Raw genomic sequence first — 230686 nt, forward strand, 5'->3', positions numbered from 1 at the left:
AGACGGCGAGGAGCATGTTAAAGTGTGAAGTCACAGGCGACTCTTCAGCTATGTTAAAGAACGCTATGATAAAAAATGTGATGATGATGCGCCAGCATGCCTGACGGTCAGCGCGGCTGTTCATGTTTTAGATCAATTTATCTAAAACAGGGAAAAGCGGAAATGTTGAGTGCATTAAAGGGGAACAAGTTAGTCCTCGCTGAATTTGGGGCAGGGCGCGGACGCCTGACAAGGTGATTCGCGCCGTTATCCTCGTTTAAGCCATCGCTCGGGAGTAGAGTATGCAGATAATGACTTCACGTTTGACGCTAACGACATTACGTCCTGAAGACTGGCAACTGTTCAGGGCTGTGCATGAAGATCGCGATACGATGAAGTGGGTGAGTGACATTCCCGACGAAGATGATATCCGTGAACGTTTCACCCAACGTCTGGCACCCTGGCAGGTGGGCAGCTTTCACATGTTGTGTCTGGTCGTCAGGCGGCGCGATAGCGGAGAGGCCATTGGCTTACTGGGCTGCACGCCGGAGTGGCAGCCTGCCCGCCAGGCCGAGATCGGCTACATGCTGCTGCATCGCCACTGCGGCCAGGGCTTTGGCAGTGAAGCCCTGGAGGCACTGTGTGAGTGTTTGTTTGATGCTGATTTCCTCAAACTCAAGGCGATGGTGGTAGAGGGGAACTGGGCATCACGTCGGATTCTGGAAAAAAATGGCTTCACGCTACAGCGCACACTACAACATAATTATCTGTTAAATGACCGCTGGGTGAATGACTGGCTGCTTGAGCGACTCCATCCGCAAATATAAAAAATTTTCTGCTCCTATCGACAAAGTTGTTATTGGCACGTTATGTTCTTGTTGTGGTCACCGCAGTGACCAGCGTCGCTCGGACGGTCCGGGCGCTAACGTTTTCCAGAGGATATCATGGCTGATAACAGCACAACCCGTCGTTTCTCACGCATAGAACGCCTGCCGCCTTACGTATTTAACATCACCGCTGAACTGAAGATGGCTGCGCGTCGGCGCGGTGAAGACATCATTGATCTTTCAATGGGTAATCCTGATGGGGCGACGCCGCCTCATATCGTAGAAAAACTGTGCCAGGTGGCACAACGCGAAGATACGCACGGTTACTCGACGTCGCGGGGAATTCCTCGTCTGCGCCGCGCGATTTCACGCTGGTATGAAGAGCGTTATCAGGTTGATATCGATCCGGAATCTGAAGCTATCGTCACGATTGGCTCCAAAGAAGGCCTGGCCCACCTGATGCTGGCAACGCTCGATCACGGCGACACGGTGCTGGTGCCTAACCCCAGTTATCCTATTCATATCTACGGCGCAGTGATCGCCGGTGCCCAGGTGCGTTCTGTACCGCTGGTGGAAGGCATTGATTTTTTCAATGAGCTGGAGCGTGCCATCCGGGAAAGCTATCCCAAACCCAAGATGATGGTACTGGGCTTTCCCTCGAATCCGACGTCTCAATGCGTTGAACTGGACTTTTTCGAACGCGTGATTGCGCTGGCGAAGCAGTATAACGTCCTGGTGATCCACGATCTGGCTTATGCCGATATCGTTTATGACGGCTGGAAAGCGCCTTCTATCATGCAGGTGCCGGGTGCACGCGATGTGGCAGTCGAATTCTTTACCCTGTCTAAAAGCTACAACATGGCAGGCTGGCGCATTGGCTTTATGGTCGGCAACAAAGAACTGGTCGCTGCGCTGGCACGTATCAAGAGCTATCACGATTACGGGACTTTTACGCCCTTGCAGGTGGCAGCGATTGCCGCGCTGGAAGGCGATCAGCAATGCGTGCGTGATATTGCCGAGCAATATAAACGCCGTCGCGATGTGCTGGTAAAAGGGCTCCACGAAGCGGGCTGGATGGTTGATATTCCTAAAGCCTCTATGTACGTGTGGGCAAAAATACCTGACCACTACGCTCATCTCGGTTCACTGGAATTTGCCAAGCATATGCTGCAGGAGGCGAAAGTCTGCGTCTCGCCAGGCGTGGGATTTGGTGATTACGGTGACACGCATGTCCGCTTTGCGCTGATTGAAAACAGCGATCGTATTCGTCAGGCAGTAAGAGGGATTAAAGCGATGTTTCGTGCTGACGGCATTCTGCCAGGCAGCGTGAAAAGCATGGAAGAACAAATATAGTACGCCACTGGGGCGACCGTCTGTCGCCCCCTACGGACTGCTTGCAGAAACTACAGCATCAGCACAAAGGTGCCGACCCAAAGCAGTACGAAGAAAGAAATTCCCATCAATGCATATTTCACACACGAACTCCTCTGAGCGGTTACGATATTGGCGATCCCGATCCAGCGCAACGCGGACAGAAGGGATAAGGCCGCCGTTCAGGTCAACGGTCAACGGTTTCCCGGACGAACTGAATAACTCAGTACAGGATCGGGGCTAATCTACGCGTATTCAGACCGAAAAGAAATAGTTTGGTTCTGAGAGTTTGTTCACATTTTTTACTGAGTGTTAATTTCCGGAACGGCGGACATCCCGACACGTAACTGGGCCAGATTCGGCTGCCCTTTATCCAGTACAATTTTCACTGGCAAGCGCTGAACGATCTTAGTGTAGTTGCCGGTCGCATTGTCGGGAGAAATCGCCGAGAATGTCGCGCCCGTCGCGGGTGCAATGCTGTCAACATGGCCGGTAAAGACCTGATCGGGTAACGCATCCACTTTGATGCGCACGGGTTGCCCGGGGCGAACATCTTTCAGCTGCGTTTCCAGATAGTTGGCTGTGATATAGGTTTGCTGCAGCGGTACAACCGCCAGCAGACGCGTGCCAGCGGAAACCCAGGCCCCCAGCCGTACCGTACGCTGTCCCACCATGCCTGCCACCGGCGCCACAATACGGGTGTAGGAAAGATTCAGACGTGCCTGATCGACGTTGGCTTTCGCCGCGGCGACATCGGCCTGTGACGACCTGACGGCCGCCTGCAATACGCCAACCTGCTTAATGGCGGCAGCCAGCGCCGCTTCGCTCTGGCGCACCGTGGCCGTGGCCGAACGCTGTGCAGAACTGGCTTTTTGCTGCTCGTCTGCGGCCACCGTGCCGCTTTTATAAAGGCGGTTATAACGTTCAGCACTCTGACCGGCATACTGAGCCGTGGCCTGGCTGGCCGCGACGCTGGCCTTTTGCTGCGCAATAACTGACTGCTGTTGCTCCAGCTGTGCCTGGCTGCTCAACAGTTTGGCTTCACTGACCTGCAAATCAGCTTCGGCGCTTTCAAGCGCCACGCGATAATCGCGATCGTCCAGCGTGGCTAAGCGTTCGCCCGCCGCCACCTGCTGGTTATCCTTCACGTCGATATGGGCGACATAGCCGGACACTTTTGGCGCGACGATGGTGTAATCAGCATTCACCCAGGCATCATTGGTTTGATAATCGTTACGGGTCATGACCGCCCAGACAGCCAGCGCCATCGCCAGTAAAACCAGCAGCAGCAGCAGCAGTGAAAGCAGCAGGGTTTTTCTCATTACTAAAGCACGCATATTCAGTTATCCCGACGTGGAGGTTGCAGAGTGGATCAAGGTTTGTGGCGGCCAGACCCGCTTGGGTAGCAGAGCAGTGATCAGCAGCAGCAGTAGCGCAAAACCGATCAGCAGCAGCCAGGTATCACTCAGGCCGAGCACCAGCGCCTGGTGCTTGACCTGGGTAGCGAAAGCGCGCAGGTTTTCAACAGAGCTTGCGCTGCCGTCTGGCAGAAGCGGATAGCGGCCACTGGCCTGGCCGCTGTCGGGGGCCGTCATCAGCCAGGGTCTGCTGGCCGCCTGATTAATCAGGATGCTGGAGTGAAACTGCTCACGATGGCTGACGAACCATGACACCAGGGTTGAGGCGGCGATGCTGGAGAATCCCCGCACGGTATTAAACATCGCCGAGGCGAACGGGCCTTCCGGCGGGGCAACGACGCTGGTGGCGCTCATCAGGACCGGCAAAATGACCATCGGTTGGCCCGCGGCCTGTAAGGCCTGAATCAGCCAAAAGTTGTCTCTCGCCCAGCCGGTGGTGATCTGCATGCCGAGCAGACAAGCGGCGATAAGCAACCCCAGGCCGAGCGACAGCACCCAGCGACAGTCGATCCAGCGAATATTCAGCAGGGCGGCGATAAAGGGCGCGATAATCAGCTGCGGTAAGCCGATGGTTAAGGCCAGCGGCGCAAACTGGGCAATACGGAACCCCTCAACCTGAGCAAAATAGGTTGAGGGCAGCGCCGAGCCGGACAGTGACACAATGAGTACGCCCGCCAGTACCAGCAAGCCGTGCATCAAATTACGCCGCCTCAGCATCTGCAACTTAAACAGCGGCAGCGGATGAAACCACTCGTTAATCAAAAACACAATCAGTAGCGGCAACGCCGCAAGAAGCATGGCCGCAATGAGCTGCGAATCCAGCCAGTCGAGCCGTTCGCCTTGCGTGAGCACCAGAACGACCAGCGCCATGCCGCTACAGCCGGTAAGCATGCCAAACAGGTCGATCTGCTGAAACCGTTCGGTGCGCAGGGGATCCTGAGGTAATCCCCAGGCCATCAATACGAGGGCAATCAGCATGCCGGGCACGACCTGCCAGAACACAAACATCCAGCTGACTTCATCTGTCCAAAAGGCCGCCAGCGAGGCGGCCATGTTCGGGCCAAACGTGGCGGTAAGCGCATAGGCGCCCAGGCCATAAAGCTTAATCGGAGGGGGCAAAAATCGCAGCGCGACGGTCATCAGCATCGGGGGAAGCGCGCCGCCAAACAGGCCCTGCACGACGCGCAAGGCAATAAACAGAGCAGGGTTCGTCATCAGCGGCAGCAGCACGCCGGATAATAAAAAACCGGCGGACATGATCAGCGAAAAACGGCGCAGGGAAAACGTCACGGCAAACCACGGCGCAATCATCATGGCGGCGACTTCGGCGGCCTGATAAACAGAAATAATCCAGCTACCCTGGTCGTAGCCGATGCCCAGCGCGGCACGAATATCGGCCAGGGCGATATCACTGACCCGATCGTTAAGGCCTGACGTCAGTGCGGCGATCCAGACGCCAAGCAGGCCTAATGCCAGTCGCAAGGTAAAGGGATGCAGCGTCGGCGCATTGCCGGGCCGGGTTGTCATAGCAGGTGCTCTCATTATTATGGTTCGATGTATTGCAATGCGATACAGCGCGGCGATATTACATGGCAATATGCTGTATTGCAATGCGGTACATGCTGTAAAACGTGCGCTTTTCGGGTTACAGTAAGTCAGCTCAAAAAGGACGACGCTATGACTCATCAATCATCCAGCCGCGAGGATGAAAAAACGGGCGGCATTCAGGTGATTGCCCGGGCGGCAAAAATTCTTAATGCCTTAGGCGAACATCCCAGTGGCATGAGTCTGGGCGAGATTGCGCAGGTGGTCGAGCTGCCGCGTTCCACCGTACAACGTATCGTGGCAGCGCTGGATAGCGCAGAGCTGGTGCGAAGCAGCGGGGCGGGCGGGCTGCGCCTGGGGCCGGCTTTGCTGAAACTGCTGTCCAGCGTCAACACGGATGTGGTGGATTTAGTGAAACCCCTGCTGGAAAAACTCTCTGCCGATACCAATGAAACCGTATCGCTGGCCCGCGCAAGCGGCTCACAGCTGGCGGTTGTACATTATGTTGTGGCGTCACGCGAGCTGCGCGTGGTGCCGCGCATCGGACTGGATCTGCCGCTTTACAGCACCTCAGGCGGCAGAGCGTTGCTGGCGCTGGAAAGCGATGCCGACGTGCAGGCGAGAGTAGGCGATGACTGGCGCGAACTGACCGATAAGACGGTTAAAACGCTGGCGGCGCTTTTGCAGATGATTCACGAGGTGCGTAAAACCAGTATTTCCTACGATCGCGGTGAAACGCTTGAAGGCGTTTCAACCATGGCTTTCGCGCTGGATACGATCTTCGGCCGCTTTGCGGTGTCCTTACTGGTGCCTACGGCACGTTTTAAGAAACACGAGGCACGTTATCGTGAGGAAATGCTGCAATGTAAACAGGCGCTGATTCGCGAAATTGGCAAAATCGCCGCTGTTGAAGGATAACGTCCCGATGAAAACAGTCTTAATGGCTATTGATAACACCCCCGTTGCGAAGAAAGTGATTTCCCTGACGATTGAAGAAGCGCTGGCACATCGTGCAGAAGTGATGGTGTTATGCTGCATCGATCCCGCTTATTCATCCTGCAGCCAGCCTATCGATATTGATGCAGGTGAAGATCCGGCGGATTTTGTTGCGGCTCAGGATGAACAGAATACCGCTGAAATGGTGGTGCGCCATGCGCTGGCCCCCTTATTGCAGGCTGGAATCAAGGCGCGGGGCATGATACTGGCCGGCGAAGCGGCGGACACGATTGTGGCGCAGTCGCAACAGTTAAACGCCAGCATGATTATTATGGGGCGACGCCATTTGTCTCCCTTTAACCGTTTATTGAAAGGATCTGTGAGTGCGGCCGTTGTTGAACGCGCGCATTGCCCGGTACTGATTGATGTGCGTAAGGATTAACAACGTAGTATGACTTCCCTGCTTTTAATTACGCTGGTGGCCTTTGTGCTGCTGGCGATTATCATTTTTATGTTGGTCAGAACGACCCGGTTGCGCGTCTGGCAGGGCATCGTCCTGTTTATCCTGCCGCTCATCCTGTCGAATATTTTATTGTTCAAGTGGATTTTGCCTCAGCAACAGCAGGAAAAACGCTACGAACGGGCTGCGGACTATATGGCGCAGGCAACGGTCTATCGGGTATTGCGTACTCAGGAACCGGCCCTGTGGCAATTACTGACACGCGAACTCGCCCACAAACTGCGTGAAGGGGAACCCATGATTCAGGCCGTTGGCGAGCTGAGAGGCTGGCTGACGGATGTGATTAATCAGCGTCTGATGCGCGCGTCAAACCATGCCATCGTTAATTACATTGGCGTTTCTGTCGAAGAAATGCAGGCGCTAAATAAACGCGATCCCGGCCTCTGTTTTCAGTTTCTCTATCCGCAGGTAAAGGGCGGCGTAAATCTGGCAAAAACGCTGCCGGCCGCGCTGAACCAAAAAGAGGCGGAAGCCACGGAATATTTGCTGCTTAACAGCCTGGTGGAAGAACAGCCGATGGATCGCGATCAGGCTCAGGATGATTTGAAGAATATTGTTGATCGCCTATACCAGAAATGGGGCGATAAGCTGCAGCAGCTCAATATACCAGCAGACACGGCAGTGGACCGCTCTTCAATGTGTGCCATGTCCATCGATCTCTACAGTGCAATTCTCGCACTCCCGGACAAGCAGGCCGCGAATCTGCTTCGTAGAATGATTGCGCTTTCCGGTGAGGGATAAGCAAAAAAAGCCCGCTTAACGCGGGCTAAATTGAGAGGCTTTTTTTTAGTGAGGCTTTTTATTAGTAGAGTCATACCTGGTGTTGTGCTTTGACTGTTTCTCGTTAGATGCAGTTTCGCAGTTTAATGGCACATTATGCCAACTGTTTACCCGTATTGAATCAATTGGTAAAACTTCGTAAATACGCGACAGTCGCGTACTATTCCTATAGATACGCATTTTGCAGCACCTTACACTGCGTCAAAATGTGAGGGAAAAATGAAAAAAACACTTATTGGTGCACTGGCACTTATTTTGCTGAGCGGCTGTACCGCCAGCAAACCCGGGGCGTTTGAGCGGGTCGATGAAGACACCTCCTCAAATACGGTACAGTACCGTTTCGATCCGTCAAAAGTTAATCGCGATGCCATGGAAATTGATGTGGCGAAATACTGCATGGATAAGGGTTTTGATAAGGTAGAAAATCTGCCTGCTCAGGACAGCACAATACCAGGCCTGAAGAAAACCTGGTATCAGTGTAATTACGCGGTGAAGAGTTAACGAATAAAACGAGGTGGGATTGAATCCCACCTTCTTTTTTATATTATGCTGTGTGAAATCTTTGCCCTTCAGTTTTTCTCATATCTGGCGGACATCCTTTCCTGTCTCCGCCTGTCGCTATCCTGCCCTGATATCATTTTTGACCCGCTGATAAAATAACCCGCTGATACTGTGGACAGGACCGTGGTACTCAATGCTTTCATACGACATCTCCACTTTTTCGATGCTTAAAATATTACGCTGAAATAGTGGAGTAAACATGTAGCCAGTGTAGAGTTACTTCGATAATTATTTCTTTATATTTCAAAATGGGCGGTGGCGGATAAAGAATCTGACTATTCCAATCAGAACAGGATGAATAAGCGCTAATATGCGTAAGACCTGTCTTAAAAACAAGTAAGAAAAGCGTTGTCCCGGTTGGGGAAATCGGAGCTACATTATTAGCAGGTCTATAAAGGGAGGCAAACATGGCTTACAAGGTAAAAAATATTCTGCCACTTCAGGCGGAGTTAGGGGAATGCCCGCTTTGGTCGGTAAAGGAGCAGGTATTGTGGTGCGTTGATATCCTGGCACCGGCGATTCATCGTTTTGATCCCCTTAGTGGCGAACTGACGACCTTTCCTCAGCAGGAGGAGGTAGGGTGCATAGGCTTGCGTGAACAGGGCGGTATCATCGCCGCGCTGCGCGGTGGCGTGTGGCTGCTGGATGAGCAGGGCAAACCACAGAAAAAAGTGGCTGATAATCCCGGTATCGCGGAGAAAAGCCGGTTCAATGACGGACGTGTCGATCCCTGGGGCAATTTCTGGTGCGGCAGCTTGTGGGAGCCACAGGATAAAAACGGCGGTTTGCTGTGCCGTGTGACGCCAGACCTGAAACTAGAGGTGAAAGCGCGTGATATCAAGATCTCAAACGGCGTGGCATTCTCCCCCGACCGCCAATGGATGTATCACACGGATACGCCCAATGCAGTGCTTTACCGCTATCCGTTGGATGCGCAGGGCGAACCGGGCGAGCGGGAGGTTTTTCGACGTTTTGACGCCAGCGGCGGTTTACCCGATGGTGCAGCGGTAGACAGCGAAGGTTTTTACTGGTCGGCACTCTTCGATGGCGGCCGGGTTGTGCGCATCCATCCTCAGAGTGGTGAAATCGTCGATGAGATCAGGCTGCCGGTTAAATGGCCAACGATGGTGGCCTTTGGCGGCAGCGAGTTAAAGACGTTGTATATCACCAGTTCACGAGAAAATCTCAGTAAAGAAGATCGGGAACGTTATCCGGAATCGGGAGATATTTTCGCGGTTGAGCTGGACGTGGCCGGCATGGCGGAACCGCTGTTTCGCGGCTAAAAAGGGAGGCCAGGCTGTCCTGGCCTCTGAAATTACTGGCGTTGCAGCTGCGGCGCGCTCCCGGACTGACTCTGCGGCATCCGGATAGTGAGCGACAGCAGTAAGGACATGACCAATAGCGTCATGATAAGGCTGAACGTCACGGTAAAACCGCCAAACAGTGAGGCAACCAGCGATCCCAACACGCTGCCAATGCCAAACCCCAAATAAATCAGACCATAGTTTTTCGTCAGGTTATTCAGGCCGAAAAAGTCACTGACCAGGGAAGGGAACACGGTAATCGTGCCGCCGAAGCTGAAGGCGACACAGGCCAGCGACAGGAAAAAGGTGGTCTGGTTCATGTGCGTAAACAGTAATACGCTCATGCCTGTCAGAGCGATCAACTGGGCCAGGGAAATAACCCGGATACGAACCATTTTGTCCGACAGGACGCCCAGCACCAACCGACCACTCAGGTTAGCGACGGCAATGACGGTGACCGCGTTAGCCGCTGTCTGAGTGCTGAGGTGCACCAGGCCTTCCCCGATATCTTTGGCGACGCCAATGACGTAAAGCCCGCTCATGCACGCCGTCAGGAACATCAGCGCCAGCATCCAGTACTGCGGAAGGCGCACTGACTCAGCGAGCGTATAATTGCGGGTTGCCTGATGTTGCGCCGTTGACGAACGTTGCAATGGCGCATCGCGCATCATCAGCGCACCGATAACTATCATCGTCATGGCTAATAACCCCCAGAGAATAAAGGTTTTTTCAAGCCCAAACTCAGCCAGTAGCGCCCCACAGATAAATTTGAAACCCAGGCTGCCCAGGCCGTAGGCACCAATCGCGCAGGCGGATATCATCCCTTTACGTTCAGGAAACCATTTCACGCAGTTAGACAATGTCATCAGGTAACCTGCGCCGTCAGCCAGCCCCAGCAGAATGCCTGCGCTCAGGTACAGCATGACCAGGTTATCGGCATGTGAAGTCAGCCATAAGCCCAGCGCCATCATTACTCCCGCGCCAATCGTCACCTTACGGACACCAAAACGTTCCTGCAGCTTACCGGCAAGCGAAGAGGCTACCGCCAGGCCCAGACTCAGTAATCCAAATGAAAAGGCCACCTGGCTCACCGATGCCGCCAGCTTTTGCGATAGCTGACCATTAAACAAACTCCAGGTATAAACCGATCCCAACGCAAACTGGGTAATCACTGTGCCGAAAAGGGTTAACCAGCGTGTACGCTGACCAACAGCCTGTTGTCGCTCATTCATTATTTTTACTCCCACAGGAAAACTGGAAACTGCGGCCAGATTAAACAAATGCCTGACGCGCGGGAGGGAAAAGAGCATGAACGGAATGCAGAATGGAATGAAATGCCGTGAGAGCGGCATGAATGGCAGGCGCGATAAACGTAACCAGACTAACCATGTGATGAGTTCAGGTAAACAGACGTAAGGGAATGTTACAGGTAGCGGTTTTTACCGGCAGGTTGCGTGTTTTTTTGCCAGGCTTAAAGTCCATTCAACAGGAGGAAATATGAAAGACCGGACATATGAATCCATCACCAGTGAGGATGAAGTTTGCTGCATTATCGGTCAGGCAGTGATCGAATTGAGCACAGAGCAGCAGCCTGTCACGAAATCTACGCTGGCGCTAAAATTATTGTCAATGGCGGATCGTGACAGCGACGATGAGCGAGTTCTGCTCTACTGGATTGCGCGCAAGGCGATCAATCAACCACAATATCTTGTCAATCAGCAGCAACAATGGGCATGAGGCCCTGACAGGAAAGGGTTCCACGCCCGGTACGGTTCAGCGTAACGCACAGCGCGTAATCGTAACGCGTACAGCACACCTGAAAACTGACCGTAAAATCGTGGTAAAGCCAGGGATGGCATCGACCTCCTCTTCTCCCCCCAGTGATCTCTCTTCCCCGACCCGGCTGCCGTTTCAATTTACATTCTGATCTGTCTCGCGCTGGGGCGCTTCCCGATGCTGCGGCCCGCGTTCTGGTGAGTCTGACGCTGGACGGAGCGGTTCAAAGAATCGGATGAAAGACGCCCGCGGACCTGTGATCACACTCAGACATATTCCCCCTGCTGACAGGCACCACCCGTTGTGGGAATAATGAATGCCTGTTTTCCCTGCCGGAGAGGTTTATGAATTCAGTCCCCCTCAAGTGCCTTGGCGTAATGATATTCGCTATCCTCGCTTCGGCATGCAGCCCTTCATCCAATGGTCACATTCCTCTGGGTAAATGTGACGTTAAAGGGACTTACAGTATAAATTTCCCACGCTTTGACGAAACGGCACAGCAGTTAGCCCATGCATCAGGCTGTTTTATTGAGACGGACTTGTCAAGAACCGGCGCTGTCCACGTCAATCCTGTGCAGGGAACCATGACGATTCGGGAAGCGGTCAGTCAGGCGATTAAAGGCACCTCACTTACCATCGTGGCGCAAAAACCGGACACCATCACCGTTGAATAATCAGGGCGAAGAATATGCGTAACTTAGCGGCGCTAACAGGAATGGTGTGGCTCTTATCCGTGTCAGCCTGCTACGCCGGTTATGGCGGAGCGGACAGCAATGGCGGAAGTGGCCTTCCAGGAAAGAACGGGCAACGCGGGATGGCGGGCTGTCCCGGTGGCACGCCACGCTCAACAGACGGTCACTTTTATTTGCCGGGTACACAGGAGCGGTGCAATCCGCCCTCTGCCAAAAAACACCACTGGGGCCCGCAGCGGAGCGTTGAGAGCATTTAGGCTAACCCGCCTGAATGCCTCACGGGCACGTTAAAAGGTGAGAACGATGAACCCTGACGCTTTTTTGCCCCTTGCGGGCCAGTTTTATCGCGCGGTGTTATCTGAGAATGCCCGGGCTGTCCTCGCTGCGCCCGGGCTGCAAAGTGCTGGTCGTTATCATCGGCAGGGGCAATCAGCGTTATATATGAGCCCCAGGCCTGAATGGTCTGTAATCGCGGTTTCAGGTTACATGCGGGAAGATGGCTTACCGCGCGTGCTCATTCCGCTACGCGTGATGGGGGCCAGGGTTGTCGATCAGCGGGATAAAGCGCGTTGTCTGCAAATGGGAATTATCCCTGAGCTATCGAATCGCCCCTGGCGTCCCGCGCTGCAGCAGGGACAAACGCCGGACGCCTGGGAAAATGCGGACAGAGCAAGAGCATTAGGCGCCGATGGGATAATTGACTGTTCCCGTATGATTCCCGGCGGTTGGCACCTCTGTCTGTTCCGCTGGAATACAGATAATGCGCCATGCGTTGCGGTATGCGGCAAACCTATTACGATCACGCTTTCACAGAATGGCCCCAAATGGGGATTATAACGGGTGCAGTGCAGCCGAAAACCTCCCCTCTGAAACCCTTCAGACAGGTGAATAACATGAGAACCGCTTCTCTGCTGCTGTGCTCGCTCCTCCCATTAATGGCCCTGGCGACAGCGCCAGATTATCCGGGATGCGACCTCAATGTGCAGCATCCGCTGATGGCGGCGCCAGTTGGCAGCATGACGGACGTGCGTGAGGCGCACATTGTTATGCGTGCCGATGTCCTACAGGCCGATATCGGCAATGCCCGGAAAGCGCGCCAGCTCACGCAGCCAGAAGCCCGCGCGCTGTGGCAGGACATTGCACAGGTGCGCAAAGACAGTGCCCGGTGGGTGAAAGTCCAGGGGTTTTTAAGTGCGGCGGAGCGGGCCAGTTATGACCGCGCGCTGGATCGCGTGGCGGTGCAACTCTGTAAACGCGGATGAACCCTGACAAATTAATGTTTTGATCAAAATGGATAATCTGATTTCACTGTCAGTAGCCTTAAAAACAACTAAAAAAGCAATGCTTTTCTATTTTCATAATTCATATTTATAACGCCGTTCACAATTATAAGCTTTTCCACTCTTTAACCGAAAATACCCTACTTTAGCTTTACTAAAGCCTGTGTCCGGAAATCACAGAAAGGATGGACGTTATGCTCGCTATCCCTGCCGATATTTGCGCCCGGCACGTCACGCGCTTTAACCGGCATTTCCCTGCCAGACTGTAAACATGCCCCTCAGAAACTATTTTTTTATTTATGAATGTTTTTAACGAATCAATGTGGTTTGGGGGCTTTACTATGTCGTCATAAAACCGGCCTTTCGCCAACCGCGGCATCATGCAATGTGCCCGGCGCAGGGTACGCCTTAAAATCACATCCGCAGGTAAAATGCCGCTGGCGGAGCTGGAAACGATCGGATTTTTCACAAGCGGAGGTCAGGTGCAATGAAATAATTTCGAAAAAGGATAATATTATCCGGAATAATTATTAACCGTGTGGTTTGTATCAAGTCATAATTTTTTGACATGGGCGTCATCATAACGAACGCGTGCTGTGCGCGCACGAATCTATATTGGGAATGTTATCACTTTGAGAAGAAAGCAGATGCCCTTAAGAATATTCGTCTCACTTAATATGTAACTCTGATGTATTTTACTTTTCGATCTTTAATTCTACATTTTTACACTTTAATGAGATAATAAACTATAGTTTAAATTTATCTGGTTTTATCTACTTTGCGGCAAGATTAAATTAGTATTAAAGATCGTATATACATTTAATTTCTTTATTTTGTTTGTAAATCAAAAACTCCAATGCATAATTGGCTTTGCCAGTTTTAAGGTGTGTTTTTAATTAATTTCTATGCTTTTGTTAAATGTATAAGTATTTGTTAAATAGATATTGATCTGTTTGATGGTATTTATTTGTTATTGCATTAATCAATTAACGGGATTAAATAGGTATGAAAATTAATAAAGTTGCAGTGGTTTTGATGCTTGCTCTGGGAATGGGCGCAACAGGTGCGCATGCGGCCAATCAGGGACAGGGAAAAATCACTTTCCATGGTCATATCATTGATGCTGCATGTTCCATCGGGAGTGACAGCGAAAAACAAACTGTTGAACTGGGCCAGATTTCAGCTCGACAGCTAGAAGATCAAGGAACATCCAGCCCAAAAGTTTTCACTATTGATCTGGAAAACTGCCGCATGAACAGCACCGACGATGGCAATGGTAACACTGTTATCACCTCGCCAACGGTGAAAGTGACCTTCGGTGGAACGGCTGCAGTAAAATCCGATGGCTCCACAGATAATAATAAGTTCGGCATTATGGGCACCGCATCCGGTGCGGGCGTGGTGATCACCGACGCGTCCAGCGCAATTATTCCCGTTGGCGGTTCCAGTGAAGCCCGTACCTTAATTGAAGGCAATAATACGTTGGCATTCTCTGCCTATCTGCAGGGACTGGACGACAATAATGCGATTAAATCCGGTGAGTTTACCTCGATTGCTGACTTTACGTTGGCGTATGACTAAGAGCTGATCACAAACGTTTCCCCTACCCGGTCAGCTCATGACCGGGTAGGGGAGTTATCTACAGGCATAAACAGGATGCATATTGTTTATTTGCGTTTGACGCTATTCATCTTTTTTATTTGCCATTTCACTGTCCAGGCGTCCCCGATTAAAGATGAGGGGCAGGGCCGTGTTTACGTTAATGGTCAGATTCTGACATCGGCGTGCAATATTCATACTGAAGATGTCTGGCAAGAATTTGTGTTCGATTCACTTACGCCGCATATCGTAGAGAATAATAATGGGCTCAATGAAAAACGATTTTCCATTCGCTTAGTGAATTGTGATCTTAGAGACGAAGATAAATGGCGAAGCATAGCGTTCACCTTTTCAGGTGAGGCGGTTTCTCACGCGCCCTCTTTATTTTCGCTGAGGGGCGAGGCCAAAGGGATTGCACTCAAAGTGACTGACAGTGACGGCGAGCAGGCATTGCCGGGCATACCTATGCACAGCGTTGTCCTGAGTCAGAATGAACATCAGTTTGATTATGTTATGCAGGTGGTTCCGGATGGAAAAGTCTATATAGAAGGCGACTGGGCGGGTGCAATACGTTTTATGCTGAGTTATCAGTAAATCCCTTTCTTGCACGATTCGCTATAACAAAAGATAACGTAAATGGGTAAATCACAACTATTACATCGATATTGTCTTTTTTTTAGCGTTTTAATAACGATGTCGGGTTATTGCGTCGATACACGCGCTGTTGAATTTAATACTGACATTCTTGATGCCGAAGATCGAAATAATATTGATTTATCCCGTTTCGCCCGTGCGGGTTACATCATGCCGGGTACCTATAGTCTCACACTTCGATTGAATGAGCGGAATATCATTGAACAGGAGGTGGTGTTTAAAGAGAAGAAAGGTGCCGAAGAAGTGCAGGCCTGTCTGACGCCTCAGCAGGTTGAGTTACTCGGTCTTAAGCACGCTGCGCTGGCAAAGATAAGCTTTGACCATAATGACGACTGCGCTGATTTTTCCGCGCTGGACGGTGTCAGGCTGCGCGGCGATCTTTCAACCTCGTCGCTCTATATTTCGGTACCCCAGGCCTGGCTCGAATATCAGGATGCCACCTGGCTGCCGCCTTCACGCTGGGAGAATGGCGTACCGGGGGTGATGCTGGATTATAACATCAATACCAGCTTCACCCGTCCGGTACACGGCAGTCAGTCACAGCGAGCCAGTGCCACCGGTACGCTCGGTGCAAACAGCGGGCCCTGGCGTTTGCGGGGCGACTGGCAGGCTAACTACAACAAGACCGGCGGCTCCAGCGGTGGCACGACCCAACGTATCGACTGGAGTCGCTTTTACCTTTATCGCGCGCTGCCGTCGCTTATGGCGAAACTCACTCTGGGTGAGGATTATCTTCGATCGGATATTTTTGATACATGGCGCTTCACCGGCGCGTCATTGGTCAGCGATGAAAGCCAGCTGCCCCCCAGGCTGCGCGGCTATGCGCCGGAGGTGAGCGGCATTGCACGCACCAATGCCAAAGTCATCATCAGCCAGCAGGGACGGATCATTTACGAAACCATGGTGGCGGCAGGACCGTTCCGCGTGCAGGAACTCAGCAGTGCGGTGAGTGGGCAACTGGACGTAAAGGTGGAAGAGCAGGACGGTAGCGTACAACACTTTCAGGTCACCACCGCCACCGTGCCCTATCTGACCCGGCCGGGCCAGGTGCGCTACAAGCTGGCCACCGGGCGCCCCTCCGATTTCCACCACCATGTGCAAGGACCGACATTTGGCACCGCCGAAATATCATGGGGCGTGGCTAACAGTTGGTCACTGTATGGCGGGAGTATTTTCTCTGCGGACTATCACAGTCTGGCCATTGGCGTGGCTCGTGATCTTTACCGGTTTGGTGCGCTCTCAGCGGATATCACCCAGTCTGCAACATCGTTACCGGACAGGGGACATTTACAGGGCCGTTCCTACCGTTTGAGTTATTCAAAGCGCTTTGACGACTTCAACAGCGATTTGACCTTTGCGGGCTACCGTTTTTCCGAACGCAATTACATGACCATGACGGAGTACCTTGACGCGCGCTATCGCAATGGCGTAACGGGCAGCAGTAAAGAACTTTATACCGTTACGGCGAGCAAAAGTTTTACGGATCTCAACCTTTCTGCCTACCTGAGCTGGTCTCACCAGACGTACTGGGATCGCCCGCGTGCCGACCGTTACAGCCTTTCTGCCAGTCGTTATTTCGATCTGAACCGTTGGCGCAATCTGTCCGCCACCGTTTCCGCCGTGCGAACGCGCGATTACGGCCGTAAGGATGATGCGCTCTGGCTAACGATAAGTGTTCCTTTTGGTCAGGGGACGGCCAGCTACAACGGCAACTGGAGTCAACAGACTTACAGCCAAACCGCAGGATGGTATGAACGCCTGGAAAACGGTGACAGTTATCGCCTGTCGGCCGGAACGCGAAGCGGAAAAAGCGAGAGCATCACGACCCAGGCGAGCGGGCTGTACAGCCACACAGGAACGGCTGCAGACATCACCGCCAATCTGGACTGGCAGCAGAACGGCTATACCTCAGCGGGCTTGTCGATTAGCGGCGGCCTGACAGCGACCAGCGAAGGGGGCGCGCTCCATGGCAGCAGCGTCAGAGGAGGCACCCGAGTGTTGGTCAGCACCGATGGCGTGGCGAATGTGCCGGTGGGCCGTAATGGCATGACCAACCGATTTGGCCTGGCCGTGGAACCCTCCGTACCCGGCTACTATCGCGCCACGGTCAAGGTAGATGTGAATCGGTTGCCGGATGACATCGAAATCAGTAGCGCGCCCGTTGCGGAAGTTTCACTGACCGAAGGGGCGATTGGTTTCCGCCGTTTTGACGTGCTCAAGGGTGCGAAAGTCGTGGCGACTGTCGCGATGGCTGACGGCACTTTTCCTCCTTTCGGGGCCAGCGTGCGCAATGCAAAAGATCAGGAGTTAGGCATGGTGAGTGAAGCGGGCTTAGCCTGGATTTCAGGGGTTAAACCCGACGAGGTGCTGACGCTGTTCTGGGGCGACAAGGCACAGTGCCGGGCAACGCTTCCGTCACTCATCCCCGACAGTCAACTGCTGCTGCCCTGCGAGTAACCTTCCCATGCAGCCTGTCTGGGATCTGAAAGCAAACGTATACAAGGTGCAAACGAGATGATGAAAAGACGCAAGGATAGGTGGGCATTACTGTTGATAACGAGTGTGCTGGCGACGTTGGCAGGGCAAACAGCGCAGGCCGCCATTGCCCTTGACCGCACGCGCGCCATTTTTAACGGAGGCGAAAAAAATCTCATCCTGAATATCAGCAACGACAATCAGAAAGAGCCCTATCTGGCTCAGGCCTGGCTGGAAGATGCACAGGGCAATAAGCTCACCAACTATCTCAGGGTCACGCCGCCCGTGCAGCGCGTGGAGCCGGGCGCAAAGAGCGTCATTCGCATTACCGCGTTGCCCTCTTCCGCCTCGCTGCCGCAGGACAGGGAAAGTGTGTTTTATTTCAGCGTCCGGGAAATTCCGCCGCGCAGTGACCGCGCCAACGTGTTGCAACTGGCCCTGCAGACCCGAATCAAACTGTTCTATCGACCAGCCAGCATCACCCCTGAGCGCTTCAGCCGCCATGATGATCAGTTAGTCCTGCACAAAGTGAAAGGCGGTTTCCGCGTGGAGAACCCAACACCTTATTACATGACGTTGCTGGGGATCATCAGTAAAGGCAACCGTGCTGTTGAGAAAAGCTTTGTGCCCGTCATGATCGCCCCGATGTCGAGCGAGACGGTGAAGTCCTCGGTTTCCCGCGATCCGCAAATTATCACCATTAATGATTTTGGTGGAAAACCTGTTCTGCCCTTTCTCTGCCAGGGCTCGGTATGTCGGGCCGATCCCGTGGCCGTCACTCAGCACTGAAGAAGGAGACAGAATAGTGATAGTGCGAGCGTCTGAACTCTATGTCGGATGGAAACACATGATGGCAATAACCCTGATCGCAGTGCCGCTGATATCCACGTTCCCGCGAGCTCACGGACGGGAAGCCCGGTGGGAAAATACGCTAAGAGGAATGTTGCAGGCCTCAGGCTCATTGATCACCTCGCCCTGTGTATTAATGCCGGAATCTCAGGTTCAGCATATTACGCTCAGCCCTGTTGCGTTGGCGGCGTTAAACAAGACAGGCGATGTCACTGTGCCCGTGGATATTCATCTCGTACTGGATCACTGTCCCAGCGGCGCCCGGCATTCTGGCACCCCACAGGACCTGCGCCACAGGTTATGGCTCGCCGATCAGCTCTCGGTCAGACTGCGTCTCCTCGGCGACAGGGCCAATGATGATGCGCGATTTTTCAGCATAAAAGGCGCATCCGGTCTTTCTCTGCGCATGGAGGATCCTTTGGGTAACCTCCTGATTCCCGGCCTGTTAAGCCAACCCGTTCCGCTTGCCGAGGGGCGCAATGACCTGGTACTCAAAGCACAGCTCTGGCGTAACCGCGATCCGCTGGAAGCGGGCGAGTGGCAGGCCGTTATCAACATTGGCATGGAGTACGAGTGATGGAGAACCTAATCCGTTTTCGTCGCGCGGGCGGTGGTTTGCTGATAGCGATTGGCCTCACGATGTTCACCGCGCTGCTGCTGGTCAGGGCGAAAGCGGATGCGGGATCAACGGACGTTGTATTCCGCGGAACGCTGCTTGCCGTGCCCTGTCTGGTCGACATGGATTCGGTGGATCAGACGGTAGCCTTCTCGCCCATCGTCGCCCGGCACTTTACCAACAATCATCAGTCCTATCCGGTCGACTTTTCCATTGCGCTAAAAGAGTGTGACCTGTCTGTCGGCTCGCAGGTAAGCGTCACGTTTTTTGGCGATAAAAACGCCGTAAATCCTGCACTTTTTGCGCTGAATGGCACGGTGGAAGGGTTGGGGCTGGCGGTCAACGATGCTCAGGGTAACGCGGTACTTCCCGGTGTGCTTCAGCCGCCTGTTGAACTCACCGACACGGAAAATCGGCTGGAGTGGCTGGCCCGATTGCAGCGTACGGCCGCAAATGGCGAGGTCACGTTAGGGGAATACAGTGCAATGATCACCTTTCAGTTGCAATACGAATAAAACAGCACCGTTACTGCCGCCTTGTAGTCAAGGCCGCAAAGCGCACAGCATCAGGAGGTACAGCCGTTGAATATCTTCAGCTTGTTAGATCAAGGCCATCAAGCCGGTACTCAAACTCATCCGGCCAGCGTGCGCGGCCGGGTACTGATCAGGGAAGTGATATGCGTAACGAACGCCTGAAACAACAGTGCCTTGCCGTGCTGGGCACCGCCAGGGACGTGGACAAAGGACTGTCCACCCGAGACATCGCTGACGCGCTGGATATTAGCGTGTACAAAACCCGATTGCTGTTGCTGGATCTTGAGAAAGAAGGGCGGGTCAAGGCGCTGCCGCGTGAAAAGCCCTGGCGGGGGGCGGCCCGGCGCTGGGCGGGTCGTTGATGACTGGCACAAGTGTGTGTTCAAACGCCTTCTTCCAGCTTGGGCTTGAGGCGATACAGCAGGCGCTGTCAGACCATTTGGGCAAGCAGATTCGCCTTCAGGGATTCTACTTTCCGACGATGCAAGCGCTGCTCGCCTGGAGCATGAATCCACGGCTCGCAAAGGGATGCATGATTGTGATTGCCGGCAGTAACCCGGTGCTGTCGGTGTTAAGCGGCCTGGTGGATCCGAAGCGCATCCTGCTGTCAGACGCGGGCGAATCCCGGCAGGCACTGATGGAGAAACTTTACATCAAGGCGCGATGCGCGCACCTGAAGTTGCCGGTAAAAAAAGAGGCCATTTACCTGACCCGGCGTGAAGTGATCTATATGCGCGCCTTTATACAGGGCAAACCACACCAGTCACACAGTAAACGTGACAGCGGTATTCGACTGGCTGTGATGAAGAAAATTGGGGCAACAGGGCCGGTTTCTCTGCTGATTCGTTTTCGCCTGTTGCGCGGCCTTAAAAGCGATTACCTGCTGAAACCTGCCCGGTTAGCGCACGGGCAGGCGGTGGAACAGCGCGGCGGCATCCCGCAGAACATCACGCCGACTGCGCAAAGAGACAGGCGTTGCCTCGGGCAGCCGGAAACACAACAGGACATTTTGCTATGTGGACAAAAGCGATATTGATAAAGCTCTGGGCCATTCTGGCGCTGGCAGGCAGTGTGAATGCCCATGGCGCGCTGACGGTTGATCGATCGCGCCTGATCCTTAATCAGGGGGAAAAGTCGATCAGCCTGAACGTAACCAACCGCAATGAAAAAGATCCCTACCTGGCGCAGGGCTGGATGGAAGATGTAGACGGAAAAAAAATCAGCGGTCCGCTGATGGTATTGCCGCCGGTGCAGCGTGTTGAAGCGGGCGGCAAGACGCTGGTGCGTATTCAGGTTCTCCCGGCCATCTCGTCGCTGCCGACAGACAGGGAAAGCGTTTTCTACCTTAATCTGCGGGAAATACCGCCAAAATCGGCTAAAGCCAACGTCCTGAAGCTGGCGATGCAGATCCGGCTCAAAGTCTTCTATCGCCCTAAAGGACTGAACGTGGATCCGATGTCAGATACGGTTCCCGGCACGGAAACCCTGACGCTGATTAAGCAGGGAAACCAGTATGAAGTGCACAACCCAACGCCCTACCATTTTTCCTTCGTCGAAGTCAGACGAAGCCTGACCGGAAGCGGACTGGCACGTTTTGAACCCGTCATGGTGGCACCGAAAAGCCGCCAACTGCTCAGTCCGACCGTCAGTGAGTTAGGCAGCACGCCGGTTCTGATGTTCGTCAGCGATTACGGCAGCCAACGGTTGTTGCCGTTTATTTGCAACGGCAACACCTGCCAGGCAGAGAAATCGCGCATACCGAATGAGATTTCCTTTAGGCAACAGCAGGCGGAGCGCAATGAAAGCTAAATTCAGGCTGTGCAGCCTTCTGCTGCTGACTGCATTCATGGCGAGCAGCGTACAGGCAGAGGTTAACAATGGGGATATGACCACGCTGACCATCCGCGGCATTCTGGTGGAGACGCCGGAATGCGTGGTCAACAACCAGGAACCCATCGAGGTGGACTTTGGTGAGGATGTGGTGATTAGCCGAATAAACGGCGTTGATTATAAAAAGACACGAATCATGTACAGCCTGCTGTGTACATCCCTGGCTAAACAGGGGCTAAAAGTCACGATTATCGGCGAACCGGCTGCGTTTAATACTTCGCTGCTTGCAACCAGCAAATCGGCACTGGGTATTCAGTTAATGCATGAGAATGCCGCGCTGTCGCCGGGCAGCAGCGTTGCATTCAATTATAACGACGGCGCGTTGCCCGAATTATGGGCCGTGCTGGCAGTACAGAACAACGCTCTGCCCACGGCCGGTACCTTTACAGGTAATGGAACGATGGTGTTTGAGTATCAGTAAGGAGCCAGCATGCACCCTGTTTATATTCCGCTCGTGTTTAGCGCCGTATTCTGCTTGCCGGTTAACGCAGCCAGTGAGAACCCGAAGGCGGATGTGACGTTTCGCGGCACGCTAATCGAACGTATTCCCTGCACCGTTAATAACGGTGACACCATCACGGTGAATTTTGGTGATGATGTGATGACAACCCGGCTGGACGATGACAACAGCAATGTTTACAGCCGGGAGGTTGTGGTTCCGCTGGACTGCAGCTCACGCGATGTGCGGTTGCGCATTGACGGCATCACCTCGGCGTTCAACCCTGAACTGCTTGCCGGTCATCAGGCGGGATTCGGTTTTCGCCTGATCTATGGTGACAGAACGATGCCGCTCAACGACTGGATCCAAACGAACGTCAGCGCGCAGGGCATGCCCGATCTCACCTTTACCGTTCGGCCCGTCAGGCAGGAGGGCGTAACGCTCAACGGCGGAGAGTTCAGCGTCGTCGCGTCTTTGATAGCGAATTACCTGTAAACATGGAACATCATGACAAATCAAGGAGTCAGGATGCCTGGTTATGAAGGATATGCGAAAGGTCGACATCGGTGGCCCGGAATACGGATGGGCAGTCTGCTGTTGGGGGGATTAGCCCTGATTGCACCCGATGTCTACGCGAACAATCTTGCGCTCAAAGGAACGCTTATCACCCCGCCGTCCTGCATCCTTAACGGAGACAGCACGCTGGAAATCAGCTTTGGGGAAAGCATCAGAATTAAAAGCGTTCCCGATGGTCTGTATCGCCAGGCCGTTAACCCGGGGCTGGAGTGCGATAGCAGTAATCTGGCATGGAACCTGGTGTTAACCGTCGCCGGTACAGCGGCAGGATTTGATAACGAGAGCGCAACGGTCGTGACCGCAGAGCAGGCGGATCTGGGCGTGAAACTGTATATCGACGATGCGGCGTTTGAACTCAACAAAGCGTACAAGGTGAATGGCCAGACGCTACCGAAGATAGAAGCCGTGCTGGTTCAGCGTGAAGGTGCGGAGCTGGATGAAGGCGATTTCACGGCCAGGGTAACGTTACGCGCTGAGTTTCAGTGAAAACGGCGGGTGCCTTACCTTGAAAGGTGACGCCCACACGGCGCGGTTTTCACTCAAGGCGCCTCTCTGTCGCGAATCCTGTGGCGAAAGGCGGAGCTTAAGGCCTTTTGTAATGAATAGTCTGTGAGGAAACCTCATGCGTTTTTTTTATTTCCTAACCAGCGTGTTTTTTCTGCTGTTTTCGTCATGCCCGGTGAAAGCCTTATTGCATGAGAATGCACCTTTCCCGATTTTTGTGGGTAACACGCAAAAAGTGCCCGGCACACAGGTCGAATTTCATGTCGGACGCGCCACGAGTTACATCGATCCCCATCAACCTCACTACGTTACGGCAAACTCAGGGATTGCGATTTATTTTTACTGGTGCACACAAAGTGGTGGCAGTTGTGCAGGCCCCGGGAATACCAGTGTGCCACCCGAAAATATCATTGCTCGCGGGGAAGGCTGCCCCACCGATGACATACATCAATTTATCGATTGTCTGCATGAGAAAATAGATCCAGGCGGGCAATATATGGCGACCGTCCCTGACAATGTGGGGTCAGATTCGCGGCTGACGCGCGGCCGGGTTTGTTTACGCTATCTCAATGATGTTAATTCGGTGCTCGGCACAACGTTTACCTCCAGTTATAACTCTTGCAAGTTATCGCCGCCGACCCAAACCTGGTGCGCGATGGAAACTCCTAATGTGGATATCGATTTTGGCATAGTCCATGTGGGAGAGGCTGAAGGACAGACGCGGGAAAAGGATATCAGCGTGTATTGCTCGGGACCGGCCAACTATATTATCGATCTGACAAGTGAAGATTCCTCTGTCCCTTTAAGTAACGGCATGAAAGCCGAATTAACTATCGATGGGCAGTTGATACAATCCCAAAGGCTGGTTTCAACGGAGCAAGGCTCAACGACTTATAAGCTGCAAGCGGAATTGAAGGGGCAACCTGTGGCAGGGGCTTTTAACAGTACAGCAATACTGTTTATTTCCTACCCGTAATCGTGCTGGCAGGATTGATATTTACCGGGCCTGACAGGGCACAATGTTGAACGGGCCATTCTGGTCGGATCTAAAAGCCTGTGGGAAGCCAGGCCTGTTAATCATCGCCCTCTGAGTCAGGATTACAGGGGGGAACTGTTTTCACGTTGAATGCGCCCCACTCATGGGCGCTGCATTTTAATCACGCAGTGAGACTGAGATGTCAGCTAAATCCCTGGCGATCCCCGCCATCCTGTTGGGCAACGTTATGCAGAACCATGGCGGCGGCCCCAAATGCGACGGTATCCGTGGCGGAGATATCCGGCAGGCAGATCTCGGGTTGCACGACACGGCTGCCCTTTAAGCTATCCAGCCTGGAGAAGTCGAGCCAGACCGCGAGTCGTTCACGAACGCTTTGAGGCAGTGTTCCCCCCACATAGATCGCCGCAGGGGCAAGAACAGCGTTCAGCATAAAGCCCAGACGGGCGATTTCCGGGCCTGTTCGTTCGATCCATTCGTCGAGAACGATGACGTTTTCAGTAAGGAATCGCTGCCAGATGTCTTGTGAGCGCCCATCCGGTATCTGGCCGAGGCGATGCTGACACCATGCCGCAAGGTCAGTAAAGGAGGGGCGGGGCCTGTCGAGTGGCAGCAACAGACCAATTTCGCCCGCGTTGCCAAGATGACCGCGATAACGCTGTCTACCCAGAATAATGCCGCTGCCGACGCCTTCTGACAGATAGAGATAGAGAAAGTCTTCATGATTAGCCGCATTACCCAGTGCCATTTCACCCATCGCTGCAGCATTGGCATCATTCTCAATTAACACCGGACAGCCCAGCGCCTGCTGAATGGACTCGAACAGTCCGGGTTCATCCCAGGAAAGCACCTCGGGAGCCAGATGAAGGGGAGCAACGCCCCGTTGGAATCGCGTGGGCATGGCAATGCCTGCACCAATCACTAAAGTATCCGGAATGTGGTTTCTCTCAAGCAGGGCTCTGTGACCCTTCTGAATCGCTGACCGGGCCGTGGCGAAGGTATCGTAAAGGCCGCGCAGCTCAATTTCGTCAACCCGCTTCCCCGTGAAATCAAGCAGCATCAGCGTAATGGAGAAGCGGCTGGCATGAACTCCAACGGCATAACCAATGGCGGAATTCAGCGTGAGATCAATGTGCGGAGCGCCCCGGCCAGACGGGCGACGCGCCCCTTCGACGATGATCCCTCGCCTGATGAGATCGCGGGTCATCATGCTGACGGCCGCCGCTGTTACGCCACAGCCCTCGGCGAGCTCGGCACGCGATGCGGCGTGGTTGCGACGCAGATAACGCAGCACCGCAGACTGCGTTGTACCGATTCCTTCCCAATGCTTCGATGAAGTCAATGCCGCTTCTCCCTGTCGTTGTCGCGTGGTCATGAACCTGTCATTTAAATAAATTAACTTACTTAAATAATAGGTACAACGGGAATAAAAACCATGTCGAAAAAACGCACTCTCCTGGCAAGCGTAATGATTTCCGCGCTCTGTGTCGGCATTGCCCATGCCGAAGAGATCACCATCAAACTCTCCACGCTTGCTGAGCGCAGCGCACCCAACCGCATCACCAATATTGAAGATGCCGCCGACATCATGAACAAGCAATTCAAGGCTGCGGGTGTCGATAAACATATCGTGATTCAGGCCAACAGCAGTGCGGTCAAAGGCTGGGACGACTTCGCGATGGACATGCTGAAGGCGATGTCCGTCGGGCAGGGGCCGGATATCTATGTGCTGCCTCATGAGTGGATTGGCCAGTTTGCTAAGGACGGTTATGCCTTGCAAATGAACGATAAGATCGCTGCTGCGCCGTGGGTCTACAGCGATATCCTGCCTGTGCTGTGGGATTCAGCAAAAGCAAACGATGGCAAGATTTATGGCATACCGCAGGATGCCGAAATACGCATGTTTTTCTACAACAAAGATATGTTGAGAAAAATCGGCAAGGATGAAGCTTTTATTAACGCTATCCCTGCCAGGGTGGAATCCGGTGACTTCACCCTTGACGATCTGACTGCGCTGGCCAAAGAGGTTGTGGACGGTAAAGCGGCCCAGTATGGCATGCTGCACCGCCCGAACGTGGGTATTGATTATCTTATGGTTTTTCAGTCGTACGGCGTGAAATTTATGGATGAGAAGACCGGCAAACTCATTTTCCCCAAAGCGGAAATGGCCGACGCCCTTGGCTGGCATGCGCGTAATGCTAAGCAGGGCGTCACGCCTGTCGATAATACGGCGATGAGCTGGGATGCGATTCAGGGCGCGTTCAAGCAGGAGAAGGCGTTTATTTTCCACCAGGGCGTTTGGGCGGTGGCCTGGCAACTGGGTGACAAAAATGGGGCTGTCTGGCCGTCGGACAAAGACGGTTATTTTCATAAGATAGGCTGGATTCCTGCTCCCGCGGCCAAAAAGGGCGGCCAGCCCTCAAACCTGTCGCATCCGCTTCTCTATACGGTGAATGCCAAAAGTAAAAATGCCGACATCGCTGCCGAACTCGTGGCACTGGCAACGTTGCCCTATTTTAACAACGAACATGCCGTAACCTCCTATCACACCGCCATCAGCAACGCGCAAACGGCGATGCCGAAATACCGGGATAACTGGGTGTTGTCTGCTGCCTCGCCCATGATGGCGCATGCGAAGTTCGTGCCCAATCAGACGCAGTTTGGCAGCTACAACAAGGTGCTGTTCAGCGGCCTACAGGCCGTGGAAACAGGGAAAATGACCGCAAAACAGGCCGTTGATTTTATCGCTGAAGAGTTAGAACTGCAGTTCGGCGACGATATAGAAATCCGTTCGTCCGTTGCCAACAAATAGGGTTTAGCCCGCCCAATGCGATCGTTAATATTGAGGGAGGTGAGATGATGTCGCAGTTCCAGCCTCGGGCGCACCGGCCCGCCCGGCCCGTCTTCTATCTCGCGCCCGCTATCGCGCTGTTGGTCGTCTTTTTCCTGGCGCCCATCATCGTCAATACCGTTATCGCCTTTACCGATATGGGTGCGGATCTTCGGGTCGGTCAATTGACACTGCATAACTTTGAGCGGATTGTGTCGCGTGATGCGCGTATTCCGGGCGTGCTACTAACAACGCTGATTTACGTAACGGCGACGCTGTTTCTTTTCAATGTCGGTCTGGGTGCGCTGCTGGCTATCACATCAACGGCAATCCCTGACCGACTCGGGAATCTGTTTCGCGGTCTCTGGCTTTTGCCGCGCATGTCACCGGCCGTGCTCTACAGCATTCTGTGGATATGGGTGGCCGATCCCACGCCGTCCGGTTTGCTTAATCAGATAACGGGTTCCTTCGGGTTGCAGCCGATGAATCTGCGCAATGATTTCCCCTTGTTTCTGATCGTGGTGGCCAATGGCCTGGTCGGCGCATCCTTTGCCATGGTCATTCTGACGTCAGCGATTCGTTCCATCCCTTCACATCTTGCCAATGCGGCACGGATAGATGGGGCGAGCGAGTGGGGCGTGCTGCGTTATGTTGTGGCCCCCGCGCTGTCTCAGCCCATTCGATTTATTACGATCTATCAGGGGCTCTCCCTGATGACGACCTACGAATACATTCTGCTCATCACCGGGGGCGGTCCCGTTTACGACTCCACACCTTATGCGCTCTATATCTACCGTCGTGCCTTTGAAAATGGTGCTTATGCCTATGGTGCGGCCCTGGCGCTGGGTTTGATGGTGATCGGCGTCGCCGCGACCTTAATACAGTGGCGTGTCAGCAATATGCGCGCGACATTCGCCGCGCCGAAAATCGAGGTATTGTGATGTCACGCGTGCAAACCACATCGGTTGCCACATCGAAATGGGCCCGTCTTGAACGCAGAGGTACCGTCAATCGTGTCGGTTTCCTTTCTGTGGTCATTCTCTTCCTGACGCTGATTTCGGTTCCGATCCTGCTGCCTTACCTCTGGCTTCTTGCGAAATCCCTGACCACCTCTGATGCATCTATCAGTCGGCTTGTTCTTTGGCGCACCAGCGCCATTGCGGGCGTGGCTTATCTCGGCGCGATCGTGCTTGCTTTTATGGCAGAGCGCTTGCGCAGGCCGATATTGTCCTGGAGTGCGCTCGGCATCATCGTGCTGCTCCTCGTGATGATCTTTCTGATGCCCTATCTGACGTTGCACAACTACCGGTTTCTCTGGCTGCGGGATATCGCGAATACCGGCACAACGCGTGTGGATCTGATGCCGTCGGTCTGGACGGCACTGGGCAGCTCCCTGATCTTTGCCGTCTCTCAGACGCTGATTGTGACGATCGTCGCCACGCCAGCAGCCTACGCGCTATCCCGCTTTGCCTTTGCCGGCCGGGAAAATTTTCTTCGCGGTTTGCTGCTGTTACATGCTTTCCCCGCGCTGGCACTTACCATCGCCATCTTTATCCAGCTCCACTATATGGGCCTGCTCAACCATCTCTCCGGCGTGGTGATGGTCATGAGTGCGCTGGAACTGCCCTATGCGATCTTTGTTCTTAAAGGCTTTTTTGACGGCGTGCCCTGGGATATTGAGATGAGTGCGGTGACTGATGGTGCCACCCGTTTTCAGGCCTTCCGCATGGTGGTGTTGCCCCAGGTGCGCAGCGGACTGATTGCGATCGCCACCTTTACCTTTCTGCGCGGTTGGGAGGAGTACGTCTTTGTTCAGACGTTACTCATCGACAAAAGCCAGATGACGATGAGCCTCTACCTCTTCTTTGTTGCACAGGACAATACCGGCGCGGATTACGGCATGATCGCCGCCGTCGGCATTATTTACCTGCTCCCCGTGCTCGTTCTCTACACCTTCACGCAGAAATACATCACCCAAATGAGTTTTGGCGGTATTAAGGGATAATTGTCATGGCCTCGATCACTCTCAACAATGTCACCAAAAACTGGGGCGAGACCCAGGTCCTGAAACCGATCAATCTTACCATTGAGAACGGCGAATTCGTCGCTATCCTCGGGCCATCTGGATGTGGTAAATCAACGACGCTGTTTCTGCTGGCGGGGCTTTATGCGCCGAGCAGTGGTGAGATCGCGTTTGACGGGCACAATGTCAATCGCATTGATGCCCGCGATCGTAATGTCGGTATCGTCTTCCAGTCTTATGCGCTTTACCCGAATTTGACGGTGCGTGAGAACATCGCGTTTCCGTTGCGCTTTAAAAAATTAGATAGAGATCAAATCGCCAGGCGAGTGGAAGAAGCGGCCAGTCTTGTACAAATCAGCGCACTACTCGATCGACGTCCGTCGCAGCTTTCAGGTGGGCAGCAGCAGCGCGTGGCGCTGGCTCGCGCCCTGGTCAAGGAACCGAATATCCTGTTACTTGACGAACCCCTTTCTAACCTTGATGCAACACTCCGTATCACCATGCGGACAGAGCTTAAGAATCTTCAGAAACGTCTTGGCTTCACCACCTTGATCGTCACTCATGACCAGATGGAAGCCATCACCATGGCCGATCGGATTATCTGTATGAATCAGGGCGAAATCGTCCAGATCGGTACGCCAGAGGATCTTTACCGACGTCCTGACGATCTTTTTGTGGCAGGATTTATCGGCTCGCCGCCCATGAATCTGGTGAAGGGGCAAGCCCTGGGGCGCTTCCTGCAACTGGGACAAATGTCACTCGAACTGAATCACGGATACGATGGCCCCGTCTGTTTTGGTCTGCGTCCAGAGGATATCAGCCTGGTTGCCCCTGATGATGCGCCGCTGTGTGGAGAGGTGATGACCGTTGAGCCGATGGGACGCGAAGTGTTTTACACGATCGACACGTCAGCCGGCAGGCTCCATGCACTGGAATACGGTGAAGCAGTGCGTCATGCGCCCGGTTCCCGAATCGGTATCGCATGCCAATCCGCGCTGACCCTGATTTTTAATTCGTCCGGTAAACGCATCGTCGATCTTCATGCCAACCTCTCCGTATTCTGCCATCCCGGCAAACATGTCCATGCTGCCAGCTAACAGGAAATTACCCTAATGACCCGAATCGTCTCACATCGTGGCGCCAACCATTTTGCGCCAGAGAACACCTTCTTTTCCGCAGACCTGGCGCTGGAACAGGGGGCTGATTACATTGAGCTGGATGTGCGAGAAAGTGCCGATGGCGTGCTCTACGTTATCCATGATGAAACGCTGGATCGTACCACTAACGGCACCGGCCCTGTGGGTCATGCTTTATCGCGCGATATCGATGCGCTGGATGCAGGAAGCGGGTTCGACGAGCGCTTTAAAGGTGCCATGGTGCCGCGGCTTGATGCTTATCTTGAACATCTGCGCGGTCGCGCGGGCGTTTATATCGAGCTGAAATACTGCGATCCGGTTAAAGTAGCTGCATTGGTACGGGATCTCGGTATGGTCCGCGACACGTTCTTCTTTTCGTTTTCCGAGGAAATGCGCCGCGGTCTTCAGGTCGCCGCGCCGGATTTTCGTAAAATGATCACCCTTGATATCGCGATGTCGCCCTCTCTTGTGAGAACCGTCCATCATGCATCGCTCATTGAGTTGAGCGTTGAACAGATGCGTAATCGAGCCATCCTTGAAGCGAGCCGTCAGGCCGAGCTTGAAATCATGGTTTATTACGGTGGTGACGACATAGCAATTCATCAGGAAATCGCGGCGGCGGGCGTCGATTATATTAACCTTAATCGGCCGGATATTTTTAGTACAATACGCAATCAAATAGCCATGTAATATGAGCGAATAGCGCACCTGAAGGTGTTTTTCATTGGGAAGCACCTTTAGAACATCGAAGCAAAATACTGCTTTGAAATCAAAATAATCTCGATATTTGAATTGCACGAAGGTAGTGTAAGGTTTTTACAGTGAAGAGAATATTTGGATAGTGAATTCTGATTTGATAAAAGTGTATTTCCAAAGGATGTGATTTGTACGCATAAGCGAAAAGATGTTTAACGTAAATGATTTTTTAAGTGGTGCTATATTTTATTATTACATTTAAGTTTTATAGATGTATGCCGAAAAATATTTTCTTTTTTATATGTTAATTTCAAGGTGAAACTCATTAAGGGTGGAAAAGGAAAAGCGAAAAATACTCTGACATTCTCTATCTTTAGATATTTTTGAGAAGGTTTTAGCTTGGTGGTTATATTTTAATTGTGTGATGAGTGTCATGGCTTTTTTTGTTCAGGCAAGGTTTTCATTCTGTCTGAAACGATCTGGAAAGTTGCCCTTGATGTGCTTAATTTTTATAAATCAGCCAGGTTATATCTATTTTTTAATTCTCAATCTTTATTAAAAGCAATGATTTGACGTAAAGAAAAGAGCTTGGAAGTGATATGTTTCTTTAAATACATTGATATATGATTGCTGTGCTGGATTACTCCTGTAAAAGAATTCGATGATAATTCTCCGTCAACAGAACATGTGGCATCTTAACTTTAAGCTATGATATGATAAATTTAATACCATATCGACTCAGGGCGCACTGAATGAACGATTTTGAGCAAAAACTTCTCGATAACGGTTTTTCTGCCAAGAATATCGGTAAACTCAAAAGCATCATTAACAAAGATGAATCTAAAAAAGACACACTTCAGAGTCTCGTGATTGATCTTAGCAAACGCTTTTGGGGAGGGGTCATTGCTCTGGTTATTTTGGCTCTAATTGGATTGAACGGCATTTTTAATGCAGACTCTTCAAATGCCATCCCATACATCATCGTCCTGACTTTCGCTTTCTTCGTGGTGTATTTCGTCACGCCTCTTAACTTAGCCTGGAAATCATACAAATTTATCAGGAAGAATAAACATTAGTTCTGTGCAGGATTGTTTTTCATTTGGTAAAGGTTCATACCTATTCCAGTTCCCTTGTGTATAGCACCCAAACCTTTGAGAGCGAGTGCTGGTTTACTCAGAAGCTGGACTTTGCGATAGTGATCGGTTGGTAGATATTTGTATAACCTCCATGCTTCAGGTTTTAGGGTAAGCTTGAAAAGGCCATAGTATGATGTTGTCAGGTCCACGACCTGGTAGGTTAACAATCCTAAGCGCTTATCAAAACCGAGAAAATCGGCTGCGTCTTCATATTTATCTCTTACTGGGTTAGATGGGTGAGGCACACCACTTAGCTTACCTATACTCTCTATCCCAGAACCCACACCATTCATCACCAGGGCTGAGCCTGCCACTACTCCGATAACATTGCCTGTTGTTACAGAGCCTACGATTAGACCAACCCCTGCAACAATTTGCATGCCACTCAGCACGACGCCGATACCGTCAATGACATACCCAATGACTTTTTCATGGTCATGGTAAAACTGCACAGAAGACGATACGACAGCTTCTCCTGTTCTGAGCATCCTGTCTTGAGTTTTCAAGTTTTGGGTTTCCTGCTTGAGATTTTGGATGCACTCCTGACATTTGTCATCCGAGGTAGCAGTGCGGATGGTTTGAAGCTGCGAGCGGCTAAACTCTCGCACTTCATCCTGAAACCTCAGGCGAACAAGGGCATCCTTGAGATGGAACTGTGAGAGGGATGTTGCCACATTGACTAAGTGGTTGGCCTCCAGGCTTGCCATAGTCAGAAAGTAGCTTGATTGCCTGTTTCTGTCCCAGTAGTTGTCCATAACGATACCTTTGTTTAGCAGGATTTATCGAATATTAAAGTAGCGTGGGTTAAGAAACAAAACAAATACATCCAAAGCAAGGTTTGAAGAAGAGGGGGCAATGAACCCGGTATTTGACGTAGCGAAGGACAGGAGAGATTGATTCGTCTTTAACGCTTCGTCATGTAAGTGGCCTGATGTTGTTTATGAAGACACATCTAAGTTTTAGTAGCTTAACTGAAGGAAGAAGGGTTCAGATGAATGTCTAAAATGAGGTTAAGTAGACTTGAAGAAAGGCATACATGGTGTCCCCTGCAGGAATCGAACCTTCGGTTAAGTGACTTAATTTAAGAGAAAAATGAAATTTGAAATCATTTGTACCAACAAAGATACCAACAAAAACTTTATTTCTTCAAAATAGCTTTATGACGTTGATTGAACAGTGTTGATTATACTCTTTTCATTGAGAAATCGTGAAGGAATAAGCTTTGAAAAACTGGTCAACAGAAGATACCAAAGCAGTCAAATCCTGGCTGAACATTTCAAGCTATAGAAAGTTCGAAGATACCACGCTTAACTGTCTCTATCATGAGCTGTGGGCAAGGGCATTGCTCTTTAAACCTTGGTCCACAGAAGAAGAAAAGATCGGCCTCGGTGGGTATATGAGACAGATCTTCAATGGGAAGCCTTTCCTCTTCGAGCCCGAACAGCTTAACTACATGCAAGATGATCGTGACCTGCTCCCCGTTGATTAACACACCGCGATGTTAGTAATGTCTTCATAAGCCACATGAGGACATCCCCATGAAGAAGCGTTTCCGACGAACAGATCATCAGTACCCTCCTTGAGGCTGAAGCCGGGATTTCTGCACGTGAGCTCTACCGCAAGCACGCTATTTCCGGCGTCACCTTTTACACCTGGCGTAAGAAGTATGGCGGTATGGAAGTGCCCAAGGTTAAGCGTCTGAAGTCGCTAGAGGAAGAGACCGGCAGACTCAGGAAGTTGCTTGCTGAAGCTATGCTGGATAAGGAGGCGATTCAAGTGGCTCCTGGGAGAAAGTACTGACGACGGAGCAGAAGCGGGAAGCTGTGATGTTAATGTGTGGTGCGACCGGTCTGTCGCAACGTCGTGCATGCAGGCTTACAGGTTTATCGCTGTCGACGACCTGCCGCTAGCCGTCCACATTCATCGCTACCAGACGCCAGCTGAATTTGCAGCGGGCTGGCGAAACGAGAAATATGGAGAAAAATCAACCGACATTACTAACTGAAGGTTGTATCTAATCCTGGGGGGAGGTCAAAATGGCAAATTATAGACAAAAAGAGTTAATCTATAGTCTCTTTAACATTAGTCGAGGATGAAGCATGGACGTCATTCCTAACGATATACAGTCAAGGCTACAGCTAGTCATCTCGAAAGCGGCTGTGCTCTTACCATCTGACGTAGGCCAACAACTTATTGCTATGGTCACACCTTCTGCATTAGCAACTATGGCAGGGGTAATCGTGGTTTGGGCTGGTGCGCACTTTTTTGGGATTGGTGAAATCGCTGATTTAGTGCTTCTCATTGTAGGTTGGGTAGCAGTAGGGGGCGTAGCGCTTGAAGCGGCTAAGAAGTTGTTTGATTTTGCAACGAAGACCAACTCTGCTCGTAACGAAGGAGATCTTGACGCCGCTGCTAAGGATTTAGCTGACGCAATCACTCTGCTTGGGGTCAATACTGTTCTTGCGCTTCTATTAAAGAAGAAACCTGGTGACACATTTAAAACTCCTTTCAGAGGAGTAAAAATGCCGAGATACAGCAGTGATATTGGGAAAAAAATGAACCTGCCTCGCAATGGAGGATGGCGTTATACACCCAAGATAAAAATCACAAAGAATCGAGATGTCGTTCAGGGTGGGACAAAAGCCTGGGGGGACGTCGAAGTTGGACGTAACTACTATCCCGGTGCTATGTCGAAAGATGATGCTTATTTGCAAATGCTTTCAACTCTTTACCATGAACAGGTTCATATGGCGATTGCCCCTAAGTTCTATTTATTGAGAGAGTTAAGAGTGTTTATGAGGCAAAGTGCGTATACAAAATCATATATACTCCGATATTTAGAGGAGGCTTTCGCTGAAACTATTGGTTTATTAAGAGCCAGAGGAATGAGCAGAGAGTACATCATTCAAGGGTTTAAATTCCCTCTCGGCAATACTTATGAAATCACTTATACGTTATTGAGGCATGAAGCTGCAGGTATTCTTTTAGGCCCGGTGGTGGTTGGTGGCTTAATGTATAACGTATGGTATGGAGTTCAGAAATGATAACAGAAAAAGAAGCTATTAAAATTGCAAAAGAATATGCAATTGAGAATGAATCTGGTTGGGACGAACGTTTTCATGAGACCGAGAGAACGTCGCTAAATGGTAAATCTGTTTGGATTATTTCAACCTCTGACTTGAAGTTTTCTGATGAACTTCCGTGGATGATCGAAAGTATGCCTAATCCAATAAAATATTATATAGATGTATCCAGTGGTGAATGTATTGCAGTTGGAGGTCGAGGTGGTGCGATTTTTCTATTGGGGAAATAAACCATTTTTTAAAGTAAAGGATTGTATTTTTATTATGCTTTATAAGCATGTTTTTTAATTTTAAAAATTGAGTTGCGATTAAGGGAGTAACTGCTCTTGAATTTAGAGTGGGAAAAAATTAAAGGTTTTTATTTTGAAAAATAAAATGATGAGTGTTAGCATGCTTAGACAGTGAATGGAAGTTGCTCCACATGTCACTAAGTAGAGCTTTGGGGGTATTAAAAAGATACAAGAGTGAATGTATGAATATAAAGCAGTTCAGATTGTCAATGTTACTTCTTTCTTAATGACTTGAACATTTTCTTAAAACTAAAAACGCTTAATTTTTTAGCGAAAGTCATAGCGCTATATATAAGAGTTAATTCATTTATTAAAGCTATGGTAACAGAAAAAAACCAAATTTCACTAAAAGAAATAAGGATTAGTTTTAAAATTAATATTAAATCTAATGATAATATTAAAAAATCGCCTATCACTTTAAAGCCGACAATAAGGCCAAAAAATGAAAAAATCAAAAAAAGAATAACGACAACAACGGTTTTACATAATTCCTTGCAACAAATGATGGGAAGTGTGTTTTCACAGACGTAAAATATTTTATAATGCTTTAAAAATCCATTTATAACCATTAGCTCGTTAAGTTTATTTATTGAAATTAAGTACTCTAAAGTAATTTGCAATGTATGGACAGGGTAGTTTAATCCATAGGACGCAAGTTTAGTTTTCTGTAAAATTATTTTATGTTTGTCTTGGTTGTTATCTATTTGATAAATTGTTTCAATGGCGTCGTTTCTTTCTTTAATTGATAGGTTCAAAAATTTATTCCTTGAAATCAAATTTATCAAAGAAAAAGGCTTTTTTAAAACTTTTGATACAGCGTTTATGATGGTTATTAATACTGGTATAATAGTTATTGCTTGATATGAGGATACTCCGTAATCTAGTAGTATTTGTTTTAATGACATGGTGTTTTTCTCCCGATTTTCTCAAAGTTAGCATATTTATGTACTCCATGATAGTCTTATGGTGTTTGAATTCTATAAAAATTCCCCAGTGCTGATATTTATTCAAGGCTAATTATTTAATTCTTTTCTGGAAAATAATTTTTTAATTTTTCTAATTACGGCAATACTTTCCAGCCATTATCAGCCTTAGTAAATGTGAATTCAGCTACGGTCTGCTTCTCACCCATGAGCGGCAGTGTTATGTCAGTATCCACTTTGCATAGGTATGTACCTTTTGCCTCTGCCTTTTTACAGGAAACCTTCTCAGCTTTGTTCAGAGTCGTGAGCATGTCTTTGCTGTTTTCACCGAACCGCTGTCTGGCTTGCTGGTTTGTGTGCTCAATGTTTTCCTGCATAGCCTTTTGGATCTCAGAAGACGAAGGTTCGCTATCGCAGCCTGTAAGTAAAGCCGCCACGGACAGGACTGCTAATGTTGGAAGTTTATTCATTTCTTAATCCCTTATTTGAACTTGTTGGTCAGTGTGTTTCTGTGGATTTGTTGAATGTCTGGTCGAAAATTTCGCACCATTGCTTCAACTGCATTTCTGTATCCCGGATCCCTCGTTCATGGTGGAACCGGCCTTTACGGGGGTGAAATTTGATCTGCCACTCCGGGCATTCAATATCTTTCACTTGGATAAAGAACCCTGAGTTCTCGAAGTTTTTAAGGCGAGTAAGGTTGTTGTGACCTTTAGCCCCCGCCATACCGATTAAATCAAGAGCTACGATTTCCCCTCCATTAGCCAGATGGTATCTCCAGCCTTTGACGTCACTGAACTTGTAAGCTTTCTTACGCTTACCAGCTTCCAGGGTCAGCAGCTCTCGGTTGGTATCAATGGTCATTTTGGTGTTCTGGAACTCATGGATCCACAGACCGTTGTCATTGACGTTCAGCAGGTCGATAGTCGACGCATTTGCTCTTTTATGTGTGTATGACACATATGCCGTAAGGAGTAAGAAGAAGGCAGGTAATGTCCACATGAACAGGAACCCTGCAGTGTCTTTTGGATTTGAATCAGTCAGTATCCACACAATCACCAGTACAACAATCCATAACCTGATAGAACTAAAGAACGAAGGTTTACGTACTTTCTGACCATTCAAAGCCGCTGTGTCCATTTTATATACCTTTAACGTTATGTGATTCATAACTAGCTGATTGGTAACTGCTTTTACGACGTATTTTTGAACGAGTTCAAACCTTAAGCAAATCACTTGTACCGATCGATGATCCTATTTTGATAGCTACTGACTATCATATGTCATTTATCGATCTGTAAAAACGATCAATTGTTTATTCAAATAAGGACTTAGGCTTGAAAATTGTGTTGAGGCATGAGGTTATCAAAAGGGCACTGCTGTGCGTTCAGTCAGTATTTTGCTGCTGCCTTGTGGCTCAGATAACTCAGGCTCAGCTGAGAGAACTGTATGAATTGTCGAAAATGAGGATTTTCTGTGGAGAAATGTTTTACCTGTCTCTTTGAGCAATTTTGCAAAGGCTTGAAGGTAAGGAATGCTCAGTAGCCACTTTATGACTGCTGTCATGAGGTAGCCATTGTTGTTAGCTTGTCTCGGTGCTGTAAGCATAGTGCTGGCAGGCGTATGTGCTTCGCAGGTTTCCGCTGTCTCTACTCTATGTTCTTGCTGGGGAGGAGGTGCAATAATTTCCGCCTCTAATGAAGCCGGTAGTGACGGCGTAGTCTCCTTAGTCGTAGCTTCTGTTACTGAATCACCCGTCTCATTACTTCTCATAGCCGGGGCTTTTAATGAAAAGAGCAGGGGGTTGTCGCGTTCAGGTGTGTAGCGGAGCTTCTCATGCAGAGTCGCCCATGAGTAAGCTTTACCTAACTGGGAGGCTTTAAAAGCGATTCCAGCGTACTCAAATGAGAAACCATTCATGCGGCCAGAACTGGCAATATTGGGAACGGGCGTTATGCCGTGCTCGCGAAGTGCTTCAATAAAGCGAGGAATATCATTGGCAGTTATAAGAAGCTCATCGATAGTGTTCTGAAGGAACGTCTTAGCCGTTGGCTGACCTTCACGCTTCTCCTTCTGTTGCTCACCACGTGATAGCTTCTTGCGCTCTCTGACAGGGGAAGTGCTATGTGAAGGAGAGGGGCCTTTAGTTCTTGTCAGGCAATGGTTTTTTTCAAGTTCATGGATTAGACGTGTACTGATCAAGTTTTCATTCCTTCCCAGATAAAGCTTTCTTCCGATGAGGTCTACTCTGCTGGCAATGATATGAATGTGCTGGCCGGCCTCATCGTCATGTATGACATAGCAGCGTAGGTGCGTCTCACTGAACCCCATGCGATTCATGTAGTCGTCAGCAAACATAACCCATTGCTTTGTCGTGAGTGATTCACCGATAGGTAGGCGGAGCGAGTTGTGCCACACCGGTTTTGCCACGTCTGTGCGTAATGAAGCTGAAGCAGTGAACTCAGCTATCAACTCAGCTGCTGAGTCTCCCAGCATGTTCCCACCTATAACCACCGGGGCAGTTCTATGGTGCGTTCCATGCTTTAAAGCGTATAGAACAACTCCGGCGAAGCTCTTACCGCGTTTGATCTTCTGCATGCCCTTCATCAGAGGGGATACTCCATAGATCAGCGGTAAGGAGGCGAGAGCGAAGTTCAGTGATCTGTCGCTTAACGGCGAACAGTTCAGTCTTGGTAAGAGGGTTACATGACTGCTTTGTGTTCAGGTGGTTAACAATGTCATTGAGCCTGTGATTTATCTCGCCAAACATTTTCCATGCCGCTCTGTTGATCTCAGGAACGACAACAGGTTGGTTTTTCATGAAGCACATGCGAAGCCATTTGCCCTTAGCGTACTGTTGTCTTTGATGATCCAAAGTATTTAACTCAGCGTTATTCAGTCTGACGCTGACGCAATGAATACGTAGATTCTCTGCAAGGGGAGGTTGATAGGTGGTATCCATAGAAGCTCCTTTTCTAATGTATAGAGATAAGCATTTCCTTATGCTTGAAATATTTATATATGATATAGAATTTGTGTCAATGTGGTACGTGGTAATTTATATATATATGCTAAAATTAAATTTATTTTATGCTGATCCTTAAGAAAATGCTTTTTTTGTATTGACAAGTTTTTATTATGATGTAAAACATAATTGTAATTTCAACGATATCGGCGTAATGATATTTTTGAATTTATATAGTTAACTATTAATTTGCCCCATATATGGGGAACTGGAGAGGCTGCCGCAAGGTGGCCTCTCGACCTTTCTTGCTTAGTTCTGCATAGGTATAATTATAAAAATTTCAATGCCTAATATAAATTGTAAATGAATTTCACTCATTGAAGTCAGAAGCTTTTAGGTCTACCCTTTTTAAACTGCAAGGCATAAAAAGCAAGGCTACTCAGCTTCGCTGAGTTAGCCCTTGCTAATGAATATAAATATTTATTAAATAGTTGATGTATTGTTTTTTTGATGGTATTTAATATTTAAATAGGAGGTGGTATGAAAATAACTTTAATTGTTGGGTTTATTGTTTTTTTTATTTGATGCTTTATGTATCTATTATATTCAGGGGTTAGGTGGTTCGAAAGAAGCTACTAACTCTGGATTATTAGGAGAGATTGCTGTGTTTATTGTTTTTTTCTCTGTAGGAACCTATATTCCTACATTGATTTGGGTGCTGGCGCATGGTAAGAAATAGGTCTAACTTTAAATGAAGTTAACCATTGATATTAAGGGGTCTATTTTTTAATTGAAACTTGAATCTTTTTGTGTTTTTCGATGGATGCATTGATATTATTACTGCCGCGCATAATTATTGATATGGATGTCTTTTGCTCAATTATATCGTCTGCATCTGAATTGTCTGATTCTGTTTTATTCGCTGAATCGATTGATGCTTGCTTCGCTTTTCTATATTCAATTACCATATCTTTAATCCCAATTAAAAACTTAATTACACCACACAGAGATGTTATGCTAAGTAATAAATACCCCCAAGCGCTCGAAAAAACCTGAGCAAAAGTAAGAGTGGAATTGATATTGGATATCGAATAAATGTAATAGCTGTAACTTATGAGAGAAAACCCAGCGAGTAGTGAATCTACTGTTTTTTTCACTAAGTCATGCAGACTAACATGTGAAAAAACCGCAATGAAAGCACCGCAGATGAAAGGTATTAAAATAAGAATAGTAGTTAGTGCCCAGTTATGATTTTTACCATAAAAAAATAGAAAAATTAAACCCACACTAATGGATAAGAAATTAATGATATACGATAATTTATTTTTATTGCTCATTATCTTTCCTTTGACACAGGCAGTAGATGGTTATTGTCAATGTATCAATTACTTACTAGAAGTAAAAAGCACCAAGAAGATAGTCACATAGCCAAAAACACACATAAAACTTATATATTATTAGCGCCAGAGTCAACAGAACAGTAAGGAAGATCTGCATAGCTCCTAAGAAATAACTTAAATTAATATTTTAAGCTTTTGAATTTATTAGATATTATTATTTTGTGAAAGTGTTTAAGTTAAAAATAATTTAATTGTTGACATTTCTAAAATTTTAATAAATATTTATATCGCTTAACATATGGCGTCTTTAGGCGTTTTGACAGATTAAGGGGAATGTCGGATCGCGCCACGTGAAAAATTTACATATTGTGAAAAGTATGTATACAGAAAGGAAGGAGAGTATGAATATTAGTATTGCAATTTATTGTTGAAAATTTAGTTAAGATACTAGATATATGTCAATAAATAAAGATTGCAATTTCATTCAAATAAAGAATTCAACCTTGATTGCAGAGATACTTTTGAGCATTCTCGTTAAAATTTCGGGGCAATTGCGCAAAGATAGATATTCTTTGTGGGTATTTGATTTTAAGAAATAATCGAAGATTAAATATCAACAGTGGCGTTATCTTTATTCTACATACCAGTAATTCAAAGGAGCTATCAATGGACCCAATTCCTAGTATAAAAAAATTGAAAATAAAAAGTTTTGGCTGTATTGGTAGTAAAGCAGTAGAAATAGACATTGATAATATTGTTGTTTTAGTCGGACCTAATAACGCTGGTAAAAGCACAATTTTACGTGCTTATGAAGCGGTTACAGATTGTCTTAAGCTAGGAGAAGATGATTTTCATAACAAACAAGTGAGTGTTGATAACTATCCAGAAATTGAGGTTTATTCAATAGCTACAGAGGAAAATAAACCTGGTAGTGAATGGTGCTCAGTGCAGCCTGATGGTTCCTATTTAGTAAGAGAAAAATGGTTGTGGACTGGTACGAATAAAGAGCCTGAGAGGGTTGGGTTTAATGTCAATCTCGATAGATGGGCGCAAGTAGGCGATTTAGAGAAAATGCCTTGGGGAATAAACAATGTTGCAAAAGCTAGAAGACCTAAACCACATCGAGTTAATACGTTCGATGATCCAGAGGTTTAATCTAAAGCTATAACTTCACTTTTAAAAAACTTGCTTGAAGAAAGCATAAAAAATATTAAAGAAAGTGAGCTGCATGAGAAGAGTAAGTATGATTTATTGGTTGATAGTTTGAAAGAACTACGAAACACATCTAAGGTTACTCAACGAGGTAATATAAATCTTCTCGAGGATAGTGCCAATGAAATTATCAGTAAGATTTTTCCAAGTCATGAATTGAAAATATCTACCCCTGTAAGTTCAGCTCCTATCAAAATTGACCTATTAGGTAACGAATTCTCAGTAGAGATGGGACCAATAGGAGGATTGACATTTCCATTAGAAAAACAGGGGAGTGGAAGTCGACGAACTGCTTTGTGGACAATACTTAAGCTTTTAGCTGACAACGGAGTACGGGCTAAAATCGGAGGAACAACTGCAAAATTGCATCATGAGCCAGTCGGGCCTAATACAGCCCATGTTTTATTGCTTGATGAACCTGAAGTAAGTTTACACCCTTCTGCTACAAAAATTGCAAGAGATGTTCTCTATTCTCTTCCAGAAAACGTAAACTGGCAGATAATGGTTGCTACACATTCTCCAAGCTTTATTGATCTTACAAAAGACCACACAACGATTATCAGAGTTGATAAGAATAAAGATAGTAATATTGAAACAACAACTTTATTCAAACCTGAGTATGCAAAGCTTGATAATGATGATAAAGAAAATTTAAAGTTGATCAATTTATTTGATTCTCATATATCTGAGGCTTTTTTTGGCGGAAACGTTCTAGTCGTGGAAGGAGATACCGAATATTCAGCATTCAATTATATAAAAAATATAGAAATGAATGCTGGAAACAATTTTTATCATGACCTAAACATTATTAGAGCTCGGGGTAAAGTTACCGTAGCCTCAATGATGAAAGTTCTCAATCATTTTGGGAAAAAATTCTATGTACTTCATGACACAGATGTGCCTACGATTGAGTCGAAAAGAAAAAACAAACAGCTTAGTATTAATGGTGCTCTTGTATATGATCAGTTTAGAATGGCAAACCCTGCATGGACTAACAATATAAAAATACTTGATCAGATGACAGAAAATTCAAGAGTCGTAGCTTCAATAATAAATTTTGAAGATGCCTATTTTGATGAAACAATTGGCTGTGATAAACCTGAAAACTGTATAAGTCACATAAAAAACGATCCAGAAATGTACACAAAAATAAAAAGTTTGTTAGACGGAATTCTTGAAGTTGATGATATTAAATTACCTAATGGTGCTTTAGAATGGTCTGATATTTCAGAGTTAAATGATGCAGTCGAAGCACGACTATCGTTATTAATAATTAACCCCATTGAGTAAAGTTTGTGTTTGCATTATGAAATGTAAATACTAACAAGATCATGGAAAAATAATTACAAACTAAATGTAATCAATTTATATGCCTGTATTTTACTAATATTTATAGCATGAATGAGGATTTGCACATGACACATATTGTTAGTTTTATTAATTTGAAAGGCGGTGTCGGGAAAACCACTACGGCTGTGAATATTTCGGCTGTATTAGCAAAAAGAGGAGAAAAAGTCTTAGTTATTGATCTAGATCCTCAAACTAACGCGACTGTTTCTCTAGTCGATCAAAACAAATGGCAGGAGGTGCATGATGCTGGGCAAACACTCTATCATTTGTTCAATGACAGACTAAACGGTACAGATGATTTTGATATAGATTTAGCAATCTTAAAAAACGTAGGTGGCATTAGAGGGTTGGATTTACTCCCCTCGAGTATACATTTTGTTGAAATACAGGATAATATCCCTGACATGGATACAAAGGCTTATGTAAGTCATGTGGATGTTCTTAGTAATACTATTGAACCTATAAAGGCTGATTATGACTACATAATCATTGACTGCCCACCTAATCTTGGAGCAATCACATTGAATGGTATATCAATAAGCGATTATTACATAGTCCCTACAGTGCCTGATATTTTGTCTAAAATAGGAATAAGTTTAATTCTTAACCGAATCGATAATTTCGTCTCTAAGAAAACCTCATGTAAGATTGCCTTGGGTGGTATTATTTTTACCAAGGTGGACTATCGTACTAATCTACATAAATCAACAATGCAGGAATTAAGATCTGGTAGTTTGGGAGAATTTGTTTTTGAAAAGGAGTTTCCTCAACGTATCTCTGTTGCTGAAGCTCCTACTGATTCGCGACCATTCATAACATCTAAGACAGCGAAAACTAAACAAGATTTTGATGGAACAAAAGCTATAATAGAAGCTCTAACTGATGAATTTGTAGAGATTATTGAGGGTGAATTATGAAAAACATTACCAAAAAAGACATTCAGTCTTTCGGTAAAGTTCTCGCAGAAATAGGTGAGGTTCTTACTGAAAGACCTGACTTGCTTATAAATTTTTTAGCCAATCAGACAAAGAAAAATATTAATAATACTTCAAAAAGTAGCATTGATAATATCAATGTTAGTGAAAAAGCCTCTTCCTTCAATCTGTTTGAAGATTTAAAAGGAAAAAGCAAAGATGAAATTTTTGAAATTTTGTCCACTTTTTCTAAAGAAGATTTGAATTACTTCATCAAAAAGTTCAATTTAGGTTATACGCGTTATAAATCTTCCGAAACTATTGCTGATTATATTGCTGATAAAGTTAGTAAAAGAAATACTGACGTTTTTATAAATCAAAAGTAAAGATCCTCCCCCCAATAAAATGGGGGGTAGAACTGATGATATTTTTTAATTAAATCCATTAGTGATGGTCAGTTTTCTTTTATAGACAAAATTAATATAACAATTAAGCACTTTTCTATAGTGCTTTAAGTATGTTTTTCAAGTCGCCTACTTGAAATCCTCAATCATTTTCTGGTTATAGTCCTCAAGATATTTCTGTAATTCATTCCTGTCAATCAAACGTACTTTTGCTGATTCAGCAAGTTCTTTAGCCGAATTAGTGAAATATGAATTTGTAATAACCATCGCTTCGTCACATGAGTAAAATGCTTTAGCGGAGATAGCTTGTTGTACTGCTGAATTTCCAACTGAGCCAGAATAGTTTTTTGCCTGGATAACAATGTTTTTATCGAAACGAGTGACAAATAGATCTGCACCTTGATCTTGGGTTCTTTTGGTTTCTTTAACATCATACCCAAGAGTTTGGAATATCTTGACCAAGAAGTCTTCAAATTCAAAACCATTCATTGAATCTACTGAGTACATATTAACATATTTATCGGGATTGAAATGTTCAAGGCGTATAGCCAATCTTTCAACCAGTATGTCAAAATATATAGTTTCACAGATTGATATATACTTTTTTATATTATCTATTGAGATCAATGGTGTGCCAGGAGTTTTTTGTGCGTTCTCATTGTATTCTAATGCAGAGAAAGCTATTTTATTGCTCCAGACAAAGTATAGAAACAATGATAGATCAGCTCTAAAGGTTGTTCCTGCCTCTTCAATCCATGATTTCAAAGATTCTGTTAATGTAGGTTTGATATGTCTTTTGATCTCTTTCGCAAACCCGTTATATACAGCGTTGAAAGATGTAGTAAGCAAAAGCTTGTCCAAAAGCATTGGCAGCTCTTCTAATTCATTAAAGCCCTTTCGAACAAGAACCTCACGGAATAATACAAAATCAGAATAAGTGCTTTTGTCTTCCGATAAATCACTTTTTGACCGCTTATCATGTGAAAATTTTGTCGTGTAGATGAAATTGGTGAAGTAAGGATCCTTAAATGTTGCATATTTATCTAGGACATTTTGCAGGAGACTATTGAGTTGGGATTGCTCTTTCTTTTTTCCGAATAAGTCTTTTATGATTCCTTTTGACTGATATTGAAACTCTGGATAAAAAGAGGGGTTAAGAGGAATCATTTGTTCTGAGGTTACAGCGGGAGGCGTTTTTGTGCCCCATGAATTCGTTGCAGTTGGTACTCCGCCAGAACACCAGGGACAAATAATTTCGAAAGATGTCTTGCTGCATGAGTAACACTGATAAATCATTAGGCTATTTCCTTTTGGAATTATTAGGCTTAGTCAGGATCTTTGGATCATAAAGTAGAGTTGCTATTTTTCTTGTTGAGTATGCATCGTAGATGCATATAGTTTTCATACTGTTAAATCATTGTAATCATTTACTGAATCATTTTCCAATTCTGATGAAAAGCTGTAGCTGCTACTTGCTGACAGTTCAACATGCTTACCCTACCAAGACATTAATCTCTTCGTTGTTCCAGATACTGAGAGCGATTGTATGCTCTCCTGACTTCATTGGTATCAATATGGGCCATTGCAGTTTCTATGACGTCAGGCTCAAACCCCTTTTAATTGAGAACAGTTTAAGCAATCTATCTCATACCTTGCGCTACAAGGATATCTTTGAAGTCCATACGTTTTAGCGCCATGTTTGCAGTCTGACTGTTCATTGGTTCCAGGGGATTGCGGTAACCGGGAAAAATGTGTGGTCTATGCTGGCTGATTGGCTTCATAACTTCCAGCACAGCAAGTGCCTGCCTAGACAGCGGTACAATATGCATACGTTTCATTTTCATGCGCCCAGCAGGAATGTGCCATTCCTTTGTCTCGAAGTTGATTTCATCCCAGCGCGTCATCGCCGCTTATGCCGGTCGTGTCATTGTAATGAGCTGCCATTCGATAATACAGCGCGTCTGTTTGGCATGACCTATCCCTGTATTTGATATAATAATCAGTTAGTAATGTATGTTTGTTAACCTTTATTTTTCCATTTCTCTAGCTTGCTGCAAATTCAGACGGCGTCTGGTAATTCAGCGATGAATGAGGTCTGGTCTCGTTATAGCGCTGCCGACAGTGATTGTAAAACGCTGTGAAAGACCCATTGCCTTATACATGACTTCCACTGCTCCCGTATATGGACTTTCGTCACAACTTTCTGCTCAATACCGTCTTAAGCGCCTCCATATTGACTATGGCTTCAGCGAGCAGCTTCCTGAGGGGGACGATCTCCTTTTCAATGGACTAGAGCCGCTTCACTTCGGTGGCTTCCATGCCTCCAAACTTCTTGCGCCAGATATAGAAGGCAGTGTCTGAAATAGAATTCTTGCGGTAGAGTCCCTAGGCCGAAACCTGTGTTCGGCCTCGCGTAGATACTGATGAGCTGTTTGTCGGAAAATCGCTTTTTTATGGTGATTTCCTTATGTGACTCATGAAGATGTTACTCACATACTGGCAGATTAATCCACGGGGAGCAGGTCAATACTTATATTAAAAAATATAATTCATGTTAATGAGTTAGGTTCGACTTTGACTTTCATGCACAACCTAAGGATGAAAACAAAAGGAATCAAAGAAGCTGAGCTAAGTTATCCCTTGATTAATCTAATTTATTGGTATTGAAAAGAGCTTGTGTTAAAGTTTATTTAAAATAATGAGTGGCAATCTAAGGTGGTTTGCAATGAATTTTAGTAGAAGTAGTGAACAATACGATTTGATTACGACTCTGCAATATGTTGGATCTTCGGTAAATCGTTCGGAAGCATTAGAACGATATACAGAGAATAGGGATTTATTAAAAGAATGGCGATTTATTTATGCTGATTATGCAGAAGAGGGACCTTTCAAACTAAGAAGAAAGTTATTTGGAGATGGATGTTTTGTTTCTACTGTTTTTCGAGGTAACTCGCTTTGGGTGATTGATGATGAAGTAGTTTCCAATCATGGAACTTTGGCATTTAAAATTGGCACGGGAACATATTTAGATTCAAACGCTGCAAGTTACATCCGCTCTTTTGCATATGAAGATACTCCTTCGGACGAAGTTATGAAAGGGTGCCATAGTATGGAGGAACATTTTGGTCATGAAGAGATTAAGCGTTTTAATCCTTACTTGTATTTATTTGAAGCCAGTAACAACAAGTCAGAAAAAAGTCTCGAAAAGATTAGAGAAACAATTAGTGCTATCTTCTCCCTTAAAATGATGGGCAATCCTTTGAGTCTTTCATGGGCTAAAGAGTTTAAAGCTCAATATGAATTGAGTTCTAAGAAAGAAGCAGATGCTTTTTTAGCTCAATTCTTTAAAGAAGCTGAGCTTGGACATTTTTCTCAGATGGAATCGCTAACTGACTTAATGGAGTTGATCATTATTAAAGCAAAACTTATTGAGTATAGTTCTAATCGTTCGCCTGAGAATAAGTTTGAGGAGCTATTAAACGTTGCAAACAGTGAAATTTCAATCTTAATGTCTCGAGAGTTGATTATTTGTGCGGATATTTTATTCAGAAGTAATAAAACTCAGATTTCAAAAAAATTACATAGTTTGCAAAATAAAAAAAGACCATTAGATGTGATCAGGAATAGTGCCAGAGATCTTGGTATGGTAAGAATCATGGACTTATTGACTAATTCTATTGTAGATGGAAATGAAAGTGCCTTTTATGTGGCCAATATTGTTACATTTGATAAGGATGTTATGGATATTATTAAGGTTACTGAAGTTAATGCTATTGCATTACACAGAGAGTCTCAAGAAGTTCATATCATTTTCAATGCTGAAGTTCAGGCTTGGCTATCTGAAAAGTTAGGAGATAAAAGATTGCAGAGGTTATCATCATTGATGACATTTAATTCTTTTGATACAAGATATAAGAATAGAGGTCATTATCATATTAAGCAGCAGCTCATTTCTGATCGAGAACGACTGGTTAAGTTATTGAATCAAAAATAACGCTGCTGTTTCTATATGTAGCTTCTTGCCAGACATCAGATTCTTTTCAATATGCACAAGAGTGCCCTCTTTGGTTTTAGGGATCAGGAGAAAAGTTATCACGATAAAGACCAGCTTGAAGCAAATATACAGCCAGAATGTCCCTGCCGGGCCTATGCTACCCAGAAGTGAAAGGAAGGTCGCACCGATAATCATGTTGGCAACCCAGTTAGTCGTCGTTGAGCAGGTAATTCCAAAGTCCCGGTATTTCAGAGGCTGTATCTCAGAACACAGTATCCAGACCACCGGAGCGGCACTCATTGCATAGCCGCCTATGTACACATTGTCATACCCACTTAAACCCCTGACAGGCCGGTACTGATATCTCCCTGACCCGCTTTCATGAGGCAGTAGCTAGAATCATAGTGGCGAATGCCATTACACTGAATCCAATTTAAGGATTGGCTTCCTTCCCGTTTTATTAACGGTGAAGACCGCAATGAAGGTAGCAAACATGAAGGTCAGGCCAACTACTACGGTTGCAACCATCTGCTCCTGTGTGCTCTGGAAACTGGCCATTTTAAAAATCTGAGGAGCGTAATACATGATGATATTCATACCCGTGAACTGCTGCATGCCCTGTAGCAACATACCAAGGTAGACGGCGCGTCTAACATTCCCGTTTTGCCTGAAAAGAGCAAATCCTCCCTGCTTCATACGAAGGCTTTCCTTTATCTCATTTAGTTCCTGTCTGGCTTTCTCTGAGGTATCACGAAGCATTCGCAGAACTTCTTCCGCCTAAACGAGCAGACTTTTCAAAGCCAGTCAGCGGGGACGGTTAGGCAGGAAAAGGACTATGACGAAAATTATCACCGCTGGTATATCAAGAACACCCAGCATTGCCCGCCAGTCGCCACTGTAACTGAATGCTGTATCAGACAGGAAAGCTATGACAATAGCAAAGGTGATTATGAGCTGATAAAGACTAATCATTTTTCCACTAACAGTCTCTGTTGCCATCTCTGACAGGTAGAGTGGGGCTGTGTAAGAAGCAGTATCAACGGCCAGCCCGAGTAAGACCCTGAAAGTAAGCAGAACTTCAACTCTGGTGGCGAAGACTGATACAGGTGAACCCATCATCATGAAGAGTATGGCTCCAACCATAATGCTGTACTTTATTCCCAGTCGATGTAAAACCCAGCGGTTGCAGCTCGCTCCTATCGCAGATCCCAGAGTGGCAAGGCACTTTAGATAATACCTATATCAAGTCCAAGGAGAAGCGAAGCGAGATCTGCGGTTAGGGATAGAAAGACATTGATATTTGGACTGGACAACACATCTCGTATGAGACGGAATGATGTGAATTTTCACTCACATGTGAGCAATAATCTGAAAACTTCATTCAGAGATACAAACGAAATTTTTGATTGTTAACATGCATATAGTTAGCTTGATAAATATGTTTTTTTTAATTATTAGCAAAATGCAGAGGAGTATTAAGATTTTAATAAATGTAACTCATTAATATGGTAAAGCTATTTAGCTAATAAAACAAAATGATAATTGTAGTTGAAAATTCTGTTTTATTGGGTAGGAGGCACCAATAAATAATGATTTTTTCATAAAATCTAGAGCTAATGCAAAGTTTCGCACATAACACAAACTTAACAAATTTACATACAAACCGCCTATTCTGAAACATTTATGGTGAATATAACTTCGCAAAAGTAGTGTTAGGTTGATTTTAACCTTTCACATTACTGATGAGTTAGCTTCTTGGAATTCCATGGAGGTGCGTAGTGAGTGAACACATTATTAATAATGATCCAGCATATTGTAAGCAAGGTAAGTATAGGTGTTCTGTAGGGATTTTCTGCACGGTCAGTAGTGAAGAGCTACTGCTGGCTTTTAAAACACTATCTTTTGCAGCACGCTCGGAATTTGTTTCTAACATTCTTATCCTGATCACTGATAACGAAAACATAAATCTAAATTATGCCTCTTTGGAATCATCAGAGCGTTTTTCGCATAAATTCGAAGTTAAATGTGGGAGCTATGGTTCTGGTTATGAAACTTCGATCAGAGATGGTGGTTATGATCAGATATCAGCTCGCAATGCTGCTTTAGACATTTTGTATAAAAAAGATGTTGATTGGGTTATGCAACATGATGCGGATGATGTTTATGATCTTTCTTTCTATGAGAGAATCTGCACAGATTATGCTGAACACCAAGCCATAATGACTGAATGCTATACACTGAATTCTACTTCGTCTTATATTGTAAATTCAAAAATGTACAAAGACATGTACGGCAAGAAGCTAATTAATCCACACATAAGAGTCTGGAAGAAAGAGTTAAACCTTAAATTCAACAAATCCAAATTAGTTTCAGATTCGTATACGAATGAAACAAGACACTGTGGTGTTGAATTTCCCGATGGAATGAAATTAATTTTAATCAAGAAACCATCTCACTACCACTTGCATCGACTTCTTAATAAAAGGCACTCAAATTTTCTTGATAAAGGAAATACGCACGAAATAAAGTTAGAAGAAGAAATTAAAGACAAATTGAAAACTATATTACTTTAGATAGAGTGAGGTGAGTTATGAGTTCATCAGAGCATAAAGTATTAAATACACCCATGTATCATTTTGAAGGAGATGATGGGCTTATATACTCTCATCTACCTTTAAGAGGTATAGCTTTTAAAAGTAGTAAGGCTTCTTTACCATTAATTGAAAAGCTAGCAAATCATGTTAATCTGGATGCTGAAGAAATAAATCATCCGATAATAAAAAAACTGTCCAATTGGAATGTCATTGGAGAACACATTAAGCAATTACCTGTAATAGAAGATCTTGATGAATTTAAACCGTTTGAGGCCACTTTGCTGCTTACTGAAACATGTAATCTGGCTTGTAGCTATTGTTATGCCAGGGCTACAGGTGAGAAGAGTGAAGCAATGAGCAAAGAAATAGCTAAAAAGGCTGTAGACATTGCTATTGAGAATGCAAAATCAATCCATAGTCACACCGCAGAGTTCAGGTACCTTGGAGGTGGAGAACCTACTACGGAATGGGAATTGATTGTATGGATAAATAATTACATAAAATATAAAGCTGACGAGGCTGGTGTTAATACTTATATCAGGTTAATAACTAATGGAGTCTTAATCAATGATGAAAAGGCAAAGTGGCTGAAAAAAAATATCGACTTTGTAACTTTATCATTTGATGTATTACCAGATCTTCAGTTGAACCGTCCTTTCCCTAATGGAAAAAGTTCACAAAAAGCGTTACTTAGAACAAGCGAATTATTGACTAAGCATGGTGTTCCTTATCATTTCAGGACAACTCTATCTAGCGAATCAACAGGACGGTTAGTCGAAATGGTTGAATATATAAGGGACTATACATCAGCCAAGGAAGTTCGCATGGAACCAATGGCTGAGATTGGCCGAGCGACTGATAGTGAACTTTCAAAGCCCAAACAACAAGAGTTCATAGATCAATTTAAAAAAGCATATTTTTTAGCTAAAGAAAATGGCATTAATGTCACAAACAAGCTAATGGGTAACGTTGATCGCAGGGGGGGGCGCTTTTGTAATGTAGAGTTTGCTGTTACTCCCAAAGGTGAAGTTGCAGGTTGTCATAGATATAGTCGAAGCGAAAATGAAGGTTATGATCTGTTCCATGTTGGGACATTCAAAGACAATGACTTCAAGTTTGATGTAAAAAAAGTGAATTCTTTAAGGCAAATTAATAATACTTCATTTAGTGATTGCTCTAAATGTTTTGCCAGATGGAGTTGTGCATCAGGATGCTTGTCTGCACGTTACGATAAGAATGGCATAGCCGAGCATGGTCCGATATGTCATATCACCAGGGAATTGCTAAAATTTGGAGTACAGCAGTCTCTGGCGGAATGATGTGTGAGTAGTGTTTTTTCCAATCAAAGGAGAGTAAAATGAGTCTTGATTCGAAATTGCATCAAAGTGAGAAAAATATTAATCTTGAGGATGAAGATGTTGAAATTACTTTTATTTCAAAACATCCTGAAGATGAGGAAGGTAATTTTGAGTTCCTTTGCTGTGCCGTAGGCGCTGGTGGTGGCGGACCGGGTGTCGGTGGACACTTTTAAATGAAATCTTAATTATCAATAGGGATAAGCAACAGCGCTTTTGTGCTGTTGCTTAAATAAGGATAGAAAATGCTAACTTCTATTTTAAAAAAATTTGAGAGCTTTATAAAGCCATTTGAAGAGGATAATGGTTTTCTAAAAGAAAAAAATTCTTTAAGAGTGTTAGTTAAACTTGCATTAGATCATAAGCTTTTAGCTTCTTCACTTTTCATACTTGGTTTATTATGTTCTGGTTGTGAGGTTTTTATAATTCATTCTTCAGGAAAGCTTGTTGATCTGATTAGTGAGGTTAGTCGGGATCGCGATACTATCATTAAAGCATTAAGCGATAACCAAATTTTTATTATTCTTTTTTTGGCAATACTTTTGTTTATTAGGCCTCTATTAAGGTGCTTAAATTTACTAACAATAAATCAAGCAGTATACTCGAAATTAAGTGCATTAGTTCGAGTTCAGCTCTACAAAGAAACCTTGAAAAATAAGATGGTTTTTTTTGACAGTAATAATCCTGGTAAAATAACAACTTCTATTTGGCAGGCTGGTCAGGCTGTCAATGAAATGTCCTCTCTGTTCTTCCAGAACATTTGGGTTACAACAGCTTTTTTTATATTCTCCTTCTCTGTTATGGCGTCGATTAACCTGTATTTGCTTGCTCCAATTTTCACGTGGATGCTCGCTATTTTTTTTATTGCTAAAGTTTATGTTCCTAAAACAAAACAACTAGCTCGTGAGTCGGCAAATCAATCCGTGAACGTCAATGGAGTAATTAGTGATAGTTTCAATAGCGTTTTAACACTGAAATTATTTTCTAAATATAATGATGTAAATGAATCTAATAGGATAGTGGTTTCACTAAAGGATTTTATAAACAAATCTGCTTTGTATTTAAGGTCAATTACGAGATCAGAGACGATTATGATTATTACGAGTTCACTCATAATGTCTATCATAACACTGATGATCTTGTTCATGTGGATTTCAAAAGGTATTTCTTCAGGTGAAGTGGCTGTTGTGTACGCATTGGTATTTAAGTTGGAGGGACTTTTTTCAACATTAATGGACCAATTCACTGCTTTGTTTCGTGCATATGCTTTATTCAATACAAGCTTAAACACACTGATAAAGAATGAAAAAGAAAAAGAAGGTTATCACTGTCTAAATAATATCGAATTGATTGAGTTTAAAAACGTCTCAATGAAACACGGCGAAAAGTTGGTCCTAAACAAAATTAACTTCAAAATTAAAAAAGGCGAAAAGGTAGGTTTAGTAGGTGTTACAGGGTGTGGGAAATCAACTATTTTAAAGTTATTGTTAGGGTTATATGATTATGAAAGTGATGGTTCTATATTGATTAATACATCTGAATTGAATAATTTTAATACCTCAAGTCTAAGAGAGAACATTTCATATGTATCTCAGGACGCAAATTTCTTTGATGATACGGTGATGTATAATATTTGCACTTCTAAGGAAAACTTATCTATTAATGAAATTGAGCATGTTCTAAGTTCGGTTTGTTTGCAAGATCTTATGACTGAAAAAGAAAGTTTCACCTCTTTTTTAAATACAAAAATTGGGAACAAAGGTTCTACTTTGTCGGGCGGGCAATTGCAGAGGTTAAATATAGCTCGTGGTTTAATAAAAAAACATAATGTTCTCTTACTTGATGAAGTAACTTCAGCATTAGATCCAAATACCAAAGCGAAAGTTTTAGAAAACCTCAAAAACTTTTTTTCGAATAAAACAGTAATATGTATATCTCATAGTGTTGATATCATTAATGATATGGACAAAGTAATTTTCATAAAAAATGGTAGTGTATTCGCGGAAGGAAAGCACCATGAACTTTTGATAAGTTGTAAAGAATATAAACAGCATTGGGAAAATGAAATTGTATCTCTTGAGGATGCTCAATGAAATCATTTGATGCCCTTAATTCTCTTTTAAAAGATAATTTTCTTTATGATCACCAATGGCACTTGCATGGTAATCACCCCTCTTTTACTTTAGGTTCTTTATGTTCAGTTAATGCTGAAAATTATTGGAATTCAAATCAGTCTTTTGGTGATAGTGAAATAGTTGTTGCAGTAGCTGATGATGGGTGTTTGATTGACAATTTTAGTAATGATTACTCCGATAATATTGAAGCATTTTCTTACATTGAAAACGGTAAGCTTAATATTACTAAAGACAAATCGAAAGCTGATAGAGTTTTCTCTGATAAATTTAAACACGGAACGGCAATTTGTGGTCTGATCGCTGGGCCATTGAGCAATAGCCTTCCTATAGGTATTGCCCCTACGGTAAAGATTTTACCGATTCGATGGCCTTACGATAACAGATTTATCATAAACCAATCTGGATTTCAGCAGTTTGTTAAGGCTCTCTCGGATAAAGTTGATATATTCGTAAATACATGGTCAAAGCTTCCTGATTTTATTCTTAATAATGAAAGTATTGATTTGATCTCTTCTTTATCCTCTCAAGGAGGGAAAAGAGGTAAAGGTGTGCTTTTTTTGTGGTCAGCTGGTAATAGTAATTGCCCTATTAATTATGACGGGGATAAGAAGATAGTATACTCACAAAATATTAATGGTGAACTGAAGTTTTCATCTCATTTTAGCAATAATCTAAGTACTCTCAGCAATGTATTAGTTGTGTCAGCTATTAGCCCTTTTTATGGGAAAGCATCTTATTCTTGTTTTGGACCTGGTATTGATCTTTGTGCTCCATCACATGATGCCTATTCTTCAAATGGAGAAATTAAAAACTTAGGTCTTACTACGCTCTCCGCAGACCTGAAGAAATATACGCATAATTTTAAAGGCACAAGCGGAGCTTGCGCGGTAGCGGCTGGTGTTGCAGCATTAAATTTATCGCTCTCAATGAACCAAACAGCAATTGAACTAGCTAACAATTTAAAAAGTAAGGCTTCGAGAGATTTGAATAAAAACTATTCAAGCTTTGAATCTAAGGTTATAAATCTGCACCAGAAGGTAAGACATGAGTTGATATTTGAAAAAGAAGAAAAATATCCTGACCTCTTTGATGTATTTTATGGTGCAGGAAGAATAACTGTCTGAATCAGAAGTTAGCAACTCTAAGTGTTTTATGCTTATTAATTAAAAACTATCCACAAAAAATTACGTCCCTGTAGAATGGGATTTTTTTGAGAAGTAAAAAGGTGTTTGTGCTTCTTCTTTACAAGCTTCCAGATAGTCAGCCCACCACTGCAACATCAGTTTTCGCTCTTCCAAATGCTGTGCTTTATGAATGTAAGCTGCCCTAACGCTGTTACGCTCTTGGTGGCTCATTTGCCTCTCTACAGCGTCTCTTGACCAAAGCCCGGATTCAATCAATGCACTGCAAGCCATCGTCCTAAAACCATGCCCACAAACTTCAGTTTGGGTATTGTATCCCATGGTTCTAAGGGCTTTGTTGACGGTGTTTTCACTGATCGGCCTGTCGTCATTACTAAATCCGATGAACATGAGGTCTTTGCCACCACTGATTGCATGTAGCTGTAACAACAATTTTTTAGCTTGTTTACTTAAAGGCACCAGATGAGGGCTTTTCATTTTTGCCCCTCTTGCTGAATATCGAACGCCAGTGAGTGCTTGTCGCTCTGCGGGTATAGTCCATAGTGAGTTTTTGAAATCTACTTCTGACCAACGTGCAAATCTTAATTCACTCGAACGGACAAATGTCAGGAGTGTAAGTTGGGTCGCAATCTGTGTGACGCCTTTGCCTTTGTAAGCTTCAACTCGTTGCATGAGTTCTGGTAGCCGTTCTAAAGGAAGGGCAGGGCGGTGAATACTTTTTTTAGAAATTACAGCACCAGCGAGGTCATAGGCAGGATTTTGCTCAATCAATGCATTGTGGACAGCATATCTCATGACCGCAGTTATGCGTTGTTGAAGACGTGAAGCGAGTTCTAAGTGACCTGTTGCTTCAGCCCTTTTTAGTGGAATCAGTAAGTCACGGGTTTTGAGTTCTGTGATATTACGATTGCCAATAATGGGGAATAAATGACTCTCAAGACTGCTTAACACAGTCGCTCTGTGGCTTTCCGACCAGGTCCTGTTACTGGAATGCCAGTCTCGTGCAACCTTTTCAAATGTCAGTAGCCCTTTGATCTCAACCTTATCAGCTTTGCGTTTTTCACTTGGATCAACGCCATTTGCCACGAGTTGCCTGGCTTCGTCTCTTCTGCGTCGGGCTTCCGATAACGTGACCTCAGGATAAACACCGAGAGCAAGAATCTTTTGTTTGCTACCAAAGCGATACTGAAAACGCCAGTATTTGGAACCGTGTGGGGTAATCAAAAGATGCATACCATTACCGTCTGTCATTTTGACCGGCTTCACAGCAGCCTTAGCATTTCTTACCTTTAACTCAGTGAGCGGCATAGTAAAAATCCCCGGCTGATGGTATCTGCATTATCGAACCAAACATACCAACAATTGTACCAACATAACACTGTGGATTTTGTGAGCCCACGGGAGACGCAGGTGGACTATAAATATGAGTTAAATGACTGAATGGAAAGGGTAAAGTAGACTTTAAGATACGTTGAGAGACTAGCATATGGTGTCCCCTGCAGGAATCGAACCTGCAACTAGCCCTTAGGAGGGGCTCGTTATATCCATTTAACTAAGGAGACGCCAGCGCAGTATACCGCAGTTAGGCGGCAGGATTCACTACACCGCCGCGCGTTTGCTCATTCTGTCAGCAATTTAGCGTTCTTCTTGTTGCTGCTGACGTTTTTTCTCCGCTTTACGTCGTTCCGCTTTCGCCTTTGCCTGGGCAGCTTCGCCCATATCATTGCGAATCTGCGCATGGCTGATCAGGGCGAAAATCAACGTACCGCCCGTCAGATTGCCCAACAGCGTCGGGATAGCAAAGGGCCAGAGAAACTCGGTCCAGGGAATGCTGCCGTTAAATACCAGGTAAAGCACTTCGACGGAACCCACCACGATATGCGCCAGATCGCCCAGCGCGACCAGCCAGGTCATCATCACAATGACAAACAGCTTGGCGGCACCGGCATAGGGGAACATCCAGACCATGGTGGCAATGATCCAACCTGAAATCACCGCATTCGCAAACATCTCGCCCGGCGTATGTTCCATTACCTTCATGCTGATGTCGGTAAAGGCCTGTCGGGTGGCTTCATCAAAAATCGGCATTTCAGTAAACGCCAGAGCTGCGAACGCTGTCCCGATAAGATTACCCAGCAGCACAATGCCCCACAGGCGAAGCAATAAGCCAAGATTGCTCACAGTAGGTTTGTGCATAAAGGGCAGGACGGCGGTCACGGTGTTTTCAGTGAAAAGTTGCTGCCGTGCCATAATCACAATCACAAAGCCAAAGGTGTAGCCAAGATTTTCCAGTAAAAACGCGCCGGGCACGCCATCCAGATGCACCTGAAAAATGCCCTTAGCCATCAGCGAGGCGCCCATCGACAGCCCGGCAGCAATAGCTGACCACAGCAGCGCCATACCGTCACGTTCCAGCTCTTTTTCCCCGTCCTGACGAATCTCCTCATGGATAGCGGCGGCGCGAGAGGGCAGGGCGTCTTCATCCACTTCAATATCCTCTTTGCCCTGTTCTTTCTCTTCGCTGTCTACGCCGTTAGGTCCCTGACTGGTGCTTGATGAAGGCTTCATGTTTTCTCCTGGTAACAGTGCAAATGCGTTATAAGCGTAGTCGTTTTTTGGCCCGCGAAATTGTTTCTACAACAGCTAACAAAAGTTACAACATTTTGCTGTGGTGCGCTTTTTGTCCGCTTAATGTCGTGAAAAGCACGAATATCCAACCTCAGTGGGAAAGGGGGCCGCGCACGGTCTTCGGCACACTGCAACATTGTGCTATCATTTGCGCCTTATTTGGCTGGCGCGATTTACCCCTCTATGTTGGAAATCATGAATCTGCTTTGTGTGCGTGATGGACGTGCTCTCTTTGAGGCGCTCACGTTTCGCGTGTCGGCAGGTGATATCGTACAAATTGAAGGGCCAAACGGGGCCGGTAAAACGTCGCTGCTACGGATTCTGGCCGGGTTGAGCACGCCTGAACACGGCGAGGTGCGTTGGCAGTCGCAGCAAATTCATCAGCAACGCGATGTCTGGCATCAGGCCATGCTTTATCTTGGGCATCTGCCGGGGATCACCTCGGCGTTGTCGGCGCTGGAAAATCTACGCTTTTATCATCCGAACTGCCGCGATGAGCATATTTTTACTGCACTGGCCAGCGTCGGACTGGCGGGCTATGAAGACGTGCCAGCCGCGCAGCTCTCTGCAGGGCAACAGCGGCGAATCGCGCTGGCCCGGCTGTGGCTGACCCAGGCAACCCTGTGGATTCTGGATGAACCCTTAACCGCTCTTGATCCTGTCGGCGTCGAGACCTTAATGGGGCGCTTTGCGGAACACGCGCAACAGGGCGGTTCTGTTATTGTGACGAGTCATCAGGCGCTGCCGGGGCTGAACGGTCAGATAAAAACCGTTCGCCTGCATGCCATGGAGTGGCAGTAATGTTGTGTCGTCTTATTCAACGTGAATTACGCATCGCCTGTCGCCGCGGTGCGGAGGTGGTTAATCCACTGTGGTTTTTCCTGATCGTGATTACGCTTTTCCCGTTGGGTATCGGTCCCGATCCTCAGCAACTGGCCCGGATCGCGCCTGGTATTGTCTGGGTTGCTGCGTTGCTCTCCTCGCTGCTGGCGCTGGAAAGGCTGTTTCGCGATGACTTCAATGACGGCACGCTGGAGCAACTTTTATTGTCTCCCACGTCGCTGCCGGTCATGGTGCTGGGCAAAGTGATTGCCCACTGGCTGGTCACCGGCTTGCCGTTAATCCTGCTTTCGCCGCTGGCGGCTCTGTTGCTGTCCCTGGATATCCCGAGCTGGCGAGCGGTGGCACTGACGCTGCTGCTGGGAACACCGACGCTGAGTTTTCTTGGCGCAATTGGGGTGGGGCTGACTGTGGGATTACGTCGTGGTGGCGTGCTGCTCAGCCTGTTGGTCCTGCCGTTGGCGATTCCTGTCTTGATTTTTGCCAGCGCGGCCATTGATGCCGCAGGACAGGGCGTCGCCATTGGCGGTTATCTGGCGTTGCTGGGGGCAATGCTCGTCGCGAGTGCAACGCTGGCGCCTTTTGCCACCGCCGCGGCGTTGCGGATTACGTTGCACTAAATCAGCACGCATCAGACGTGTTATTAGCGTTTATTTTAATGTGAGCAATTGAACATGTGGAAAGGATTACATCAGCTGGCTAAGCCCGAACGGCTCTATCAGTTGTGCGGTCGCCTGCTGCCGTGGTTTGCTCTGGCCAGTGCGGCGGTACTGCTGCTGGCCTGGGTATGGGGATTTGGCTATGCACCGGCAGACTACCAGCAGGGTGACAGCTTTCGCATTATGTATATCCACGTTCCGGCGGCCATGTGGTCGATGGGGATATACAGCGCGATGGCCGTTGCGGCGTTCACGGGGCTGGTCTGGCAGATGAAAATGGCCGATTTAGTGTCAGCGGCGATGGCGCCAATCGGTGCCGTGTTTACCTTTATCGCGCTGGTCACCGGTTCTGCCTGGGGCAAGCCGATGTGGGGAACCTGGTGGATATGGGATGCCAGACTGACGTCAGAACTGGTGCTGCTGTTTTTATATCTGGGCGTGATTGCGCTGTATCAGGCCTTCGACGATCGTCGCATGGCCGGGCGGGCCGCAGGCGTGCTCATTTTGGTCGGGGTGATCAATCTGCCCATCATTCATTTCTCTGTGCAGTGGTGGAATACCTTACATCAGGGATCGTCCGGGTTGCTGCAACAGGCGATCGCGCCGCCGATGCGCACGCCGCTGCGCTGGGCCATCCTGGGTGACCTGCTGTTGTTTATCACCTTAACGCTGATGCGCTTACGTAACCTGATCCTGCTTACGGAACGTAAACGTCCCTGGGCAATTGCCCTGGCGAAGACAAGGAGCAAAGTATGACGCCCGCTTTTGCCTCATGGCATGACTTCGTTGCCATGGGCGGCTACGCCTTTTATGTGTGGCTGGCGGTGGCAGGCACGCTGGTGCCGCTTTTCGCCCTGATCTTGCATAGTAGGTGGTCACACCGACGTTTGCTGGCGGACATTCGCCAGCGTGATGCACGGGAGCGCCGCCTGCGAGCGGCCAACGTTCAACGTACCGCCAACCCTACGTCAGGAGAAGAGAAGTGAATACCCGCCGTCGTAATCGCCTGTATGTCGTGGTGGCGATACTTACCGGACTTGGGCTGGCGACCGCACTGGTGATGTATGCGCTGCGGTCCAATATCGATCTGTTTTATACGCCGGGTGAAATCCTGGAGGGAAAAGGCGATGCGCACATCAAGCCTGAGCCCGGACAGCGCCTGCGCGTGGGCGGCGTCGTGATGCCTGGCAGCGTGACGCGGGATCCCCACACGCTGGCGGTTTCCTTCCAGCTTTATGATGGTCGCGGTGTGGTCAACGTGAGCTTTGTCGGTATTTTACCGGATCTGTTCCGCGAAGGTCAGGGCGTTGTCGCGCAGGGCGTACTTGAACCCGGCAACCTGATCAAAGCCAAAGAAGTGCTGGCAAAACATGATGAAAACTACACGCCTCCCGAAATCAGCACCGCGATGAAACCCGCACCCTCTGCGCAACAGGCCGCGAATAACCCGGCAGGACGTACACCATGATGCCAGAACTGGGCAGTTTCTTACTCTGTCTTGGATTAGCGTTGGCGCTGCTGCTCAGCGTCTATCCGCTGTGGGGCGCCTGGCGCCTGGATGCCCGCCTGATGGGCATGGCACGTCCGCTTGCCGTTGGCCTGTTTGCCTGCGTCGCGGGGGCTTTTATGCTGCTGGTCTGGGCGTTTATCGTTAACGATTTTACCGTGAGCTATGTCGTCAACAACTCAAACTCACTGCTGCCGGTTTACTACCGCATTGCGGCCACCTGGGGCGCGCATGAAGGCTCGTTGCTGCTGTGGGTGCTGCTGCTGAGTGGCTGGACGCTGGCCGTTGCAATCTTCAGCCGCGGTATGCCGCAGGACGCGCTGGCTCGGGTGTTGTCGGTAATGGGAATGATCAATCTGGGCTTTTTGCTGTTTATCATCCTCACCTCCAATCCCTTCAGCCGAACGCTGCCCGATTTTCCCGTAGACGGTCGCGATCTTAATCCAATGTTGCAGGATATCGGCCTGATCTTTCATCCGCCACTGCTGTATATGGGCTATGTCGGATTCTCCGTGGCCTTTGCTTTTGCCATCGCCTCATTAATGGCGGGACGGCTGGATACCGCCTGGGCGCGCTGGTCGCGTCCCTGGACTACCGCCGCCTGGTTATTCCTGACCATTGGCATTGTGCTGGGTTCCGCTTGGGCTTATTACGAACTGGGCTGGGGCGGCTGGTGGTTCTGGGACCCGGTGGAAAACGCCTCCTTTATGCCGTGGCTGGCGGGCACCGCCTTAATGCACTCGCTGGCGGTCACGGAAAAACGCGGCACCTTCAAGGCCTGGACGGTGCTGCTGGCTATTACCGCGTTCTCACTGAGCCTGCTCGGTACCTTCCTGGTCCGTTCCGGCGTGCTGGTCTCGGTACATGCTTTCGCCTCCGATCCGGCGCGCGGCATGTTTATTCTCGCATTTTTGGTCATCGTGATTGGCAGCTCGCTGCTGCTGTATGCCATTAAAGGCGGCCAGGTGCGCAGTCGGGTGCAAAATGAGCTCTGGTCGCGAGAATCTTTTCTGCTGGGGAATAACGTCCTGTTAATCGCGGCCATGCTGGTGGTCCTGCTCGGCACGCTGTTACCGCTGGTGCATAAACAGTTAGGACTGGGCAGCATTTCGGTAGGCGAACCCTTCTTTAATACCATGTTCAGTTGGCTGATGGCTCCGCTGGCGTTAATGCTCGGTATTGGGCCGTTAGTGCGCTGGCGACGAGATGAGCCACAAAAGCTGGTTCGTCGTCTGCTGATAGCGCTGCTCGTGACGCTGCTGGCCTCCGTGCTGCTGCCCTGGTGGTTGCAGGATCGTGTTGAAGCCATGACGGTGGTGGGATTACTGATGGCGGTATGGATCATCCTGTTGACCCTGATGGAGCTGCATGAGCGTGCCACTCATCGTCATCGTTTTTTTACCGGATTACGTCACCTTTCGCGCAGTCACTGGGGCATGGTGCTTGGACATCTCGGCGTGGGCGTCACCGTTATTGGCATTGCGTTCAGTACCCAATACAGCGTTGAGCGCGACGTGCGCATGAAAGCGGGCGACAGCGTCGATATCCATCACTACCATTTTGTTTTTCGTGATGTTCAGGACTTACAAGGCCCTAATTACAGCGGCGGCGTGGCGGTCATTGACGTTTCCCGCAAGGGCAAGCCGGAAGCCGTGTTGTATGCGGAAAAACGCTTTTACTCTGCCGCGCGCACCATGATGACCGAGGCGGCGATCGACGGCGGCTTTACCCGCGATCTTTACGCCGCGCTGGGTGAAGAGCTCAGTGACGGTAGCTGGGCGGTGCGTATCTACTACAAACCCTTCGTCCGCTGGATCTGGTTTGGCGGCTTGTTTATGGCCGTCGGAGGGCTGTTCTGTTTGCTCGACCCGCGCTATCGCTCGCGCAAGAAAGCCGATCGCGAGGTGCGGACATGAAAAAAATTCTATTTGTTCCGCTGGGCTTATTTTTACTGCTGGCTGCCGCGCTGCTGTGGCAGCTGTCACGTAATGCGGAAGGCGACGATCCTTCACGGCTGGAATCGGCCTTAATTGGTAAGCCCTTGCCCGTGTTCAGGCTGGAGGCGCTGGATAAGCCAGGCAAAACCTATGATCAGCAAACGTTGATCACCGGTAAACCACTGTTGCTGAACGTCTGGGCAACCTGGTGTCCGACCTGCCGCGCCGAGCATCGCTATCTTAATGAGCTGGCAGAGCAGGGCGTTCGGGTTGTAGGGTTGAACTACAAAGACGATCGCCAGAAGGCAGTAACCTGGCTGAACACGCTGGGTAATCCTTATGCGCTCAGCCTGTATGACGGTAACGGGATGTTGGGCCTCGATCTCGGCGTTTATGGCGCACCTGAAACCTTTTTGATTGATGGCAAAGGCATTATTCGCTATCGCCATGCTGGCGATCTGAACCCGCGCGTCTGGCAACAGGAAGTCAAACCCTTGTGGGATAAATACACGAAGGAGAGCGGCGCATGAGATCCCTGATGATGATGCTTTGTGGGCTGCTGTTTAGTGCCAGCCTGTGGGCCGCGATTGATACCTATGCGTTTGACTCCGTGGCGCAGGAGGAGCAGTACCGTGAAATCACGGCCTCGCTGCGCTGTCCCAAATGCCAGAACAACAGCATCGCCGACTCTAATGCGATGATTGCGTCAGATATGCGGTTGAAAGTTTATCAACTGATGAAGCAGGGGCAGAGCCGTCAGCAAATCATCGACTATATGGTGGCGCGTTATGGCAATTTCGTCAGTTACCAGCCGCCTGTCACGCCCTCAACCCTGATCCTGTGGGCCGGGCCGGCGCTGTTTGTGATTGTGGGCGGTACCGTGATCGTGTGGCGTAGTCGTCAGCGTAAAACCCGAAGCGAGCTTGATGACCAGGAACAACAGCGTCTGGCGGCGATTCTGAAGTCGGACAGGAAACGATAATGGCTGTCTTTTTACTCACGATTTTTCTGCTGCTGCTGGCGGCCAGCGTACTGTTTTTAGCCGCAGGCTGGCGTCAACGTGAAACCCACACGGCAGCGCGCGACAACCTTAATACGCATTTTTATCGGCAGCGGCTGGCTGAGATGACCCTGGACGAAGAGCAGGGCGTAATTGCCGATCGCGCCGTGATGGAGCAGGAGTTACAGCAAACCCTGCTTAGCGATATTCCGCCCGCTTCGGATGCCCACTCGCACCGCAGCCGTCGCTGGGTGCTGTTACCCGGCCTGATCGTTTTAGTAATCGTGTCTCTGGCAAGCTATCTTAAAACCGGTGGCTTAACGCAGTTAAGTGGCTGGCTCCAGGTGCAGGAAGCGTATCCGGCGCTGCGCGCCCAGCTCATGGATCCCCATGCCCGGCCACTTACCCAAGAGCAGCTCTCTGGCTTGCAGCTCGGTTTGCGCAGCCAGCTGCAAACCGAACCTGATAACCTCAGTGGCTGGGCGATGCTGGGCCGCCTCGGTATGGTACTCAACAATGCCACGGGCGCGCGTCAGGCTTTCGAGCATGCGTTGCAGCTGGCACCGAATAATTTTGCCCTGCAGAAGGATTATGCTGAGGTGCTGACGCGATCGGTCGATCCTCAGGATAACCGCCAGGCCGGGCTGCTGCTCAAGGATCTGCTTAAACAGCATCCGCAGGATATCCGCACCCTAAGCCTGCTGGCCTATAATGCGTTTGAACAACAGCAGTATTCGCAGGCGATAGACAGCTGGCAAACCCTGTTGCAGGTGTTACCGGCCGACGATCCTCGTCGTGAGGGCATTGCGCGCAGCATTGAGCAAGCCAAAACCGATGCAGGGCAGCAAAGCAGTCAACTAACGGTCGAGGTGACGCTTTCTCCCCAGGCAGAAAAAATGTTACCGCCGGGCGGAGTCATGTATATTTCGGTGACTGACGCCGTCTCGCCGGTGCCGGTGGCGGTGAAACGCGTCTCGCCCGGACACTTTCCCGTCTCGCTGACGCTGGATGACAGCAATGCCATGTTACAGGACCGACGTCTTTCAACACAGAAACAGATTCAGGTTCGCGTCAGGATTGCACGAAATGGCCGCGCAAATCCTGAGCCGGGCGACTGGTTTGGCGCCAGCGCGATAGTCCCCTGGGATGGCCATCAGCACATTGACGTCGCGATTGATAAACAGCAGCCTTAACCGGCTGGAGTCTGGCAATGTCTGAATCTGCCAACCGCACGGGAGATATCAGCTATGCTTGCTGGACTGCGCTGATCTACCCGCTGAAACTCAGCAGGGTATAAATAACTTATATGCACAGGGAGAAAAAAATGGATCACCGCCTGACCAGCCTGGCTTTGACCAGTGTGCTTCTGGTTGGTTGTGCCAGTTCAAAGCCTGCTGACGATGCGCCTGCAGGGCGTAGCGATCCGCTTGAAGGTTTTAACCGCACAATGTTTAACTTCAACTATAACGTGCTGGACCCTTACGTGCTGCGCCCTGTGGCAGTGGCCTGGCGCGACTATGTTCCCGTGCCTGCGCGCGCGGGCCTCAGCAACTTCCTGGGCAACCTCAGCGAACCTGCCAGTATGGTAAATGCGATTCTGGTCGGCGAGCCGCGCAATGCAGGTATCCACTTTACACGTTTCTTCCTGAATACGGTGCTGGGGCTGGGCGGTTTCATTGATGTCGCCGGTAAAGCCAATCCGGAACTGGCGCGCCAGGGACCGCAGCGTTTTGGTACCACGCTGGGTCACTATGGCGTGGGCTATGGGCCTTATGTGCAGTTACCGGCCTATGGCAGCTTCACGATACGTCAAGACGGCGGTGATTACGTCGATACGCTTTATCCTGTGCTTGGCTGGTTGACCTGGCCCATGTCCATCGGTAAATGGACGCTGGAAGGCATCGAATCGCGCGCACAGTTGCTGGACTCGGATGCTATCCTGAAACAGCAACGCGATCCTTACGCCTTTATCCGTAGCGCCTACTTCCAGCGCTACGACTTCCTGGCGCGCGGCGGCAAGCTGAAGCCAGAAGAAAATCCGAATGCGGCGGCGATCCAGGACGATCTGAAAGACATTGATTCGCAGTAAATCATGGCCCGCCTGAAGCCGCCTGTCGCAAGGGCGGCCTGATAAGCGGCCCGGGGTGATGACGTGAAGCTGTTACAGGGTTGTCACCAGGCTGCATGACGTGTGACGTTCCCATGAGCAATAAAAAAGCGACACTCAGTGTCGCTTTTTTTATGCATTTCGTGCATCAGAACTTGTAGTTGAAGCTTGCGCCATACAGCCAGGCTTTACCACTAGAGTTAAAGGTATAGGAGCCTTCCTGCACGGTCACTTTCTGACCGTGCATGTAAGACACGCCGACGTCTACCGATGCATCGTCGTTAAACGCATAAGAGGCACCGGCGCTCAGCCACAAACGGTCCTGATCCGGGATAGAGATAGAACGCTTGTCAGCCGGAACCGGGCTGTCATCAAAGGCGATACCGCTGCGGAAGGTCCAGTTTTTGTCGTACTGGTAGGTGGTACCCAGTGCGATGCGGTAGGCATCGTGGAAACCTTCATCTTTATAGAACAGCGTCTGGCCGTTTGAGCCCGTTGCTTTCAGCTCCTGAAACTGACTCCAGCTGGTGTAGGCCAGGCTATAGTGCACGGCCCACTGTGGTGCCACTTTATGCCAGCCTGAAACTTCCCACATTTCCGGCAGGTTTAAGGTTAACGCGCCGGGAACTGTAGAGCCGTTTGTACCTGTCGGGAGATTAGTAACTTCTGGGTTATTACGAGGATTGAATGGCAGGCTACTTTTATAGTCTCCATCAAAGTCAATTTTCACTTCGGAGCGGTAGGTAAAACCAAAACGGTTATTGTCATCGACTTCGTAGAGTACGCCAGCGTTCCAGCCGTAGCCCCATTTGTCCCCCTTAAGATAGGCAACTTGCGTATCTGCGGGTATACCGAGCCGTGCGCCCGCTTCACCAGCATAGCGCTCAATTTTAGCTTTGGCATATACAGCATCAAAACCTACCCCGAAGCTGAAATGCTCATTCAAACGATAAGTCGTGCTGAGGTTCAGGTTACCCGTCATCAGGTCAGTTTTGCCGCCCAGCCCGCCCGCGGTATAACCGTTGTTAAACTCTGTCGCCAGGCCGTAGTTAGACGTCGCTGACGCGCCTACCCACCACTTGTCATTGATCGGCTGGACGTAATGCAGGTTAGGGATCCATTGGTTCGGTGCGATGTTTTTCGCGTCCAGGCTGCGGCCCGTCGGGCTTTGGCCACTGATATCCACTTCAGGATCGATGTAAACCGCACCGATTGAAAATTCAGGGCGATCTATGAGTGCCATGGTTGCCGGGTTACGACTGGCTGAGGCCGCCGTATCACCCATTGCGCCTTCGCCAGAATAAGCGCGACCTAAACCAATGGAAGAAAATTCATTTAACTGAAATCCGGCTGCATATACGTTAGAGGAAATAAGCGCTACTGCAGCTGCCACGGCTGACTTTGCGAACAGGTTTTTATGGTTCATGACCACAACCTCATGTGAATTATTATTTAACGTTGTGACGTCGCGTAACAAGGAACGGCGGATTGTATGGACTGATGTCAAATGCACATATCAGACCAGTGCGGAGAGTATAGGTCCGACCTGTACACATGTTGCAATATTGTTTTTAAAATATTTCCAATTTGATAGGTGAAAATTCGATCTGCTTAACACTTCTCGGGAATAAATGGGCAGAGCGGCAGGAGCAAAACTGATCCACATCAAATTTTATTGTGATATTCGTCACTTAGCGCGGTGTGTGTAGCGGGTTGATAAGCCAGAGCGTAAAATTTTCAGCAGAAAACTCACCCACCTTATGATGTGATGTCAGGAGAAAATCATGACAAATGCTTTAAAAAAATGTAGCGCGACGGAAACGGCTGCCTGCTGTTGCGTTGATGTTGGTACGGTGATGGATAATTCAGACTGTACGGCCAGCTGGTCAGCATGGTGTAAAGATCGCGCAGATGCCGAAACGAAACTGGCGCAGCTGACGGAAAGGGCGCGCCAGGTCGAGTCAGAACCCTGCGTTATCGATTCCAGCATGGTAGAAGAGGCCGGTGGCGTGCAGCTTAATATCGACTTTACCTTTAGCTGTCAGGCCGAAACCCTGATTTTCCAACTGGGTTTACGTTAAACATTTCGGCGCCGCTGCTCCGCGGCGTTTTTCATTTTCGTGTTTCTTATCTCACTTTTCTCCTCCTGATGTTGGCGGCGCACCCGCTTGTGGTTAACACTGTGGATCAGGTCAGACCTCTTTCGGCAATGATGCCTCGGTCACGATGTACAGGTGGATACAATGAGCAAAGCGCAGTCACTGCTGACGCGTAATGGCGAGCGCATCGCCATCACCCACGGATTACGTACGCCTTTTCTTCGCCAGGCCACGGGTTTTCACGGCATCCCTGCGGTTGAACTGGGTCGCATGGTGATCAGCGAAATCATGGCTCGAAGTGAACTCCCGGTTGAGGTGATTGAGCAACTGGTCTTCGGTCAGGTGGTGCAAATGCCGGAAGCGCCAAACATTGCACGCGAGATCGTCTTAAGCAGTGGCCTGAGCGTCAATACCGATGCTTATAGCGTCAGCCGCGCCTGCGCCACCAGCTTTCAGGCGGTGGCAAACGTCACCGAAAGCTTACTGGCAGGTACGATTTCTGCCGGCATCGCAGGCGGGGCGGACTCCTCCTCTGTGCTGCCCATTGGGGTCAGTAAAACGCTGGCGCGCGCGCTGGTGGATATGAATAAAGCGCGTGGCTTTTCACAGAAGCTACACATTCTCCGGCGGTTGCGCCCTAAAGATCTGTTACCGGTTCCGCCTGCCGTTGCGGAGTACTCCACGGGATTACGTATGGGGGATACCGCAGAGCAGATGGCCAAAACGCATGGCATCAGCCGGGAAGAGCAGGATGCATTGGCCCTGCGCTCGCATCAGCGCGCGGCCCAGGCCTGGCAGTCAGGCGTACTGAGTCAGGAGGTGATGGCCGCCTTTGTGCCGCCGTGGAAAGCGCCCATCGAGCAAGATAATAATGTGCGTATGGATGCAAAAGCCGCCGATTATGCCCGGCTGCGTCCGGCATTTGACCGTCAGCACGGTACCGTTACTGCGGCAAACAGTACGCCGCTTACCGATGGGGCTGCTGCGGTCATTTTAATGCGTGAAGGCCGGGCAAAAGAGCTTGGAATACAGCCGCTGGGCTATTTACGCAGCTATGCGTTTACCGCTATCGACGTCTGGCAGGACATGCTGTTAGGGCCGGCCTACGCCTCGCCGCTGGCGCTGGATCGTGCCGGGATAGCCTTAAAGGATTTGACGCTGATTGATATGCACGAAGCCTTTGCCGCTCAGACGTTAAGCAACCTGAAAATGTTTCGTGATGAACGTTTTGCCCGGGACGTGTTAAACCGCGCCCATGCGCTGGGCGAAGTTGACGAGGCACGTTTTAATGTCTCGGGCGGATCGATCGCCTTTGGGCATCCGTTTGCCGCAACCGGCGCACGCATGATTACCCAGACGTTAAATGAATTACGCCGCCGGGGCGGCGGGCTGGGTTTAGTCACAGCCTGCGCCGCCGGGGGTTTAGGGGCAGCAATGGTTCTGGAGGCCGAATAATGGAACAGAGCGCGTTCACATTACAGATGCGGGACGATCATGTAGGCGTGATCACCATTGATGTACCCAATGAAAAGATGAATACGCTTAAAGCGGCATTCGCGGCACAGATTGCGGCAATCATTGCGGAAGCACGCAAGCATCCGCAACTGCTGGGGCTGGTGCTGATTTCAGGCAAACCTGACAACTTTGTTGCAGGGGCCGATATCAGCATGATCGATCGCTGCCAGAGCGCCCACGAGGCAGAAGCGCTGGCCAGACAAGGGCAGGACGTGATGGCGGCGATTGCGGCATTGCCATTTCCTGTGGTGGCGGCAATCCATGGTGCTTGTCTGGGCGGCGGGCTTGAGCTGGCGCTGGCCTGCAACGCGCGCATCTGTTCGCTGGACGATAAAACCCGTATTGGCCTGCCTGAAGTGCAGTTGGGGCTACTACCGGGGTCGGGCGGCACGCAGCGCCTGCCTCGCTTAATCGGCGTACAGAAAGCCTTACCGCTTATCCTTACCGGTAAGAACCTGCGGGCCAGGCAGGCGAAAAAGCTGGGCATTGTTGATGATGCCGTGCCGCAGGCCATCCTGCTTGACGCCGCCGTTGAACTGGTGAAGAAAGGGAAATACCGCAGAGCGCCGCTGCCCCTGCGCGATCGTCTGCTGCAGGGCCCGATGGCTCGTCAGGCGCTGTTCGCACTGGCCAGACGCGAAACCGATCGTAAAACCCAGGGTAACTACCCAGCGGCACGACGCATTATCGAGGTGGTTCGCATCGGCCTGGAGCAGAGCAGCCAGGCCGGTTACGCCGCGGAAGCGCGGGCGTTTGGCGAACTGGCGATGACGCCAGAGTCGGCCGCGCTGCGCAGCCTGTTTTTTGCTTCCACCGCCATCAAGAAAGAGAACGGCACCCAGGCTGAACCACGACCACTCCAACGGGTCGGTGTGTTGGGCGGCGGGCTGATGGGCGGCGGGATCGCCAGCGTCAGCGCCGTTAATGCGGGGCTACCGGTGCGCATCAAGGATATCAGCCTTAAAGGCATCAACCATGCCCTGCAAACCAGTTGGGATCTGCTGAGTAAAAAAGTGAAACGCCGGCAAATCAGTCCGGCACAGCGTCAGCAGCAGATGGCGCGCATCAGCGGCAGTACCGACTATCAGGGATTCACCCAGCGCGATATCGTGATTGAGGCGGTCTTTGAGGACCTGGATCTGAAAAGACAGATGGTGGCGGACGTCGAGTCGAACTGTCAGCCTCAGACGATTTTTGCTTCCAATACCTCATCGATTCCCATTGCCGAGATTGCGGCGACGGCACGGCGCCCGGAGAACATCATCGGCCTGCACTATTTTAGCCCGGTGGAAAAAATGCCGCTGGTCGAGGTGATCCCGCATGTCACGACATCGCCTGAAACGCTTGCCAGTACGGTAATGCTGGCACGGAAACAGGGTAAAACGCCGATAGTGGTGGCCGATAAACCTGGTTTTTACGTCAACCGTATCCTCACACCATACATCAACGAGGCCATGCGCTGCGTGGTGGAGGGGGAACCGATCGATCACATTGATCGGGCGCTGGTGAAGGCGGGATTCCCGGTGGGGCCGGTTCAGCTACTGGATGAAGTTGGCATTGATGTCGGCAGTAAGATTTCACCGGGCCTGCAGCAGGCTTATGGCGAGCGGTTTGCCGCGCCTTCCGCGCTGGATGCCGTGATTAAAGACGGTCGCAAAGGACGCAAAAACGGTAGGGGATTCTACCTGTACGGATCGTCGCGTCTGGCGCGTAAGAAGGTCGATCCGGCGGTGTACGGCTTAGTGAAGACCCGGCCGGTGGCAAAGCAAAGCGGCGCCCAGATTGCCGAACGGTGCATGATGATGATGTTAAACGAAGCGGTGCGTTGCCTGGATGAGCAGGTTATCCGCTCGCCGCGGGACGGCGATATCGGTGCGGTGTTTGGCATTGGTTTCCCCCCCTTTTTGGGCGGGCCGTTCCATTACATCGACAGGCTGGGCGCGGCAGAAATCGTCAACAGATTAACGCGGCTTCAGCAACAGTACGGGGACCGTTTTGCGCCCTGTGACGCGTTGCTGCGCGCAGCGGAGCAGCAGACAAAGTTTTACACTTCTTCATAAATTCGAATACCCACTCCGATTCAGGGGGTTAGAAACGCGCCGCACAAGCGTGAGGCGCTGCACGAATCTGACAGGTGCTTATTTAATAAACAACCGGTTGACTATACTGAAGTCATTAGGGTACAACACGACGTTCATTCGCAGAATGAAGCGCCTGATGCGGATGCATCAGGCGATGTCGACAAACAACAGCGGTGCTTTATGCAAGTTTTTATCATGCGTCACGGCGATGCGGCTCTTGAGGCTGCCAGTGATTCAGTCAGGCCTTTAACGCTTTGTGGATGTGACGAATCACGTCAAATGGCGAACTGGTTAAAAGGTCAGTCTGTTGACATTGAACGTGTACTGGTCAGCCCCTATCTCCGTGCGCAGCAGACGCTTGCCACATTTCGTGAGGCGTTCCCTTTGCCAGAAGGGGAGGATATTTTGCCGGAACTGACCCCCGGCGGCGATCCCGGTCTGGTCGGATGCTATTTGCAGGCACTGGCGAATGAAGGGGTTAAATCGGCGCTGGTTATCTCCCACTTGCCACTGGTGGGCTATCTGGTGTCGGAGCTTTGCCCCCAGGAAACCCCACCGATGTTTGCCACCTCGGCCATTGCCTGCATTGACTTCGATCCGGCTGAAAGTCAGGGTAAACTGTTATGGCAGGTCAGCCCCAAAAAACTCGCGAAAGCGATGTAATAATGTCGGGCCATTTACTGGCCCGAACATGAAAACGACCCCCGAACGTCATTCCCGTCTGCTTCTTTCCCTGCAGGTCAGGCAATCACAAAACGTGATACTGAGCCCGCCAGCGTTTGCGCCTGGTCATGGAGCGCGCTTGCCGCCGCAGAGGACTGTTCCACCAGGGCCGCGTTTTGCTGCGTCACGTTATCCATTTCAACGATAGCCACGCCGACCTGCGCAATGCCGCGGTTCTGCTCTTCAGACGCGTGAGAGATCTCGTTCAGTATCTCTGTCACATTGCTGACCGAGGTGACGATTTCTCCCATAGTGTTACCTGTCTGACTGACCAGCTGTGAACCGGCGCGGATGCGGGCAACCGAGTCCTGAATAAGCGCTTCGATTTCTTTTGCCGCCAGCGCGCTGCGCTGCGCCAGATTTCTCACCTCACTTGCGACGACGGCAAAACCACGGCCCTGTTCGCCAGCCCTTGCCGCTTCTACCGCGGCGTTCAGTGCCAGAATGTTGGTCTGAAACGCAATACTGTTAATGACGGAGGTGATCTCGGAGATTTTCCCCGAGCTGGCAGAAATTTCATCCATGGTGCTGACGACATTGGTCACCAGCTCTCCGCCACGGCTCGCCGTGTCAAAGGTTTGCTGCGCCAGCCTGCTGGAATGATGAATATTATCGGCGTTCTGTTTTACTGTCGCAGTCAACTGCTCCATGCTGGCTGCCGTTTGCGCAAGGGCCGCTGCCTGGCTTTCTGTCCGTGCCGATAAATCATTATTCCCGGAGGCGATTTCTGCGGAAGCCTGGCTGACGCTTGTGACGCCGCTGCGAATCCCGCTGATAATCCGTCGCAGTTCATCGCTCATCTCGCCTACCGCGCGCATGAGCTCGCCCAGCTCATCCCGACGGGTCGAGTTGAGCATGATGCTGAGGTTGCCACGCGCCATCTGGTTCGCCACGTTCAGCAGTTCAGAAAGTGGACGCGTCAGCTGTCGGGTAATAAACAGGGCGATAACAATACCTGCCACGATGGCAGCGATAACAATGGCAGCCATTAACCACACGGCCTGTCCGGCATCGTGATTGGTGGCATCCAGCTGTTGCGTAAACAAGTTATTGCTCATGTCCGTCAGGGTCTTACCCGCAACCGCCAGCTCGGCTGTGGCCTCTTCGCCTGCTTTCACGGAGGCCATCAGCGCATTAATGTCAGCTTGTTTCCCGTCAAGCTGTTCGCTGATTTTTGCGAGCGTTGCATTGTCTGCCGGGTTAAGGCGAGGTGCAACCTGTGCGATAAGCCCGACGGTTTCAGTGAGGAAGTTGCTGAGTGCGCTGCGATCGGCATCTTTGTGCTCAAGGCCAAAGAGTTTCACCCGCACCGCGACGCCAGCCAGATGCTTATTGATTTCCTGTAAGGCTGCGGCAACCTGCGCGTCATTGCTGCTGCTCGTGGCAAGCTGGCTGATCCCCCGCATTTCTTCTTCGACAGACAGGCTTTGTAAAGCCTGAGCCCCATTACGAACGGCCTGCACGGTATCGGCCCGTTTCTGCCGGTAGGTGGCAATGGCTGACGGCATCGCCGTAATCATCGCCTGCTGACTGGCATCCCAGCGAAAAACGCCCAAATTTCTCAGGTTCTGATCCACCTCTTTCAGCATGGCTTCGTTCAGATCGATGAATTTTTCATCATGTGTTCTGACGAATTGCAGCCGGGCATCTTTGGCCTGTGAAAACCGATCGTTGACACTTTTCAGCTCCCTGAGCTTTTCGGCCCGGACGCTAATATCGTTGAGGTTTTTAATACCGCATATCGCTACGGCCAGACTCAAAAGCAAAATCAGTCCAAAACCGAGCATTAACTTTTTACCTACGTTTAAATTCTCAAAAAAATGACTTAATGCGCTCATTCAAAATGTTCCCTTGGTCAATACGCCAAAATGTTGAAGCCTAATGTGCCTAAATGCCTAGACGTTATCGGCAAGGGAAAACTTGTATTGAATATAAATAGTTTCTTAAGCAAATAGTCTGCGTCAGCCTGAACAGAAAGCAGCAGAACGCCTGGCCAAACAGGGTCGGGATCGGGCGTTTAAGGGGAGCGACGTGTGAGTCCCGTTTAACGGGCTCCCCCGTCAAAGGGGGAGGCAGCGGGGCAAGGTGCTTAAGCCGTTTTGCTGCCTGAATGTCAGGGCAGCTCTGGCGGTTGCCACTCTTCTACTTCAATCAGCACCAGCAAGGCAGCGTCGCCACCAAACATTTTAGGTGCCTGGTGAAAGGCCATTACCCAGGGATGTTGAGCCAGCCAAAGCGGCGTTTGCTGCTTTAGAATATGTTTACCATGTCCGGTCATCACGCTGGCGCAAAAAAGGTGTTCGCGACGACAGGCGGCAATTAGCGCGCCTAACTCCTGCTTGGCCTGCATCTGTGTTAACCCATGCAGATCGAGAAAAATCTCTGGCGTGTAATCGCCCCGACGCAGCTTTTTCAGCTCAAAATGGCTCACGTCCGCGCGCACATAGCGCGTCGCCCCTTCAGTGGAAAGCAGCGGCTGGAACTCATCGGAAAAGTAGTGGCTGTTATCCGCCTGTTCAGACAGCAGCCTTTTTATCGGCACTTCCCGGGTTTTAACCGCCGGTTTGTGTACGATAGTGTCTTGTTTTAACTGACGCGTTCCTGTCATCAACTGGCGAAACAGCGCTTGATCATCCTGGCTCAGGGGGTTTTTTTTACTCATGGGTGGTGAATCATGTCTGAGGTGGCTGATTAACAGCAGAAGCCGATACCTTACCGTTAACCGTCATTAATTGTCAGCTTTTTCACCTTGCTGCGCTGAATTCTCCTCGGCTTCGTGGCAAACTATCGGCCGAATTAGTAAAAGGCCTGCGGAGGGCTACGTGGACAAAATTTTCGTCGATGAGGCAGTGAACGAACTGCACACCATTCAGGATATGCTGCGCTGGTCAGTGAGCCGCTTTACGGCTGCCGGAATCTGGTACGGACACGGCACAGATAACCCCTGGGACGAAGCTGTCCAGCTGGTCCTGCCCACGCTGTGGTTGCCCCTGGATATCCCTGAAGACATGCGTAACGCGCGCCTTACGGCCAGCGAACGCCATCGCATTGTTGAGCGCGTCATTCGCCGCGTGAACGAGCGCATCCCGGTCGCCTATCTCACGAATAAAGCCTGGTTCTGCGGCCATGAGTTTTACGTTGATGAACGGGTTCTGGTTCCCCGTTCGCCCATTGGGGAACTGATTGAAAACCGCTTTGCTGGTCTGATCACGGACAAACCGCGACATATTCTGGACATGTGCACCGGCAGCGGCTGTATTGCGATTGCCTGCGCCTATGCCTTTCCGGACGCAGAAGTGGATGCAGTGGATATTTCCCACGATGCGCTGGCGGTCGCCGAGCAAAATATTGAAGAGCACGGCCTGATTCATCACGTCACGCCGATCCGCGCCGATCTGTTCCGCGAACTCCCGCCGGTGCAGTACGACCTGATCGTGACGAATCCGCCCTATGTCGATGCGGAAGATATGGACGATCTGCCGAGCGAGTATCAGCATGAACCCGAACTGGGGCTGGCGGCGGGCAGCGATGGCCTTAAACTGGTGCGCCGCATTCTTGCCTGCGCGCCGGGCTACCTGAGCGAGCAGGGCGTGCTGATTTGCGAAGTGGGCAACAGCATGGTGCACATGATGGAACAGTATCCCGATGTGCCCTTTACCTGGCTGGAGTTCGACAACGGCGGCGACGGCGTCTTTATGCTCACCCGCCAGCAGATCGTGGATGCACAGCACCATTTCTCATTTTATAAAGACTAAAAGGATGGGCGAACTTTCGCCCGTCAAACCGTAACAAGGAATCTCAATGGCCGGAAACAGCATCGGACAGTTCTTTCGCGTCACCACCTTTGGTGAATCTCACGGTATTGCCCTGGGCTGTATTGTTGATGGCGTGCCGCCGGGCATCCCGTTAACCGAAGCCGATATCCAGCACGATCTCGACCGTCGTCGTCCAGGCACGTCGCGCTATACCACCCAGCGCCGTGAGCCGGATCAGGTGAAAATTTTGTCTGGCGTGTTTGAAGGTGTGACCACCGGTACCTCGATCGGCCTGCTGATTGAGAACACCGATCAGCGCTCGCAAGATTACGGTGCCATTAAAGATCTGTTCCGTCCTGGCCATGCGGATTACACCTATGAGCAGAAGTACGGTACGCGTGACTACCGTGGTGGCGGCCGTTCATCAGCACGCGAAACCGCGATGCGCGTGGCTGCTGGGGCGATTGCCAAAAAATATCTGCAGATGAAGCACGATATTGTGGTTCGCGGCTATCTGGCGCAGATCGGCGACGTGGCCTGTGAACTGAAAGACTGGAGCATTGTGGAAGAGAACCCTTTCTTTTGCCCGGATGCGGACAAGCTGGACGCGCTGGACGAGCTGATGCGCGGCCTGAAGAAGGAAGGCGATTCGATTGGGGCCAAGGTCACGGTCATGGCGGAAAACGTACCACCAGGCCTGGGCGAGCCGGTTTTTGATCGCCTGGATGCCGACCTGGCGCATGCGCTCATGAGCATTAATGCGGTGAAAGGGGTAGAAATCGGCGACGGTTTTGCCGTGGTTAATCAGCGTGGCAGTCAGCATCGCGATGAAATTCGCGCCAGTGGTTTCCAGAGCAACCATGCGGGCGGTATTCTGGGCGGCATCAGCAGCGGTCAGACAATCAGCGCCAATCTGGCCATGAAGCCCACCTCCAGTATTACCGTGCCGGGGAAAACCATCACCCGCGACGGCGAGGAAGTGGAGATGATCACGAAAGGTCGCCACGATCCCTGCGTGGGCATCCGTGCCGTGCCGATTGCCGAAGCCATGATGGCCATCGTGCTGATGGATCATCTGCTGCGCCAGCGCGCGCAGTGTGGCGATGTGAACTCCACCGTGCCACGTTGGTAAGCCAATGAAAATTTTGCTGATGGTGAGCGCGCTGTTGTTGAGCGCGGCCAGCCTGGCGGCGACGCCGTGGCAGCGCATCCAGCACCCGATTGCGGGTCAACCGACGGCTATTGGTGGCTTTGCCAATGGCTGTATTGTGGGTGCGCAGGCTTTACCGCTTAATTCGCCTGATTATCAGGTGATGCGTCAGGATCAGCGCCGCTATTTCGGGCATCCCGATCTGATCCTGTTTATCCAGCGCCTGGCCACCCAGGCCCATAGCCTCCAGCTAGGAAACGTGTTGATTGGCGATATGGGCATGGCGGCGGGCGGGCGCTTCAGCAGTGGACATGCCAGCCATCAAACCGGGCTGGACGTGGACATCTGGCTGCAACTGCCTAAAACCCGCTGGAGCGCGCAGCAGCTGCTTAAGCCCCAGCCGCTGGACCTCGTCACCGCCGACGACAAGAACGTGGTAGCGCGCCACTGGCAGCCTGAGATTGACAGCCTGATTAAGCTGGCGGCGAAAGATGAAGATGTCACGCGTATTTTCGTCAATCCGGCGATTAAAAAGCAGCTGTGTGCCGATGCAGGCACAGACCGGGCCTGGCTGCGTAAGGTGCGTCCTTGGTTTGCGCATCGCGCCCACATGCACGTCCGTTTACGCTGTCCGCAGGGCAGCCCCGACTGTGAAGAGCAGGCACCGCCGCCTGCCGGTGACGGCTGCGGCGCAGAACTGCAAAGCTGGTTTTTGCCCAGGCAGCCTGGCTCTGCACCGGTGAAACGTGAACCGCCGCCGCTGCCTGCGGCCTGTCAGGCACTGCTGGATAAACATCTACTGTAAGGGTTCCCATGGAATGGTTCGTTGTCAGCCCGTTGTTGGTCGCGCTGCTGTTTTTCATTGCGCTGCTGGCAGGTTTTATTGACTCCATTGCGGGCGGCGGCGGACTGTTAACCGTTCCCGCGTTGCTGGCGGCCGGGCTGTCACCGGCTCAGGCGCTGGCAACCAACAAGCTGCAGTCGGTCGGCGGATCGTTCTCGGCCAGCCTCTATTTTGTCCGGCGCGGGGCGATTAAGCTGAGCGAGCAGCGGCTGAATATCGCCATGACCTTTTTGGGGGCGGTTGGCGGTGCCATTCTGATCCAGCACCTTCAGGCTGATTTTTTGCGTCAGGTGCTGCCGCTGTTGTTGATTGCTATTGGCATGTGGTTTCTGCTGATGCCGCGCATCGGTGAAGACGATCGCGTTCACCGCCTGCAGGGGCTGCCTTTTGCCCTGGTCGGCGGTGGCTGTATCGGCTTTTATGATGGCTTCTTTGGACCCGGTGCGGGCTCTTTCTACGCGCTGGGCTTCGTGACGCTATGCGGCTACAACCTGGCGAAAGCCACCGCCCACGCCAAACTGCTCAATTTCACCTCAAACTTGGGCAGCCTGCTGTTTTTTATGTTTGGTGGCAAAGTGGTCTGGGGCACGGGACTTATCATGATGCTGGGGGCTTTTTGCGGGGCTCGTTTGGGCGCCAGGCTGGTGCTGGCACGCGGACAAAGGCTGATTCGCCCGATGGTGGTCATCGTTTCGGCGGTGATGAGCATCAAGCTGCTCTGGGACAGCCACGGCAGCGAATTGATGGCCTGGCTGAGCACGCTGAATCTGTAATACTTTTACGTGATGACTTAATGACAACAACACATAATTACGCGCAGCTTATTACGCTGTTTGATGACTGCTTTAGCCACGATTTTCAGACCCGTCTAATTAAAGGCGATGACGAACCGATCTATCTTCCAGCGGATGATGAATCACCATGGAACCGGGTGGTTTTTGCTCATGGGTTTTATGCCAGCGCGCTGCATGAAATTTCACACTGGTGCATTGCTGGCGAAGCCCGGCGTAAGTTAGTGGATTTTGGCTACTGGTATTGTCCGGACGGACGCGACGCGCAAACGCAGAGCCAGTTTGAAGCGGTTGAGGTGAAGCCGCAGGCGCTGGAGTGGATGTTTTGTGTAGCCGCAGGCTTTCCCTTCAACGTCAGTTGTGACAATCTCGAAGGCGATTGTGAGCCAGATCGCATTGGCTTTCAGCGTAAAGTTCATGCCCAGGTCATGAGCTATCTGGCGTCGGGTATTCCTGAGCGCCCCGCACGCTTTATTTCAGCCCTGGCTGACTATTATGGCAGGCCTTCTCTGACCGCATCGCAGTTTCCCTGGCCGGACGATCTGTGATGCATAAGGGACTTAATAACAGAGGAATGATGAGATGATCGCAGAATTTGAGGCACGTATTCTGGCCCTGATTGACGATATGGTTGAGCACGCCAGTGACGATGAGCTATTTGCCAGCGGTTATCTGCGCGGCCACCTCACTCTGGCAGTCGCTGAAGTGGAACTGCTGGACGACCACACGCCGCAGGCGCTACAGATTCAGGTGACACGTAGCCTGCAAAATGCCATTGCTGCCGGGGAGTTATCGCCACGGGACCAGGCGCTGGTGATTGGCATGTGGGATAACCTGTTTTTACAGGCCCGTCAGACGGCCTGAGTAGTCAGGGCGGCAGACCGCCCTGTGCTATTTCCCCGCTTTTTTACCCTTCAGTAGTTTTCTTACCCAGTAACGATTGGGATGAAGCGCCGCGAGCGTGTTGAGGTCCAGCGGCTGGGGTTCACCGCTAAGCTGAGCCGCCAGCACTTCCGCCGCCAGGGGGGCGCTGCACAGCCCGCGTGAGCCAAGCGCACCAAACAGATAAAGGCCAGGGAAACAGGGCGCCATTTCGCTCTCGGCCTCGCGGGCGCGCTGCTGAGCAAGATCGGCATAAACGTCAAGCGTTGCCACGTAATCCGGCACGCTGCCGACCATGGGCAAATGATCGCGTGTGGCGCAGCGCACGCCATTGCGCGCCTCGCCCTCACTGACGTCCACGTCATTCACCCAGTCGCTGTGTGGCAGGCAGTGCTGCAGACGGCTGCGGTTTTGCTGCTGATCGTCTTCGCGATAGGCGGTAGAGGTGTCGCCACGATGATAGCTGGCCCCGATACAGTGCGTACCAAACTGCGGGCTGGCTGGCGTGAGGTAGCCGTCATAGCAAAGTACCGTTTTCAGTGCCGACAGGGCCGGTGAAGCCGGGATATGGCTGACCTGACCGGCGACCGGGTAAACCGGCAGGGCATCGGTCTGAGGCAGATCGGTCATGGCATGACCATTAGCCAGCACCACAGCCTGATGCTGGGTTGCGGGCTTTTCGTCAAAGGTTAACTGCCAGCCTTGCTGAACCTGCGTCAGTGCGGTGACGCGGTGCAGCCAGTGAATGCGTAATCCACGCTGCTCGCAGTGGGACAACAAGGCTGTGGTTAATTCGGCCGGGGCCAGCCAGCCGCCCAGTGGATAAAAGATACCGCCGCAATCCAGCGCCACATTTGCCAACACGGCTGCCTCGTCCTGGTTGACGCCAAAGGCGACCTCAGCCGGTAGGGCCATATCCAGCATCTGCGCAATCTTACTGGCACTTTTCTCGTCCCAGCCCAACTGCAATACGCCGCTCCAGTCATGTTCATAAGGCAGATCGAGTTGATCATACAGGCGACGGGCAAAACTGAATGCGGCAGGAAAGAAAGCCGCCAGGGCAGGATCGTGCTGGTTAAGGAGCGGATAGAGCGCGCCCTGACGATTACTGGACGCCCCCAGCGCGGGTGCCTCGTCAGCGCAGTAGAGCGTCACGCGAAAGCCCCGGCGAAGTAAGGCAAGGGCCAGCGTCGCGCTGGCAATGCCGCCGCCGACCAGGGCGATCTCCTTACCGGACAGGGCAGGGCGCGCATACCAGGGCTGACGATGAGTCAGCGCAGGCGCGGCCTCAAGCGAACCGCACAGCATTTCCCGTTTCGGCCCAAAGCCTTTACGCCGGGTCACCGCAAAGCCCGCCTGTTGCAACCCGCGCCGCACAAAACCCGCTGCTGTAAAGGTCGCAAATGTGCCCCCTGGCCGGGCCAGTTTCGCCATCGACGCAAACAGTTCCGGCGTCCACATATCGGGATTTTTCGACGGCGCAAAGCCATCCAGAAACCAGGCATCCACCTGGCGATGCAGACTGTCATCAAAATTATCAATTAGCGCATTAATATCGCCTAACCACAGGTCCAGTGTGACGCGGCCCGAATCAAATAACACCCGCTGGCAGCCTGGCAGTGCCAGCGGCCACTGGTGCTGGAGCTGTTCGGCCCAGGGGGCCAGTTCGGGCCAGTGCTGGTGGGCCGCCGTTAAATCGGCCTGCGTCAGGGGGAATTTTTCAAAACTGATGAAGTGCAGACGTTTTAGGGGCGCGTCAGGATAATGGTGCTGGAAGGAATCAAAGGCCTGCCAGAGCGTGAGAAAGTTCAGGCCTGTGCCAAACCCGCTTTCGGCAACAATGAGCAGATCGCGCGGGTGCTGATGAAAGCGTTGTGGGAAATCATTGCCACCCAGAAAGACATAACGTGTCTCTTCCAGACCGTTGTCATTGGAAAAATAGACGTCGTCAAACGCTCGGGAAACAGGTGTACCCTGTTCGTTCCAGCTCAGTCTGGCGTGTTCAACCTGGGGTGTTTTCACAGTAAAGGCTCATTTTTCAGGGAGTGTCAGGATCTTATCGGTCGGCGTGACATGACGCAAATTTACAAAAGGAAATGGCTGATCGGACTTGTTCGGCGTACAAGTGTAAGCTAGAGTGCTCGTCAAATAACAGAAGTGGTGAGGAAGATTGAATGAAACGTGCTGTGATTACTGGCTTAGGGATCGTTTCCAGTATTGGTAATAACCAGCAAGAGGTGCTGGCATCTCTGCGTGAGGGCCGCTCAGGCATCACTTTTTCCCAGGAGATGAAAGATTCCGGCATGCGTAGTCACGTCTGGGGTAACGTTAAACTCGATACTACCGGCCTCATCGATCGCAAAGTTGTGCGTTTTATGAGTGATGCGTCCATCTATGCTTACCTGTCTATGGAAGAAGCCATCAAAGATTCTGGCCTGAGCAACGAAGCTTACCAGAATAACCCTCGCGTAGGTCTGATTGCAGGATCTGGCGGTGGTTCCCCACGTTTTCAGGTTTTTGGTGCGGATGCCATGCGCAGCCCACGCGGTCTGAAAGCCGTAGGGCCTTATGTGGTGACTAAGGCAATGGCGTCAGGCGTTTCAGCCTGTCTGGCTACGCCGTTTAAAATCCACGGCGTGAACTATTCAATCAGCTCTGCCTGTGCGACCTCCGCGCACTGTATCGGTAACGCGGTTGAACAGATTCAACTGGGCAAACAGGATATCGTTTTTGCGGGCGGCGGCGAAGAGCTGTGCTGGGAAATGGCCTGTGAGTTTGATGCAATGGGCGCACTTTCTACGCGTTATAACGACACGCCAGAAAAAGCCTCACGGACCTATGACAACGAACGTGATGGCTTCGTCATTGCGGGCGGCGGCGGTATGGTCGTGGTTGAAGAACTGGAACATGCGCTGGCGCGTGGCGCGCACATCTACGCTGAAATCGTGGGCTATGGCGCAACGTCGGACGGAGCAGACATGGTTGCGCCATCCGGTGAAGGCGCAGTGCGCTGCATGAAGATGGCGATGCACGGTGTGGATACGCCAATCGACTACCTGAACAGCCACGGAACCTCTACGCCAGTCGGTGATGTGAAAGAGCTGGGTGCCATTCGCGAAGTGTTCGGCGACAACACGCCGTATATTTCTGCAACCAAAGCGATGACCGGCCACTCCTTAGGGGCGGCGGGCGTGCAGGAAGCCATCTACTCGCTGCTGATGCTGGAACACGGTTTTATTGCCCCAAGCATCAATATCAGCTCGCTGGACGCGGCGGCAGAAGGGATGAATATTGTGACTCAGCCAACTGAAAAAGCGCTGACCACGGTAATGTCAAACAGCTTTGGCTTTGGTGGCACCAACGCCACGCTGACAATGCGTAAATACCAGGCTTAATGCCCGGTTAAAAACGTGACGTCGCGCTGCCCGGCACGACGTGAACCCTGTGAAAAGGTCGGCTTGCCGGCCTTTTTTGTTTTGATTATCCCTCAGCGACGGTTGGGTGATGAGCCCGATGAAAGCAGCCTCACCAGCTTATCGCACCCGGCCACTATCTCATCCGGCGTCAGCGCCGCAAAACCCAGAATCCACCCTTGCTGACGCGCGCCATCGCCGTAGAGCGGACTCAGGCGAGGCAGCAATAACCCCATCTTCTCGGCCTGTAAGCTCAGCCTCGCTTCGTCGCCCTGCCGCAGAGCAACGGTTGTCTGCAGTCCACCCGGGCAGGGAAAGGGGCTGAGCCAGGGCGTCAGGCGTTGTGCTATCTGCTCGAGTAAGCGATCGCGGCGGCTATGGTAAAGCTGGCGCATCAAACGCAGGTGGCTGGCAAAATGCCCCTGCTGCATAAATTCCGCCGTTACCGCCTGGGGCAGCAGGGCGCTGTGCCCGTCAAGCAGGCTGCGCGCGCGACCTAAGGGCGCGACCAGCGGGCCGGGCACCACCATCCATGCCAGACGTAGCGACGGAAACAGCGATTTTGAAAATGTGCCGAGGGTAATGACCCGGTTATCGTTGTCGAGCCCGTGCAGCGCAGACGCAGGGCGATCGTCATAGTGAAACTCGCTGTCGTAATCGTCTTCAATCAGCCAACTGCCGTTGCGCCGTGCCCAGTCCAGCCAGGCCAGACGGCGCGGCAGGCTTAATGACACGCCGGTGGGATACTGATGCGAAGGCGTCAGATACATCAGCTTTGCTGTTCCGGCTTGAGGAATCGCCCCCTCGGCATCCACCTGAATGCCGCGCACCCGTGCGCCTGCAGCAAGAAAGGCATTGCGCGCCCCCGCATAGCCCGGCTCTTCCATCCAGATCTCATCACCGGGATCAATCAGCATTAACGACAGCAGCTGCAGCGCCTGCTGTGAACTGGTCAAAATAATCACCTGCTCAGCCTCACAGTGAACCCCACGAGACAGGGCAAGGTAGTCTGCAAGCGCGTGGCGAAGTGGCAGGTACCCCAACGGATCGCCATAGCCCATGACGCCAGGGCCTGCGGTGCGCTGCACGCGGGCGGTTAAGCGCCGCCAGAGGGGATGAGGGAAGGCGCGCAAATCTGGCGAACCTGCCGAAAAGGCATACGGAAAGGGCGCATCCTGACAACCGCCTGTCGCCAGTATCTGATGGCCGCGCTGCGAGAAATGCGCCATGCGGTCAGCGCGGGGGCGCGGCGCGCTGACCGGCAGCGTGATGGCAACGAAGCTACCGCGACCGGACTCCCGCCGCAGGTAGCCTTCACTTTCAAGCTGAGCGTAAGCCGCTTCAACCGTAACGCGTGACAGATTCAAATCGGCAGCCAGCTGACGGCTGGAGGGCAGTTTCTGACCCGCCTGAAGGTGCGCGGTCTCTATCCACTGGCGAAGCGTGGCGCACAGGCGGTCGCGCAGACCGCCGGTTGCCTGATGATGAAACAGTTGCAGCAGCGGGGAAGTCATCGTGGTCTTATTGGCTCATTGAAAGCGGTATTATCCAGCAGTCCACTTTGCCGTAAACTGCCAGTCTGCCACAACAGGAGAAAAAACGATGTCATCTGTTTTAGGTTTTCCCCCCGCGTCACCGCAGCAGAGCCTTGCATATCTGCAGGCCAAACTGGCTTATTACACCGATGCCTGGGATCTGGCTGACGATCTGGCCCATCAGCGACCGGGCGTTGTCGTCATTGATGCCCGTCAGATCGAGGCTTACCGCGCCGGTCATCTCTGCGGAGCAATAAATTTTCCGCATCGGGAAATGAATGAAGCCAGCACGGCCGGACTGGATCGCAACCTGCTGTATGTGACGTACTGTGATGGCATTGGCTGCAATGGTTCGACCAAAGCGGCTTATCAGCTGGCGTTGCTGGGATTTAAGGTCAAAGAACTGATTGGCGGGCTGGATTTCTGGAAGCGCGATGGCCATCCCATGGCATGGGGCGACGAGCCGGGAGAATGGCCGCAGACGGCTTCTGCGGCATCCTGTGGGTGTTAACTTACAGCACCAGCCAGAGTAAAAAGGCCAGAACGATTAACCCGACGACCGCGCTCAGCACCGGGCGCGCTGCCAGCGGCTGCAGGACAGGCGGCAGCGAGCCGGAGATGGGCGCCCAGATGGGATGCGGATTCAGTTCGTTATCGGCCAGGGCTTGCTCGTGTGCTCTTTCTGCGCGACGTGCAAACAGGAAGTTAAGCAGATCCTGGGTTTGCGTCGGGGTCAGCACCATCTGAGGCGTGGCCTGAAAGCGTTGCAGGCTGTAGTCTTCCAGCATCTGCTGTTCACGCTGATCCAGAGGGTGTTTCAGCGAGGTTTCAATCAGCTGCAACGTTGGCGCACTGTGCTGGCTTAACGTCTGACGGACCTGTAAATACTGAGTGAGCAGCGGATAGTGGCGTGACGGGATCGGATCGCCGCTGGTCAGGTTTACCAGCTTTAGTGCGGCGGTCCATATTTTGCCACTGGATTCGCCCGTCGCGGCAGCCAGGCGCACAATTTGCTGATTCAGCGCCTGATGCTCGGCAGGCAGCAGCGTGCGATCGCTGCTGCGGCTCTGCTGAGGTTGCGGAATGGCCATCTGACCATTTTGCAGCATGGTCAGCACCTGACGAAGCTGATCCTGGGTTAATGCGCTCAGCACCGTCTGACCAAACTGCTGGCGGATAAAATCACTTACCGCCTGGCGGTTATTGCCTTTGGGCAACAGGTCGGTGAGTTGCGTCATTAACTGACGCGTACCGTGACCGGTCTGCACCTGCGCCAGGCGGTTGTTAAGAAACTGCTCCGCAGCCGGAAAATGGCGTGACTGGAGTTCTGCTTCGCTTTTAACACCGACTTCATGACGCAGGCCGGCCCAGAGCTCAGGCGCTTTAAGCGTGCTGAGCGACATGATGCGCACAATCAGGCGCTCAAGCGTCGTGCGCTGGGCAGGAGAAAGGGGTTGTTCACCGGCAACACTTCCCGTACGCGGGGCGTCAGTTTGCGGATTAACAGATGAACGATCGCCGACCGGCACACCGGGGCCGCTGACAGGTTGCATGGCGGATTCCTTGGGAAACAGAACAGCGTGGGGTGCGCCGGAAACAGAATACACTATGATAACAAAAGCCCCTGGGAAATCCACGGGGCTTGTGTGTTTCGAACAAAGATTTACTTACTGATGCGCGGGAGCGGGCTTACGGCGCAGCCGTTTCCATAGCAGCGGCACGATTAATACGGCAACGGCGAGGATCAACAGGACTTTCGCAATCGGACTTTCCCACAGAATGCCCATCTCACCGTTGCTGATCGACAAGGCACGCCGCAGGTTTTGCTCCAGCATTTCACCCAGCACGAAACCCAAAATCAGCGGTGACATGGGGAAATCCATTTTCCGCAGGATATAGCCGAAAATCCCCAGTCCGACCATCAGCAGCAGGTCAAAGGTGGTGCTGTGCACCGCATAAACGCCCACGGCCGAGATGGCGGCGATAGCCGGAACTAAAAACCACAGCGGAATCGTCAGCATCCGCGCAAACACGTTGATCATCGGGATGTTCATGATCAGCAGCATCAGGTTACCAATCAGCAGCGCGGCAATCAGTCCCCAGACGATATCCGGCTGTTCGGTAAACATCGCAGGTCCAGGCGTGATGTTGTATAGCGTCAGCGCACCGACCATGACCGCGGTGGTGCCGGAACCGGGAATGCCCAGAGTCAGCATCGGAATAAACGAGCCGCAGGCGGAGGCATTGTTCGCCGCTTCCGGCGCAGCCACACCGCGAATATCGCCCTTACCAAACTGATCGCTGCCAGTGATTTTTTTCTCGGCCATGTAGGCGATAGCACTGGCGATAGTAGCGCCCGCGCCGGGCAGCACGCCCACAAAGAAGCCGATAAATGAGGCACGCAGTGTGGCACCCGTAGACATAGCGGCCTCTTTCATATTGAACATCATGCGGCCACTGGCACGCACCACTTTCTGCCCGCTATGGGTGGATTCCAGCATCAGCAAAATTTCGCTCACTGAGAACAGGCCAATGACGACCACGACAAACTGGATGCCGTCAGAAAGGTGAACGCTGTCAAAGGTGAAGCGATAGACGCCGGTATTCGCGTCCACGCCCACGGTCGCCATGCTCAGCCCGATCAACGCCGACAGAAATGATTTAAGCGGGTTCTGACTCATCATGCTGCCCAGACAGGCAATGGCGAAGACCATAAGCGCAAAATATTCGGCCGGGCCAAACGCCAGCGACCAGCGGGCCAGCAGCGGTGCGAATAAGATGATGCCGATGATAGCGATGGTGGAACCGACAAAGGAGCTGACGGCAGAGATAGAGAGTGCCACGCCCGCTTTTCCTTGCTGCGCCATCGGATAGCCATCCAGTGCGGTCATAATGGCGCCGGCATCGCCCGGAACGTTGAGCAGTATCGACGAAATACGTCCGCCGTATTCACAGCCCAGATAAACGGTGGCCAGCAGAATCAATGCGGATTCTGCTGGCAGGTGCAGGGCGAACGCCAGCGGCATCAAAATCGCTACGCCGTTGATCGGCCCGAGTCCCGGCAGTAAGCCTACGATGGTGCCGATAAAGCAGCCGATAAGGGCAATCAGCAGATTTTCCGGCGTCATGGCAACGGCAAAGCCGTGCATCAGGAAAGACCAGGTTTCCATCATTTCTCTCCTTAATTAAACAGGCTGCCAGCAGGCAAGGTAACGTCCAGTAGATGGTCGAAGGCGTAAAACAGTGACCATCCCATTACACCGCCGGACAGCACAGCGGCCCACCAGCGCGCGCCAAACAGCAGGCCGATACCAAACGTCAGCAGCGAGGTCGCTAACGGGAAGCCCAGGGTTTCAAACATCCCGCCGTACACCAGCATCATCGCCGCCAGCGCCACCAGGCGTTTCAGTGTGGCGGGCGTGGGCCACTGGATGGCATCCGGTTTTCTCAGCAGCAGCATCACGGCACAGAAAGCCATCAGGCTGAGAAGCACCAGCGGAAAAGGACGTGGGCCGACAGGCTCATAGCTGTATTCACTCTGAATCTGCCAGGCGATAACCAGTCCCGCCAGGCACAGCACTAGCCACAAGGTGGCAAAAATACGATCGCTCATGATCTCTCCCGCTTACTTAGCCAGACCAAAGGATTTCGCCTGCTCGCGATAGGCGGCAACCTGGTCTTTCACGTATTTATCCAGTTCAGCGCCAAACATATTGAATTCGAACAGGCCACGCAGTTCACGCTGCTTCTTGAATTCCGGGGTTTGCACCATTTTCTCAAAGGCGCTCTGCCACCACTGATAATCGGCATCGCTGACTTTAGGGCCAAGATAGAAGCCGCGAATAATCGGCCATTCCACGTTAAAGCCCTGCTCTTTGGCGGTAGGAATCGAGGCCAGCTGATCGGGCAGGCGTTTGTCTGCCATTACCGCCAGCACGCGCAGTTTGCCCCCTTGTAAATGCGGCACCATCTCGCTGAGATCGCCCGACATCACCTGAATATGATTACCCAGCAGGGCGGTGACGACTTCACCACCGCCTTCAAACGCGACATAGCGCATTTTGCGCGGATCAATACCGGCTTCTTTTGCGACCAGCGCCGTTTTCATCCAGTCCTGGCTGCCGATAGAGGCACCCGCACCCACCACCACTTTGGTGGGATTTTTTTTCATATCCGCCATGAGTTCGCCCAGGTTTTTCCACGGCGCGTCTTCACGCACGGCAATCATGCCGTAATCGGTACCGATCGCCGCCAGCCACTTCACGTCATCAACCGAGTAGCGACCAAATTTTCCCTGAGACAGGTTCAGCAGCGATCCCCCCGAAAAGGCCACGACCGTACCGGCTTCGGCAGGACGCTGCGCAACGATCGCGTTATAGGCCACCGCGCCTACGCCACCTGGCATGTAGGTAATGCGCATCGGCTTCTCGATCTGCTTCGTTTCCATCAGCGAAACCTGAATCAGCTTACAGGTCAGGTCAAAACCGCCGCCGGGTTTAGCCGGTGCGATGCATTCTGTTCTGTCGGGTGCAGCAGCATAACCTGATGAGGGCAACATAAGAGCCAGTAGGGCAGAGGCGAGTGCGGTGTGGATTATTTTTTTCATCGTGCGCTCCATCTTTGTTTCAGAGTGTGATTACTACCGACTATTCGGTGTTATTGAATTGTTAAAACAGCAACCTTTCATTTACCTTTCATTCATGAGGTTTAGTGAAAGGATGTGATATGCGTCTCTTACTGGTGGAAGACACGGCCGAGCTGGCTCGATGGTTACAGAAGGCGTTAACACAAAAAGGCTTTGCTGTGGACTGGGTGGCGGACGGCCTGGCGGCCGATCACAGCCTGCAAAGCGAAGATTATGCGCTGGTCGTACTGGATGTCTCTCTGCCGCGCCTGGACGGCATTGAAGTATTAACCCGGCTGCGCCGCCGGGGACAAACTGTGCCGGTACTGATGCTGACCGCGCGCACTACGCTGGATGACCGCGTGCGCGGTCTGAACACGGGGGCGGATGACTATCTGACCAAACCCTTTGAGCTGGATGAGCTGGACGCGCGCCTGCGAGCGCTACTGCGGCGTTCTCAGGGGCAATCGCCACAAAACCAAACGCTGGGCCAGTTGGTGCTGAACGGCGAGGGTTACTTTTTGCTGGCCGAAAAACCGCTGGCGCTGACGCCGCGAGAATCCAGCGTGCTGACCACGCTGATGCAGCGTCAGGGTCGCCCGGTCTCGCGGCAACATTTGTATGAACAAACCTTTACGCTGGCGGATGAAGCCAGCCCGGAAAGTATTGAACTCTATGTGCATCGGGTGCGCAAAAAACTGGCCGGAAGTGATGTCGGTATTGTGACGCTACGCGGTCTGGGTTACAGCCTGGAAACCCTGGCATGCGATTAATCACCTCGCTACGGGGAGAGCTGCTCGCCTGGCTGGGACTGCCATTGCTCCTGCTGTGGATTCTGTCGGTTTATACGCATTACCAGAGCGGCCTGACGGCGGCGAATCAGGCCTACGATCGTTCGCTGCTGGCCTCTGCGCGCACCGTTGCCGAGCGGCTGGTGGTACGTCATCAGCATCTGGAGGTCGATGTGCCCTGGGTCGTGCTCGACAGCTTTGAGCGCAATATGAACGATCGCCTGTTTTACCAGGTGATTTCGCCCCAGGGTAAAACGCTGTCGGGTTATGACGGGCTGCCGCCGATTCCGACCACCAGCGAGATGTCTGAAGCCTATCCTGCGTTAGTCCATTTTTATGACGGGTTTTACCAGAAACAGCGCATTCGGGTCGCGGCCTTATGGCAGCCGGTCAGCGAGGCGGGCGTGGAAGGTATGGCGCTGGTGCTGGTGGCGGAAACTATCCATTCCCGTGAGGCGTTTGCCCAGGGGCTGATGCGGACAGCCTTACTTAGCCAGAGCGCGCTGGTGCTCATCGCCTTGTTGCTGGCGAGCATGATGCTGCGCCGGGTATTACGGCCTTTACGTCGGCTGTCAAAGATTGTCCTGCGCCGCGACGGTGCTGAACTGACCCCGCTGCCTTCGCTGCCCTGGTCGGAACTTCAGCCGCTCATTGTGGCCTTTAACCGCTATCTGGAACGGCTGAGAAAATTGCTGGCACGGCAGGATCGGTTCAGCGCTGATGCCGCGCATCAGCTACGCACACCGCTCACCATTCTGAAAACGCAGATTAGCACGGCGCTGGATAGCGATCGGCCCGAACAGTGGCGGGAAAGTCTACAGAGCATGCATTACACGCTGGATGACACCATTCTGCTCACCGACCGTCTGTTACAACTGGCACGCATCAAAGCCCGTCACGGGGAAGATAAACCCATGACGCGGGTGGATTTGGCGGCGGTGGTGCGTGAAGCGTGCCTGAGTCGTTATGCAGCGGCGCGCGCGAAACACATTGACCTGGGTTACGAAGGGGATGAGCACGGTGAGGTGAAAGGCGATGCGCTGTTGCTGGGCGAGCTGTGCGCCAACCTGCTGGATAACGCGATTAAGTACACGCCAGCGCAGGGCATGATTACGGCCCGCGTAGAGAACGGCAGGCTGCAAATTGAAGACTCAGGACCGGGGATTAGCCGGGAAGAGCAACAAAAAGCACTGCGGCCTTTTATCCGGCTGGATAATGCCGCGATGCAGGCCGGAGCGGGCATTGGGCTGGCGCTGGTGCAGGATATTTGTGCCTGGCACGGGGCGGCCGTCACGCTGGAGAGCAGTCCGTTACTGGGCGGACTGCGTGTTTCCGTCAATTTTAGCGCGGATCGGCCTTGATCGATTTGCGCGCGCTAAGCGGCCTGCGCAGCCGCTGTGCCAGCAAAACGCCCGTCAGCGTCAGACCGCCGCCGATCCAGTGATAGCTGTGCAGATGCTCATGCAGAAACAGCACCGCAATCAGGGCGGTAAAAACTGGCGTCAAATTCATAAAGATGCTGGTGATGCTGGCACCTAATTTTTGCACGCCATGGATCCACAGCCAGGGGGCAAGAATCGAGGCAAACAGCCCGGCAAAGGCCACCAGCGGAAGGTTACGCGGCGTAAGCGCCACGTCCGGCGTCATCAGAAAGCCGGGTAACAGCAACAGAACCCCAAAGGCAATTTGCACATACAGGCTCTGCCAGACCGGCAGCGGAATTGACCAGCGTTTGGTCATCACGCCATAAAGCGCATAGCTGGCTGAGGCCGCCAGCATCATGGCTTCACCTGCTCCGATGCCGTGATGCAGCAACTGATCAAGATTGCCTGCGCTGACCAACCAGATTAAGCCACAAAAGGAGATCAGGCTGCCCGCCAGAATCCCCACGGTCGGGGCAATGCGCAGTATGACCACACTGAGCAATACCGTTAACAGTGGGATTAGCGCGGCGATAATACCCATAAACAGGGCGCTCACGCTGTGCGCGGCATAGTAGGCCAGACTTTGGTACAGCGCCATGCCCAGCAGACCCAGAACCATCAAGCGCAAGAGGTGCGGCCGGATCGTCTGCCATTGCCGTATCACACCCGGTAACACAAACGGGGTCAGGACCAGCAACGCCAGTAGCCAGCGATAAAAAGAAATCGCCGCAGGCTCGATGGCACTCGCCGATAATTTATTAACGATAGCATTAACCGACCAAATCAAGACCGCAAACAGCGGGAACAAAAAGAACATAATATGACTCCAGCCTCAGACCCGCCGCAGTGTACGCCTGTGTTGCCCTTTTCTGCCAGCCTTAGCACTCACTGTACAGCGTGGTTAGGCTAACGCGGAGCTTTTGTGCCAAAATAGCGCCCTTAAATGCAACACACAGGAAAGCCGTGGTGAAAATTCTCGTCGATGAAAACATGCCCTATGCCCGTGAACTCTTTAGCCGCACGGGCGAGGTGGTCGCTGTCCCTGGCAGGCCGCTTCCTGAAGCCCAACTGGCCGATGCCGATGGCCTGATGGTGCGTTCCGTGACCCAGGTTAACGCTGCGCTACTGCAGGACAAGCCCGTAAAGTTTGTCGGCACGGCAACCGCGGGCACAGATCATATTGACGAAGACTGGCTTGAGCAGGCGGGCATTGCCTTCTCTGCCGCGCCGGGCTGTAACGCGATCGCCGTCGTAGAGTATGTTTTTTCTGCCTTGCTGCTGCTGGCGGAGCGCGACGGTTTTCAGTTGCGCGATCGCACGGTGGGCATCGTTGGCGTCGGTAACGTGGGCGGGCGATTGCAGAAACGCCTTGAAGCCTGGGGCGTGAAAACCCTGCTGTGCGATCCGCCGCGCGCTGACCGGGGTGACAAAGAGGATTTTCACTCGCTCGATGCGCTGGTGGAACAGGCCGATATTTTAACGTTTCATACGCCGCTGTTTAAATCTGGACCCTACAAGAGCTGGCATCTGGCCGATGCCGCGCGGCTGATGGCGCTGAAGCCGAATACCATTTTGATTAACGCCTGCCGCGGCCCGGTGGTGGATAACGCCGCGCTGCTGGAAGTCCTGAACATGCGTCACGATCTCAGCGTGGTGCTGGACGTCTGGGAACCTGAACCGGATCTCTCCCTGGCGCTGCTGGATAAGGTGGATATCGCGACGGCCCACATTGCTGGTTACACCCTGGAGGGCAAGGCGCGCGGCACCACCCAGGTTTTTGAGGCCTGGTGTGACTTTATTGGTCAACCGCAGCAGGTGCCGCTGAGTAGCCTGCTACCGACGCCGGAATTCAGCCAGATCAGCCTGAACGGGCCGCTCGATCAGCCAACGCTGAAACGGTTAGTGCATCTGGTGTATGATGTGCGCCGCGATGATGCGCCTCTGCGAAAAGTGGCGGCAAAACCGGGCGAGTTTGACCGCCTGCGCAAACAGTATGAAGAGCGTCGCGAATGGTCATCATTACAGGTGAACTGTGATAATGAAGCCACCGCTGAGCAGCTTATTCAGCTGGGCTTTAACGCCATATTATCCTCAACCTGATGGGTTCAGCCGGGTTACGCGCGGCTGAAGGTAGGGATAATTCTGAATCCCCGGGCGGTGACATCACCGCCTTCTGTTTTTATGTCATTGTCTGAGGTAAACCAACATGTCTGACGGCTGGAATATTGCGCTACTGGGCGCAACAGGCGCAGTAGGGAACGCTGTACTGGAACTACTGGCTCAACGCCAGTTCCCGGTTGGTGAATTGTATTTGCTGGCGAGCGACAACGGTGCCGGTGAAATCAAACGTTTTGAAGGACGTTCTGTGCGCGTTGAAGACGCGGCCGGGTTTGACTGGTCACAGGCGCAGCTGGCCTTTTTTGTTGCCGGTCGCGATGCATCAGAACGCTATGCCGAAGAGGCGGCGGGCGCGGGCTGTCTGGTGATCGACAGCAGCGAGCTGTTTGCCCTGTCACCGGACGTGCCGCTGGTGGTGCCGGATGTGAATCCACAGGTGCTGGCCGATTACCGTAATCGCAACATCATCAGCGTGGCGGATAATCTGGTGAGTCAACTGCTGACGGCAATCAAACCGCTGGTGGATGCGGCAGGTTTGGGCCGTTTACAGGTCACCAATCTGATCTCTGTCTCCACCCACGGCAAAGTGGCCGTGGATGCGCTGGCCGGTGAGAGTGCGCGTCTGCTGAACGGCGTGCCCGCTGACGAACACCATTTTGGCCGCCAGCTGGCCTTTAACCTTCTGCCGCAGCTGGCAGATAGCGAAGGCAGCGTAGAAAGCGAGCGCCGCCTGGTCGATCAGGTACGCAAAGTCCTGCAGGACGAGGGTTTGCCCGTGGCGGTCAGCAGCATTCAGGCGCCGGTATTTTATGGCAATGCGCAGATCGTACATATTGAAAACCTGCGCCCGCTGTCGGCGGAAGAGGCAAGGGCAGAGCTGGCGCTGGCTGCGGATATTCATCTGAGCGAAGAGGATGCGGTGCCGACGCCGGTTACCGATGCCTCGGGCAGCGATGAACTGAGCATTGGCTGTGTGCGTAACGACTACGGCATTCCTGAGCTGTTGCAGTTCTGGTCGGTGGCCGACAACGTCCGTTTCGGCGGTGCGCTGATGGCAGTGAAGACCGCTGAGAAGCTGGTTCAGGAGTACATGTACTGATGTCAGAAGGTCAGACACAAAAACTGGCACTGGGCATCGAGTACGACGGCAGCCGCTACTATGGCTGGCAACGACAGCAGGAAGTGCGCAGCGTGCAGGAAAAGCTGGAACGGGCGCTGTCGAAAGTGGCCGACCATCCGGTCAGCGTGTTCTGTGCCGGCCGCACCGATGCCGGCGTACACGGCACCGGCCAGGTGGTGCATTTTGAAACCGTTGCGCAGCGCGCCGATGCCGCCTGGACGCTGGGCGTGAACGCCAATCTGCCAGACGATATCGCCGTACGTTGGGTCAAGGCGGTGCCGGACGACTTTCACGCGCGTTTTAGCGCAACCGCCAGGCGTTATCGCTATTTGATCTACAATCAGCGGCTCCGTCCGGCGATTCTGGGTAATGGCGTGACGCATTTTTACTATCCTCTGGATGTAGAAAAGATGCAGCGCGCCGGACAGTGCCTGCTGGGCGAGAATGATTTTACCTCTTTCCGCGCCGTGCAGTGTCAGTCGCGAACGCCGTGGCGCAACGTGATGCACCTGAACGTCACGCGCCACGGGCCTTATGTGATTGTCGATATTAAAGCCAATGCGTTTGTGCACCATATGGTGCGCAATATTGTCGGTAGTCTGATGGAAATTGGCTGCGGCAATCAGTCAGAATCCTGGATGGCGGAACTGCTGGCGGCTAAAGATCGCACGCTGGCGGCGGCAACGGCGAAAGCCGAAGGGCTTTATCTGGTGGCGGTGGATTATCCCGTGCATTTTGCTTTACCTCAGCCGGCGATGGGGCCATTGTTCCTCGCGGATTAATTAACCTTACGTACAAGGGATCGTTATGGAGTTTATCCATTTTGTGGTCGATTTTATTCTGCACATTGATGTGCATCTGGCCGAATTAGTCGCGCAGTATGGCATCTGGATCTACGCCATCCTGTTTCTGATTTTGTTCTGCGAAACGGGCTTAGTCGTCACGCCGTTTTTGCCGGGTGATTCACTGCTGTTCGTGGCAGGGGCGCTGGCCGCGTTGCCGGGTAACGATCTCAACGTGCATCTCATGGTGGCGCTATTGGTCATTGCCGCTATTCTGGGGGACGCCGTGAACTACACCATCGGCAAACTCTTTGGCGAACGGCTGTTCAGCAACCCGAACTCGAAAATTTTCCGCCGCAGCTATCTGGATAAAACCCATGCCTTTTATGCCCGGCACGGTGGGAAAACCATTATCCTGGCGCGCTTCGTGCCCATCGTGCGGACCTTTGCGCCTTTCGTCGCCGGAATGGGACACATGTCCTACCGCCACTTCGCCCTGTTTAACGTCGCGGGCGCGCTGGCCTGGGTGCTGCTGTTTTCCTATGCGGGTTATCTGTTTGGCGATTTGCCCGTGGTACAGGAAAACCTTAAGCTGCTTATCCTCGGGATCATCGTGGTGTCGATTCTGCCAGGTGTGATTGAAATCTGGCGCCATCGCCGCCAGGCTAAGCAGTAAAATTATCCCTGAGTAGCCGCGTTGCTCAGGGGTAAGACCAGATTTTTATCCACAGTCTTAATTGGTTGTGGTTTAATGAGCGACATTTACCGTCTGCTGAAGCGGTTTTCAGCAGTATCAAGACGACTGGACCAGGTCAGTTTTAAACAGAAAGGTCATCAATGAGCTGGATTGAACGCATTCTTAATAAAAGCAACATTACGCCCACAAGTCGCGCCAGTATTCCGGAAGGAGTGTGGACAAAATGCGACAGCTGTGGCCAGGTACTTTATCGTGCCGAGCTGGAGCGTAATCTTGAGGTCTGCCCTAAGTGCGACCACCACATGCGCATGCATGCCCGTGAGCGCCTGGCGAGCCTGCTCGATCAGGGCACGCTGGTTGAGCTGGGCAGCGAGCTGGAACCCAAGGATCTGTTGAAGTTCCGGGATTCCAAAAAGTATAAAGATCGTCTGGTTGCTGCACAGAAAGCCACGAATGAGAAAGATGCGCTGATCGTGATGAAAGGTCAGCTGCACGGTATGCCGGTTGTGGCGGCCGCCTTTGAATTCGCCTTTATGGGCGGCTCAATGGGATCGGTGGTTGGCGCACGTTTCGTCCGGGCTGTTGAGCAGGCGCTGGAAGATAACTGCCCGCTGATCTGCTTCTCCGCCAGTGGCGGTGCGCGTATGCAGGAAGCGTTAATGTCGCTGATGCAGATGGCCAAAACCAGTGCCGCGCTGGCGAAAATGCAGGAACGCGGTCTGCCGTATATTTCGGTGCTGACCGACCCGACCATGGGCGGCGTCTCTGCCAGCTTTGCGATGCTGGGCGATCTGAATATTGCCGAACCTAAAGCCCTGATCGGCTTTGCGGGTCCACGTGTGATTGAGCAGACCGTTCGTGAAAAACTGCCGCCGGGCTTCCAGCGGAGTGAGTTTTTGATCGAGAAAGGGGCGATTGATATGATCATTCGTCGTCCGGAAATGCGCTATAAACTGGCGAGTCTGCTGGCAAAAATGATGAATCTGCCCGCACCGCTGCACGACGGTGAAGCGTTCGCACCTGCGACGAGCCATCCGGAGAGCAACGAGGCCTGACAGGAGACAGAAGGTGCGCAGGTCGCGCCTTCCACCAATGCACCGTATACCTTGCGGCTTTCATCGGGTATAAATTTGCAAAACGGGACATATGGACAATCTTCACCTTCCTCAAGCCACGTCGCCTTTGGCCACGTGGCTTTATTATCTTGAGCACCTCCACTCTCAGGCGATAGAACTGGGCCTGGATCGTATTCGCCAGGTGGCGCAAGGTCTGGACCTGCTCAAGCCTGCACCCTTCGTTTTTACCGTTGCGGGCACCAATGGCAAAGGGACCACCTGTCGCACCCTGGAAACCTTACTGATGGCAGCCGGCTATCGGGTTGGGGTTTACAGCTCGCCGCACCTTGTGCGCTACACCGAGCGCGTCCGGATTCAGGGGCAGGAACTCAGTGAAGCCCAACACAGCGCCAGTTTTGCCGATATTGAGGCCGGACGGGGTAAGGTTTCTCTGACCTACTTTGAATTTGGCACGCTCTCGGCGCTTAACCTGTTTAAGCAGGCGGGGCTGGATGTCGTCATTCTGGAAGTCGGGTTGGGCGGTCGGCTGGACGCGACCAATATTGTCGATGCGGATGTCGCGGTGATTACCAGTATCGCGCTGGATCATACCGACTGGCTTGGCCCGGATCGTGACAGTATTGGCCGGGAAAAAGCCGGTGTCTTCCGCCAGGCGAAACCCGCCGTGGTCGGTGAACCTGATATGCCTGCCACAATTGCTCAGGTTGCCCGTGAAAAAGGTGCGCGGTTAATGCAGCACGGGCGCGACTGGCACTATCATCAGCAGGCAGAGAGCTGGTCGCTGCGCGATGCGCAAGGCGAGCTGCATGATTTACCGCTGCCTCAGGTGCCGTTGCCAAATGCGGCTACCGCACTGGTGGCGCTGCGCGCCTCCGGGCTGAACGTGAGCGATGCAATCATTCGTGCGCATCTGCCGCTGGCGATTTTACCGGGACGCTTTCAGACCATCAGCGAATCCCCACGGGTGATTCTGGACGTTGCCCACAATCCGCATGCGGCGACCTATCTGGCCTCGCGACTGGCTGCATTGCCGCAAAGCGGACGCGTCCATGCGGTTGTGGGGATGCTGCACGATAAAGACATTGCGGGCACTCTGGCGGCCCTGGCACCTCAGGTGGACTGCTGGTATTGCGCACCCTTGGCCGGTCCGCGCGGTGCCAGCGCGGAGCAGCTCATGGCGCACGTAACGTCCGCTCAGGCATTTGCGGATGTTGAACAGGCCTGGCACCAGGCGCGCCAGCAGGCGGAAGCGCAGGATATTATTCTGGTCTGCGGCTCTTTCCTGACGGTGGCGCAGGTTATGGAATCGATTGAAACGGAGAAAGGACGTGGCGAGTAAGTTTCAAAACCGTTTAGTCGGTACCGTTATTCTGGTGGCCGTCGGCGTGATCGTATTGCCGGGGCTGCTGGATGGTAAGAAAAAACATTATAAAGAAGAATTTGCCGCGATCCCGCTGGTGCCCAAACCCGATGACCAGCAGGACAGCGAAATGGTGCCGCCGGTGACGCAGTCGCTGCCTGCGCATCCGCCAGCAGGCGCAGGCAGTGCGGTCAGCCATTCTGATACGGATGATGATGCCGCCGCCGAGGGCAGCAGTCAGCCCGAGCAAAGTAGCGAACCGAGCGTGGTCTCACCGCCACCGGTCCATTCGTCTCCGGCCACGGCAGCGCCGAAAGCCAGGCCGGTTGAGCCAACCCGACCCAAACAGGTTGAGCAGGCTAAACCGAAGTCGGTCGAGCAGACGCAGAGCAAACCGGTAGAAAAAACCAAACCGGTTGAGCAGGCTAAGCCTGTTGAAAAAACTAAACCGGCCGAGCAGTCGCAGCCTGCGGAAAAAACCGCGCCTGCGGAGCAGCCCAAAGAAACGCAGCCTGCCGGTCAGGCTTACGTTGTTCAGTTAGGCGCACTCAAGAACGCCAGCAAGGTTAACGAGATTGTGGCGAAACTGCGCCTGTCGGGTTACCGGGCCTATACCGTGCCGTCTACGCCCGTGCAGGGACAAATCACCCGCATTTACGTGGGGCCGGATGCGTCAAAAGCCAAGATGCAGGCGGCCGTCGGCGAGCTGAAGAACGTTTCAGGCTTGAGCGGCGTGGTTAAGTCTTACAGCGCCCGCTAAAGCGCCGATTGGCGCTGCCGATAGAAATAACAGGCAGCGCCAATCGGGATGAGAACGGCAGTGCCTGACCCGGCTTAACGCTAAATTTCTGACAACTTTTCAGCCTGTTAGCGGGGTGAAAATGACACAGGCGAAGACGGATTTTTTCATCGCCTTTTTTATGGATGCAGAACCTGAAAACCCCTACGCAAACGTTTTCTTTTTCTGTTAGAATGCGCCCCGAACTGGAAGCAGGGGTGCAATGGCACTGGCGCTGGAAGAGTTCATGATCTGGATTGATTACGTCATTATTGCGGTAGTTGGTTTTTCGGCTTTGGTCAGCCTGGTTCGAGGGTTTGTCCGCGAAGCCTTATCTCTTGTTACCTGGGGATGCGCGTTTTTTGTCGCCAGTCATTACTATGCCTACCTTGCAGTCTGGTTCACAGGTTTTGACGACGAACTGGTTCGTAACGGAATCGCGATTGCGGTGCTGTTCATCGCGACCCTGATTGTGGGCGCAATCGTGAACTACGTTATCGGCTCGCTGGTTGAGAAAACTGGCCTGTCGGGAACCGATCGGGTATTAGGCGTTTGTTTCGGGGCATTGCGTGGTGTGCTCATCGTGGCCGCTCTGCTGTTCTTCCTGGATACATTCACGGGCTTTTCAAAGAGCCCGGACTGGCAGCAGTCTCAACTTATTCCCGAGTTCAGTTCTATAATCAGGTGGTTTTTTGACTACCTGAAAAGCACGTCGAGTTTTTTGCCCCGGTGAGACCACCGGGCGTACGGCTTAATGAGGAAATGACAACATGTGCGGTATTGTCGGTATCACCGGTTTCATGCCGGTCAACCAGTCGATCTATGACGCGTTAACGGTGCTCCAGCACCGTGGGCAGGATGCCGCAGGCATTTGTACCATCGATGCGCTGAACTGCTTCCGCCTGCGTAAGGCTAATGGTCTGGTCAGCGATGTTTTCGAAGCGCGTCATATGCAACGTTTACAAGGCAACATGGGGATTGGTCACGCACGCTATCCTACCGCGGGCAGCTCCAGCGCTTCTGAAGCCCAGCCATTCTACGTTAACTCGCCGTACGGTATTTCCCTTGCCCATAACGGTAACCTGACCAATGCCCACGAGCTGCGTAAGCAGCTGTTCGAAAAAGGCCGCCGTCACGTTAATACCACCTCCGATTCTGAAATCCTGTTGAATATCTTTGCGCAGGAACTGGATCGTTTTCAGCACTATCCGCTGGAAGCCGATAACGTGTTTGCCGCCATCGCTGCCGTCCACCAGCAGGTGCGTGGCGCCTATGCCGTGGTGGCGATGATCATCGGTCACGGCATGGTCGCCTTCCGCGATCCTAACGGCATTCGGCCACTGGTGCTGGGCAAACGCGTCATTGCCGATGGCCGTACCGAGTACATGGTCGCCTCCGAAAGCGTGGCGCTGGATACCCTGGGTTTTGAATTTATCCGTGACGTGGCACCGGGTGAAGCGGTTTACATCACTGAGCAGGGGCAGCTTTCAACCCGTCAGTGTGCCGAAAATCCAAAAAACAATCCTTGCCTGTTCGAATACGTCTATTTTGCGCGTCCGGACTCCTTCCTGGATAAGATTTCGGTCTACAGCGCCCGCGTGCGCATGGGCACCAAGCTGGGTCAGAAGATCGCCCGCGAGTGGGAAGATCTGGATATCGACGTGGTGATTCCCATTCCGGAAACCTCGATGGATACCGCGCTGGAAATCGCCCGCATCCTTGATAAGCCTTACCGTCAGGGGTTTGTGAAAAACCGCTACGTGGGCCGCACCTTTATCATGCCGGGCCAGCAACTGCGCCGCAGCGCCGTTCGCCGCAAGCTCAACGCTAACCGCGCTGAGTTCCGCGACAAGAACGTGCTGCTGATTGATGACTCAATTGTTCGTGGCACTACCTCCGAGCAGATTATCGAGATGGCGCGAGAGGCGGGCGCGAAAAAAGTCTATCTTGCGTCTGCCGCGCCGGAAGTGCGCTTTCCTAACGTCTACGGCATTGATATGCCCAGCGCGACCGAGCTGATTGCCCACGGCCGTGAAGTGGAAGAGATTCGCCAGATTATCAAAGCAGATGCGCTGATTTTCCAGGATCTCGATGACCTTATCGAAGCCGTACGGGAAGAGAACCCGGATATCGTGCAGTTTGAGTGCTCCGTCTTTAACGGCATCTACGTGACGAAAGACGTCGATCAGGGCTATCTTGAATATCTGGAATCCCTGCGTAACGACGATGCGAAAGCCATCGCCCGTCAAAACGAAGTCGAAAACCTCGAACTGCATAACGAAGGGTAAGCGAACCTGAATGTAAAAAGGAGGGCGGGATTTATCCCGCCCTCTGTGTTTTCTGCCGGTCTGCGCTATTATGGTGCACTTTGCCACTGCAAGGTTGAACGATGAAACGACTCATTATTGGTATTTCGGGCGCAAGCGGCGTGATCTATGGCGTCCGGCTATTGCAGGTCTTGCAGCAGATCAGCGACGTGGAAACCCATCTGATCATCAGCCATGCGGCACGTCAGACGCTGAGCCTGGAAAGCGACTACAGCCTGCGGGACGTCCAGGCGCTGGCCGACGTGGTTCATGACGTGCGGGACATTGCCGCCAGTATCTCCTCCGGGTCGTTCAAAACGTTGGGCATGGTGATCCTGCCGTGCTCAATGAAAACCCTGTCCGGTATTGTTCACAGCTACAGCGACTCGCTGCTGACGCGCGCAGCAGACGTGGTGCTGAAAGAGCAGCGTAAACTGGTCCTGTGCGTACGTGAAACCCCGCTGCATATTGGTCATCTGCGCATGATGACGACCGCGGCCGAACTGGGGGCCATCATCATGCCGCCGGTGCCGGCGTTTTACCACCGTCCAACCACTATCGAGCAGCTTGTCGATCAGACCGTTAATCGGGTCATTGATCAGTTTGATATTGAACTACCGCAGGACTTGTTTGTGCGCTGGCAAGGTGCATAAGCGTGTTCTTTCGCCCTTCTTTGGTGCAGAAACGCGGGGGCGATCACTGTTCCTGCATTTCTTGAACTAAAAGTTCACAACATCGCTTTTTCTCTGCGACATCACTGATATATTCCTTTCACAAACCCAGTCTTTTCGTCACCAAACGGGCGGCTGGGCAGACGGCAAAACTGCAGAACTGGCATGAAACATGCACAGGAAAAGGCAGTGTTCGTCGCAAACACACATCATGCATCACATAACAATAAGCAATTTACTTGAGGGTAATCTATGAAGAAGCGTGTTCTGGCTCTTTCTTTAATGTTGGGCCTGTCCAGTGCGGCCAGCGTATTTGCAGCAGTACCGACCTCGATTCGTGTCGGCACTGACCCAACATATCCGCCGTTTGAGTCGAAAAACGCGCAAGGACAGCTGGTTGGTTTTGATATCGACCTGGCTAACGAAATCTGTAAACGTATCCAGACCAAGTGTACCTATGTAGAAAGCGATTTTGATGCGCTGATTCCGTCGCTGAAAGCGAAGAAAATCGATGCCATCATCTCCTCGCTGTCCATCACCGCTAAACGTCAGGAAGAGATTGCGTTCTCAGACAAACTGTATGCCGCTAACGCACGCTTAGTCGCGCCGAAAGGATCAAAAATCGAGCCGACGCCTGAGGCGCTGAAAGGCAAAAACATCGGCGTGCTGCAGGGCACTACTCAGGAAACCTACGCGAATGAGTACTGGCGTCCAAAAGGCGTAACCGTAACGCCTTATGCCAACCAGGATCTGGTCTATCAGGATCTGACCGCTGGCCGCATTGACGCCGCCTTCCAGGACGAAGTTCAGGCCGCCGAAGGCTTCCTGAAACAGCCTGTCGGTAAAAGCTATGCGTTTGCAGGTCCGGCCGTGAAAGACGATAAAATCTTCGGTGTCGGAACCGGTATGGGATTACGTAAAGACGATACCGAGTTGAAAGCGGCCATCGATAAAGCATTTGAATCAATGCGTAAAGACGGTACCTACGACAAAATTGCGAAGAAATACTTTAATTTCAACGTGTACGGTGACTGATCTGTCGTCTTCGCCTCTGTTGTTCGCATAACAGAATAAGCCCTGGGTTGTCCCGATCCCTCTGGTCGGAGCAACCCTGTGTCATCGGCTATGCGAGAACAGAAGCTGCGCTGCCCGTCTGCACGACGGCGCAGCGTCGTTTCCACCCCACGACAGGACCTTTTCCATGTTGTATGGCTACTCTGATGTCATTTTAAAAGGCACGCTGGTCACGCTTGAGCTCGCCCTGAGCTCGGTGCTGCTGGCGGTGATCCTGGGTCTGATTGGCGCAGGCGCGAAGCTGTCGCGCAATCGCCTGCTGTCACTGATTTTTGAGGGCTACACGACGCTGATTCGTGGCGTGCCCGACCTCGTTCTGATGCTGCTGATTTTCTACGGCCTGCAGATCGCTCTCAACCATCTCACCGATGCGCTTGGCCTGGCCCAGTTCGATATCGATCCCATGGTGGCTGGCATCATCACCCTGGGCTTTATCTATGGCGCCTATTTTACCGAAACCTTCCGTGGCGCCTTTATGGCGGTGCCAAAAGGGCAGATTGAAGCCGCCACGGCGTTTGGTTTTACCGGTTCGCAGGTTTTCCGCCGTATCCTGTTCCCGGCGATGATGCGCTACGCGCTGCCCGGCATCGGTAATAACTGGCAGGTGATCCTGAAAGCCACGGCGCTGGTTTCCCTGTTGGGGCTGGAGGATGTGGTAAAAGCCACGCAGCTGGCAGGTAAAAGCACCTGGCAGCCGTTTTATTTTGCTATCGTGGCGGGCGTGATTTATCTGGTCTTTACCACCTTGTCTAACGGCATTCTCTGGTGGCTCAATCGCCGCTACACGGTCGGCGTGAAGAGGGCGGAGCTATGATCGAGATTATTCACGAATACTGGAAGTCGCTGCTCTGGACAGACGGTTATCGCTTCACAGGCGTGGCGATTACGCTATGGCTGCTGATTGTCTCGGTCGTACTGGGCGGCTGCATGGCCGTGTTGCTGGCGATTGCGCGTGTATCACCCAATCGTTTTATCAGCCTGCCGGTGTGGCTCTTTACCTATGTGTTTCGCGGTACGCCACTCTATGTGCAACTGCTGGTGTTCTATTCCGGCATGTATACGCTGGAAATCGTGAAAGGCACAGAGCTACTGAATGCGTTTTTCCGCAGCGGCCTGAACTGTACGCTACTGGCATTTACCCTTAATACCTGCGCTTACACCACGGAAATTTTTGCCGGGGCGATTCGTGCCGTGCCACACGGTGAAATCGAAGCGGCGCGAGCCTATGGCTTCTCGACCTTTAAACTGTATCGCTGCATTATTTTGCCTTCTGCACTGCGCACGGCCTTACCGGTTTACAGCAACGAAGTCATACTCATGCTGCACTCTACCGCACTGGCCTTTACCGCAACCGTGCCTGATTTGCTGAAAATCGCCAGGGACATTAACGCGGCAACCTATCAGCCCTTTACCGCGTTCGGCATTGCGGCCGTGTTATACCTGATTATTTCTTACGTGCTGATTAGCCTGTTTCGTCTTGCGGAACGTCGTTGGCTGGCGCACGTGAAACCTTCTTCATCGCATTGAGTAAGACTATGGCTGATAACAAATTAAGCGTCACCGACCTGCATAAACGTTACGGTGAACATGAAGTATTAAAAGGTGTGTCATTGAACGCCAATGCGGGCGATGTCATCAGTATTATTGGCTCGTCGGGTTCCGGGAAAAGTACCTTTCTGCGCTGTATTAACTTCCTCGAAAAGCCGAGTGAAGGCACCATTGTGGTCAACAAGACCGCTATTACCCTGGTACGCGATACGGACGGCCAGCTGAAGGTGGCAGACAAGGAGCAGCTGCGCCTGCTTCGTACCCGTCTGACCATGGTCTTTCAGCATTTCAACCTGTGGAGCCACATGACGGTGCTGGAAAACGTTATGGAAGCGCCGATTCAGGTGCTGGGCCTGAGTAAAGCGCAGGCACGTGAGCGCGCGATTACCTATTTGAACAAGGTCGGCATCGACGAGCGCGCGCAGGGAAAATATCCCGTCCATCTCTCGGGAGGGCAGCAGCAGCGCGTCTCCATTGCCCGCGCGCTGGCGATGGAGCCGGAGGTGCTGTTATTTGATGAGCCCACCTCAGCCCTGGATCCTGAGCTGGTCGGTGAGGTGCTGCGTATTATGCAGAAGCTGGCCGAAGAGGGGAAAACCATGGTGGTGGTCACGCACGAAATGGAATTTGCCCGTCACGTCTCCAGCCACGTCATTTTCCTGCATCAGGGGAAAATTGAGGAGCAGGGGCCACCGGCTGAATTATTTGGTCAGCCCAAGAGCCCGCGCTTACAGCAGTTCCTGAAGGGATCGCTTAAGTAGGCAAGCTATCGGTTATTCAGCAGGCGCACGGCGGTGGCTTCATCGGTCACCAGGCCCGATATCCAGCCGCCGTTCAACGCCGCCTGAATAGCGGCATATTTTCGCTCCCCGCCGGCAAAGCCGATGATATTGCGCGTCGTCTGGCTTTCCAGCGCCACGCTGGTTAACAGCGCATCGGTTTCCCCTAACACGCGTTCGCCCTGCTGATTGAAGAAATGACCGAGCATTTCCCCGACCACGCCGCGCGCATTCAGCGCCTGCACCTGGCTGTCTGTGATAAAGCCTTCGGCATGGAGCGGGCAGCCGGGATTGACCTCCCCAATTCCCAAAAAGGTGACGTGGGCCTGTCGTGCACGGTTGACCACGCGCTGATAGACCTGATGCTGGCACCACATCTGCTTATCGTCTGGGCTGTCGGCGAACAGCGGGGCGGGAATGAAGAAATACTTGCCCTGCATTTTTTCAGACAGCTTAAGCGGCACGTCGTAGCGGGTGCCTGAATCGTCGCGGGCGATGGCCCCAATCATGGAAACACAGTGATGCTGCGGTCGTTCAACCCAGGGAAGCGCATCAATAATGGCACGCAGGGTTTTTCCCGAACCGATGCCAAACACCTGCGGTTCGTCGTTATTGATAAACTGCGACATCACCTCTGCGCCTTCTACCGCCAGCATTTGCTGTATGGCATTGTCGTCCAGATCGCCGGAAGGCACCACGCGGCAGTGCTGCAGGCCAAATTTCTCCTGCACGTCGTGCGCCAGACGCAGGCAGTGCGTCACGGGGTGGGCGATCTTTACGCTGACCATGCCCATTTCACGCGCCCCGGAAATCAAACGCTGGGCCACCTGGCGCGACAATCCCAGTGCCCGGGCGATCTCCTGCTGTGTTAACCCAGCGACGTAATACATCCAGGCGGCACGCGCCGCCAACTCCTGTTTCTTCTCTTCTTTGTTCATTGCGCCATTCCCTTCTCTGCGGATCGCCATTTTATCGCGCAATCTGTTTAAAAGCCTATCAGGGCAAAAGCCCAATTAACGGGCCAATGTCTTAAATGTGAAATTAATCACAGAACCTTGACGTTACCTCTGATTAACATATGTGCATCGGGCAAATGCCCTTAATTTAAACAAATGCCTAAAGAGGTCATGATGACACCATCAGTTTGGATGCATATCGGCGCAGGCTCTTTCCATCGTGCCCATCAGGCATGGTATCTGCACCGCCTGATGCAGCAGGGCGACAGCCGCTGGCATATCGCGCTGGGCAATATCCGCGATGACGCAACGCCGTTACTGACGCAGCTAACCGCCCAGCAAGGGGAATATGTGCTGGAGACGGTCACGCCTGAGGGCGAGCGTCACTACGAGACCATTACCTCCATTCGGCAGGTTCTGCCGTGGGACAAAGAGATCAGCGCGCTGGTGCAGCAGGGCGCCGATCCATGCACCCGGGTAATCGCCTTCACCGTGACCGAAGCGGGTTACTATTTAACACCGGAACATGAGCTTGACCTGCAGCAGCCCGATATTCAGGCGGATCTGAATGGCGAGGCGCGAACCTTGTATGGCGCGCTGGCGCGTATCCTGACGGCACGCGTCGTCAACGGTGGGGCGCCCGTGACCCTGTTGAACTGCGACAATCTGCGCCACAACGGTGAGCGTTTCCGTCAGGGTTTTTTGGCCTTCCTTGCGGCAAAAGGGGCAGGTGAGCTGGCCGCCTGGGTGCGTGACAACACCACCTCGCCGAATACCATGGTGGATCGAATCACCCCGCGTCCCACGCCTGACGTCGCGGAGCGCGTTCAGGCGGCAACCGGTAAAGATGATGCGGTGCCGGTGATGGCTGAGTCCTTTATCCAGTGGGTGATCGAAGACGATTTTATTGCCGGGCGTCCGGCGCTGGAGCAGGTGGGCGTCGAGCTGGTCGAGTCGGTGTTGCCCTGGGAAGAAGCCAAGATTCGTATTCTTAACGCCACCCACAGCGCCATTGCCTGGGCGGGCACGCTTATCGGTTTGCTTTACATTGATGAAAGCACCCGTCAGAAAGCCATCCACCAGATGGCATGGGAATATGTCTCACAGGATGTCATACCTTCACTTTCACCCAGCCCGCTCAACCTGGCGGAGTATCGGGATGTTGTCCTGTCCCGCTTTAGCAATCCGTGGATAAAAGATACCAACCAACGGGTGGCGGCTGACGGTCTGTCAAAAATTCCCGCCATGGTGACGCCGACGCTACGGGAATGCTATCAGCGCGGCACGCCGCCTGCGGCCAGCCTGGTGCTCCCGGCGCTGTTCTATCTGTTTTTGCAACGCTGGGCCAGTGGCGAGCTGCCTTATGACTATCAGGATGGCGTGCTGCAACCTGAAGTGGTACAGCAGTGGTTTGCCCATGCCGATCCGTTACAGGCTTACATGACCCAGACGTCCCTGTTTGCTGAGCTGGCCACATCACAGGATTTTCATGCGCGGCTTAGCACCACCGTCGCCGGGCTGGAAACGTGGCAAGTCCAGCCAGAACAACCGCTGGCCGTGGTTTAGGGGGCGAATATGTATCTGGGTATCGATATCGGCACCTCTGAGCTTAAAGCGCTGATCGTGAATGCGCAGGGCGAGATCGTGGCATCGGAACATGCCGCCCTGGCCGTGCAGCGCCCCCATCCGCACTGGGCAGAGCAGGACCCGCATGACTGGTGGCGCGCCTGCCATCAGGTCATCACGCGTCTGCGTCAGCAGGCACCTCTGGCCTGGTCTGCGATAGAGGCGATTGGGCTGTCAGGACAAATGCACGGAGCGGTGCTGCTGGATGAGCAGGGTGAAGTTTTACGGCCCTGCATTCTGTGGAATGACACACGCAGCGCGGCAGAATGCCACTGGCTGGGTCAGCATCATCCCGAAATCATGCACATTAGCAGCAATATGATCATGCCGGGCTTCACGGCCCCAAAGCTGTGCTGGGTGGCCCGGCATGAGCCTGACTGCTTTCGTCGCATTAGCAAAGTGTTATTGCCAAAAGATTACCTGCGCTGGCGCCTGACCGGGCGCTTTGTCACCGATCCCTCGGATGCCGCGGGCACCTTATGGCTGGACGTCGCCAAACGCGACTGGTCAGCGGCACTGCTGGCCGCAACGGGAATGCGTCGTGACCAGATGCCTGCACTCGTCGAAGGGAATGCCGTCAGCGGCACGTTACGGCCGGCGATTGCCGACGAATGGGGGCTCTCCTCGTCGGTCATCATTGCAGGCGGCGGCGGGGATAATGCCACCTCGGCGGTTGGCGTGGGCGCCGTGAATCCTGGCGATGCGTTTATTTCACTTGGCACCTCTGGCGTCATCTTTGTGGTTAATGACCGGCTGCAGGCCGATCCGCAGTCAGGCGTGCACGCTTTTTGCCATGCGCTGCCTGATCGCTGGCACCAGATGAGCGTCATGCTCAGCGCCGCAAGCTGCCTGCGCTGGCTGTGCCAGTTGCTCTCGGTCAGTGAAAACCAACTGCTGGAAGAGATTGCTGCGCTGGGTCCGGCACAAAAACAGCAGGCCCCGCTTTTCTTGCCTTATCTCTCTGGAGAACGTACCCCGCACAACGATCCTGATGCGACGGGCGCGTTTTTTTATCTGCGGCACGAAACCCAGCGTGCCTTACTAGGCTATGCGGTGCTCGAAGGCGTAACCTTTGGCCTGGCCGACGGCCTGACCGTCTTAGGGGAAGGACGGCGTGCCATTACCCAGTTCAGCCTGACCGGCGGCGGCGCGCGCAGCAGCCTGTGGGCGCAGCTGATCGCCGATGTGCTGGCGCTGCCTGTCGTGACGCATCCCGCCAGCGCATCCGGTGCACTGGGCGCGGCGCGCCTGGCCTGGCTGGCTGCGGGCGGTGATGAAGCGCAGGTGTGTCTTAAACCCCCGATACAGGCGCGCTTCCTGCCCAATCCTGAGGTTCGTCAGGGGCTGCAGCAACGGCTGGCTCAGTTCCGTGAGCTTTACCGTCAACACTCTCAGTCCCGTTCGCTGGCCTGATTAACCTGTAACCAAACAGAGAAGGACGATCGTCATGCACTCTACTGCGTACTGGTTTGGCTTGCCCAAACATCTGATCTGGGGATTTGTCGCCATCGCTGTTTTTATGGCAGGTGACGGTTTCGAGATGGCGTTCCTGTCACGTCATATTACCGATATGGGATTCACGCCGGGGCAGTCGGCGCTGGTGTTTACCTTTTACGGTTTAGCGGTGGCGCTGGCCGCCTGGGCATCCGGTGTGGTGGCGGAGCTGATTACGCCGCAGCGCGCTATGCTGATCGGTTTTATCTTGTGGGTTGTCATGCACGCCCTGTTTATGAGCCTGGGGCTGGGGATGCGCAATTATCCTCTTATGTTGCTGTTTTACGGTATCCGTGGCCTGGCCTATCCGCTGTTTATCTACTCATTTATGTTGCTGCTGGTGCAGGTGCTGCCACGGGAACGGCTGGCGGCTGCCACGGGCTGGTTCTGGGCGATGTATTCGGTAGGCATCGGCGTGGTCGGGAGCTATCTGCCCAGCCTGATCATTCCTTACATTGGTGAAACCGGCACGCTCTGGCTGGCGATTGGCTGGGTAACCTGCGGCGGCTTGCTGGCCTATTTTAGCCTGCGCAACGTGCCGGTCGATCGTTCTCGCGTCAACTTACCCCTGCGGGAAAAAATGACGGAAATGTCGCGTGCGGTGACTATCCTGTTCACCAACCAGCATGTGTTTTACGCCTGTCTGATCCGCATTATTAATACGCTGTCGCTGTTTGGTTTTGCCATCATTATGCCGCTGCTGTTTGTGGATCGGCTTGGGTTTACGCTCTCAGAGTGGCTGCAGATTTGGGCGGTGTTCTTTTTTGTCACCATTTTTACCAATATCTTCTGGGGCATCATGGGTGAACGTATTGGCTGGATTCGCCAGGTGCGCTGGTTTGGCTGCCTCGGCATGGCGATCTCCAGCCTGGCGTTCTATTACCTGCCTGTCTATGCCGGTCACAATTTCCTGGTCGCCCTGATTCCTGCCGTGATGCTGGGCATTTTCGTGGCGGCCTTTGTGCCCATGACGGCGGTTTTCCCTACGCTGGAGCCCCATCATCAGGGCGCGGCCGTCTCGGTGTATAACCTGTCTGCAGGCATGAGCAATTTTGTTGCGCCCGCCATCGCCTCCATGATGCTGCCGTTCTTTGATATCGTCGGCGTGGTCTGGGCTTACACCTGCCTGTATGTGTTTGCCGGTGTGCTGACGTTTATCATCCGCGTACCGCAACCGAATCACGGCGCGCTGCGTTCCACGGTGAAGTCGAAAACCGCGGTCACCTCTCAGTAAAAAAGCGAAGGGGAGCAAGTGCTCCCCTGATCCTCAGCTTTTCACCACATCCTGTAATGCATTCTGCAGCTCATACCAGCGGAAGCGAAAACCCGACGCCTCCAGCCGTTTTGGCAGCACATGTTGCCCACCCAGCACCAGTACAGACGATTCTCCCATCATCAGCTTGATGGCACTGGCGGGCGTGCGCATGAAAGCCGGGCGGTGCATCACCTCACCCAGGGTAGCGGCAAACTGCTCATTGCGCACGGCGTAGGGCGCAACCATGTTAAAAGGGCCGTTACAGGCATCATCGTCGAGCAGCCACAGAATGCCGCTGACCATGTCATCAATGTGGATCCACGGCATATACTGTTTGCCGCTGCCAATCGGGCCACCAATTCCCAGCTTAAACGGCAGTTTCATTTTACTCAACGCGCCGCCTTCTCGCGTCAGCACGACGCCGGTACGCAGCAGGCAGACGCGGGTGCGCTCACTCTGCGCGGTCAGCGCCAGCTGTTCCCAACGGGCGCAAAGTTCGTGGGTGAACTCGTTCTGTCCGGGATCGTCCTCGGTTAATACCACGTCGCCCGTGTTGCCATAAAAGCCCGTTGCCGATCCCGAAATCAAGACGCGCGGTGGCGTGGTACTGGCGTTAATCAGGGAGGCAATGCGCTCCGTTATCTGCCAGCGGCTCTCGCACAGCTGCCGTTTGTGGGCCTCTGTCCAGCGTTTATCCGCGATGGGTTCACCGGCCAGGTTGATAACGGCATCCACGCCATCCAGCGAGTGCTGTTGCGCCAGGCCTGACCAGAGCGCGATATCTTCCCCCAGCATGTCTCGTGCAGCGGCAACGTCGCGCGTGACCACGCTGACCGTGTCGCCACGCTGTTGCAGACGTGGAATAAGATGGCGGCCAATAAGCCCGGTTCCACCGGTAATTAAGATATGCATAGTGCGGCTCCGTCTGAATTTTTATTTTTTGCTTACTTCATCATAGAAGAGTCGTACCCGTGTGGCGTGAGCCGCTTCGTAATTTAGTCAGTTGAGCGCAAACATCGGACCAGCGCCTGGTTGTTTTCAGAAATAAAAATCGGTAAAGATGATGCACCCCTGTCAGCTATTTGAGGTAGCAGATGAATTACCCCTCCATCACCCTGTGGTCAGATTCATCTTTCTTTAGTCCTTATGTCATGTCGGCTTATGTTGCGCTCAGCGAAAAAGGGGTGCCTTTTAGCGTAAAGCGTATCGATTTATCGCAAAACCAGCAGCGTGCTGAAACCTATCGCGATCTGTCGTTAACCTGCCGCGTCCCGACCTTACAGGTCGATGACTTTATGCTGAGTGAATCATCGGCCATCTGCGAATACCTCGAAGAGCGTTTTGCTGCCCCTGAATTTGAACGCCTCTATCCCAAAGATCGCGAGAAACGCGCCCGCGCCCGGCAAATTCAGGCCTGGCTGCGCAGCGATCTGCTGCCCATTCGCCAGGAGCGCCCTACCGAGGTGTTATTTGCCGGTGAGCGCTTTGCGCCCTTGTCGCCTGCAGCCGTTGAGGCCGCCGAAAAACTGATTGCCGCTGTTCAGCGCCTGTTGCCAGAACGTCAGCAAAATTTATTTGGTGAGTGGTGCATTGCAGATACCGATTTGGCTGTCATGCTTAATCGACTGGCGCTGCATGGCGATACCTTGCCTGCGCGTTTGCAGCACTATGCTGAGTTTCAATGGCAGCGGGCATCAGTACAGTTATGGCTAACGGAAAGCGGCAAAAATCGCTAGCGATCGGCGCTTGCTCAAGTTGTCATAAGTGATTACCTTACGACACACTATGATATAGGTGTGGCAAACAGCGCGTGCATAAAGACACGCTAAACAGGAAAGGGTTACGGATGGTGGATCAAACTGCTGGTGGCGAAATCGAATGGGTCGATATCGTAAGCGAAGAGAATGAAGTCGTTGCACAGGCCACGCGTGCGCAGATGCGCGCGCAATGCTTACGTCACCGCGCGACCTATATCGTGGTTCATGACGGTATGGGGAAAATACTGGTTCAGCGCCGTACTGAAATCAAAGATTTTATGCCAGGCAAACTGGATGCGACGGCTGGCGGCGTAGTGCAGAGTGGCGAAGACATGCTTGAATCGGCGCGGCGTGAAGCCGAAGAGGAGCTGGGCATTGCGGATGTGCCTTTTGCAGAACATGGCAAATTCTATTTTGAAGATGAGCATTGCCGCGTCTGGGGGGGATTATTCAGCTGTGTGTCGCACGGCCCTTTTGCTATGCAGGAAGAAGAAGTGGATGAAATTTTCTGGATGACCCCGGATGAAATCACCGCCCGCTGTGATGAGTTTACCGATGATTCACTCAAAGCCTTATCTCTGTGGCTGAGCCGCAACAACGAAAACAGTCACTGATACCTTCTGTTAGCTTTGCGGGCGGTCGTGGCCGTTCGCAAAGCGGGCACGCGGCGTTGATCGCCGCCTCATTCGCCTGATGATCAACTTCCCGCCTTTAGTGGAACGCCATTTGCGCTCAACGTCATGGCGCGTGCCGTAGAACATGCGGCACAGCATGCTGGCCCGTTTCAACAAACTGTGGTGGTACCGCCCGTTCAGCCCCTGACGTGATTTTGCCCATGACCAGGCTGACAGGGGCTGGGTGCGCACTGTCCAGATCAGACAACCGCCCACACGTTAACCCTGTGGGCGGTTTAACAACCTGAACCGGTTTGCTGACTGTTATCTAAACCGGCTGTGGCTGGCGCATCTTTTCCCCGCGCCGCCGCAGGACTTCCATGACGATCAGTAACAGGAGCGAAGCCGCAATCATGATTGTGGCGGCGGCCGCGATAGTGGGATCGAGGTTTTCACGAATACCGGCAAACATTTGAATCGGCAGCGTCCGCTGCGTTGGGCTGGCAAGAAACAGCGTCACGACAACTTCATCAAATGAGGTGGCAAACGCGAACAGTGCCCCGGAAAAAACGCCCGGTGCAATCAGCGGCAGGGTGACTTTTCGAAACGCCAGCAGCGGAGAGGCACCGAGGCTGGCAGCGGCCCGCGTCAGGTTGGTGTCGTAGCTTTTTCAGTACGGCGACCACCGTGATCACCACAAAAGGAACGCCCAACAGGGCATGGGCTAACACCAGGCCGAGGTAGCTGTTCAGCAGTGACAGTTTGGCAAAGAAGAAAAACATGCCAACGGCGATGATCACGACGGGCGCCACCATGGGAGAGATAATGATTGCCATCACCAGACCTTTGCCGCGAAACTCGCCGCGCACCAGGCCCATGGCGGCCAGCACGCCCAGTACGCTAGCCAGTAGCGTGGCTAGCGGCGCAACCAGCAGGCTGTTCATTAACGCACCTATCCACTCCTTCGAGTGAAAAAAGGCCTCGTACCAGCGCAGCGAAAAGCCACTTAGCGGATAGCTCAGAAACGAACTTTCGTTAAACGACAGCGGCACAATGACCAGAACAGGCACAATCAAAAACAGCAGTGCCGCTGCGCCGTAAAAATTAAACAGGTAACGCCAGACCCGCAGCAACGTCGAACCTTGTTGTTTCATCATTTGCTCCTTAACGTACTGCCGCCTCGGATGACGTCCGGGTGACACGTGAATACACCACATACAGCAACGTCACGATAATCAGCAACTGGCTCCCCAGGGCGGCGGCCATGCCCCAGTTCATGGTGCTGTTGGTAAAAAAGGCGACAAAGTAGCTGACCATTTGATCGTCCGGCCCGCCCAACAGCGCTGGCGTAACGTAATAGCCAATCGCCATCATGAACACCAGCAGCGCGCCTGCGGTAATCCCGGCATAGGTCTGCGGGACATAGACGCGCCAGAAGGCCACAAAGGGATGGGCACCCAGCGACACGGCCGCTCGGACATAGCTGGGAGAAATCCCTTTCATGACGGCATACAAGGGCAGCACGATGAAGGGCAGCAGGATATGCGTCATAGAGATGTACACGCCGACCCGGTTGAACACCAGCGTGAGCGGACTGTCGATGAGCCCTGTCGCCATCAGCGTCCGGTTAATTAATCCTCCTGACTGCAGCAGGACAATCCAGCTGGCGGTACGCACGATCAATGAGGTCCAGAAGGGCAACAGCACCATAATCATTAGCAGGTTGGCGCGGTTGGACGGCTGCTTCGCCAGCCAGTAGGCCAGCGGATAGCCCAGGCCCACGCACAGCAAGGTGACCACGGTCGCCATCCACAGCGTACGTAGCAGAACGTTCACATAAAGCGCCTGATCGGGGGACTGCGCGACGATGTCGCCGGTCTTTGCATCAACCTTGTGGTCAAACACTGACAGCAGGTAATAGCTGGTATAGGGTTTGGCTACGCGCTTGAGGGTTTGCCAGGTAGACAGCTCGCCCCACAGGGGCTGCTTATCAATGAGGGTGGCTTTGACGTTAACCCCATCCTCGGGGGCCTGGCGGGGCACGGCCAGGATCAGGCGACGAAACGCATTGTCTTCATAACTCAATCGCTTCGCAATGCCAGAGATCTGGCCCTGCTCGCGCGCCGCGCTGACTTCCTTCGCCAGCGTGGCAAACAGGCTTTCATCCGGCAGCGCCTTGCCGTTCCATTTAGCCAGGGCCTGGCTGGTTTGCGGAAGTGCGTCGTGAAGCTCAGGGTTATTGACGCTCATACTGAGGATAGAGCCGATGGGGAACAAAAAGCACACCACGACGAAAATCAGTAACGGGGCAACTAAAAACAGGGAGCGTTGTGTTTTTAACCAACCTGCCCGGTTAAATTGCTGGCGCAGACTGAAAGCGCCTTCCGTACGTCTGACGGGCGCTGAATTCATCACGGGGTTTTGACTCATGCCGATCTCCTGAAAGGGGGCTGCCGGAGCGGGTCCGGCAGCGGGTTATTTCGAGGCCCAGGCGTTAAAGCGCTGTTCCAGCTCTTCGCCATGTTCCAGCCAGAATGTGGCGTTAACCTGAACGGCTTTGGCCATGTTTTCCGGCGCCGTTGGCAACTGAGCCAGACGATCGGCCGTCAGCAGTTTGCCTGCCTTGATATTGGCGGGGCCATAAGGAATATTTTCGGCATACACTTTTTGGTTCTCGGGCTGCAGCGAGAAAGCGATAAATTTCTCTGCCAGCGCTTTGTGCTTTGAGCCTTTCACAATCGCCCAGTTATCGAAGTCGTACAGGTTACCGTCCCAGACGATTTTGAAATTATGACCTTCTGCCTGAGCGGTGCCGATGCGGCCGTTATAGGCCGATGCCAGCGTCACGTCGCCTGAAACCAGCCACTGCAGGGGCTGCGCGCCCGATTCCCACCACTGAATATTCGGCTTTAGCTCATCCAGTTTCCTGAAGGCACGATCGACGCCCGCTGGGGTTGCCAGCACCTTGTAAACGTCTTCGCGCTTCACGCCGTCCGCCATCAGCGCGATTTCCAGCGTGTATTTCGCGCTCTTACGCAGGGCGCGTTTGCCGGGGAATTTTTTCACATCCCAAAAATCTGCCCAACTGGTGGGGGCGGTTTTGAGCTTGTTGCCATCGTAGGTCAGTACGGTAGACCAGACGAAGAAGCCCGCACCACATTCGCTCACGCTCCCCTTGGCAAAGTCGGCTTTGTTGCCTAACTTGCTCCAGTCCAGGGTTTCAAACAGCCCTTCTTCACAGCCCCGCTCCAGTTCCGGGGTTTCCAGTTCTACAACATCCCAGCCGACCTGTTGGGTTTCAACCATTGCGCGGATGCGTGCCATTTCGCCGTTATATTCACCGGCTTCAATGCTGTCCTTCCCCGAGGCCATGAAAGGCTTATAAAACGCTTTATCCTGTGCGTCCTTGTTGGTGCCCCCAAAGGACACCACCGTAAGATTTTCGGCCTGTGCCTGGATGGCCACCGCTGCCAGAACCAGTGCCGCTATGTTTTTCATCATCCCCGAACTCCTGAATTATTATGTTCAGGCAGATTCCTCTGCCCGGTGTTTGCATTGCAATCATGATGCCAGGGGCTGACCCGCAGCGGAACGTGCGGCGCGTCAGCCCGCGAAACCTAATACTTGCCCAGGATACGGTTCAGCAGATTCAGTGCCGTGCGGAACTGCGCGTCCGGAATGGTGAGAGGGTAGAGGAAACGAATAACGTTGCCGTGTACGCCGCAGGTGAGCAGCAGCAACCCTTCGTCCAGCGCCTCTTGCTGAATAGCTTTGGCGATGTCTGCGCTGGGTTGGCCTTCGCTGTTAGTGAATTCAGCCGCGATCATAGAACCGCGACCGCGCACCTCTGCCAGCGCACTACAGCCTGCGCCCTGCAGCGTTTCCGTCAGTTGCCCGCCTAACAGCAGGGCGCGCTCGCACAGGTTTTCATCGCGAATGACCTCCAGCACGGCCAGCGCAGCGGCAATGGCCGGTGGGCTTCCTGCATAGGTGCCACCCAGGCCGCCGGGCAGGGGCGCATCCATTACGTCAGCCCGCCCTGAAACCGCCGATAGCGGCATACCGCCCGCCAGGCTTTTTGCCATGGTGATCAGGTCTGGCTGCACGTCAGGATAGTATTCACTGGCAAACAGCTTGCCGGTGCGGGCAAAACCACTTTGGATTTCATCGGCGATCAGCAGAATGCCATGTTGATCGCACAGCGTGCGCAGGGCGGTCACAAACGCTGGCGGCGCGATATTGAAGCCGCCTTCACCCTGAATGGGTTCATAGATAATGGCCGCAACCTGTTGCGGGCTGATATCGCAGCGGAAAATGGTTTGTAAACTCTCCAGCGCATCATCGACGCTACAGCCATGCAGTGCATTCGGGTAGCGGGCGTGAAATACTGAGCTGGCAAAGGGGCCGAAACCGGTTTTGTAGGGGACCACTTTGCCCGTCAGCGACATCGTCATGTTGGTGCGGCCGTGAAAGGCCCCCGTAAAGGCGATGACGCCGGGACGGCCGGTTGCCGCGCGGGCAATTTTGACCGCGTTCTCAACGGCTTCTGCGCCGGTGGAGAAAAAAGTGGTCTTGGCGGGGCTGCTTACCGGCACCAGCGCATTCAGTTTTTCCGCCAGGGCAATATAATTTTCGTAAGGCACAACCTGAAACGCGGTGTGGGTAAAATGATCGAGCTGTTCTTTGATGGCGGCGATCACTTTGGGATGACGATGTCCGGTATTCAGCACGGCAATGCCTGCGCTGAAATCGATAATTTCACGGCCCTGGTGATCCCATAACGTAGCGTTTTCTGCTTTCATCGCATAGAAATCGCACATCACGCCCACGCCGCGCGGCGTAGCATTGAGACGACGGACCTGCACTTCACTGTTACTCATAACGCGACCTCATGGTGTTTGTTGCCATATTGTTACAGTGGAATCTGCCTCCTTGCTTTTTAGCGTTTTCAGGGTTTTATAATCCAGAGCCAGTTTTTTTTATTTTGAGGTACCAATTTTGCGAAGCTTACTCGGTGACCTGCTTGCACAACGTCTGGCCTCGCTTTCCGGCGGTACGCTGAATAAGCGATTGTATGATGTCTTGCAGGCAGCGATTCAGGACGGATCCATTGCCACCGCGACGCGACTGCCCGCCAGCCGCGACCTTGCTCGCGAACTTTCTGTCTCACGTAATACCGTGCTGGCAGTCTATGAACAGCTTCAGTCTGAGGGCTATGTACAAACCCGCACCGGAAGCGGCACCTTCGTCAGTACCGTGCTGCCGGAACAGGTGCCGGGTGAGCCGCTGATCAGGCCCGTCACGCCGCCGATGAAACCCGTCAGACTGTCGCGACGGGGTTCACGCCTGCTGGCGAGCAGCGGTGCCGGGAGCCATCAGTGGGGGGCATTTATGCCCGGTGTGCCGGACGTCAGCCATATGCCGCACGACATCTGGCGCAAAATTCAGCTCCGCCTGAGCCGACGGCTGCCGGTTGAAAACCTGAGCTATGCCAGCCACGGCGGCTGTGTTGAGTTACAACAGGCGCTGGCGGATTACCTGCGGGTGATCCGTTCGGTGAACTGCACCCCCGAACAGGTACTGATCACCGCCGGAACCCATCAGTCGCTGGATCTGCTGGCGAAAATGCTTTGCGATCCGGGAGACAGGGCCATCGTCGAAGAGCCGGGATACTGGGGGATCCGCAATGTGCTGGCGGTGAACGGCGTCACGCTGATCCCCACGCAGGTTGACGATCAGGGGCTGGTTTTGCCGCCCGAGCAGCCAGACAGCCCGGTGCCTCGCCTGATCTGTGTGACGCCTTCTCACCAGTATCCTCTCGGGGCGGTCATGAGCCTGCAGCGGCGCCATGAATTACTGGAGCGCGCAAAAAGCAGCGGCAGTTGGGTGGTGGAAGATGACTACGATGGCGAGTTCCGCTTTACCGGAAGTCCCATTCCTGCGCTACAGGGCCTGGCGGCGGATGCCCCAGTGATTTATCTGGGCACCTTCAGTAAAACCTTGTATCCCGGCATCCGGCTCAGCTACATGGTGGTGCCTAAATCCCTGGCGGCACGGATGAAAATGGCGCACTCCGAGCTGTATCGCGGCGGCTACGGGTTAGTACAACTCACGCTGGCGGAGTTTATTCGGGAAGGGCACTATGCGGCCCACGTACGACGCATGCGGCAGATTTACAGCCGCCGCCGTGCTGCGCTGGTGGAGGTGATTAGCACATCGCTGGGCGCCGACTGGATAGTGCATCACAGCAATGCGGGGTTGCATCTGGTTCTCAGGCTGCCGGACAGCATTGACGATGTGGCCTTTAGCGCAGAGCTGGAACAGTGCGGTGTATTAACACGTCCCCTGTCGTCCTATTATCTTCGGGGCACGCCGCAGCGCGGATTGCTGCTGGGTTATGCCTGTGTTGACGAAGCCGCCATTCCCGCCGCGTTCGCGCCTATCCTGACCCGGTTGCAACATCACCTGCAGGTGGCGTCTGTCTCGCCCTGATGCACCATCAGTGCGCATCCCTGGTATTGCCTGATTCTGTGATAACTGTCACGTTAATTTAATGTTAAATTTAAAAAGACAATAAAATACAATGGCCTGCAAAGTAAATTTGTAAGCCATTTCTTTTTAGATTGTCAAATTCTGCTTGTGCAAATCAAATGCGTTGTGGTAGTGCTAAAAAAAGGCCCGACAGGATTCGCACGTCAAAAGGATGATGCATGAATCGTGCCGAAACCCTTTTTCATCCTGTTTACGAGATTACGCCATGAGAAATTTTGTCAGTTTTCGGAATATCAAAAAGAGCTACGACGGCGACAAGCTGGTGGTGCGCAACCTCAATCTGGATGTGGCAGAAGGCGAGTTTTTGACCCTGTTAGGGCCGTCAGGCTCCGGGAAAACGACCAGCCTCATGATGCTGGCAGGATTTGAAACGCCCACCGATGGCGAGATACTGCTTCGTGATAAACCTTTGCACACGTTGCCGCCGCATCAGCGTGATATCGGTATGGTATTCCAGAACTACGCGCTTTTTCCCCACATGACGGTGGCCGAAAATCTGGCGTTTCCTTTGTCGATTCGTCGTTTGAGCAAGGCCGATATTGCCCAGCGAGTTAAGCGGGTGCTGGATATGATTAAACTCACTTCGCTGGCAGACCGTTATCCCGCACAGATGTCTGGCGGCCAGCAGCAGCGGGTGGCCCTGGCGCGGGCGCTGGTATTTGAACCTAAACTGATCCTGATGGACGAGCCGCTGGGGGCGCTGGATAAACAGCTGCGTGAACACATGCAGATGGAAATTAAGCAGCTGCATAACATTCTCGGGCTGACCATTGTTTACGTGACTCACGATCAGAGCGAAGCTATGACCATGTCTGACCGGGTGGCGGTCTTTAACGACGGCATGATTCAGCAAATGGACAGCCCGAATAAGCTTTATGAACAGCCCGACAACGCCTTCGTGGCGCAGTTTATTGGCGAGAATAACAGCCTGCTGGCAACCCAGTCAGGGCAGCAGGGTGATTACTATCAGGTGACGCTGGATAACGGTATCCAGCTGGATGCGCTGAAGGTGCGGCCCAGTTCTCCGGGCAAGAAAATACAGCTCAGTATCCGCCCTGAACGCATCAACGTAAATGCAGCTAAACCGGGCGATCAGTCGGTCCAGGCCCAAATCCAGCAGTTTATCTATCTGGGTGACCACGTGAGAATGCTGACGGAAGTTGCTGGTCAGGGAAACTTTATGGTGAAAATGGCCTCATCGGAGGTTTCACCCGGCTGGACGGCGGGCAGTGAAGTGACCTTGTCCTGGCAACCTCAGCACCTGCGCGCGCTCGACGTTACGCTGCAATAGGCATAAAAAAAGAGCATGCAGTCTGCATGCTCTTGTTCAACGGGAAGGGATTAACCTTCAGCCTGCTGCGACTGAATCGCCGTCAGGGCAATGGTGTAGACGATATCGTCTACCAGTGCGCCGCGTGACAGGTCGTTGACCGGCTTACGCATGCCCTGCAGCATTGGCCCGATTGAAATCAGGTCAGCGGAACGCTGCACCGCTTTGTAGGTGGTGTTACCGGTATTGAGATCCGGGAAAATAAAGACCGTTGCGCGTCCGGCAACCTGCGAGTTGGGCGCCTTGGATTTTGCCACGTCTTCCATAATCGCCGCGTCGTACTGCAACGGCCCATCAATCACCAGATCCGGGCGTTTTTCCTGCGCAAGACGCGTGGCTTCACGCACTTTCTCCACGTCGCTACCGGCACCTGAATTACCGGTTGAGTAGGAAATCATGGCGACGCGTGGATCGATGCCGAAGGCTTTCGCTGAATCGGCAGACTGAATGGCAATTTCTGCCAGCTGTTCAGCCGTTGGATCGGGGTTGATCGCGCAGTCGCCGTAGACCAGCACCTGCTCTGGCAGCAGCATAAAGAACACGGATGACACCAGTGAGCTGTTGGGCGCGGTTTTGATCAGCTGTAACGGCGGACGAATGGTGTTGGCCGTTGTATGTACCGCGCCCGAGACCAACCCGTCAACTTCCCCGCTTTCCAGCATCATGGTGCCCAGCACCACGTTATCTTCCAGCTGTTCCTGCGCAACCACCTCGGTCATTCCTTTGCTTTTGCGCAGCTCGACCAGACGCGGAACATAGTTCTGACGCACCACTTCAGGATCGACTATCTCAATGCCTTTACCCAGCTCAACGCCCTGGGCTGCCGCAACGCGCTGGATTTCATCCGGATTGCCCAGCAGGACACAGGTCGCAATGCCGCGGTCGGCACAGATTGCTGCGGCTTTAACGGTACGGGGTTCATCCCCTTCCGGCAGAACAATGCGCTTGCCAGCCTTGCGAGCCAGTTCGGTTAACTGATAGCGGAAAGCCGGCGGCGACAGGCGGCGACTGCGCTCAGACGTGGCGGTCAGCGACTCGATCCAGTCCGCGTTAATGTAACTTGCGACGTATTCCTGGACTTTTTCAATGCGCTGCGTGTCATCAACCGGTACTTCGAGGTTAAAGCTTTGCAGGCTGAGCGAGGTCTGCCAGGTATTGGTTTTGACCATGAAGACCGGCAGGCCAGTCTGGAAGGCGCGATCGCACAGTTTGGCGATGCGCTCGTCAATTTCATAGTTACCGGTTAAAAGAATGGCACCGATCTCAATACCGTTCATCGCGGCCAGACAGGCGGCAACCAGCACGTCAGGGCGGTCAGCCGAGGTGACCAGCAGCGAGCCCGGGCGGAAATGCTCAAGCATATGCGGGATGCTGCGTGCGCAGAAGGTCACTGATTTGACACGGCGGGTCTGAATTTCACCTTCGTTAATAATCCGGGCGTTCAGGTGGCGGCACATATCAATGGCGCGGGTCGCAATCAGGTCGAAGCTCCACGGCACACAACCCAAAATGGGCAAGGGACTGTTGGCAAACAGCTGGTCAGGATTGATATTCGCGATGCTGGCCTTCGATGAGTCATCGAAAATTTCAGACAGGTCAGGGCGCGTACGGCCCTGCTCATCAACGGGCGCGTTCAGCTTGTTGATGATCACACCGGTGATGCTTTTATTCTTCGAACCGCCAAAGCTGCTTTGTGTCAGTTCAATACGCTCTTTGAGCTGTGCGGGAGAATCGTTACCCAGCGCGGTCACGAAGACGATTTCAGCGTTTAACGTTTTGGCGATTTCATAGTTCAGCGCGCTGGCAAACTGGTGCTTACGCGTAGGCACCAGGCCTTCAACCAGAACCACTTCAGCATCCTGCGCATTGGCGTGGTAGCGGGCAATAATTTCTTCCATCAGCACGTCTTGCTGATTAGAACCCAGCAGCGATTCCACACGGGACATCGGCAGCGGCTCTGCGGCCGGGATGCCTGAACTCTTGCGCACAATGCTGGTGGTCTGGTCAGGTGCATTGCCGCCCGCACGCGGTTGTGCAATGGGTTTGAAAACGCTCAGTCGAACGCCTTTACGTTCCATGGCGCGAATAACGCCAAGGCTAACGCTGGTCAGACCGACGCTGGTGCCGGTCGGAATGAGCATAATTGTACGTGACACGATTGAACCTCTCAGATTTCACTGGGTGTCAAAACAACGCCGTCAGCCGGAGCTGACGACGAAATGAGATCAGGCGGTAAGGCGAGCGGCATCTCGGGCAATCACTAACTCTTCGTTAGTGGGGATCACCACTGCCGGGCGAGTGCCTTCTTTGTTGATAAAACCTGACTTGCCAAAGCGAGCCGCCAGGTTGCGCTCGTGGTCAATGTCAAAGCCCAGCAGCGCCAGCTTGTCCAGGGTCAGCTCACGCACCATCGCCGCATTTTCACCGATACCGCCGGTGAAGACCACGCCATCGAGACGACCGTCCATCAGCGCGGTATAGCTGCCAATGTATTTGGCCAGACGGTGGCAGAAGACATCCATTGCGCGTTTAGCATCTTCTTTGGTGGCGTAGTTGTCTTCAACATAACGGCAGTCGCTGGTGACTTCGGTCAGCCCTAACAGCCCCGACTCTTTGGTCAGCATCTTGTTAATGGCATCGACGCTCATGCCCAGCGTGTCGTGCAGGAAGAAGATAATGGCCGGATCGATATCGCCGCTGCGGGTCCCCATGACCAGGCCTTCCAGCGGGGTCAGGCCCATAGACGTATCCACACACTCACCGTTACGGATAGCAGAAACAGACCCGCCGTTACCGAGATGACAGGTAATGATGTTCAGCGTTTCTAGCGGCTTATTCAGCATTTTTGCCGCTTCGTGGGTGACATAGTAGTGGCTGGTACCGTGCGCACCGTAGCGGCGCACGCCGTGCTCTTTATACAGGGCATACGGCAGCGCATAAAGGTAGGACTCTTCCGGCATTGTCTGATGGAAAGCCGTGTCAAAAACCGCCACATTCTTGTCAGATAAGTGCGGGAAGTTTTTCATGGCTTCATCAATGCCAATCAGGCCCGCTGGGTTATGCAGTGGTGCAAAAGATGATGCATCTTTGATACCCTGCACAACAGACTGAGAAATGACCACTGACTGCGTAAGTTTTTCGCCGCCGTGAACAATACGGTGACCTATTGCAGCGATTTGTGCTGAAAGCTCTGGTTTTTGTGCCAGAATTGTTTTAACAATGAAATTCAGCGCTTCGCTGTGGGCTGCGCCAGCACCTAAAGGTGCTTCCTGCTTCTGACCATCAAGTTTCCATTTGATCCGTGCTTCGGGCAGGTGGAAGCATTCAGCCAGACCCGAGAGGAATTCTTCACCGCTGGTGGGATTAAGAATGGCAAACTTGAGAGAAGAGCTGCCGCAATTCAGAACCAGTACTAACTTACTCGACATGGAAGTACCTATTTGTTAAAAGTGGCTAAAAATAACGCAATCAGACTTACAGCGTAGCCCATCGACGCAGCCAGATTAATGACAGAAGTCATACCCAGGTCAAAATAGTGCGTTTTATGCAAAAAAAAATTGAGTCTTTACGCATAAATTTGAAATTTCGCTTAAAACGGGCCTTGTCGTCTCTGTTACAAGGGAAGTTGCGGCAGTGACGCTGTTAAAACGGCGTCAGAATAGCCGGAGTCACCTTTAAAGACAAAAATATTTGAAGGATGTTACGTAAAGTTGTGTGGTTATAATTATTTTTCAAAAAATACAGTATTAGTTGAGGCGAGCCATGGCGAATGAATCTCACACCGGCTGGTTCCGGATGTTTCAACGCGGACAGCATTATATGAAGACCTGGCCCAACGATAAACGCCTGGCACCGGTCTTTCCTGAGAACCGGGTATCGACGGCTACGCGCTTTGCGATTCGCTTTATGCCGCCGCTGGCGGTCTTTACGCTCACATGGCAGATCGCGATGGGTGGGCAATTGGGCCCGGCAGTAGCAACGGCTCTCTTTGCCTGTAGTTTGCCTATGCAGGGATTATGGTGGCTGGGTAAGCGATCCGTCACCCCATTGCCGCCCACGCTGCTGCGCTGGTTCCATGAAGTGCGCACGAAGCTGGAAGCCGCAGGTCAGGCGATCGCACCGGTTGAAGGCAAACCAACTTACCAGGCACTGGCCGATCTGCTTAAGCGCGCCTTTAAACAGTTGGACCGCACCTTTCTGGACGATCTTTAATCCGCACCGTGCAGAAATTATTGCACGCAAACCTGCGGTTAAATCAATGAAAAGCGATGTGGCTACGCCCGCATCGCTTCCCCTGTGTAATTATCTTTCCATCGTATAAAACCTGAACAGCCCGCGGGCTGGAGGACAAGATGATGGAAATGACCCACGCGCAACGTTTGATCCTGACTAACCAGTACAAAATCATGGCAATGCTGGAACCGGAGAGCGCCGAACGTTTTCGTCGCTACCAGACTATCATTGAGCGTGGCTATGGCCTGCAAATGCGGGAGCTGGACAAAGAGTTTGGCAAGCTTCCCGAAGAGACCTGCCGGACGCTTATCGACATTATGGAAATGCACCACGCGCTGCAGGTCTCCTGGGCTAATCTCAAGACCCAAGGCGATATCGACCCACGACGTCTGGCATTTCTGGGGTTTGATGCCGCCACGGAATCCCGCTATCTCGGTTATGTGCGGTTTATGGTGAACATCGAAGGGCGCTATACCCATTTTGATGCGGGAACGCATGGCTTTAATGCGCAAACGCCGATGTGGGAAAAGTATCAACGTATGCTGGCTTTGTGGCAGACTTGTCCTCGCCAATACCATTTAAGCGTAAACGAGATTGCGCAAATCATTAACGCCTGATGAGGAGTGACGCGTGGAGTACAGTGGTTTTTTATTTGATTTAGATGGCACCTTAGTGGATTCGCTACCCGCGGTTGAACGCGCCTGGAGCAACTGGGGTGCACGTCATGGCATTGCGGCTGATGAGATTCTGGACTTCATTCACGGAAAGCAGGCGATTACTTCACTGCGCCACTTTATGGCGGGCCAGTCAGAAGCCGCAATCCAGGCCGAGTTTCTGGCGCTGGAAAAAACGGAAGCAGAAGACACGGACGGCGTGCGGGCGCTGCCAGGCGCAAAAGCGTTGCTCACGCAGCTGAATGCGTTGCAAATCCCCTGGGCGATTGTCACCTCCGGCTCCGTTCCGGTGGCGCATGCGCGTCACAAAGCAGCAGGTTTACCTCAGCCTGCCGTGTTTATTACGGCCGAACAGGTGGCGAAGGGCAAGCCAGAACCCGATCCTTACTTACTGGGTGCAGAAAGGTTAAAGCTGTCGCCAGCCGACTGCGTAGTGGTAGAAGATGCGCCGGCCGGCGTGATCGCCGGGTTAGCTGCGGGCTGTGCCGTGATCGCCGCGAATGCGCCTGATGATACGCCACGCATTGACGAAGTGGCGCTGCGCCTGACTTCACTGGAATCGCTGGTGGTCACCAAACGATCGACGGGCAAGTTTGCGTTTCACCATCAAGGCTAGGTAAAAGGGCGGCGTGAAGCCGCCATTGTCAGAGCGGCGTGTCCTGCGAGATTTCGTCCAGAGACAGGCTAAAGCTGGGAATGAAGACCTCCACGAAATAGCTCATTTCGGGCGAACGACGCTGATTCAGGGTTTTTTCCAGCCGCGCTTTTGCTAACAAAAACTCATTATTGCCGGCCGACAGCTCTTCCAGGCATTTTACGTAGGCACAGATCGCATCGGCTTGTTTCACGACGGCTTTTTCTTCCTCACTGTGCAGATGCTCATCAATCAGCGGACGGTAAACATCCTGCAACTCGTCCGGCAGCATCTCAATCAACTTCTGCTGCGCGATTTTCTCAATCTTTTTGTATTCGTGGGCGATCTGCGCGTTGTAGTACTTCACCGGCGTGGGTAAGTCTCCGGTCAGCACTTCACTGGCGTCGTGATACAGCGCCATCATGGCGATGCGCTCGGCATTAAGGTTGCCGTTAAACTTCTTATTTTTAATGATGGCCAGCGCGTGGGCAACCATCGCGACCTGCAAACTGTGTTCAGAGACGTTCTCGGTGCGCACGTTGCGCATCAGCGGCCAGCGGTTGATGAGTTTGAGACGGGAAAGATGGGCGAAGAAATGGCTCTGAGTCATGGTAATTCCTGTTTGCGACAGGGGAGAGGCGTGCTCTCCCCGAAATCACATCAGTATAGGCGCATCCGGACTACTGGCGGTAGCCTTGCAGAAAACGGCCAAACTTATTGATCGCCATTTCCAGATCGTCGACGCGCGGCAGCGTCACGATGCGCAGATGATCGGGCCACGGCCAGTTAAACGCCGTTCCCTGAACCAGTAGCACTTTCTCCTGTAGCAGGAAATCCAGCACCATTTTCTGATCGTCGTGGATATTGAATTTTTTGGCATCAATACGCGGGAACATATAAAGTGCGCCCTGCGGCTTCACACAGCTCACGCCGGGAATATCGTTGATCAGTTCCCATGCGCGCTGACGCTGTTCATAGAGCCGCCCGCCAGGCACAATAAACTCACTAATGCTCTGATAGCCGCCCAACGCAGTCTGAATGGCATGCTGCGCGGGGACGTTGGCACACAGACGCATGGATGCCAGCATCTCCAGCCCTTCGATATAACCTTTAGCATGCTTTTTGGGGCCGTTTAGCACCATCCAGCCCTGGCGGAAACCCGCTACGCGATAGGTTTTAGACAGGCCGTTAAAGGTTACGGTCAGCAAGTCCGGCGCCAGTGCAGCAATAGAGTGATGCTGTGCGTCGTCGTACAGAATTTTATCGTAGATCTCGTCAGCGAAAATAATCAGGTTATGCTGGCGGGCAATCTCAACGACTTCCATCAACAGTGCTTTGCTGTAAACCGCACCGGTTGGATTATTGGGATTGATAATCACGATGCCGCGCGTGCGTGGCGTAATTTTACTGCGGATATCATCCAGATCCGGGAACCAGCCTGCGGACTCATCACACAGGTAGTGCACGGCTTTGCCGCTTGAGAGCGACACGGCCGCGGTCCACAGCGGGTAGTCAGGTGCCGGCACCAGCATTTCATCACCGCTGTTCAGCAGCGCCTGCATGGCCTGGACGATGAGTTCAGAAACACCGTTGCCGATATAGATGTCTTCCACCGTGACGTCGCGCATGTCACGCGCCTGGTAGTGCTGCATGATGGCTTTACGAGCAGAATACAATCCTTTGGAGTCACAGTATCCCTGTGCGCTGGGAAGGTTACGGATGACATCAACCAGAATCTCGTCCGGCGCTTCGAAGCCAAAGGGGGCCGGATTGCCGATGTTCAACTTAAGAACTTTATTACCTTCTTCTTCGAGGCGTTTAGCCTCTTTTAAAACCGGTCCACGAATGTCGTAACAGACATTGTCCAGTTTGCCGGATTTATCAATTTGAAAAGTCATTGTGGCCGCCTTAATGTGCAGAATCCTTGTGCCTGCCGCTGAAAACAAACCTGCACAATGTACTCTCCTCAGGCCGACAAAAGAAGGGCAGGGCGCGGTTTTGGCGTGTTCAGCATCTTTGTCTCCAGCCAGACGATGGAATGCGTATTGGTTATCAAGCAGGCCGGTTGTAACGTTTGTTTTTTTGAGTTTTATTAGTTTATTATGCTGCGATTAAAAATTGAGCGCTGGGTAATGTCTGCTTTTATTTTGCCGATAATGAACCTGAAGGCCGTAAAACAATCTGAGAATCTGTGATGCGTCATGAGTGAAATAGTTTAATTATGCTTTATTGATGCATAAAATTTGCACGCAAAAAGCGGCCTCAACTCAGAGTAACCTGAAAAAAAACGATGGTGCATAATGTTAACTATCTTATATCAAAGGTTTTTTATAAGATTTTCAGGGCCGGGAGAGACAACCGGGAGCATCATCAATGCATGTTTCATCGCTGAAAAGTCGTATTTCCTGTTTTCAGGCAGGTTACGTCCGCTCAGGACATTCTCGAAGGGATGTAAGATGCTATTTGATCAAAATATGCAATGCTTTTCACAAAAACATTTCCATTTTGCGGTCAAAAATGATTAAGTATAATTTACTATTTGATGAGATTAAACGCTGCGTACCGTTAGCGTATTACAGACCCGTTTACCCCTGCCTGAGGGCACTTTGGGGGTAGGAAAAGACAACTACACAGCTTCCCGCATTTTTGCATCCAGTGCCTTCGGTACAGAAGTTGTCTCTGTCTTCAGGACCCGGTTTCCCTGTTTTGCAGGGAAGTACCGTCTTCCTCCGTAAGTAAATTTTATGTCGGCCCTTTGCCGGGACGCCATGAAGCATCATTACCGCTTATCGCTTTGATAAGCTTGTAATAACACCAGGATAGTAGTTCTTAAAAATCTAATAAGTGAAGAAAAAACATGACTAATGCAAATCGTCCGATACTCAATCTCGATCTCGATCTGCTCCGGACTTTTGTTGCTGTAGCTGACCTGAACACCTTTGCAGCCGCTGCTGCTGCGGTGTGCAGAACGCAATCGGCAGTGAGTCAGCAGATGCAACGTCTGGAACAACTGGTCGGTAAAGAGTTGTTTGCCAGACATGGCCGCAACAAGTTGTTAACTGAACACGGCATTCAGCTTCTGGGCTATGCCAGGAAAATCCTGCGTTTTAACGATGAAGCCTGTACTTCACTGATGTACAGCAACATCCAGGGTGTACTGACGATTGGCGCTTCTGACGATACCTCAGATACCATTCTGCCGTTCCTGTTAAACCGCGTGACCTCTGTCTATCCAAAACTGGCGATTGATGTTCGCGTGAAACGCAATCCGTTCATGATGGAAATGCTGAATCAGGGCGAAGTTGACTTAGTCGTCACGACGTCAAGCCCGGGTAACTTTACCCATCAGGTTCTGCGTACCTCTCCGACCCTGTGGTATTGCGCGGCGGATTATGTGTTCCAGCGTGGAGAAGCTATTCCACTGGTACTGCTTGATGAACCCAGTCCGTATCGTGATATGGCGATTGATCATCTCAACGAAGCCGGTATCCCGTGGCGTATCTCTTACGTTGCATCAACCCTGGCGGCCGTTCGTGCGGCAGTCAAAGCAGGATTGGGTGTAACGGCGCGTCCGGTAGAAATGATGAGCCCGGAACTGCGCGTGATGGGCGCAGCAGAAGGCTTGCCGGTTTTACCGGATACACAGTATCTGCTGTGCCGTAATGCCGACAGCGACAACGAGCTGGCGCTGGCCATCTTTAATGCTATGCAGTCCACGCACGATCCGTACAACATGGTGGCCAACGCTGACGGCACGCTGTTGCTGGATGACGAAGAGTAACATTTTCACGCTGTCGCAAAAAAAACGTCATTCACCGGTAAGATAATGGCTGTAAACAGGCCTCTTGTTCTGTAAAAAGAACAGGAGGCTTTTTTTTGACCTTTTTCCTGCGAAATAAAAACCCGCACGGAGACGCTGAGTTTATCGCCTGCCCGCAAGCATTTCAGGGCGATGTAAATGGCGGGCGAGAGGCAAAATGTAAAATATTTGATTCGAATCAGTCTGATAACTGCTGAAATTTAACACAAAAAAGATAATTCTGTGTTCTGGATCAACAAAATAGCCATTCCCAAGGGAAGGAAAACCCCCGAAATCCTGTCAAAATATGAGGGTTAATTGCACGATCCATGCGCGCAAATACCCGCTACACTAAAATTACCCTTACAGACTGAAGCGATTTAGCTGGAAACACGCGCATCATATGTTAATAATATGATGCAGGTGTAAAATAAAGTTTGGATACTTTTGTCAAAGTTGACAAAAGGTTATAGAAAGGAGTAAAAAACCCCATAAAATTGCTGCTTATTGCAGAGTAACAGCAAAATTTGTAAGGTTTTTATCCTTCCCTTTGAATCGATGTGGTGAGTTTGCTGCCAGAACCCGAGCAGGATGCCCGCGCCACTTTTGATGAGTAAGCAATGAGTATGTCAACTACCACCGAAATCATCGCTCAGCATTGGGCATTCGTCGTATTTATCGTCATCGCTTTTGGCCTCTGTGCGTTCATGTTAACCGGAGGCTGGCTGCTTGGCGGCAGAGCGCGTGCCCGTTACAAAGACACACCTTTTGAGTCCGGCATTGAATCCGTCGGTGACACTCACCTCCGCTTATCAGCAAAATTCTACCTGGTAGCGATGTTCTTCGTTATCTTCGACGTAGAAGCTCTCTTTTTATACGCATGGGCGACCTCTATTCGTGAAAGCGGCTGGGTCGGCTTTGTGGAAGCCGCAATTTTCATTTTGGTGCTCCTGGCGGGCCTGGTTTATCTGGTGCGCATTGGCGCGTTGGACTGGACGCCTGCACGCCGGCGAATCGTGGTTAAAACGCCCACGGTAAGTCACACCAATCCTCATAAGCAGTAAAAGAGAGGCAATAAGATGGACTATACGCTCACCCGCATAGACCCAAACGGTGGTGAGAACGACCGTTACCCTCTGCAAAAGCAGGAAATCGTCAGCGATCCGCTGGAGCAGCACGTTCATCGCAGCGTCTACATGGGCAAGCTCGAACACGCCCTGCACGACATGGTGAACTGGGGACGTAAAAACTCCCTGTGGCCTTACAACTTTGGTCTTTCATGCTGCTACGTTGAGATGACCACCTCCTTCACCGCCGTGCACGACGTCGCGCGTTTCGGTGCAGAGGTTATGCGTGCATCGCCACGTCAGGCCGACTTCATGGTCATTGCCGGTACGCCGTTTACCAAAATGGCCCCGGTGATTCAGCGTTTGTACGATCAGATGCTGGAGCCGAAATGGGTGATTTCCATGGGTGCCTGTGCCAACTCAGGCGGCATGTACGATATCTATTCTGTCGTGCAGGGCGTTGATAAGTTTCTGCCGGTTGACGTGTATATCCCGGGTTGCCCGCCGCGCCCTGAAGCTTACATGCAGGCACTGCTGCTGCTGCAGGAATCCATTGGCAAAGAGCGCCGTCCCCTTTCGTGGGTGGTCGGAGACCAGGGCGTTTACCGTGCCAATATGCAGTCTGAGCGTGAACGTAAGCGTGGCGAACGTATTGCAGTAACCAACCTGCGTACACCAGACGAAGTTTAAGTTAACCGTATGGATGGAATCAGTGCCTGCAGCAGACAACACCACAAATTAATGCATGGCACCATCCTGACGCCTTCATTTGAGCGCCTGTTATCAGGCCGGAATGGTGAGTAACGTATGACAGATTTGACCACGCAAGATCTCGCTCAGCCGCTATGGCAAACCCGGGATCACCTGGATGACCCGGTGATCGGCGAGCTGCGTAATCGTTTTGGGCCGGATGCCTTTACCGTTCAGGCGACCCGCACCGGTATTCCGGTTGTTTGGGTAAAGCGTGAACAGCTGCTGGAAATCATTACATTCCTGCGAAAACTTCCTAAGCCGTACGTCATGCTGTATGACCTGCATGGCATGGACGAACGCTTACGTACCCACCGCGCCGGTTTACCTGCCGCGGATTTTTCCGTTTTCTACCACCTACTCTCGATTGAACGCAATCGCGACATCATGCTCAAGGTGGCTTTATCTGAAAACGATATGCATGTGCCGACCATCACCAATATTTTCGCCAATGCCAACTGGTATGAGCGCGAAACCTGGGAGATGTTTGGTATCACCTTTGATGGTCACCCGCATCTGACGCGCATTATGATGCCGCAGACCTGGGAAGGGCATCCGCTGCGCAAGGACTATCCTGCGCGTGCGACCGAATTCGATCCTTTCACGCTGACGAAGCAGAAAGAAGATCTGGAAATGGAAGCGCTGACGTTCAAGCCGGAAGACTGGGGCATGAAACGCAGCACCGCCAACGAAGATTTCATGTTCCTCAACCTCGGTCCAAACCACCCGTCAGCGCACGGTGCTTTCCGCATCATTTTGCAGCTGGATGGGGAAGAGATCGTCGATTGCGTCCCGGATATTGGTTATCACCACCGTGGCGCAGAGAAAATGGGCGAACGTCAGTCCTGGCACAGCTACATTCCTTACACCGACCGTATTGAGTACCTTGGTGGCTGCGTTAACGAAATGCCTTACGTACTGGCCGTTGAGAAACTGGCTGGTATCGTGGTGCCTGACCGCGTGAATGTTATTCGCGTCATGCTCTCTGAGCTGTTCCGCATCAACAGTCACCTGCTGTACATCTCGACCTTTATTCAGGACGTTGGCGCAATGACGCCGGTGTTCTTTGCCTTTACCGACCGTCAGAAAATTTATGATGTGGTTGAGGCGATTACCGGTTTCCGTATGCACCCGGCCTGGTTCCGTATTGGCGGTGTGGCACACGACCTGCCGAAAGGCTGGGAGCGCCTGCTGCGTGACTTCCTGGACTGGATGCCGAAGCGCCTGAAAGAGTATGACAAAGCGGCGCTGCGCAACACCGTTCTGATGGGCCGTTCGCAAGGTGTGGCAGCCTACAATATGGAAGAAGCGCTCGCCTGGGGCACCACAGGTGCAGCCCTGCGCGCCACCGGTCTCGATTTTGACGTGCGTAAATGGCGTCCCTATTCAGGCTATGAAAACTTCGACTTCGAAGTGCCCGTGGGTGCAGGTATCAGCGATGCCTACACGCGCGTACAGCTGAAAATGGAAGAGATGTGGCAGTCGCTGCGTATTCTGGAACAGTGCCTGAACAACATGCCGGAAGGGCCGTTTAAAGCCGATCATCCGCTGACAACCCCGCCGCCAAAAGAGCGCACGCTGCAGCACATTGAAACCCTGATCACTCACTTCCTGCAGGTGTCATGGGGCCCGGTTATGCCGGCCAATGAATCCTTCCAGATGATTGAGGCGACCAAAGGGATTAACAGTTACTACCTGACCAGTGATGGCAGCACGATGAGTTATCGCACACGTGTGCGTACGCCGAGCTTCCCGCACCTGCAGCAGATTCCTTCGGTAATCCGTGGCAGCCTGGTATCCGATTTAATCGTGTACCTCGGTAGTATCGACTTTGTTATGTCAGACGTGGACCGCTAATTATGCACGATCAACACATTGCTATTAAAACGATCGACCCTAACGAGGTCTTCGTGCTGAGTGCGGAAGAGCACCATGCGATTGAGCACGAAAAACACCATTACGAAGATGCACGCGCGGCGTCAATTGAAGCGCTGAAAATCGTACAGAAACAACGTGGCTGGGTTCCAGACGGCGCGATTCATGCGATTGCCGACGTTCTGGGCATTCCCGCCAGTGACGTAGAAGGTGTGGCAACGTTCTACAGCCAGATTTTCCGCCAGCCGGTTGGCCGCCACGTGATCCGCTACTGCGACAGCGTGGTCTGTCACATTACCGGTTTTCAGGGCATTCAGGCTGCGCTGGAAGAAAACCTCAATATCAAGCCCGGCCAGACCACGACCGACGGCCGCTTTACGTTGCTGCCGACTTGCTGTTTGGGTAACTGCGATAAAGGCCCAACCATGATGGTGGATGAAGATACGCACGTTCATCTGACGCCGGAAGGCATCGCCTCTTTGCTGGAGCAGTATCAATGACAATTAAACAGATCATTCGTACTGCCGAAACCCATCCACTGACGTGGCGCATGCGCGACGATCAGCAGCCGGTATGGCTGGATGAGTACCGCAGCAAAAACGGCTACGCCGGTGCGGAAAAAGCACTGAAGGGCATGGCACCCGACGAGATCGTGGCGCTGGTGAAAGATTCCGGCCTGAAGGGACGCGGTGGTGCAGGCTTCTCTACCGGTTTGAAGTGGAGCCTGATGCCGAAAGACGAATCCATGAACATCCGTTACCTGCTGTGTAACGCCGATGAAATGGAGCCGGGCACCTATAAAGACCGCCTGTTGATGGAGCAGATGCCGCATCAGTTGGTTGAAGGCATGCTGATCAGTGCGTTTGCCCTGAAAGCCTACCGTGGCTACATCTTCCTGCGTGGCGAATACATTGAAGCGGCGGTGCATCTGCGCCGTGCCATCGCTGAAGCGACCGAAGCCGGGTTACTGGGTAAAAATATCCTGGGCTCAGGGTTCGATTTCGAACTCATCGTCCACACCGGCGCAGGCCGCTATATTTGCGGTGAAGAAACCGCACTGATTAACTCACTGGAAGGACGCCGTGCTAACCCACGTTCTAAGCCGCCTTTCCCGGCGAGCGCGGGCGTTTGGGGTAAGCCGACCTGCGTGAACAACGTTGAAACGCTGTCAAACGTGCCGGCTATTTTGGCAAACGGCGTTGAGTGGTATCAGGGCCTGTCTAAGAGCGACGATGCGGGTACCAAGCTGATGGGCTTCTCGGGTCGGGTGAAAAACCCTGGCGTCTGGGAACTGCCGTTCGGTATCACGGCCCGTGAAATCCTGGAAGACTATGCCGGCGGCATGCGCGATGGTCTGCGCTTTAAAGCGTGGCAGCCGGGCGGGGCGGGAACGGACTTCCTGACGGAACAGCATCTGGATCTGCCGATGGAGTTCGCCAGCATCGGTAAAGCGGGCAGCCGTCTGGGTACGGCGCTGGCCATGGCCGTGGACCATGAAATCAATATGGTTTCACTGGTGCGCAATCTTGAAGAGTTCTTTGCCCGTGAATCCTGCGGCTGGTGTACGCCATGCCGCGATGGTTTGCCGTGGAGCGTGAAGATCCTGCGCGCGCTGGAGCAGAAAAAAGGCCAGCCGGGGGATATCGAAACCCTGGAGCAGCTTTGCCGCCAGCTCGGCCCGGGCAAGACGTTCTGCGCCCACGCACCCGGTGCAGTCGAACCGCTGCAAAGCGCCATTAAATATTTCCGTGAAGAGTTTGAAGCCGGTATCGCGCCGCAGGTGTTTGGTAATACCCGATCGATCGGTGGTATTCAGCCAAACCTGCTGAAAGCGCGCTGGTAATTCGCCGTTATCCACGGGAGCTGGCCCTGTGCCGCCGTTCCTGCTGCAGTGTGCAGGAACAAGAATTTGATTAACGCTCGTCTATGACGAGCCTTACGGAAGCATGTCACTATGGCTACAATCCATGTAGACGGTAAAGAATATGATGTGAACGGAGCGGACAACCTGCTACAGGCATGTCTGTCTCTGGGCCTTGATATTCCTTATTTTTGCTGGCATCCGGCGCTGGGAAGCGTGGGTGCCTGCCGCCAGTGTGCGGTAAAGCAATTCCAGAACGCTGAAGATACCCGCGGCCGCCTTGTCATGTCCTGTATGACGCCGGCGTCTGACGGCACCTTCATCTCTATTGATGATGGCGAAGCGAAAGAGTTCCGTGAAAGCGTGGTTGAGTGGTTAATGACCAACCACCCGCACGACTGTCCGGTATGCGAAGAGGGCGGTAACTGTCATCTGCAAGATATGACGGTAATGACCGGCCACAGCTTCCGCCGCTATCGCTTCACCAAACGCACCCACCGTAATCAGGACCTTGGCCCGTTCATTTCGCATGAGATGAACCGCTGTATCGCCTGCTACCGCTGTGTGCGGTATTACAAAGATTATGCTGACGGTACCGATCTGGGCGTTTATGGCGCGCATGACAACGTTTACTTCGGCCGCCCGGAAGACGGCACGCTGGAAAGCGAGTTTTCCGGCAACCTGGTTGAAATCTGCCCAACCGGCGTATTTACCGATAAAACCCACTCTGAACGCTATAACCGTAAATGGGATATGCAGTTCGCGCCCAGCATCTGTCAGCAGTGCAGCGTGGGCTGTAACACCAGTCCGGGTGAGCGCTATGGCGAGCTGCGCCGCATCGAAAACCGTTACAATGGCAGCGTTAACCACTACTTCCTGTGTGACCGTGGTCGCTTTGGTTACGGTTACGTCAACCTGAAGGACCGCCCTCACCATCCGGTACAGCTGCGCGGCAGCGATCGCGTGACGCTGAATGCGGAGCAGGCGGTGAACGTCGGGGCAGACGTGCTGCGCCAGGCGAAACGCGTGATTGGTATCGGCTCGCCACGTGCCAGCGTCGAGAGCAACTTTGCGCTGCGTGAACTGGTCGGGGCCGAAAACTTCTCTACCGGCATGCCTGCCGGTGAGCAGGAACGCCTTGAACTGTTGTTAAAAGTGCTGCGTGACGGCGGAATTTATACGCCATCGCTGCGTGAAATTGAAAGCTACGATGCAGTGCTGGTGCTGGGGGAAGATTTGACCCAGGTTGGCGCGCGCGTGGCCCTGTCTGTGCGCCAGGCGGTGAAAGGTAAGGCCCGTGAAATGGCCGCTGCGCAGAAAGTCGCAGACTGGCAAATCGCGGCCATCATGAATATCGGTCAGCACGCTAAGCATCCGCTCTTTGTCACCAACGTCGATGAAACGCGTCTCGATGATATTGCCGCGTGGAGCTATCGTGCCCCAGTGGAAGATCAGGCGCGTCTTGGATTTGCCATCGCCAATGCGCTGGACGAAACCGCCCCGGCCGTAAGCGATTTCGACGCTGCGCTGAACGGCAAGCTGGATGTCGTCGTGCAGGCGCTGGCCGGCGCTAAAAAACCGCTGATCGTTTCCGGTGTTCACTCAGGCAGCACTGCCATGATTGAAGCGGCCGCGAACGTGGCGAAAGCGCTGAAAGCGCGCGGCGCAGACGTCGGTATCACCTTACTGGCAGGCCATGCGAACAGCATGGGGCTGGGCCTGATGGGCGGAAACACCCTGGACCAGGCGCTAGAACAACTGCAAAGCGGCGAAGCCGATGCGGTCGTGGTACTGGAAAACGATCTCTATCGCCATGCGCCAAAAGCGCAGGTGGATGCGGCGCTGAATCAGGCCGCTAACGTGATCGTCGTTGATCATCAACGCACCGCCACGCTGGAGAAAGCCGGACTGGTTTTGTCCGCGGCCAGCTTCGCGGAAAGCGATGGCACCTCAATCAACCACGAAGGGCGCGCACAGCGTTTCTTCCAGGTGTACGATCCTGCCTATTATGACAACAGCATCGTGATGCTGGAAAGCTGGCGCTGGTTGCATTCGCTGCACAGCGCGCTGGAAAGCCGCCACGTTGACTGGACGCAGCTGGATCACGTCATTGATGCCGTGGTTGCCAGTCTGCCACAGCTGAAGGGCATTAAAGAGGCGGCACCGGATGCCAGCTTCCGTATCCGTGGTCAGAAACTGGCGCGTTCACCGCATCGTGCCAGTGGCCGTACCGCCGCGCGCGCCAACATCAGCGTGCACGAGCCGCGTCAGCCGCAGGATCAGGACACGATGTTTGCCTTCTCAATGGAAGGGAACAACCAGCCGAACGCACCGCGTTCGCAGATCCCCTTTGCCTGGGCGCCAGGCTGGAACTCACCTCAGGCATGGAACAAATTCCAGGATGAAGTGGGCGGTAAACTGCGTCACGGCGATCCCGGCGTGCGTCTGTTCGAAGCCAGCGACGCACAGTTAGCCTGGTTCAGCAGCGTACCTGGCGCGTATACCACTAACGGTCAGTTCCGCGTCGCGCCTTACTATCAGCTATTCGGTAGTGAAGAGATGACGCAGCGCGCGCCGGTTATCCAACAGCGTATGTCGGCACCCACTCTGGTCCTGAACCCGGAGGATGCGGCTAAGCTGGGCGTGAACAGTGGCGCGTCTGTGGAATTAACCTGTGCCGGTGAAACCCTGCGCTTGCCTGTGCGTTTCTCCGCGTCGCTGCAGGCAGGGCAGGTGGGGCTTCCACTCGGTCTGCCGGGCGTACCGCCATTCCTGGCGAATGCAAAAATTGATTCTCTGCAGGAGGCGGCGCAATGAGCTGGTTAACTCCGGGTGTTATCGACATTCTGATCGCCGTGGGTAAAGCGCTGGTGATTCTGCTGGTCGTGGTGGGCTGCGGTGCGTTCATGAGCTTTGCCGAGCGTCGTCTGCTCGGCCTGTTCCAGAACCGCTATGGACCGAACCGCGTGGGCTGGGGCGGATCCTTGCAGCTGGTTGCTGACATGATCAAGATGTTCTTTAAAGAGGACTGGGTTCCCCCGTTCACCGACCGCTTTATCTTTACCCTGGCGCCGGTCATCGCCTTTGTGTCACTGCTGCTGGCATTTGCCATCGTGCCGGTTTCGCCGACCTGGGTCGTCACCGACCTGAACATCGGGCTGCTGTTCTTCCTGATGATGGCGGGCCTGGCGGTCTATGCCGTACTGTTTGCCGGCTGGGCGAGTAATAATAAATACTCGCTGTTAGGTGCCATGCGCGCCTCTGCGCAGACGCTGAGTTACGAAGTGTTTTTGGGACTGTCGCTGATGGGCGTAGTGGCCCAGGCGGGATCGTTCAACATGACCGATATCGTCAACAGCCAGACGCACCTGTGGAACATCATCCCGCAGTTCTTTGGTTTTCTGACCTTCTGTATTGCGGGCGTCGCGGTCTGTCACCGTCATCCTTTTGACCAGCCAGAAGCTGAGCAAGAGCTGGCCGACGGTTACCACATTGAATATGCCGGGATGAAATTCGGCCTGTTCTTTGTGGGCGAATACGTCGCGATTACCACCGTCTCAGCACTGATTGTGACGCTGTTCTTCGGGGGCTGGCACGGGCCTTTCCTGCCGCCTTTCATCTGGTTCGCCTTGAAAACGGCGTTCTTTATGATGATGTTCATCCTGATTCGTGCTGCGCTTCCGCGTCCACGCTATGACCAGGTGCTGTCGTTCGGCTGGAAAGTGTGTCTGCCGTTGACGCTGTTGAACCTGCTGGCGACCGCCGCAGTGATTCTGTACACAGCGCAGTAAGGGGTAAACAAATGACATTAAAAGATATTGTCGTAGGCTTCGGCACGACAGTTCGCAGTATCTGGATGATAGGCATGCACGCCTTCGCGAAACGCGAAACCCAGATGTATCCGGAAGAGCCAGTCTACCTGCCACCGCGCTATCGTGGTCGTATCGTTTTGACGCGCGATCCCGATGGGGCAGAGCGTTGCGTTGCCTGTAATCTGTGTGCAGTAGCCTGTCCGGTAGGCTGTATTTCACTGCAAAAGGCCGAAACCAAAGACGGTCGCTGGTATCCAGAGTTCTTCCGTATTAACTTCTCACGCTGCATTTTCTGCGGCCTGTGCGAAGAGGCCTGCCCAACCACCGCTATCCAGCTGACGCCGGATTTCGAGCTGGGCGAGTTCAAGCGTCAGGATCTGGTGTATGAAAAAGACGATCTGTTGATCTCGGGGCCGGGTAAATATCCGGAGTACAACTTCTACCGCATGGCAGGTATGGCGATTGACGGTAAAGATAAAGGTGACGCTGAAAATGAAGCGAAACCCATCGACGTCAAAGGCTTATTACCTTAAGGAGCAAGGCATGGAATTTGCGTTTTATCTTTGCGGACTGGTGGCGGTGGTGACGACGTTACGCGTCATTACCCACACTAATCCGGTACATGCGTTGCTGTACCTGATCGTTTCGCTGTTATCGGTAGCGGGTGTCTTTTTCTCCCTGGGTGCCTACTTTGCCGGTGCGCTGGAAATCATCGTGTATGCCGGTGCCATCATGGTGCTGTTCGTGTTCGTCGTGATGATGCTCAACCTGGGCAAGGCCACGGAGAAACAGGAACGCGAATGGCTCAGCCCGTCCCTGTGGATCGGTCCCGGTCTGGTGTCCTTTCTGCTACTGGCGGTCATGATTTACGCCATCATGACGGCACAGGATCAGGGCATTGACGGTAAAATCATCGACGCGAAAGCGGTCGGTATTAGCCTGTTTGGCCCGTATGTCCTGGCGGTTGAACTGGCATCAATGCTGCTGTTGGCCGGTCTGGTTGTTGCCTTCCATCTGGGACGTGAAGAGCGCCAGGGTGAAGTCCTGAGCAACCGTTCAAACGATGCCGCGCAGGCGAATAAGGAGCAAGCATGATCCCGTTACAACATGGATTGATTTTGGCCGCGGTGCTGTTCGTTCTTGGCCTGACCTCGCTGGTACTGCGCCGCAACCTGCTGTTTATGCTGATCAGCCTTGAAATTATGATCAACGCCGCGGCGCTGGCGCTGGTCGTCGCGGGCAGCTACTGGGGACAGGCCGATGGTCAGGTGATGTATATTCTGGCAATCAGCCTCGCCGCAGCGGAAGCCAGTATCGGTCTGGCCCTGCTGCTTCAGCTCTATCGTCGTCGTCAGACGCTGAACATTGATATTGTGAGCGAGATGCGCGGATGAACCTTCTCTATTTAACTGTCTTGTTTCCGCTGATCGGCTTTTTGCTGTTAGCGTTTTCCCGTGGTCGCTGGTCAGAGAATCTGTCGGCGACGGTCGGAATGGGATCGGTGGGGTTAGCCGCACTGACCACCCTGTATGTTGGCGTTGACTTCTTTGCTAACGGGCAGCAGGTATTCACCCAGGCGCTGTGGACCTGGATTCACGTGGGCAATTTTAACATTCAGGTCAATCTGACTCTGGATGGCCTCTCGCTTACCATGCTGTCGGTGGTTACCGGCGTCGGTTTCCTGATCCATATGTTCGCCTCCTGGTATATGCGCGGAGAAGAGGGCTATTCACGCTTCTTCGCCTATACCAACCTGTTTATCGCCAGCATGGTGGTTCTGGTGCTGGCGGATAACCTGATGCTGATGTATCTGGGCTGGGAAGGGGTTGGGCTGTGTTCTTACCTCCTGATCGGCTTCTACTACAGCAATCCGGAAAACGGCAAAGCGGCGATGAAAGCCTTTATCATCACCCGCGTCGGCGATGTGTTTCTGGCCTTTGCGCTGTTCATCCTTTACAACGAACTGGGTACGCTCAACTTCCGCGAGATGGTTGAGCTGGCACCGGCACACTTTGCGGCGGACAATCACATGCTGCAGTGGGCTACCCTGATGCTGTTAGGCGGTGCGGTCGGTAAATCGGCCCAGTTGCCCTTACAGACCTGGCTGGCCGATGCAATGGCAGGCCCGACACCGGTATCGGCACTGATTCACGCCGCGACCATGGTAACGGCAGGGGTTTACCTGATTGCCCGCACGCATGGCCTGTTCCTGCTGACGCCTGAGGTGCTGCATCTGGTCGGCATTATCGGTGCCATTACCCTGGTGCTGGCAGGCTTTGCTGCCCTGGTTCAGACGGACATCAAACGCGTCCTCGCTTACTCCACCATGAGCCAGATTGGCTACATGTTCCTGGCGCTGGGCGTACAGGCGTGGGATGCCGCGATTTTCCACCTGATGACCCACGCCTTCTTTAAAGCCCTGCTGTTCCTGTCTTCAGGTTCGGTTATTCTGGCCTGCCACCACGAGCAGAACATCTTTAAGATGGGCGGACTGCGTAAGAGCATCCCGCTGGTTTACACCTGCTTCCTAGTGGGCGGCGCCGCGCTGGCGGCACTGCCACTGATTACCGCCGGTTTCTACAGTAAAGATGAAATCCTGTTTGGTGCGCTGGCGAACGGTCATCTTAACCTGATGGTAGCGGGCCTGGTGGGTGCATTCCTGACCTCAATTTATACCTTCCGCATGATCTTCATCGTGTTCCACGGTGAAGAGAAGATTCATGCTCATGCGGGTAAAGGCATTACCCATCATCTGCCGCTGCTGGTGCTGCTGGTGCTCTCCACCTTCGTTGGCGCACTGATTACCCCACCACTGGCGGGCGTTTTGCCGGCGAATGAGTTTGGTGAAAACGGTAAAGTGACGCTGGAGATTGCATCGGGTCTGGTCGCGGTTTCCGGCATCGTGATTGCAGCCGCACTTTGGCTGGGCAAACGTCAGCTGGTGACCCGTATTGCCAACAGCGCACCGGGCCGCTTCTTCGGCACCTGGTGGTTCGCCGCCTGGGGCTTCGACTGGCTCTACGACAAGGTGTTTGTCAAACCGTACCTGGGCATTGCGTGGCTGTTAAAACGCGATCCGCTCAACGGCCTGATGAACCTCCCTGCGTTGCTTTCACGTATCGCCAATAAAGGTCTGGTGGTCAGTGAAAACGGTTATCTGCGCTGGTACGTGGCGTCGATGAGCGTGGGTGCCGTCGTGGTTCTGGCCCTGTTGCTGGTAATTTAAAGATTGATGAGCGGGGTGAGTTCGCTTACCCCAGTTAAGAATGTCCAAATAACCGAGTAATGAGCGCAATCGTCGCAGCCAGTTTCATTACCGCCAGCGCACAGCAACCGGAGCGTACTGAAGTACGTGAGGATTGCGAGCACTGCCGGGAATGAAAATGGTAAGTAAGATAGCTCATAAAAGGCCATAAAAGGGAAGTATGCCGTGTTATTACCTTGGCTAATTTTCATACCCTTCTTCGGTGGTTTTATCTGCTGGCTCGCCGAGCGCTTCGGCGCGAAAGTGCCACGCTGGATTGCACTGATCACCATGGGGCTGACGTTGGCGCTTTCACTGCAGCTGTGGTTGCAGGGAGGCTATTCACTGACGCAGGCAGCGGGTATTCCGCAGTGGCAATCGAGCTTCTCAGTACCCTGGATCCCCCGTTTCGGCATTAATTTCCATTTAGCGCTTGATGGCCTTTCGCTATTAATGGTGGTGCTGACCGGGCTGCTCGGTTTGATGGCCGTGCTGTGTTCGTGGAACGAGATCGAGAAGTATCAGGGATTCTTCCATCTTAACCTGATGTGGATTCTGGGCGGCGTTATCGGTGTGTTCCTTGCCATCGACATGTTCCTGTTCTTCTTCTTCTGGGAAATGATGCTGGTGCCGATGTACTTCCTCATCGCACTGTGGGGACATAAAGCCTCGGACGGGAAAACCCGTATCACCGCGGCCACCAAATTCTTTATCTATACCCAGGCATCAGGTCTGGTGATGTTAATTGCGATTCTGGCGCTGGTGTTTGTCCACTACAACGCGACCGGCGTCTGGACGTTCAACTACGAGCAGTTGTTGAAAACGCCCATGTCGCACACCGTCGAATATCTGCTGATGCTGGGCTTCTTTATCGCGTTTGCGGTGAAAATGCCGGTGGTGCCGCTTCACGGCTGGTTACCCGATGCGCACAGTCAGGCGCCGACGGCCGGTTCAGTGGACCTGGCGGGTATTTTGCTGAAAACTGCGGCCTATGGTTTGCTGCGTTTCAGCCTGCCGCTGTTCCCCAATGCATCCGCTGAGTTTGCCCCTATCGCGATGTGGCTAGGTATCATCGGTATCTTCTACGGCGCCTGGATGGCGTTCTCGCAGACGGATATTAAACGCCTGATTGCCTACACCTCGATTTCCCACATGGGCTTTGTGCTGATTGCGATTTACACCGGCAGCCAGCTGGCCATTCAGGGCGCGGTGATACAGATGATTGCGCACGGCCTGTCTGCGGCGGCCCTGTTTATCCTGTGTGGTCAGCTGTATGAGCGCCTGCACACGCGTGATATGCGTCAGATGGGCGGTCTGTGGTCGCGCATCAAATGGATTCCGGGTTTATCACTGTTCTTTGCTGTCGCCAACCTGGGGATGCCGGGCACCGGTAACTTCGTGGGTGAGTTTATGATCCTCACCGGCAGCTTCCAGGTCGTTCCTATCATTATTGTGATTGCGACCTTTGGTCTGGTTTTCGCTTCGGTTTATTCGCTGGTCATGATGCAGCGTGCCTACTACGGCGAAGCGAAATCTAAAGATCCACTGCCGGGAATGTCGGCACGTGAATTCCTGACCATTGGCGTGCTCGTGGTTCTGCTGGTGCTGTTGGGTATTTATCCCCAGCCGATTCTGGATACCTCACATGCTGCAATGAGCAATATTCAGCAGTGGTTTACCGCTTCAATTTCAACTACAAGGCCGTAATTCGCCATGACAATAACTCCTCAACAATTGATCGCGTTGCTGCCGCTGTTAATCGTCGGATTGACGGTGGTGGTTGTGATGCTGTCCATTGCCTGGCGACGCAACCACTTTGTTAACGCCACGCTAACAGTGGTTGGCCTGAACCTGGCTCTGCTGTCGCTATATTTTGTGGGCCAGGTCGGGGCGATGGACGTCACGCCGCTGCTGCGCGTTGATGCTTACTCGATGTTCTATACCGCACTGGTGATGCTGGCCAGCCTGGCAACCTGTACGTTTGCCTATCCATGGCTGGCGACTTTCCCGGATAACAAGGACGAGTTTTATCTGTTGGTCCTGATTGCCGCACTGGGCGGTATCGTGCTGTCAGCGTCTAACCACCTGGCATCGCTGTTTATCGGAATTGAACTGCTGTCACTGCCGCTGTTTGGTTTGATTGGTTACGCATTCCGCCAGAAACGTTCGCTGGAAGCGGCCCTGAAATACACTATCCTGTCGGCGGCGGCATCGTCCTTCCTGCTGTTTGGTATTGCGCTGATTTACGCTGACTCTGGCAACCTGGGCTTCGTCAGCCTGGGCAAAAGCCTGACTGACAGCATGATTCAGGCGCCACTGTTGCTGGTGGGCCTGGGAATGCTGATTATTGGTCTGGGCTTTAAGCTGTCGCTGGTGCCGTTCCACCTGTGGACGCCAGACGTGTATCAGGGGGCACCGGCTCCGGTATCAACGTTCCTGGCCACGGCCAGTAAAATCGCCATCTTCGGTGTCGTCATGCGCTTGTTCATGTATGCGCCGGTGACCGACAGCGAAGCGGTGCGAACGGTATTGGGTATCATCGCCTTCGTTTCCATCCTGTTCGGTAACCTGATGGCGATCTCGCAGAGCAACATTAAGCGCCTGTTGGGTTACTCCTCCATCGCGCATCTGGGTTATTTGCTGGTGGCGCTGATTGCGGTGAAAGATCATCAGCTGTCGCTGGAAACCTCTGGGGTTTACCTGGCCGGTTACCTGTTCAGCAGCCTGGGTGCCTTTGGTGTCGTGAGCCTGATGTCGAGCCCTTATCGCGGTCCGGATGCGGATTCACTTTACTCGTATCGCGGTCTGTTCTGGCGTCGTCCGGTTCTGTCTGCGGTGATGACGGTGATGATGCTGTCGCTGGCCGGTATTCCAATGACGCTGGGCTTTATCGGTAAGTTCTACGTGATTGCCTCTGGCGTGAGTGCGCACCTGTGGTGGTTGACCGGTGCGGTGGTGGTGGGAAGTGCTATTGGCCTGTACTACTATCTGCGCGTGACCGTGAGCCTGTACCTGAGCCCACCAGAACTGCTCAACCGCGATACGCCTGATAACTGGGCCTTCACCGCGGGCGGCGTGGTGGTACTGATTTCAGCGATTCTGGTACTGCTGTTAGGTGTTTATCCGCAGCCGTTAATCAGACTGGTACAGATGGCTCAGCCCCTGATGTAATCGTCGATTGTCATACTGAATCAGGCCCTCGGGCCTGATTTTTTTTGTCTGAAATCTGCCTACTGCACCATGCAGCGACTTAACCGCACGACCGGTGACGACGCAAGGGTTGCTGCTGCCCTAAAAAAATACGTTATCTTCATTCTGTCTCCCTATTTTTCTGCTGCAATGTCCTCTGGCTTGTTACAGGAGCATGGCCTATGGAGCGCCGTCATTTTTTATTAGGCTTCACCGCTGCGCTGATAGTCGCAAAGAGCACGCTGTCGCGGGCATCCCAGCCGGAAATCTCACACACGGTGATTCCGCTCTGGCCTGGCACGCCACCCGGCGGCGGCGGCCCTGTCGGTGCCGTTAAGACCTCATCTTCGGGCGCACAGCGCAATATCGCGGTGCCGACGCTGACAGTGATCAAACCGAACATGCCCAACGGCCATGTTGTTCTGATAGCCGGCGGCGGGGGGTACAAACGGATAGAAATGGCGAAAGAAGCCTGGCCTGCGGCACGCTGGTTAACGGCACGCGGCTATACGGCGGCGATTCTGCGCTATCGGCTTCCCGGCGAGGGCTGGGCAGCGGGCAACATAGTCGCGCTGCAGGATGCCCAGCGCGCGCTGCGGCTGTTACGGCCGCAGGCAAAGCGGCTCTCGGTGCTGGGTTTTTCCGCGGGTGGGCACTTACTCGGAATGGCTGTGACGCGCCAAGACTTTCAAAGCTATGCAGCCCTTGATGCGTTGGACAGTGCGCCAGCTTATGCTGACGGGGCGGCGCTGATCTATCCGGTGATCACCCTGGAAGCGCCCTATACGCACACCGCAACGCACCGTATGTTGGTGGGAACGCATGCGACGGCGGCAGAGGACGCAGCCTGGTCGGTTCAGAATTACGTGTCATCGACATCGCCTCCCTTTTTTCTGGTTCAGGCCGAAGACGATCCGGTTTCCGATCCCCATAACACCCTGATGATGGCCAGCGCCTGCCAACAGCATCAGGTTGACGTCGAGCTGGTGCGCTATCTCACGGGCGGACATGGCTTTGGTATGGGAAAACCCGGCACGCCGACCATGGCCTGGCCTCAACATTATCTTCACTGGCTGCAGAAAGGCCGGCGCGGTAAAGTGATGTGATGCCTCCCGGGCAGGCGGCCCATTTTAGTAAGGATAAGACATGCATATCAGTTGGCTGGATCTTCAGCATCAAGCCTTAAGCGTTCCGCAGCTCTACGCGGCGCTGGCTTTACGCTGTGAGGTATTCGTCGTGGAGCAGCAGTGCGCCTATCTGGACGTCGATGGCCTGGATTTGCAGGGCGAGAATCGTCACATTCTCGGCATGGCGCAGGGGGATCTGCTGGCCTACGCGCGCATATTGTCACCCGATCGCGCGGGGGCAGAGGTGAAAATCGGACGCGTGATCATATCCAGTAAGGCACGTGGCCTGAACTTAGGCAACCAGCTGATGACACAGGCAATCGCCAGTTGTGAGCAGCACTGGCCGGGGCATTCACAGTTTCTCTCTGCTCAGGCGCATCTTGAGGCGTTCTACCAGCGACATGGCTTTATCACGGTCAGCGACAGCTATCTTGAGGACGGTATTCCCCATATCGATATGCGCAGAGTAGGGCAGTAAAGCGCCGCTCACGGCTCAGGTGCCCTGTCGGGCAAAAAAAATGCATCCCGGCGGTTGGCCTGAGATGCATTTCACGTGAGAGGGAAGCGTTAGCTTACGGTCATCTGGCGATCGTCAACGTATTTACGCTGGTCCGGCGGCGGTGGCACATATTGATAGAGCCAGGTCTCACTCAGGGTTTCGTCTTTGGTGCGCAGGAACAGGCGCATCTCAACGGGCTGTACGCTGTCGCTGTTGGGATACCAGTCGAACAGGATGCGGTAACCTTTTATCGGTTCGACATACAGGATCTCTACCTGTTTAAAGGTGCCTGAGGAAACCGTAATCACAGGTTCAATGCCTTTCGGTGCGGCTGCCTGCAAGTCGCCGCCGATAAAGTCCACAGCGAAACGGCGGCACCAGACATCCGGGAAGTGCTCGCCCGGCGCCCAGCCTTCGGGGAAACCACCAATGCCGGTGCGGGTCGCATCTACGCGGGCCAGATCGCTCTGAACGGGCGGCAGGGCGCTCCAGTAAAGCTTGTAGGCAAAATTGTATTCGCTACCGGCTTTGATCGGCTCTGCGGGCTGCCAGAAGCAGACGATGTTATCAAGCGTTTCGCCGGTGGTTGGAATTTCCATCAGGTTAATGGCGCCTTTGCCCCATTTGCCTACCGGTTCCACCCACAGGCTTGGGCGTTTGTTATACCAGCCAATCACGTCCTGATAGTTCTCAAAGTCATGGTCAAGCTGGAGCAGGCCAAAGCCGCGCGGGTTTTCGTCTTCGTAGGCGTTGAACTGCAGGCGCTGAGGATTATTTAACGGCCGGGCAATCCATTCACCTTTGCCGCTCCACATCGCCAGGCGATCGGAGTCATGAATCTGCGGATGATAGGTGTTACACATCCGGCGTTCGTTGGTGCCGCAGCTGAACATGCTGGTCATCGGCGAGATGCCTAACTGACGAATATCCTTGCGGGCAAAGAGATGATTCTCAATCTCCATGACCACGCGTTCTGCTTCGCAGTGAATGACAAACTTATAGGCCCCGGTGATGCTGGCGCCGTCCAGTAAGGCATAGCAGGTAAAAGTGGTGTCTTCCGCTTTCGGCGTTTCAAACCAGAAGGCCGTAAAGTCTGGAAACTCTTCCTGACCGTTGCTGAAGGTGTTGATGGCCACGCCACGCGCGGACAGGCCGTACTGATAAGTGTCATCGACCGCGCGGAAATAGCTGGCACCCAGAAACGAGACAATGTCGCGGCGGGCCAGCTCAGGTTTTTTGAAGGCGCGGAAACCGGCAAAGCCAAGATCCGTTTTACCCTGCAGTTGTTTGGTATCGACTTTGGCATCGTTGTAGTTAAACAACTCAGGACGAAAATGAATTTCGCGTGCTTCACGACTGGCGCTGTCCACAGAGAACATGCGGATGCGGCGTTTAAATCCCATGCCTACGTGGAAGAACTGCACATCCAGTTCGCGATTGGGAATATTGTTCCACAGAGAGTGGTTGGCATCATACTGAATATCGTTGTATGCCTGTGGTGTCAGGGTTGCCAACGTGGGGGGAAGGGGGCCGGGTGCGCCGCCCCAGGGTTTTTTAGCCAGCGCGGCCGCATTATTCTTCAACTCATCGAAATCGAAGCGTACTGCGGTTCCGTCAGCAATGCCATCATCTGCCCAGGCGGATTGCGCGAACAGCGTTGATAAGCCTGTCATACCGCTTACGGCGGAAAAGGCCATTGACGCTTTCATAAACATTCTGCGATTCATGCCAGAGATCATTCCTTAGCTGTTCGAGTTTGCTGTGACTGTCGTGTCAGCGCATTGATATGCACATGGCCTGATTATTACAGGCAACAGCTGGGTACGACAGTCGGCGTAGATAAAAATTCATTTCGTTGAAAATTTATCAGATAAATCAAATAAGCGAAGCGAAATCGCTGCCAGCAGGCCATCTCTTACACTTCTTTGCGTAGCGCCCAGCGTGACACAGATTCACTGCCGTTTTGTTTACTCACGCTGATTTTCAGGCAATTCCTGGCGGAGTTCCACGCAAAGCCCTGTTTTGGGACTATAGTTAACCAGGTGCTTTGCAATTCACATGGAGGAAATGATGGTAAAACAGACTGAATCTTTTGAAACAGGCTATGACGACGATATCGCACTGCTGACCGAAACGCTGGAAGAAGTGCTGAAGTCATCAGGGGATCCGGCTGACCAGAAATACATCGAACTGAAAACCAAAGCTGAACGAGCGCTGGAAGATGTAAAGTCACGTGTTAGTCAGGCGTCCGATAGCTACTACTATCGTGCTAAACAGGTTGCTTACCGTGCCGACGATTACGTTCATGAGAAACCGTGGAAGGGCATCGGTATTGGTGCAACGGCAGGGCTGGTTTTAGGCCTGCTGCTGGCTCGCCGTTAAGCTAAACGCGTAGTGCAATACGTACAACGGGCAGGCTCACTCCTGTCCGTTTGCGCTTTCTCAATATCCCTTGCCTGCTTTTTATCTTCTTATCTCCTCCTTATCCTCTCGCCAGACGCGGCCTTATTCGACGCTAAATCTCCCTTACAGATTGTGTTTTACGCAGGGGCTTTCTAAAGTGAACCTAATGGCACAAGGAGAAAGAACGTGATTAGAGTCGAAATGCTGTCCACGGGCGATGAAGTGTTACACGGTCAAATCGTCGATACCAACGCGGCCTGGCTGGCTGATGTGTTATTTCAGCACGGAATGCCGATGACCAGCCGTACAACAGTAGGTGATTCCCTGTCGTCCCTGGTTGAGACCTTACAGGCACGTAGTCTTGAAGCGGATGTGCTCATCGTTAACGGCGGCCTGGGGCCCACATCTGATGACCTTAGCGCCCAGGCGGCTGCGATGGCGAGTGGCGTTGAACTGGTGATGCAGGAAGCCTGGCTTGAAACTATGGAAGTCTGGTTCGCCAGTCGTGGACGTGTGATGGCCGACAGCAATCGCAAACAGGCCGAAATTCCTGCCAATGCCGAAATGCTCGATAATCCGGTCGGCACCGCCTGTGGATTTGCCCTGCAGCTCAACCGTTGCTGGCTGTTTTTTACCCCCGGCGTACCCTCTGAATTTAAAGTGATGGTTGAACAACAAATCATCCCCCGCCTGAAAAATAAATTTGACCTGCCAGAGCCGCCGCTGTGCCTGCGGCTGACGACCTTTGGTCGGGGTGAAAGCGATATTGCTAATGAACTTGAGCCGCTGGCGCTGCCGGAAAACGTGTTGATGGGCTACCGTTCATCAATGCCCATTATCGAAATTAAGCTCACCGGGCCTGCCTCACAGCGCGTGGCGATGGAGCAGGTCTGGCAGCAGGTGCGTTTACTACTAGCGGAATGCACGATTTTTGAAGGGTTGGAGGGGCTGCCTGCGCTGTTGGCGCGAGAACTGAATCAACGTAACCTGCGTCTCGCAATCAGCGAGCAGTACACGGCGGGGTTACTCAACTGGCAGTTGGCTTCGGCTGAGGTTCCCCTGAGCGCCACCGAAATTCTGCCGCAGCAGGACGAAAGCCTTGAGGTACAGGTGATGCGCACGCAGGCGCTGGCGGCGAGGCTGCAGACGCCGTTGGCCCTGTCGGTCGGCAACCTGAGCGAAGGCGAGATTTCCGTTGCGCTACACACGCCGGAGGCGACCTGGGGACAACGCGTGAAGTTTAACCACGGTCGTCATAATCTGGAAACCCGGCAAAAAGTGGTGGCGATGATGGCGATGAACATGTTGCGCCGTTGGCTACACGGCAGTGAGGTAAGCACAGGGCACGGCTGGATCGATGTGATCGAAACGGTGAAGCACTAAGCCTGAGCGTACGTAAGGGGCTGGCGTCGCCCAGCCTGTCTTATGAAAGCGTCGACAAATCGTTAAGCGGCGCGCGCTGACGGTTTTATGCTGCGGACGTGGCGTTGTTGATCTCACCTGGCTGGCTGGCTTCGATTTTGAAATCAAGGTGATTGCCCGTATTCCCTGAGCCAGCGCCAGAAAAAAAACCGCCATTCGGTTGGAATGACGGTTTTTTAACTGCCTGAGATGCGAGCCTAGAGTTCAAGCTCGATCTCGCCCTTCGCCTTACAGCAGCAGGGCAGGATCTCGCCCTGCTCAATAAACGCCAGCGGCTTTTCCGCGTAGTCGACTTCGCCGCTCAGTAGCCGCATCCGGCAGGAGCCGCAATAGCCCTCACGGCACTGGAACTCAACACACAGGTTGTTGGCTTCCAGCATCGTCAGCAGGTTAGGGTGATCGTCTGCGCCCTCCAGTCGGGTACCGGAACTGCGCAGAATAACAACGGAACGGCTCATCATTACAACTGGAAATCGTCGAAGTCGTTTTCGCCCACTTCGGAGTCAATCTGACCGACCAGATAGGAGCTGACTTCCACTTCCTGCGGTGCCACCTGAACGTTGTCCGACACCAGCCAGGCGTTGATCCAGGGAATCGGGTTAGAACGCGTTTCGAAAGGCAGATCGAGGCCAACCGCCTGCATGCGAATATTGGTAATGTATTCAATATACTGACACAGGATATCTTTGTTCAGGCCGATCATCGAACCGCCGCTGAACAGGTATTCCGCCCACTCTTTTTCCTGCAGTGCCGCTTTTTTGAACAGTTCAAAACACTCTTCACGACATTCGGCGGCGATCTCTTTCATCTCAGGATCGTCTTCGCCAGTGCGCAGCAGGTTTAGCATGTGCTGAGTACCGGTCAGATGTAAGGCTTCGTCGCGGGCAATCAGCTTGATGATTTTCGCATTGCCTTCCATCAGCTCACGCTCGGCAAACGCAAACGAGCAGGCAAAGCTGACATAGAAACGGATGGCTTCCAGCGCGTTGACGCTCATCAGACAGATATACAACTGCTTTTTCAGGGCACGCAGGCTGACGGTGACGGACTTACCGTTAACCTGATGGGTGCCTTCACCTAACAGATGCCAGTAGCTGGTCATCTCAATCAGATCATCGTAGTACTGCGAGATATCCTGAGCACGTGCCAGAATCTGCTGGTTGGTCACGATATCGTCAAACACCACCGCCGGGTCGTTTACGATGTTACGAATGATGTGGGTATAGGAGCGTGAGTGGATTGTCTCTGAGAATGCCCAGGTTTCGATCCAGGTTTCCAGCTCAGGAATGGAGATCAGCGGCAGCAGCGCCACGTTTGGGCTGCGTCCCTGAATGGAGTCCAGCAGCGTCTGATATTTCAGGTTGCTGATAAAAATGTGTTTTTCGTGATCGGGCAGGGCCTGGTAATCGATGCGATCGCGTGAAACATCGACCTCTTCAGGACGCCAGAAGAACGAAAGCTGCTTTTCGATCAGCTTTTCAAAGATATCGTATTTCTGCTGGTCAAAACGGGCCACGTTAACGGACTGACCGAAAAACATCGGCTCTTTCAACTGGTCATTTTTATTCTGAGAAAAAGTGGAGTAAGCCATAAAAAACTGTCCAATGTAGACGAGGCTCAGCACCGGCCTCGCGGGAAAATGTGGGCGGGAATGGCTCCCGCCCGACCGTCAGATCTTACAGGCGCCGCTTTCGCAGCCATCATCCTGAATAGAAGGTGCCAGATCATCCTGCGCATCTTCCGCACCATCACGGGTGTTTTGATAATAGAGCGTCTTCGCGCCGAACTTATAGGCGGTCAGCAGATCTTTCAGCAACTGCTTCATCGGCACTTTGCCATTCGGGAAGCGTGACGGATCGTAGTTGGTGTTAGACGAAATCGCCTGATCGATAAATTTCTGCATCACGCCAACCAGCTGCAGGTAACCGTCGTTGGAGGGCATATCCCACAGCAGTTCGTACTGATCTTTAAGACGCTCATACTCCGGCACCACCTGACGCAGAATACCGTCTTTGGATGCCTTGATGCTGATATGACCACGCGGCGGCTCAATACCATTGGTGGCGTTTGAAATCTGCGATGAGGTTTCAGACGGCATCAGCGCAGAAAGCGTTGAGTTACGCAGACCGTGGGTTTTAATCTGCTCACGCAGGGTTTCCCAGTCCAGGTGCAGCGGCTCATTGCAAATCGCATCCAGATCTTTCTTGTAGGTGTCGATCGGCAGTACGCCCTGCGCATAGGTGGTTTCATTAAACCACGGGCAGGCACCTTGCTCTTTCGCCAGCTCGTTTGAGGCTTTTAGCAGGTAATACTGAATGGCTTCAAAGGTTTTGTGCGTCAGGCCGTTGGCGCTGCCGTCGGAGTAACGCACGCCGTGCTTCGCCAGGTAGTAAGCAAAGTTAATCACGCCAATACCCAGCGTGCGACGGCCCATCGCACCGCGTTGTGCGGCAGGAATCGGGTAATCCTGATAATCGAGCAGGGCATCCAGCGCACGTACCGCCAGGGTCGCCAGCTCTTCCAGATCGTCCAGGCTGTCAATGGCGCCCAGGTTGAACGCTGACAGCGTACACAGCGCGATTTCACCGTTCTCGTCGTTGACGTCGCTCAGCGGCTTGGTCGGCAGCGCAATTTCCAGACACAGGTTAGACTGGCGAACCGGCGCGATGCTGGCGTCAAACGGGCTGTGTGTGTTGCAGTGATCGACGTTCTGGATGTAGATACGGCCCGTTGAGGCGCGTTCCTGCATCATCAGCGAGAACAGATCCACGGCTTTCACTCGCTGCTTGCGAATGCTGCTGTCTTTTTCATATTTGGTGTAGAGGCGCTCAAACTCATCCTGATCGGCAAAGAAGGCATCGTACAGGCCAGGCACGTCTGACGGGCTGAACAGCGTGATGTCTTCGCCTTTAAGCAGACGCTGATACATCATCTTGTTGAGCTGCACGCCATAGTCCATATGACGCACGCGGTTGCCTTCAACGCCACGGTTGTTTTTCAGCACTAACAGGCTTTCGACTTCCAGGTGCCACATTGGGTAGAACAGCGTGGCTGCGCCGCCACGAACGCCGCCCTGCGAACAGGATTTCACCGCAGTCTGGAAGTGCTTATAGAACGGGATACAGCCCGTGTGGAATGCTTCGCCACCACGGATAGGGCTGCCCAGCGCGCGGATACGTCCGGCGTTGATACCAATGCCCGCGCGCTGAGAAACGTATTTCACAATGGCGCTGGAGGTGGCATTGATCGAATCCAGGCTGTCGCCGCACTCAATCAGCACGCAGGAGCTGAACTGACGCGTAGGCGTACGCACTCCCGACATGATGGGCGTTGGCAGCGAGATTTTGAAGGTCGAGATCGCATCGTAGAAACGCTTGATGTAATCCATACGCGTATCGCGGGGATAACCTGAGAACAGGCAGGCGGCGACCAGGATATACAGGAACTGGGCACTTTCGTAGATCTCACCGGAGACGCGGTTCTGAACCAGGTATTTGCCTTCTAACTGCTTCACGGCCGCGTAGGAGAAATTCATATCGCGCCAGTGGTCGAGAAAGCCATCCATCTGCTCGAACTCTTCACGGCTGTAGTCTTCCAGCAGATGGCGATCGTACTTGCCCAGATCGACCATCTTAACAACCTGATCGTACAGCGCGGGCGGTTCAAACTGACCGTAAGCTTTTTTACGCAGGTGGAAGATTGCCAGTCGGGCAGCAAGGTATTGATAGTCAGGGGCATCGCGAGAAATAAGGTCTGCAGCGGCCTTGATGATCGTTTCATGGATGTCAGACGTTTTGATGCCATCATAAAACTGAATGTGGGAACGCAGCTCTACCTGTGAAACCGACACATTGTTCAGCCCTTCGGCCGCCCAGTCGAGGACACGGTGAATTTTGTCGAGATCAATGCGCTCCTGGCGGCCATCGCGTTTAGTAACGAGCAGACTTTGGTTCATGTCGCGTTTTTACCTTTGCGTGAGTATCCAATAATTAAAAGAAATCCCGATTTATACACAGCATATTCATTGTGAATAATGTTGTGGATAAACACTACATCTTGGGGTTGTTGACGATATGCATAACAATATGGAGGCTTATTCTAGTATTTTGCTGGCGCTTAACAAGAGGAAAAAATGATGTCTGCGGGGGTTGTATTTTCTGAGGGTTTTCTTAAGCCGCGTCTCGTAAGGCCGCAGGTCGTGTCAACCATTCAGAGAAAATATTGCAATTTATGATCGACCGCTGATTTTTCAAACATTGCGCTAACTTTTCCAACACCTCAGCGCGGGAGAGCAAAACGTGCAGATACCGTCTCAGCCAATGCCCTGGATCCGCCCCTCGGAAACGCTAACCTGCGCAGATGACAACAGGATGACAGCAGCGTGGGCAGGGCAGAGCCGCACGCTGCAGGATTATCAGGCGTCGCCGTGATGCGTGTGTATCATGTAGTTCACATCCACACCGTTACCCAGACGAAACTTATCGGTGATGGGGTTGTAGTGCAGGCCAATCATATTGCGCTCACGTAGTGGCGTTTCATCGACCCAGCCCAGCAACTCAGAAGGGCGGATAAATTTTTTCACATCATGCGTGCCGCGCGGCACCATGCGCAGCACATATTCAGCACCAAAAATGGCCATCAGCCAGGCTTTAGGATTGCGGTTGATAGTCGAGAAGAACACCTCACCGCCGGGTTTCACCAACTGCGCGCAGGCGTGCACCACCGAACGCGGATCGGGCACATGTTCTAGCATCTCCATGCAGGTCACCACATCGTATTCGCCCGCGTGTTGGCTGGCGTGCTCTTCCACCGTCTGTTGCACATAGCTGAGTGTGACGCCGCTCTCCAGGGCATGCAGACGCGCCACTTCCAGCGGTTCGGCACCCATATCCAGCCCGGTGACCACCGCGCCTTCCCGCGCCATGCTTTCGGCCAGGATGCCGCCGCCACAGCCAACATCCAGGACTTTCTTGCCAAACAGCCCGTTGCTGTGTTGTGCAATATAGCCCAGCCGCAGGGGGTTAATACGGTGCAACGGTTTAAATTCGCCCTCCAGATCCCACCAGCGCGAGGCAACGGCCTCAAACTTGGCAATTTCCTGTGCATCGACATTGTGCTGATGATTCTGTGGTTGTGCATTCATTGAATCGTGACTCCTGACAAAACGTGACATCAGTATAAACGCTTAACTGACTCTGACGCACCTTATCAACTTGAGGAAAAGCACCTTAATAAGGTGGTTAACGTTCACCAGCGAATTGCTCTGTGATATACTTTCGCACCTTTAAAATCCGGGATTAGTAGAGGGATAGCGGCTCCATGAGCGACCTTGCGAGAGAAATTACACCGGTTAATATCGAAGAAGAGTTAAAAAATTCTTACCTCGATTACGCCATGTCGGTCATCGTTGGCCGAGCTTTACCCGATGTGCGTGATGGCCTGAAGCCAGTACATCGCCGCGTACTATACGCGATGAGCGAACTGGGTAATGACTGGAACAAACCCTATAAAAAATCTGCCCGCGTCGTCGGTGACGTTATCGGTAAATATCACCCCCATGGTGATTCTGCCGTTTACGACACCATTGTACGTATGGCCCAGCCTTTCTCCCTGCGTTACATGCTGGTGGACGGTCAAGGCAACTTCGGATCCATCGACGGCGACTCCGCTGCGGCGATGCGTTATACCGAAGTGCGCATGTCCAAAATCGCCCACGACCTGTTAGCTGACCTGGAAAAAGAGACCGTTGATTTCGTTCCGAACTACGACGGCACCGAGCAGATCCCTGAAGTTCTGCCCACCAAAATTCCTAACCTGCTGGTAAACGGTTCGTCCGGTATCGCAGTCGGCATGGCAACCAATATCCCACCGCACAACCTGCGTGAAGTGATCAACGGCTGCCTCGCCTATATCGAAGATGAAAACATCAGCATCGAAGGGCTGATGGAGCACATTCCGGGGCCTGACTTCCCGACAGCGGCCATCATTAACGGTCGTCGCGGCATTGAAGAAGCCTATCGCACCGGTCGCGGTAAAGTGTATATCCGTGCCCGTGGTGAAGTGGAAGTGGACGCCAAAACCGGGCGTGAAACCATCATCATTCACGAACTGCCGTATCAGGTGAACAAAGCGCGCCTGATTGAGAAAATCGCCGAGCTGGTGAAAGAAAAACGCGTTGAAGGCATCAGTGCGCTGCGTGATGAGTCTGATAAAGACGGCATGCGTATTGTCATTGAAATCAAGCGTGATGCGGTTGGTGAAGTCGTCCTCAACAACCTCTATTCACTGACTCAGTTGCAAACCTCTTTCGGTATCAACATGGTGGCGCTGCATCAGGGCCAGCCGAAGATTATGGCACTGAAGGAGATTCTGGAAGCCTTCGTTCGCCATCGTCGTGAAGTGGTTACGCGTCGTACTATTTTTGAATTGCGCAAAGCTCGCGATCGTGCGCATATCCTTGAAGGCCTGGCGATTGCGCTGGCTAACATCGATCCGATCATTGAGCTGATCCGCCGTGCGCCCACGCCTGCCGAAGCGAAAGCGGGCCTGATCGCACAATCCTGGGATCTGGGCAACGTGTCTGCCATGCTGGAGCGTGCCGGTGATGATGCTGCCCGCCCAGAGTGGCTGGAAGCGCAGTTTGGTATTCGTGAGGGTAAATATTACCTGACTGAACAGCAGGCTCAGGCCATTCTGGACTTACGTTTACAGAAACTGACCGGGCTTGAGCATGAAAAGCTGCTGGATGAATACAAACAGCTGCTGGATCAAATTGCGGAGTTGCTCCACATCCTGGGAAGTTCTGAGCGCCTGATGGAAGTCATTCGCGAAGAGCTGGAACTGATGCGCGATCAGTTCGGCGATGAGCGCCGCACGGAAATCACTGCGAACAGCGCAGACATCAACATCGAGGACCTGATCAATCAGGAAGATGTGGTCGTCACGCTGTCGCATCAGGGCTATGTAAAATATCAGCCGCTGAGTGATTACGAAGCGCAGCGTCGCGGTGGCAAAGGCAAGTCTGCCGCCCGCATTAAAGAAGAAGATTTTATCGATCGTCTGTTGGTGGCAAACACCCACGATACGATTCTGTGCTTCTCCAGCCGTGGCCGACTCTACTGGATGAAGGTTTACCAGCTGCCGGAAGCCAGCCGTGGGGCACGTGGACGTCCAATCGTCAACCTGTTGCCGCTTGAAGCGAATGAACGTATCACGGCGATTCTGCCTGTGCGCGAATACACCGAAGGCTTCAATATCTTTATGGCAACCGCGAGCGGCACGGTGAAGAAAACCGGTCTGCAGGAGTTTAGCCGTCCACGCAGCGCCGGTATCATCGCCATTAACCTGCGCGATGATGACGAGCTGATTGGCGTAGCGCTGACCAACGGTAACGACGAGGCGATGCTGTTCTCGGCCGCCGGTAAAGTGGTTCGCTTCGCCGAATCTGCCGTGCGTGCCATGGGCCGTACGGCATCGGGCGTACGCGGTATCAAGCTGGCGCAAAACGATCGTGTGGTTTCCCTGATTGTGCCGCGTGAAGAGGGCGCAATTCTCACCGTGACGCAGAACGGCTACGGTAAGCGTACCGCGAACAGTGAGTATCCAACCAAATCCCGTGCGACGCAGGGCGTGATCTCCATCAAAGTGACCGAGCGTAATGGACCGGTGATTGGTGCAGTGCAGGTGGTCGACAGCGATCAGATCATGATGATCACCGATGCCGGCACCCTGGTGAGAACCCGTGTGTCTGAAGTCAGCATCGTGGGCCGTAATACCCAGGGTGTGATTCTGATTCGTACGGCAGAGGACGAGAACGTGGTCGGACTGCAACGCGTGGCTGAGCCGGTGGAAGAAGAAGAGCTGGACTCTATCGACGGCAGCGTGGCGGAAGGGGATGACGATATCGTACCTGAAGTCGACAATGACGACGATGACGTACCCGCAGCGGACGACGATGAGTAATTAGCGCGTCGTACGTTAAGAGCAACGGCAGGTCAGGGATCACCCGACCTGCCGTTTTTTTTGCGGCAGGTTTGGCAAAGGATGATTTCCTCAGGGGCAAATAGTCCCAAACTGCGCCCGGTGCCCGTCACCGACTGGCTTTTTTGCTGCGATAAAGCTAGTGTATGAGCATTAAAAATCCCACGATGCGACTAACCTTGCCACCTGCGAGTTACCTTTGAAATATCTAGTCTCTTTCCGCACGACGCTTCGCATTTCGCGCTATCTGTTTCGCGCGTTGGCGCTGCTAATCTGGCTACTGGGCGCGGTGCTGACCACCTTCTACATCATTAGCGTACTTCACGATAAAGAGAACAAGGTACGGCAGGAATTTGCTGGCAACTACGGCACAATTGACTGGTACGTTCGCCTCTCAGCGGGCAAGATGCGCGAGCTTAAGTTCATCGCTGAAAACCACCTCACCAGCGCCAGCGGCGGGGGAGAAGCCTCAGATCGGTCAACGGCAGGAAAGACGATTCAACCGCAGTTTACCCCCCTTTTTTCCAGTGATGACTGCACCGCCATGAGCGCGACCTGGCGCAACTCACTGGACTCACTCAGTAACTATATCAATTACTGGAGGAGTCATTTCGCCTCATCTTATGAGCTCAACCGGGTGTTCCTCATTGGTGGCGATAACAAGTGTCTGGCGGATTTTGCTATTGGTAACAACGTTAACCGCGATAACAGCCTCAAGCTGTTGCAGGAAAACCTTCAGCGCTACCGCAACAGTTCGGAAGAGGAGCGTCGCAACCCGGTCTACTGGGTAAACAGCAGCGCCCAGCCAGGCGTAGGAAACTTCTCTGTTATCATGCCGATCTACGTGGCGGATAAACTTCAGGCCCTGCTGGGCGTCGAGCAAAATATCCAGCTTGATGCGTTTATTCAGCCCGGTAGCCTGCCCGTCACGGCAACGATTACGGATGAAAATTACGCTCCGCTCCTGACCTCGCGCCGGGGCGGTTTGGGCTTTTCATTAAATGAATTGCCTGATGATAAAACCTGGTTTGGCTATCTTGACGGTTACCGTCAGTTGGTGCTGAAAAAACCGTTGCCACCGTCGAATCTTAACGTGGTGTGGTCGGTCTCTACCGATGTGCTGGTCGATCAGCTCAAACTGATGATGATCAATGCCCTGTTGCTGAATATCCTGAGCGCCATCCTGCTGTTTACGCTTGCCTGGCTGTTTGAGAGACGCATGTTTTTGCCAGCGGAAGAAAACGCACACCGGCTGGAAGAGCACGAGCAGTTCAACCGTAAAATTGTCGCTTCAGCGCCGGTAGGGATCTGCATTTTACGCACCAGCGATGGTACCAATATTCTCAGTAACGAGTTGGCACACAACTATCTGACGCTGCTGACGCAGGAAGACCGTAAGCGATTAAATGAGATCATCGGCGGGCAGCAGGTTAACTTTGTTGATGTCCTCACGGGCAGTAATACTAACCTGCAAATCAGCTTTGTGCATTCCCGCTACCGCAATGAAAATGTGGCGATCTGTGTGCTGGTGGATGTTTCCGCCCGCGTGCGCATGGAGCAATCCTTACAGGAAATGGCCCACGCGGCAGAGCAGGCCAGCCAGTCGAAATCCATGTTCCTGGCAACGGTCAGTCACGAACTTCGTACGCCGTTGTATGGCATCATTGGTAACCTGGATCTGCTGCAGACGCGGCAGCTGCCGAGCGGCATAGACTCGCTGGTGACCGCGATGAATAACTCTTCCAGCCTGCTGTTGAAGATCATCAGCGATATTCTCGACTTCTCCAAAATTGAATCGGAACAGTTGAAAATAGAGCCGCGACCTTTCTCGCCGCGCGAAGTGATCACCCATATTGTCGGAAACTATCTCTCCCTGGTGGTGAAGAAGCGCCTGACGCTTTACTGCTATATCGAGCACGATGTTCCGCAGGCACTTGATGGTGATCCTCTGCGACTGCAGCAGGTGATTTCTAACCTTCTGAATAACGCCATTAAATTCACCCATACGGGCTGTATTATTCTGCATGCCTATGTCACACAAGGCTATCTGGCGTTCCGCACGCGTGATACCGGTGTGGGTATTCCGGCTAAAGAGTTGACCCGACTGTTTGATCCCTTTTTCCAGGTGGGCAACGGCGTACAGCGTAATTTCCAGGGGACCGGATTGGGGCTGGCGATCTGTGAAAAACTGATCAACATGATGGACGGTGACATTGAGGTTGAATCTGAGCCGGGAATGGGAAGCCAGTTTATTGTCCGTATTCCGATCTACAACGGTAAACAGCCTTCCATTCCGCTGCTGGACGGCTTACAGGATAAGAAAATCTGGCTGGCGATGCGCAATGAATATCTGGCGCAGTACCTTGAACGGCTGCTAAAGCAGCATGGTATCCAGGTTGCTGAATATCAGGCCCAGCCGGGCAGTGATGATGTGGTGCTGACAGATTACGTGCCCGACATCCACGCGCCAGTGCGGGCGGTTATCACTTTTGACGGTTCGCACGTGGACATGCCCCGTGAGCCTCAGACGGGACGCTGGATCCACAGCACGGCAACCCTGCATGAGTTACCCACGCTGCTGGCGCGCATTTACCGGATTACGGTTGACGCGGAGGTGAATGATGGCCTGGCGCTCGACGGTCCGGTGGAAGAAAAAATTCATAATGACGACATTATGGTACTGATCGTTGACGATCATCCTATCAACCGTATGCTGCTGTCAGAACAGCTTGGCACCCTGGGTTATCAGGTTAAGACCGCCCAGGACGGCGTCGATGCGTTAAACGTTCTCAGTCGTAATAACATCGATATCGTGCTTACCGATGTCAACATGCCGAATATGGATGGCTATCGCCTGACGCAGCGACTGCGCCAGCTGGGGCACGTGTTTCCGGTAGTCGGCGTCACCGCCAACGCGCTGGCAGAAGAAAAACAGCGCTGCATGGATGCAGGGATGGACAACTGTTTGTCGAAGCCGGTGACCTTAGACGTGTTGAAAACAACGCTGGGCATTTATGCAGAGCGGGTACGGAAAACGCGGGTAGGGTAGCAGGGAAAAGAGGCGGTGCGAAACGCACCGCCTGAGGACTTAATCTTTATCGATTTGTGTCGCACTGACGGACGACAGGTAGTTGAGCAGGGCGATATCATTATCCACGCCCAGCTTCATCATGGCCGATTTTTTCTGGCTACTGATGGTCTTAATACTGCGGTTCAGCTTCTTGGCAATTTCGGTCACCAGGAAACCTTCAGCAAAGAGGCGTAATACTTCGCTCTCTTTAGGTGACAGACGTTTATCGCCATAGCCGCCCGCGCTGATTTTCTCCAGCAGTTTGGCGACGCTTTCCGGCGTATATTTCTTGCCTTTCTGCAGTGCCGCCAGCGCTTTTGGCAAATCGGTTGGCGCCCCCTGTTTCAGGACAATGCCTTCAATATCCAGATCCAGCACCGAGCTCAGAATGGCTGGGTTATTGTTCATTGTCAGAACAATGATGGACAGATCGGGATAGTGACGTTTGATATATTTAATCAGCGTAATACCGTCGCCGTATTTTTCCCCTGGCATAGAGAGGTCGGTGATCAGGACGTTCGCATCAAGTTTGGACAGGTTGTTGATTAGCGCCGTTGAATCTTCAAATTCACCTACAACGTTAACCCACTCAATTTGTTCCAGAGACTTTCGGATACCGAAAAGAACAATTGGGTGATCATCGGCAATAATTACATTCAAGTTATTCATCTTATTGGTTACCTTGCTGCAGCAGTTGATTGACATAAGCGTCAATATTACTGGTGGTATTTTTAATGTTTGAATCGTCACATACTTTGATGTGGTGTTCTAACGCTTCACAAAGCTGTTTGCCCGGTGTCAAATTGAGCATAGCAAACACGCCCTTAAGGCGATGAGCTGTCTGAGCAAGCGAGGCATAATCTGATATCGCTGACTCAGTATACAATCTCTTTACATCATCCGGTACTGTCTCAGTAAACAGCTGGAAATAGCCTCCACTTAACAGTGCCGTGCCGGCGTCATCTTCAGTGTCATCCTCCATCACATCGTGGGACAATTGCTTCTCAATCAGTGCCAGCAAGGCATCAAGTAATGCATTGCTGAGATTGAAATTGACGCGATACTGTTGGTCGTTTAAAGCATGATGGCCAGGTTCATCCTCCGCCAGCAATAAAGCCCAGCCGCTGAGTTTGCTGGGATCGTCAGTAATCTGTACATCGTGATCCTGGCCTGAGATACGTTCATCCGGCGTCAGGCAGCGTGCGCCCCAGTTCTCCAGATGGCGACAGACGATCTTGTGCACGTCTTCAACGGCAATCTCAACCAGGGCGGTAATCCCTTCGAGAATCTTCTCTTGATCGTCTTCGTGCTTCTCTTCAAGCGTAAGCGGAAGCTGAATGTTATATCGGGTGCCAATGTCCGCCTTAGCAACGATTTCCAGGCTGCCGCCCATTTGCTTGCACAGCTGTTTGCACAGGAAAAAGGCCATGCCCGAAGCCTGACCATAACGATCCTGGCTGGTATCGCCCAGGAACGGAAAATCGACATTGGCCAGTTCATCGATCGTGAGCCCAGCTCCCGTATCCACCAGCTCGATATAGAGGCGGTCAGGGTGCTGTTCGGCGGTTTTTACCTCAAGGGTAATCTTGCCCCAGCGCGTGGTGATCAGGGCATAGTGCATTAGCGTCGTCAGCACTTTGCGCAGGGCACGGCGATCGCCAAAGCGTACTTCATCGTTCGGCTGATGATTATTCACCACCAACGATAACCCTTTACGACGCAGCAGTGGCAGGCTTTCCAGCGCGATTTCGTCCAGAAGTTCCTGCAGATTAAACACACTGGCGTCAGGCGACCAGTCGTGCGCTTCAAGGCGATTCAGCAGCACAATATCGTCGACCAGACGTGCCAGTGACTGGCTCTCATCCAGAATATCCAGCACGCTTTCGTCATTCTCTCGCTGGCTCAGGTGCACCAGCTGCGAGACAATTTTTTCCAGCGGCTGATTTAACGCGTGACCAAGATGATGCAGCAGTTGCTGACGCATCTGGTGGTTGCGATCTAACACCTGTTGCGCTTTTTGCAGTTTCTTGTTCACCAGCAGCTCGCGATCCTGATCGCGCATCATGAACAGTTGGGTGTGCGGAGACAGCACGCTTCGTGCGTGACGAATCTCATACACTTCATTGTTGATGGTGGCTTGCAGTACGCCCTGATGCTGGTCGGACATATTGATGATTTTCTGCAGATTCAGGTGAGGCAAAAGATGCTCAGCGATTTTATTGCTCAACAGCGTGCGGTTACTGGCAAAATCATAGACCAGCAGGCCAACGGGCAAACTGGCCACAATCTCCTGATTGAGCACCCGGAGCGAATCCAGCTCGGCGCTTTGATTCTCACTGGGTCGTAGAGACTGCTGACGTAGCAACAACATGCCGCTAAGCGAGAGTAAAAACAGCACCAGGTTAATCAGCAGCGGCCACATCAAATTATGTGCGCTGTCGAGCAACAGGCGTAAGAGTGGCACACGGTAAACCAGCTGTAGCGATGTACTGGGTAGTGCAGCGGCGATTTCAATATCGTGATTGACCAGGGCTACCTGTGTGGTTTCAACATCGTCCTGGTTGCTGCTGGCGTTGTTATTCAGCGTGGCATCCTGACGCAGCTGGAAATTCTCCACCGGCATATTCAGGGGAATTAAGTCGTTGATGGGCAGATCAAATGCCACCACAGTCGCCAGATGACCGGGCTGATTAAACGTGGTGCGCAACGTAAAATAGTGGTCGTTCTGAAAGGCAAGATGGCGAAGGGGAGAAAAGCTTTCACGCTCATCCAGCGCATTGGCCTGCTGCAGCATTTCAGCACGTCGTGCCTCAACCAGAGAACTGATGGCATTCTCTTTGTAACGCGTCGTCATGTCTTTCAGCGGCAGGGTGGAGATCATGATCAGGCTGTTGTCCTGACCATTTAAAAAGTACATGGACCAGGTCGGCGTTTCTGCACCCCATAAGGTGTCCAGATAGCTGGACATTCGCATCGACATATCCAGCGTGCTGCTGTCATGGGACCCGAAAATCAGCGCTTCGGTTTTGCGGCGCGTTTTTTCCAGATAGTAGACATCCGGACGCAGGCGCGTCTCTTGCAGATTACTGGCAGGAGGCGTACCGGCAGCACTGGTCGACAGGTTTTCATAAATCTGCCAGGTAACGAAACGGTAGGCATCAATACGTTTCTGAATATCTCGCGCCATATCCGCCATGGCGTAACGTTTGTCGGTCAACCAGGCATTGACGGAGTTTTGCACCATAAAGCCTAGCGCCAGTAACAGCACCAGATTAAATACGATAAAAAAGCGAGTGACATTGCCGGATGTCAGCGGAAACTTATACAACATAGCGTCTCAGATACCTGATTTATCGCGCAACGTTGCGCGCACTGACAGCCACAGCCAACAATAACAGTGCTATGAGTAAAAACGCACCGCTAAGGCTAATCCATTGAGAAATGAACCCGATCAACGCCGGACCAGAAAGAATACCTGCATATCCCAACGTTGTCATGGCGGAAATCGCCAGGTTAGCCGGCATATCATGCTGGTTACCTGCCGCATTGAACAACATCGGCACGGTATTCGATAATCCAAAGCCGACCAGTAAGAACGCCAGCAATGAAGCTTCGGGCCATGGGAGGAGCACCGCTAATGCCATTCCTGATGCCGCCGCCAGCGCGCCCACCAACATGACAGGATAACGGCCGAAGCGATGAATAATTTTATCCCCGCTAAAACGCCCAACTGTCATGGCAACGGAAAACAGCGCGTAGCCGAGCCCGGCATGCGCGGTCGTCATCACAGGGTTTTGCAACAGCAGGAGTGCGCCCCAGTCGAGCACGGCGCCCTCTGCTAAAAACAGAATAAAACACAGCATGCCCAGAAAGGCGACGCGTCCACGTGGGATGACCAGCCACGGCTGATCGGGCTGGTGCAAACGCTGATTCATAAAGGTGGGCATTCGCCACAGCAACAGCACCATCATCACGGCCATCACGATCAGCACGGAAAGCAGTGGCGTCAATCCCAGGCTCAACAGCAGGCTGACCGCCCCGGCACCCAGAATACCGCCCAGGCTAAAAAAAGCATGAAAGCCTGACATCATCGGCTTGCCAGCCGCTTTTTCCACTTCAACGGCCTGATAATTCATGGCGACGTCCAGCATGCCGAGTCCGGCACCAAACAGCATCAACGCGGCGGCCATGAAAAGATGCGTTTGCACTGTGGCGAGCAGCGGCATCATACATAACACCAGTAGCGTTGAAAATATCATCACTGTACGGCAGCCAAAGCGCGCCACCAACGTGCCGGTTACCGGCATCGCGAGCAATGAACCGATACCCAGACACAGCAACAGGGCCCCCAGGGAAGCACCATCTAAATGCAAGCGATCGCGTGCATAGGGCACCAGTGGCGCCCAGGCTGACATTCCCAGGCCATTGATCAAAAAAATGATGCGTGTGCCCCCGCTCAGGCGGCGGTCAGAGGGAGTTGATTTTGCGGCATCCAATGCTGTCATGGCCCTAATTCATCAGTAGCAAAGCAGAAAAGTGTAGCATTAATTGGCTGCAAAACGCTGTGAGAACACAGGTTTAACAGGTTTTCCGGACTGCTTTTATCAGCCCTGTCAGCGGCCAGTGTACCGACTTTTACCGCGACAAATTTCTTTTCCAGAACTTTCCTGGCATAACCCGCGGGTAAACCCTGCACCGGCCCTCTTTCAGGAACGATCTGCATCACAGTTTAGTGATGTGAATTGCTTAGCTGAACTTCAGTATCGGGCAGGAACCCAGAAAACAAAAAAATAGAGACATTTCCGGCACTTTTGCAATTTACTGGAAATATTTAGCAATATTTTGACATGCAATAACATGCATTCCACCTTTTTCCTCCCTGATAAATCACAAAAATTGCTAATGTTATTTTTATTAATTCATAAATAAAACTGCATCTTATGATTGATTTTTAAACGCAGACAGTTAACTATTGATTGCACGATGTTGCCATTTGTGAGCATCGATTAATACAAATGTTAAAAAAACAAAGTCACTACTTGCGGAGTTGCCTTTTGCTTCGCCTGTTTGCTTAAACCGCCTCCGCCAGGCTGAAACGTTTTCCGATACACAGCATGAAAAAACGTCAATGAAAAATCATAACTTATTTTTATGGTTTTCATTTCAGCTAATTAGATATTCTGGTGGAGCAAGGTCAAGATGGCAGAACTCACTCAAAGTCGCGTCGATATCATTTCCCGTGCAAATGGTACGCTTACGTCTCAGGTCGACGGCGGCTTAACGCAAACGATCACTCTTAATGAACCGAGCGTAGTACGCATTAATGGTACGCGTGAGGCTGTCGTACAATACCAACGTCAGGGCGACGATCTCATCGTCCAGATGCGTGACGGAAGCTCCGTCCGCTATAAAAAATTCTTCCTCGACGATGCCGCAGGCGACCACAGTGAACTGGTCTTTGATGATGGCGTGAACCCACCAGAGCATGCACTCTTTCCCACGACGGCAGGCGCAACAGATTTAGCGACAACATCCGTGACGCCCGGATTTGAGTCACTGGATAACGTGGAGCCGCTCCTGCTGGCTGATAACAGCAATATTTCTACCGGCCTTATGACGGCGAGTGGTGTTGGCCTGTTGGGACTGGGGGGGTTAGCACTGGGCACCAGTCGCGGCGGAGGCGGAGGCGGTGACACACCGGCAGCACCGGGAACGCCTGGAACGCCAGCAACACCGACCCTGACCGTTAATCCCTTTGCCGGTGACAACGTTCTGGATAACAGCGAGAAGGCCAGCGATCAGCTGGTCTCCGGCACCACCAGCAACGTGGAGGCGGGCCAGACCGTCACCGTGACGCTGGGCGGCCAGACCTATACCACGACCGTCGGGGCCGACGGCAGCTGGAGCCTGAGCGTACCTTCGGCGGCGCTGACCGCGCTGGCCGCGGGCACCACCACGCTCAACGTGACCGTGAGCAACGCGGCGGGAACGGCGGCCAGTGCTGAGCAGGTGATTACGGTTGACGCGCCCGTTACCACGCCGGGCGCACCGACCCTGACCCTTGATCCCTTTGCCGGTGACAACGTCCTGGACAACAGCGAGAAGGCCAGCGATCAGCTGGTCTCCGGCACCACCAGCAACGTGGAGGCGGGCCAGACCGTCACCGTGACGCTGGGCGGCCAGACCTACACCACCACAGTTGGGCCGGACGGCAGCTGGAGCCTGAGCGTGCCTTCGGCGGCGCTGACCGCGCTGGCCGCGGGCACCACCACGCTCAACGTGACCGTGAGCAACGCGGCGGGAACGGCGGCCAGTGCTGAGCAGGTGATTACGGTTGACGCGCCCGTTACCACGCCGGGCGCACCGACTCTGACCCTTGATCCCTTTGCCGGTGACAACGTCCTGGACAACAGCGAGAAGGCCAGCGATCAGCTGGTATCAGGCACCACCAGTAACGTGGAGGCGGGCCAGACCGTCACCGTGACGCTGGGCGGCCAGACCTATACCACCACAGTTGGGCCGGACGGCAGCTGGAGCCTGAGCGTGCCTTCGGCGGCGCTGACCGCGCTGGCCGCGGGCACCACCACGCTCAACGTGACCGTGAGCAACGCGGCGGGAACGGCGGCCAGTGCTGAGCAGGTGATTACGGTTGACGCACCGGTTACCCCTCCAGGCCCACCGACGATAACGGTGAATGACTTTGCCGGTGACAACGTCCTGGACAACAGCGAGAAGGCCAGCGATCAGCTGGTGTCCGGTACCACCAGCAACGTGGAGGCGGGCCAGACCGTCACTGTGACGCTGGGCGGCCAGACCTATACCACCACAGTTGGGCCGGACGGCAGCTGGAGCCTGAGCGTGCCGTCGGTAGCGCTTGCTGGGTTAGCGGCGGGTGCGGCCACCATCGACGCAAGTGTGACGAACACCGCAGGTAATAATGCGACAGACAGTCAGCCGTTTACCGTCGAAGCGCCAGCAGGTGCAGCAGGTACACTGGTTATCACGCAGCCGCTGGGGGGCGACGGTTTTATTAACGCTCAGGAAGCAGCTCAAGGATTGACCGTAAAAGGATCGGTCGCAGGGGTGGCCCAGGGGCAGCAGGTCGTTGTGAACTTTAATGGTGTCGATTACACCGGCACCGTGGATGCCAATGGACTCTGGTCCGTCATCATTCCGTCCGGTGCCTTTAGTGGCGTCAGTGATGGGGTGAAACAAATCACCATCAGCACCGTGGATGCCAATGGTAATCTGCTGTCCAACACCGCCGATATGACCCTGCAGGCCACTACGCTGCCTGCCATCTCGCTTGATAGCGGCTCGCTGAGTGACGGTATTCTCAATAATACCGAAAGCAGCAGCGATCAGGTATTAAGCGGCAATACCGGTGTCACCGGGGCTGGCCAGCAGGTACAGGTTCAGCTCGGCGGTAAAATCTATGACCTGCCAGTAAATAATGACGGAAGCTGGAGTGTGACCGTACCTGCGGCCGATCTGGCTGCACTGCCACAGGGCAATAATCCGCTTGTGGTAAGCGCGATCGATCAGGCCGGGAATGTGGTGACACAGACCAGCACGGTCAATGTCGATACGCAACCGCCTTCATTAGGTGTGGATCCCGTGGGCGGTGACAATACGCTCAGCGTAAGCGATCTGACACAGCCGCTGATATTGAGCGGTACCGGGCAGAATGGCGATCAGGTCACGATGTCACTTAACGGCAGATTCTACCGCACGCTGGTCAGCACCAATGGACGCTGGTCATTGCGTATCGATCAGTCCGATTTGGCCGCGTTACCCTCGGGTAGAAATCCTTTTACCGTCACCATTACCAACGCCAATGGCAGTCAGACGACGTTCACCAGCGAACTGAACGTCGCAACGGCACCAGAAGTGCAGCCAACATTGAGTGTGAACAGCGGCACCTTTGCGGGTGATGGCGTGCTGGATGGTTCAGAACAAAAACTGCCACAAACGCTCACCGGTACCTCAACAAACGTAGAGGCCGGACAGCAAGTTAGCGTCACCATTAACGGTATAACCTATACCGGTACGGTAGAAGCAAGCGGTAACTGGAGCATCGTTATACCACCCGTAGCATTGGCAACGCTGGCTGAGGGCAGTCAGGCTCTGACCGTCACCGTGGTGAATGCCGCAGGTAATACCACCAGCACCGAACTGACCTTCCAGGTTGACGCAACAGGAAGCAGCGTTGCCCTGGCTCCGGCAGGAAACAACAATTATCTTAATGCCGATGACGTGGCCAGTGAGGTCGTGCTTAGCGGTAGCACCAGCAATATCCCGGCAGGCAGCATTGTTAACGTCACCGTTAACGGTAACAACTACACCGGTACGGTAGGCGCGGATGGCACCTGGACGGTGACGCTGCCGGCGGGCAGCCTCGTTGGCTTACCCAACGGCGCGCTTCCTGTTACCACCACCATTACCGATGCGGACGGCAATACGCTGGCAACCAGCACCTCGAATATCAACGTTGTGGCGACCGATGTACCGGTTGCGACACCGGGCGATGCGTTTGTCGATGGCGTACTGAACGGCAGTGAAGCGGCAGCGGGCGGTGCTATCACCGGCAACAGTGGCGTAACCGGGGAAGGCCAGCGCGTGGTGGTTACGCTCAATGGCGTCAACTACACCGGTATTGTCGATAACACCGGTAACTGGCAGGTGAACATTCCTTCAGCGGTGCTCTCAACACTGCCACAGGGATCGGTGCCTTATACGGTTACCCTTACCGACATTGCCGGCAACACCAGTAATGCCGCCGGCAGCGTGACGGTCGATACTTTACCGCCAGCCCTGACGGTAGCAACACCGTCTGGCGATGGTGTTCTTAATGCAGTTGAACTTCAGCAGCCCCTGGTCCTGAGCGGTAACAGCGAAGGTAATGCCGTTATCGTAGTCAACATTAACGGAACCACCGTCAGCACCACCGCCAATCCAGACGGTAGCTGGACGCTGGAAGTACCGGCTGCGGCACTAAACGGTCTGACCAACGGCAGCTATCCCCTGACCATCACTGCTACCGACACCGCGGGCAATATCACAACGGACACCAGCAGCCTGACGGTGAAAGCCGATGCGGCTTCATTACCCACGCTGACCCTTAACCCGTTTGCCGGTGACAATCTGGTTGACGGCGCTGAACGTCAGGTCAATCAGGAACTGTCGGGCACCACCACCAACGTGGAGGCGGGGCAGGTTGTGACGCTGACCGTGGGCAGTGACGTGTTTAGCGGTACCGTTCTGGCGGACGGATCGTGGCGCCTCACTGTTCCTGCTTCCGTTCTGTCGGCGCTGGCCGATGGTAGCGCCACCTATACGGTTGCCGTCAGCGATGCCGCAGGCAATACCACCTCGACGGATCTTGCGTTGACGGTCAACAGTAATGCTTCCGGTGTGGCGCTTGATACGATAAGCGGAGATAACTTCCTGAATGCCAACGAGGCGGGGGAACCGTTGATCATTACGGGAACCACCGTCAATGTGGCACCGGACAGCACTGTCACGCTGCAGTTTAATAATGTCACTTACACCGCCGTGGTCTCTGCTGGCGGTACATGGAGCGTGATCGTCCCACCATCCGCTCTGGCAGCCCTGACGGATGGCCCTGCGGCCTTAACCGTAACGACGACGGATACAACGGGCGCGGCGCTGAGCAGTTCAGCCACGCTCAATGTCGCGATTAACAATGTTCCCAACCCTGTGGTGATCACGGCCTTCGGCGACGGGATCCTGAATGCCACGGATATTTCCAGCGTACAGCAGCTTAGCGGAACGACCGGCGTAAGCGGTGTGGGCCAGACCGTGAGCGTTTCCTTGGGCGGCAATGTTTATACCGGTACGGTAGACGGAAATGGTAACTGGCGTGTGAGTCTTCCTGCCAATGCCTTAGCCGCACTGAACGAAGGCAGCACGGACTATACCGTCACGGTCACGGATGCGGCAGGGAACAGCCGCGAGGTAAGCGGTAACGTTAATGTTGACCTCACGCCACCGACCCTGACGCTTGATCCCGTCGCCGGGGACAATATCGTAGACGCCGCAGAAAGCACGGCGCCGATCGTCCTGAGCGGCAGCAGCGATGCGGGCGAGGGGCAGGTTGTGACCATCACCCTGAATAACCAGGTATGGAACACCACGGTAGATGCTGACGGCAACTGGAGCTTTGCGCTGCCAGCGGGCGCCCTGGCAGACGTCGCAGCGGGCAGTTATACCCTGACGGTGAGCGTCAGCGATCCTGCGGGTAACCTTTCAACTGAAACCCGTGATATTACCGTGGCGACCGGTACATTAGCGATAAGCATTGATACGCCTTTTGCCGACAGCTACCTGGGTCAGATTGAGGCAGCCAGTGAACAAACGCTGACGGGCACGACAGGGCTGACCGGCGCAGGCCAGATTGTGACCGTCACGCTAGGCGGTAATGACTATGCAGCCACGGTGGATGCTCAGGGCAACTGGACGGTCACGCTGAGTAGTACCATCCTGCAGGCCTTGCCCGAAGGCACAAATACGCTTGTCGTCACCGTTAGCGATGCGACAGGCAGCAGCGGCAGCCTGAGCAGCGCAATCACCGTTGACTTTACCCCACCGGAACTCAGCCTGAATCCTGTAACCGGTGATAATCAGATTAACTCACTGGAAATTCTGCAAAATATTTCCGTTTCGGGTACAGCATCGCTGGCCGATGCAGGGCAAACGGTGACGGTGACGCTTCAGGGCGAAACCTATCAAACCCTTGTCTTGATTGACGGTACCTGGGTTCTTGAGATACCCGCCAGCGTCATGCAGGGCTTGCCGGATGGCCCTTACTCACTGGACGTCACGCTGACCGATGCCGCAGGCAACCAGACCACGCTCACCCAGACCCTGACGCGCGTCGCAGACAGCGCGTCGCTTCCGGTACTGACCCTCGATGCCATCAGCGGGGATAATTACCTTAACCAGGGCGAAGCGGCTGCGGACTTAACCATCAGCGGCGGCAGTACGAATTTGACCGCTGGTCAGGTGATCACCGTTTCGCTCAACGGGCAAAGCTACACTGGAGAAGTGCAGGCAGATGGCCGCTGGACGGTGACCATTCCACAGGCTGACGTCAGTGCCTTACCGGACGGTCCTCAGAGCGTGGTGGTGAGTGCCACCGACAGCGCAGGCAACCCGACCAGCAGCGATGCGACCCTTAATGTTATTGCCAGTGGCGCGGCGCTGCCGACCCTGAGTGTGGATGTGGTCGCCAGTGATGACATTATCAACGCCATTGAAGCCGGAGCGGATCTGGATGTCAGCGGCAGCAGTACGCAACTGGCTGAGGGAACGGTAGTGACCGTCACGCTGAACAACGTCGGCTACACCGGCACCGTTGACGCGGCGGGTAACTGGACGGTCTCCGTGCCGTCTTCGGCTCTGAGTGGTCTGCCTTCCGGCTCGCAACAGACCTTTGTCGTCACGGCAAATGACGTGGCAGGTAATACCGCCCTGACTAACCACAATGTCGCGATTGACACGACATTACCGGTATTGAGTGATATCAGCCTGAGTGCAGGCACATCGCTTAATCTGGCCGAGTCGCTGCAGGATCTGACCGTGAATGGCAACAGCGATCCGGGCGCGCAGATCACCGTCGTCCTGAACCAAATCACCTACACCACCAGTGCAGATGAGAATGGTGTCTGGTCACTGGCAATCCCCGCCGCGGATTTGCAGCAGCTCAATGACGGGCTCCAGACGCTGACGATTACCGCAACGGACGCCAGCGGCAATGTCACTACCAACACCAGCACCACGCTGGATGTGGCCTTCCGCACACTGCCGGAGCTGACGCTGGATACGCCATTTGGTGATGGCATTGTCAGTCAGGCCGATGCTGCCGGTGAACTCACCCTGAGCGGCAGTGCGACTAATCTGCCAGAGGGTAGCCCGATCACGGTGACGATCGGCGATCAGCCGTTTAATACGACCGTTGGTGCCAACGGTGCATGGACCTTAACGCTGGCACCGGGCGCGCTCGATGCCTTACCCGATGGCCTGACCCAGGTGGTGGTGACGGCCAACGATGCGGCAGGCAACCCGGCTGAAGTCAGCGCAGGCGTTGAGATTCTGGTGACCGTACCGGCCGATCCGACCATAGCTGCCACGTTGTTTGGCGATAATGTGATTAATACCACTGAAGCCGCCTCCATGCAGCTGATCACCGGCACCACGCCGTTTGGCGATGGACAAACCGTCAGCGTCAGCGTAGACGGCACGCCGCTAACCGTCTCTGTCGATGCGAACGGTAACTGGAGCGCCAGCCTGCCGCCCGATGTGATTGCCGGTCTGGCAGACGGAACGCACACGATCAGCGTGATCACCACTGACCGGGCCGGTAATACTTCTGTTGCCGTTACGCAAGACTTTACGACGGCCACGGCACCTATCCCCGAACCGACGCTGAACACGCCATTTGGTGATGGCCGTATCAACGCGATAGAGGCGCAGGCAGATGGCACCCTGAGCGGCAATCTGAATATTGATAATGCCGCCTCCGTTACGGTAACCGTCAACGGTACGGCCTATGCCGCCACGCTCAACGGTGATGGCACCTGGTCCCTGGCTCTGCCATCGGCATTACTGCAGACGCTGCCAGACGGTAACTGGCCCGTTGCGGTAACCATGACGGACACCAACGGCAATACGGCCACGATAAACAGCAACATTGTGGTAGCAATACAAACCCTGCCGGATGTCAGCCTGACTCTGCCGTTCGGTGACGGAGCACTGAATGCGGCTGAAGCGGCACAAGACCAGACGCTGACCGGCTCGACAGGTATCAGCGGCGAGGGCCAGACAGTAACGGTGACCATCAGCGGCTTTAATAACGATTTGCCACTGAATGCAACCGTTCTGCCGGACGGAAGCTGGTCACTGGTTCTGACGCCGGCGCAGATGGCGCAGATCCCCAACGGCAGTCATGTTATCACCGTCAACGCCACGGATATTGCCGGCAACACTGACAGCACCACGCTCAATGTGGTCACCGCCGTCACCGTTCCCGTGCCCACTTTTACTGACCTGCAGTTTGGTGGTGATAACGTGCTGAACATCAGCGAGGCCGCTGCTGGCGTAACGCTGACCGGGACGACCGGTAGCCTCGGAGCAAACCAGGCGGCAAGCATCAGCGTGGATCTGGATGGAATACGCTATCCGGGTACCGTTGATGCGAATGGTAACTGGAGCGTCACGATCCCACCTAATGCGTTGAATACCATCGGAAGTGGCCCGCACAGCGTGACGGTGAATGTGGTGGATGCAACGGGTAATCCGGCTACGGCACAGTTTGACTTTATTGCCGATCTGACACCGCCAGCCCCGAGCGTGGATCCGCTGCCACGCAACGGCTATGTCAACGCCACTGACGTCGAGAACGGTATCACGCTGACGGGCAATACCGGTGAAACCGGCGCCGGGCAACAGGTTGTGGTGACTATCGGCACCACCGATTTCACTGCCCAGATAGCGGCAGATGGAAGCTGGACATTGCCGTTGAGTAACGCGCAACTGAGCGCCTTAACCGATGGCACCTATTCGTTAGCCATCACCGTCACAGATCCTGCCGGTAACAGTACGACGCTCAACGAATCCCTGGTAATCGACACAACCGCGCCAACGATCACCGGCGTGACGTTTGCAGGTGATGATGGTCTGAATTATGCCGAGAGTATTCAGCCTCAGGTGTTAAGCGGCATCGCTAACGGTGCGGAGACCGGGTCACAGTTAACCGTTTCCTATAACGGCACGCTGTTAGGTACGGCGGTTGTCGGTGCCAACGGCGCCTGGAGTCTGACCCTGACGCCAGAACAAATGAGCACCTTCGTCGCACCGGATACCACGTTAACGCTTGCCGTCAGCGACCTGGCGGGCAATCCGGTCACGCAGGATCTGACGGTGCCGGTTGATCTTACACCCCCACCAGGACCGCTGGTCACGCTGGGCACCGTATCGGGTGATAACATCATCAGCACGGTCGATCAGCAGGCAGGTGACGTCGTGGTGAGTGGAACGTCACAAAATCTCGGTGCCACCGGTGTCGTTACCGTCGTGATCAACGGCGTGGACTACAGCACGACAATTGATGCTAACGGCAACTGGACGACGGCAACCTTACCGGTCAGTGATTTTGGCAGCACTGATGGCCCGGTCACGATTACCGTCAATGCCACCGACGGAACGGATACCGTGACCACCAGCGGCACCGTTCAGATCGATCTGACGGCACCGGTACTGACGATTAACAGCTTCACGGGTGACGATGTGGTTAACGCCAGTGAAAGTTCAACGCGTCAGACCATTAGCGGTACGGCGGACACCAGCGAAACGGGACGTACGGTAACGGTTACCCTGAATGGCAAAACCTACACGGGGATCGTGCAGGGCGACGGCACCTGGTCTACCAGCGTGCCAGCCAGTGATATGCAGGCGTTGGCCAACGGTGAAACGACCATTAATGCGCAATTGACCGATGCCGCCGGCAACGTGGGCAGTGCCAGCCGCACCATTAACGTCGATACCGCAGCACCACTGATTGAGATTGACGCCTTCCTCGGTGATAACCTGATTAACGCCGCCGATATTGCTGTCGGGCAGGTATTAACGGGCCGGACAACCGGTGCGGAAGAGGGACAAACCATTTCCCTGTACGTGGGCGATGGCGCCCCTGTCGCCACCGGGATCATTGGCGCTAACGGCGTCTGGAGCATTGACCTCACGCCGCAGGTGCTGTCCAGCCTCAACGACGGTGCGCTGGTCTTTGGCGTGCGCGTCAACGATCAGGCTGGCAACCAGACGGATGCCACGATTACCGTGAACAAAGTGGTCAATGCCGCCTTGACGTTGGTAGTGGATTCTGTCTTTGGTGACGGCACGCTGAGCGCGATCGACACCACGATTGCCCAGACCATTACCGGTACGGCGACCTCTGCAGGCGTAGGCGCAACCGTCGCGGTCACGATCGGCGGCACGACCCTGACCAGCGCCGTGGGCCAGGACGGGAAGTGGGCGATTGTTGTTCCCCCGAGTGTTCTCGGCCTGCTGAGCGACGGTGAACTGGCCCTGAACGTGACGTTAACCGATGCAGCAGGCAACAGCCGCAGCGTGGGTGAAACGGTCAATGCCATCGTGAATGCCGTACCTGTCGTGGATAACCTGACCGGTCTGTTTGGCGGCGATAATCTGCTGAATATTGCCGAGGCCGCGGTTGATCAACAGATTGGCGGGATTATCGAGAACGCGGCAGTGGGCTCACGCGTGACCGTTATACTGGGGACGAAGACGTATAACACCACGGTGCAAGCCGGGGGTAACTGGAGCGTGACGCTGCCGTCCGGCGATCTCTCTTCCTTACTTAATGGCAATCTGACGCTGGGCGTGACTGTCACCGATGCCGTCGGTAACGTAGCCAGCAATAGCGCAACCATTGGTATCTTCACACAAACGCCGACCATCAGCCTGACGTCACTGTTTGGTGATGGCGTGCTTAACCTGGTTGATATTGCCACCAGCCAGACCATCAGCGGCGTGGTGAATAACGTTGCTGCCGGTTCGGTGGTCACGCTGAACGTGGGGAACAGCCAGGTCACGGCAACGGTCGGCAGCAACGGCACGTTCACCGCCACGGTTGCGCCGGATATTTTGAGTACTCTGACGCAGGGAAATCTCACGATTGGCGCCATGGTCACCGATCAGGCCGGTAACACCGCCTCTACCAGCGCCGGTATTCGCGTCGATACCATCGCGCCTACCCTCACGATCAGTCCGCTGTTTGGCGATGGCCTGTTAAATGCCGCGGATGCGTTACTGGGCCAGACGATTGGCGGCGTGGTGAACGGTGCAGAGGCCGGTTCCCGTGTCGTAGTGACGATTGGCGGCCAGCAAATCGTGACGGCAACGGACGCCAGCGGGAACTTTGCTGTGTCACTGACGCCAAGGCTGCTCCAGGGTCTGACGGACGGTACGCTGACGGTCGGCGTCAGCGTCACGGATGCGGCAGGGAATACGACCAGTAGCACGGCGTCGGCCACGGTAGGGATTAATACCTTACCTAAAGTCACGCTCAACCCACTGTTTGGTGACGGCATTTTGAATATTGCCGAGTCGCTGGTCACCCAGACCATCAGCGGTACCGCCACCGGCGTAGCCGCAGGCAGTACCGTCAGGCTGGCGATTGGTAATACCACGGCAACGGCGATCGTTAACAACGACGGCACCTTCTCGGCCACGGTATCCCCCGCCATTCTGGCTACGCTGCTCGGCGGTAACTTTACCGTGAGTGCTTCGGTTACCGACGCCGTAGGTAACACCACCTCCACCAGCGGCGGTGTGCAGCTGGGGCTGACTCAACCCACCCTGACGGTCAATACCGTGTTTGGTGACGGTATCCTCAGCGCTGCGGACCTGGCCTCTAACCAGACCATCAGCGGGACATCGAATCTGGCTGCCGGGGCGACGGTCAGTGCTACGCTCAACGGCATTACCTATTCAACGAAAGTGATCAGCGGTGGCAACTGGACAATCAGCGTGCCAAAAGGTGATTTAACCGGTATCAGCGATGGCCTTAAAGCGGTTGCGGTGACTGCCACAGATGTGAATGGCAACACCGTGACAGGCAGCGGCAGCCTGACCGTCATCAGTAATACCCCACCCGCCGTAACCATTACTTCGCTGTTTGGTGATAACGCATTAAGCGTGGCTGATGTGAAAACCACCCAGACGATTAGCGGTACGGCGACCAATGCGGAAGGGTCGCTGGTGCAGGTGACGATTGGCGGCCAGACCTTTACTACCACGGTCAGCAGCAACGGCAACTGGAGCCTTCCGGTTTCGGCCTCTAATCTCGCGGCGATCGCGGATGGACTCTATACCGTCACGGCAAGCGTGACGAATGGCGTGGGCAACAGCGGTAATGCCTCGGCTTCGCTGGGCGTTGCCAGCCGGACCACGCCAACGGCGGGCATCAACAGCTACTTTGGTGGGGATGGTTATCTGAATATTGCCGAGGCGAATGTTGCAGAAACCATTAGCGGTACGAGCAGTAACGCGATTGGGGGACGGGTTTCCGTCAACGTGGCGGGCAACATTTTCACCACGACGATTGGCAGTAACGGTGCCTGGAGTATCAGTGTGCCGTCAGCCACCCTGAAAGGCATTGCGGATGGCAGCCATTCTGTAGCCGTTACCATCACCGACGTGGGCGGTAACAGCACCACAGCCTCCAGCAGCTTCACGGCGCTGTCGCACAATCAGCCGCTTCTGGGCGTCGATCCTGTGCTGAGTGTGGTGTCATCGCTGATCAACGGGCTGACGGTGCAGGGGGGCTCTCTGAATGCGGCTCAGGGGTCAAAAGTCAGCGTTACGCTGCTGCTGGCTAACGGCAGCAATGGGCCGACGATTAACACCACCACGGATGCGCTCGGACGCTACGCGGCTAACTTCAGCCCCGCGCTGTTATCGGTTGGGGGACTGCTGCTGTCGCTCAATACGCTGGCGAAGGTCACGATTACGGATGTGGCGGGCAACAGCTACACCACGACCAATACGCTATTGTTAGGCGCTGTGTTGCCGGTTACCACGGCGTCAACGACCGAGTCCGTTGCGCTGTTCTCACTGGTGGACGACAGTGCAACCGCGGCGGGCCATGATACGCAGCACAACACGCAGTCCACCGAAGAGGCAACGCCGACGGTGCACGTGGCTTCAACGCTGACCACCGAAGCCGATGTGGCCGCGCCGGTCAATGCGTCGGAGGACAATACCGGCGTCGCGGCGGCGGCAGTCGCTGAAACGGCAGCCGTAACAGACACGCCTGTTGACGAAAGTTACAGCATCGGCGGGGTGGTCATTACGCTGGCAGATGGCAGCATCGTGGAAGGCGCATCGGTAAATGGGAGTAGTGGTGCCGATACGGTTGTGGTCAGCGATCTGAACTTCAGCCATATCGATGGCGGTGCAGGAACCGATACGCTGGTGCTGAACGGCGATCATCTGACGTTGGATCTGACCGATCTTGGTCTGAAAGTGGAAAACATTGAAGTGCTCGATCTCGGCCAGAGCGGCACGAACGCTGTGAAGCTGGATCTCAACGAGGCGCTGAATATCACTGACCAACAAAGCGATGACCTGGTGATTAAAGGGGCCGACGGTAGCCTTGTCACGCTGGTCAATGGCCAGGGGGGCACGTGGGAAATCAGTGGCGAACGCATGGTGAATGGTCAGTCCTACGAGGTCTACCATAACTCGGCGCTCACCAATGACAACACGTTGGGCGATGTTCTGATTCAACACAATCTGCAGGTACACATCGTTTAACATACGATATTCACGTTAAGCACTTACCCACAGCAGCGGTTGCGCAAGCTTCCGCTGCTTTTTTTCTGCAACGTGGCTTTCAACATTCCGCCACTCTTCCTGGCAACATGTCAGCATGGGGTAAGCACGCCGTGAGGGCATCCGGCCACTAACGGATAGATGAAACAGGCCGTTTTATCTTGACTTCGGGTAACGCTGTACCGACCCAGAGTAACGGGCAGATTAACGCCGGTTCGACAGGAAGCGTAATCGTCGCCTTTTGATGCCGCCTTGCCTGACAACCGCTTCATTAATCACAATCACGAGACCTTCCAGGACCTGAGAGTGCAGCGTTCCGACTGACGGCCGCTCGTGACTCAATGGTAAGCAATATGACTTTTTTAAAATCGATGTCGTTAATTTTATCTTAAGTAGTGGCAGGGAATTGTGTCTGTTTAAAAAATCGCCTTTCAGTAAATATATTTGATAATTGGTGATTTTTAACATGACCACTTTCTCTGTATGTACTATTAATAGTAACTCGCGCTTAGCGGTCTTTACTGAACGCATTAAATAAATTAACAATAAAATGCGTGATGCTTATCGTGCCCTTGCTTTTTTTACATACTGAAATCACCAGGACGTCATCGAATGATCATAAGAAAACCTGTTGGTATGAATAATGAACAAAGCGCGTTTAGCCCTGTTTTTTTACGTCCTGAATGGCCTGGTCCTGCCCGCGGCATTTGCCGCCCCCTTACCGAAAGCGGAGTTCAACTGGCGCGCAGCACCCAGCGAAGAGCAGGTCGCCATTTTGACCCTGCGGGAAGCCATCCTTCGAGCCTTCGCACGCAACCCAAAAATTTCCGAGGCGGCGGCGCAGATTCATATTGGTGAAGGCGATCTGAGTGCCGCGCAAAGCGCCTGGTATCCCCAGATATCGCTTCAGGGGGCCGCGGGGCGCTCACATCAAACCGACTCATCTGGCAGTCTGAATAACAATGGGTCCGGCGGAATCACCCTCAGCCAGCTGTTATATGACTTTGGCCGCACTAACGGTGCCATTGACGAGCAGCATGCCCTGTCAGATGCCTACCGCTTCGGGTTATTTGACGCCATGACGCAGGTGGCTAAAGAGGCCTTACAGTCTTATCTGGAAGTCAAACGTTATCAGGCACTCGCCGCCACGGCACAGACGAATATCGCCTCGCTGGAGCACGTACGTGACATTGCCAAAATGCGTGCAGATGCCGGGCTCAACTCTCAGTCAGATGTGCTGCAGGCCGAAACCCGTATCGCCGCCATGCATGCCACGCGTGAACAGTATCTGGCCCAACTGCGTTCTGCCAACGCGCAGCTTACCGTCCTGACTGGCGTGGTGCCTGCCACACTGCCTGAGCTGCCCCAGGCGCTGTTACAACAGCAAATTACCCTGGACAAAATCGCCTATGAAAACAGCGCATCGGTGCGCAGTGCGCAATACAAACAGGAAGCCGCCCGCGAACGGGTCCGTCAGGCGCAATCGGGTCACTGGCCCAGCATCAAGGTTCAGGCTGGCCGGACGCGTTACGAAAACGATACCCGCTCATACTGGGACGATGAAGTCCAGCTTCAGGTAGAAGCGCCGCTCTATCAGGGCGGTCTCGTCAATGCCAAAACCCAGTCAGCGGAGGGCGATCGGCTGGCCGCCCAGGCTGCGGTACAGCAAGCCAAACTCACGATTAATCAAAACGCCTCCACATCTTACGCCGATATGATCGGTGCTCAGCAGCGTCAACTGGCGGGAGAGGCGCAGTTAGCCAGCGCTGAACATACGCGCAACGTGTATGCCGATGAGTACCGGCTCAGTAAACGCAGCCTGAACGATCTGCTTAGCGTTGAGCAGGACGTGTTTCAGGCCGACAGCGCGCGAATCACTGCGCTTTATGACGGGTGGGATGCCACCGTCCGTTACGCCGCTGCCGTCGATAACCTGCTCGACATCATGGGTATCGATCGTCAAAAAAACAGCGGTGATCTTCTTCCTTCTTTGCAATAGCCAACCCGTTTTAAAAGGCGCGAACAATGAGTGCACAAAACCCGACGACCGATAACTGGATTGCTGCGATGTTGCGCGTGGCGGCACGCTTCGGTAAGCCTGCAGAGCGCAAAACGCTTCGCCAGCAAATGCGCTGGTTTGAACACCTGCCGGTGGCGCAGCAGCGGGATCGCCTGTGCGGGCTGCTGGGTCTCCATTTAACCATGGTGCCGCAGAACCAATTGCGTTGGCGGCAGGACATCACGCCCGTGGTGCTGGTGATGGAAAATAACAGCGTCGCCGTGCTGGAAGAAATCGATGGCAAGGGCGGGGCGCGCTACTGGCTTAGTGAAGGCGGCGATGTCATTCGGGAAGGTGAGCTGGCAAGCCTGCTCTCCAGAGCGCAGGGGGACATTGGCGTGATTGGCGTGGCCGCGCGCGGAAGAGATGCCCGCATTGATGAATTCGTGCAGCCCTATGAACCACACTGGTTCTGGAAAAACTTTCGCGGCATGGGCCGGCGAATCGGCGAAATATCTCTGGCATCGGTAATCAGTAACGTCCTGGCACTCGCCGGTATTCTTTTCTCAATGCAGGTGTACGACAGGGTTATCCCGGCGCAGTCCGAGGCGACGTTGTGGGTGCTGTTTGTCGGCGTGCTCATTGCCGCCGCCATTGAATATCTGATTCGCCTGATGCGAACGCAGGTTTCTGACCTGATGGGGAAACGCATCGATCTGAAAGTGTCCGCCATGCTGTTTGCCCGGGCGATGAATATTCGCAATGAGTCACGGCCTAAATCCACTGGCTCTTTCATCTCCCAGCTGCGTGAAATCGATCAGGTTCGTGAGTTACTGACCTCAACCACCGTCGGCGCTGCCGCAGACTTACCCTTTGTCATTCTGTTCCTGTTTATCATGTCGTTTATCGGCGGCTGGCTGGTGCTGATTCCGCTGGCTGCTATTCCGCTCATTATTATTCCGGGGATGTTAGTGCAGTTCCCTATGGCGCGTCTGGCAAAAGCCGGGCTGCGCGAAGGCGCGCTGCGGAATGCCGTGCTGGTCGAGACGATAGAAGGCATTGAGGATATCAAAGCGCTGCAGGCCGAGCCTTACTTTCAACGCCAGTGGGAGCAAACCCACGAGGTCAGCGCCTCGATTGGCAATCAGCAACGTCTGTGGGGCGCCAGGCTGACCGGCTGGGCCTCCACCGTGCAGCAACTGACCTACGCGGGCATGCTGGTGTTCGGGGTTTATCTGGTACTGGATTCACAAATCACCACCGGTACGCTGGTGGCCTGTAGCCTGCTCTCTTCGCGCACCATCGCGCCACTCATGCAGCTGACCATGGTGTTTTCTCGTTGGCAGCACGCCAAAACCGCGATGAAAGGGCTGGATGAGCTGCTAAAAAAACCGCTCGATAAACCCGAGTCGGCCACCATGGCGCACTGTCCGACCCTGACCGGCCACTTTGAACTGCGCAACGTGCACTATACCTACGACGAAGAGAACGAAAAAAACGTGCTCAACGTGCAGCAGTTGAACATTAAGCCTGGAGAGAAAATAGCCATTCTGGGGAAGGTGGGCGCGGGCAAATCGACCCTGTTAAAAATACTGGCGGGCCAGGCGCAGGCCAGCCAGGGAAAAGTGCTGGTGGACGGCGTGGATATGGCACATATCGATCCAACCGATTTGCGCCGCCAGCTTGGCTGGCTGTCCCATGATTCGCGGCTGTTTTTTGGCACGCTCAGGCAGAATCTGCTGCTCGGCAATCCCCACGCCAGCGAACAGGAAATGCTGCAGGCGTTACGGATTAGTGGCGCGCTGTCGCTGGTCCAGCAGGATGCGGCCAGTCTGGATCGCGTGATCAATGAAGGGGGGCGAGGGCTGTCAGGTGGACAGCGGCAGATGATCATGCTCAGTCGAATGATCCTGCGCCAGCCGCAGGTGGTGCTGCTGGATGAGCCAACGGCCGCCATGGATGAGCAGCTTGAAGAGCATGTCATCCGTCAAATGCAGGGCTGGATCAGTGGACGCACGTTGATTCTGGTGACGCATCGCCCCGCGCTGCTGAAGATGGTCGATCGCATTGTCGTGATGGATAACGGGCGCATTATTGCCGACGGTGCGAAAGAGCAGATATTGCGGCGCGCCACTCAGAACGTCCCGGAAGCGACACAGGGAGGTGCGGTATGAGTGTGCTCATCGATAAAGACCTTGCCAGACACGAGCGGCGCACCTCCGCGATCATCTGGTTGTGTACGGCGGCGCTGGCCTTTTTCCTGATCTGGGCGCACTTTGCCATTCTTGATGAGGTAACCGTCGGGACCGGTAAGGTTACGCCATCTACGCGCGCCCAGGTCATTGACAGCCTGGACGGTGGCATCGTTAAGCAGCTCAACGTGCACGAAGGCGATATTGTAGAAAAGGGCCAGATACTGGCCACGCTGGACCCAACCCGGTTTCAGTCCAACTTTGGTGAAGTACAGGCCAGAGTTCGCACGCTGCGTGCTTCATCGGAACGGCTCAACGCTGAACTGTCGGGGATTCCACTTAAATTCAGTGCTGAGACGCAAAAAGAGCCGCAGCTGGTGGCGCGTGAGAGACAGCTGTATGAATCGCGTCGGCGTAACCTCACCGAGACCATCAACAACCTGCAACAGTCTTTGCGGCTGGTACAGGATGAGCTGCGGTTAACTGAACCGCTGGTGGCAAAAGGCGCGGCGGGGCAGGTTGAAGTGATTCGCCTGCGCCGGCAGGTCAGCGATCTGCGTGGAAAAATCGACGAGGCGCGTAACGACTATCTGGTCCGCGCTCATGAGGAGCAGGTAAAAAACAATGCTGAACTCGACGCCCAGCTACAGGTAGCCGCAGGCAAAGAGGATCAGCTGACGCGCGCCACGCTCTATTCACCCGTGCGCGGCATCGTTAAAGATATTCAGGTCACCACGGTAGGTGGTGTGCTCGAACCCGGCGGAAAAATGATGGAAATCGTCCCCCTGGAAGATCAGTTACTGATTGAAACCCGTATCAATCCCCGTGATATCGCCTATATCCGGCCCGGGCTGGCAGCCGTGGTGAAAGTCACAGCCTATGACTCATCCATTTACGGCGATTTAACCGGCGTGGTGGAAACCGTTTCGCCTGATACCTTGCAGGATGAAGTTAAGCGCGACCAGTATTACTACCGGGTTTATGTGCGTACGCAAAAAGCAGAACTCACCAACAGGGCTGGACGACGCTTTCCTATCGTACCGGGCATGGTGGCGAATGTGGAGATCAAAACGGGGCAGAAATCTGTCATGGACTATTTGCTTAAGCCGTTGAATAAAGTCAAAGAATCGATGCGTGAACGCTAATATAGCCCACGTTTTCTGACGTCACGTATTTTAGTTACGCTGCGTGATAAATTAGCCGCTGAAGTTTACCTGTTGAGGCGGTATATTGCGAAAAATAAACCCATAAATACGGTGAAGAATCCCGCAGCTATCCCGCCTATTCAACTCTCTAAGACAATACAGACAACGTTCAGGCAAAAAAAAGCCGGGCAATAAGCCCGGCGATATATAAGGGTAAAAAAAAATCATTCGGGGTGAATGAAGATAAGAAATAAATGATGATAGCGGGAGTAAGTATATTGGCTGGCGAATAATAAGTTTTACCATTGAGTGCTTAGGATTATTCCCACTAAAATCATTCGGATAGCTATTATTTTCAACGCGGTTGTCATTTTGTGCTTTATTTTTTATCACTCCGTGCGGCTAATAAGTTCCCCTTTATTTACATATAGCAATAAATTTTACAGGTCATGAAACACTTTCGGAAATTTAGTAGCATTTTTACGATGGATTATTACCCATTATGAAACAACAATGGTTTGCCGACCGATATTACCATCGGTTTGCAGTGGCAAATATAAAAGGCACATAACAGAGGGTAATAAAAATGAAGCGTCACATTCTCTCCCTGGCGATCCCGGCATTACTGGCAGCAGCGGGCTCGGCAAATGCGGCTGAAATCTACAATAAAGACGGCAATAAATTAGACCTGTTCGGCAAGGTTGACGGATTGCACTATTTCTCGGACAACGACGGTGCCAACGGCGACCAGTCTTATGTTCGTTTTGGCTTTAAGGGTGAAACCCAGGTAACAGATCAACTGAGCGGCTACGGCCAGTGGGAATACCAGGCGTCGCTCAACAATTCAGAAGCACAGGGTACGGCAAACAGCTACACCCGTGTTGGTTTTGCAGGACTGAAATTCGGCAATGCGGGTTCATTCGACTACGGTCGTAACTACGGTGTGGCTTACGACATTGGCGCATGGACTGACGTTCTTCCTGAGTTTGGTGGCGATACCTATGGCGCAGACAACTTTATGTTCCAGCGTGGCAACGGTATGGCGACCTACCGCAACAACGGCTTCTTCGGTCTGGTAGACGGCTGGAACTTTGCAGTTCAGTATCAGGGCAAAAACGATAACCCAACGGAAGCAAGCGGCGGGCGTGATGTGCTGGGTGAAAACGGCGACGGCTGGGGTCTGAGCACGACCTACGATCTGGGCTCCGGTTTCGGTATCGGTGCGGCAACCTTCCAGTCGGATCGTACCAACAACCAAAATGGCAATGCGCCGGGCATTCTGGGTCGCGGAGATAAAGCGGAAGCTTATACCGGTGGTCTGAAATACGATGCTAACAACATTTATCTGGCTGCGATGTACACGCGCGCCTATAACGCGATCAGCTTTGGCGACAGCACAAGCGCTAATCAGCCAAACACGGCCTACGGCTATGCTGACAAGGCTGATAACTGGGAATTAGTGGCACAGTACCAATTTGACTTTGGTCTGCGTCCTTCTCTGGCATACGTTAACTCGCGCGGCACCGATGTGCAGAACTGGGGCAAACAGAATCTGAAGAAATATGTCGACGTGGGTGCGACTTACTACTTCAACAAAAACATGTCGACCTATGTTGATTATAAAATCAACTTACTCGATGACAACGACTTTACCAAGGCCGCCGGCATTAATACCGATGACGTGGTGGGCGTAGGACTGGTGTACCAGTTCTAAATGTCACAGGGAGCGCCCGTGCGCTCCCTGATTTATTAATCTGCCGGGTGTTCCGGCTCGTTATCATCCTGTGGCACGATCACGTTGCCATATCTGGCCCCCTCGAATGCCACACCTGAAAGTGTAAACGCAGCAAAACTCAGCCAGTTTTGCATCGCAGTCATCACGGTTTCCGACTTATCCATCCCACACCTCTCAGCAACACAGTTAAGGTTTCTGGTGCAGGAATCGTGCCAGCCCAACCGCTCTCATAGCCACGGAAAAACAGGTGATTTTGCTACAATGGCGCGCGAATTAGGGGGCTGATGACCTTAAAAGGTGCAGGGGCGATCAACGACGGCGCAGGTAAGTGGTTGGCATGTTGCGATTACGGCGTTGCTGCCATGTTTTATAGCTTCCTAATACGAACAGGCCCAGCACAGCGGCAAGGATTACATAAATCATCTGTGACTCCTTATTCTGACGCTCTCAGGAGCGAGCGGAACGTAGCAGTGTGATCGACCTAATAAGTTTTATCAACCATGTTTAAGTTACTTTACTTAGTGTTTGTGCTTTGAAATATGCACAGATGACCTGTTACGGATAAATAATGATGCGTTTTAAGATAAATCTCCTGTTTGTAGCTTTAATGTCATTGTTAATGGGATGTGACGACACGTCATCCAAAGCCCATGACGCCATGGTGCTGGAAGGCAAAACGATGGGAACGGTGTGGCGAGTCAGCCTGGCAGGCGTGGAGGCTGGACGCAAAGCGGCACTACAACAGCGCATCCAGCAACGACTGGATGCCGATGATGCGGAACTCTCGACGTGGAAACCGACGTCAGTGCTGTCACGTTTTAATCAGAGTCGTGCAACAACGCCTCAGCCGGTGAGTGAAAACATGGCTGATATCGTGACGATTGCGCTACGTATCGGCAAAAAAACCTCGGGCGCCATGGATATTACGGTCGGGCCGCTGGTGAATTTATGGGGATTTGGCCCCGATAAGCAGCCCAACCATATTCCGGATGACAGCCAGATTGCCGCGGCCAAAGCCCTGACCGGCTTACAACATTTACGTGTCATACAGGGAGGCGAAGGCCAGTGGTTACAGAAGGATCTGCCAGGCTTGTATGTTGATCTCTCCACGGTGGGAGAAGGTTTTGCGACCGATCACCTTGCGCGACTGATGGAACAGGAGGGGATTAACAATTATCTGGTCTCGGTGGGGGGGGCTGTGCTATCCCGCGGGATGAATGCGCAGAACCAGCCATGGCGGGTGGCGATTCAGAAACCGACCGATCGCGAAAATGCCGTGCAGGCGCGTGTAGACCTGCAGGGACACGGCATCAGCACATCTGGCAGCTATCGAAACTATTATGAGCTAGACGGCAAACGTCTTTCACACATTATCGATCCCGCGACTGGCCGCCCGATTGACCATAAGCTGGTGTCAGCGACCGTGATTGCCACTACGGCGCTGGAAGCGGATGGCTGGGACACCGGCCTCATGGTGTTAGGTACTGAAAAAGCCAAAGCGCTGGCGATTAAAGAGAAACTGGCGGTGTATTTAATCACCCGGGAAGGCGATCGCTTCGTCAGCTGGATGTCGCCCCAGTTCTCTGCTTTTATTATTCCATCTGACTGACTGAGAGAACCGCTATGCTGGATCTGTTTAGTGATGCCTCACCCTGGCAAGAACCCCTGGCTGATGGCGCGGTGATTTTACGCCGTCGCGCATGCGATGAGGCGGAAGATCTGTATCAGGCCATGATGGCAATAGCAGAATGTAATCCGTTTGAGCACCGCATCACGCCGGGCGGACATCGCATGTCCGTTGCGATGACCAACTGTGGGGACTTCGGCTGGTCGACAGATGCGCGCGGCTACCGATACAGTGAACAGGACAGCAGCAGTCAACGTCCGTGGCCGGCAATGCCGGATGCGTTTCGCCGGCTGGCGCAGCAGTCGGCTGAAGAGGCCGGCTTCCCGGGCTTCAATCCGGATGCCTGCCTGGTTAACCGCTACGAACCCGGCGCTAAGCTGACGCTGCATCAGGACAAGGATGAAAAAGACTTGCGCCAGCCCATCGTTTCAGTGTCACTGGGCCTGGCGGCGGTTTTTCAGTTTGGTGGCTTTGAGCGGGGCGACCATGCACAGCGGGTTTTGCTGGAACATGGCGATGTGGTGGTGTGGGGCGGGCCTTCGCGACTGCGCTATCACGGCATCCTGCCGCTCAAGGCGGGCATCCATCCGCTCACCGGCGCCTTTCGCTATAACCTGACATTCAGGCGGGCTTTTTAACCCCCGCGCAAAGTGCGAATAACTATTGCTATCATTTGCCATCACATTAAACTGCAGGCTGATTTTCATGTCTGGTAAGGTTTTATGGCGTTGTTGAATGTGGTTTTCTGCCAGTATCGCTGGCCGTTTATTGGCGTAATTTTGCTCACCCTGCTGAGTGCCGCATTGGGTATTGGCATGATTGCTTTTATCAATAGCGAAATGATCGTCGCCGTGAATACTTCCCTGACTGTTCTGCCCGCGTTTCTGTTCCAGGTCGTGATGCTGATGGGCGTAACGCTGGCCTCACAGCTGGCGCTGACCTGGCTGGGCCATCAGTTTGTCTGGCGCATGCGTGGCGAATTTATCAAGCGTATCCTGGACACGCGCGTGGAGCGCATCGAACAGATTGGTAGCGCACAACTGCTGGCGGGATTAACCAGCGATGTCCGGGCAATCACCCTCGCTTTTGTCCGATTGCCTGAGTTAATTCAGGGCATCATTATCACGCTCGGTTCAGCGCTGTATCTTGCCTGGCTGTCACCCAGAATGCTGCTGGTCACCAGCGGCTGGCTGGTCGTGACCATCGTCGGCGGCTGGATGCTGGTGTCGCGGGTTTATCAGCATATGGCGAAGCTACGCGATGTCGAAGACAATCTCTACCGCGATTACCAGACGGTGATCGAGGGGCGTAAAGAGCTACAGCTTAACCGTGAGCGCGCCAGACTCATCTATGAAACGGTTTATCAGCAGGACGCCAACACCTACCGGCACCATATTGTGCGTGCCGATACCTTTCATCTCAGTGCCGTTAACTGGTCAAACATCATGATGCTGGGCGCTATTGGGATGGTGTTTTACATGGCTAACAGTCTGGGATGGGCCAATACGGCCGTCGCGGCCACCTTTTCCCTGACGTTGCTTTTTTTGCGCACGCCGCTGCTGTCCGCGGTCGGCGCTCTGCCTACGCTACTGAGTGCTCAGGTCGCCTTTCGCAAGCTCAATACCTTTGATCTCGCGCCCTATGAACCTGACTTTCCCGCCTTTAACGGCGAAACCGACTGGCAGACGCTTGAATTGCGAGATGTGACCTTTCACTACGGCGATAACGGTTTCCAGGTCGGACCGGTTAACTTGCGGCTCCAGCGCGGCGAGCTGGTGTTTTTAATCGGCGGTAACGGGAGCGGCAAATCGACGCTGGCCATGCTGCTCACCGGACTGTATCGCCCTCAGTCCGGCAGCCTGTTAATCGATGGCAAACCGGTTGATATGGGCGACCTCGATCGCTGGCGCAAACACTTTTCCGCCGTCTTTACCGATGTCCATCTGTTTGATCGCCTGATTGACAGCAAAGGCGATCCGGCGTCACCCGCCCGGATTCAGCAGTGGCTGGAAAAGCTTAAAATGCAGGACAAGCTAAAGATTGAAGGGAATAAGATCCTGAATCTGCAGTTGTCAAAAGGGCAAAGTAAAAGGCTGGCGTTGCTGCTGGCCGTGGCTGAACAGCGCGACGTCCTGCTGCTGGATGAGTGGGCAGCCGATCAGGATCCCCATTTCCGCCGGGTTTTCTATCGTGAACTACTGCCGGCGTTACAGGCCGCCGGTAAAACGGTATTCGCCATCAGCCACGACGACCACTACTTTATTCATGCCGATCGTCTGCTGGAAATGCGCGAGGGTAATCTGTACGAATTAACCGGCCATGCTCGCGACCACGCCAGCCTGGATGCCGTCAGGCTGACCGATACCGGATTATGATGTCTGATGAACGCGATTGACGAGGCTGCCCGATGCCTGACTACCACACTCAGAAGAGGGGCAGAGGGTTGATGCATAAACGATAAAGCCGCTCAGGGTGAGCGGCTTAGAAAAGGTCTGGTTGGCGCTTGAAATCACACGTTGCTTTGCTGTAACGCGGTGTGAGGTTGGTAGCTTGTTATAATCAATCGTTTGGCGGGATGGAGAAGTTTTTCAGTGAAACGACAAAATGTTGTTGGCCTTTGCTGATGCGCGCACCGCGATCGCACCACTGACTTGCCAGACGAAAGAAATCGTCACAACCGATGTCGTATGCCAGCTCCACCTTATTGATACCTGAGTGCAGTAAATTTTCTGCATCCTTCAGGTTTTTAGCTTGGATGATCATATCTGTACCCTCGATTTCAGGAGGAAACAGAATAAGCGTTTTTTATGACAAAAATGTTTCAGTTTGATGAACTGCTGTCTTATTTGTTATTTTTGTGAAGCATTAGACATTAAGGGTTTATCACTAACTCATTAATTAATATCAATAATGGTGATTTTTTTAGCAGTTTATCGGGAAAGTCTGATATTGCAATCATCAGCAGCGGGCTGTTCAGCACAGCCCGGCAAACAGAAATCGTTTAGTCCTGTTGATGTCTGTCAGGCAGCAGGCCAATCAGAGGTTTTCAGGTCTGGGCTTCATGCTCACTCTCAGGGCGAAGACGTTCCTGAGCCAGAAAACTCAGGTCGCTGCCTGCAGGACGCTGGTAAATGCGCAGCGAAAAGACGTTAGCGATGGCATATACGTATTCGAAGATGGCCGATTGGGTATGTTCATAATCGACCCAAAGCACTGACGACGTAAAGCAGTAGATCTCAATGGGCAGCCCCTCAGAAGACGGCTTCATTGACCTCACCACGATATACATCTCTTTATGGATATCATCTCGCTGAGCCAGCCAGGCGGTGAGATAGTGACGAAAGATCATCAAATTCGTCATGCCATTTTCAACGAACCAGCGATCGCCGACGGCACTCAGTTCGCGACCATCCATAAGTTTGGACAGTTGTTCATTAATGCCGCGAATCTGCGTCATGGGCTCCAGCATGGCGTGATTTACAAAGCTTATGGACGTTTGATCAATGTAGAAACTGCGCATGATCCGGCGTGCACCGGATGAGAACATGGCCTGCCAGTTGGTATAGGTTTCGGTCAGAAAGGTTTTGGTGGGAACCCGGGACAGAGTATTGTCCCAGTTGCGAATAGTAATGGTGTGAAGGGCGATATCCACTACCTCTCCACTGATATTATTGACCGGAAGCTCTATCCAGTCGCCTAGCTGCAACACATCATTCGAAGAGAGCTGTATATTCGCCACCAGCGACAGTAAGGTGTGCTGAAATATCAACATCAGCACCGCTGCCACCGCACCCAGACTGGAGATAATAATGACTGGCGACTTATTCGACATGATAGCCAGGATCATAATCGCCGAAATGATATGCACCAGAATTTTGCCGACCTGAATATAGCCTTTAATGGAATGGTTTTTACGTTTCGACTTTTTTACGTAGGAGATATTAATAATCTCCAGTACTTCATTAAAGAACAGCGACAGGTAGACCATAAACAATATGCCGCAGATGGTCTTAATGGCAATCAGCAGATGCTCGGGTAAGTCTGGCATAAACTGCAGCAGGAAGTAGACGGTGATCACCGGAATAAAATTAGACAGCTTTTCAGACAGCCTGACGTCTTTGTCCAGCGGCACCTGATTTTTATGGCTGCTGAAGAACACCTTACGTACGACTTTGACAACCAAAAACTTACAAATCAGATGCGCAACCAGGCCCGCGACAATCAACACAACGATGTTAATAGCAATGGAAAGAGCAGGTTTGTTCTCGATAAAGTGTTGTATGTTGTTCAAATAATTCATGTTAATCGTATGCCTGGAAATTTGTCTGTATTCAATCACAAACCTGATAATGGCGATAAGCGTAGCGTGCGTTTGAACGTCGTGCGAGGGGTAAGTTAATTGAATTGATTTATCATGCCATAGTGCCACTTTACGCCTGTGGCATCGCCAGCCTGTCTGACGCGTGAACAGGGGCGGCAGAGCGGGGCAGTCAACGAAAGTCTGGCTCGTTCAGGCCATGACTGTACTGCCTGTGCTGAGGTTCACGTACGCGTCCTGCGAGCGCTGGCGCGTTCACCTGGGCAGTGCATGGGTAACCGGCTTTGTACTGTGCCACAGAGGTATTTTTCGCCGCCTCATAACGGTCAGTTTCGGCAACAGGTCTTTAGCCTTTCGGTTATTCAGGACAGGCAGATATCAGTATCGTCATATTGAACCGGGGATGCTATGCGCGCGTTAACTCCCTGCATATAAATGAGCATCATTGAATTAAGGTTATATTTTCCCGATGCTCATGATTTTATTGAACCTGTTCCTGCTGTCGCTCAGGCGTGTTTTTTTCTTAGTGACATGTTGTCGGCCTGATTAAAAGGCGCTGCAAAATGCGGGTTTTACACTCTGTATTTATAGCTATTTACGCTAAATATATGGAGGATATCGCCGTGATTTGACTTATGAGAGGCATGCTGTAGGTTAAAAATACCTCAAAAACATATGCTTATCTCCACCTCTTTTCAGGAAGGTGGAAAATGAAAACTCACACTATCTCTAACAGTCACCCCGGTGGTCGTGTTCAGTCGGCGCGCTCGGGCAGAGTGGGCTTTTTTGAAAAAGCCGGTTTTGGCGCCGGCGATGCGGCCTGCAATATGTTGTTTAATCCGATAACCATGTTCTTGTCGTTTTTCTATACGGATATATTTGGCCTTGCGCCGGGCGTGGTGGCGACCATCTTTCTTGTTGTACGATTTGCCGATGCGGTTTTCGACCCCTTTTACGGCGCTTATATTGATAAAACCGCGACGCGATGGGGCCGTTTTCGTCCCTGGATTATAGGCTTTGCCGTACCCTTTGCCATTAGCTGTATGGTGATGTTTTACACACCGGATTTACAGGGCCATGCAAAGGTCATGTATGCCTTTATTACCTATCTGATTTTGTCGCTGCTTTATTCCGGGGTTAACATTCCTTACTGCTCGCTGGGCGGCGTAATCACTACCAACGCGCAAGAACGGGTGTCCTGTCAGCAATTCCGTTTTATGGGCGCCGGGCTCGCCAGCCTGTTCTGCACGCTGACATTACTGCCAATGGTGGCCTTTTTCGGTAACGGAAACCGGCAAATCGGTTTCTTCTGGGTCATCACCATTTTTGCCATCATTTCCCTGTTTTTGTTTGTTTTTTGTGTGGCAACCACCCGGGAGCGCATTACACCCAAGAGCAATGCCGGAGAATCCATTTTCACTATTATCCGGCAAATCACAAAAAACGATCAGTGGGTCGTCTGTGTCTTTGCCATGTTTCTGGACTGTATCCCTTCTTTTGTGCGCGGCGCCGCCTGTATCTACTTTGCGAAGTACGTGATGGGATTAAACGATTACTACGCCACGCTGTTCCTGAGCACCGGCATTGTTGCCGGTATTCTTGGCTCTTACATTACCCCGTTTTTCACGAACCGGTGGTGTAAGGTTCAGGTTTATCAGGCATGCAAAGCGGTCGCGCTGGCGATGTCAGTGGTGTTCTTCTTTTTGCCCGCCCAGAACGTGGTACTGGTGTTTGGCTGGTTTTTTATCCTGTCAGTCATTCATCAGATTGGTGCGCCTATCCTGTGGTCGTTTATCGGTGACGTTGATGACTATGGCGACTGGAAAACAGGCAAGCGCCTGTCTGGGATCTGTGCCTCTGGCAACCTGTTTTCACTCAAAATTGCGCTGGCCGTCAGCGGCGCGATTGTGGGGGCTGTCCTGTCGGTCACCGGTTATCAGGCCAACATTGCTGTGCAAAGCAGCCGCGCCATCGCCGGGATTTATGCGCTGATGGTCTGGATTCCCGTCGTGGGTTATCTGCTGTCTGTGTGGCTGGTCCGTTCGCGCTACATATTGACCACAGCCAAAATGAAAACCATTGAAGACGATCTGTTCTCAACGCATCCCGAGTAAGCCTTTATCCGTAATTCGTTATGAAGACAGAAGGGAAGAAAATGATTACGTACTTTTTCCAAAAACAAAACTACATCGACCAGGTGGACGATGCCCTGTACGGCTCCTTTGTTGAGCATCTTGGCCGCGCTGTCTATAGCGGCATCTATGAACCTGGGCATGCCACGGCAGATCAACACGGCTTTCGGCAGGACGTGGGGGAACTGGTGCAGGATCTGGGGATTAGCACCGTACGTTATCCCGGTGGTAACTTTGTCTCGGGCTATAACTGGCGTGACGGCATTGGCCCGCAAGCCGAGCGCCCGGTCAGGCTGGATTACGCGTGGCTGACGAAAGAAAGCAACCAGTTTGGCATCGATGAGTTCGCCACCTGGTGTGAGAAATATGCGGTGACGCCAATGATCGCCGTCAACCTCGGCACAGGTACGCCGCAGGAGGCCGGTTACTTTATTGAATACTGTAATCTGGCGTCCGGCACTGCGCTCAGCGATCTGCGCATCCAGCATGGTCGGGAAACGCCGTATAATTTTAAACTCTGGTGCCTGGGTAATGAGATGGACGGCGAGTGGCAAACCGGGCAGCTGAGCGCGGAGGATTACGTTAAAAAAGCGCGGGAAACGGCAAAAATCATGCGCTGGGTCGACCGGGATATCAGGCTGGTCGCCTGTGGCAGCTCTAACTCGTTACAGGCCAGCTACCCGGAATGGGATCGTATCGTTCTGGAAGGGCTCTATCATCAGATCGATTACCTTTCATGCCACCATTATTTTGAAAACAGCACCGGTAACCCGCAGGATTTCTTAGCGTCGTTCCAGAGAATGGATGATTTTATTCATACCATCACGGCCACGGCGGACTATGTAAAAGCCAAACTGCGCAGCGATAAAAAGATGATGCTGTCGTTTGATGAATGGAACATCTGGTCAATCGAAGGCGAACCGTGGCAGGATCACTTTATCGATCCCAACAACCTTTATCAGGAAGCGCCGCCCCTGCTGGAGCAGTCTTATACCTTCCTGGACGCGCTGACGTTTGGCGGGCTGATGTGTTCATTACTCAATCATTGTGACCGGGTGAAAATGGCGTCGCTGGCCCAGTTGGTCAATGTGATTGCTCCCATCTTTACCCGCCCCGGCGGCGAGGTGATTCGCCAGACCATCTTCTGGCCTTTCCAGATGGTGAGCCAGTATGGACGCGGGCACGCGCTGCGCTATTTTGCCAACGTTCCCACCGTTAACACGGTGCATGGCGAAACCCGGCAGGTACAAAGCGCGGCGGTGTACAATGAAGAGAGGCAGCAAATTGCCTTCTTTGCGCTCAATACACACGACCATGACGCAACAGACATCAGGTTTATGCTGGATGCGTTTGGTGAGGGAATACTCTCACAACATATCGTGTTAGCCGGCCATGCGCTGGATGCCAGAAATACCTTCTCTCAGCCGGATAATGTGGTGCCGCAACCCCGCACGCTGACAAATGAGCAGCGTCGCCAGAAACAGGTGTCGCTCCCGCCTCTTAGCTGGAACATGGTGCTGATCGATCTGCAATGCTGAACAGGGATAAACCCGCCAGTGTAGGATGTTTCTGGCGAAGGTGATGAAGCGGCGGAGCCACTCAAAACCCACTATCGCGTGGGTTTTGACCGAACTGGGCCGGGTTTATCAATCGCCTTACTCCAGGATTTCGGCCAGATTTACGATATAACGTGAGGAGATAAAGGCAATTGACCTTTTATCAAATTCCCGTTCATGACGGATATTGGATAATAGGTTCCAGTAAAAAACCTTCGCCCCATACGGCCGCAGCGACAATCGACAATCTGACAGCGCGTGGGTTTTTTATCATTGTTTATCGCGCCTTTCCGGAACCATGAACCCTGTTTATCGGGCCGACGTTCTACACATCAGAATAAATGTTTCCCTTAAACGAAATCCTGGCATGATGCTTTTTTAACAGCGCATATTGGCCTTTATTCGCTGTTGATCATTGATTAACCCGCTCGGCACAGGCATTCCTGACTATCGAACAGCCTGTGTTTTTTATCTGTTATTGACAAATGCAGTTAAATGACGCTCAGGCAGCCGGCACTTTTTTATCCACCACAAAATCAAACTTTGTTAAACCAACACTCTGGGCACTTGTCATCACGAAGGCCACTCGCCCATACGGGGTTCCCTGATCCGCATAGATACGGATATGCGGCGGTTCAGGCAGTTTTGCCGCATCCTGCAGCCGGGCTACAAAGGCGGCGTCATCGAGTGTTTCTTTATCCCAGGCAATATTCCCGTTGGCCGTCAGCGAGATATTCACCGATTTAATGTTCTTATCGACCATGCTGGCGTTAGCTTTGGGCAAATTGACTTTTACCGCCGGATTGATCACCGGCAAGGTAATCATAAAGACAATCAGCAATACCAGCATGACATCAATAAAAGGGGTCATATTAATATCATTGACCAGCGGATCGTCATCTGACTCAAACTGTGATTTACCTGACATACTCATTTTTCACGTCTCCTGAGAAGGCCGCGCTAAACTGGCTGACTGGCGCGAAATGGCTGAACAGGGCTCGACTGAGCTTTATCGCCAGCGTGCAGTTCCTCTACGTTAGACGTAATACGTGAGCCGGTAAGATAATAAGCGTGCAGGTCGTTGGCAAAACGCGCGATGGCGTGCTGAAGGGCGCGGTTGCGACGACTTATGGTGTTAAACCCCAGAACTGCCGGGATAGCCACGAAAAGGCCAAATGCCGTCATGATAAGCGCTTCGCCCACCGGCCCGGCAACGTGAGCCAGATCGGGCTGGTCGGCCATGCTGATGGACTGCAGCGCATGATAGATCCCCCAAACGGTGCCAAGCAAACCTACAAATGGCGCCGTACTGCCAATGGAGGCAAGGATCCCCAGGCCTGATTGCAGATTGGCAGCGCTGTCGTCGATACTGTTTTTCAGGGCGCGTGCCAGCCAGTCGCTAATATCCAGATTGTTGCTGATGCCTGCTTCAATCGTATATTGGTGGGACATGGCCGCGTGTCCGGCGATGGCAAGGTCGCGAAACGGGTTGTTACCGTTGGCACCCAAGGTATCAATGGCTGCCGGTAGCGTCTTTTGACTCCAGAATAAATGCTTGGTGCGGTGGGCTATCTTTTTCATGCCCGCGCCTTGTATGCATTTTATAACAATGACCGACCAGGACATGACCGACATAATTAGCAGGATAATGGCCACTGACCGGGTAATGATGTCACCCTGTTCCCATACATGTTCAATGCCAAACTCATTCATAATGCATCCTCAATTAGTAAGAAAAGCGCCCGCTCATCATCATCCTGCCCTAGCTGGATAATTTGAACGTGATGGGTTGAATCGTCATAACGGAAATCGCCTGGCCGTTTTCCATGTAAGGATTACAGCGTATTCGCGAAACGGCTTCCATTGCCGCCTGATCCAGATCGTCAAAGCCGCTGCTCCGTGCAATTTCGCGGTGTTTCACCGTGCCATCGGAGTTAATGATCAGGCGGATTAGCACCTCGCCCTGTTCCTGAAGCCGTTTCGCCCTACGTGGATAGTCCGGAGCCGGTACCTGGCAACCCACTGTGGCGACATTCCTGGGGGCAGCATTCGGTACGCTTTTCAGCATTTGCCCTTGAGACGTGGCGGGAATCGCCGTTCGTTCCGCCACTTTTGCATTTTGCACGGGTGAAGGTTTAACCGGTTCGACCGGGTGCGTTTTTTCCGTTAACGTTTTGTGTCGAACAACCGGCTTTGGTTTGGGCTTAGGCGGCACGACTTTTGGCTCAGGTGGCGGTACAACCGGCTTGACGTCATCCTGATCGATTTCGCGCGTGCTGTTATCGGCGGTCAGGACAGGTGGCGCTTTGACGACCTCCGGAACCGGTACGGGTTCAGCGGGCGCCTCGACCATGGTTGCTTCAATACTGGTTTGGGTCGCGGGATTAATAATATTCAGCGGATGGTATTGAGTGGTGTGGGTAATAGCCATGGCAATCAGTGCCAGGTGCAAGATAACCACCGCGCTCACCGCCAGCTTTGGCAGATTTTTTTTACAGGAACTCTGCGCGCCTTGCGGAGCAATCAGGGGAGCCGTTGGTATTCCAGGCACTGAAAGATGATCTTTGAAAATAAGGCGCTCTGCTTTCACTACTACCTCACGATAAATCGCTACTGCTCAATGATTCTCAGCAGCAGTTTCTGGAAGACTTATCCTGTATGTGCAACGAGAATGAAAAAATGACACCGGCCGGGGAAGAAAAAACGCAAATTTTTATGACGCAGCCGGCTCGATCCTGATCCAGTAATTCGTAGTACGAGTGATCGCAATCGGCATTGTTTGGGCAAGCGCGTCGAGCGTGTAGGGAATATTATCAAGCGGGAAGTTGCCGCTGACTCGCAGGTCAGCGACGGCCGGGGCGACGCGAATGACGGCAGGACTGTAATTTTTCAGTGAGTTAATCACGGAACCCAGCGTAGCATCTTTCACTTCCAGGCGACCCTGCGTCCATGCGGTTTCCTCATAGGGCGAGACGCCCAGCGGAATAAACGACTGATGATCGAACCACAGACCGTGGCCTGCCTGAACCTGCCGACTGTCACCGTTTCGATTGGTCACTTTTACCACCGCGTTCAGGACGGCCAGATGAATACCGCTCGATTCCTGCCGAACATGGAAACGGGCTTCCTGCGCAAGAATTCGCCCTGCGTGGGTGGCAATGGTGAACGGGCGTTGATCGTCGACCACTTCGGCAATGATGCCACCGGTGCGCAGTTCCACTTTGCGCAAGGTTTCATCCAGCGAAATATTCAACGCCGTGCGGGCATTCATATCCAGCGTGCTGCCGTCGTTAAGTTGGAACCTGCGCCGCTGTCCGGTATCGGTATAAGCATCGGATAACAGGTAGGGCAAAGGATATCGCTGGTTTAATATCAACCCACTGAACACACCTAACGCGGCAACGCCACAGGCTTTTTGCAGGAACTGACGTCGGCTTGACGGCGCAAGCAACGTCTGGCGCAGATTTTCTGTGGGTATACTGTGGTTTAGCGTCTGAATCTTACCCAACGTTGCTTCAATTTTTGCACAGGCGGCGTCGTGACGTTCGTCGGAATAACGCCAGCGCTCATACTGCCGGAAGTCATCTTCTGTGGCATCGCCCGAGCGTAACAGCACCATCCACTCAATTGCTTCCTGCGCGACGTCGTCGGGACGCTGGGTAAGTTTCATTTGTGATGTCCCGCCATCGGGTCAGATTGACCCTGAGCCACCAGATAACAATTCGTCAGTGCTTTAGCCACATATTTACGCACCATACTGGCTGATACGCCAAGCTCTTTAGCGATTTCAGCATAGGTCATGCCATCCAGTTGGTTGAGCAAAAAGGCCTTTCTCGCATTTACGGCCAGGCCATCCAGAGCGCGATCGATAGCCAGTAAAGACTCCATCACCATCTCCAGTTCTTCGGGCGAGGGGTGACAATGCTGTGGGCTATCCGCCAGAGCTTTGAGATAAGCCTGTTCAAGGTCGCGGCGTCGCCAGTTTTCATATAACACGCGCTGGGCCAGTGTCGTCAGCATGGCCCTCGGCTCGCGAATGTGGGGCAGTTCCGGAATTGCCGCCAGACGTAAAAACGCTTCAGAAGCGATATCTTCTGCCATGGTGCCGTAGCTAATTCGACGCCGTAATTTATCCGTCAGCCAGCGATAATCGCTGCGAAAAATAAGCGTTAATATATCTGAACGATCGGTCATGTCGGCAGGCATAATGTCCCCCATCTGAAAACTTAACACCTTTCTCAGCGCCTCAATAAAGACCGAGAAATGGAACCCACTTTCTACCTTGCGCTAAGGTGCAGCTTATTGTGGGAAAAACCTTTGCCTACCAAGCAAAAGAAAGGCCAATGTGTTTCCGGACTTTTCTTTTTTAAGTTTATTTTTTTTATTTATTACTATTCAGCTTGTTATAAATGCATCGTTACGCTCTGCCACTCACTTCTCTTGTGCCATCTTTTTGACGCTTGAAGGCCAGCCTCAGTAGGCTGCACCGCAAAGGTGCTGCGTTCATCTGTCGCTGACGGCGGAGACAAGACAGAACGAAAGACAAGAGTATGATTTTTTTTATTAACGCGTTTCATCTTCCTGACGTGAAGCGTCATTGATGCGAGTGTTGATTCACCAGAGAGCGCCCAGTAAAAGCTCACATCCAATTAAGCACCAGAATGGTGCGCTAATGCGTCGCCGTTCACTCGGCGTTGGGTTACACAGTGATGAATAACTTATAAATTAATTTTGAATTTAAATAGTTAATATTATTAATGTTTTCAAGTTAAGTGATTTTTTTCACACAAACACCCTAATGAGGTGTCACTTTTTAAATCTCATTGCACATACCTACTGAGAAGAATAATCGACTCATAACAATATGACGTAGTCCCTTTACCTTTTCTGCTGGAGCTGTAGCAATGAACGAAGCACCGCATCATGCAAAGAAAACGTATTTTACCCAAGGCCGTCTGGCGTTGGCGGTAAATATTGCCCTGGCCATTACTGCCTTTCCGCTACTTGCGTTGCAGGAAGGTTATGCTGCAGCGCCTGCGGCAATCAATTATTCCGTGCCTTCGGGTTCTCTGGAGCAAGGTTTATTAGCGATAGCCCGTCAAAGTCATCAAACCATCTCGTTCGATCCTAAACTGGTGGCGCCTTACCAGGCTAAACAGATTAAAGGTCACTTCACGCTGAAGCAGGCTATTTTGCAACAGTTGCAGGGAACGCCACTTTCCGTCACTACCACGCCTAATGGTACGCTGACTATCTATGCGATGAATCCCACCTCGCCGGTTAAACCCGCCTCAGATTTGCAAGCTGCGCAGGACAGCGGTCAGACTCTGCCAACGATTACCGTTAACGGTGAGGCAGAACGCAGCGAAGATGAAACGGTATATAATCCATCAATGTCGAGTTCTGCGACGCGCACCAATTTATCCCTGCAGGATACGGCACAGTCCGTTCAGGTCATCAGCCGCAAAGTGCTGGACGATCAGCAGGCCACCTCTGTGGAAGATGCGCTGCGTAACGTAGGAGGGGTCAATCTTAGTACCGGTAATCGCGGACAAAATGGCGTTAGCATCCGAGGTTTTGCCATCACCTCAGGTTCCACAGACGGCGTATCCAATCCCAGCAACGCGGTAAACGGCAGCCCTTTGGGTTACTCCAGTATTGATGGTGTTGAGCGTATTGAGGTATTAAAAGGACCACAGGCGGTATTAGCAGGAAACAGCTCACCTGCGGGTTCGGTTAACCTTGTCCGTAAAGCGCCGACGGCTTATCCACTGCATACAATAAAAGTCGAGGTGGCCAAATACGGCGAAGTCAAAACCGCAATCGATCTCGGCGGACCATTAAACGACGATAAAACGTTCCGCTACCGCCTTAATGCATCCACCATGCACTCCGATAACAGCTTCCCGGATTTTAATGGTAATCGTGCCGACTACCTTGCACCGGTTCTCGCATGGGAAGGGGAAAAAACACATATAAAAGTGGGCGCCGAATTTACCAATACCCGAAAATCAGGCCCTGCAGCAACTCTTTATAGTAACGGCCATATTTTAAAACTGCCTGAATACCGACTGGGTGATAAAGATGACCACTTCGCTCTTGATTCTAAAACTACCTATTATGAACTGAAGCAGGATCTGTCAGATAACTGGTCGTTTAACAGTAAAGCCGCTTATGTGGACAGCGTGAATAATTTCCGCGTTCATGAAGTTTACAATGCCGCGCGCAATGGCAATTTACTGAGCCACGAGCTGGGTATCAGACAGGACACCACGTCCTTAAGCCTGCAGAACGATATCCGGGGCAAATTCGATACCGGGCCATTAACCCATAATGTTCTGATGGGTTATGATTACCAACATACAGAGACCACCGACTGGGAACTTGCTCAAGGGCGAATCTTCACGACGGGAAATTATAACAATCCTGACAGCCTTTCTTTTCCGCCAATACCCGATCCAACCGCTAAAAACTATAATACGCTCGAACAACAAAAGGGAATTATTCTTCAGGACCAGATTGATTTCTGGAAAAAGCTGCATCTGCAATTGTCCGCCAAGCGAGCGCAATGGACGTCAAAATCGACAGCCTATGTTTCACCAACGCGCACTTTAATTACCTTTTCAGATGAAACGAAATGGGTGCCCAGCTACGGTGTGAGTTATGACATTACGCCTGAGGTCACCGTCTATGCTAATTTACTCAACAGTTTTCAGACAAGTGGATTGCTGGACCCCCGGACCGGAAGTGCATTTGCACCTTCCACAGGAAAATCGAAGGAGGCCGGCTTTAAATTCAGTCTGCTCGACGATAACCTGACGATTACGACGTCAGCCTTTGACATTATTCAAAAAAATCTCATTATTACGAATTTTGCCGGTCAACCAGTCGGGACACAGGGAAGGGAAACCAAAGGTTTCGATTTCGATTTAAATGGTCAGATATTGCCGGGCTGGAATATCACCACCAGTTATACTTTCTCTCAGTCAAAAGATCCCGACAACGCGGCACTTATCGGTTACCAAAGCAAAGTTGTGGGTCAGCCAAAACATACCGCGAGCCTCTGGACCACCTATGAAATACAGCAAGGAAAATTACAGGGACTGGGTGCGGGTGTCGGGGTACAGGCAGCAAGCAGTACCTGGAACGGTTACAGAAACAACTATTTTAAAGAGGGCGGTTGGGCCCAAACGGATGCCTCCGTTTTCTATCATCAGCCTAAATATACGGTGACGCTGGGCGTGAATAATATATTTAATCGCACGCTCTATTATTACACCTCAACCCCTCAGTTTATCAGTGTGAAACCTGACAGGACAGCACGTCTGACGCTGACTTATTCGTTCTGATACATGTAAATCACCAGAGTATACTAACGTGGTAAATAAAATCCCATCGGATGATAACCGTCCGGGTACGTGGCAATTAATCTATCCTTTCTGGATATCATCAGAGAAATGGCTGGCTATATTATTACTGGCTATCATCCTGACAATTAATTTTACCACGACCTATGCCTTTGTCGCATTGAACAGGCTACACGGAAAATTAACCGATGCACTGGTCGCACTCAACTGGCCGGTAATCAGCAATGTCATGATTGAAAGCCTGATTATCGGCGCGTTAACCACGGTATTGCCTTTGATAAGCGTACTGGCGATAAACTATCTCACGTTGCGATGGCGGACATGGATGACCGCTCGCTTTGTGGAGCGCTGGACAGAACATCCTGCTTATTATCAGTTAGAACGGGACAACGTTATCAGCAACAGCGATCAACGCGTTGCGGAAGATATCAATCTTTTTACCGACGTCACAATCAATTTATCGACCAACATTATTAATGTGCTGGTCAACATGGTCACTTTCACCATTGTGCTGTGGGGATTATCAGGCGCGTTATCCATTAGCCTGGGCAGAACAACATTATCTATTCCCGGTTACATGGTGATTGTCGTCTATTTGTATTCTGTTGCCCATCTCGCGCTGGCGCACTGGCTGGGTAAAGTCCTGATCGGCGTGAATATGAATAAACAAACGGTGGAAGCTGACTTTCGTTTCCTTGGCATGCAGGTTCGGGAAAACGCCGAGCAAATTGCTTTTTTTGAAGGTGGAGAGCGTGAACGGCGGCGGCTATTTTCGCGCTTTGAACGGGTGCGCGCAAATACCCTGCTGATGATGCGTAAGACGTTCAGACTCAACTTTTTCCAGAGCTTTTTTTCGCAGGTATTTTCGCCCTTACCCACGCTGCTGGCACTCCCGTTGCTACTGTCGGGAAAAATAACGATGGGCGGCCTGACGCAGATCACGATGGCCTACGGAACCTTGCTTAGCACGCTTTCTTTTTTCCCACAGGCTTATCAGTCATTTACCAACTGGATGGCGCTGTCCAACCGACTTCGTGATCTGCTCTGGGCGTTAAATAAAGCGCGCGATAAGCCCTCAGGAATTTTACTGAAGCACCAGGGGACGCGCCTGCAGTGCGAGAACCTGACGCTTCGGCAGCCAGATGGTTCGTTACTGTCCCATCTGCCGCACTGGCAGGTACAGGCGGGCGAGCGCTGGGTGATTCGTGGCCGTTCGGGCTGTGGTAAGAGCACGCTATTACGCGCCTGCGCCGGGCTCTGGCCTTATGGCGAAGGCACTATTATTGCCCCCGAGTCTGTTCGTACGCTTTTTTTACCCCAGAAAAGCTATATCCCGGTAGGCACGTTAAAAAGTGCGCTGACCTATCCGCTTGAACCTGACGTTTTTACCGATCAGCAGTGCCAACAGGCGTTAATTGACTGCTGCCTGGAGGCTCACGCCGCTTCGTTAACACAATTTGACCGCTGGCAGCAGGTGCTCTCCGGCGGCGAACAGCAACGGCTGGCGATGGCCCGGGTGCTGTTGCACAAACCCGAAATGCTGTTTCTTGATGAAGCGACCAGCGCGCTCGATCCGCAGACAGAAAACCGACTTTATCAGGCGCTTATCGACCAGTTGCCCAACTGTACGCTTATCAGCGTGGCACACCGTAAAGAGCTTGAACACTTCCACCCTCATATTCTCACGCTCACGGCCCGTTAATGAGCGTTAACGCTTGCAAAGGAAACACTATGACGCATAAATCCATTGTATTAACCGATCTTGAGCTTGATGTCTTTCTGGCCGATGCTCAGTTACCGGTTCTCGTCGATCTCTGGGCCCCCTGGTGCGCGCCTTGCCGAGCGATGTCGCCGATTATCGATAAGCTGGCCCGCAACACGGCGGGACATTTACTGGTCGCCAAACTTGATGTCGAAAAATATCCTTCCATCATGCAGCGCTTTAGCGTACGGGGCATTCCCACCTTATTGCTGTTTAACCCGGCTCAGGACCCGGTTCGGTTAGTGGGCGCTCAGTCTCTGGCTCAGCTCAACGAATGGCTTGCCAACCATCAGGTCGACATCTCGGTACCCACAGTGCACGTACAGCAGGACGAAAGTCTGGAATGGGGCAGTTTCTATGGGGATGACGAACTGCTCGCTTTTATTGCGGCACGTGTACTGCGACATGCCCGCGAGCGAGAGATTACCACGGGCCAGAGTCGCTACTGGATCGAGGGTAAAGGCACCCTTGCGGCGGCGATGGTCCATCAACCCGACAGTAATGCATTTGAACGTATCACCGGGCTTTCCGCTGCACTGGGCTGCCTGCTTGACCGTTGTGAATATCTCACGGTGGAACAGGTGGAAGGCCTGTTTGGGGCGTTACGGGCAGGTAAAGATTACCGGCTGGTGCCACCAGCGTTTATGCAGTGGTGGCTGAGCGATGGGTTCTTCCCCTGGGATAATCATCTGCGTGCGCCCGAGCTAATAACGCTACTGGCGCAGTGGCAAACACTGTGCGCTGACCGGTTTGCCGGACGCGAAACGACACCGCAGGCCTGGGCCGATATTGGCAATCTGGCATCTTCCCTGTTGTCTGGCTTCCAAACGTCAGACCGACAGCTGGAAAAGATAGTCGCCATGATGATCCAACATCTTTCACCGTTTCCTGTTACGACCGACGGTGAACGGTGGGACATCATCACGAAAAATATGAACTGGGCGCATTTCCACATTATGCAAATCCACTCAGGCTGGAGCGACGACGATCGCGCCACACCAGAGAAGCGAATGGGATGGTTTATGGCGAAAGAGCGTCAAACGCCGACGGGCAAGCTCACTCAGGGGGAGATCGCCCAGCTCAGAGAAGAATGGAAGTCGCTAAATGGTGAATTTATTAGTAAAGAAAACGCGCTTCATCAAAACCTGTTGCAGCTTGCGCTGCCAATAAGCACAGCATCGCAAACGGTTTTGAATCGCCTGCTTGCCGCGGCACCGGACCTTTAATAATGATGCATAAACAGGGGGCCGCTATGGCAAATACGTTGGCGCACAGCCGGGTTCAGCTGTCGGACCTGGCTGATAGCGTTATCAGGATGGCCTTGCAGGAAGGGGCTTCCGATGCGCAGGTGATGTTTAACGAAAGCACAGGACTGCTACTTGAAATGCGTCAGGGCCGGTTAAAAACGCGCACTCGCGCCAGTCAATCCAGCCTGTTTCTCACCGTTTACCGAGGTCATCATCAGGGAACGACCAGCTCAACGAACTATTCGTCTGCAAGCCTGCGTGAAACGGTGCAGGCCGCATGCCGTATTGCAGGTTACACCGGCGAAGATCGTTTCGCCGGACTGGCGGAGGCACGCTTTCTTTGCCGTGCATCGGACGAACTGGACCTCTGGCATCCCTGGAATCTCGACGAAGTCGATGCGACAGCACTGGCACAGCGCATAGAGGCCGGGATTGTTTCAGCGGGAGACGACGTCATTAGCGACGGTGTTACCGTGCACACCGGGCACTCGGACTGCTTCATCATGAACAGTCATGGATTTAGCTGCAGCGAACGCCAGAGCAATCACCTGATGGCAGCCCGCGCGCTGGCCCGTAAGCAGAATCGCAGCCTGCTGGATTTCCATTTCTCGGTTGCCCGCCACGCCCAGTCACTCATGGCACCGGAAGAGATTGGACGCCGGGCTGGAAATGGCGCGATAGCGGCGCTGGATACTGCCCCGCTTCAGGGCAGCCAGCGCTGTCCGGTCTTGTTTGACGCTAAATGTGTGCTGTCTTTGCTTGACCATCTGGTTCAGGCGACCAGCGGTAGCGTGCTGTATCACCGTAACAGCTTCCTTGCTGACAGACTGGGCGAGACGGTTTTCAGCGACCACGTCAGCGTCACTGAAGATCCCTTCGCGCCGCAGGGGCTCGCCAGCCGGTCATTCGACGGCGACGGTATCGGCGGCACAACCCGCAAGATCGTTAATCAGGGGATTCTGGCGGGTTTTTTCCTCTCAGCTTATGCCGCGCGCCATCTTGATATGGCTCCGACCGGGAATGGCTGGGGGCCGGGAAACCTGTCTCTGACCAGCAGCCTGACGCAGAAGGGTGATGATTTCGACGCGATGGTAAAAAAACTTCATACCGGGCTGATCGTGACCAGTTTCAGCGGCGGCGGGCCACGGTTGATTAACGGTGATTACTCGCGAAGCCTGCGGGGTTTTTGGGCTGAAGGCGGGCAAATACGGTACGCCGTTGATGGCGTTACGGTGGCGGGTAACCTGGCCGAAATGTTCCGCAACATTGTGGCTATCGGGACTGACGTGATAACCCAGGGCGCACTGACTTCCGGGTCTGTATTAATTGATAACCTTCAGGTGGCAGGACGCTGAGCCAAAGGAGTTTTACTATGAGTCAAACAGGCACAACCACTCGCCTGGTACAGGCCAAACAGCAATTGCTGGAACCCTACGGCCTGAGCGATGCGCTGCTACAGGACATCATGGGACGGATTCTCGTCCATCGGGTCGATTACGCCGATTTATATGTGCAGAGTCTTCGCCATGAAAGTTGGGCAATGGAAAATGGCGTGGTGAACTTTGGATCGTTTGATGTCGATCAGGGGTTCGGCCTGCGTGCGGTAGAGTACGATCAGACCGCCTTCGCTTATTCTCAGCATCTTGATCTCAAACATTTGCGCGAAGCCGCGCGATCGGTGCGGACCATCGCTAAGCATTGCTGTCTCGCCCTGCCTGAACCTGTTAAAGCCCGGCCCGAGTCAACGCATATCGGCTCCCGCGATCCCTTAGTGGCATGGGAGGCGGCAGAGAAAATCAGTCTGCTGGAAAAAATCAACCAAATGACTCGTGCGCTTGACCCACGGGTGATTCAGGTCACGGCCAGCCTTCGATTGTCCCATTCGGTTAACTATGTCCTGCGCCATGATTTTTATCAGGCTGCAGATATTCGTCCGATGCTGCTGTTGCAGGTCAGCGTCATCGTCGAGCAGCGTGGCGTCCGTGAGTCGGCCACGACCGGCATAGGTGGGCGCGGCGATTTCAACATGTTCAACGATCAGGTGCTGCAACAGACTTTACGCACGATGGTGGATTCGGCACTGATAAATTTAGAGGCGGTTGCGGCCCCGTCCGGCGGAATGCCTGTTGTCATTGCCGCCGGATGGCCCGGCATGTTGTTGCATGAAGCCATGGGGCATGGCTTTGAAGGTGACTATAACCGGCTGGGTACCTCAGTTTACGCAGGGCGCATCGGAGAGAGAGTTGCACCACCTGGGGTGAATATCGTCGATGACGGCACGCTACAGGGGCGCCGGGGTTCGCTCAATACAGATGATGAGGGGCACCCGACGCAGTGCACCTCATTGATTGAAGACGGTATTCTGCAAGGTTATATGCACGACAGCCTGAGTGCCCGTCTGATGAAACTTCCCCCCACTGGCAATGGCCGACGTCAGTCCTACGCGTATCTTCCTATGCCGCGCATGACAAACACCTTTATGCGTAATGGCCAGTATGAACCTGAGGAGATCATTGCGTCTGTTAAACGTGGATTATATCTGGCCAACCTGGGCAGCGGACAGGTGGATATCGTCAGTGGCCAATACAGCTTTCAAAGCGCGCTGGCCTACCTGATCGAAGACGGCAAAATTACAACACCGGTTAAAGGCGCCACGCTGACCGGAAAGGGACCGGAAACGCTGCAGCAGATCAGCATGGTTGGCAACGATCTGGCCCTGGATCGTGGCGTCGCCACCTGCGGGAAATCGGGACAAAATGTTCCAGTGGGCGTAGGGCAACCGACGCTTAAAGTGGATAACCTCATCGTTGGCGGCACGCGCCAGCGATGAGGTCATCATCCGACGAAACCGGTCTGTGGCGCTTGTCGCTTTGACGGACGCTACGGGTGGGCTGACCGCTGTTCAAATGTCGATGCCAGCGTTTGCGCGCGCTGCGGACGCGCCAGAGCCCGCAGCGATCATGTGTTTTATAAGCCAAAAATGAACCTGCCGTCACTGACTGGCGGTAAGGGGAATCTTGAGACGGTTAACGCTTTCTCGGGTAAGGAATGATGATGAAATTAACGCCATCCTGGACTGATGCATTTGCCCGGATGCCATTAACCTATTTGCGCCAGGAATATCCCAGTCATCTTGTACACTTAATGCTTGATGACAGTGATGCCTTGTCGCCACGTGTACTGCATCCGGTTTTCTATGGCTGCTACGACTGGCACTCTGCGGTACACGGTTACTGGCTGTTGCTCCGTGCCCTGAGCCTTTATCCCACGTTGTCATGCCGTGATGAAATCATTGCTGTTTTTCATGCGCATTTTACTGAAGAAAATATCGCGCAGGAACGTGCTTATTTTACCGTACCGTTTCGCACGGCGTTCGAACGTCCTTACGGTTATGCATGGTTGCTTGGCTTATCCGGGGAGCTGAAAAAATCTGCCTTGCCGCAGGCTGCGCAGTGGTATCAGAGGCTTGAGCCACTGACGCAGGACATTCGCAGTCGCTTTATCGACTACTTCAGTAAGCTGACCTACGCTATTCGGGTCGGGACCCATACCAATTCAGCCTTCGCGCTGATGTTAGCACTGGATTACGCACGCACTTTAGAGGACAGCTTGCTGGAAAACGTCATCGTTAATGTCGCAGAACGTTTTTACCGCGAGGACACTGATTATCCAGCACATTATGAACCCGGTGGGGACGAATACCTTTCTGGTGCATTAACGGAAGCCATGTTAATGAGTAAAGTCACCGTTAACTTCGCCAACTGGTTCGATGCATTTCTACCTGATATCGCCAGTAAGACCGCGCTGATGCAGCCTGCAGAGGTCAGCGATCGTACCGATCCCACCATCACACATCTTGACGGATTGAATCTCAGCAGAGCCTGGTGCTTTAGGCATCTTGCTGTTGCATTGCCAAACGCTCATCCCGCTGTCTCGTTGCTTCAGGCCGCAGCCGAACGGCATCTGACAGCCAGTCTCCCTCACGTGGTGGGCAGCCATTACAGCGGCGGCCACTGGCTTGCCAGCTTTGCACTGCTTGCTTTGGCGTCGCCTGTTGACGGCCAGGCTCATCATCAAACGTGATCTCGCGTTTGAGATCCTCTCCGGCATCCTGAGGTTACGATAACAAGATACGTAGCAGTAAACCGATGGTCCTGTAGATATCGCAGGGAATTTGTCATGACGCTGTTTTCAATGACAAAGCGCGGTCCGTTTGCGGCAAAGACGTTGACGCCGTTTGGCATCTTGACGCTAGAGCCTGCGCTTTTGCTGGGTGCGGGCGTGGGACGTTTTTGGGGCACGAGGGCAGAAATGTACTGGACGATGATGTGCGAAGCGGCGTTGTCTCATGCCACGCGCTTCTGCTATCTGATCACAGCAAAATGATGGCTGGTTTTACCATTGTTTTACCCTCACCAATCGCAGGCAATAAAAAACCAACCGTAAAGGTTGGTTTTTTAAGGGATAATTTGGTCGGCACGAGAGGATTTGAACCTCCGACCCCTGACACCCCATGACAGTGCGCTACCAGGCTGCGCTACGTGCCGAACTTTGGAAAGCTAGTCTACTGATTCTCTGCACGAATGCAAGCGATCAGGCAACTAACTGCCTCATTATTAATCAGTTAGCGATAAAACGTTTCTCTTCTGTGAGCACCTGCAACAAGAGCGCGAGTTCCGGTTTGTGATCTTTCAATACATTTCCACTGGCGTCGTAAGCACGGTAGCTGCCGTTATTGTTCAGCACCAGCGTGATTTTAGGCGTGGTAATGACCAGCTTATTATCTTCGCTACTGGTGACCCAGTCATGACGACGCTGAGCAGCAAACAGATCTTCGCCTTGAGCATAGTTGACCGGATTAGTGCGCACATGCAGCAGGCGCTGCATCAGGGTCACCATCACGTCCTGATGATCGGAAAGCCGAGTCACCGTCTGCGCGGGCGTGTCCGGCCAGTGAATAACCAGTGGCACCTGCAAGGTCTGGCGATTGCCTTCGTTGTCCGGATTGCCATCCAGCGCCACACCATGCTGAGCGGTAATGACCACCACGGTGTTTTTCAGTAAGTCACGTTGTTGCAGTGTGGTAAGGATGGCCTGAATCTGTTCATTGAGGGCAGGAGCCTGCCGCATATAGCTTCGCTGACGTGCTTTGTCGTTATCACCGCTCACCCTTGGGCCGTTCAGCGCCACCCAGGAGAACCAGGGCGTACCATCGCCTTTTTGGGCACTCAGCCAGCTTTGCCATTGTGAAACGGTGCTGGTATTGGGCTGCTCCTCGCTTGGGGGCAGAGAGTAGTCGGACAGCAGCGCCTGACGATACAGTGGCTGACTAAACCCCTCTGACGAGAACAGGCCAAACTGATAGCCCTGGGTGCTCAGTGCAGTAAGCAGGGCAGACGGCGTCCGCTGTGCCAGAACACCGTTCATATAACTCGGGGAGATGCCGTAGAACAGGCCAAACAGGCCTTTTTCTGCGTTGTCCCCGGCGCTGAAATGCTGGGTAAAGCGCACGTTCTGGCTGGCAAACTGGTTCAACGCCGGCAGGGCGTTATCGGCACTGGCACTGTTCAGACCATCCACCGTAATGACCAACAGGTTATCGCGTGAGCCTTTGTCCGCAAAGGTGATATCGCTGAGCGGATACTGCACTGCCGCAGCCTCAGGATCGCCTTGCTGCACCAGACGGCGCTGATATTCCTGCGCATCCAGCAAGCCGTGACGCTCAAGAAAGCGACGGGCGGTCATCGGATAAGAAAGGGGCAGATTCGCACGTTGCATCGTGATCGGGCGATAAAAATTAGCGTCCGCCCAGATATACATCAAATGACTGGCAAAAAAGGCGCTGATAAAAAGGGCGGCCAGCGGCTTACCAAACGAACGGCGGTTCAGGCTACGCAGCTTCTGCCAGCTCCAGGTGGCAAACAGAATCTCCACCAGAAAAATGAGCGGCACGCCGATAAACATCAGCTGCCAGTCGCGCGCCATCTCACTTTGATCGGGGTTAATCACCAGTTCCCACACCACCGGATTAAGGTGTAAATGGAAACGGTTAAAGACGGCGCTGTCGACCATCAGCAGTGTCAAACCGGCGGTGGCGACCACCGTCGAAATCACCCGCATCAGACGTTGCGACATCACGACAAACGTCAGCGGGAAGATAATCAGCAGATAAACGGCAAATACAATAAAGCTGAAGTGACCAATCCAGCTGCTGTACGCATAAATGCGCCCAGCCAGTGAAGCAGGCCAGTCGGCAACCAACAGATAGCGGCTACCCAGAATGAGCGCGAAAAAGATATTGAACAGGGCAAACCAGTGTCCCCAGCTAATCATCTGGGAGACTTTTTCGCGGTAGCGCTGTCGGTTGGTTACCATAGTTTGACGTCAGATTAGCGAATTAATGGGCGCTGTCGTCTACCGACGCCTGCAGGGCATCAGCAAAAGAACGGGCCAGAGAGCGGCGTTGCGCGGGAGCAACATCGCTGTTGATCAGATTGGTTACCATGTTCCCCAGTACCATCAGGGAAAGGTCGGTTGGCGCCTGGTCTTTTTGCAAAACCTGCGCCATTTCCGCGAGGAGTTGTTCAACGCGTTGGTCGCTGTAACGGGATGATTGTGGCATAGCGAAAACTTATCTCGTCTCAAAAGGCGATATAGTACCGGAACAGCGCACTTTTTTCCGCAAATTTATCGAAAGCGCGGTGTTCGGGTTGTGCATGGAGTTGAAAGCTGCTGCTGGCGGTGTTTGAATACGCGCCTGTGCTATTAGGAGAGTTTACCATGAGTCTGGATATCGACCAGATTGCCTTGCACCAGTTAATCAAACGTGATGAAAATCAGTTAGAGCTGGTGCTTCGTGATTCGTTACTGCCGGCCACCAATACCGTCGAGGCGATGGTGGAAGAGCTGCACCGTGTATACAGTGCAAAAAGTAAAGCTTACGGGCTGTTTAATGCTGAAAGCGAACTGGCAGATGCACTGCGCAACTGCCGCAAGGGTAACGATGATTTTCTCGCTTTTAGCCGGGCTGCTACCGGACGCCTGCGTGATGAACTGGCAAAATATCCGTTCGCCGAAGGCGGCGTGGTGCTGTTTATCCAGTACCGCTATCTGGCGGTAGAATACTTGCTGGTGGCGGTGTTAAACAGCCAGTCGAGTATGCGCGTCAACGAACAGATGGATATCAGCAGTACCCACTATCTGGATATCAATCACGCCGATATTGTGGCACGAATCGATCTTACCGAGTGGGAAACCAGCCCTGAATCGACGCGCTACCTCACCTTCCTGCGTGGACGGGTAGGGCGAAAAGTTTCTGATTTCTTCATGGATTTTCTGGGGGCGGAAGTCGGACTGGATACCAAGGCGCAGAACCGGGGGCTGTTACAGGCGGTAGATGACTATTGTGACGAGTCGAATCTGGATAAGAATGAACGACAAAACTATCGTCAGCAGGTTTACAGCTACTGTAATGAACAGCTTCAGGCTGGGGAAGAGATCGCGCTGAAAGCGTTATCAGGTGAGCTGCCGCCACTGGGTGAAAAGACGTTTGAAGCCTTTACTCAGGAGCAGGGCTATGACCTGGAAGAGCATTTCCCGGCAGATCGCAGTACGTTACGTCAGTTAACCAAGTTTGCCGGTAGCGGTGGGGGGCTGACCCTGAACTTCGATGCCCTGTTGCTTGGCGAGCGCATTTTCTGGGATCCGGTCACCGATACGCTGACCATCAAAGGAACACCGCCTAACCTGCGTGAGCAGCTGCAACGCCGCACCAGCAGTAAATAAGCATCTGCCCGATCCGGCGTTCTGGCGGATAACAGGCAAAATAAAAGGGCCGGTTTCGCAACCGGCCCTTCTACTTTCAACGCATTCGGCGATTAAGCGCGAACGAAGTCGATGTGGTGCAGTTTTGGCTTGAACGGATGACGCTGAACAGCCTGCACTTTAACTTTGGTTTCTTTACCGTCAACCACCAGAGTCAGCACTTCTTCGTAGAAGCCTGGCTTGGTTTGCAGGTTCATCACCTGGTCGTGGTCGAGGTCGATAGCAACAGCGGCTTCTGAACCACCATAAATGATGGCCGGGAAGCGGTTTGCTGCGCGCAGGCGGCGGCTCGCACCCTTACCCTGCTCTTTACGTTCTACTGCATTGATAGTGAACATTAATACGTCTCTTTATGATTTCTGCTACAGGCGACCCAGTAACAGAAGGGTTATTCAACACCGCTTATGCACATGCAAAAGCGGGCGGCATTATAGCGGTAATCCCCTACAGGGGCAAACGCTAATAAGGCTTAGCGCAGTTCGTTAGCGCGGCGAAAGCGCCCCTGGTAGTCAAACAGCTTTTCGCGAATCTGCCAGAACTGGCCTTTGGCACGGGCCACCACAAAATCGGGATGGCGCAGAAGAGGCTGCAGGGCCAGCACATCGGCGGCGGTTTGCCAGCCCAGCGGCACGCCGGGCGCGCGCTGATGCGGGCGCATAAACAGGTGCTCAAACGCCTTGCGCTGTGCGGGCGTTTGCAGACGAAACCGCTCACTGACGCTGGTGCCGTCTTCATCGAAATAGGTGGCTTTCAACCATTCGCCTTTGTCGTCGCGGCCCTGTTCCAGCGTCATGCCGCCGCAGCGCAGAACGCGCGCATCTTTCAGCTTCAGCGCGGCTTTAAGCATATCGTCAGGATCGACCAGAATCTTGTCGCATTCGCGGCAGCGGCGCGCGGCGATGTCGTTTTCCGCGTTGCACGCCGGGCAGTTCTTAAACCGAAAGCGGTAGTCACACTGCTCGCGCCCGCCTTGGTCGTCTTCCAGTACGCCCTGACAACGCCGGCCAAAGTGCTCAATCACCATGCCATCGCTCGTGGCCTTGCCCCAGAAGGTATTGGCAAAGCCGCAGGCCGGGCAAAATACCTGCACGGGCTGATTGTCACTTTTCCCTTTCGGTGCGCCCACTTCAGGCGTAAACAGATCGTGAGGATTACCGGCATAGTCCAGAATCAGGCAGTCTTTTTTGCCGGGCGACAGGCGCAGACCGCGCCCGACAATCTGTTGATACAGGCTGACTGACTCGGTAGGGCGCAGGATCGCGATCAGATCCACATGCGGCGCATCGAAGCCGGTGGTTAGCACCGCAACGTTGACCAGAAACTTAAGCTGCTGGGCTTTAAACGCCGCGATTAGCGCATCCCGATCTTTCGCGTGAGTTTCTGCCGACACCAGCGCGCTGTTTTCAGGCAGCAGGCCCAAAATTTCGCGCGCGTGTTCGACGGTGGCGGCAAAAATCATCACGCCGTGGCGATCCTCGGCAAATTCCACAATCTGCTGGATAATATGGGGCGTCACCCGCTGCTGCTGTTTGAGTTCCCGATTCAGGTCGGCTTCGTTGAACAGACCATTTGCCTGAGCGGTGAGGCGGCTGAAATCATACTGAACCACCGGCATATCCAGCCGTTCCGGCGGCACCAGAAACTGATGCTTGATCATATAGCGCAGGGGCAGTTCATAGATGCAGTCGCGAAACAGGGCCTGCTCGTCGCCCCGAACCATACCGTGATAATGAAAACGGTAGATCCAGCCTTTGCCCAGGCGAAACGGTGTTGCGGTCAGGCCGAGCAGACGCAACTGAGGATTATGCTGGCGCAGGTGATTGAAAATTTGCTGATACTGGCTCGCTTTGTCATCACCAATGCGGTGGCACTCATCAACAATCACCAGCGAAAAGGCGCGGTCAAACAGGCTGAGATTACGTGCAACAGACTGGACGCTACCGAACACGACTTTCCGCTGGCTTTCTTTGCGCTGCAATCCTGCCGCAAAGATGTCAGCCTCAAGTCCGTAAGCCTGATACTTGCTGTGATTTTGCGCCACCAGCTCTTTGACGTGCGCCAGCACCAGCACCCGACCTCGAGCCAGGCGCGCAAGCTCGGCGATCACCAGGCTTTTTCCGGCCCCGGTGGGCAGAACGATCACGGCAGGTTCAGGATGACGACGGAAGTGGGCGAGGGTGGCATCGACCGCTTCCTGTTGATAAGGGCGTAAGGTAAAAGACATGCTGTTCACTTTTGTAAAACCTGCCGCAATTATGCCACGAATCCACAATAAACGCGCTGTCAGCGAGGCGCAGATCAGGCTATACTTCCCCTACTTTTTCAACGGTTAAAAATGCCGTTTTAGTTTCCCTCCGCAGTAACAGGCAAAACGAATTCATGCGACTCGACAAATTCATCTCTCAGCAACTGGAAATCAGCCGTGCCATCGCCGCACGTGAAATCCGTGGTCAACGTGTTACCGTTAACGGTGATGTGGTGCGCGACACCGCTTTCAAACTCCAGCCCGATCATGAGGTTGAGTATGACGGCAATGTATTGCAGATGCAGACCGGGCCGCGCTACTTTATGCTGAACAAACCTCAGGGCTATGTCTGCTCAACGGACGATCCCGATCATCCCACCATCGTCTATTTCATTGAAGAACCGATGGCGTTTAAGCTGCATGCCGCAGGCCGGCTGGATATTGATACCACCGGTTTAGTCCTGCTGACGGACGACGGTCAGTGGTCACATCGCATTACCTCACCGCGCCACCATTGTGAGAAAACTTATCGGGTAACGCTGGAAGCGCCGGTGAGCGATGACACGGCCGCACAGTTCAGCGCCGGGGTGCAGCTGCATAATGAAAAAAGCCTGACTAAACCCGCTCAGCTTGAGGTCATCACCCCCACGGAAGTGCTGCTGACCTTGAGCGAAGGCCGCTATCACCAGGTCAAACGCATGTTTGCAGCCGTGGGTAACCGGGTCGTTGGCCTGCACCGCGAGCGCATTGGTGAGATTGTGCTGGACGAGGCGCTGGAACCGGGTGAATACCGCCCGTTAACGGAAGAAGAGATAGCCAGCATTGGCTTACCGGATGAACTTAAACAAAAATAGCGAGAAACCTGGTGCGTAAGGAAAAGAATTCGCCAATGGGGCTGGTCGTCATCCTCGGCCTGTTAGCGATGTTGATGCCGCTGTCGATAGATATGTATCTGCCTGCAATGCCACAAATTGCGCGCCAGTTTGCCGTGTCCGCCGGTAGCGTTCAGATGACGCTCAATCTTTATATCCTGGGTTTTGCCATCGGTCAGTTGATTTACGGTCCGCTCGCCGACAGCTATGGCCGCAAGCCGGTGATTACGCTCGGCACCCTGATATTTGCCTGCGCAGCGGCAGCCTGCGCACTTTCGCAGTCGATTGAACAACTGATTGCGATGCGTTTTTTACACGGTCTGGCGGCAGCGGCGGCCAGCGTCGTGATCAATGCGTTGATGCGTGACAGTTACTCGAAAGAAGACTTCTCGCGCATGATGTCGTTCGTCATGTTGATTACCACCATTGCACCGCTGCTGGCGCCCATCATCGGCGGCTGGCTGCTGTTAGTCTGGAGCTGGCACGCCATTTTCTGGACGCTGTCGATAGCGGCGGTTATCACCACTGTGCTGGTGGCAACCCAGATTCGCGAAACCCTTAAACCTGAGCAGCGACAGCGCTTTCACCTGCGCACCACGCTGGGTAACTTCGTTATCCTGTTTCGCCACAAGCGCGCGTTCAGCTATATGTTATCGAGCGGATTCTCGTTTGCGGGGCTGTTTACCTTTCTCAACGCTGGCCCCTTTGTTTACATCGAACTGAATCACATTTCACCGCAGAGTTTTGGCTACTATTTCGGTCTGAATATTGTGTTTTTGTTCATCATGACGCTGATTAACAGCCGGGCAGTGCGCCGTTTTGGCCCCGTGGTCATGTTTCGCTTCGGGTTGTTGGTGCAGTTTGCTATGGGCATCTGGCTGTTGATCGTCAGCGCTTTCGATCTGGGGTTCCTGCCGCTGGTATTAGGCATTGCAATGTTCATCGGCTGCGTGTCGATGGTGTCGTCAAATGCTATGGCGGTTATCCTTGATGAGTTTCCGCATATGGCCGGTACGGCCTCTTCTCTGGCGGGCACCTTGCGTTTTGGCGTGGGTGCGCTGGCGGGGGCGCTGCTCTCCCTGTTCAGCTTCAACAGTGCCTGGCCCATGGTGGGAACCATTGCACTGTGCGCGACAATCTCCGTTTCGTTATTTCTCTACGCCTCACGTCCGCGTACCGTCGCCCGCTAAGCGGGCGTCTGCCATCCTCTTTTTCCGCTTAGTCAAAAATGTTTCTTATTTGTGAAAAAAAATAGCAAATAAAGTAATCGTATTGGGACTAAAATGATTGTTAGTTATCATTAAACGCGGTACATATAGCCCAAAGTGAGATTTAACTCGCAAATTTGCTCTACCGGGCGATTGCGGATCGGCGCGTTAAGCAGACTTTACCCACTCTGCAGGCTGACATCATTGGTTGTGAATTGCGCTTCATTCTCTGGAGATAGGGATCATTATGTTGCAACTTTCGGTTGTGCATCGCCTGCCGCAGCGGTTTCGCTGGATTAGCGATCGTCATGCCGTGATTGAAACCGACGATGCGGGCTCAGAAGAGCATGACGTTATTGCGCTCCGGCTGATAAGCCATGATGGTGTTCCGGCATGGGAGATTCTGCGGGAACTGAAAGACATGCTGGCCGCCATTCAGGTTGACGGCAAAATCGCTGAGTGCGAAGGGCAGCCCTGCCTTTTTATCCGCCGTTGTGATGAGAGCGCCACGAACTGCTGCCTGAAAAATCAGGGCGTGGCGATTGCGGAAACCTTCATCGGCCACTGAGCGAAACGGAGCCGAGCAGCTCGCGGGTATAAGCCTGTGCAGGTGTGGCAAAGAGTGTCTCACAGTCGCCTTGTTCAACGACCTCGCCCTGACGCAGTACGATGAGCTGATGGCAGAGCGATCGCACCACTTCCAAATCGTGACTGATAAACAGATAACTCAGCTGACGCTGCTGCTGTAATCCCCGTAGCAGCGTCAGAATCTGTTTTTGTACGGAGCGGTCGAGTGAGGAGGTTGGCTCATCCAGTATCAGCAGCTCCGGTTCAAGAATAAGGGCGCGCGCAATAGCGATTCGCTGACGCTGACCGCCGGAAAACGCAGCTGGATAGCGATGGCGGCTTTCCGCGTCCAGCCCGACCTCGGTCATGACCGCTTTAACCCGTTCGTCCTGTTGTGCGGCACTCAGGTGTGGATAATGCACGGCCAGACCTTCGGCAACGATCTGCTGAACAGTCATTCGGGGATTCAGCGCAGAATTAGGATCCTGAAAAACGACCTGAATGCGGCGACGCAGCGGCAACAGCGCTTTTCTCGACAGCTGATGCAGCGGCTGATTGTCAAACCATACCTCCCCCTGAGCGGCAATAAGACGCAACAACGCCATACCGGTGGTGCTTTTACCTGAGCCTGACTCGCCTACTAATCCCAGACTTTCGCCTCGTTTCAGGCTAAAGCTAAGATTCTCTACTGCAATTTTTTCGCCTGTTTTACGTTTAAACAGGCCCTGACGCAGGGGAAAACTGACGCGCAGGTTGTCCACCTTAAGAATAACCGGCGTATCCGCAGGGAGCGGCACGGCACGACCTTCCGGATCGGCTGCCAGCAGCTGTTTCGTGTAGGCGTGCTGAGGCTGTGTTAGCAGGCGCTGTCCGGCGTTATGCTCAACCACCCGACCAGAGCGCATCACGCTGACGCTGTCTGCCAGTTGGCGAACAATCTTCAGGTTATGGGTAATAAACAGCATGCCCATATTCAGTTCCTGTTGCAGTTCGCGCAGCAGGCCAAGGATCTGCGCCTGAACGGTGACATCAAGCGCGGTGGTCGGTTCATCGGCAATCAGCAGCCTCGGCTGGGTCAGCAGGGCCATCGCGATCATCACACGCTGGCGCTCGCCCCCGGAGAGCTGATGTGGAAAAGCGTTCAGGCGGGAGGCCGGCTGGCGAATACCCACGCGATCGAGGCAGCGCAGGATTTCCGCTCGCGCGGGCTCGCGTCGCATGCCGCGATGTAGAGAAAGCACTTCATATAGCTGCTTTTCAATACTGTGCAAAGGGTTGAGTGACACCATGGGTTCCTGAAAAATCATCGCCATCTGATTACCCCGCAGGCCGCGGAGTCGCTGCGCCGATGCCTTGAGCAGGTCTTCGCCTGCCAGCAGAATTTCGCCCTGAGGATAGGCGACGGCGGACGCGTGCAGCAGCCGCATGATCGACAGGGCGGTAACGCTTTTTCCGGAACCGGATTCGCCCACCAGGGCCAGGGTTTCTCCTGCCTCTATACGCAGCGAGACATCGTCCACCACCTGATACAGCTGTTTGCACTGACGAAAGGCGACGGAGAGATGGTTAACAGCAAGCAGCGGGGTGCTCATTCAGACTCCTTTACTGGGATCAAAGGCGTCGCGCACGGCTTCGCCAATGAAAATGAGCAGCGACAGCAGAATCGCCAGCGTAAAAAAGCCCGATAAACCCAGCCAGGGGGCCTGCAGGTTATTTTTCCCCTGCAGCAGCAGCTCTCCCAGAGAGGGAGAGCCGATGGGCAGACCAAACCCGAGAAAATCGAGCGAGGTTAAGGTGGTGATAGAGCCACACAGGATAAAAGGCAGAAAGGTCAGGGTTGCCACCATGGCGTTGGGCAGGATATGACGCAGCATAATACGTCCGTCACTGACGCCCAGCGCCTGCGCGGCCCGAATATAGTCAAAGTTACGGGTACGCAGAAACTCGGCACGTACGACGCTGACCAAACTCATCCAGCCAAACAGCACGGTAACCAGCAGCAGCCACCAGAAGCTGGGCTGAATCACGCTGGAAAGCAAGATCAGCAAAAACAGCGAGGGCATCCCGGACCAGACCTCAATCAGGCGTTGACCTATCAGGTCCACCTTGCCGCCAAAGTAGCCTTGTATGGCACCGATGACGATCCCAATCACGCTGGAAAACAGCGTCAGCAGCACCCCAAACAGGAGTGAAATGCGCAGACCATATAACAAACGCGCCATAACATCGCCGCCGTTGGCATCCGTGCCCAGCCAGTTCTGCCGGGAGGGCGGCGAAGGGAAGGGCACCTGAGAAGCGAAATTAATACTGTTGGCACCGAAACGGATGGGTGCCCAAAGCGCCCAGCCGTGATTTTCAATGCGCTGTTGCAACCAGGGATCCTGATAATCCGCTGCCGTGGCAAACGGGCCACCATAATCGCTTTCGCTATAGTTAAAAAACAGCGGAGCGTACAAGCGCTGCTGATAATGCACCAGCAGCGGTTTATCATTGGCAATGAATTCCGCGCACAGGGAAAGCATAAAGACAGACAGAAAAATCCACAGCGACCAGTAGCCACGGCGGTGATGACGAAAGCGCTGCCAGCGCTGCTGATTCAGGGGAGAAAGACGCATCACCGGCCCTCAAAATCAATACGGGGATCCACCAGGGTATAGGTCAAATCACTCAGGATATTCATCAGCAAACCTATCAGGGTGAAAATATACAGGGTGCCAAACATCACGGGATAATCGCGCTGGATCGTCGCATCAAAACCCAGCAGGCCCAGGCCATTAAGAGAGAACATCACCTCAATCAATACCGAACTGGTAAAAAACATGCTGATAAAGGTGGCGGGAAAGCTGGCGATCACCAGCAGCATCGCGTTGCGAAACACATGATGGTAAAGAATGCGCCGCTCTGAGAGGCCTTTAGCCCGGGCGGTGACCACATACTGTTTGCGAATCTCATCCAGAAATGCATTTTTGGTCAGCATAGTTAAGGTGGCAAAACCGCCAATCACCGTCGCCAGTACCGGTAGCGCAATGTGCCAGAGATAATCGGTTACCCTGGCGTACCAGGGCAGCGAATCAAACTGTGGAGACGTCAGACCGCGCAGGGGAAACCAGTCAAAATAGCTGCCGCCGGCAAACAGAACAATCAACATAATGCCAAACAGAAACGCCGGAATGGAGTAGCCAATAATGATGAAGGTGCTGCTCCAGACATCAAAGGTACTGCCGTTACGCACCGCCTTTCTAATGCCCAGCGGGATGGAGACCAGGTAGATAATTAAGGTACTCCACAGGCCAAGGCTGACAGAGACGGGCAGGCTCTGTTTGATTAACTGCAATACGGAAGCACTGCGAAACAGGCTGTCGCCAAAGTCAAAGCGCAGATAGTTCCACAGCATGGTGAGATAGCGCTCCCCTATAGGTTTATCGAAGCCGTAACGTCGCTCAATTTCTGCGATGACCTCCGGGTCCAGGCCGCGCGCGCCGCGGTATTGATTATCCCCTGGCGTGACGCGATGCAGGCTGGCCTGGGTGCCACCGCCTTCACCGCTGCCCGCACCAGGCAGCCCGCTGGTCTGGCCAAACTGGATATTCGCCAGCGCCTGATCGACCGGGCCGCCTGGCGCAATTTGTACAATAAAAAAGTTGAGCGTAATGATGGCCCACAAGGTAGGAATAATCAGTAACAGTCTACGTAAAAAGTAACTTGCCAACCTGCCTCTCCTCAGCGTTTGTCGGCCGGCAGTCGCCCGGCTTTATTCACGTCATACCACCAGTTATCCAGACCTGTGCTGTAGGCAGGTTTAACCGCAGGATGGGAAAATTTGTCCCAAAAGGCAAGTCGCTGCTCGGCGTTGTACCACATAGGGATCATATACGCATTCCACAGTAAAATACGGTCCAGCGCCCGGCCCAAAGGCAGCAAGGCGTCCGCATCGTCCTGATGGGCGATGATCTGTTTCACAACGCTATCGACAACGGGGTCCTTGACCCTGGCCGTGTTCCAGGAGGACTGAATATAGTCTGATTGCCAGTTGGCCTGCAGACTGCGTGAGGGGGTTGGCATCGCATGATAAATATTACTGACCATATCATAGTCACCGCTGCGCAGGCGGCGCAGGTACTGCGAGCTGTCAATCTGGCGTAGCGTTAACGTGATGCCCAGCCGCGCCAGATTATGTTGATAAGGAAGCGCCCATTCACTGTTTGCGCCTGCGGGCAGCAGCAGCTCTGCGCTAAAGGGCTGCCCGGTTTTATCATTAATCAGGCGCTGATTCCTGATGTGCCAGCCCGCCTGATTCAGCAGGGACATTGCCTTGAGCAGGTTGGTGCGATCGTAGCCGCTGCCGTCAGTTTGTGGCGGCACATAGGTTTCCCTGAAGACTTCAGGCGGTAACTGTGCTGCGAACGGCGTCAGAATGCGCAGCTGCGCGGCATCGGGCAGGCCCCGTGCGGCATAGTGGGTATTCTGAAAATAGCTGCCTGTGCGCTTAAAAGCCTGATAGAAAAGCGTTTTATTCATCCATTCAAAATCGAAAGCCAGCGCCATCGCCTGCCGGACCCGACGATCGCTAAACAGGGCTTTTTCATTATTCAGCGCCAGCCAGCGCGTATCAATTGAGGCGGTATTCGGTGTGGTTTCTTTCACGATCTGTCGATCGTCGAAATGACGCCCCAGATACTGCGTGGCCCATTTCTTTGCCGACGTCTCTTCCCGCAGATCAAAGGCCCCGGCTTTGAATGCCTCAAATGCCACGTTGTCGTCCAGGTAATAGTCGTAACGCATTACATCAAAATTGAACCGGCCACGGTTAACCGGCAAATCTGCCGCCCAGTAATCGTTCACGCGACTGAATTCAATAAACTGGCCCAGCTTCCACTTACTGATGCGATAAGGCCCACTCGACAAGGGGGGCTGGCTGAGCGGCTCGTTAAATTTTCTCGTCTGCCAAAAGGTTTGGGAGATCACCGGTAGCGTCAGCAATCCCAGCATCAGGTCTTTATCCGGGGCCGGTAACCTAATACGCACGGTCTGGCGGTTGAGGGCGGTGACCGTGACGCCGCGATAAAATATCCGAAACTGCGGAACCCCTTCAGTCATAAACTTTTGGAAGGTAAAGGCCACATCCTCCGCCGTAATGGGTGAACCATCCTGGAACCGGGCGCGGGGATTAAGGGTAACGTCCATCCAGCTGAAATCCGCGGGATGACGAGCAGATTCCGCAATGAGGGGGTAATAACTGCTGGTTTCATCGTCCGACGTCGTGAATAAGCTGTCATACAGGGGCCCGGTACCGGCACCGTGATTGCCACGTGAGGCATAGCGGTTGAAATTGTCGTAAGTGCCAATGACGGACAAGACGATCTTGCCGCCCTTGGGCGCGGCAGGATTCACATAGTCGTAGTGACTGAAGTCTTGCGCATACTTTGGCGTCCCAACCTGAGCAAACGCGTAGCTGGTCTGAACCGGGGAAGCGTGCAGCGGAAGGGTAAGCAAGCTACACAGCAGCAGAAGGGCGAAGCGGAGCTGCATAAGGGATGTTCTCTCCTGTGAGTGTCTTGCACCGCAGCGATAATCTACGGCAATTAAAGCATGGGTTACCTGTTTTGACGCTGAAAATAGTCTTTGATCTGCTCCGGGCGTAACGGACGGCTATAAAAATAGCCCTGTAAATAGGTGACGCCGCGGTCGATCAACCAACTGGCCTGTTCGTCGGTTTCAACGCCCTCGGCCACGCTCATCAGATTGAGCCGTTTAGCCAGTTGTAACACCGTATCCAGCACCGGCGAAGTGATCGTTTCCGTTCCGATACTTTGCACAAATCCACGATCGATTTTCAGGTAATCAAAATGGTACTTCTCAAGATAGATTAATGCACTGTGCCCGGTCCCAAAATCATCAACCGCGATTTTAATGCCTCGCTGTTGTAGCCAGTGAAACAGTTCGGCCGCATTCGCGTTCTCGACGACTGCGCGCTCGGTAATTTCAAAAACATACAGAAAATGATCGTGAGGCATATTGTCCTGCCAGTACAGGACATCGTCACGAAAACTGCAGGCGCTGAGATGCAGAGGGGAAATATTTACGCTGATGCAGGTTCCTTTGGGCAGGCTATCACGGAGTTGATGTGCATCGCGGGCGACCAGTTCAAACAGGTGTCGGGTCAGGGGGACGATTTGGCGTTGTGCTTCAGCATAGCTGATAAAAATATCGGGTGGGACCGTTTCACCCGAAGGATGCGTCCAGCGTAGCAGTGCCTCCATACCATAAGATTTGCCATCCAGGGCCGAAACTAAAGGCTGATACTCGACATGAAATTCCCCTCGTCGGATACCCAGGGTGATCTCTTTGCCAGGCCGCTGAAAGCGGGTCAGCAAAAACCAAAAGGCACAGCTGGCGATTAATGAAATCAGCAGGCTGCTCAGCATGATGGTCTGATAGTCACTTGCTGACAGCGTTGAACCGTAGAGAGCAAACTGGAAAGGAAGGCCTTCCAGGGGCGTTTGCATTAGCGGCGGCGGGAGTTGACGATTTCGTACCAGCGTTGGCTGCCAACTGGTCATGGCAGTTTTATGGGCGAGTAAGGCAATCCCGGTGATTTCGGGGTAAGAAGACGCTTTTAGCTGATACGTTGCCAGGCTCAGATTCAATGTCGTAAAAATGCCGGACTGAAGGGTGCCGGGCTGCTTAATCCAGATGGCCAGCACCGGCTTTGTCGGCTGCATCGGCGTACCCGGCAACAACCGAATGTCCCTGTCACGTGTGCTATCCGTTCGGGCTGAGAGCGCGCTGAGCGGCTGAAAAAAGCTTCCGGTTGCGGAAGAGCAAAACGCGTTGCCGTCTTTAACTAAAATAATGGCGCGTATGTCGCCGGCAAACGCGGCTCGCGCGGTTAACTCATGATTACCGATATAGCATTCTGACTGAACGAACGGAAGCAGGGGGGAAAGCGTGTCCGAAATAAGCGTCTGGACGCTACGTTGAAAGTCGTTACTACTGTCGATGAGCAACTGTTTATGTTGGCTTTCCCGACGATGTTGGGTTTCGATGAGCAAAACAGAGGTTAACAACAAAAAAAACAGACTGCCAATAATCGCGCTATTCCACGCGATTTGACGAGGATAAGTTGCCTGGCGTATCAGCGCCCGCGACAATGGCATGAAGTGCTTCCCCTGATCAAAATATAAAACTTACTGGTGCGCAATCGCCCGAATATTTGCGTCTGAGAATATAACGAGTCTGTTAATAATGTCTCGTTATTATTTTGATAAACAAGTATTTTTAGGGGGATTCGAGGGATTAAAAAAAAACGCTGCCTGGGCAGCGTTCTGTTTTTCTCTGGCTGAGAGGACATTCGGGAGCTGCATTAGCTCGGGTTGCGACTTAAGACCCGCCGCGCTTCGCGATAACGTTTTTTCCAGTAATCTTCATTAAGGCTGGAGATCATGACACCGCTGCTGGTCGAAGCATGAACAAAGTTGTCATTGCCGAGGTAGATACCGACATGACGGCCCGTTGAGCCAGCACGGAAGAGAACTAAGTCACCCGGTCGCAGTCTGCTGCGAGAAATCTCTTTTCCCGTTCCCTGCTGTTCGGACGTTGAGCGAGGAAGATCCAGACCAAACTGTTCGCGGAACGTACGCTGAACGAAAGCGGAACAATCAATACCACGCTTGGTATCACCGCCAAGACGGTAACGAACACCTTTCCAGCTCGCGTATTGATCCATGATGCGCGTCTTAACATCAACGTTGCGCACCATCTCTTCGAACTCATCCTGAGACGCTTGAAGTAAAAAACCATTCTGGTTGTTAACTTCATGATTCTCGTTTTTAACGGTGTTATGGGTACTGCTACAAGCTGAGAGGAGAGTTGCCAGCGCCAGAGCGGGCGCAATCCGCCAGATATATCTCAGTATTGGTTGAGACTTGACCATTATTCGGGTTTTCCTTCGAAGTCCTTACGACAAGATTGTCGCCAGCCAGATGACAAAACGGAATGAGATTAATAAGCCAGTCAGAACAAGACAATGCTTTAATTATAAAAATGTGTAAATCACCACATTTTATCTATTAAAGAATGCTTAATACCGCGTCTTCTTTTCTCACTGCGACCGAGATTAACCGATTCCAGAGGCCGTGGCGAGCGCTTTTAATCAAATTCTGATAGGTTTTTTTGATACTTATCAAACTTAAATAACTTGTTCACTTTATCAACAGTTATTCAAGGTGATAACAGGATGAAAGGGGTGATCTGGCGCTAATTCCAGGCTTAGTGCGGGCTGGGAGAAGGTCTGCAGAGTAACTGTCGTCGAAGGCTAAAGAGAAGTCCTGCATTATCATCGGGTTCGGATGTTTTTTTTGGTTAGCTTGCTAATTATTTCCATGGGTTTTTTATAAGTGAGGGCGGGTTATAATTTAATCATTATTCCGCCCTCGCTAATTAATTACTATTAGGGTTTATTTTTACCCGGTAATTTGTGATAAAACCAATTAACCAGATAATCACTTGCCGGCGTTAATAGCCACCAGCTTAATCCCACTAACGCCACGGAAAGCGATCCGACTGCAATATCGCTAAACCAGTGCGCGCCTGCCATGACGCGTGGCAGCGAGAACAGCCCCACAATGACAACACCCACTAAAAACGTACGGAAGCCGAAATAACGCCACATGAATGCCGCAAAGATAATGAGCATCATGCCATGATCGCCCGGAAAACTGTCGCTTGACGCATCTTTGGCTGGGATACCCGTTAACTCACTGACGCGGTGAACGTTCTCAAAGAACAGCGTCGGGCTGGCGTGTTTTTCCGGGATCAAATGGCCCGCCTGGTTCAAAACGACCGCTGTCAGCAACATCGTAATACCAATGGCAAACATACGACGGCGGCCCGCAGGCGTTTCCCGCCGCCACAGCCACAGATAGAGTAACCCCATCGCCAGCAACGACACGGCGTCAAAACCGCGAAAGTTAGTGATGGCGACCAGCAGGGCAAAGCCTGGGTGATCCACCATTTCATTATTAAACGCGAAGAAAATC

The 230686-nt window shown here is 52.7% G+C and carries 195 protein-coding genes, 2 tRNA genes and 5 pseudogenes (2 of these 202 cut by a window edge); 133 read left to right on the forward strand and 69 right to left on the reverse strand.

Annotated elements, in window-relative coordinates; genetic code table 11:
* Positions 1–16, reverse strand: the 5' end (the start) of a protein-coding gene (locus AAIE03_RS03310; RefSeq protein WP_026021025.1) for a sensor histidine kinase. Its footprint begins 1655 nt before the window's first position; 16 of the gene's 1671 nt are visible here — the first part of the coding sequence; it begins with the start codon at positions 14–16; the stop codon falls past the left edge of the window.
* A gap of 265 nt (positions 17–281) precedes the next feature.
* Between AAIE03_RS03310 and AAIE03_RS03315 the strand changes: the two genes are divergently transcribed.
* Positions 282–806: a GNAT family N-acetyltransferase gene (locus AAIE03_RS03315; protein ID WP_498562779.1), complete on the forward strand. Its 525-nt coding sequence runs from the start codon at positions 282–284 to the stop codon at positions 804–806.
* Positions 807–923: 117 nt separating this feature from the next.
* Positions 924–2159 carry an alanine transaminase gene (gene alaC / locus AAIE03_RS03320; RefSeq protein ID WP_013026618.1) on the forward strand — a complete coding sequence of 412 codons (1236 nt, stop codon included), beginning with the start codon at positions 924–926 and terminating at the stop codon, positions 2157–2159.
* 50 nt (positions 2160–2209) lie between these two features.
* Here alaC and ypdK read toward each other — a convergent pair whose 3' ends face one another.
* The 3 genes from ypdK to AAIE03_RS03335 form a co-directional block, all read right to left on the reverse strand.
* Complete coding sequence (ypdK, locus tag AAIE03_RS03325) at positions 2210–2281, reverse strand: membrane protein YpdK (protein WP_006120362.1); 72 nt, start codon at positions 2279–2281, stop codon at positions 2210–2212.
* Positions 2282–2479: 198 nt separating this feature from the next.
* The gene (locus AAIE03_RS03330) at positions 2480–3514 is read right to left on the reverse strand and encodes an HlyD family secretion protein (protein ID WP_498562780.1); all 1035 of its coding nucleotides are present in this window, start codon (positions 3512–3514) and stop codon (positions 2480–2482) included.
* Positions 3515–3520: 6 nt separating this feature from the next.
* Entirely contained in the window at positions 3521–5122 is a 1602-nt protein-coding gene (locus AAIE03_RS03335) for an MFS transporter (RefSeq protein WP_019106043.1), read from the reverse strand.
* Positions 5123–5272: 150 nt separating this feature from the next.
* Between AAIE03_RS03335 and AAIE03_RS03340 the strand changes: the two genes are divergently transcribed.
* The 5 genes from AAIE03_RS03340 (at position 5273) to AAIE03_RS03360 (ending at position 9220) form a co-directional block, all read left to right on the forward strand.
* Complete coding sequence (locus tag AAIE03_RS03340) at positions 5273–6058, forward strand: IclR family transcriptional regulator (protein WP_498562781.1); 786 nt, start codon at positions 5273–5275, stop codon at positions 6056–6058.
* A gap of 7 nt (positions 6059–6065) precedes the next feature.
* Positions 6066–6518, forward strand: coding sequence for a universal stress protein (locus AAIE03_RS03345; protein ID WP_014605321.1), 453 nt, complete (start codon positions 6066–6068; stop codon positions 6516–6518).
* A gap of 9 nt (positions 6519–6527) precedes the next feature.
* Positions 6528–7337, forward strand: coding sequence for a G protein-coupled receptor family protein (locus AAIE03_RS03350; RefSeq protein ID WP_105077785.1), 810 nt, complete (start codon positions 6528–6530; stop codon positions 7335–7337).
* 258 nt (positions 7338–7595) lie between these two features.
* Positions 7596–7877 carry a lipoprotein gene (locus AAIE03_RS03355; protein WP_014605322.1) on the forward strand — a complete coding sequence of 94 codons (282 nt, stop codon included), beginning with the start codon at positions 7596–7598 and terminating at the stop codon, positions 7875–7877.
* Between the two features lie 467 nt (positions 7878–8344).
* Positions 8345–9220, forward strand: a complete 876-nt coding sequence (locus AAIE03_RS03360) for an SMP-30/gluconolactonase/LRE family protein (RefSeq protein WP_072138916.1) — start codon at positions 8345–8347, stop codon at positions 9218–9220.
* A 32-nt stretch (positions 9221–9252) separates the two neighbouring features.
* Here the strand turns inward: AAIE03_RS03360 and AAIE03_RS03365 are convergent, their stop codons facing one another.
* A complete protein-coding gene (locus tag AAIE03_RS03365) occupies positions 9253–10473 on the reverse strand; it encodes an L-lactate MFS transporter (RefSeq protein ID WP_014605324.1) in 1221 nt (406 codons plus the stop codon).
* Between the two features lie 265 nt (positions 10474–10738).
* Here AAIE03_RS03365 and AAIE03_RS03370 point away from each other — a divergent pair, with 265 nt between their 5' ends.
* The 17 genes from AAIE03_RS03370 to AAIE03_RS03450 all read left to right on the forward strand — a co-directional run bounded on the left by AAIE03_RS03370 (position 10739) and on the right by AAIE03_RS03450 (position 24100).
* A complete protein-coding gene (locus AAIE03_RS03370) occupies positions 10739–10978 on the forward strand; it encodes a hypothetical protein (protein ID WP_013026608.1) in 240 nt (79 codons plus the stop codon).
* Between the two features lie 383 nt (positions 10979–11361).
* Positions 11362–11691 carry an STN domain-containing protein gene (locus tag AAIE03_RS03375; RefSeq protein ID WP_013026607.1) on the forward strand — a complete coding sequence of 110 codons (330 nt, stop codon included), beginning with the start codon at positions 11362–11364 and terminating at the stop codon, positions 11689–11691.
* 321 nt (positions 11692–12012) lie between these two features.
* Positions 12013–12546 (forward strand): RES family NAD+ phosphorylase, encoded by a 534-nt coding sequence (locus AAIE03_RS03380; RefSeq protein WP_029571443.1) that lies wholly within the window; start codon positions 12013–12015, stop codon positions 12544–12546.
* A 56-nt stretch (positions 12547–12602) separates the two neighbouring features.
* Positions 12603–12971: a hypothetical protein gene (locus AAIE03_RS03385; protein ID WP_246872860.1), complete on the forward strand. Its 369-nt coding sequence runs from the start codon at positions 12603–12605 to the stop codon at positions 12969–12971.
* 1023 nt (positions 12972–13994) lie between these two features.
* Positions 13995–14570: a fimbrial protein gene (locus AAIE03_RS03390; protein ID WP_013026604.1), complete on the forward strand. Its 576-nt coding sequence runs from the start codon at positions 13995–13997 to the stop codon at positions 14568–14570.
* A gap of 75 nt (positions 14571–14645) precedes the next feature.
* Complete coding sequence (locus AAIE03_RS03395; RefSeq protein WP_013026603.1) at positions 14646–15182, forward strand: fimbrial protein; 537 nt, start codon at positions 14646–14648, stop codon at positions 15180–15182.
* A gap of 42 nt (positions 15183–15224) precedes the next feature.
* Positions 15225–17699, forward strand: a complete 2475-nt coding sequence (locus tag AAIE03_RS03400) for a fimbria/pilus outer membrane usher protein (RefSeq protein WP_181135410.1) — start codon at positions 15225–15227, stop codon at positions 17697–17699.
* A 57-nt stretch (positions 17700–17756) separates the two neighbouring features.
* Positions 17757–18506: a fimbrial biogenesis chaperone gene (locus tag AAIE03_RS03405; protein ID WP_013026601.1), complete on the forward strand. Its 750-nt coding sequence runs from the start codon at positions 17757–17759 to the stop codon at positions 18504–18506.
* Positions 18507–18564: 58 nt separating this feature from the next.
* A complete protein-coding gene (locus tag AAIE03_RS03410; protein WP_246872741.1) occupies positions 18565–19143 on the forward strand; it encodes a fimbrial protein in 579 nt (192 codons plus the stop codon).
* Positions 19143–19697, forward strand: coding sequence for a fimbrial protein (locus tag AAIE03_RS03415; protein WP_014594227.1), 555 nt, complete (start codon positions 19143–19145; stop codon positions 19695–19697). Before AAIE03_RS03410 ends, AAIE03_RS03415 begins: the two co-directional genes overlap by 1 nt.
* Positions 19698–19858: 161 nt before the next feature.
* Positions 19859–20077 (forward strand): FaeA/PapI family transcriptional regulator, encoded by a 219-nt coding sequence (locus tag AAIE03_RS03420; RefSeq protein WP_014605330.1) that lies wholly within the window; start codon positions 19859–19861, stop codon positions 20075–20077.
* Entirely contained in the window at positions 20077–20751 is a 675-nt protein-coding gene (locus AAIE03_RS03425) for a hypothetical protein (RefSeq protein ID WP_210501502.1), read from the forward strand. Before AAIE03_RS03420 ends, AAIE03_RS03425 begins: the two co-directional genes overlap by 1 nt.
* Positions 20730–21524, forward strand: a complete 795-nt coding sequence (locus AAIE03_RS03430; protein WP_498562782.1) for a fimbria/pilus periplasmic chaperone — start codon at positions 20730–20732, stop codon at positions 21522–21524. The genes AAIE03_RS03425 and AAIE03_RS03430 overlap by 22 nt, the downstream gene beginning before the upstream one ends.
* Positions 21514–22026 carry a fimbrial protein gene (locus AAIE03_RS03435; protein ID WP_019106036.1) on the forward strand — a complete coding sequence of 171 codons (513 nt, stop codon included), beginning with the start codon at positions 21514–21516 and terminating at the stop codon, positions 22024–22026. Before AAIE03_RS03430 ends, AAIE03_RS03435 begins: the two co-directional genes overlap by 11 nt.
* A 9-nt stretch (positions 22027–22035) precedes the next feature.
* Positions 22036–22539 carry a fimbrial protein gene (locus AAIE03_RS03440; protein ID WP_014594224.1) on the forward strand — a complete coding sequence of 168 codons (504 nt, stop codon included), beginning with the start codon at positions 22036–22038 and terminating at the stop codon, positions 22537–22539.
* Between the two features lie 87 nt (positions 22540–22626).
* The gene (locus AAIE03_RS03445; RefSeq protein WP_233516634.1) at positions 22627–23106 is read left to right on the forward strand and encodes a fimbrial protein; all 480 of its coding nucleotides are present in this window, start codon (positions 22627–22629) and stop codon (positions 23104–23106) included.
* Between the two features lie 136 nt (positions 23107–23242).
* Complete coding sequence (locus tag AAIE03_RS03450) at positions 23243–24100, forward strand: MrpH family fimbial adhesin (protein WP_013026593.1); 858 nt, start codon at positions 23243–23245, stop codon at positions 24098–24100.
* A 202-nt stretch (positions 24101–24302) separates the two neighbouring features.
* On the opposite strand, the gene AAIE03_RS03455 is transcribed toward AAIE03_RS03450, so the two are convergent.
* Complete coding sequence (locus AAIE03_RS03455) at positions 24303–25493, reverse strand: ROK family transcriptional regulator (RefSeq protein WP_050547553.1); 1191 nt, start codon at positions 25491–25493, stop codon at positions 24303–24305.
* A 60-nt stretch (positions 25494–25553) separates the two neighbouring features.
* Between AAIE03_RS03455 and AAIE03_RS03460 the strand changes: the two genes are divergently transcribed.
* The 6 genes from AAIE03_RS03460 to AAIE03_RS03485 all read left to right on the forward strand — a co-directional run bounded on the left by AAIE03_RS03460 (position 25554) and on the right by AAIE03_RS03485 (position 31879).
* On the forward strand, positions 25554–26930 hold the full coding sequence (locus AAIE03_RS03460) for an ABC transporter substrate-binding protein (protein WP_498562783.1): 1377 nt from the start codon (positions 25554–25556) through the stop codon (positions 26928–26930).
* Between the two features lie 44 nt (positions 26931–26974).
* Positions 26975–27889 carry a carbohydrate ABC transporter permease gene (locus tag AAIE03_RS03465; protein ID WP_013026590.1) on the forward strand — a complete coding sequence of 305 codons (915 nt, stop codon included), beginning with the start codon at positions 26975–26977 and terminating at the stop codon, positions 27887–27889.
* Complete coding sequence (locus tag AAIE03_RS03470) at positions 27889–28953, forward strand: carbohydrate ABC transporter permease (RefSeq protein ID WP_029569046.1); 1065 nt, start codon at positions 27889–27891, stop codon at positions 28951–28953. The genes AAIE03_RS03465 and AAIE03_RS03470 overlap by 1 nt, the downstream gene beginning before the upstream one ends.
* Positions 28954–28958: 5 nt before the next feature.
* Positions 28959–30068, forward strand: a complete 1110-nt coding sequence (locus tag AAIE03_RS03475; protein ID WP_013026588.1) for an ABC transporter ATP-binding protein — start codon at positions 28959–28961, stop codon at positions 30066–30068.
* Between the two features lie 15 nt (positions 30069–30083).
* On the forward strand, positions 30084–30797 hold the full coding sequence (locus tag AAIE03_RS03480) for a glycerophosphodiester phosphodiesterase family protein (protein WP_013026587.1): 714 nt from the start codon (positions 30084–30086) through the stop codon (positions 30795–30797).
* A 758-nt stretch (positions 30798–31555) separates the two neighbouring features.
* Positions 31556–31879 carry a hypothetical protein gene (locus AAIE03_RS03485; RefSeq protein ID WP_013026586.1) on the forward strand — a complete coding sequence of 108 codons (324 nt, stop codon included), beginning with the start codon at positions 31556–31558 and terminating at the stop codon, positions 31877–31879.
* Here AAIE03_RS03485 and AAIE03_RS03490 read toward each other — a convergent pair.
* Entirely contained in the window at positions 31876–32694 is an 819-nt protein-coding gene (locus AAIE03_RS03490; RefSeq protein ID WP_029569045.1) for a DUF4225 domain-containing protein, read from the reverse strand. The genes AAIE03_RS03485 and AAIE03_RS03490 overlap by 4 nt on opposite strands.
* Positions 32695–33161: 467 nt before the next feature.
* On the opposite strand from AAIE03_RS03490, the gene AAIE03_RS03495 reads away from it, so the two are divergent.
* The 4 genes and pseudogenes from AAIE03_RS03495 to AAIE03_RS03510 all read left to right on the forward strand — a co-directional run bounded on the left by AAIE03_RS03495 (position 33162) and on the right by AAIE03_RS03510 (position 35252).
* Positions 33162–33428, forward strand: coding sequence for a DUF6387 family protein (locus AAIE03_RS03495; RefSeq protein ID WP_498562784.1), 267 nt, complete (start codon positions 33162–33164; stop codon positions 33426–33428).
* Between the two features lie 49 nt (positions 33429–33477).
* Positions 33478–33846: pseudogene (locus AAIE03_RS03500) on the forward strand (transposase); the annotation flags it as partial.
* 192 nt (positions 33847–34038) lie between these two features.
* The gene (locus AAIE03_RS03505; RefSeq protein ID WP_498562785.1) at positions 34039–34983 is read left to right on the forward strand and encodes a hypothetical protein; all 945 of its coding nucleotides are present in this window, start codon (positions 34039–34041) and stop codon (positions 34981–34983) included.
* Positions 34980–35252: a hypothetical protein gene (locus AAIE03_RS03510; protein ID WP_480359166.1), complete on the forward strand. Its 273-nt coding sequence runs from the start codon at positions 34980–34982 to the stop codon at positions 35250–35252. The genes AAIE03_RS03505 and AAIE03_RS03510 overlap by 4 nt, the downstream gene beginning before the upstream one ends.
* Before the next feature lie 272 nt (positions 35253–35524).
* Here the strand turns inward: AAIE03_RS03510 and AAIE03_RS03515 are convergent, their stop codons facing one another.
* The 6 genes from AAIE03_RS03515 to AAIE03_RS03540 form a co-directional block, all read right to left on the reverse strand.
* Positions 35525–36217, reverse strand: a complete 693-nt coding sequence (locus AAIE03_RS03515; protein ID WP_498562786.1) for a hypothetical protein — start codon at positions 36215–36217, stop codon at positions 35525–35527.
* A gap of 155 nt (positions 36218–36372) precedes the next feature.
* Positions 36373–36705 carry a hypothetical protein gene (locus tag AAIE03_RS03520; protein WP_480359160.1) on the reverse strand — a complete coding sequence of 111 codons (333 nt, stop codon included), beginning with the start codon at positions 36703–36705 and terminating at the stop codon, positions 36373–36375.
* Between the two features lie 28 nt (positions 36706–36733).
* Positions 36734–37375: a DUF4755 domain-containing protein gene (locus tag AAIE03_RS03525; protein ID WP_480359157.1), complete on the reverse strand. Its 642-nt coding sequence runs from the start codon at positions 37373–37375 to the stop codon at positions 36734–36736.
* A 225-nt stretch (positions 37376–37600) separates the two neighbouring features.
* Positions 37601–38833 carry a relaxase/mobilization nuclease domain-containing protein gene (locus tag AAIE03_RS03530; RefSeq protein ID WP_498562787.1) on the reverse strand — a complete coding sequence of 411 codons (1233 nt, stop codon included), beginning with the start codon at positions 38831–38833 and terminating at the stop codon, positions 37601–37603.
* A complete protein-coding gene (locus AAIE03_RS03535; protein WP_498562788.1) occupies positions 38811–39197 on the reverse strand; it encodes a hypothetical protein in 387 nt (128 codons plus the stop codon). The genes AAIE03_RS03530 and AAIE03_RS03535 overlap by 23 nt, the downstream gene beginning before the upstream one ends.
* Positions 39198–39979: 782 nt before the next feature.
* Positions 39980–40537, reverse strand: a complete 558-nt coding sequence (locus AAIE03_RS03540; protein ID WP_498562789.1) for a hypothetical protein — start codon at positions 40535–40537, stop codon at positions 39980–39982.
* Between the two features lie 669 nt (positions 40538–41206).
* Between AAIE03_RS03540 and AAIE03_RS03545 the strand changes: the two genes are divergently transcribed.
* The 4 genes from AAIE03_RS03545 (at position 41207) to AAIE03_RS03560 (ending at position 44402) form a co-directional block, all read left to right on the forward strand.
* Positions 41207–41695 carry an AAA family ATPase gene (locus AAIE03_RS03545; protein WP_498562790.1) on the forward strand — a complete coding sequence of 163 codons (489 nt, stop codon included), beginning with the start codon at positions 41207–41209 and terminating at the stop codon, positions 41693–41695.
* 9 nt (positions 41696–41704) lie between these two features.
* Positions 41705–43042, forward strand: coding sequence for an ATP-dependent nuclease (locus AAIE03_RS03550; RefSeq protein WP_498563161.1), 1338 nt, complete (start codon positions 41705–41707; stop codon positions 43040–43042).
* 125 nt (positions 43043–43167) lie between these two features.
* Positions 43168–44019, forward strand: coding sequence for a ParA family protein (locus AAIE03_RS03555; RefSeq protein ID WP_498562791.1), 852 nt, complete (start codon positions 43168–43170; stop codon positions 44017–44019).
* Entirely contained in the window at positions 44016–44402 is a 387-nt protein-coding gene (locus tag AAIE03_RS03560) for a hypothetical protein (RefSeq protein ID WP_498562792.1), read from the forward strand. The genes AAIE03_RS03555 and AAIE03_RS03560 overlap by 4 nt, the downstream gene beginning before the upstream one ends.
* Positions 44403–44549: 147 nt before the next feature.
* On the opposite strand, the gene AAIE03_RS03565 is transcribed toward AAIE03_RS03560, so the two are convergent.
* The 3 genes and pseudogenes from AAIE03_RS03565 to AAIE03_RS03575 all read right to left on the reverse strand — a co-directional run.
* The gene (locus AAIE03_RS03565; protein ID WP_498562793.1) at positions 44550–45716 is read right to left on the reverse strand and encodes a restriction endonuclease; all 1167 of its coding nucleotides are present in this window, start codon (positions 45714–45716) and stop codon (positions 44550–44552) included.
* A gap of 221 nt (positions 45717–45937) precedes the next feature.
* A pseudogene (locus AAIE03_RS03570) lies at positions 45938–46387 on the reverse strand (tyrosine-type recombinase/integrase); the annotation flags it as partial.
* 76 nt (positions 46388–46463) lie between these two features.
* Positions 46464–46541, reverse strand: a pseudogene (locus tag AAIE03_RS03575) (integrase core domain-containing protein); the annotation flags it as partial.
* A gap of 604 nt (positions 46542–47145) precedes the next feature.
* On the opposite strand from AAIE03_RS03575, the gene AAIE03_RS03580 reads away from it, so the two are divergent.
* Complete coding sequence (locus AAIE03_RS03580; protein ID WP_498562794.1) at positions 47146–48414, forward strand: hypothetical protein; 1269 nt, start codon at positions 47146–47148, stop codon at positions 48412–48414.
* On the opposite strand, the pseudogene AAIE03_RS03585 reads toward AAIE03_RS03580, so the two are convergent.
* Positions 48397–49626: pseudogene (locus AAIE03_RS03585) on the reverse strand (sugar porter family MFS transporter). The gene AAIE03_RS03580 and the pseudogene AAIE03_RS03585 overlap by 18 nt on opposite strands.
* Before the next feature lie 566 nt (positions 49627–50192).
* On the opposite strand from AAIE03_RS03585, the gene AAIE03_RS03590 reads away from it, so the two are divergent.
* The 5 genes from AAIE03_RS03590 to AAIE03_RS03610 all read left to right on the forward strand — a co-directional run bounded on the left by AAIE03_RS03590 (position 50193) and on the right by AAIE03_RS03610 (position 55622).
* Positions 50193–50987 carry a hypothetical protein gene (locus tag AAIE03_RS03590; protein ID WP_064366508.1) on the forward strand — a complete coding sequence of 265 codons (795 nt, stop codon included), beginning with the start codon at positions 50193–50195 and terminating at the stop codon, positions 50985–50987.
* 17 nt (positions 50988–51004) lie between these two features.
* Positions 51005–52327, forward strand: coding sequence for a radical SAM/SPASM domain-containing protein (locus tag AAIE03_RS03595; protein ID WP_252294510.1), 1323 nt, complete (start codon positions 51005–51007; stop codon positions 52325–52327).
* 38 nt (positions 52328–52365) lie between these two features.
* The gene (locus AAIE03_RS03600; RefSeq protein WP_155740523.1) at positions 52366–52539 is read left to right on the forward strand and encodes a hypothetical protein; all 174 of its coding nucleotides are present in this window, start codon (positions 52366–52368) and stop codon (positions 52537–52539) included.
* Between the two features lie 69 nt (positions 52540–52608).
* Positions 52609–54456, forward strand: a complete 1848-nt coding sequence (locus AAIE03_RS03605) for an ABC transporter ATP-binding protein (RefSeq protein WP_498562795.1) — start codon at positions 52609–52611, stop codon at positions 54454–54456.
* Positions 54453–55622 (forward strand): S8 family serine peptidase, encoded by a 1170-nt coding sequence (locus AAIE03_RS03610; protein ID WP_064366511.1) that lies wholly within the window; start codon positions 54453–54455, stop codon positions 55620–55622. The genes AAIE03_RS03605 and AAIE03_RS03610 overlap by 4 nt, the downstream gene beginning before the upstream one ends.
* A gap of 60 nt (positions 55623–55682) precedes the next feature.
* Here AAIE03_RS03610 and AAIE03_RS03615 read toward each other — a convergent pair whose 3' ends face one another.
* The 3 genes from AAIE03_RS03615 to AAIE03_RS03625 form a co-directional block, all read right to left on the reverse strand.
* Positions 55683–56948, reverse strand: a complete 1266-nt coding sequence (locus AAIE03_RS03615) for a tyrosine-type recombinase/integrase (protein ID WP_158150921.1) — start codon at positions 56946–56948, stop codon at positions 55683–55685.
* Between the two features lie 179 nt (positions 56949–57127).
* Positions 57128–57202: transfer RNA gene (locus AAIE03_RS03620), tRNA-Arg, on the reverse strand.
* 73 nt (positions 57203–57275) lie between these two features.
* Positions 57276–58208 (reverse strand): formate/nitrite transporter family protein, encoded by a 933-nt coding sequence (locus AAIE03_RS03625; protein ID WP_089517162.1) that lies wholly within the window; start codon positions 58206–58208, stop codon positions 57276–57278.
* A gap of 243 nt (positions 58209–58451) precedes the next feature.
* On the opposite strand from AAIE03_RS03625, the gene ccmA reads away from it, so the two are divergent.
* From ccmA to mlaA, 10 genes are all read left to right on the forward strand, one after another.
* Entirely contained in the window at positions 58452–59069 is a 618-nt protein-coding gene (gene ccmA, locus AAIE03_RS03630) for a cytochrome c biogenesis heme-transporting ATPase CcmA (protein ID WP_089517163.1), read from the forward strand.
* Positions 59069–59728, forward strand: coding sequence for a heme exporter protein CcmB (ccmB, locus tag AAIE03_RS03635; protein ID WP_019106029.1), 660 nt, complete (start codon positions 59069–59071; stop codon positions 59726–59728). The genes ccmA and ccmB overlap by 1 nt, the downstream gene beginning before the upstream one ends.
* Before the next feature lie 54 nt (positions 59729–59782).
* Positions 59783–60523 carry a heme ABC transporter permease gene (locus AAIE03_RS03640; protein ID WP_014594213.1) on the forward strand — a complete coding sequence of 247 codons (741 nt, stop codon included), beginning with the start codon at positions 59783–59785 and terminating at the stop codon, positions 60521–60523.
* Positions 60520–60753 carry a heme exporter protein CcmD gene (gene ccmD / locus AAIE03_RS03645; protein ID WP_105077774.1) on the forward strand — a complete coding sequence of 78 codons (234 nt, stop codon included), beginning with the start codon at positions 60520–60522 and terminating at the stop codon, positions 60751–60753. Before AAIE03_RS03640 ends, ccmD begins: the two co-directional genes overlap by 4 nt.
* On the forward strand, positions 60750–61235 hold the full coding sequence (gene ccmE, locus AAIE03_RS03650; protein WP_014594211.1) for a cytochrome c maturation protein CcmE: 486 nt from the start codon (positions 60750–60752) through the stop codon (positions 61233–61235). Before ccmD ends, ccmE begins: the two co-directional genes overlap by 4 nt.
* A complete protein-coding gene (locus tag AAIE03_RS03655) occupies positions 61232–63190 on the forward strand; it encodes a heme lyase CcmF/NrfE family subunit (protein ID WP_019106028.1) in 1959 nt (652 codons plus the stop codon). Before ccmE ends, AAIE03_RS03655 begins: the two co-directional genes overlap by 4 nt.
* Positions 63187–63741, forward strand: a complete 555-nt coding sequence (locus AAIE03_RS03660) for a DsbE family thiol:disulfide interchange protein (RefSeq protein WP_014605344.1) — start codon at positions 63187–63189, stop codon at positions 63739–63741. Before AAIE03_RS03655 ends, AAIE03_RS03660 begins: the two co-directional genes overlap by 4 nt.
* Positions 63738–64193 carry a cytochrome c-type biogenesis protein gene (locus AAIE03_RS03665; RefSeq protein ID WP_022623449.1) on the forward strand — a complete coding sequence of 152 codons (456 nt, stop codon included), beginning with the start codon at positions 63738–63740 and terminating at the stop codon, positions 64191–64193. The genes AAIE03_RS03660 and AAIE03_RS03665 overlap by 4 nt, the downstream gene beginning before the upstream one ends.
* The gene (gene ccmI, locus AAIE03_RS03670) at positions 64193–65404 is read left to right on the forward strand and encodes a c-type cytochrome biogenesis protein CcmI (protein WP_029569037.1); all 1212 of its coding nucleotides are present in this window, start codon (positions 64193–64195) and stop codon (positions 65402–65404) included. Before AAIE03_RS03665 ends, ccmI begins: the two co-directional genes overlap by 1 nt.
* Positions 65405–65535: 131 nt before the next feature.
* Entirely contained in the window at positions 65536–66300 is a 765-nt protein-coding gene (gene mlaA, locus AAIE03_RS03675; RefSeq protein WP_014605347.1) for a phospholipid-binding lipoprotein MlaA, read from the forward strand.
* 166 nt (positions 66301–66466) lie between these two features.
* Here mlaA and fadL read toward each other — a convergent pair whose 3' ends face one another.
* Positions 66467–67744 carry a long-chain fatty acid transporter FadL gene (gene fadL / locus AAIE03_RS03680; protein WP_498562796.1) on the reverse strand — a complete coding sequence of 426 codons (1278 nt, stop codon included), beginning with the start codon at positions 67742–67744 and terminating at the stop codon, positions 66467–66469.
* 358 nt (positions 67745–68102) lie between these two features.
* Here fadL and AAIE03_RS03685 point away from each other — a divergent pair, with 358 nt between their 5' ends.
* From AAIE03_RS03685 to sixA, 4 genes are all read left to right on the forward strand, one after another.
* Entirely contained in the window at positions 68103–68399 is a 297-nt protein-coding gene (locus AAIE03_RS03685; protein WP_014594205.1) for a YfcZ/YiiS family protein, read from the forward strand.
* Positions 68400–68561: 162 nt separating this feature from the next.
* Positions 68562–69872 (forward strand): acetyl-CoA C-acyltransferase FadI, encoded by a 1311-nt coding sequence (fadI, locus tag AAIE03_RS03690; RefSeq protein WP_014605349.1) that lies wholly within the window; start codon positions 68562–68564, stop codon positions 69870–69872.
* Positions 69872–71992 (forward strand): fatty acid oxidation complex subunit alpha FadJ, encoded by a 2121-nt coding sequence (gene fadJ, locus AAIE03_RS03695; protein ID WP_228225612.1) that lies wholly within the window; start codon positions 69872–69874, stop codon positions 71990–71992. The genes fadI and fadJ overlap by 1 nt, the downstream gene beginning before the upstream one ends.
* A 201-nt stretch (positions 71993–72193) precedes the next feature.
* On the forward strand, positions 72194–72676 hold the full coding sequence (gene sixA, locus AAIE03_RS03700; protein WP_013026570.1) for a phosphohistidine phosphatase SixA: 483 nt from the start codon (positions 72194–72196) through the stop codon (positions 72674–72676).
* 77 nt (positions 72677–72753) lie between these two features.
* Here sixA and AAIE03_RS03705 read toward each other — a convergent pair whose 3' ends face one another.
* Together AAIE03_RS03705 and smrB are read right to left on the reverse strand one after the other, a co-directional pair.
* Entirely contained in the window at positions 72754–74574 is a 1821-nt protein-coding gene (locus tag AAIE03_RS03705) for a methyl-accepting chemotaxis protein (protein ID WP_019106023.1), read from the reverse strand.
* A 275-nt stretch (positions 74575–74849) separates the two neighbouring features.
* Positions 74850–75398: an endonuclease SmrB gene (gene smrB, locus AAIE03_RS03710; protein WP_013026568.1), complete on the reverse strand. Its 549-nt coding sequence runs from the start codon at positions 75396–75398 to the stop codon at positions 74850–74852.
* A gap of 160 nt (positions 75399–75558) precedes the next feature.
* Between smrB and prmB the strand changes: the two genes are divergently transcribed.
* Genes prmB through AAIE03_RS03740 form a run of 6 tightly spaced genes read left to right on the forward strand, consistent with a single transcriptional unit; the run spans position 75559 to position 80140 of the window.
* On the forward strand, positions 75559–76491 hold the full coding sequence (gene prmB / locus AAIE03_RS03715; RefSeq protein ID WP_014605352.1) for a 50S ribosomal protein L3 N(5)-glutamine methyltransferase: 933 nt from the start codon (positions 75559–75561) through the stop codon (positions 76489–76491).
* Between the two features lie 46 nt (positions 76492–76537).
* Complete coding sequence (gene aroC / locus AAIE03_RS03720) at positions 76538–77623, forward strand: chorismate synthase (protein WP_072137013.1); 1086 nt, start codon at positions 76538–76540, stop codon at positions 77621–77623.
* A gap of 4 nt (positions 77624–77627) precedes the next feature.
* The gene (gene mepA, locus AAIE03_RS03725; protein WP_022623444.1) at positions 77628–78446 is read left to right on the forward strand and encodes a penicillin-insensitive murein endopeptidase; all 819 of its coding nucleotides are present in this window, start codon (positions 77628–77630) and stop codon (positions 78444–78446) included.
* Positions 78447–78454: 8 nt separating this feature from the next.
* Positions 78455–79258 (forward strand): sulfite exporter TauE/SafE family protein, encoded by an 804-nt coding sequence (locus AAIE03_RS03730; RefSeq protein ID WP_014594199.1) that lies wholly within the window; start codon positions 78455–78457, stop codon positions 79256–79258.
* A gap of 20 nt (positions 79259–79278) precedes the next feature.
* The gene (locus AAIE03_RS03735) at positions 79279–79824 is read left to right on the forward strand and encodes an elongation factor P hydroxylase (protein WP_019106020.1); all 546 of its coding nucleotides are present in this window, start codon (positions 79279–79281) and stop codon (positions 79822–79824) included.
* A 34-nt stretch (positions 79825–79858) separates the two neighbouring features.
* Entirely contained in the window at positions 79859–80140 is a 282-nt protein-coding gene (locus tag AAIE03_RS03740) for a YfcL family protein (RefSeq protein WP_013026562.1), read from the forward strand.
* Between the two features lie 27 nt (positions 80141–80167).
* Here AAIE03_RS03740 and mnmC read toward each other — a convergent pair whose 3' ends face one another.
* The gene (mnmC, locus tag AAIE03_RS03745) at positions 80168–82180 is read right to left on the reverse strand and encodes a bifunctional tRNA (5-methylaminomethyl-2-thiouridine)(34)-methyltransferase MnmC2/FAD-dependent 5-carboxymethylaminomethyl-2-thiouridine(34) oxidoreductase MnmC1 (protein ID WP_498562797.1); all 2013 of its coding nucleotides are present in this window, start codon (positions 82178–82180) and stop codon (positions 80168–80170) included.
* Between the two features lie 152 nt (positions 82181–82332).
* On the opposite strand from mnmC, the gene fabB reads away from it, so the two are divergent.
* Positions 82333–83553, forward strand: a complete 1221-nt coding sequence (fabB, locus tag AAIE03_RS03750) for a beta-ketoacyl-ACP synthase I (protein ID WP_013026560.1) — start codon at positions 82333–82335, stop codon at positions 83551–83553.
* A 92-nt stretch (positions 83554–83645) separates the two neighbouring features.
* On the opposite strand, the gene pdxR (AAIE03_RS03755) is transcribed toward fabB, so the two are convergent.
* Positions 83646–85085 (reverse strand): MocR-like pyridoxine biosynthesis transcription factor PdxR, encoded by a 1440-nt coding sequence (gene pdxR, locus AAIE03_RS03755; protein WP_072138186.1) that lies wholly within the window; start codon positions 85083–85085, stop codon positions 83646–83648.
* 88 nt (positions 85086–85173) lie between these two features.
* On the opposite strand from pdxR (AAIE03_RS03755), the gene AAIE03_RS03760 reads away from it, so the two are divergent.
* A complete protein-coding gene (locus AAIE03_RS03760) occupies positions 85174–85617 on the forward strand; it encodes a rhodanese-like domain-containing protein (RefSeq protein ID WP_014605357.1) in 444 nt (147 codons plus the stop codon).
* A gap of 1 nt (position 85618) precedes the next feature.
* Here AAIE03_RS03760 and flk read toward each other — a convergent pair whose 3' ends face one another.
* The 4 genes from flk to AAIE03_RS03780 form a co-directional block, all read right to left on the reverse strand.
* Positions 85619–86659, reverse strand: coding sequence for a flagella biosynthesis regulator Flk (flk, locus tag AAIE03_RS03765; protein ID WP_014605358.1), 1041 nt, complete (start codon positions 86657–86659; stop codon positions 85619–85621).
* Between the two features lie 114 nt (positions 86660–86773).
* Complete coding sequence (locus AAIE03_RS03770) at positions 86774–88276, reverse strand: tripartite tricarboxylate transporter permease (RefSeq protein ID WP_026021021.1); 1503 nt, start codon at positions 88274–88276, stop codon at positions 86774–86776.
* Positions 88277–88287: 11 nt separating this feature from the next.
* Positions 88288–88719, reverse strand: coding sequence for a tripartite tricarboxylate transporter TctB family protein (locus tag AAIE03_RS03775; RefSeq protein ID WP_013026555.1), 432 nt, complete (start codon positions 88717–88719; stop codon positions 88288–88290).
* A gap of 12 nt (positions 88720–88731) precedes the next feature.
* Positions 88732–89712: a Bug family tripartite tricarboxylate transporter substrate binding protein gene (locus AAIE03_RS03780; protein WP_080695281.1), complete on the reverse strand. Its 981-nt coding sequence runs from the start codon at positions 89710–89712 to the stop codon at positions 88732–88734.
* Between the two features lie 119 nt (positions 89713–89831).
* On the opposite strand from AAIE03_RS03780, the gene tctD reads away from it, so the two are divergent.
* Positions 89832–90503: a transcriptional regulator TctD gene (gene tctD, locus AAIE03_RS03785; RefSeq protein WP_014605360.1), complete on the forward strand. Its 672-nt coding sequence runs from the start codon at positions 89832–89834 to the stop codon at positions 90501–90503.
* Entirely contained in the window at positions 90494–91882 is a 1389-nt protein-coding gene (locus tag AAIE03_RS03790; protein WP_194761290.1) for a sensor histidine kinase, read from the forward strand. Before tctD ends, AAIE03_RS03790 begins: the two co-directional genes overlap by 10 nt.
* Here AAIE03_RS03790 and AAIE03_RS03795 read toward each other — a convergent pair.
* Positions 91863–92762 (reverse strand): DMT family transporter, encoded by a 900-nt coding sequence (locus tag AAIE03_RS03795; protein WP_014594190.1) that lies wholly within the window; start codon positions 92760–92762, stop codon positions 91863–91865. The two genes, AAIE03_RS03790 and AAIE03_RS03795, sit on opposite strands and share 20 nt — an antisense overlap.
* Before the next feature lie 149 nt (positions 92763–92911).
* Here AAIE03_RS03795 and pdxB point away from each other — a divergent pair, with 149 nt between their 5' ends.
* From pdxB to hisP, 14 genes are all read left to right on the forward strand, one after another.
* Complete coding sequence (gene pdxB / locus AAIE03_RS03800; protein ID WP_033774564.1) at positions 92912–94045, forward strand: 4-phosphoerythronate dehydrogenase PdxB; 1134 nt, start codon at positions 92912–92914, stop codon at positions 94043–94045.
* Between the two features lie 106 nt (positions 94046–94151).
* A complete protein-coding gene (locus AAIE03_RS03805) occupies positions 94152–95162 on the forward strand; it encodes an aspartate-semialdehyde dehydrogenase (protein WP_014594188.1) in 1011 nt (336 codons plus the stop codon).
* Positions 95162–95965, forward strand: coding sequence for a tRNA pseudouridine(38-40) synthase TruA (gene truA, locus AAIE03_RS03810; protein WP_013026548.1), 804 nt, complete (start codon positions 95162–95164; stop codon positions 95963–95965). Before AAIE03_RS03805 ends, truA begins: the two co-directional genes overlap by 1 nt.
* Positions 95966–95990: 25 nt before the next feature.
* Positions 95991–96641 (forward strand): DedA family protein, encoded by a 651-nt coding sequence (locus tag AAIE03_RS03815; RefSeq protein WP_013026547.1) that lies wholly within the window; start codon positions 95991–95993, stop codon positions 96639–96641.
* 161 nt (positions 96642–96802) lie between these two features.
* Positions 96803–97717, forward strand: coding sequence for an acetyl-CoA carboxylase, carboxyltransferase subunit beta (gene accD / locus AAIE03_RS03820; RefSeq protein WP_013026546.1), 915 nt, complete (start codon positions 96803–96805; stop codon positions 97715–97717).
* A 91-nt stretch (positions 97718–97808) separates the two neighbouring features.
* Positions 97809–99077, forward strand: a complete 1269-nt coding sequence (gene folC, locus AAIE03_RS03825; protein WP_015699832.1) for a bifunctional tetrahydrofolate synthase/dihydrofolate synthase — start codon at positions 97809–97811, stop codon at positions 99075–99077.
* Complete coding sequence (gene dedD, locus AAIE03_RS03830; RefSeq protein ID WP_041930846.1) at positions 99067–99858, forward strand: cell division protein DedD; 792 nt, start codon at positions 99067–99069, stop codon at positions 99856–99858. Before folC ends, dedD begins: the two co-directional genes overlap by 11 nt.
* A gap of 265 nt (positions 99859–100123) precedes the next feature.
* A complete protein-coding gene (gene cvpA / locus AAIE03_RS03835; RefSeq protein WP_026021019.1) occupies positions 100124–100609 on the forward strand; it encodes a colicin V production protein in 486 nt (161 codons plus the stop codon).
* Positions 100610–100646: 37 nt separating this feature from the next.
* Positions 100647–102164, forward strand: coding sequence for an amidophosphoribosyltransferase (gene purF / locus AAIE03_RS03840; RefSeq protein ID WP_013026542.1), 1518 nt, complete (start codon positions 100647–100649; stop codon positions 102162–102164).
* Between the two features lie 101 nt (positions 102165–102265).
* Positions 102266–102835 carry a UbiX family flavin prenyltransferase gene (locus tag AAIE03_RS03845; RefSeq protein ID WP_013026541.1) on the forward strand — a complete coding sequence of 190 codons (570 nt, stop codon included), beginning with the start codon at positions 102266–102268 and terminating at the stop codon, positions 102833–102835.
* A gap of 270 nt (positions 102836–103105) precedes the next feature.
* Positions 103106–103888 carry a lysine/arginine/ornithine ABC transporter substrate-binding protein ArgT gene (gene argT, locus AAIE03_RS03850; protein ID WP_014594186.1) on the forward strand — a complete coding sequence of 261 codons (783 nt, stop codon included), beginning with the start codon at positions 103106–103108 and terminating at the stop codon, positions 103886–103888.
* 166 nt (positions 103889–104054) lie between these two features.
* Positions 104055–104741, forward strand: a complete 687-nt coding sequence (locus tag AAIE03_RS03855) for a histidine ABC transporter permease HisQ (RefSeq protein WP_014594185.1) — start codon at positions 104055–104057, stop codon at positions 104739–104741.
* Positions 104738–105454, forward strand: coding sequence for an ABC transporter permease (locus AAIE03_RS03860; protein ID WP_014594184.1), 717 nt, complete (start codon positions 104738–104740; stop codon positions 105452–105454). Before AAIE03_RS03855 ends, AAIE03_RS03860 begins: the two co-directional genes overlap by 4 nt.
* Positions 105455–105462: 8 nt before the next feature.
* Positions 105463–106236, forward strand: a complete 774-nt coding sequence (hisP, locus tag AAIE03_RS03865) for a histidine ABC transporter ATP-binding protein HisP (protein WP_013026537.1) — start codon at positions 105463–105465, stop codon at positions 106234–106236.
* Positions 106237–106241: 5 nt separating this feature from the next.
* On the opposite strand, the gene AAIE03_RS03870 is transcribed toward hisP, so the two are convergent.
* Entirely contained in the window at positions 106242–107192 is a 951-nt protein-coding gene (locus AAIE03_RS03870) for a sugar-binding transcriptional regulator (RefSeq protein WP_022623441.1), read from the reverse strand.
* 192 nt (positions 107193–107384) lie between these two features.
* On the opposite strand from AAIE03_RS03870, the gene dalD reads away from it, so the two are divergent.
* The 3 genes from dalD to AAIE03_RS03885 are packed head-to-tail and all read left to right on the forward strand — an operon-like array spanning position 107385 to position 111564.
* Complete coding sequence (dalD, locus tag AAIE03_RS03875; protein ID WP_014605368.1) at positions 107385–108776, forward strand: D-arabinitol 4-dehydrogenase; 1392 nt, start codon at positions 107385–107387, stop codon at positions 108774–108776.
* Between the two features lie 9 nt (positions 108777–108785).
* The gene (xylB, locus tag AAIE03_RS03880; RefSeq protein ID WP_015699838.1) at positions 108786–110249 is read left to right on the forward strand and encodes a xylulokinase; all 1464 of its coding nucleotides are present in this window, start codon (positions 108786–108788) and stop codon (positions 110247–110249) included.
* Positions 110250–110283: 34 nt separating this feature from the next.
* Positions 110284–111564 (forward strand): MFS transporter, encoded by a 1281-nt coding sequence (locus AAIE03_RS03885; RefSeq protein WP_498562798.1) that lies wholly within the window; start codon positions 110284–110286, stop codon positions 111562–111564.
* A 33-nt stretch (positions 111565–111597) separates the two neighbouring features.
* Here the strand turns inward: AAIE03_RS03885 and AAIE03_RS03890 are convergent, their stop codons facing one another.
* Positions 111598–112497 (reverse strand): TIGR01777 family oxidoreductase, encoded by a 900-nt coding sequence (locus AAIE03_RS03890; RefSeq protein WP_013026532.1) that lies wholly within the window; start codon positions 112495–112497, stop codon positions 111598–111600.
* Positions 112498–112679: 182 nt separating this feature from the next.
* Here AAIE03_RS03890 and yfcF point away from each other — a divergent pair, with 182 nt between their 5' ends.
* Both yfcF and yfcD read left to right on the forward strand, forming a co-directional pair.
* On the forward strand, positions 112680–113321 hold the full coding sequence (yfcF, locus tag AAIE03_RS03895) for a glutathione transferase (protein WP_013026531.1): 642 nt from the start codon (positions 112680–112682) through the stop codon (positions 113319–113321).
* Between the two features lie 110 nt (positions 113322–113431).
* Complete coding sequence (yfcD, locus tag AAIE03_RS03900; protein WP_014594178.1) at positions 113432–113956, forward strand: NUDIX hydrolase YfcD; 525 nt, start codon at positions 113432–113434, stop codon at positions 113954–113956.
* Between the two features lie 328 nt (positions 113957–114284).
* Here yfcD and AAIE03_RS03905 read toward each other — a convergent pair.
* The 4 genes and pseudogenes from AAIE03_RS03905 to AAIE03_RS03920 all read right to left on the reverse strand — a co-directional run bounded on the left by AAIE03_RS03905 (position 114285) and on the right by AAIE03_RS03920 (position 118836).
* Positions 114285–115110: pseudogene (locus AAIE03_RS03905) on the reverse strand (ABC transporter permease).
* 10 nt (positions 115111–115120) lie between these two features.
* Complete coding sequence (locus AAIE03_RS03910) at positions 115121–116386, reverse strand: ABC transporter permease (RefSeq protein ID WP_014605374.1); 1266 nt, start codon at positions 116384–116386, stop codon at positions 115121–115123.
* A gap of 45 nt (positions 116387–116431) precedes the next feature.
* Positions 116432–117457 (reverse strand): ABC transporter substrate-binding protein, encoded by a 1026-nt coding sequence (locus tag AAIE03_RS03915; protein ID WP_105082791.1) that lies wholly within the window; start codon positions 117455–117457, stop codon positions 116432–116434.
* Positions 117458–117573: 116 nt separating this feature from the next.
* Complete coding sequence (locus tag AAIE03_RS03920; RefSeq protein WP_498562799.1) at positions 117574–118836, reverse strand: 4-aminobutyrate--2-oxoglutarate transaminase; 1263 nt, start codon at positions 118834–118836, stop codon at positions 117574–117576.
* 118 nt (positions 118837–118954) lie between these two features.
* Here AAIE03_RS03920 and pdxR (AAIE03_RS03925) point away from each other — a divergent pair, with 118 nt between their 5' ends.
* Complete coding sequence (pdxR, locus tag AAIE03_RS03925; RefSeq protein WP_029569024.1) at positions 118955–120448, forward strand: MocR-like pyridoxine biosynthesis transcription factor PdxR; 1494 nt, start codon at positions 118955–118957, stop codon at positions 120446–120448.
* A 265-nt stretch (positions 120449–120713) separates the two neighbouring features.
* Entirely contained in the window at positions 120714–121799 is a 1086-nt protein-coding gene (locus tag AAIE03_RS03930) for an ABC transporter ATP-binding protein (RefSeq protein WP_498562800.1), read from the forward strand.
* Between the two features lie 50 nt (positions 121800–121849).
* Here the strand turns inward: AAIE03_RS03930 and pta are convergent, their stop codons facing one another.
* Positions 121850–123979, reverse strand: a complete 2130-nt coding sequence (gene pta / locus AAIE03_RS03935) for a phosphate acetyltransferase (RefSeq protein WP_014594171.1) — start codon at positions 123977–123979, stop codon at positions 121850–121852.
* Positions 123980–124063: 84 nt separating this feature from the next.
* Entirely contained in the window at positions 124064–125266 is a 1203-nt protein-coding gene (ackA, locus tag AAIE03_RS03940; RefSeq protein WP_014594170.1) for an acetate kinase, read from the reverse strand.
* A 334-nt stretch (positions 125267–125600) separates the two neighbouring features.
* Between ackA and yfbV the strand changes: the two genes are divergently transcribed.
* The 3 genes from yfbV to AAIE03_RS03955 all read left to right on the forward strand — a co-directional run bounded on the left by yfbV (position 125601) and on the right by AAIE03_RS03955 (position 127361).
* The gene (gene yfbV / locus AAIE03_RS03945; RefSeq protein WP_014605378.1) at positions 125601–126050 is read left to right on the forward strand and encodes a terminus macrodomain insulation protein YfbV; all 450 of its coding nucleotides are present in this window, start codon (positions 125601–125603) and stop codon (positions 126048–126050) included.
* Between the two features lie 143 nt (positions 126051–126193).
* Complete coding sequence (locus AAIE03_RS03950) at positions 126194–126688, forward strand: YfbU family protein (RefSeq protein WP_026021018.1); 495 nt, start codon at positions 126194–126196, stop codon at positions 126686–126688.
* Between the two features lie 13 nt (positions 126689–126701).
* Entirely contained in the window at positions 126702–127361 is a 660-nt protein-coding gene (locus AAIE03_RS03955; protein WP_013026518.1) for a sugar phosphatase, read from the forward strand.
* A gap of 28 nt (positions 127362–127389) precedes the next feature.
* Here AAIE03_RS03955 and yfbR read toward each other — a convergent pair whose 3' ends face one another.
* Positions 127390–127989 carry a 5'-deoxynucleotidase gene (gene yfbR / locus AAIE03_RS03960; RefSeq protein ID WP_013026517.1) on the reverse strand — a complete coding sequence of 200 codons (600 nt, stop codon included), beginning with the start codon at positions 127987–127989 and terminating at the stop codon, positions 127390–127392.
* A gap of 70 nt (positions 127990–128059) precedes the next feature.
* Positions 128060–129277: a pyridoxal phosphate-dependent aminotransferase gene (locus AAIE03_RS03965; RefSeq protein ID WP_014594167.1), complete on the reverse strand. Its 1218-nt coding sequence runs from the start codon at positions 129275–129277 to the stop codon at positions 128060–128062.
* Positions 129278–130236: 959 nt separating this feature from the next.
* Between AAIE03_RS03965 and lrhA the strand changes: the two genes are divergently transcribed.
* The 16 genes from lrhA (at position 130237) to AAIE03_RS04045 (ending at position 148581) form a co-directional block, all read left to right on the forward strand.
* The gene (gene lrhA, locus AAIE03_RS03970) at positions 130237–131160 is read left to right on the forward strand and encodes a transcriptional regulator LrhA (protein ID WP_013026515.1); all 924 of its coding nucleotides are present in this window, start codon (positions 130237–130239) and stop codon (positions 131158–131160) included.
* Between the two features lie 638 nt (positions 131161–131798).
* On the forward strand, positions 131799–132242 hold the full coding sequence (locus tag AAIE03_RS03975; RefSeq protein ID WP_013026514.1) for an NADH-quinone oxidoreductase subunit A: 444 nt from the start codon (positions 131799–131801) through the stop codon (positions 132240–132242).
* Between the two features lie 15 nt (positions 132243–132257).
* On the forward strand, positions 132258–132935 hold the full coding sequence (locus AAIE03_RS03980) for a NuoB/complex I 20 kDa subunit family protein (protein WP_006120026.1): 678 nt from the start codon (positions 132258–132260) through the stop codon (positions 132933–132935).
* 117 nt (positions 132936–133052) lie between these two features.
* Positions 133053–134852 (forward strand): NADH-quinone oxidoreductase subunit C/D, encoded by a 1800-nt coding sequence (nuoC, locus tag AAIE03_RS03985; RefSeq protein WP_013026513.1) that lies wholly within the window; start codon positions 133053–133055, stop codon positions 134850–134852.
* A gap of 2 nt (positions 134853–134854) precedes the next feature.
* Positions 134855–135370 carry an NADH-quinone oxidoreductase subunit NuoE gene (gene nuoE / locus AAIE03_RS03990; RefSeq protein WP_013026512.1) on the forward strand — a complete coding sequence of 172 codons (516 nt, stop codon included), beginning with the start codon at positions 134855–134857 and terminating at the stop codon, positions 135368–135370.
* A 2-nt stretch (positions 135371–135372) separates the two neighbouring features.
* Positions 135373–136713 carry an NADH-quinone oxidoreductase subunit NuoF gene (nuoF, locus tag AAIE03_RS03995; RefSeq protein ID WP_026021016.1) on the forward strand — a complete coding sequence of 447 codons (1341 nt, stop codon included), beginning with the start codon at positions 135373–135375 and terminating at the stop codon, positions 136711–136713.
* 111 nt (positions 136714–136824) lie between these two features.
* Complete coding sequence (gene nuoG / locus AAIE03_RS04000; protein WP_194761294.1) at positions 136825–139548, forward strand: NADH-quinone oxidoreductase subunit NuoG; 2724 nt, start codon at positions 136825–136827, stop codon at positions 139546–139548.
* Entirely contained in the window at positions 139545–140522 is a 978-nt protein-coding gene (gene nuoH, locus AAIE03_RS04005; RefSeq protein ID WP_013026509.1) for an NADH-quinone oxidoreductase subunit NuoH, read from the forward strand. The genes nuoG and nuoH overlap by 4 nt, the downstream gene beginning before the upstream one ends.
* Before the next feature lie 11 nt (positions 140523–140533).
* Positions 140534–141076 carry an NADH-quinone oxidoreductase subunit NuoI gene (nuoI, locus tag AAIE03_RS04010; RefSeq protein WP_013026508.1) on the forward strand — a complete coding sequence of 181 codons (543 nt, stop codon included), beginning with the start codon at positions 140534–140536 and terminating at the stop codon, positions 141074–141076.
* A gap of 10 nt (positions 141077–141086) precedes the next feature.
* A complete protein-coding gene (gene nuoJ, locus AAIE03_RS04015; protein ID WP_014605380.1) occupies positions 141087–141638 on the forward strand; it encodes an NADH-quinone oxidoreductase subunit J in 552 nt (183 codons plus the stop codon).
* Positions 141635–141937, forward strand: coding sequence for an NADH-quinone oxidoreductase subunit NuoK (gene nuoK / locus AAIE03_RS04020; RefSeq protein WP_013026506.1), 303 nt, complete (start codon positions 141635–141637; stop codon positions 141935–141937). Before nuoJ ends, nuoK begins: the two co-directional genes overlap by 4 nt.
* Complete coding sequence (gene nuoL, locus AAIE03_RS04025) at positions 141934–143769, forward strand: NADH-quinone oxidoreductase subunit L (RefSeq protein ID WP_013026505.1); 1836 nt, start codon at positions 141934–141936, stop codon at positions 143767–143769. The genes nuoK and nuoL overlap by 4 nt, the downstream gene beginning before the upstream one ends.
* 204 nt (positions 143770–143973) lie before the next feature.
* Positions 143974–145494, forward strand: a complete 1521-nt coding sequence (gene nuoM / locus AAIE03_RS04030; protein ID WP_498562801.1) for an NADH-quinone oxidoreductase subunit M — start codon at positions 143974–143976, stop codon at positions 145492–145494.
* A 6-nt stretch (positions 145495–145500) separates the two neighbouring features.
* The gene (gene nuoN / locus AAIE03_RS04035; RefSeq protein WP_013026503.1) at positions 145501–146958 is read left to right on the forward strand and encodes an NADH-quinone oxidoreductase subunit NuoN; all 1458 of its coding nucleotides are present in this window, start codon (positions 145501–145503) and stop codon (positions 146956–146958) included.
* Positions 146959–147158: 200 nt separating this feature from the next.
* The gene (locus AAIE03_RS04040) at positions 147159–148082 is read left to right on the forward strand and encodes an alpha/beta hydrolase (RefSeq protein WP_078828817.1); all 924 of its coding nucleotides are present in this window, start codon (positions 147159–147161) and stop codon (positions 148080–148082) included.
* Positions 148083–148122: 40 nt separating this feature from the next.
* Positions 148123–148581 (forward strand): GNAT family N-acetyltransferase, encoded by a 459-nt coding sequence (locus tag AAIE03_RS04045; RefSeq protein WP_498562802.1) that lies wholly within the window; start codon positions 148123–148125, stop codon positions 148579–148581.
* An 89-nt stretch (positions 148582–148670) separates the two neighbouring features.
* Here AAIE03_RS04045 and AAIE03_RS04050 read toward each other — a convergent pair whose 3' ends face one another.
* On the reverse strand, positions 148671–150329 hold the full coding sequence (locus AAIE03_RS04050; protein WP_498562803.1) for a glucan biosynthesis protein D: 1659 nt from the start codon (positions 150327–150329) through the stop codon (positions 148671–148673).
* A gap of 343 nt (positions 150330–150672) precedes the next feature.
* Between AAIE03_RS04050 and elaB the strand changes: the two genes are divergently transcribed.
* On the forward strand, positions 150673–150984 hold the full coding sequence (gene elaB, locus AAIE03_RS04055; RefSeq protein WP_015699853.1) for a stress response protein ElaB: 312 nt from the start codon (positions 150673–150675) through the stop codon (positions 150982–150984).
* A 207-nt stretch (positions 150985–151191) separates the two neighbouring features.
* Positions 151192–152388 carry a nicotinamide mononucleotide deamidase-related protein YfaY gene (locus AAIE03_RS04060; RefSeq protein ID WP_013026498.1) on the forward strand — a complete coding sequence of 399 codons (1197 nt, stop codon included), beginning with the start codon at positions 151192–151194 and terminating at the stop codon, positions 152386–152388.
* 236 nt (positions 152389–152624) lie between these two features.
* On the opposite strand, the gene yfaE is transcribed toward AAIE03_RS04060, so the two are convergent.
* From yfaE to ubiG, 4 genes are all read right to left on the reverse strand, one after another.
* Positions 152625–152885, reverse strand: coding sequence for a class I ribonucleotide reductase maintenance protein YfaE (yfaE, locus tag AAIE03_RS04065; protein WP_014605383.1), 261 nt, complete (start codon positions 152883–152885; stop codon positions 152625–152627).
* 2 nt (positions 152886–152887) lie between these two features.
* Positions 152888–154018 carry a class Ia ribonucleoside-diphosphate reductase subunit beta gene (nrdB, locus tag AAIE03_RS04070; protein WP_014594159.1) on the reverse strand — a complete coding sequence of 377 codons (1131 nt, stop codon included), beginning with the start codon at positions 154016–154018 and terminating at the stop codon, positions 152888–152890.
* Positions 154019–154096: 78 nt separating this feature from the next.
* Positions 154097–156382 (reverse strand): class 1a ribonucleoside-diphosphate reductase subunit alpha, encoded by a 2286-nt coding sequence (gene nrdA, locus AAIE03_RS04075; protein WP_498562804.1) that lies wholly within the window; start codon positions 156380–156382, stop codon positions 154097–154099.
* A gap of 459 nt (positions 156383–156841) precedes the next feature.
* The gene (gene ubiG / locus AAIE03_RS04080; protein WP_015699856.1) at positions 156842–157570 is read right to left on the reverse strand and encodes a bifunctional 2-polyprenyl-6-hydroxyphenol methylase/3-demethylubiquinol 3-O-methyltransferase UbiG; all 729 of its coding nucleotides are present in this window, start codon (positions 157568–157570) and stop codon (positions 156842–156844) included.
* 176 nt (positions 157571–157746) lie between these two features.
* Between ubiG and gyrA the strand changes: the two genes are divergently transcribed.
* Both gyrA and rcsC read left to right on the forward strand, forming a co-directional pair.
* Complete coding sequence (gene gyrA / locus AAIE03_RS04085) at positions 157747–160389, forward strand: DNA topoisomerase (ATP-hydrolyzing) subunit A (protein ID WP_019105996.1); 2643 nt, start codon at positions 157747–157749, stop codon at positions 160387–160389.
* 217 nt (positions 160390–160606) lie between these two features.
* On the forward strand, positions 160607–163456 hold the full coding sequence (rcsC, locus tag AAIE03_RS04090) for a two-component system sensor histidine kinase RcsC (protein ID WP_013026490.1): 2850 nt from the start codon (positions 160607–160609) through the stop codon (positions 163454–163456).
* Positions 163457–163495: 39 nt separating this feature from the next.
* Here rcsC and rcsB read toward each other — a convergent pair whose 3' ends face one another.
* The 3 genes from rcsB to AAIE03_RS04105 are packed head-to-tail and all read right to left on the reverse strand — an operon-like array spanning position 163496 to position 167982.
* A complete protein-coding gene (gene rcsB, locus AAIE03_RS04095) occupies positions 163496–164146 on the reverse strand; it encodes a response regulator transcription factor RcsB (RefSeq protein ID WP_014605387.1) in 651 nt (216 codons plus the stop codon).
* Between the two features lies 1 nt (position 164147).
* Positions 164148–166808: a phosphotransferase RcsD gene (gene rcsD / locus AAIE03_RS04100; RefSeq protein WP_014605388.1), complete on the reverse strand. Its 2661-nt coding sequence runs from the start codon at positions 166806–166808 to the stop codon at positions 164148–164150.
* 19 nt (positions 166809–166827) lie between these two features.
* Positions 166828–167982 carry an MFS transporter gene (locus AAIE03_RS04105; RefSeq protein WP_112900136.1) on the reverse strand — a complete coding sequence of 385 codons (1155 nt, stop codon included), beginning with the start codon at positions 167980–167982 and terminating at the stop codon, positions 166828–166830.
* 694 nt (positions 167983–168676) lie between these two features.
* Here AAIE03_RS04105 and AAIE03_RS04110 point away from each other — a divergent pair.
* The 5 genes from AAIE03_RS04110 (at position 168677) to ompC (ending at position 188902) form a co-directional block, all read left to right on the forward strand.
* On the forward strand, positions 168677–181834 hold the full coding sequence (locus tag AAIE03_RS04110) for an Ig-like domain-containing protein (protein WP_498562805.1): 13158 nt from the start codon (positions 168677–168679) through the stop codon (positions 181832–181834).
* Positions 181835–182495: 661 nt separating this feature from the next.
* Positions 182496–183851, forward strand: a complete 1356-nt coding sequence (locus AAIE03_RS04115) for a TolC family outer membrane protein (protein ID WP_019106571.1) — start codon at positions 182496–182498, stop codon at positions 183849–183851.
* Between the two features lie 26 nt (positions 183852–183877).
* Positions 183878–186025, forward strand: a complete 2148-nt coding sequence (locus tag AAIE03_RS04120; protein ID WP_210532089.1) for a type I secretion system permease/ATPase — start codon at positions 183878–183880, stop codon at positions 186023–186025.
* On the forward strand, positions 186022–187188 hold the full coding sequence (locus AAIE03_RS04125) for a beta-barrel domain-containing protein (protein WP_116197290.1): 1167 nt from the start codon (positions 186022–186024) through the stop codon (positions 187186–187188). Before AAIE03_RS04120 ends, AAIE03_RS04125 begins: the two co-directional genes overlap by 4 nt.
* 586 nt (positions 187189–187774) lie before the next feature.
* Positions 187775–188902: a porin OmpC gene (gene ompC / locus AAIE03_RS04130; RefSeq protein WP_498562806.1), complete on the forward strand. Its 1128-nt coding sequence runs from the start codon at positions 187775–187777 to the stop codon at positions 188900–188902.
* 35 nt (positions 188903–188937) lie between these two features.
* On the opposite strand, the gene AAIE03_RS04135 is transcribed toward ompC, so the two are convergent.
* Entirely contained in the window at positions 188938–189087 is a 150-nt protein-coding gene (locus AAIE03_RS04135; RefSeq protein ID WP_014605391.1) for a hypothetical protein, read from the reverse strand.
* Between the two features lie 145 nt (positions 189088–189232).
* Positions 189233–189346 carry a hypothetical protein gene (locus AAIE03_RS04140; RefSeq protein WP_013026480.1) on the reverse strand — a complete coding sequence of 38 codons (114 nt, stop codon included), beginning with the start codon at positions 189344–189346 and terminating at the stop codon, positions 189233–189235.
* A 145-nt stretch (positions 189347–189491) separates the two neighbouring features.
* On the opposite strand from AAIE03_RS04140, the gene apbE reads away from it, so the two are divergent.
* From apbE to AAIE03_RS04155, 3 genes are all read left to right on the forward strand, one after another.
* Positions 189492–190532 (forward strand): FAD:protein FMN transferase ApbE, encoded by a 1041-nt coding sequence (gene apbE, locus AAIE03_RS04145; protein ID WP_029569017.1) that lies wholly within the window; start codon positions 189492–189494, stop codon positions 190530–190532.
* Positions 190533–190546: 14 nt separating this feature from the next.
* Entirely contained in the window at positions 190547–191188 is a 642-nt protein-coding gene (gene alkB / locus AAIE03_RS04150) for a DNA oxidative demethylase AlkB (RefSeq protein WP_498562807.1), read from the forward strand.
* Positions 191189–191272: 84 nt separating this feature from the next.
* Entirely contained in the window at positions 191273–192925 is a 1653-nt protein-coding gene (locus tag AAIE03_RS04155) for a multidrug ABC transporter permease/ATP-binding protein (RefSeq protein WP_019106568.1), read from the forward strand.
* A 184-nt stretch (positions 192926–193109) separates the two neighbouring features.
* Here AAIE03_RS04155 and AAIE03_RS04160 read toward each other — a convergent pair whose 3' ends face one another.
* Entirely contained in the window at positions 193110–193313 is a 204-nt protein-coding gene (locus tag AAIE03_RS04160) for a hypothetical protein (RefSeq protein ID WP_013026476.1), read from the reverse strand.
* Positions 193314–193596: 283 nt separating this feature from the next.
* Entirely contained in the window at positions 193597–194850 is a 1254-nt protein-coding gene (locus tag AAIE03_RS04165; protein ID WP_015699866.1) for a mechanosensitive ion channel family protein, read from the reverse strand.
* 728 nt (positions 194851–195578) lie between these two features.
* On the opposite strand from AAIE03_RS04165, the gene AAIE03_RS04170 reads away from it, so the two are divergent.
* Both AAIE03_RS04170 and arfA read left to right on the forward strand, forming a co-directional pair.
* Positions 195579–196982 carry a glycoside-pentoside-hexuronide (GPH):cation symporter gene (locus tag AAIE03_RS04170; protein ID WP_210452186.1) on the forward strand — a complete coding sequence of 468 codons (1404 nt, stop codon included), beginning with the start codon at positions 195579–195581 and terminating at the stop codon, positions 196980–196982.
* Positions 196983–197023: 41 nt separating this feature from the next.
* Positions 197024–198538: an arabinosylfuranosidase ArfA gene (arfA, locus tag AAIE03_RS04175; RefSeq protein ID WP_498562808.1), complete on the forward strand. Its 1515-nt coding sequence runs from the start codon at positions 197024–197026 to the stop codon at positions 198536–198538.
* A gap of 520 nt (positions 198539–199058) precedes the next feature.
* On the opposite strand, the gene AAIE03_RS04180 is transcribed toward arfA, so the two are convergent.
* The 5 genes from AAIE03_RS04180 to AAIE03_RS04200 form a co-directional block, all read right to left on the reverse strand.
* Complete coding sequence (locus AAIE03_RS04180) at positions 199059–199490, reverse strand: ExbD/TolR family protein (RefSeq protein WP_013026472.1); 432 nt, start codon at positions 199488–199490, stop codon at positions 199059–199061.
* A 26-nt stretch (positions 199491–199516) separates the two neighbouring features.
* Positions 199517–200269, reverse strand: a complete 753-nt coding sequence (locus AAIE03_RS04185; protein WP_013026471.1) for a MotA/TolQ/ExbB proton channel family protein — start codon at positions 200267–200269, stop codon at positions 199517–199519.
* Between the two features lie 49 nt (positions 200270–200318).
* The gene (locus AAIE03_RS04190) at positions 200319–201017 is read right to left on the reverse strand and encodes an energy transducer TonB (protein ID WP_227008702.1); all 699 of its coding nucleotides are present in this window, start codon (positions 201015–201017) and stop codon (positions 200319–200321) included.
* A 252-nt stretch (positions 201018–201269) separates the two neighbouring features.
* Positions 201270–202226, reverse strand: a complete 957-nt coding sequence (locus tag AAIE03_RS04195; protein ID WP_498562809.1) for a FecR domain-containing protein — start codon at positions 202224–202226, stop codon at positions 201270–201272.
* The gene (locus AAIE03_RS04200) at positions 202223–202774 is read right to left on the reverse strand and encodes a sigma-70 family RNA polymerase sigma factor (RefSeq protein ID WP_019106564.1); all 552 of its coding nucleotides are present in this window, start codon (positions 202772–202774) and stop codon (positions 202223–202225) included. The genes AAIE03_RS04195 and AAIE03_RS04200 overlap by 4 nt, the downstream gene beginning before the upstream one ends.
* Before the next feature lie 974 nt (positions 202775–203748).
* Here AAIE03_RS04200 and AAIE03_RS04205 point away from each other — a divergent pair.
* The 7 genes from AAIE03_RS04205 (at position 203749) to AAIE03_RS04235 (ending at position 213318) form a co-directional block, all read left to right on the forward strand.
* The gene (locus AAIE03_RS04205; RefSeq protein WP_282472785.1) at positions 203749–205905 is read left to right on the forward strand and encodes a TonB-dependent siderophore receptor; all 2157 of its coding nucleotides are present in this window, start codon (positions 203749–203751) and stop codon (positions 205903–205905) included.
* Positions 205906–205933: 28 nt separating this feature from the next.
* Positions 205934–207625, forward strand: coding sequence for an ABC transporter ATP-binding protein/permease (locus AAIE03_RS04210; protein WP_498562810.1), 1692 nt, complete (start codon positions 205934–205936; stop codon positions 207623–207625).
* Between the two features lie 29 nt (positions 207626–207654).
* Positions 207655–208911 carry a thioredoxin family protein gene (locus AAIE03_RS04215; RefSeq protein WP_498562811.1) on the forward strand — a complete coding sequence of 419 codons (1257 nt, stop codon included), beginning with the start codon at positions 207655–207657 and terminating at the stop codon, positions 208909–208911.
* A gap of 26 nt (positions 208912–208937) precedes the next feature.
* The gene (locus AAIE03_RS04220; protein ID WP_498562812.1) at positions 208938–210287 is read left to right on the forward strand and encodes a TldD/PmbA family protein; all 1350 of its coding nucleotides are present in this window, start codon (positions 208938–208940) and stop codon (positions 210285–210287) included.
* A 17-nt stretch (positions 210288–210304) separates the two neighbouring features.
* Positions 210305–211762: a metalloprotease TldD gene (gene tldD, locus AAIE03_RS04225; protein ID WP_013026463.1), complete on the forward strand. Its 1458-nt coding sequence runs from the start codon at positions 210305–210307 to the stop codon at positions 211760–211762.
* 224 nt (positions 211763–211986) lie between these two features.
* Positions 211987–213015, forward strand: a complete 1029-nt coding sequence (locus tag AAIE03_RS04230) for a DUF2891 domain-containing protein (protein ID WP_042678205.1) — start codon at positions 211987–211989, stop codon at positions 213013–213015.
* Positions 213016–213111: 96 nt separating this feature from the next.
* Positions 213112–213318, forward strand: a complete 207-nt coding sequence (locus AAIE03_RS04235) for a hypothetical protein (RefSeq protein WP_029570305.1) — start codon at positions 213112–213114, stop codon at positions 213316–213318.
* Positions 213319–213402: 84 nt separating this feature from the next.
* Here the strand turns inward: AAIE03_RS04235 and AAIE03_RS04240 are convergent.
* From AAIE03_RS04240 to AAIE03_RS04250, 3 genes are all read right to left on the reverse strand, one after another.
* Positions 213403–213479 (reverse strand) — tRNA-Pro (locus AAIE03_RS04240).
* Positions 213480–213552: 73 nt separating this feature from the next.
* Complete coding sequence (yejM, locus tag AAIE03_RS04245) at positions 213553–215307, reverse strand: LPS biosynthesis-modulating metalloenzyme YejM (RefSeq protein WP_019106559.1); 1755 nt, start codon at positions 215305–215307, stop codon at positions 213553–213555.
* 22 nt (positions 215308–215329) lie between these two features.
* A complete protein-coding gene (locus AAIE03_RS04250) occupies positions 215330–215554 on the reverse strand; it encodes a YejL family protein (protein ID WP_013026459.1) in 225 nt (74 codons plus the stop codon).
* 158 nt (positions 215555–215712) lie between these two features.
* Between AAIE03_RS04250 and yejK the strand changes: the two genes are divergently transcribed.
* Positions 215713–216717: a nucleoid-associated protein YejK gene (gene yejK, locus AAIE03_RS04255; protein WP_014605406.1), complete on the forward strand. Its 1005-nt coding sequence runs from the start codon at positions 215713–215715 to the stop codon at positions 216715–216717.
* Between the two features lie 92 nt (positions 216718–216809).
* On the opposite strand, the gene rplY is transcribed toward yejK, so the two are convergent.
* Positions 216810–217094, reverse strand: coding sequence for a 50S ribosomal protein L25 (rplY, locus tag AAIE03_RS04260; RefSeq protein ID WP_013026457.1), 285 nt, complete (start codon positions 217092–217094; stop codon positions 216810–216812).
* Positions 217095–217225: 131 nt separating this feature from the next.
* Positions 217226–218980 (reverse strand): DNA repair helicase RadD, encoded by a 1755-nt coding sequence (radD, locus tag AAIE03_RS04265; protein ID WP_498562813.1) that lies wholly within the window; start codon positions 218978–218980, stop codon positions 217226–217228.
* Between the two features lie 155 nt (positions 218981–219135).
* On the opposite strand from radD, the gene rsuA reads away from it, so the two are divergent.
* The 3 genes from rsuA to AAIE03_RS04280 all read left to right on the forward strand — a co-directional run bounded on the left by rsuA (position 219136) and on the right by AAIE03_RS04280 (position 221649).
* Positions 219136–219855 carry a 16S rRNA pseudouridine(516) synthase RsuA gene (gene rsuA, locus AAIE03_RS04270; protein WP_013026455.1) on the forward strand — a complete coding sequence of 240 codons (720 nt, stop codon included), beginning with the start codon at positions 219136–219138 and terminating at the stop codon, positions 219853–219855.
* An 11-nt stretch (positions 219856–219866) separates the two neighbouring features.
* On the forward strand, positions 219867–221063 hold the full coding sequence (locus AAIE03_RS04275) for a Bcr/CflA family multidrug efflux MFS transporter (RefSeq protein WP_498562814.1): 1197 nt from the start codon (positions 219867–219869) through the stop codon (positions 221061–221063).
* A 265-nt stretch (positions 221064–221328) separates the two neighbouring features.
* Positions 221329–221649, forward strand: coding sequence for a YejG family protein (locus tag AAIE03_RS04280; protein ID WP_013026453.1), 321 nt, complete (start codon positions 221329–221331; stop codon positions 221647–221649).
* On the opposite strand, the gene yejF is transcribed toward AAIE03_RS04280, so the two are convergent.
* The 7 genes from yejF to AAIE03_RS04315 all read right to left on the reverse strand — a co-directional run.
* On the reverse strand, positions 221636–223240 hold the full coding sequence (gene yejF / locus AAIE03_RS04285) for a microcin C ABC transporter ATP-binding protein YejF (protein ID WP_088900564.1): 1605 nt from the start codon (positions 223238–223240) through the stop codon (positions 221636–221638). The genes AAIE03_RS04280 and yejF overlap by 14 nt on opposite strands.
* The gene (locus AAIE03_RS04290) at positions 223241–224263 is read right to left on the reverse strand and encodes an ABC transporter permease (protein WP_024471945.1); all 1023 of its coding nucleotides are present in this window, start codon (positions 224261–224263) and stop codon (positions 223241–223243) included.
* Positions 224263–225357 carry a microcin C ABC transporter permease YejB gene (locus AAIE03_RS04295; protein ID WP_015699894.1) on the reverse strand — a complete coding sequence of 365 codons (1095 nt, stop codon included), beginning with the start codon at positions 225355–225357 and terminating at the stop codon, positions 224263–224265. The genes AAIE03_RS04290 and AAIE03_RS04295 overlap by 1 nt, the downstream gene beginning before the upstream one ends.
* An 11-nt stretch (positions 225358–225368) precedes the next feature.
* Entirely contained in the window at positions 225369–227177 is a 1809-nt protein-coding gene (locus tag AAIE03_RS04300; protein WP_498562815.1) for an extracellular solute-binding protein, read from the reverse strand.
* Positions 227178–227242: 65 nt separating this feature from the next.
* A complete protein-coding gene (locus AAIE03_RS04305) occupies positions 227243–228805 on the reverse strand; it encodes a cyclic di-GMP phosphodiesterase (RefSeq protein WP_210475990.1) in 1563 nt (520 codons plus the stop codon).
* 206 nt (positions 228806–229011) lie between these two features.
* Positions 229012–229581: a bifunctional murein DD-endopeptidase/murein LD-carboxypeptidase gene (mepS, locus tag AAIE03_RS04310; RefSeq protein ID WP_013026447.1), complete on the reverse strand. Its 570-nt coding sequence runs from the start codon at positions 229579–229581 to the stop codon at positions 229012–229014.
* Between the two features lie 516 nt (positions 229582–230097).
* Positions 230098–230686: the 3' portion of a phosphatase PAP2 family protein gene (locus AAIE03_RS04315; RefSeq protein ID WP_015699897.1), read on the reverse strand. Its footprint extends 113 nt past the window's final position; 589 of the gene's 702 nt are visible here — the last part of the coding sequence; the start codon falls outside the window, past its right edge; its stop codon occupies positions 230098–230100.

It is taken from the genome of Pantoea sp. Ae19-2, from assembly GCF_059801205.1.

Coding starts and splice junctions, on each gene's coding strand:
- AAIE03_RS03510 (WP_480359166.1), top strand. CDS start 34,980: ATGATAACAGAAAAAGAAGCTATTAAAATTGCAAAAGAATATGCAATT.
- AAIE03_RS03440 (WP_014594224.1), top strand. CDS start 22,036: ATGCACCCTGTTTATATTCCGCTCGTGTTTAGCGCCGTATTCTGCTTG.
- nuoE (WP_013026512.1), top strand. CDS start 134,855: ATGCACGATCAACACATTGCTATTAAAACGATCGACCCTAACGAGGTC.
- AAIE03_RS03350 (WP_105077785.1), top strand. CDS start 6,528: ATGACTTCCCTGCTTTTAATTACGCTGGTGGCCTTTGTGCTGCTGGCG.
- pta (WP_014594171.1), bottom strand. CDS start 123,979: ATGCTCATTCCGACCGGCACCAGCGTCGGTCTGACCAGCGTTAGCCTT.
- AAIE03_RS03605 (WP_498562795.1), top strand. CDS start 52,609: ATGCTAACTTCTATTTTAAAAAAATTTGAGAGCTTTATAAAGCCATTT.
- AAIE03_RS04200 (WP_019106564.1), bottom strand. CDS start 202,774: ATGGGGGACATTATGCCTGCCGACATGACCGATCGTTCAGATATATTA.
- AAIE03_RS04235 (WP_029570305.1), top strand. CDS start 213,112: ATGACGCTGTTTTCAATGACAAAGCGCGGTCCGTTTGCGGCAAAGACG.
- ompC (WP_498562806.1), top strand. CDS start 187,775: ATGAAGCGTCACATTCTCTCCCTGGCGATCCCGGCATTACTGGCAGCA.
- AAIE03_RS04050 (WP_498562803.1), bottom strand. CDS start 150,329: ATGAATCGCAGAATGTTTATGAAAGCGTCAATGGCCTTTTCCGCCGTA.
- AAIE03_RS03615 (WP_158150921.1), bottom strand. CDS start 56,948: ATGCCGCTCACTGAGTTAAAGGTAAGAAATGCTAAGGCTGCTGTGAAG.
- yejM (WP_019106559.1), bottom strand. CDS start 215,307: ATGGTAACCAACCGACAGCGCTACCGCGAAAAAGTCTCCCAGATGATT.
- AAIE03_RS04180 (WP_013026472.1), bottom strand. CDS start 199,490: ATGAGTATGTCAGGTAAATCACAGTTTGAGTCAGATGACGATCCGCTG.
- AAIE03_RS04280 (WP_013026453.1), top strand. CDS start 221,329: ATGTTGCAACTTTCGGTTGTGCATCGCCTGCCGCAGCGGTTTCGCTGG.
- rplY (WP_013026457.1), bottom strand. CDS start 217,094: ATGTTCACTATCAATGCAGTAGAACGTAAAGAGCAGGGTAAGGGTGCG.
- AAIE03_RS03455 (WP_050547553.1), bottom strand. CDS start 25,493: ATGACCACGCGACAACGACAGGGAGAAGCGGCATTGACTTCATCGAAG.
- AAIE03_RS03315 (WP_498562779.1), top strand. CDS start 282: ATGCAGATAATGACTTCACGTTTGACGCTAACGACATTACGTCCTGAA.
- rcsD (WP_014605388.1), bottom strand. CDS start 166,808: ATGTTGTATAAGTTTCCGCTGACATCCGGCAATGTCACTCGCTTTTTT.
- AAIE03_RS03915 (WP_105082791.1), bottom strand. CDS start 117,457: ATGATGAAAAACATAGCGGCACTGGTTCTGGCAGCGGTGGCCATCCAG.
- AAIE03_RS03770 (WP_026021021.1), bottom strand. CDS start 88,276: ATGGAAACCTGGTCTTTCCTGATGCACGGCTTTGCCGTTGCCATGACG.
- AAIE03_RS03430 (WP_498562782.1), top strand. CDS start 20,730: ATGTGGACAAAAGCGATATTGATAAAGCTCTGGGCCATTCTGGCGCTG.
- cvpA (WP_026021019.1), top strand. CDS start 100,124: ATGATCTGGATTGATTACGTCATTATTGCGGTAGTTGGTTTTTCGGCT.
- tldD (WP_013026463.1), top strand. CDS start 210,305: ATGAGTCAAACAGGCACAACCACTCGCCTGGTACAGGCCAAACAGCAA.
- AAIE03_RS03370 (WP_013026608.1), top strand. CDS start 10,739: ATGAAAGACCGGACATATGAATCCATCACCAGTGAGGATGAAGTTTGC.
- AAIE03_RS04165 (WP_015699866.1), bottom strand. CDS start 194,850: ATGAATTATTTGAACAACATACAACACTTTATCGAGAACAAACCTGCT.
- AAIE03_RS03490 (WP_029569045.1), bottom strand. CDS start 32,694: ATGGACAACTACTGGGACAGAAACAGGCAATCAAGCTACTTTCTGACT.
- AAIE03_RS03425 (WP_210501502.1), top strand. CDS start 20,077: ATGACTGGCACAAGTGTGTGTTCAAACGCCTTCTTCCAGCTTGGGCTT.
- aroC (WP_072137013.1), top strand. CDS start 76,538: ATGGCCGGAAACAGCATCGGACAGTTCTTTCGCGTCACCACCTTTGGT.
- yejK (WP_014605406.1), top strand. CDS start 215,713: ATGAGTCTGGATATCGACCAGATTGCCTTGCACCAGTTAATCAAACGT.
- mlaA (WP_014605347.1), top strand. CDS start 65,536: ATGGATCACCGCCTGACCAGCCTGGCTTTGACCAGTGTGCTTCTGGTT.
- AAIE03_RS04045 (WP_498562802.1), top strand. CDS start 148,123: ATGCATATCAGTTGGCTGGATCTTCAGCATCAAGCCTTAAGCGTTCCG.
- alkB (WP_498562807.1), top strand. CDS start 190,547: ATGCTGGATCTGTTTAGTGATGCCTCACCCTGGCAAGAACCCCTGGCT.
- smrB (WP_013026568.1), bottom strand. CDS start 75,398: ATGAGTAAAAAAAACCCCCTGAGCCAGGATGATCAAGCGCTGTTTCGC.
- AAIE03_RS03595 (WP_252294510.1), top strand. CDS start 51,005: ATGAGTTCATCAGAGCATAAAGTATTAAATACACCCATGTATCATTTT.
- alaC (WP_013026618.1), top strand. CDS start 924: ATGGCTGATAACAGCACAACCCGTCGTTTCTCACGCATAGAACGCCTG.
- AAIE03_RS04250 (WP_013026459.1), bottom strand. CDS start 215,554: ATGCCACAATCATCCCGTTACAGCGACCAACGCGTTGAACAACTCCTC.
- AAIE03_RS03730 (WP_014594199.1), top strand. CDS start 78,455: ATGGAATGGTTCGTTGTCAGCCCGTTGTTGGTCGCGCTGCTGTTTTTC.
- ackA (WP_014594170.1), bottom strand. CDS start 125,266: ATGTCGAGTAAGTTAGTACTGGTTCTGAATTGCGGCAGCTCTTCTCTC.
- AAIE03_RS03545 (WP_498562790.1), top strand. CDS start 41,207: ATGGACCCAATTCCTAGTATAAAAAAATTGAAAATAAAAAGTTTTGGC.
- AAIE03_RS03610 (WP_064366511.1), top strand. CDS start 54,453: ATGAAATCATTTGATGCCCTTAATTCTCTTTTAAAAGATAATTTTCTT.
- AAIE03_RS03965 (WP_014594167.1), bottom strand. CDS start 129,277: ATGACTTTTCAAATTGATAAATCCGGCAAACTGGACAATGTCTGTTAC.
- AAIE03_RS04110 (WP_498562805.1), top strand. CDS start 168,677: ATGGCAGAACTCACTCAAAGTCGCGTCGATATCATTTCCCGTGCAAAT.
- AAIE03_RS03625 (WP_089517162.1), bottom strand. CDS start 58,208: ATGAAGCCTTCATCAAGCACCAGTCAGGGACCTAACGGCGTAGACAGC.
- AAIE03_RS03780 (WP_080695281.1), bottom strand. CDS start 89,712: ATGAAAAAAATAATCCACACCGCACTCGCCTCTGCCCTACTGGCTCTT.
- AAIE03_RS03355 (WP_014605322.1), top strand. CDS start 7,596: ATGAAAAAAACACTTATTGGTGCACTGGCACTTATTTTGCTGAGCGGC.
- AAIE03_RS03930 (WP_498562800.1), top strand. CDS start 120,714: ATGAGAAATTTTGTCAGTTTTCGGAATATCAAAAAGAGCTACGACGGC.
- fadI (WP_014605349.1), top strand. CDS start 68,562: ATGAGCAAAGCGCAGTCACTGCTGACGCGTAATGGCGAGCGCATCGCC.
- AAIE03_RS03525 (WP_480359157.1), bottom strand. CDS start 37,375: ATGGACACAGCGGCTTTGAATGGTCAGAAAGTACGTAAACCTTCGTTC.
- AAIE03_RS04305 (WP_210475990.1), bottom strand. CDS start 228,805: ATGCCATTGTCGCGGGCGCTGATACGCCAGGCAACTTATCCTCGTCAA.
- tctD (WP_014605360.1), top strand. CDS start 89,832: ATGCGTCTCTTACTGGTGGAAGACACGGCCGAGCTGGCTCGATGGTTA.
- AAIE03_RS03600 (WP_155740523.1), top strand. CDS start 52,366: ATGAGTCTTGATTCGAAATTGCATCAAAGTGAGAAAAATATTAATCTT.
- gyrA (WP_019105996.1), top strand. CDS start 157,747: ATGAGCGACCTTGCGAGAGAAATTACACCGGTTAATATCGAAGAAGAG.
- fadJ (WP_228225612.1), top strand. CDS start 69,872: ATGGAACAGAGCGCGTTCACATTACAGATGCGGGACGATCATGTAGGC.
- apbE (WP_029569017.1), top strand. CDS start 189,492: ATGATGCGTTTTAAGATAAATCTCCTGTTTGTAGCTTTAATGTCATTG.
- yejF (WP_088900564.1), bottom strand. CDS start 223,240: ATGAGCACCCCGCTGCTTGCTGTTAACCATCTCTCCGTCGCCTTTCGT.
- AAIE03_RS03465 (WP_013026590.1), top strand. CDS start 26,975: ATGATGTCGCAGTTCCAGCCTCGGGCGCACCGGCCCGCCCGGCCCGTC.
- AAIE03_RS03860 (WP_014594184.1), top strand. CDS start 104,738: ATGATCGAGATTATTCACGAATACTGGAAGTCGCTGCTCTGGACAGAC.
- nuoN (WP_013026503.1), top strand. CDS start 145,501: ATGACAATAACTCCTCAACAATTGATCGCGTTGCTGCCGCTGTTAATC.
- ccmA (WP_089517163.1), top strand. CDS start 58,452: ATGTTGGAAATCATGAATCTGCTTTGTGTGCGTGATGGACGTGCTCTC.
- nuoC (WP_013026513.1), top strand. CDS start 133,053: ATGACAGATTTGACCACGCAAGATCTCGCTCAGCCGCTATGGCAAACC.
- AAIE03_RS03515 (WP_498562786.1), bottom strand. CDS start 36,217: ATGTCATTAAAACAAATACTACTAGATTACGGAGTATCCTCATATCAA.
- AAIE03_RS03390 (WP_013026604.1), top strand. CDS start 13,995: ATGAAAATTAATAAAGTTGCAGTGGTTTTGATGCTTGCTCTGGGAATG.
- pdxR (WP_072138186.1), bottom strand. CDS start 85,085: ATGACTTCCCCGCTGCTGCAACTGTTTCATCATCAGGCAACCGGCGGT.
- AAIE03_RS03410 (WP_246872741.1), top strand. CDS start 18,565: ATGATGGCAATAACCCTGATCGCAGTGCCGCTGATATCCACGTTCCCG.
- AAIE03_RS03380 (WP_029571443.1), top strand. CDS start 12,013: ATGAACCCTGACGCTTTTTTGCCCCTTGCGGGCCAGTTTTATCGCGCG.
- AAIE03_RS03805 (WP_014594188.1), top strand. CDS start 94,152: ATGTCTGACGGCTGGAATATTGCGCTACTGGGCGCAACAGGCGCAGTA.
- AAIE03_RS03365 (WP_014605324.1), bottom strand. CDS start 10,473: ATGAATGAGCGACAACAGGCTGTTGGTCAGCGTACACGCTGGTTAACC.
- AAIE03_RS03975 (WP_013026514.1), top strand. CDS start 131,799: ATGAGTATGTCAACTACCACCGAAATCATCGCTCAGCATTGGGCATTC.
- AAIE03_RS03535 (WP_498562788.1), bottom strand. CDS start 39,197: ATGGATACCACCTATCAACCTCCCCTTGCAGAGAATCTACGTATTCAT.
- purF (WP_013026542.1), top strand. CDS start 100,647: ATGTGCGGTATTGTCGGTATCACCGGTTTCATGCCGGTCAACCAGTCG.
- ccmI (WP_029569037.1), top strand. CDS start 64,193: ATGGCTGTCTTTTTACTCACGATTTTTCTGCTGCTGCTGGCGGCCAGC.
- AAIE03_RS03400 (WP_181135410.1), top strand. CDS start 15,225: ATGGGTAAATCACAACTATTACATCGATATTGTCTTTTTTTTAGCGTT.
- sixA (WP_013026570.1), top strand. CDS start 72,194: ATGCAAGTTTTTATCATGCGTCACGGCGATGCGGCTCTTGAGGCTGCC.
- mepS (WP_013026447.1), bottom strand. CDS start 229,581: ATGGTCAAGTCTCAACCAATACTGAGATATATCTGGCGGATTGCGCCC.
- nuoH (WP_013026509.1), top strand. CDS start 139,545: ATGAGCTGGTTAACTCCGGGTGTTATCGACATTCTGATCGCCGTGGGT.
- AAIE03_RS04195 (WP_498562809.1), bottom strand. CDS start 202,226: ATGAAACTTACCCAGCGTCCCGACGACGTCGCGCAGGAAGCAATTGAG.
- AAIE03_RS04230 (WP_042678205.1), top strand. CDS start 211,987: ATGAAATTAACGCCATCCTGGACTGATGCATTTGCCCGGATGCCATTA.
- AAIE03_RS03460 (WP_498562783.1), top strand. CDS start 25,554: ATGTCGAAAAAACGCACTCTCCTGGCAAGCGTAATGATTTCCGCGCTC.
- AAIE03_RS04160 (WP_013026476.1), bottom strand. CDS start 193,313: ATGATCATCCAAGCTAAAAACCTGAAGGATGCAGAAAATTTACTGCAC.
- AAIE03_RS03910 (WP_014605374.1), bottom strand. CDS start 116,386: ATGAGTCAAAACCCCGTGATGAATTCAGCGCCCGTCAGACGTACGGAA.
- accD (WP_013026546.1), top strand. CDS start 96,803: ATGAGCTGGATTGAACGCATTCTTAATAAAAGCAACATTACGCCCACA.
- AAIE03_RS03885 (WP_498562798.1), top strand. CDS start 110,284: ATGCACTCTACTGCGTACTGGTTTGGCTTGCCCAAACATCTGATCTGG.
- AAIE03_RS03660 (WP_014605344.1), top strand. CDS start 63,187: ATGAAAAAAATTCTATTTGTTCCGCTGGGCTTATTTTTACTGCTGGCT.
- AAIE03_RS03980 (WP_006120026.1), top strand. CDS start 132,258: ATGGACTATACGCTCACCCGCATAGACCCAAACGGTGGTGAGAACGAC.
- AAIE03_RS03760 (WP_014605357.1), top strand. CDS start 85,174: ATGTCATCTGTTTTAGGTTTTCCCCCCGCGTCACCGCAGCAGAGCCTT.
- yfbR (WP_013026517.1), bottom strand. CDS start 127,989: ATGACTCAGAGCCATTTCTTCGCCCATCTTTCCCGTCTCAAACTCATC.
- AAIE03_RS03385 (WP_246872860.1), top strand. CDS start 12,603: ATGAGAACCGCTTCTCTGCTGCTGTGCTCGCTCCTCCCATTAATGGCC.
- lrhA (WP_013026515.1), top strand. CDS start 130,237: ATGACTAATGCAAATCGTCCGATACTCAATCTCGATCTCGATCTGCTC.
- AAIE03_RS03530 (WP_498562787.1), bottom strand. CDS start 38,833: ATGCAGAAGATCAAACGCGGTAAGAGCTTCGCCGGAGTTGTTCTATAC.
- AAIE03_RS04115 (WP_019106571.1), top strand. CDS start 182,496: ATGAACAAAGCGCGTTTAGCCCTGTTTTTTTACGTCCTGAATGGCCTG.
- AAIE03_RS03360 (WP_072138916.1), top strand. CDS start 8,345: ATGGCTTACAAGGTAAAAAATATTCTGCCACTTCAGGCGGAGTTAGGG.
- folC (WP_015699832.1), top strand. CDS start 97,809: ATGGACAATCTTCACCTTCCTCAAGCCACGTCGCCTTTGGCCACGTGG.
- nuoJ (WP_014605380.1), top strand. CDS start 141,087: ATGGAATTTGCGTTTTATCTTTGCGGACTGGTGGCGGTGGTGACGACG.
- nuoG (WP_194761294.1), top strand. CDS start 136,825: ATGGCTACAATCCATGTAGACGGTAAAGAATATGATGTGAACGGAGCG.
- ccmD (WP_105077774.1), top strand. CDS start 60,520: ATGACGCCCGCTTTTGCCTCATGGCATGACTTCGTTGCCATGGGCGGC.
- AAIE03_RS04135 (WP_014605391.1), bottom strand. CDS start 189,087: ATGGATAAGTCGGAAACCGTGATGACTGCGATGCAAAACTGGCTGAGT.
- AAIE03_RS03655 (WP_019106028.1), top strand. CDS start 61,232: ATGATGCCAGAACTGGGCAGTTTCTTACTCTGTCTTGGATTAGCGTTG.
- hisP (WP_013026537.1), top strand. CDS start 105,463: ATGGCTGATAACAAATTAAGCGTCACCGACCTGCATAAACGTTACGGT.
- AAIE03_RS04040 (WP_078828817.1), top strand. CDS start 147,159: ATGGAGCGCCGTCATTTTTTATTAGGCTTCACCGCTGCGCTGATAGTC.
- nuoL (WP_013026505.1), top strand. CDS start 141,934: ATGAACCTTCTCTATTTAACTGTCTTGTTTCCGCTGATCGGCTTTTTG.
- AAIE03_RS03520 (WP_480359160.1), bottom strand. CDS start 36,705: ATGAATAAACTTCCAACATTAGCAGTCCTGTCCGTGGCGGCTTTACTT.
- AAIE03_RS03435 (WP_019106036.1), top strand. CDS start 21,514: ATGAAAGCTAAATTCAGGCTGTGCAGCCTTCTGCTGCTGACTGCATTC.
- elaB (WP_015699853.1), top strand. CDS start 150,673: ATGGTAAAACAGACTGAATCTTTTGAAACAGGCTATGACGACGATATC.
- AAIE03_RS03560 (WP_498562792.1), top strand. CDS start 44,016: ATGAAAAACATTACCAAAAAAGACATTCAGTCTTTCGGTAAAGTTCTC.
- truA (WP_013026548.1), top strand. CDS start 95,162: ATGTCAGAAGGTCAGACACAAAAACTGGCACTGGGCATCGAGTACGAC.
- rsuA (WP_013026455.1), top strand. CDS start 219,136: ATGCGACTCGACAAATTCATCTCTCAGCAACTGGAAATCAGCCGTGCC.
- argT (WP_014594186.1), top strand. CDS start 103,106: ATGAAGAAGCGTGTTCTGGCTCTTTCTTTAATGTTGGGCCTGTCCAGT.
- AAIE03_RS03415 (WP_014594227.1), top strand. CDS start 19,143: ATGGAGAACCTAATCCGTTTTCGTCGCGCGGGCGGTGGTTTGCTGATA.
- AAIE03_RS03345 (WP_014605321.1), top strand. CDS start 6,066: ATGAAAACAGTCTTAATGGCTATTGATAACACCCCCGTTGCGAAGAAA.
- AAIE03_RS03505 (WP_498562785.1), top strand. CDS start 34,039: ATGGACGTCATTCCTAACGATATACAGTCAAGGCTACAGCTAGTCATC.
- AAIE03_RS03890 (WP_013026532.1), bottom strand. CDS start 112,497: ATGCATATCTTAATTACCGGTGGAACCGGGCTTATTGGCCGCCATCTT.
- AAIE03_RS03335 (WP_019106043.1), bottom strand. CDS start 5,122: ATGACAACCCGGCCCGGCAATGCGCCGACGCTGCATCCCTTTACCTTG.
- AAIE03_RS04105 (WP_112900136.1), bottom strand. CDS start 167,982: ATGACAGCATTGGATGCCGCAAAATCAACTCCCTCTGACCGCCGCCTG.
- AAIE03_RS03740 (WP_013026562.1), top strand. CDS start 79,859: ATGATCGCAGAATTTGAGGCACGTATTCTGGCCCTGATTGACGATATG.
- xylB (WP_015699838.1), top strand. CDS start 108,786: ATGTATCTGGGTATCGATATCGGCACCTCTGAGCTTAAAGCGCTGATC.
- nuoI (WP_013026508.1), top strand. CDS start 140,534: ATGACATTAAAAGATATTGTCGTAGGCTTCGGCACGACAGTTCGCAGT.
- AAIE03_RS03705 (WP_019106023.1), bottom strand. CDS start 74,574: ATGAGCGCATTAAGTCATTTTTTTGAGAATTTAAACGTAGGTAAAAAG.
- AAIE03_RS03330 (WP_498562780.1), bottom strand. CDS start 3,514: ATGCGTGCTTTAGTAATGAGAAAAACCCTGCTGCTTTCACTGCTGCTG.
- AAIE03_RS03845 (WP_013026541.1), top strand. CDS start 102,266: ATGAAACGACTCATTATTGGTATTTCGGGCGCAAGCGGCGTGATCTAT.
- AAIE03_RS04185 (WP_013026471.1), bottom strand. CDS start 200,269: ATGAATGAGTTTGGCATTGAACATGTATGGGAACAGGGTGACATCATT.
- AAIE03_RS03340 (WP_498562781.1), top strand. CDS start 5,273: ATGACTCATCAATCATCCAGCCGCGAGGATGAAAAAACGGGCGGCATT.
- AAIE03_RS03580 (WP_498562794.1), top strand. CDS start 47,146: ATGAATTTTAGTAGAAGTAGTGAACAATACGATTTGATTACGACTCTG.
- AAIE03_RS03470 (WP_029569046.1), top strand. CDS start 27,889: ATGTCACGCGTGCAAACCACATCGGTTGCCACATCGAAATGGGCCCGT.
- AAIE03_RS03665 (WP_022623449.1), top strand. CDS start 63,738: ATGAGATCCCTGATGATGATGCTTTGTGGGCTGCTGTTTAGTGCCAGC.
- nrdA (WP_498562804.1), bottom strand. CDS start 156,382: ATGAACCAAAGTCTGCTCGTTACTAAACGCGATGGCCGCCAGGAGCGC.
- yfaE (WP_014605383.1), bottom strand. CDS start 152,885: ATGAGCCGTTCCGTTGTTATTCTGCGCAGTTCCGGTACCCGACTGGAG.
- AAIE03_RS04155 (WP_019106568.1), top strand. CDS start 191,273: ATGGCGTTGTTGAATGTGGTTTTCTGCCAGTATCGCTGGCCGTTTATT.
- AAIE03_RS03405 (WP_013026601.1), top strand. CDS start 17,757: ATGATGAAAAGACGCAAGGATAGGTGGGCATTACTGTTGATAACGAGT.
- AAIE03_RS03685 (WP_014594205.1), top strand. CDS start 68,103: ATGACAAATGCTTTAAAAAAATGTAGCGCGACGGAAACGGCTGCCTGC.
- yfbV (WP_014605378.1), top strand. CDS start 125,601: ATGGCGAATGAATCTCACACCGGCTGGTTCCGGATGTTTCAACGCGGA.
- AAIE03_RS04215 (WP_498562811.1), top strand. CDS start 207,655: ATGACGCATAAATCCATTGTATTAACCGATCTTGAGCTTGATGTCTTT.
- AAIE03_RS03735 (WP_019106020.1), top strand. CDS start 79,279: ATGACAACAACACATAATTACGCGCAGCTTATTACGCTGTTTGATGAC.
- AAIE03_RS03920 (WP_498562799.1), bottom strand. CDS start 118,836: ATGAGTAACAGTGAAGTGCAGGTCCGTCGTCTCAATGCTACGCCGCGC.
- AAIE03_RS03870 (WP_022623441.1), bottom strand. CDS start 107,192: ATGAACAAAGAAGAGAAGAAACAGGAGTTGGCGGCGCGTGCCGCCTGG.
- ubiG (WP_015699856.1), bottom strand. CDS start 157,570: ATGAATGCACAACCACAGAATCATCAGCACAATGTCGATGCACAGGAA.
- AAIE03_RS03395 (WP_013026603.1), top strand. CDS start 14,646: ATGCATATTGTTTATTTGCGTTTGACGCTATTCATCTTTTTTATTTGC.
- AAIE03_RS03420 (WP_014605330.1), top strand. CDS start 19,859: ATGCGTAACGAACGCCTGAAACAACAGTGCCTTGCCGTGCTGGGCACC.
- AAIE03_RS03790 (WP_194761290.1), top strand. CDS start 90,494: ATGCGATTAATCACCTCGCTACGGGGAGAGCTGCTCGCCTGGCTGGGA.
- rcsB (WP_014605387.1), bottom strand. CDS start 164,146: ATGAATAACTTGAATGTAATTATTGCCGATGATCACCCAATTGTTCTT.
- dalD (WP_014605368.1), top strand. CDS start 107,385: ATGACACCATCAGTTTGGATGCATATCGGCGCAGGCTCTTTCCATCGT.
- AAIE03_RS04170 (WP_210452186.1), top strand. CDS start 195,579: ATGAAAACTCACACTATCTCTAACAGTCACCCCGGTGGTCGTGTTCAG.
- AAIE03_RS03950 (WP_026021018.1), top strand. CDS start 126,194: ATGGAAATGACCCACGCGCAACGTTTGATCCTGACTAACCAGTACAAA.
- AAIE03_RS03445 (WP_233516634.1), top strand. CDS start 22,627: ATGGGCAGTCTGCTGTTGGGGGGATTAGCCCTGATTGCACCCGATGTC.
- AAIE03_RS04125 (WP_116197290.1), top strand. CDS start 186,022: ATGAGTGTGCTCATCGATAAAGACCTTGCCAGACACGAGCGGCGCACC.
- AAIE03_RS04220 (WP_498562812.1), top strand. CDS start 208,938: ATGGCAAATACGTTGGCGCACAGCCGGGTTCAGCTGTCGGACCTGGCT.
- AAIE03_RS03475 (WP_013026588.1), top strand. CDS start 28,959: ATGGCCTCGATCACTCTCAACAATGTCACCAAAAACTGGGGCGAGACC.
- radD (WP_498562813.1), bottom strand. CDS start 218,980: ATGTCTTTTACCTTACGCCCTTATCAACAGGAAGCGGTCGATGCCACC.
- mepA (WP_022623444.1), top strand. CDS start 77,628: ATGAAAATTTTGCTGATGGTGAGCGCGCTGTTGTTGAGCGCGGCCAGC.
- AAIE03_RS04120 (WP_210532089.1), top strand. CDS start 183,878: ATGAGTGCACAAAACCCGACGACCGATAACTGGATTGCTGCGATGTTG.
- nuoK (WP_013026506.1), top strand. CDS start 141,635: ATGATCCCGTTACAACATGGATTGATTTTGGCCGCGGTGCTGTTCGTT.
- AAIE03_RS04300 (WP_498562815.1), bottom strand. CDS start 227,177: ATGCAGCTCCGCTTCGCCCTTCTGCTGCTGTGTAGCTTGCTTACCCTT.
- AAIE03_RS03815 (WP_013026547.1), top strand. CDS start 95,991: ATGGAGTTTATCCATTTTGTGGTCGATTTTATTCTGCACATTGATGTG.
- AAIE03_RS03795 (WP_014594190.1), bottom strand. CDS start 92,762: ATGTTCTTTTTGTTCCCGCTGTTTGCGGTCTTGATTTGGTCGGTTAAT.
- AAIE03_RS03485 (WP_013026586.1), top strand. CDS start 31,556: ATGAACGATTTTGAGCAAAAACTTCTCGATAACGGTTTTTCTGCCAAG.
- AAIE03_RS03555 (WP_498562791.1), top strand. CDS start 43,168: ATGACACATATTGTTAGTTTTATTAATTTGAAAGGCGGTGTCGGGAAA.
- flk (WP_014605358.1), bottom strand. CDS start 86,659: ATGCAACCTGTCAGCGGCCCCGGTGTGCCGGTCGGCGATCGTTCATCT.
- AAIE03_RS03375 (WP_013026607.1), top strand. CDS start 11,362: ATGAATTCAGTCCCCCTCAAGTGCCTTGGCGTAATGATATTCGCTATC.
- fabB (WP_013026560.1), top strand. CDS start 82,333: ATGAAACGTGCTGTGATTACTGGCTTAGGGATCGTTTCCAGTATTGGT.
- AAIE03_RS03775 (WP_013026555.1), bottom strand. CDS start 88,719: ATGAGCGATCGTATTTTTGCCACCTTGTGGCTAGTGCTGTGCCTGGCG.
- arfA (WP_498562808.1), top strand. CDS start 197,024: ATGATTACGTACTTTTTCCAAAAACAAAACTACATCGACCAGGTGGAC.
- yfcD (WP_014594178.1), top strand. CDS start 113,432: ATGGTGGATCAAACTGCTGGTGGCGAAATCGAATGGGTCGATATCGTA.
- ccmB (WP_019106029.1), top strand. CDS start 59,069: ATGTTGTGTCGTCTTATTCAACGTGAATTACGCATCGCCTGTCGCCGC.
- yfcF (WP_013026531.1), top strand. CDS start 112,680: ATGAATTACCCCTCCATCACCCTGTGGTCAGATTCATCTTTCTTTAGT.
- AAIE03_RS03640 (WP_014594213.1), top strand. CDS start 59,783: ATGTGGAAAGGATTACATCAGCTGGCTAAGCCCGAACGGCTCTATCAG.
- AAIE03_RS03540 (WP_498562789.1), bottom strand. CDS start 40,537: ATGAGCAATAAAAATAAATTATCGTATATCATTAATTTCTTATCCATT.
- AAIE03_RS03450 (WP_013026593.1), top strand. CDS start 23,243: ATGCGTTTTTTTTATTTCCTAACCAGCGTGTTTTTTCTGCTGTTTTCG.
- AAIE03_RS03855 (WP_014594185.1), top strand. CDS start 104,055: ATGTTGTATGGCTACTCTGATGTCATTTTAAAAGGCACGCTGGTCACG.
- AAIE03_RS03480 (WP_013026587.1), top strand. CDS start 30,084: ATGACCCGAATCGTCTCACATCGTGGCGCCAACCATTTTGCGCCAGAG.
- nrdB (WP_014594159.1), bottom strand. CDS start 154,018: ATGGCTTACTCCACTTTTTCTCAGAATAAAAATGACCAGTTGAAAGAG.
- AAIE03_RS04290 (WP_024471945.1), bottom strand. CDS start 224,263: ATGCGTCTTTCTCCCCTGAATCAGCAGCGCTGGCAGCGCTTTCGTCAT.
- fadL (WP_498562796.1), bottom strand. CDS start 67,744: ATGAACCATAAAAACCTGTTCGCAAAGTCAGCCGTGGCAGCTGCAGTA.
- AAIE03_RS03565 (WP_498562793.1), bottom strand. CDS start 45,716: ATGATTTATCAGTGTTACTCATGCAGCAAGACATCTTTCGAAATTATT.
- AAIE03_RS04140 (WP_013026480.1), bottom strand. CDS start 189,346: ATGATTTATGTAATCCTTGCCGCTGTGCTGGGCCTGTTCGTATTAGGA.